The following is a 190,739-nucleotide window of genomic DNA, read 5'->3' as shown; positions in this document are numbered from 1 at the left end:
CCAACATGTCCCCGACCAAATCCACACCCGCCGCCGCAGGAGCAACAGCCACCGCAGCCGGCGCCGGCGCAACGGCCACCCCAGCCGGTGCGACAACAACCGGAGCCGGCGCGGGCGGTGCCGGCATCGTGACGACCGGCGCAGCCGCAGCCACCGGCGCAGGCGCCGCGGGTGCAGGTGCAGGTGCCGGCGCTGGCGGGACGCTGATCGGGGCTGCCGGAGCCGCAGGCGGCGCGGGCATGGCCGGCGCGGGCGGCGGGGCGAACGCCGGCGGGGCCGGAGGAGCCGCGACGCCATAGGCGGCCACCGGCTGAGCCGGCACCACCGTGGTCGCGGTGGGGAAGGCCAGCTGGTTGACCGGCATCGGCGTCATCCCGGTGCTGGAGACCAGGGTCTGCAGCAGGCCCTGCAGGTGGGCGATGGTCTGCTGCATGCTGCCCAGCGCGCCGACCATGTGCGTCACCATCTCGGCTCCGGGACCCGACATCAGCGGCGAGGTCACCATCGGAACCGCGGCGGCCTGGACCGGGACCGGGACGTGCGTCGGGACATGTGCCGGCCACCCGTTCGCCGCGGGAACGGGCGGATGAGCTGCTGTCATAGTGGGCTCCGATACGGTCGCGTGGCCGTTGTGGTCACTGCGGGGGGTGGATTTCACGGATTTTTCGGATTTCGCAAATTCTTCGGATTTCGCAAATTCTTCCGAGGGCCGCTGCACCGGCTCGTCGTTGATGTCGGGTCGGCCGAAGTTGGTGCCGTTGAGCTTCATCGTCAACTTGGGCGCCGGACGGGTTCGCGGATCGTCACCCTGGCGGTAGTCGGCCCACAGGGCTTCGAAGTTCATCGGGACGCCGGCGGCCACGAGTTGGGCCAGCCCCATCCACAGCGATCGAATTCCGTTTCTGCCCTTGGCATCCAGGGAGACCGCGACGTGGTCCTGGCCGGTCAGGCATTTGCCGACGAGGTTGGTGAGCACACTGCCGGGGCCCACCTCGACGAACGTTCGGGCGCCGGCGGACCACATCGCCTGCACCTGCTCGACGAACCGCACCGGCTGAGCGATCTGGTTGGCCAGCGTGGCCTGCATCTGGTCGGCGCCACCGACGTACGGCTGAGCCGTCGCGTTGGCGTAGACGGGCACCTGCGGCACACCGAACGGAATGCCCGCCAGGTACGAGGCGAACGGGGCCGCCGCGGAGCTGACGATCTCGGAGTGGAAGGCGGTGGCGACGTCGAGGAGCCGCGCATTCATTCCCGTTGCGCTGAAACGCTGCGCGGCATCGGCAATGGCCGCACTGTCGCCCGAAAGCACAACCTGGTTGGGGGCGTTGTGGTTCGCGATGACCACCGACAGGCCCCACTCGCCGAGAAGTCTGCGGACCTCTTCGGCGGGGGCGGTCACCGCGCACATCGCTCCGTCGCTGCTGGCGGCGGCCTGGGCCATCAGCGCACCGCGCGCGCGGGCGATGAGCAGTGCGACGTCGTCACTGATCACCCCCGCGGCACACAGGGCACTGACCTCGCCGAAGCTGTGACCGCCGACGGCGACCGGCGCGATGCCCAATGAGCGGACCACCGACAGCAGGCTGAGGCTGTGCGCGCCGATGCCCGGCTGCGCCCATTCGGTCTTGGTCAGCTCGGCGGCCTGCGCGGTCCGGTCTTCCTCGGTGAACGCCGTCTTGGGCCAGACGACGTCGTGCAGGTCGCGGTCCGCGTTGAGCAGGTCCGCGCGCGCGAGCTCCCAAGGCGCCAAAGCCGGTTCGTACAGCTGCGGGATGTCGGCACCCATGCCGACGTATTGACTGCCCTGCCCGGGAAACAGCAGCGCGACCGGCCCGGCCTGCTGGCAGGAGTAGTAGTAGCCCTTGGGTGAGCTGAATGACGTTTCCCCGCTGGGCGTTTGGAGCTTCGCGGCGGCTTCCCCGAGCATCGTGCGCAGGCTCTCGACGCTGCTGGCGACGATGGCGAGGCGGTGCGGACGGGTGGCGTCATACGCCGACTGCGTGCTGTGTGCCAGGTAGCCGAGCATGTCCGGCGAGTCGATCAACGAGGCGGCCAGTTCCCCGGCCTGCGCAGACAGCGCTGCCGCGGAGTCCGCGCCGAGGACCACCAGCTCGGAGTCCCAGGACCGGTAGCGCGGCGCGTGCTTCCCGGCGCCGGCGTACTCCTCGAGCGTGATGTGGAAGTTCGTACCGCCGAAGCCGAACGCGCTGACCGCCGCCCGCCGCGGCACGTTCTGGTCGGCGATCCACGGCTTGGTCTGTGTCGACAGGTAGAACGGCGACGATTCGATCTCGAGTCCGGGGTTGGGCCGGTCGATCTTGATAGTCGGCGGGAGGACCTTGTGGTGCAGCGCCATCACGGTCTTGAACAGGCCGCAGGCTCCCGCAGCCCCCTTGGTGTGTCCGACCTGGGACTTGACCGAGCCGACGGCACACCATTGACGGTCCGCCCGGCCCGACTCGTCGAAGACCCGGCGCAGGGCGGTGAATTCGGCGACGTCGCCGGCCTTGGTGCCGGTGCCATGGGCTTCGACGAGCCCGACCGTCTCCGGTCCGTAGCCGGCGGCCTCATAGGCGCGGCGCAGGGCCTTGGCCTGACCATCCGGGCTGGGGGCGTAGATGCTCTTGGCCCGGCCATCCGAGGAGGTGCCGATGCCGCGGATCACGGCGTAGATCCGGTCGCCGTCTCGCTCGGCGTCGTCGAGGCGCTTGAGCGCCAGCATCGACAGGCCTTCGCCCAGCATGGTCCCGTCCGACTGGTCGGAGAACGGGCGGCAGTCGCCGGTGCGCGACAGCGCGGTGACCTTGGCGAAGCACATGAACATGAAGATGTCGTTGAAGGCATCGACGCCCCCCGCGATCACCATGTCGGCCTCGCGCAGGTACAGCTCGTGCAGCGCGATCTCAATGGCGGCCAGCGAACTGGCGCACGCGGCGTCGACGACGCAGTTCGTTCCGCCAAGATCGAAACGGTTGGCGATACGTCCGGCGATGACGTTGCCAAGCAGGCCCGGGAAGGTGTTCTCCTGCCAGGGGGTGTAGCCCGACGCCACGCTCTCGCTGAAGGCGGTCAGCTCGGTGTCGGAGAGTCCTGCTGCGCGCAGGCCGCGTTCCCAGGTCGGCCGGTGCAGCCGACCGCTCATGTAGCCGGACATCTCGGTGCCACCGGACGAACCCAGCACCACGCTGACCCGTTCGCGGTCGATGCCGGAGATGTCGCCGCCGGCGTAGTCCTCCAGTACTTGCTGCGCGACCCGCAGCGCCAACAACTGGGCGGTGTCGGTCGCGGGCACCACGTTCGGCGGAATGCCGAAATCCATCGGCGAGAAGTCGATGGTGGGCAAGAATCCGCCGCGACGGGCGTATACCTTGTCGGGCGTGCGAGGATCTGCGTCGTAGTAGTCGTCGATCCGCCAGTGCGACTCCGGTACGTCGGAGAACAGGTCCGCACCCTCGACGATGTTGCGCCAGAATCGCTCGGCTTCTTCAGACCCGGGAAACAGCGCGCTGACACCGACCACTGCGACAGGTGGATGTTTGGCTACCACAGGTCTCCTTAAGAGCGGCCTTGACACAAAGCATCGAAAGCCTAAGTTTCGCCATCAGAGACGGTGAGTTGCAGCTGGGGGTCCGCTGATCATCCCGATGGCCAGACGCTGCCGGGACCATATCAGAGTGTTGCAGCCATCACACACCGAAGATGCCCGGCTCACACCCCCGCATGCGTTACAGTCATCCGCCACAATGTCACGTTGATGAGCTGCTGAACAGCTAGAACGCGCCGAGCGGGCGCATTTGACGACCGCGTCAGACAGCCAGCGGCCGCGGGCGGTAGGCGAACGCCTTGGCCGGAACCGGCACCCCGCAAGAGCGGGCCGCACTGGCGCGGGTCACGTGGGCGGCACCTTCGAGCAAGTTAAGCGCCACCTGGACGGCCTGGCGGTTCTCGCACGACTCCAGGTGGCTGCCTGCCACCCAGCTGTTGAATGCGCCCATGGCCGGACCGCACCAGATCTGGTAGTCCAAGACTCGCTCGGGGATGCCGCTGATGGCCCAGCGGCTCGACTGCCCCAGATACCAGCGGAACACCAGTGCCATCTGGTATTTCGGATCCCTGGAGGCGAGCTCGAGCACCGCCGGGTCACGCTGCTGCCAGTACCGCTGGGTGTCCGCCCATACCTCGGCGACGGTGGTGCCCAGGATCTTCTCCAGCTCGGGGCCGTGCTTGGCGACCACGCTGGCCAGGTCGGGGTTGCCTGCGTACCACTCGTAGAGCTTCTTGCCGCGCGGGGCGAACATCGTTCCCCGCTTGAGTACCTGCAGGTTGACGCCCATTTCGAACATGTCCGAGGCGGGAGCCATCATCACGTCCGCGATGCCGGCCTTAGCGAGCATGGCGCGCCCGGGCGCCGAAAGCCCCGACTCCACGCAGGCCTGGTTGACGGTCCCGGTCAGCACGTAGGCCGCGCCCATCGCGAAGGCGCCGGCGACCGCCTGCGGCGCACCGAGACCACCCGCCGCACCCACCCGCACCCGGCAGTTCAACTGGTGCTGCTGGGCCAGCGAGTCACGCAGCATGACGATTTCGGAGAACAGCGCCGGCAGCGGGCGGTTATCGGTGTGCCCGCCGCTGTCGGATTCGACGGTGATGTCCTCGGCCACCGGCACATACCGAGACAGCTCGGCTTCGCGCTCGGTCAGCTTTCCGGCCGCCACCAAGGCGGACACCAACGCCGCCGGCGCCGGTTCCATGAACATCCGTGCCACCTCGGGCCGCGACACCTTGGCCATCACGTGGTTGCGGCGCACGATGTTGCCGGCCGCATCGGTGTCCAGCCCCGCCAGTGCGTAGTGCACCACCGCCGGCGTCAGCTTCATGAACGCCGAAGCCTCGACCACCGGAACACCGCGCGCGATGAACAGCTCGGCGACGCGGGTCTCGAGGGAGACCTCGTTGGGTGAGTGGATCAGGTTGGCTCCCCAGGCGAGCCCGGGCCGGCCGGCCAACGCGGTCTGGATCTCGTCCAGCCCCCGCTCCACCGCCTCGTAGGAGAGTCCGCCCGCGCCGAAGAAGCCCATCATGCCGGCCTCGGCCATCGCGATGACCAACGCCGGCGTCGCGATGCCGTTGGCCATCGCTCCGGTGACATAGGGGAATCGAACGCCGTGCGCCTCGCAGAATTCGCGGTCCCCCAGCCACTCGGGGTAGATCGCAGGCAGTGTTCCTACCAGGGACAAATCCGATTCGCCGGCGCCGACGAACTCACCGCCCAGGGCCAGGCCCAGCATCCCGGTGGCCGTTTCGCGCACCACGTGAACGGGGTGGCGTACATAGCCGATGATGTCGGCGATGTCGTCCGGGGCGAACGCGGCCGCTGCGGTGGTGGGCCGCCACCCCAGGCCCGGGCCGGCGCCCGCGCCGGTCTGCTGGTCCAGTACTGCGCCAGGTCGCTCGTTCACAGTCGGTTCCTCTCGATCACCGGTGCTGTGAGCGCTCGCGCCGAGGGGCCCTGCGCATGAACCGGAGAAAACGATGAGAGTTTCTCATGGACCGCGGCGGCGGGGAGTCTCCCCACCGTGAAACGGGTATAGGGCTGCCATTCGGCGCCGGCGGCGGCGCCGGTGGACGGAGGAATCACTGCCGTGGGTCAACTACCGATGGCGCCCCTGCCGCGCCGCCGTTCCGGACTACGTCAGGTCACCGAGGGCCTCGGCCAGCTCGACGCGGAGGTGTTCGAGGCGATCGCACACTCGCCCAGCCGACTGCTCGACACCACCATGCCGGTACTGACCCGTGCCGCCGACCATTCCAAACTGTGGCTGGCGCTCGCAGCCGCCATGGCCGCGACGGGCGGCCCGGCGACACAGCGCGCCGCCGCACGGGGAGTGGCCAGCCTGGCCCTGACCAGTCTGGTGACCAACCAGGTGATCAAACGGATCCGGCCTCGCGCGCGCCCCAACATCGCGCTGGTGCCCCTGCTACGCCGCGCCCGCCGGCTGCCGCTGTCGAACTCGCTGCCGTCCGGCCACTCCGCGAGCGCGGCGGCGTTCGCCGCCGGGGTCGGCCTGGAGAATCCCCTGCTGGGGCTGCCCGTCGCGGGGCTGGCCGGCCTGGTGGGTCTGTCCCGGGTCGCGACCGGCGTGCACTATCCCGGGGACGTACTCGCCGGGCTGGGCATCGGTGCGTCGATCGCGGTGGTCGGGGCAAAGCTGGTGCCGCCCATAGCCTCTCCACCGGCGCCGCACAGTGCAGCCCTGCAGGTCCCCTCCCCCGCACGTCCCGACGGTGCCGGCGTGGCGTTGGTGGTCAATCCCGAGTCTGGCGACGGGCGCGCGGGCGACGTCGCCGCGCAGGTGCGTCAGGCACTGCCTGCAGTCACCGTCGTCGAAGTCGGCCCTGACGACGACCTGGCCGAATCGTTGCGCCGCGCCGCAGATACCGCCGAGGTGCTCGCGATCGCCGGCGGCGACGGGTCGGTCGCGACGGCGGCGCACGTGGCGCTGGAACGCAAACTGCCGCTAGCGGTGTTCCCGGGCGGCACGCTGAACCACTTCGCCAAGGACATCGGCTGCGACACCACCGCGAAGACCATCCGGGCCATCGCCGAGGGCAGCCTGTCGCGGGTAGACGTAGTGCGATTCAACGACGAGACCACCGTGATCAATACGGCAAGCATCGGTGCCTACCCGACGTTCGTCCGGCGTCGAGAACGCTTGCAGGGCAAGCTCGGCAAGCCGGTGGCCAGCGCCTACGCCATGCTGATGACGCTGCGTCGCGAACAGCCGGTGCGCATCTGCTACGACAACAAGACCCTGCAGACGTCGCTGTTCTTCCTCGGCAATTCGGTGTATCAGCCCGACGGCTTCGCGCCGGCCGTGCGGAACCGGATGGATGACGGGCTGTTGGACGTGCGGATCCTGGAAACCGGCCGGCCGTGGTCCACGCTGCGAATCTTGGCGGCGCTGCTGACCGGGCGGCTGCAGCGCAGCCGGCTCTACCACGAACTGCGGGTCCCGCAATTCCAGTTCACCGCAGTCGACGGGCCGGTGCCGATCGCCCACGACGGAGAAGTCGACACCTCTTGCACGGAAGCGGAATTCACTGCGTGCTACCGCGCATTACAGGTGTTTCGGCCCATGCCCTCGGGTTAGCGGTGACGACCTGATCCGTCATCTCGGCGGGCGCAGAACTTTCATGGCGGCCCGCAGCACCGGCGCCGGGATGCGGTCCTGCATCGCCAGCGCGCCGGCGGCGGCCTGGGTACGCAGCGGCGTGCCGCGACCGAACATCCGGTTCAACGGCCCGCCGGATGGCTCGATCTCCACGTGCAGCGGCGGGGTACCGACCGCCGCGCCCAGCGCCTGCGCGATCACCATCCGTTGGATCTCGCTGGTGCCTTCGAAGATGGTGTACAGCTTGGCGTCTCGGTACCACTTCTCCACCGGATGGTCGGTGATATAGCCCCAGCCGCCCAGCGTCTGCACGGCTCGTTCGGTGACCCACACCGCGACTTCGCTGGCGGCCAGCTTGGCCATCGATCCCTCGCCGCGATTGAATCCGATTCCGTTGGCCGCCATCCAGGATGCCCGCCAGGTCAGCAGCCGTGCGGCGTCGATCGCGGTGGCCACCTCCGCGAGCGGGAAAGCAATGCCCTGGTTGTCGATGATCGGGCCGCCGAAGGCCTCCCGGCGGGTGGCGTAGTCGGTCGCGTATTCCAGTGCGGCGCGGGCAATGCCGATGGCCTGTGCGGCGACCATCGGCCGGGTCTGCTCGAAGGTCCCCAGTGTCGCGGAGCCGGTTGACGGCGCGCCGGCCAGTATTTCGCGGGCCTTGGCGAGTTTGTGCTCGAGCTTTTCCTGCCCGCCGAGCAGATTCTCGGACGGGATGCGCACGCGCTCGAAGCGCAGTTCGGCGGTGTGGGAAGCCCGGCAGCCCAGCTTGTCGAGTTTGCGGACCAACTCCAACCCGGGGGTGCCACCGGGGACGATGAACAGGGCCTGTCCACGGTGGCCCAGGTCCGGGTCGACGACGGCGTTGACCACATGCACGTTCGCGATGCCGCCGTTGCCGATCCACATCTTGTGGCCGTCGATGATCCAGTCGTCGCCGTCGCGGCGGGCGGTGGTGCGCAGGTTGCGGACGTCGCTACCGCCTTCGGGCTCGGAGATCGCCAGCGCCGCGAGCTTGAGATCACCTGGTGTGCCAAAGCATTCCGGTGCCCATTGCAGCATCTGTTCGGCGGTGGCGGCCTGCCCGATCGCCGACAGTGCCAGCGCCGGCATCACGATCGCCAGTCCGATTCCGGCACAGCCCCAGAACAGTTCTTCCATGAACATCGGCAGCGATAAGCCTGTCGAGTCGCCGATCAGGTCGCGGTAGAACAGTGGGCTGTAGAAGCCCTGCGCGGCGGCCTCCTCGAGCACCGGCCACGGGAAGTCCTGGCGCTGGTCGTAGTCGAGCGCGACCGGCCGAATGACCGATTCGGCGAACTGATGGGCGCGGCGGGCCAGGTCGTGCTGTGCCGTGGTCGGCGTGAGGTCGAAGGCCATGGCTGGGTCCTTGCGGTCCTTGCGGCCGGCTGTAGCCGCCCGAACAGCTGGAATTGCCGCTCGAGCTCCTGGTCAAACGCGATTCAGGAGGCGACCAAGGTGTCGATCTGGTTCAGCGCCGAGGTGGAGCCCTCGATCACGCCCATGTCCAACACCTTCTGCAGGTCTGCGGCGGACGCGAACGTACTCACGTACCTCGCGCGGGTTCCGCCGGCGTGCTCGGCGAAGGTATAGATGTTTCTGGAGGTCGGCATCCCGGGATCCGGATTGAAGTCCAGATCGGCGAAGCCGTCGTCGAAGGTGAAGCTCCACGGCTCGTCGACGGCGACGATCTGCCAGTATCCGGCGTACTTCTCGCCGTCCGGGCCGGTCATGAAGTAGTTCGTGCGGCCGCCGGGCGTGAGGTCGTGGTCGACCATGGTTGCGGGGAATGTCGGTGGCCCCCAGACCTTCTCCAGCTGACGCGGGTCGGCGTAGACCTGCCAGATTCGCCGCACCGGCGCGGCGAAGTCGGCGGTGATGGTCAAGGTCAGGGCGTCGATGTCGTGTTGTACGTCGATCACGGGCATGGTGCGACCTCCTAGGTGTCGTCGGACGAGATGAGTTCGTCGATACGTGCGATGCGACCGCGCCACACCTGCTCCAACTCGGTGAGCATGGATGCCACCGACCGCACCGCTGCGACGTCGCCGCTGGCCAACTGCTCACGGCCGCTGCGGCGCTTGGTGAGCAGGCCGGACTTCTCCAGCACCGAGACGTGCTTCTGCACCGCCGCGAAGCTCATCTCGTACTTCAAGGCGAGCTCTGAAACGGAGTGCTCGCCGGCCAGGACCCGGCGCATGATGTCACGCCGGGTGCGGTCGGCAAGTGCGTGGAACAGGGCGTCGACCCTGTCGTCGTCGAGCGTGATCACCCGGCAATCGTACAACCGTTTGGTTGTAGGTTGTCAAGGGCGCCTGTCGGGCCCGGCTGAGATCAGACCAGCGGGAACCAGTAGTCGAGGGTGTCCTCGACGCCGCCCCAGTCGATGCCCATCCAGTCGGTGAAGAACTCCTCGAACTTCCCGAAGGCGTTGTAGACGAACTGCACGAGCGAATTGAACAGTGCGTCCCACACCCCGCTTTCGGCCAGCCCGTTGCCCATGGCGTTGACCCAGGCGGTGAACTGGTCAATGTCACCGGAGAGGTCGATATTGGTGATCAGGCCGTCGGCGGTCGCGACGTGGTCGGCGACCTGCTCCGGGGTCAGCCCCAGATACATGACGTGCTCCCAGAACAAGCCGAGCATGGAGGGCGCGGTGTGGTCGGCCACGGGGTCACCGGGGAACGTGTAGATGGTGGTGGTGAACGCGTCGTTCGGCGTCTGGTTGCCGAACAACAGTGAGGAATCGTTGGACAGCGACAACTCGCCCAGGGTGTGCGGCCATGTGCCGTTGGCACCCGACGGATCGCCGATGAACACGAAGTGCAGCGCCTCGGGGTCGACGCCGTCGTGGGCCAGCTGCGCCATCGCGATCGAACTGGCCGTGGCGCCCTGCGAATAGCCAAAAATCCAGAGTGGGTTGTCGGCGTCGTAGGTGCCCGGGTTTGCGTTGAGCTCGGCGTGCACCGCCCGCACGATCTCGGACGCACCGGCGAAACTGCTGTAGCCCTGCAGGAAGAGCTGCGGGGTGGTCAGCACTCGCAGCGGGCCGTCGCAGTCGCCGGCCCCGATCACGCACACCGCCGCGTCGTCGCCCGCGTCGAAGCCCAGCGGCTGCAGGAACAGATCGGCCGCGGTCTGGGCAAATGTTGCCGACGGGGTGGGCATCATGGTGCCGCCGATGAAGATCGCGGTGTCCGACAGCAGGGCTACCTGTAGCGCGTGCGCCGTGTGGACGACGGGGGTTCCGACGACGCCGGCTGCGATCACGCTTGCGGCAGCAAGCGGCGCGAAAACCTTGGTTGCGTTCATGCCCGAGGCTCCTAAGGCTTATGTATGAGATAGGGAAGAAATCCTGAAGAGCCAATAGTGGCAGTCGCGCCGTAGACGCGTCAATCGGCATACCACTCCAGGAGAATGCCGTTTGCCTACACGTTCGGCCAGGCGGCACTTCCATTGACTTGCGCCGAACGCCCCTGCCATGATCGCCCTCAGGTTTAACTTTCGATTTACTCGTGTGATTTTTAGCTATGGCTGTCGGGATCTGTCGTGCACGAATGATTCGGAAAGGCGGCATGCCCGTGGTGAAGGACAGCCCCGCGATGCTGACCAAGCTCGTCGCGCCGATCGCGATCACCGGCATGGTGGCAGGCGGTGTGCTCGCCGCACCGATGGTGCACGCGGCGCATGCAGGCGTCGACCTGCACGCCGACGTCGACCTGCTGGCCGACACCGCGATCTTCGTCGGCCCGACGATCCTGTCGACGCCGTCTGCCACATTCGCCCGGACCGCTGCCGATCTGTTCCTGCGGCCGTTGGGCTTCGATGGTGGCGACGACCCGACGGCGTGCCTGATCGGTTCGGGCACGTGTGACGCGCCGCTGCAACTACTGAGCACCCCGGGCCTCATCCAAGTCGGCCACAGCAGCTTCGCCGGTGCGGCCGAGATCGTTCGGACTGTCCAGGCCGAGCTCGCCGCCAACCCGGGCGCCTACGACGCCGAGCACCCGTTGTGGATTTTCGGCTACTCCCAGGGCGCCACGGCCGGCTCGATCGCGATGGCCCAGCTGGCCCACGACGGCGTCGACCCCGAACTGCTGCACTTCGTGTTCATCGGAGACCCGACCGCCCCGGATGGCAAATATCCGCACATGGAGGACGACGGCTCGGCGCACAGCAACTTCTCCGACAGCTGGATGCTGTACGGCAAGGAGACCCCGAGCGACGCCTTCCCGACCACGATCTACACGATCCCCGGTGACCCCAACGCCGACTACACCTCCACGTCGCCGTATGGCGATTTCTACGAGCACATGATGTATCTGGGGCTCACCCCCGATCAGGTGGCCAACCACACAGCCACCACCGACGACCTGCTCACCACCATCAACATCTCTACCGACTTCGACCAGTTCGGTGCCTGGCTCAATGCGTGGGGCCACGGGCTGGCCGACAGCAGCTGGTGGGACGGCCTGTTCTACTCGGCCGTGGCGTTTGTCTACAGCGCCTTCGGCAAGCTCGAAGACTTCTTCGGCGACTGGATGGGCCTGGACTGGGGCGGGGTCGAGGAAACCCTGGACTACTGGTTCCCGACGGTTTGAAACATCTCGCTTCGCAAATGATTGGGAAAGGTGGCAAGCCAGTGACGAAAGGGCGCCCCATGACGCTGACCAAGGCCTTGGCGCCGATCGCGGTCGCCAGCACGGTGGCGGGCAGTGTGCTGTCCGCTCCCGTGGCGCACGCCACGCATGTCGATGTGAGCCTGCTGGCCGATACCGCGATCTTCGTCGGCCCGACGATCTTGTCGACACCGTCTGCGACATTCGCCCAGACCGCGGCCGATCTCTTCCTGCGGCCGCTGGGCTTCGACCTCGACGACGACGCGGGCGCGTGCGTGGTCGGCTCCGCGGGATGTGACGCGCCGCTGCTATTGCTGTCCACCCCCGCCCTGGTTCAGCAGGGCCACAGCAGCTTCGTCGGGGCGGCCGAGATCGTGCGCGAGGTGCACGCCCAGCTCGCCGCCAACCCGGACGGCTACGACGCCGAGCACCCACTGTGGGTGTTCGGCTGGTCGCAGGGCGCGACCGCCGGTTCGATCGCGATGGCCCAGCTGGCCCACGAGGGCGTCGACCCGTCGCTGCTGCACTTCGTGTTCATCGGCAACCCGGTGGGCTCCGGCGCCGCGATACCGGATCTCGGCGGAGGCTCCTCGTCCGGCGACTTCTTCGACACCGGCCTGTTGTCCGGCGTCCACACCCCGACCGACGCGTTCACGACGACGGTGTACACGATCCCCGGCGACCCGGTCGCCGACCCCAACTCCACCTCCGCGTTGGGGATCCTCTACGAGCACATGATGTACCTGGGGCTCACCCCCGACCAGGTGGCCAACCACGCCGCGACCATCGACGGCATGCTGACCGACATCAATATCTCCGGCGACTTCGACCAGTTCGGTGCCTGGCTCAACGCGTGGCCCCACGGACTGATCGACAGCGGCTGGTGGGAGGGCCTGTTCTACTCGCTGGTGGCGTCCTTCTACAGCGTCTTCGGCAACATCGAGGACTTCTTCGGTGACTGGCTGGGCATCGACTGGGGCGGCGTCGAGGACACCCTCGACTTCTGGTTCCCGCCGGAGGTCTAACGCTCAAAACGTCCCCAGATGCTGGTTCTATTCTGTTGCGATGGAACAGGAACGCATCCGCGTTGAGGTCATCGACGGCATCGCCCACGTGACACTGGATCGAGCCGACAAGATGAACAGCCTTGACCTGCCGATGCTGCAGGCACTGGCGTCAGTCCCCGATCAGCTGGCCCGTGACCGCTCGATACGCGTGGTGATCCTGCGCGGCGACGGCCGGGCGTTCTGCACCGGGCTGGACTTCGCCGGAGCCAAGCTGTCCGGGCTGGCCGGCGTGCGCAACTTCGGCAAATTGCCCTGGCAGAAGACCAACCTGTTTCAGCAGGCTTGCTGGGGCTGGCGCGAGCTGCCGGTTCCGGTGATCGCTGCGCTGCACGGCCATTGCTACGGCGGAGGACTGCAGTTGGCGTTGGCTGCCGACTTCCGGATCACGACGCCGGACTGCAAGCTTTCGATCATGGAGGCCAAGTGGGGCCTGATCCCCGACATGACCGGCGCCGTCACGCTGCGCGAGCTGCTTCCCCTGGACGTAGCCAAACGCCTGACCATGACGGCAGAAGTGTTCTCGGGTGCCGACGCCCTCGAGTACGGACTGGTGACCTCGGTTGCCGACGATCCCGTTGGCGCCGCCCAGGATTTGGCAGCACAACTCGCCGAGCGGTCACCCGATGCGTTGGCGGCGACCAAGAAGCTGTTCCACTCGACGTGGACGTCCTCCGCACGCCGGACGTTCTGGACTGAATCGGTGTTGCAACTTCGGCTACTTCGAGGTCGCAATCACCACTTGGCACGAAAGGCGGGCCGCGACGGCAAACCCGTCTGGGAGCCGCGGTCGTTGGGCTGAGCACCAACGTGTTTCACCCGGCGTCGCCAAGACCATGGAAGAGTCACCCCGGCTTGCCAGACGGTGGCTGTGCACCGTCGTCGGGTTCACCTCCTGATCCAGCTGACTTGCAGAACTCCTCAATCGAGACGGACTGGATGGCGCGTGCCTTTCGTTCCGCCAACTCTCGATGTTTCTTCCAGACGCGATCCAGCACCGCCACCTTGAAGTTTCGCAGCAACTCCGCCTCGGAGCTGTAGGCGAAGACCGGTTGAAGGACCCAATCGTATTGATTCGCCAGATCGGTGAACATGGAGAACGGCGTTTCGCCCTGCTGGATGATCGCAACGAACGGTACCTGGTAATCCGGGACCGTCGCTTGCAGCTCTAGTGGCGATGACTTCGGGTTCGTGATGTCGGCGATGACGAAGAAGCTCAACCCGGCCAGCGTCTTGATGGTCTCGGTCACGCCGCGGGATGCGGGTCGGTCGAAGTCGAAGATGATGGGCAGGAGATTGTTCCTGCGCACCTCGCCGGCGAGCGCATCGAGAATCGCTTTCCGCTCGGATGTGAAGCGCCCCAAGATGAGAACGGTCTTGCATGTGAGGGAGTCGATCGCATTGCGGACTTTCGCGCGATCAAGCAGCAGGTAGAGGAATTGCGCCAACTCCAGGTCGTCCACGGTGATGCTGACGTCCGATTCGGGCATGATGATGAGCCCGGTCTGGTCTTTCGGCGCACCGCGCACATCCCATGCCGACACGCCATAGACGCGGCACGCCGTCAGCCGGGTCCCGTCAATATTCACCTTGACCAGTTGTGCCCCTTCGAGGTTCGCACCCGACAAGTCCGCGCCGGACAGGTCCGCCCCCCTCAGGTAGCTACCGGCAAGGTTTGCGCCCACCAGCTGCGCGCCCCGCAGGTCCGCGCCTTCGAGATGCGCCTTGTCCACGAAGGCACCGGACAGGTTCGCCCCGGCGAAGTTCACCTCCCACGACAGGGCGCCGCCGAAGTACGCGCCGCGGAGATCCGCGCCGGCGAAGTCCACCCCCAACAGGTTGGCCTCCCAGAATTTGGCCGCGTGCAGGTCGGCTCCGGCGAACGACGTGTGGCTGCCGAACTCCGCCTTGCTGAGGTCAACCTCGGACAGGTTTGCCTCGGACAGATCCGTTCGCTTCAAACGTGCCCCGGCCAGCTTCGCCCCCCGCAGGTCGGCCCCAGATAGGTTGGCCTCACGCAGATTCGTGCCACGGAGGTCAGCGCCCGTAAGGTTCGCCTCGGAGAAGGAGGCCCCCTCGAGGTCCTTCCCGGCAAGATCACAGCCACTCAGCTGCGCGCGTGATCCCCGCGCGCCGACCAAGATTGCTGCTCGTAGGTTCGCCCCCTCCAGAACGCAACCGAACAGATCTGTATGCGATAGGTCTGCGTCCTCAAGGTCCGCGCCCCGCAGGTTGGCCGCGAGAAGGTGGGCCGACCGCATCGTGGCTTTCGCCAGTTGGGCCCCGCCGAGGTCGGCGCGGGCGAGCATGGCGCGTGCCAGGTTTGCCCCGCGCAGATCCACGCCGGCAAGATCGGCGCCGATCAGGTTGGGGTTCACGTCAGGATGGGCGTCTCGCCAGGCGTTCCACGAGGCGACCCCGGCCCGCAGCAAGTCGACGTGCTTCTGACCTTCCATTGCGCCTCCTCATGCCTCTTCCTCATAGCTGCGGTTGTCTAGTGACTTCCGCCTCGCACCCCTGTCTTGTTTTGCGGTCGTGATTCGAATCGCTCAGACGAGATGGGCGGTGGCCTCCCCGCCCCCCAACCCGCGATGACTACCGTCGAACTGTGACGGTGTCAGCATCACGCATCACCCGGGCCCGCGCCGTGGGAACCGTCGCGCTGGTACTTGCGGCGGTTCCGTCGTGTGGCCATCCACCGCCCATGCCGGCGCCGCCCCTGGCTGCCCCGTCCACCACAGTGCCCCTCCTCCCTCACCCGGACGCGCCCTACGCACCCCGCGAGGAGCTGATCGCGCCGGTCTCCACATTGATCAACGACGCGATCGCGGCGCCCCGGCTGCCGGGTGCGGTGGTCCGGATCGGTCACGCCGGCACGATCGTCTTCAGCCAGGCCTTCGGCGCGCGCAAACTCGCGGACGAACCGGGGCTCGACGGCTCGCCCTCACCGGCCGAGCCGATGACCGAGGACACGATCTTCGACATCGCGTCGTTGACGAAGTGCCTCGCGACGACCGTCGCGGTCCTGCAACTGTATGAACAGGGCCGGGTGGCAATCGACGAACCCGTCCAGACCTACCTGCCGGAGTTCAACGAGACCAACGACCCCCGACGCGCCCAGGTGACGTTACGCATGCTGCTCACCCACACCTCGGGCATCGGCGGCGATCTGAGCCACCAGGGTCCGTGGGGCCTGACCGAGGCCGACAAGGCCGGTGGTGTTCATCGGGCGCTGACCGCACCGCTGGAGTTCGGCCCCGGCGAGCTATTCCACTACTCGGACATCGGCTTCATCATCCTGGGCGTGCTGGTCGAGACCATGACCGGCCAGCCGTTGGATACCTACGTGCAGGACAACGTCTTTGCGCCGCTGGGCATGACCGACACCCGCTACCTGCCCGCCACCAAAGCCTGCGGCCCCCACCAGGTCCGCGGTACTGCCATCGCATTGGACCCGGGCCAATCCCCGGACGGCGAGTGTCCGGCAGGCAGCTGGAGCACCGACCTGTTGGCCCGGATCGCGCCGACGGCACATGACGAAGACACCCCCGGGATCAACCCCGACTTCGACCAACTGCTGCGCGGCACGGTGCAGGATCCGACGGCACGCCGCATCGGAGGGGTGGCCGGCAGCGCCGGGGTGTTCTCGACCGCCGGCGATATCGGCAGGTACGCCCAGGCCCTACTCGATCGGCTTGCCGGGCGCCCGAGCCCGTCTCCGTTGCGGCAATCGACCCTGGAATTGATGACGACACCCCAGCAACCCGGGCACGACGCCTCCCAGATCGTGGCCGCGAATGCCGCCGCGCAACAGGCGAATGCAGCCTCGCCCGATAGGGCCGATCCCCTGCTCGCGGTGAACTACCCGGCGATCAGCGGACAGGATCTCCGCGGTTTCGGCTGGGATATCGATACGCCGCACTCCCGCCCGCGCGGGATGATCTTTCCGATCGGCAGCTTCGGGCACACCGGGTTCACCGGAGTGACCCTGTGGATCGACCCGGGGTCGGACACCTACGTGATCGTGCTCGCCAACGTGATCCATCAGCGCGGCGGTCCGCCCATCGCCGGTCTCAGCGGCGATGTGGCCACCGTGACCGGCCGGGCGCTGCATCTGTACGGCAGCTGATGGACCGACTTCTACCCCGTGGTGACGCCCCGGCCCGGGTGGCGCCGATAATGGCCGGGTGGCCGACCGCAACACGCCCGCTATCCCCGTCATCGCGCTGACCGGGTACCTCGGGGCGGGCAAGACCACCCTGCTCAACCATGTGCTGCGCGCGCCGGGCGCGCGAATCGGGGTCATTATCAACGACTTCGGCGAACTGAACGTCGACGCCGGCCTGGTCACCGGCCAAGTCGACGAACCGGTGTCGATCGCCGGTGGGTGCATCTGCCATCTGCCGGATGAGGGCGGACTGGACGAAGCCCTGGAGAAGCTCGCCGACCCGAAGCTGGCGCTCGACGCGATCATCATCGAGGCGAGCGGGGTGGCCGAACCCGCGGATGTATCGCGCGTGATTCGGTTCAGCGGGGTGGAGCGAATACGTCACGGCGGTGTCGTCGACGTCATCGACGCAGCGGAACACTTCGACACCGTCGATACCGAGTCAGCTCCGCCGCAGCGCTACGGCGTGGCCTCCCTGGTCGTGGTCAACAAGCTCGATCGGATCGACGAAGACGCCCGTGAAGAGGCCCTTGCTCGGGTGGAAGCCCGTGTGCGCGAACTCAATCCCCACGCTCACGTGGTGGGTGCGATGGCCGGACGCGTGGATCCCCGGTTGCTTTACGACATCAGCGACGGCGGCGAGTCCGGGCAGATGTCGTTTCGGGAGCTGCTCCTCGACGACGCCGGCGAGCACCACGATCACGTGCATGCGGACTCGGTGACCGTCGTCGGCGACGGCGCCGTTGACCCGGGACCGCTCATCGACCTGCTCGAACAGCCGCCGCATGGGGTCTACCGGATGAAGGGCACGGTCGCGATCGGCAAGCGTCACTACCTGGTCAACGTCGTCGGCACGTCGGTGCACGTGGTGACCGCGGCTGCGAGTTCAGGGGCCAGCCACCTCGTCGCGATAGGCACGCACCTCGATACCGCGGACGTTCGCGCCCGGATCGAAGAGGCACTGCGGCCCGCCGGGGAGAAGGTGTCCGCCGCGGGCATGCGACGGTTGCAGCGATTGCGGCAGTACAGCATTTAGGTCGCGGCCGTACAACCAGGGTTTTTCACTCCGCTGCGGGGCCGATGAAGTCGATGCCCGCACGAATCGCGGGGCGATGCCTCAAGATGCGGAAATGCGCCAACCGGCCGAGGCCCGCCGTCGTCATCAAGCGCGCGCCCGGCCATGACGCAACGACCTTCTCGCTCGTCGCATAGGGCGTGTCGGGGTCATCGGGGTCGTGGATGAGCAGCAGCGGCGGGTAGTCGGTGCGCTCGGCGATCCGGACCATGTTGGTGTCCTCGAGCGGCATGCCGATGCGGCGTTCCAGACGCCGATGCAGGCCGGCGCGTATCCGGCGGCCGAAGTTGTGGCGCGCGGCGAACAGATCCAGGTAGATCGGGAACTCGCCCATCGGCGCGAGGAACACCAACCGTCCGACCGTGGCGCCCCACGACGCCGCGAATGCGGTCGCGTTGGCCCCGAGGGAGTGGGCGACGACCGCGCGGGCCGGCCCGTGGGTCCGGATCATGGCGGCCACGGCTTCGGCGCACTCGATGGCGGTGGTGCGACCGGGTGCGAGTACGCCCGGCTCTGACTCGTTGTGGCTGGGCAGGTCGAACGCGATGACCCGGTGCCCGGATTCGACGAGGGGTTTGATGAACATGCCCAGGTGTGGGCGACGCCCGCCCCAGCCGTGCACCAGGTAGACGGGCGGCCCCTCGCCCCAGGACTCGCCGACGATCCGGTGCCCGTCCCAGTGCGCTTCTAGCGGCTCACCGGGTGGGACGCCGGGCGGCATGCGCAGGCTGGACTCGAGGACCGGTGGGGTGCACCACAGCTCCAGCGCCCAGCGCGACCCGATGGCAGGCGCGATTCGCTCCAGTAGCCAGAACAGCCGACGCACCCGCGGGGTGACCGGCGGTTGGACACCGGAGCCCTCCACATCGAGAACGATCGGGCTGGGGGAATCGCCGCCTTCAGAGCTGGATCGATCTTCGCGAGGACGCCCTCGTGCAGGTGGGGGGGTCGTTGACTCTGGCACGTATCGAGGTTAGCGAGGGAGTGCGGTCTGCAGCCATCTGTCAGTTCGGACCGGTTCACGGCTTGGCCTCGACTCCTTATGCCGGAGCTGCGGTGATTCACACCGACATGCCGGGGCCGCGGCCAGCCACCGTGTGGCGATTGGCACGCACCTCGACACCGAGGATGTTCGCGCCCGGCTCGAGGAAGGTTTCGCGCCCAGCCCTGGAGATAGTTGGCGGCCGCGGGCATGCGCCAGTTGCGGCGGTTGCGCCGCTGCAGAATTAGGCGATCCTGACCGGCCGAGTGATGTGCACCGAACCTATCGCCGGCTGCCCAAAGGCTGTGCTGCCGTCCCAGGCCATTGAGGTGGCCATACCGTCGCCCCACGAAGCGACGCAACCGCGTGCCACGTCGAGAGAAAATTAGTCCGGGTCCGGCTTAGCCAATAGCGCCGACAGGCTCTCCAGATCGATCATTTACGCCCGCGCGCCGTCCGCCTTTGTTCTGGCTTGAGGGTCGCGTAATTGAAGCCGGCGCTGCGCGTGAGGCTGCGTGAGATTCTGCGGGGTCTAGCGTAGGCGGAATGGGTTTGTTCAGTCATGAAGAGTTCCGGGATCCGGCCAGCGGCGTTGGTGGCGGCGATCGGCGTGGGGTTGTCGAGCGAGCTCGGGGTGCTGAGGTGGACCAGTACGAGGCTGATGAACCTGTGGTGGTGGGTCCGGGGTTGCCGCCTGAGGATGGTTCTTGCGGTCAGTTCGCTGTTCAGTTTCATGTGTCTACGTCAATGCTGTTCGGGTTGAAACGTATTGCGGATATACGTGGGGTGAGCGTGCCGGAGGTATGCCGGCAGGTGATCGGTGTGTTTGTCGCCCAGCAGGAGGGTGAGCTGGGTGCGTTGCTTGCTGCCGAGTCCGAGGCGGCTGATTACCGGCCGAGCTTGGGGCAGGCGTAACCGTCGCCAACACCTGTCACCGCCGCCGTCCCGCTAGTGCGCCATATTCGTAAACCGCGACAAGTGCAGCTGGTGCGCCACCGTCACCGTCTTCGTCGGCCCGTTACGGTGCTTGGCCAGAATCAAGTCCGCCTCGCCGCCGCGGGGGTCGTCACGCTCGAAGGCATCGGGCCGGTGCAGAAGTATAACCATGTCCGCATCTTGCTCCAAACTTCCACTTTCGCGGAGATCTGCCAGCATCGGCTTCTTGTCGGTGCGCTGCTCGGGACCACGGTTGAGCTGGCTCAGCGCGATCACCGGCACCTCGAGCTCCTTGGCCAGTAGCTTGAGGTTCCGGGAGAATTCCGACACCTCCTGCTGGCGTGACTCGACCTTCTTGCCGGAGGTCATCAGCTGCATGTAGTCGACCGCCACGAGGCGCAGGTCCGCCTTCTGCTTGAGCCGGCGGGCTTTGGCGCGGATCTCCATCATGGTCAGGTTCGGCGAATCGTCGATGTAGAGCGGCGCCTCGCTGATCTCGCTCATCCGCCGCGCCAGCCGGGTCCAGTCGTCGTCGGTCATCCGCCCCGAGCGCATGTCGCCGAGTTTGATCTTGGCTTCAGCGGACAGCAATCGCATGACGATCTCGGACTTGCTCATTTCCAGCGAAAAGATGACGCTGGCCATCCGGTTCTTGATCGAGCACGACCGCATGAAGTCCAACGCCAGCGTGGATTTCCCCATACCGGGCCGCGCCGCAATGATGATCATCTGCCCCGGGTGCAGCCCGTTGGTCACCTCGTCGAGGTCGGTGAAGCCGGTCGGCACACCGCGCGCGATACCGCCGTGCGAAGCGATCGCGTCGATCTCGTCCATGGTGGGCTGCAGCAGGTCTTCCAGCGGGACGAAGTCCTCGGAGCTGCGCCGCTCGGCGACCTCGTAGATCTCGGCCTGGGCCCGGTCCACGATCTCGGCGACGTCGGCGCCCTCTGCGCCCGCGTAGCCGTACTGCACCACCCGGGTACCGGCCTCCACCAGCCGGCGCAGGATGGCTTTCTCGGCGACGATCGTGGCGTAGTAGCCGGCGTTGGCCGCGGTGGGCACCGTGGAGATCAGCGTGTGCAGGTACGGGGCGCCACCGACCCGGCGCAGCAGGCCGCGGCGGTCGAGCTCGGCGGCCACCGTCACCGCGTCGGCCGGCTCACCGCGCCCGTAGAGGTCCAGGATCGCGTCGTAGATGTTCTGGTGCACCGGGCGGTAGAAATCAGCGGGCCGCAACCGCTCCAGCACGTCGGCGATGGCGTCCTTGCTCAGCAGCATGCCCCCGAGCACCGACTGCTCTGCAGCCATGTCTTGGGGCGGTTGGCGGCCGACGTCCTCGCGTGGCGGCTCCTCGAGCTCAGAGTGACCACGGTCGTCGACTACTGCCATGCGCCCCTCCTCGTCCACTGGCACAATCGAACGACTGTTCGACGTTGGTTGGCCCGAACATATCCGGTGGCACCGACACCCCCGTTGTGCCGTGCCGCGTTGACGGTAGGCGTTGCTGGCGGCCGTACAAAACGAGCTTGTTCACAAAGGTGTGGATTAAGTGTGCACACCGGTCCCCCATTTGTTTGGGACGGTGGGGAAGACTTGTGGATTGTTCTTCCACCCACCGACATCCCCCCAGGTCAGAGTGGTAACGCGGGGTGTTTTCATTGTGGAAGACAATCTCATCGGCGTGTCGTCCTAGGTTGCCGCCTTGGGCGTGTTGCTTTGCAGGCAGGTAGACGCGATTCCACAACAAGGTGAACGACCCACACGTCCGGGCGTCCCCTAGAAGTTAGCCAGCACTAACCGACCTAGCCCCCATCCGAACACAGCAAAGCCCCGGCGGCGCCGATCAGGGCGCTACCGGGGCTGCTGAGATACGTGCTTAGTTTGCCGCGGCGACGTCGAGCGTGACGTCGACGTTCACGTCGGGGTGCAGGTGCACCGACACCGCGTGGCTGCCGACACCCTTGATGTGGGCCTTGGGCAGCCGGACGATCCGCCGGTCGAGGTTGGGCCCGCCGGCCTTCTTGATCGCGGCGACGACGTCAGCGGCGGTCACCGAGCCGAACAGCTTGCCCGAGTCGCCGGAGGTCTTCACCGGCAGCGTGACGGTGCCCAGCGCCTGCAGAGCTTCCTTGAGCTCCTTGGCGTGGTCCAGGTCGCGCACCTGCTTGGTCTCGCGGGCCCGGCGGATGTCGTCGGCCTGCTTCTGCGCGCCGCGCGTGGCGACGATGGCCAGCCCCCGCGGGAGCAAGAAGTTGCGGCCGTATCCGTCCTTGACCTCGACGGTGTCTCCGGCCGCTCCGAGGTGGTCCACCTCAGCGGTCAAAATGAGCTTCATCGTTTCGTACTTTCTCCAAGATTGAGTGGTCGGCTAGCGCGCCGACGAGGTGAAGGGCAGCAACGCGACCTCGCGGGCGTTCTTCACCGCGAGCGCGACGTCGCGCTGGTGCTGAACGCAGTTGCCGGTCACACGACGGGCGCGGATCTTGCCCCGCTCACTGATGTAGGTGCGCAGCAGCGAGGTGTCCTTGTAGTCGATCACCTGCTTCTTGTTGGAGCAGAATGCGCACTTGCGAGCCTTGATCGGCTTCTCAGGAGCCGGACGCCGCTTGTTGGATTTGGCCATCTACCTATCTCTTTCGTGCTGTGGTTCGTTGGTCTAGAAGGGCGGCTCGTCGTCGGCGCCACCAAAGGAGCCGGACGCCGGAGCACTGCCCCACGGGTCTTCCGCGGGCGGTCCGGAGGGACTCGCCGGGGCCGACATGCCGCCGCCCCCACCGAAACCGCCTCCGCCGCCGCCGCGGCTGACCTTGTTGATCTTGGCGGTGGCATACCGCAACGAGGGGCCGACCTCGTCGACCTCCACCTCGTAAACGGTGCGCTTCTCGCCCTCGCGGGTCTCGAAGGACCGCTGCCGCAGCCGCCCGGTGACGATCACCCGCGATCCGCGGGTGAGGCTCTCGGCCACATTCTCGGCGGCCTCGCGCCAGATGTTGCACCGAAGGAACAGCGCGTCGCCGTCCTTCCACTCGTTGCTCTGCCGGTCGAAGACCCGCGGAGTGGACGCCACCGTGAAGTTGGCGACCGCCGCCCCCGAGGGGGTGAACCGCAGATCGGGATCCGCGGTCAGGTTTCCAACGATGGTGATCGTGGTGTCACCTACAGCCACGGGGCCCTCCTAGGATCGGTGTCAGCACTTGATGCTGCATTCGCAGCATGAGCCTACGCAACGGCTGCGACAGTCGGCTACGACTTGTCGGTGCGCATCACCTTGGTGCGGAGCACCGACTCGTTCAGGCTGAGCTGACGGTCAAGCTCGGACACCGTGGCGGGAGCGGCCTTGACGTCGATGACCGCGTAGATGCCTTCGGCATGCTTGGCGATCTCGTAAGCCAGGCGGCGCTTGCCCCAGATGTCGACCTTGTCGACCGAACCGCCGTCTTTGCGGATGACGTTCAGGAACGTCTCCAGGGACGGGGCGACGGTGCGCTCGTCGAGAGTGGGGTCAAGGATGACCATGATTTCGTATGGACGCATGGGAACCTCATCACCTCCTATGGTCGTAGTGCGGCCGTGGAGGTATCCACGGCAGGAGGGTCGCCTGCGTCGGCAACCGGGCTAGGTTACCGGAGGCGGACCGCCGGAGTGAAATCGGCGGGTTGCTCATCGAGTCCGATTAGGCTCACCGCCATGGTGAGTCACGGCAGGTGGTTCGTGATATCGGCAATCGTCCTTGCCGCCCTGGGCGCGCTGCCGAGGCCGGCGCCGGCGGCCGCCGACGGCGACTGGGTGCAGCCGGGCCAGGTCGCGATGTTGATCCCGTCCGACGACGAGGTCAGCGCCTTCGCCGGGATGCCGATGTCCAACACGGGCCCGGTGGGCATGGTGCCGTCGCAGCCGGAACGTCTGCGACAGCGCGATGACTGCCGGGCGTTCTACGAGGTGGGCACCACTGAGGTGGTCGGAAACAATTACGCGTCTCACCGGGCACAGCGGTGGGAGAACCGCGCACACGAAGCAGCCGCGATCGTGGCCGTGACGACCTTCCCTTCGGTGGCCGAAGCGGGCGAGGCGTTCACCAACACCTACAACCGGCCGGCGGTCGACCGCTGCCTCAATGCACGGATGGCTGGGACCGACGTCGACGCGGGCGTCACCATGGACCTGGTGCACGTCGAACTGAGCCCGGACACGACAGTGGCCTCCTGGCTGCTCTCGGCTCGCTACAACGGCGCGAATATGGGGTTCACCTCTGCGGTCCTCGTCGCGGTCGGGGCCAACTTCATGGTCGAGGTGCTCTGCAGCCAGTGGGGCAACGCCGCCGTGACCATGGACCGGCTCAGCCAGCACGTCCTGGACCGGGTGCACTGACCCCGCTCAGGTGGCCGGAATCCAGACCATCAGCCGCTCGGCGAGCTTCGCCGCCGCCTCAGCCCCGCCGGCGCCGCGCCGGCATATCGAGGTGTACAGCAGAACGTTGCTCTTGACGTCGGCCTCGTAGGCGCAGCTCCAGTCCAGCGGCTTGCCGTCGGCCAGTTGCACCCGGCTCCACTGCGCCCGGGTGCCGTCGACGGTGGTGACGTGGAATTGCCAGGTGACCTTGGCGTCGGTATCGCGCGGGTTGTGCACGGCGACCCCGTCGCACGTGCGCAGCTCGGCGGGGAAAGCCGCGGCGAACGCGGCTCGCGCCTTGTCGGCGTCGGGGTAGGAACCCGCGCCCTGGCCGACGACGATGTCGGCGTTCTCTTCCCGGTCCTTCTGCTGGGCGCCCTTGTAGGCCGTCCACTCGAAGCCGAAGGCGGGCATGGCCGGGCCGAGCAGCACGGCGCACTCGGGGTGCTCGTCGAGCGTCACCGGTGGCGCCGGCTGGTCGAAGCGCTTCTCAAAACCCAACGGTGACCCGACGATGGGGCCGGACACGTCCGGGGGCACCAACAGGGTGCGCAACCGATCCGGCAGCACCAGCGGCGGCGGAACCGGGGACATCGAGGACCGGCCGGCGGGTTCACCGGTGGGAGCCAGCGCCTCTGAGGTCTGGGCCTTGGTGGAGTCACCGGGCGACGGCAGCTTGACGGCCTGGCCGGCTCCGCCATCCTGGTCGCCGCCGTGCGAACACCCCAGCATCGCCATCGCCGTCAGGCCCGCGACGCCCACTCCGGCCAATACCCGCTTCAGCACCTCGCTCCTCGACGATCCGTCGTTCATATGTCAGCCCCCGATCCGGTTCGCGGTCATATCCGCTATCTGCTGTGTGGTTGTCGACGGGTTGCCGGTCTGGCACGCCCCGTCACGGTGGATCACATTGCGCTGCAAGCGAATTTGTGTTGCGCAGCGCCATCCGGTGTTCGTCCGGTCACGCTGTTCGGACACGATGACGGACAACTTCGAGTCGGTCACCGTGAGGGAGTCGACGTGCCAGTCCGCATGCTCATCGCTCTCGGCGGGCACCGTCGCCGTCCGGCAGCGCGCCTGCAGATCGGCGTTGATCGTCCGGTGGAACACCCGCGACGCGCTGCGCCCGTTCGGGTAGGCGGCCACACCCTGCCAGGTGAAGAAGTTCATGTCGTCACTGTCCTGCTGTGAGACCTGTCGATACGCGGTGTAGTCCGTGGTCCAGAAATCTTTGCCGGAGAGCGTAAGAGCCTTGCAGTCGTTGCGATCCCGCAACGTGACCTCGGCGCCGGGTACCTGCCAACTGCCGTTTCCGTGCATCGGCAGCCCGACGATGGCGCTGACATCGTCGTCGGACAGGAGCAGGGCACCGACCCGCCCGGGTGGCAGCCCGTCCGTGGGCGCCACACCGGGCGTCCTGGGGGCCGAAGACACGTTGGCCATCATGGCGTCGACGGGGATCTCACCCGTGGTCGCACTGCAGCCGAAGGTTGCCAGCAGGGCCAGCGAGCAGCAGGCCGCGGCTTGAACTGAACGGTTCATCGGACGTCCCGCATCTCTCGGTGGCAGCTCGGGTCCCGATCGTAGCGGCTGGCCGGGTTGCTGTCCGGCAGTAACGGGCGTGGCGGCCGGCTGCTGCCGGGGGCGGGGGTGACCGCGGTGGGGGTGGCGGCCGCGGTGGCGAAATAGAGGTACAAGGTCCTCCCGCCCACTGTTGCGCGGCACATCTCGCATTGTGACGGTAGCCTCACCGCCATGCCTGATGTTTCCCTATTAACTTTGTTGCGCGAACGCGCCTTCCTCTCCCCCGATGAGCCCGCCTACACCTACACCGATTACGAGCAGAACTGGGACGGTGTCGCCGAGACGCTGTCCTGGTCACAGATCTATCGGCGGGCTCTCAATGTCGCGCGCGAACTCAAGCAACACGGTTCCGCCGGGGACCGCGCCGTCATCCTCGCCCCGCAGGGTCTCGGCTACGTCGCGGCCTTCCTCGGATCCATCCAGGCGGGATTCATCGCGGTGCCGCTGCCGGTGCCGCATCCCGGCGCACACGATGAGCGAGTCAGCGCCGTGCTCACCGACACCGCACCCTCCGTCGTCCTGACCACGACCGGGGCCGCAGACCTGGTCGCCGAGTATGTGCGCGAATCCGGGGCCGACGCCACGGCGACCGTCGTCGCTGTCGACGCGCTGGATCTGGATGCCAGCGTCGCCATGGGTGAGCAACCCGTCGACTCCGGGGGTGTGGCGTATCTGCAGTACACCTCGGGCTCGACTCGGCTTCCTGCTGGCGTGATGGTGACGGACCGCAACCTTCAGGTGAACTTCCGGCAGTTCATGGCGGGCTACTTCCCGGAGTTCAACGGAGTGGCACCGCCGGACACCACGATCGTGTCGTGGCTGCCCTTCTACCACGATCTGGGCTTGATCCTGGGCATCATCGCGCCGGTCCTCGGCGGCTACCGATGCGAGCTGACCAGCCCCGTGGCGTTCCTGCAGCGCCCCGCACGCTGGATCCAAGCCATGGCCAGCCACCCCCGGGCATTTTCGGCGGCGCCGAACTTCGCCTTCGAACTGGCGGTGCGAAAGACCACCGAAGAGGACCTGGCCGGCCGCGACCTGGGCGACGTGCTGGGCATCGTCAGCGGCAGCGAACGCGTCCACCCCGCGACTTTGGAGCGCTTCCTCAACCGATTCGCCCCCCACAACTTCCGTGCTCGGGCGCTGCACCCCGCATACGGGCTGGCCGAGGCGACGCTGTATGTGGCGACGCTCGACGTGGAATGCCCGCCCCAGACCGTCTACTTCGAGTCGGAGAAGTTGACGCGCGGCAGCGCTCAACGGTGCGAGGCACCGGACGGCACGCCCTTGCTCACCTACGGTGTGCCGAAGTCGCCGGCGGTGCGCATCGTGGACCCCGAAACGTGCGCCGAGTGCTCGGCGGGAACCGTCGGCGAGATCTGGACAGCCGGCGCCAATGTGGCCGCCGGCTACTGGAACAAACCGGAACAGACGCAGGAAGTGTTTGGGGCGTCACTGGTCAGGGCGTCCGAGGGCACCCCGAACGGCCCGTGGCTAAGGACCGGCGACCTCGGATTCATCTCCGAGGATGAGCTGTTCATCGTCGGCCGCATGAAGGATCTGCTGATCATCCGCGGACGCAACCACTACCCCGAGGACATCGAAGCCACCCTTCAAGAGATCAGCGGGGGTCGCGTGGCGGCCATCGCGGTTCCCGTCAACGAGGACGAGACCCTGGTCACCATCATCGAAGTTCGGGATCGCGGCGAATCCGCCGAGGACACCGCGGAGCGGCTGGCCGTCCTGAAAAACGATGTGCAGGCTGCGATCTCCCAGGCCCACGGAGTGACCGTCGCCGACGTGGTGCTGGTGGGTCCGGGCTCGATTCCCATCACCACCAGCGGCAAGGTTCGCCGGGCCGCCTGCGTCGAGCAGTACCAGAGTCAGCAGTTCATCCGGATGGACCGCTGAGCCCACGGTCTCGCGCTGCCGGCGGTGGGCTCTTGCCCCCTGCCGGCAGCGTAGGTCTGTGAGAAGGTGGTGACACCCCCCTTGCGCGGACTGACGGCTACCCCGGCCAGGGTTGCCGGCAGGTCCAACGGACGCCGTGCACAGCTGTAAGGAGTTAGCGATGAAGCGACTGGTCGCCGGAGCCCTCGCGGTCTGGCTCGCCGGCACGGCCGGCGGGTTGAGCTCCAGCGTCGCCACTGCTGCACCCAACCCCGCACCCCCGGTGGACAATCCATGGATCGCGCCGACCCCGGCGCCCGTGGGTGATGCAGCGTCCGCTGACGTGGTCTACGCAGTCGGCGGTGCCCGCCCCCCCGGCATCCCGTGGGCGGATTACACCAAGCGTGCCGGTGCCGGCTACTTCCCCAACAGGAAGCGCGAGATCATCGATTACCCGGCGGGTGCCATGTTCAGGTGGGTGCCCACCATGTTCGCGCCCGACGCTCAGCGCGACAACGTGACCGTGGCCGCCGCTGTCGACGCGGCGGCCGACAGCCTGGATGCGGTGATCCGTCGTGGGACCGAGCCGGCCGCCGTGGTCGGGTTGTCGCAGGGCACCATGGCGCTCGACAAGGAGCAGGTCCGGCTCGCCAGCGATCCCAACGCGCCGCCACCCCACATGCTGCAGTTCTCGACGTTCGGCTCCCCCATGGGCAAGCACGCTTTCGGGAAGAGCTTTCTCGGCGGACTCTTCCCGCCGGGCAGCCGCCTGCCACTGGACGACTACGTGATGCCCCCCGAGGTGGAGAGCCAGTACGACACCAACCGGGTGGTCGCCGCCTACGACGGCATGGCCGACTTCCCCGACCGGCCGGACAATCTGTGGTCGGTCGCCAACGCCCTTCTGGGGTCTGCGATTGTGCACACTCCCGCCGCGTTCACGACTCCGGCAGATGTACCACCGCAGAACATCAGGGCCACCGTCAACTCCCGGGGCGCAACCACCACGTCGTACCTGATTCCGATCAATCACCTGCCGTTGACGCTGCCGCTGCGCTTCGCCGGCGTGCCGGACGATCTGGTCGACCAGCTCGACGCTTTCCTGCAGCCCCAGGTCGACGCCGGCTACTCCCGCAACGACGATCCCGCCACCAAACCGATTTCGGTCGACCCGGCGGGCATGGATGTGGTGCAGATTCTGGGGCCAGAGACCAACAGCGCCGTCGACGACACCGTCGGCAAGCTTCGCAACTTCTTCGGGTTCACCGGCTGACGCAAAAGGTCAGGCCTCGGCCACCGTTTCGATCGCCTCGCCCTTGGCGATGCCCCGTTTCGGGTTGTCGGACACCGGTTGTAGCCACGGACGCGCGGGCCACCAGTTCGCCCGTCCGAGCAGTGCTGCGGCGGCGGGCACGGTAATACTGCGCACCACAAACGTGTCGACCAGGATGCCGGCTCCGATCACGAAGCCACCCTGCACCACAGCGCCGACGCTGGCGAACAGCAGCCCGAACATGGCGGAGGCGAAAATCAGACCCGCCGCGGTGATCACCGCGCCGGTCGACCCGACCGTGCGAATGACGCTGGTACGCACGCCCAGCGGCGATTCGTCGCGTAGTCGGGACGCAAGCAGCATGTTGTAATCGGCGCCCACGGCCACCAGCACAACAAATGCCAGACCTGGCACGCTCCAATGCAGTTGCTGCCCCAATATGACCTGGAAGACCAGCGCCCCGAGCCCGATCGCCGACAGGTAGGAGATGATCACCGAGCCCACCAGGTAGATCGGGGCGATGACCGAACGCAGCAGGGCGGTCAGAATCATCAGCACCACCAGCGTCGTCAGGACGACGATGAGCCGGATGTCCCGGTCGTAGTAGTCGCGAATATCGCGCAGTGTGACCGGATACCCGGAGATCGAGATCGAGGCGTCCGCCAGCACGGTATTGGGTTGCGCGGCTTGGGCAGTGGCAAGGATTGTGTTGACCTGGTCCATGGCTTTGGTGCTGAACGGATCTTCATCGGTCTGGATGAAATACCGCACCGAATGCCCGTCGGGCGAGACGAAGGTGTGGGCCAGCGTCCTGAACTCCTCGGTGGCCAGAACCTGCCGGGGCACATTGAATCCCGCCATCGACGGAGGAGAAGCGTCGTGGCCCATGGTCATGAGGAACGCCGACGCGGTGTCCAGGCCCAGTCCCAACTCCTTGGTCTGGTCAACCAGGAGTTGCACCCCGTCGGCCACCTGACGGCCGGCGCTGGCGAGCTCGCTGGTGCCGTTCTGCATCTCGATGATCTTGCGCTGCACCCGGCGAGGATTGTCGAATCCCAGCGCATGCAGAGACTGCGAGGCCGACTGCAAAGAGCGGCTCAGCCCGTTGACCGCCGACGACAGGGTCTGCGAGGGCTGCGCCGACTGCAGCTGACGAAACAGGCTGGAGATCTCATCGAGAGTGCCCGCGGCACGGGCGTTTTGCAGCTTGTGGAACTCCGCTCGCGCCGTCCCGCAGATCGGATTGGCGTCGCATGTCGGGCTGGTATCGAGAGACTCGGTGACGGGATCGACCCAGTCGAAACTGGACGCCAGTCCGGCGAAGGTCACCTGGAGAGCGTCGCCGAGCGCCCGGATACTGTTGACCAGCCTTGCGGCCTGGTCGATTTCACCGAATGTCTTGGTGCCCCCGAACTGCGTCTGCAGATACGCCAACGCGTCGACCAGGCTGCGCACGCTGGCAACCGACTGGCTGACCTGGGTGTTCAGATCTCCGAGACCGTTTGCCAGCTTCCGGGAGCCCGTGGTCAGCCGGTTGAGGTCACCATCGCGCTCGGCGATCAAGCCCGCGGCATCACCCAGCTGACCCCCGACCTCACCGGCTTGATAAGTGGCCCTGGCCTCTTCGAGCGACTCACCGCTTGGCCGGGTAACGCCACGGACCGCGGCCACACCCGGGATCTGGCTGATCCGTTGCGCCATCTGCTCCATGTCGGCAAGGGCCCGCGGAGTACGCAGATCGTTGGGCGATTGGACCAGCAGATACTCGGGGATCGTCTGGTTCACCGGGAAGTGCCGGTCCAGCGCCGCATACCCCACCGAGCTGTCGACGGAGGCCGGCAGTTGTTTGCGGTCGTCGTAGTTGAACCGGATCAGCCCGGCCGCACTGCCCAGCGCCAGCAACAGCGCCAGGCTGCCGACCAGATACGTCTTGGGGCGCCGAACGATTCGCACCCCGGTCCGGCGCCAGAACCGCGCAGCGCGTTCGGGGCGCGGCGCCACCCATCCGCGCGGCCCGGCCAGCGTCAGAATGGCCGGAAGCAACGTCACCGCGGCGAAGAACGCCACCGCGATCCCGATCGCCAGCACCGGGCCGACCGTGGCGAACACCCCCAGTTTGGCAAAGCCCATCCCCAGCAGGGTGATGGCAACGGTGGCCGCAGACGCGGCGATCACCTTGCCGATCGACGCCAGCGCCCGCTGCACCGCGCGCTGGCAGTCCTCGGCAGTACCGGAACCCATCCGGATGTAGTCGTGATAGCGGCTGACCAGGAAGACGACGTAATCGGTTCCCACGCCGGCGATCAAGGCGCTGAGCATCACGATGGCCTGGTTCGAGACGGCCATTCCGGTCACCAGTGACGCCGTCGCTACTGCCGCCTGCGCGGCCACCATCGATACGCCGATGGTGATCAGGGGCAGCAACATGGTGTGCGGGTTGCGGTAGATGACGCCCAAAATGAACAGCAGCAGGACACCGATCGCCAGCTCGATCGCCAGCCGGTCGCGCGCTCCGGCGTCGGTCAGGTCGGCGACCGTGGCCGCTGGGCCGGTGACGTCGGCGGTCAGCGTCGATCCGGCAACGGTCTCCTTGACGATCTCGGCGACGCGGACGTACGCCGCGTAGGCCTCAGGGGTGCCCAAGTCCCCCGCGAGCCCGACCGGCAGGATCCATGCCTTGCCGTCACTGCTGACGAGCACTTCCCGCAACGCCGGGGTGGTGTGAAAGTCCTGCAGCATCACCACGTCTTCGGTATCAAGACGCAGCCGGTCCACCAACGCGCGGTAGACCTTCTCATCGGCTCGATCCAAGCCCTGGTCATCGGTGAGCAGAACGGTCAGCACGTTCTCCGAGCCGTCCTCGTCAAAGGCGGCGGAGACCTTGGCGGCGGCCTCGACCGACGGGGCGTCGGCGGGCAGCACCGCCACGGGGTGGCGTTGCGCCATCTCGGTCAGCGACGGCGCGAACAGCGGCAGCAGCACGACGAGCAGCGCCCAGAAGCCGATCACCGGCCACGGTCGCCGCACCACGAATTCGCCTAGCCGGCTGAAGATGAGCTCACCTCCGGCAGCACCTGCTGGGCTTGGCGGTCGCGACCAACGAGAATGAGATCAGGCGACATTTTCCCAATCGCCGGCGTCGGCGACCCGTTCGAACACGGACTTCAACACCGCCAGATAACGCGCCACCGACTCGTGAGCCTCCGGGTTGTCCGGGAAGATCGCCGTGACCGCCGTCTCCTCCTCGACCCGGATCACGTAGAGCGACATCTGATACGAGTACCGACCGTCGCTGAAGACGCCGATGTTCAGATCATCCAACCCCGCGGCGATCAAGGCCGACAGCGGGGCGGCGCCGGCGTCCAGGAAGTTGATGACGGGGAAATTCGGTGGCGGCTTACGCAACTGCGGCGCCAACTCCATCACCCGCTGGTAGGGCACCTCCGCCAACGTTCGGCCCGAGTCGAAGGAAACTTGCGCGGCGCTGGCCGCCTCCTCAAACGAGATGTCACCGATCGGAACCGTGATCGGGACCAGGCCGGTGAACCAGCCCAGCGTGAGGTCGTCCCCCGGGGAATTGCGGGTGTCGCGCGGGGTGAGCCCGTAATAGGTGTCCGCGCCGGTCAATGCGCGCTGCGCCAAGCCACAGCATGCCAACACTCCCCCGACGAAGCGGGCGTTCGCGTCCATGCAGGCGGACTCGAATTCGGCGGTCTGCTGTTCACCCAGCATGGTGACGGTGACCATGGCCGCCTCGCAGGGCTGCGCGGGGTCGCCGAGAGGCAGCGGGAAACCGGGCAGGCTTCCGTCGTTGCTTTCGGCGAAGCTTCGCCACGCCTGGATCTGCGGCGACTCCAGCGTGAGCGCAGACGTGAACTGGTGCTGACGGATGCAGAAGTCGCTGTAGCTACCCGCAGCGGGCAGCTCCAGCGGCGCGCCACCGGCCACCAGTGCGTTGTACATCATGTAGAGCTCCATCAACGTCACCCCGGCGACCGCCGCGTCCACGTGGACGTGGTCGATGCTGGCGAAGAACGTGAAGTGGCTCTTGGACTGGATGATCCCGAACCGGAAGCAGTCCCACTGCAGCGGATCGGGCGTTTCGTTGAGCAGGTCGCGGACTTGCGGCAACGTCAGCTCGCCGTGATCCACCGGGACGAACGCGATGTCGGCGGGGTCCTCGACAACGTGACGAATGAGACGCCCGTCGTCGGCGTGCTCGAACCAGCTGCGGTAGGTCTCGTGCCGCCGCAGATGCGCATTGATGATGTAGTCGATGGCGCGCCGATCGCACCTGCCCTGCATGTCGCAGCTGAGCACCATCAGGCGCGAGTAGTCGAGTCCGGCGGCCGTCTGGTCGATATAGCCGCGAATGTGCTGTTCCTGCATGTAGCTGGCCGGCACGGCATTGACCGGCGCGCGCCGCGCCGCGGCCAGCGCGGCAGCTGACGGACCCCACACCACGGTCGGACCCTCGTCGGGTTCCCAGTCAGCCAGCGTCCCTAATGCCAATGGCCCTACGCGCAACGTCTTCTCCTCTGCTCGGGCGAACAACACCTCGGCTGGTCGATGGGGGCAATCGCCAGCCGGCTCAACTCACTTGCCACCGCGTGGCTCCGGGTCCTCCAACCGGGTCGCCAGCTGATCACACACATGCTGGGCCAAGCCACGCACCGTGGTGAGCTGGGCGGGACCGACGCGTACTCCGGTTTCCGTTTCGATCCGCGTGCGAAACTCCAAGCTGGCCAACGAATCCATGCCATATTCGGGCAGCGCCCGATCCGGGTCGACGGTACGGCGCAACAGCAGGCTGATCTGGTCGGACACCAGGCGCAGTATCGCGCTGAGCCATTCGTGACGCGGCAGCTCTTTCAGCTCGGCGAGGAACCGCTCGGCGTCAGGGCTGTTGTGGCGTACCGCCCGGAATGCTTCGGCGAATCGGCTGCGGTGCGCCAATGCCGCCAACCACGGTGCTCGGGTGATCGGTGCGTAGCCGGTGTACGGGCGGTCATAGCTCAGTACCACACGGAAGGCGCGGGCGCCTTCGGCGGAGGTGATCGCGGCTTGGGCGTCATCGGCTGGTGCGGTGCCGCCCCCGGTCTCGGCCCACGGCCCCCAACCGATCACCGTCGACGGCAGGCCCAGGGCCCGCCGCCAGCATCCGAACGCGTCCAACCAACTGTTGGCTGCCGCCGAAGCACCCTGCCCCGGCGGGCCGATGAGCGCGGTGGTCGAGGAGAACGCGCAGAACCAGTCCAGCGGCTGCGCGGCACTTTCCTCCTGCAGGGCCTGGTGAAGGTTCCACGCGCCGTAGACCTTCGGCGCCCAGCACCGATCGATGAGTTCGTCGGTGGTGTCGGTCAACGCGGCCTCCGCAGCCGTGCCGGCCGCATGCAGCACGCCGCGGACCGGCAGTCCGGATTCGGTCGCCGCCGCCACCAGACGGCGCGCGGTCGCGGGGTCGGCGATGTCGCCGCACTCCACCTGAATATCGGTGCCGCCGGCGCGCAACTGCTCGATGACCTGTCGCGCTTGGCCCTGCGGTGCCGACAGCCCGTTGAGCACGATTCGGCCGCAGCCCGCCGCCGCCATCTCGGCAGCCAGGAACAGTCCGGCGCCGCCGGTGCCACCGGTGACGATGTAAGAACCGTCAGTCCGGAACAAACGAGCCTGCTCCGGCGGGACCACCGCGACGGTGACGCCGGACTGTGGTGCGTCGAGCAAGACCGTTCCCGCGTTGTCGGCGCCGTCCGCCTGCGCCAGCGCAGCAGCCGCGTCGAGCAAGGGGTAGTGCGTGGTCGGCGGCTGCGGCAGTACGCCCTCCGCCGCGCGCTGATAGACCGTGGTCAGCATGCGCTGGACGACTTCTGGGTGGCTATGCGCCAGCAGCGCCAGGTCGACCGCGTGTAGCGACAGGTTGCGGCGGAATGGGAACAGGCCAATCCAGCTGTCTCCGTAGACATCCTGCTTGCCGAGTTCGATGAACCGGCCGCCGAAGCTCAGCAGGTCAAGTCCGGCGCGTTGCGCCACGCCCGACAGCGAGTTGAGTACGACGTCGACGCCGTAGCCGTCGGTGTCCACCTTGATCCGATCGGCGAACTCAAGGTTGCTGGAGTCATAGACATGTTCAATGCCCATGTCGTGCAACCGCTGTCGACGCTGTGGAGTGTCTGCGGTGGCGAAGATCTCGCAGCCGGCGGTTCGCGCGATCGCGATGGCGGCTTGACCGACGGCGCCGGTTGCGGAGTGGATCAGCACCTTGTCTGCTGCCGTGATCCGCGCCAGCTCGTGCAGCCCGTACCAGGCGGTGACGTAGGCGGTCGGTATCGCGGCGGCCTCCGACAGCGGCACCTCCGCGGGGAGGGTGACGGCCAGGCGGGCATCGCACGTGATGAACGTGCTCCAACAGCCGTCAGGCGAAGTTCCGCCGACGTGGTCGCCCACCCGGTGACCGGTGACGTCGGGACCGACTGCGACCACCACCCCGGCGAAGTCGGTGCCCAGCTGCCGAGCAGGCCCCTCGGCGGAGTGCGCCTCCGCGTAGTTCATCCCGGAGGCCGCCACCGCAACCTCGATCTGTCCGGGACCCGGTGCAACCCGGGGGTGCGCAACCGATTCCAGCAAATCGCCCTCATCGGCACTACTGCGCTGCAGCCGCAGGCCATCTTGTCCGTGCTCGACAACGGTGGTCCGCCGTTCGGCAGGGCTGAGCGGTCCGGAACGTAGCCGCGCGGTATACCAAGCACCGTCGCGCCACGCGGTCTCGTCCTCTTCGGACCCGCTCTGAAGTTGCGCCGCGAGCCGGGCGGCGAAACCCTCATCGGTTTCTGCGACACTGCCCTCGACGTCGATCTGGGTGACCTGCAGGTGCGGATACTCCGAATCGATGACCCGCAGCAGCCCGCGCAGGCCCGCCTGCTCCAGGTTGGCCTGATCACCTGGCCGCACTGTCGCGGCGTTTCTGGTCACCACGAACAACCGTGGGGATTCGCCGGGAAGCACCGCCAATTGGCGAACGACGTTCAGTAGGTAGGACACGAAGTCCCGGCCCCGTTGCGGTGGGTGGCAGCCGTCGACCGACGGTGCGGTCACCACGACTATCCCGGTGCGGCCGCCCAGCGCCTCGTTGAGGACGTCGGCCAGGTGTGCGCTGGGCGCTGCCGCGTCAGCCACATGGTCGACGTCAATCGGCACCGAGACCGTATCGGACTGCGCCCCAGCATCCTTCAGTGCGGCATCGAGATAGGTGGCCATGGGGTCGGCGGCGTCGGCCATGCTCAGCAGCAGCCAACTCCCCGCGGCGGCCTGGGCTGCGTCCGGTAGGTCGCGGCGCGCCCAGTCGATGGTCAGCAACCGCTCATCCAGGGTGCGCTCAGCGGTTTCGTGCTCGGAGCTGCCTGCGGCGAGCTGGAGTCCTTCGACGCTGAGCAACACGTTGCCCGCCGCGTCCATCAACTCCAGGTCGGCCTCGCATGCGTCGCCATGCAATGCCGTCACCGTGGTGAGGCAGTACTGCGCAGCGCGGGTGGGGTGGTGACGGCGCAGGCTGCGCACGCCAACCGGCCGCAGTGGGCCGCCGTCACTTGCGCGCGGGACGCCGGGGTGAACGGCAGCCGATTGGAAGCACGCGTCAAGCAATGCGGGATGGATTTCATAGGGCGCCTGTTGAGCGCGCAATTGTCCCGGCAACGCGACCTCGGCGAGCACCGTGGCAGCGTCGCGGTGTTGCCCGTCGCCGACACGGACCGCGGTCAGGCCCGTGAAGGCAGGACCGTACTGAATACCTCCGCCGTCCAACAGCTTTCGCAGCTCGGTGCCTTCGACGCGGGACGGGTGGGCGGCCAGCAACGCCGCCACGTCGTAGGCATGCGGCTGCGGAACATCCGGCAGAGCCTGCAACACCGCGCTTGCCCGGCCGATGCGGGCCCGTTCCTGATGCGTATGCACGGTGAAGTTCAAGACGCCGGGCGCAGCCACCGCGGCACCCGAGGACACCGGCGTATGTTCGTCGAGCAGCAGCGCCTGTTCGAACCGGACGTCGCGGACCTCGGCCGATCCGCCCAGGCTGACCCGGGCCGCGGCCAGGGCCATCTCGCAATAGGCGGCGCCGGGCACCGCGGCCACATTGTCCAATCGGTGGTGGTCCAGCCAGGGGTGCGCCACGGTGCCGAGATCGCCTTGCCAAACGTGGCGCTCGGGTTCCTCCAACAGGTGCACGTGCGACCCGAGTAACGGGTGTACCGCCCGGACCGCGGCGCCCTGCGGTTTGGCGTCAGCGGCCTCGCGGCTGAACATCAGCGCGCGATGGTTCCAGCTCGGCAGCGGCGCCTCTACCAGCCGCCCCGTCGGGTACTGCACGGCGAAGTCCACCGCGGTACCCGCGCTGTGCAGGTCGGCGACGAAGCCGCGCAGTCCCGGCCACACCCCTGCCTGGTACTCGAAGCGGTTGGGCGACAGCACAGCGATCGAGGTATCGCCGCTGCTGGCATTCTGCTCGATGGCCTCAGTGAGCAGGGGCTGCGGCGCCGGCTCGGCAAAGATCCGGTAGCCGTCCTTGATCGCGGCCTGCACGGCCGCCGCGAACCGGGCCATGTAACGCAGGTTGTCCGCCCAGTACTGGCCGTCGAATTCCGGCCGGTCGCGCGGCGCCCACAGCGTTGCGGAGTAGTACGGGACATCCGGTTCGGTCGGCTTCAGGTCGGCAAGGGCCTGCGCCAAGTCATGCAGGATCGGTTCCACCTGGGGCGTATGCGCGGCCACCGGGACCGTCACCTCGCGAGCCGCCACACCCTGCTGTTGCCAGGCGGCCGCCAAGTCGCGCACCATGTCGCCGTCACCGCCGATCACGGTGGTCACCGGCGACTCGACCACGGCGAGCACCACGTCGGACACGTCACGGATGGAGAACTCCGAAAGCACTTGCTGCGCCGGCAGTTCCACTGCGGCCATGGAGCCGCCTCCGGCGATGGCCGACAGCAGCCGGGCGCGGCGGCAGGTGACCCGGAGCCCGTCTTCGAGCGTCAGACCACCGGCGACGACGGCCGCCGCGGTCTCCCCGAGCGAATGCCCGATGACAGCACCCGGCCGAACCCCATAAGCCTTCAGGGCTTCGGCCAGCCCGACCTGCGTGGCGAAGGCGGTCACCTGCAGCCGGTCGATTTCGGTGGGCGGCTGCGACGCGGACATCACCTCGGTGAGTGAGAACCCGGCTTCCTCGGCGACTACCGGCTCCATCTCGGCGATGGCCGCCGCGAACTCCGGTTCCCCGGCGAGCACTTCGGCCATTCCCACCCACCGGGGAGCTTGGCCGGAGAACACCCACACCGGCCCACGCTCGTCCGGCCCGACGATCGGCTGATACGGCAGGTCGTTACCGGCGATTTCACGCAGCGCCGCGCCGAGTTCACCGACGCTGCTAGCCGCCACCACCGTCCGTACCGGCCGGTGGGCTCGCCGCCGTGCCAGCGTGTAACCCAGATCGGCGAAGCCGGAGTCGGTCATCGCGGTGGCGTGCTCGTCGAGCCAGTCCGCCAGCCGGGCTGATGTCACCCGCAGCTGGGCCGCGGAGGTGGCCGACAGGGGGAAGAGCAGGGGCGCCGCTTCGTCGGGTTCTGCCGCTGGTTCGGGGGCAGTGTCCGCCGGTGCTTGTTCGACGATGACGTGCACGTTGGTGCCCGACAGGCCATGGGAAGACACCGCGGCCCGACGCGGAAGCTCGCCGGTGCTGGGCCATGGCATATTCTCTTGCGGCACAAGAAGGTTGGTCGCTATCCCGGCCAGTTGGTCAGGCAACCGAGTGAAGTTCAGGTTCTGGGGAACCGTGCCGTGCTGCAGCGCGAGAATCGCCTTCATCAGGCTCAGCGGCCCGGATGCCGACTGGCAGTGCCCGAAGTTGGTCTTTACCGATCCCAGGAGGCAGCGGTTGTCGGTACCGTAGACCGCGGCCAGTCCGGTGTATTCGACCCGGTCCCCGATCGGGTTGCCGACTCCGTGCGCCTCGACCAGACCCACGGTGCCGGCGTCAACGCCTGCGGTGGCCAACGCAGTTCGGTACATCGCAACCTGCGCCGACTCTGGCGGCACCGCGGCCGAATCCGGGCGGCCGTCCTGATTGGCCGCTGTCCCTCGCAGCACGGCCAGGATGCGATCGTGATCGCGAACCGCATCCGGCAACCGCTTGAGCAGCAGCACCACACAGCCCTCACCCGAAACGACACCGTCGGCGGCGGTATCGAAGGAATGGCATCGGCCGGTCGGTGACAGCGTGCCCTGCGGCGATCCGGCGGCCGATCTGCGGGGTTCGAGCATCACCGACACACCGCCCGCCAGGGCGAGCTCGCTTTCACCGACTTGCAGGCTGCGGCAGGCCTGGTGCACGGCCATCAATCCCGACGAACATGCGGTGTCCACCGTGACCGCCGGGCCATGTAGCCCCAGCGCCTGCGCAACCCGGCCGGAAGCGAAACCGGTACTGGTACCGGTGAATCCGTACGGCCCCTCGGCAGCGCCGCACTCGGCGGCCAGCAGCTCGTAGTCGCTGTGGGTCAGGCCCACGAACACGCCCGTCTGCGATCGAGCCAAGTCCGCCGGGTCGAGTCCGGCGTGCTCGACGGCCTCCCACGACGTCTCCAGCAGCAGGCGGTGTTGCGGATCGATCGCGGTGGCCTCGGGCTCGGTCATCCCGAAGAACTCGGCGTCGAATCCGCCGATGTCCTCCAGGAAGGCACCCCAGCGGGGTACGGTTGGGCCCGACTCGGGGCCGCCGTAGGAGTCGGCATCCCACCGGTCGGCGGGGACTTCGGCGATAAAGTCCGCACCGCGCAGCAAGGCCTCCCAGAACCGTTGCGGCGAATCGATCCCGCCTGGCAGCCGGCAAGCCAGTCCGATAACGGCGACCTGCGGCGTGGACGGACCGTCGGGGGATGTGGGGGCGGTAGTCATCGCGCCCGCGAGATTACAGCAAAGTCACGAAAATAATTCGGCGAGGTAAACGAACGTTCTTTCGAGCGGCGGCGCCGCCACTATGGGAGTCCGCCCCAAAACCCCCGCGTGACGCTATGGCCGCTGCACATCCGTTCTCGTCTCCACCCCGTTCGATCGATACCGCCGCTTCGGTCGCAACCAGGCCGGCAGCCACGGCGGGGGCACATCGGGTGCCTGATCGAACACCCCACCCGCCGGGTCGTCGGCCCAACCGTGGGCCCGCACCAGATCGTGCTCCGGTCGATAGATCTGCCGAATCACCAGTGCACACAAAACCATGACCGCCAGGTCGCGCACCAACACGGTGGTGGTGAACCACTGTTCGGGAAGGCTGCGGTCCGCAACGCTGTAGAGGTAGTACATCCGCGGCACCCAGACCAGCGCATCGACGGTCATCCAGATCAGCAACAGCCGGCGGTGTGGCAGGGCCAGCACCGCCAACGGCACCAGCCACAGCGAGAACTGCGGGCTCCAGACCTTGTTGGTCAACAGGAAAGCCGCAACCACCAGGAACGCCAACTGAGCGACGCGCGGCCGCCGAGGCGCGGTCAGCGCGATGTAGCCGATCCCGATGCAGCACAGCGCGAACAGCCCGGCGACGACACCGTTGAGCACCATCGGCGGCTGCCACATCCCCAGGTCGCCGTCGAACCCGTGCCAGCCGGTCAACGACCTCACCACGTTGTAGACCGAATCCATGTCGTCGCCGCGGCGGGAGTTGAGCCGGAAGAATTCGCTCCAGCCCCGCGGTGCGTACAGCAGGACCGGCAGGTTCACCGCCAGCCAGCTCACCGCGGTGGCCACCGCGGTGCGTTTGACTTCCCGCAGCCGGCCGGTGCGCAGGCCCAGCACCAGCAGCGGGAACAGCAGCAGGACCGGGTAGAGCTTGGCGGCGGTGCCCAGACCGAGCAGCACGCCGGCCATCGTCGGGCGGCGCCGTGCCCAGGCCAACAGACCGGCCCCGGCGAAAGCGGTGGCCAAGGCGTCGAAATTGGTGAAGATCTGGAAGATCACCACCGGCGAAGCCGCCACCAACGCAGCGTCCCAGATGCGTCGGCCCGCCAACCCGGCGGTGGACCACACCGTTGCCAGCCAGGCCAGTGCCAGACCCAACGCGACGATGTCGAAGAAAACCACCACCTCGGCGACCCCGCTCAATGCCGGGATCTTCAGCACCTTGGTGATCGCCGTGTACGTCTTCGCCAAGGCCATCGCCGAGTACTGGTACAAGCCGGTCAGCACCGGATATTCCATGTAGCGCACGGCGGGCAGTCCGTCGTAGCGGGTCTGTTCCTTCCCTGACGAGTCCTTCTCCACCCAGCTGGACTTGTACGGAAACTTGCCTTGATCCAGTAGCTCCGCGGTGTAGAGCGGCACCACGTCGGAGTAGCACAACTGGAAGTACGCACGCTCGTTGTCCCAGTTGGCCACCCGCTGATCGGGGCTCCCGCTGCCGGTGCTCTGCAAGCACGCCGATTTGGTGGTCCAGCCCAGCGCCAAGAACAGCACCGCGATCAGGAACATCACCCGCAGCGGCGTCATGAACCTGGTCCGCCCGATCAGCGCATGGCGGCCGACCGGCCCGCCGATGGTGTTCGACAGCGCATGACCGACGACATCGGTGCGGCTGGGCAGGTCGCGGTCGTCGGCGCTGCGCAGATCCGCCGCCAGCGGGCGGGGCGAGCGCATCGTGCGTTCGGTCGTCTCCTCCGTCACGGGAGAGCCTCCGGCGCCGGAGGCGGCTCCGGCGGCGGGGGTGGTGGAGGCGGCGGAGGTGGTGGAGGCGGGGGTGGCGGGGGTGGAGGCGGCGGGAACGGCTCCGGCATCGGGAAGCCCGGCGGCGGGGGTGGCGGCTCGTCCCAGTCCCGTGGGGGCGGAGGCGGCGCATACCAGTTCCAGTCCGGGGCCGGCGGCGCCGCGGTCGGCACGCCGGCGGAGCCGCCGATCTCGGTGGGCTTGGGGAACTGGACTATCGGGTCACCCCACAGCGCGCCATCCATGCTGGCTTTCCAGATGTCGGCCGGCAGACCCGCGCCGTACACCGGCCCGCCCCACTTGTTCGTCAGCGGTTCGTCGCCGGTGGTGGTGCCCACCCAGACCGCGGTCGACAGGGTCGGCGTGTAACCGACCATCCAGGCGTCCCGGTTGGCGCCGGTGTTGCCGAGCTGGGTGGTGCCGGTCTTGGCCGCGGCCGGGCGCCCACCGGCCAGGTCGTGCCCGCCCGAATAGCTCGGGATCGCCTTCATGGCGTCGGTGACGTTGTCCGCGACCGCCTTCGGGACGCGCTGCTCGCCGGAGTCCTTGGTGGCCGCTGCGGCGTCGAAGAGCACCCGGTCGTCCGGACCCACGACCTTCGCGATGAAGTGCGACCGGTGGTACATCCCGGAGTCGGCCAGGGTGGCGTACGCCGACGCCATGTCGATCACCCGAGTCTGGTACTGGCCGAGCACGATGCCGTTCTCCGGGGGCCCGCCAAGGCCGTCCTGGGACAGGGTGTGCGCGACCCCCGGGAAGCTCTTGGCGACCCCGAGCTGGTGCGCGGCATCGGCGACGTCCTGCGGTCCGTGCTTGAGCTTGAGCATCAGCCGGTAGTAGGCCGTGTTGAGGGACCGCTTGAGTGCCTCGGCGATGTTGCAGACTCCGCAGCTGGCGCCGCCCACATTGCTGATCTTGGTCTTGCCGACCGTCAGCGGGCCGCTGTCGACCTGCTCACCGAGCCCGATGCCCTGTTTCAACGCCGCCACCAAGGCGAACACCTTGAACGAGGAACCGGTCTGCAAGCCGGCCTGGGCGAAGTCGAAGCCGCCCACCTCGTCGCCGCCGTAGTAGGCCCGCACCGCGCCGTTGCGTGGATCGATGGAGACCACGGCGGTCCGCATAGTCGGCTTCTGCCCAGCCATGGTCGCCCGGACGGCCTTCTCCACCGCCCGCTGTGCCTTCATGTCGATCGTGGTGGTGATGCGCAGTCCCTCCATGTTCAGGGTCTGCTCGTCGATGTGGAACATGTCGAGTAATTCTTCGGTGACCTGGCGCTGAATCAGCCCGTTGGGCCCGGAGGCCTGGTCGGCGTTGCGCGCCTGATCGGGCGGGATCGTGGTCGGGAAGAACTGCTTGGCCCGCTCACTGAGCGTCAGGGCACCGGTCTGCACCATGCCGTCGAGCACCCAGTTCCACCGCTCGACGGACAGGTCCCGGTTGATGGCCGGATCCAAGGCGGACGGCCGCTGAATCACGGTCGCCAGTAGCGCGCCCTCGGAGACGGTGAGGTCCTCGACCCGCTTGTCGAAGTACGCCCGCGCGGCCGCGGCGATCCCGTACGTGGTGCGGCCGAAGTAGATGATGTTGAGGTAGGCCTCCAGTACCTCGTCTTTGGACCACTCCTCGGACATCTTGGTGGCGATGACGAGCTCTTTGCCCTTGCGGACCAATCCGCCCATGCCGGCCCGCTCGGACCCGACCAGCGCGTTCTTGACGTACTGCTGGGTGATCGTCGACCCGCCCTGGGTGTCACCGCCGAGCAGGTTGTTCTTGACCGCCCGAAACAGCCCGGAGACCGAGTAACCGGAGTTGGTGTAGAAGTCGCGGTCCTCGGCGGCCAACACCGCGTCACGCACGTGAACCGGTACCCGGTCAAGCTTGATGTCAACCCGGTTCCCGTCCGGCGGAACGATTTTCGCCAGCTCGGTGCCGTCGGCGGCAAGGATGGTCGACACCTGAGTGGTGTGGATGTCACCGGGTTCGGGGACCTCCACGGTGCGGTAGGCCATCCCGAAGGTGACCACCGGCACCGCAAGGAGCGCCGCGGCAGCGGCGTACAGGCCGCGTCGGGCCCAGAGCCAATTCCGCCGCCGCCGCAATTCGTGCTGCTCCGGCTCGACGTCGAGATCTGCCGGCGATTCGGCTGGGCTGGGAGGCTTTTCGCTGTCCGGGCGTGGTCGCTCCATGGCGGCCTTGACCGCTTCGAGACGCTCCTGGCGATCCGCCTCGTCATCGATGATCTCGGCGGAGTCGTCCGCGGTGCCCTCGGCGCCCGCCCCATTCGGCTTGTCAGTGGGCTTGGCGTTGGTCGTCGTCAAGAAGTGTTCTTCCTCAGCGCTGTCGGCACCCGGCGCTGTCGGGCCCTGCGTTTTCACCGGCGCCCAGGGCGTCCCGGCGGGTAGGAGTCAGGCTTCCGGCCCTTCGCCATCCCGAGTCGGGCACAACCCATTTCGGCGATCGGCGAAGTGCTCAGCAGCCAGCCGTCCCCCACGCATCGCTGCAGTCGCATGGCCAACAGACTACTTCCGTGGACTCACCATCGGGTTGAAACCAGGTCACAAACGCACTACGGCACAGCGGGCGGCTGCTCCGCCGGTGGCGGGCCACCGGGTTCGGCCGCAGGCGGCGCAGGTGGTGCAGGCGGGGCGGCCGTGATGGTCGTGGGCGGACCAATCGGAATGGTGATGCCCGGTGCGATCTCGATAGTCGGCTGGATGACGGTCTCCTCCGGCGGCAACGGCGGGCCGGCGTCCATCGGTGGAGGAGGTGGCGGCGCGGCCGGGACACCCGCGTAACCGCCGATCTCGGTGGGCGTGGGGAAGGTTTCGTTGGGGGTGCCCTTCAGGGCGCCGTCCATGGTGGCCTTCCAGATGTCGGCGGGAATGCCCGCGCCGTAGACCGGACCACCCCACTGATTCACCAGGGGTTCGTTTCCCCCGGTGGTGCCCACCCAGACCGCGGTCGACAGCGACGGCGTGTAGCCGACCATCCAGCCGTCCCGGTTGGCCCCGGTGTCGCCCAGCTGCGTGGTGCCGGTCTTGGCCGCCGACGGCCGTCCGCCGGCCAGGTTGTGCCCACGCGACCAGCCGGCGATGGGCTGCATGGCGGAGGTGACGTTGTCGGCGACCGCCTTGGGGATGCGCTGCTCGCCGGTGTCTTCGGAGGTCGTCGCGTCGAACAGCACATTGCCGTCAGCGCTGACCACCTTCTGCACAAAGTGCGGCGGGTGGTAGATGCCGGAGTCTGCCAACGTCGCGTACGCCGACGCCATGTCGATCACCCGGGTCTGGTACTGGCCGAGCACCACTCCGCCTTCGGGCGGGCCGCCGTCCTGCGACAGGGTGTGCGGGACGCCGGGGAAGCTCTTGGCGACCCCGGCCTGATGCGCGGCGTCGGCGACGTCCTGCGCACCGTTCTTGAGCTTGAGCATCAGCCGGTAGTAAGCGGTGTTCAGCGAGCGCTTGAGCGCCTCGGCGATGTTGCAGACACCGCAGCCCTCGCCCTCGGCGTTGGTGATCTTGGTCCGGCCATTGTCGAGGGTCAGCGGCGAACTGTCGATCTGATACCCCAAGCCGATGCCCTGCTCCAACGCGGCCACCAGGGCGAACACCTTGAACGACGATCCGGTCTGCAGCCCGGCCTGAGCGAAATCGAAGCCGGTTGCCTCCGAGCCCCCGTAGTAGGCGCGCACCGCGCCGTCACGCGGATCGATGGACACCACCGCGGTCCGCATGTTGGGGATCTGGTCTTTGAGGTAGGTGGCCACCGCGTCTTCGGCGGCGTCCTGCGCCGCCGGGTCGATGGTGGTGGTGATCTGCAGGCCCTGGGTGTTGAGCGTCTGTTCGTCGATGTTGAACAGCTCGAGCAGTTCCTGGGTGACCTGGCGCTGGATCAGCCCGTTGGGCCCGGTGGTGATGTTCTGGTCGCGGGCCAGTTCGGGCGAGACCGTGGACGGAAACTCTTGGGCGGCACGCTCACCGGCGGAAATGGCCCCGGTCTCCACCATGCCGTCGAGCACCCAGTTCCACCGGTCGAGGGCGCCTTCGGGATCGACTGCGGGGTCGAGGGTGGATGGCCGCTGGATCAGTGCGGCCAGCAGCGCCCCCTCGGCGATGTCGAGCTGCTCGACGGGCTTGTCGAAGTAGGCCCGCGACGCAGCGGCGATCCCATAGGCACCGCGGCCGAAGTAGATGATGTTCAGATAGGCCTGCAGCACATCGTCTTTGCGCCACGCGCTGGACATCTTCGTGGCGATCACGAGTTCTTTGGCCTTGCGGACCAATCCGCCCATGCCGGCCCGCTCGGATCCGACCAGGGCGTTCTTGACGTACTGCTGGGTGATCGTCGAACCGCCCTGGGTGTCACCGCCGAAGAGGTTGTTCTTGATCGCGCGGGCGAAGCCCGACACCGAAAAGCCCGGGTTGGAGTAGAAGTCGCGGTCTTCGGCGGCCAACACCGCGTTACGCACGTAGACCGGCACCTGGTTGATGTCGATATCGACGCGGTTGCCTTCCGGCGGAATGATTTTGGCCAGCTCGGATCCGTCACTGGCCAGGATCGTGGACACCTGGTTGGTCCGGATGTCACCGGGCGAGGGCACATCGGTGATGGAGTAGGCCATCGCGAAGGTGATGACCGGCAGCAGCAGCATCACCACCACGGCGGTGTAGAGCCCGCGCCGGATCCACCGCCAATTCGGCGGGTGCGCACGCAGCCACTCCAGCGGATTCGGCGCGGCCGGTCGGTCGGCCCGAGCGGAGGGCTCCGCCCGTCGCGGCGGCGCGGTCGGCTTCTCCGGCGGTGGCTCCCGCCTCGGGATCCGGCCACTGAGCGCCTGCTCGCGTTGCGGGGGGGCCCCGTCGAGGGCCGCCCGAACCGCGTCGATGGGGTCGCGCAGGTCGGCGGTCACAGCATCGTCTACCGCCGGAATGATCGTGGTCAGTCGGTCATCCGGACCCGCCGGTGGGCGCCGGCCGCCGGCGTCGGAGTGCCGGGCCGAGCCAGCATCGGACCCGTCGTCGTGATGCTTACTCACTGGCGGTACGGGCTCCGCTACGTGCCGTACGCCGACCGCGGGATCCCTTCGGCGGGCGCGCGAGGCCCAACACATATGACTTCACCAGGTGATTCCAGCTACAGGTCCGGCACACCTCGACGACGTACACCGAGAACTCCGAGAAGCGGGTGGCCAACAGGACCAGTTCCTCGGCGGAACGCGCCGAGCCCGAGACCGCACCCAGCTGTTCGCCGTACACCCACGACACCAGGGTGAGCGGCTCCTTGCGGCAGATGGGGCAGACCACCGCACTGGCCTTGCCGTGGAACTTCGCGGCGCGCAGCAGATACGGGTTGGCGTCGCACACCTCAGTCACCCCGGTGCGCCCGGAGTAGACCTCGGCCAGCAGGGAACGGCGCCGGAGCGCGTAGTCCACTATCTGTCGCTGCAATCGCACGGTCACCAGAGTACGTCGGGTGCTCTCCGGCGGTCGCGATCAACGCCCCCAACCGACGTCAAGCGGCGGATTCGGCGTCACCGCGGGGCGGCCTTCTTTTACTATCGTCGCCGTGGCGACACGGCAGACCGCGGGCACCCGAGCCAAAGACAGCGACCGGGACGACGTCTGCCGGATCCTGGACAGCGCTCTGGGTGAGGGGCAGGTGTCCAGCGCCGAGCACCGGGAGCGGGTCAGCGCGGCCACCCGCGCCGTCACGCTGGGGGACCTGCATTCCCTGGTCGGTGACCTGCAGACCGAAACCGCGCCGGTCAAACTGCCGGCGTTGGGCAGTCCCACGAAGTTCGGCGTCCGCGGTGTCGCCCTCAAAGCGCTGGGCACACTGGGCGCCGCGTTGGTGGCGGGCATGCTGCTGGGCTGGGCGATGTACGGAAACACCAGCTCGCCGCTGAGTTTCACCTCTGATCCCGGGGCCAAGCCGGACGGCGTCGCGCCGGTGGTGCTCACCCCACCACGACAGCTGCAGTCCCTGGGCGGACTCACCGGCCTGCTGGAGCAGGCCCGGCAGAAGTTCGGCGACACCATGGGTTACCGGCTGGTGGTCTATCCCGACTACGCATCTCTCGAACGGTCCGACCCAGGCGAAGAGCGCCGCAAACTGGACTACTCCTACCGAGGCGGTTGGGATGACCCGTCCACCTCGTCCAAGAGCAGCAGTGACGTGCTGGTCGATCTGGGCGCATTCGACGTGAAGGCCGCGGTCGGGATCCTGCGTGGAGCTCCCGAGACGCTCGGGATCAAACCAGCCGATGTGAAAAGCACCTACCTGATCGTCGATCCGGCGCGGGATCCCACGACACCGGGGGCGCTGTCGCTGTCGGTGTATGTTTCCAGCGACTACGGCAGCGGCTACATCGCCTTCGCGGGCGACGGCACCGTCAAGCGCATCAACTACCCGTCTTGACCAGCGGATTCGGCGAGCGGCGTAGTTGGGCGAGCAAGAGATGCGGCGACCACGGAACCTGCTCGTTTCGCCGGGCTGAACATCGGGCGAACAACAGCCACTTGGGCTTGGTTATATCGGCGCGATACTATGGCGCGAACCGTCGACCGGTCGTAGCTACGCCATCTGCAGGAGGTGACTGGAGTGCTTGAGCTTGCCATTTTGGGCTTGCTGCTCGAGTCTCCGATGCACGGCTACGAACTCCGGAAGCGGTTGACCGGTCTGCTGGGTGCGTTCCGGGCGTTCTCCTACGGCTCGCTGTACCCCGCGCTGCGGCGCATGCAGCTGGCCGGAGTCATCGCCGAGGACGCCGCGCCGACGGGAACCCCGGTACGCCGGGCCCGGCGGGTGTACCGGCTGACCGACGCCGGCCGTCAACGATTCAACGAGCTGGTGTCCGACACCGGCCCGCAGAACTACACCGACGACGGCTTCGGAGTCCACCTGGCGTTCTTCAACCGCACCCCCGCCGAGGCTCGGATGCGGATCCTCGAAGGCCGCCGCCGGCAGGTGGAAGAACGCCGAGAAGGCCTGCGCAACGCGGTGGCACGGGCCAGCAACTCATTGGACCGCTACACCCGCCAACTGCACCAGCTCGGGCTGGAGTCCAGTGAGCGGGAGGTCAAGTGGCTCAACGAGCTGATCGCGGCCGAACGCGTATCGCAGGGCCGGGCCGAACAACCCTGATCCTGCATACGGACGCGGGCATCGGGGAAACACAACACAGCACGTCAGCAGTGAAAGCAAAAAAGGAGAGCGTCGAAAATGACTGAGCAAACGACGGATGTGCGGGTCGCCATTGTCGGCGTCGGCAACTGCGCGTCCTCGCTGGTCCAAGGCGTCCAGTACTACCAGAACGCCGATGACACCTCCACGGTTCCCGGCTTGATGCACGTGCGCTTCGGCCCGTACCACGTCCGCGACGTCAAGTTCGTCGCCGCGTTCGACGTGGACGCCAAGAAGGTCGGCTTCGATCTCTCCGAGGCCATCTTCGCCTCGGAGAACAACACCATCAAGATCGCCGACGTGCCGCCGACCAACGTCATCGTGCAGCGCGGCCCGACCCTGGACGGCATCGGCAAGTACTACGCCGAGACCATCGAGGTCTCCGACGCCGAGGCGGTGGACGTGGTCGCCGCGCTGCGCGAGGCCAAGGTCGACGTGCTGGTCTCCTACCTGCCGGTGGGCTCCGAAGAGGCCGACAAGTTCTACGCCCAGTGCGCCATCGACGCCGGCGTGGCGTTCGTCAACGCGCTGCCGGTGTTCATCGCCTCCGACCCGGTGTGGGCCAAGAAGTTCGCGGACGCCGGCGTGCCGATCGTCGGCGACGACATCAAGAGCCAGGTCGGCGCCACCATCACCCACCGCGTGATGGCCAAGCTGTTCGAGGACCGCGGGGTCACCCTGGACCGCACCTACCAGCTCAACGTCGGCGGCAACATGGACTTCAAGAACATGCTCGAGCGTGAGCGGCTGGAGTCCAAGAAGGTCTCCAAGACCCAGGCCGTCACCTCCAACCTGACCGGCTCGCTGGCCGGCAAGGTCGAGGACAAGAACGTCCACATCGGACCAAGCGACCACGTGGCCTGGCTCGACGACCGCAAGTGGGCCTACGTGCGCCTCGAAGGTCGCGCCTTCGGCGACGCCCCGTTGAACCTGGAGTACAAGCTCGAGGTGTGGGACTCGCCGAACTCGGCCGGCATCATCATCGACGCGGTGCGTGCCGCCAAGATCGCCAAGGACCGTGGCATCGGTGGACCGATCCTGCCGGCATCGGCGTACCTGATGAAGAGCCCGCCCAAGCAGCTGGCTGACGACATCGCGCGCGCCCAGCTCGAAGAATTCATCGTCGGCTAGACAACATCCACTCTGCGGGGGGACATGACTGACGACGAGCTGGCCGGCCTCTCGGAGTTCGCGCTGTTGCGCGGTAACGCCGAGCAGGCCGGTCTGGCCGGCGCATTGCCCGACGTCGAGCGGATCGAGGCCGGCGAAGTCAGCGCACTGCGCTGGGGCTCGGCACCGCCGCGGGTGGTGTTCCTGCACGGCGGTGCGCAGAACGCCCACACCTGGGACACCGTCATCCTCGGGCTCGGCCAGCCCGCACTGGCAGTGGACCTGCCCGGGCACGGCCGCTCGGCGTGGCGCGAGGACGGCGACTACTCACCCCAGCGCAATGCCACCACCCTGGCTCCGGTACTGCGCGAGCTGGCACCGGATGCCGAGTTGGTGGTCGGCATGTCCCTGGGCGGGCTGACCGCGATCCGATTGGCGGCCACCGCCGGCGAGCTGGTGCGCCGGTTGGCGATTGTGGATGTGACACCGTCGGCGTTGCAGCGCCACGCCGAGATGAGCGCCGCCGACCGCGGGACCGTGTCATTGGCCCAAGGCGAACGGACCTTCCCCGATTTCGAGTCACTGCTGGCGGTCACCACGGCTGCGGCGCCGCACCGGGATCCGGAGTCGCTGCGACGCGGACTGTTGCACAACACTCGTCGGTTGCCGGACGGCAGTTGGACGTGGCGTTACGACACCATCCGCTCGGTCGGCGACTTCACCGAGCTGTGGACCGATGTCTCGGCGATCACCGCGCCCACCACGTTGATCCGCGGCGGCGATTCGGTATTCGTCTCCGCCGACGACGTCGCCGAATACGCGCAACGCTCGCCGGGATTGACCACCCACGTGGTCGACGGTGCCGGGCACTCCGTGCAAAGTGATCGGCCGCGCGTCCTGGTCGAGCTGCTTCGCATGACCCTCGCGTAACAACCGGCGGTTCAGCGAGGCTCGACGGAGGAGAGGCGCAGCTGGGACCGCCGCATGAATCCGTCGGTTCACTCGCCTGATACCCGCCGATTCCGGGGCTAAGGTGGCGAGATGGCCCGGCCCATCCGCATCGCCGTCCAACTGCAGCCCCAGCACGCACCCCGATACAGCGCGATCCGCGACGCGGTCCGGCGTTGCGAGGACCTAGGGGTCGACATCGCCTTCAACTGGGACCACTTCTTCCCGCTCTACGGTGACCGCGACGGACCGCACTTCGAATGCTGGACCATGTTGGCCGCCTGGGCCGAGCAGACCTCGTGCATCGAAATCGGGGCGCTGGTGTCGTGCAACTCCTACCGCAACCCGGAGCTGCTGGCCGATATGGCCCGCACCGTCGACCACATCGGCGACGGTCGGCTGATCCTGGGCATCGGCTCGGGCTGGAAGCACCGGGACTACCGGGAATACGGCTACGGGTTCGGCACCGCAGGCAGCCGCCTCGACGACTTGGCCGGCGCACTGCCGCGCATCAAAACTCGCCTGGCCCAGCTTAATCCGCCGCCGACTCGCGCCATCCCGATGTTGATCGGGGGTGGCGGCGAGCGCAAGACGCTGCGCCTGGTGGCCGAGCACGCCGACATGTGGCACAGCTTCGCCGACGCCGACAGCTACCCGCACAAAGCCGCCGTGCTGGCGCAGCACTGCGCCGCTGTCGGGCGAGACCCCGCCACGATCGAGCACTCGGCGGCGCTGGGCGGTGACCAGACACGCGGCACCGTGGCCGACTTGCTGGCCGAGGCCGCCGCGTTGACCGGACTCGGGGTGAGCCTGCTGACCATCGGCAGCAGTGGACCCGACTACGACCTGACCGCCGCCAAGGCGCTGTGCCGATGGCGCGACGAGCAATAAGGCTCGCGGCGTTCATCGCCACGTGCATGATCGTGGGCGGTCTGGCGGCGGTGCCGCCGGCCGGGGCCGCCCCGGACCTGTGCACCCCTCCCGGGGAGCAGGCCGCCGTCGCGTTGCCGGTCAAACTGGCCAACGCCAAGCGTCCGCGCGAGGACAAATACACCACGGCCGGTGTCGAGCCGCTGAGTTCGATCGACGTGACCAAGTTGGGTCTGGGCACCCCCGGGGTGCTGACGGTCGGCACGCTCACCGAAAGCCCCCCGACGAACTGCATCAACGCCATGGGCCGCTACAGCGGGTTCGACAATGAACTGCTGCGGGCCATCGCCAAGAAGCTGGGTCTGCGGGTGCACTTCGTCGGCACCGACTTCTTCGGCCTGCTGGCCCAAGTGGAGTCGGGACGTTTCGACGTCGGGTCGGCGTCGATCAACGCCACCGACGAGCGCCGCCGCACAGTCGGTTTCACCAACGGCTACGACTTCGGCTACATGGCATTGGTGGTCCCGGCCGGGTCGGGGATCACCGGGTTCGACGCCCTGTCCGGCGGCCAGCGCATCGCGGTGGTCCAGGGCACCGTCGAAGACGCCTACGCCGTCGACGCCCTGGAAGTCGAACCGGTGCGGTTCCCCGACTCGGTCACGCTGTACAGCAGCCTGAAAAGCCGCCAGGTCGACGCCTGGGTGGCGCCGTCGCTCACCGCGCTGAACCTGTTGAAGCCCGGCGATCCGGCGCAGATCGTCGGCTACACCTTCAGCCCGGCCGGCTTCGAGGCATACGCGGTGGCCAAGGGGAACCAAGCGCTGATCTCGGCGCTGAACTCCGGCCTGGACGCGGTCATCGAAGACGGCACCTGGCCGCAGCTGTTCACCGACTGGGTGCCGCGGCCGTTGCCGCCGGACTGGCAGCCGGGGTCCAAGTCGGCGGCCACCCCGCATCTGCCGGACTTCGCCGCGATCGCGGCCCGCCATCACCGCCCCGAGTCGGAGGCGTACACGCCCAAATCGACGCTGGCACAGCTGCGCGACTCCTTCTTCGACTGGGAGTTGTACCGGCGGGCCCTGCCGGATCTGCTCAAGACCGGCCTGCCCAACACACTGCTGCTGACCGTCAGCGGCGGCGCGATCGGTTTGGTGGCGGGGCTGGGGCTGGCCGTGGCCGGAATCTCGCGGACCCGATGGCTGCGCTGGCCGGCGCGGATCTACACCGACATCTTCCGGGGATTGCCCGAGGTGCTGATCATCCTGATGATCGGCCTGGTGGTCGGGCCGCTGGTCGGCGGGCTCACGCACAACAACCCCTACCCGTTGGGGATCGCGGCACTGGGATTGACCGCCGCGGCCTACATCGGGGAGATCTTGCGCTCGGGCATCCAGAGTGTGGAGTCCGGCCAGCTGGAGGCTTCGCGCGCACTGGGTTTCGGCTACCCGTCGGCCATGCGGCTGGTGGTGATCCCGCAGGGCATCCGGCGGGTGCTGCCGGCGCTGGTCAACCAGTTCATCGCCCTGCTCAAGGCGTCGGCACTGCTGTATTTCCTCGGCCTGGTCGCCGGTCAGCGGGAGCTGTTCCAGGTTGGCCGCGACTTCAACGCCCAGACCGGCAGCCTGTCGCCGCTGGTGGCCGCCGGCATCCTCTACCTGGCGTTGACCATCCCGCTGACCCACCTGGTGAATGTCGTCGATCATCGCCTGCGGCGCGGCAGGCCCGCCGAAGCCGATGATGCCGTCGAGCTAAGCCCGGCCATCTCCAGTCAGGAGATGACGTGACGGCGCCCGCGGCCCGCGAGCCGGTGTCGCTGGCGGCCAAAGGGATTCAGTTGTCCTTCGGCAAGCACCAGGTGCTGCACGGAGTCGACCTCGACGTGCCTGCGGGTTCCACCGCCGCGGTGATCGGTCCGTCCGGCTCGGGTAAGTCGACGATGCTGCGCACCTTGAACCGGCTCCACGAGCCCGACGCCGGCGACGTCCTGCTGGGCGGCCGATCGGTGCTGGCCGACGACCCCGACGAGCTGCGTCAGCGGATCGGGATGGTGTTCCAGCATTTCAATCTGTTCCCGCACCGCAGCGTGCTGGACAACATCACGCTGGCTCCGCGCAAGCTGCGTGGGATGTCCGTCGAGGCCGCACGCGAGCTCGCGCTGGGCCTGCTGGACCGGGTCGGGCTGAAGAACAAGGCGGCCGCCCGCCCGTCGGCGCTCTCCGGGGGCCAGCAGCAACGGGTGGCGATCGCTCGGGCGCTGGCGATGCAGCCGCAGGTGATGCTCTTCGACGAAGCCACCTCGGCGCTGGATCCGGAATTGGTCAAGGGGATCTTGGCGTTGATCGCCGAACTCGGGGCCGACGGCATGACGATGGTGGTGGTCACCCACGAGATGGGCTTCGCCCGTTCGGCATCGGACACGGTTGTCTTCATGGACCGGGGCAAGGTCGTGGAGTGCGGCCCGCCGGATCAGATCTTCGACAACGCCGAGACGCAGCGCTTGCAGAAGTTCCTTTCCCAGGTGTTGTGACAGCAACCTGTCCGACTTGTCAACCCTGTTTACAGTCACCGGTTAGACTGGCGAACTATGACGGAGAGCAAGGCCGATACGCCGCAGGTGACGGCTATCGCGGAAGGCCTGCACCGTTCGCTGTCCAAACTGTTCTCGATCCTGCGGCGCGGCGACATCAGCGGGGGCACCCCGACCGGCGAACTCACCCTGGCTCAGCTGTCGATCCTGATCACGCTGCTGGACCGGGGCCCCATCCGGATGACCGAGCTGGCCGCCCACGAGCGGGTCCGCACCCCCACCACCACCGTGGCGATCCGCCGCCTGGAGAAGATCGGCTTGGTCAAGCGCAGCCGCGACCCCTCGGATCTGCGGGCGGTGCTGGTCGACATCACCCCCGAGGGTCTGGCGAGCCACCGTGAGTCACTGGCAAACCGGCACGCCGCGCTGGCGGCGATGCTGTCCAAGCTCAGCCCGGAAGAACTCGACACCCTGACGCGTGCGCTGGAACCGCTGGAGCGACTGGCCACGTGCGATGGGATCGATCCGGCAGCCGCCGACGATGCGGGCTGCCCCCTGGACTGCGGTTGATGCCGACCGCCCTGATCACCGGCGCCGGCGGCGGGATCGGCTCGGCGATAGCGGAAGCACTGGCGCCCACCCACACCCTGTTGCTGGCCGGCCGACCGTCGACGCGTCTGGACGCGGTTGCCGAACGGCTCGGTGCCACCACCTGGCCGCTCGACCTCGCTGACGGTGACGGGATCGAGGCGGCCACCGAGATCGTCGACGAACTCGACGTGCTGGTGCATAACGCAGGGGTGATGCTGCCCGGCGCGGCCGGCGAGTCCTATATCGAGGAGTGGCGGGCCACCTTCGAGGTGAACGTGTTCGGTGCGGTGGCCCTGACTCTGGCGCTGCTGCCCGCCCTACGGGCAGCCCGTGGCCAGGTGGTTTTCATCAACTCCGGTGCCGGGCAACGCGTCTCTGCAGGCATGGCGTCGTATTCGGCGAGCAAGTTCGCGCTGCGGGCGTTCGCGGATTCGCTGCGCAGTGACGAGCCGGACCTGCGGGTCACCACGGTCTACCCCGGCCGGGTCGACACCGACATGCAGCAAGACCTGGTCGCCTACGAGGGTGGCGAGTACGACCCGGCCCGCTTCCTGCGCCCCGGCACCGTCGCCGAAGTGGTGGCCGCCGCCATCCGCACCCCCGCCGAGGCGCAGCTGCAGGAAGTGGTGGTCCGGCCGCGTTGAGCCGGGTCAGCCGGTGATGCCCGCCCGGACCTGGTCGGCGACCTTGAGCGCCTGATCGGACACGATCCCGCTGCTGCACACCAGAACCTCGATGGCCGCGTTGGACTTTCCGGTGATCAGGTGCGAGCAGGTCGAGTGGTCCGAGACTCGGTTGGTCCGCACCGCGAAGCCGTCGCCGGCCTCCGACGGCGTCTGCACGTACCACTGCTCATCGTCCTGTCCGGGCAGCGTCAGGTTGACCTGGTCGCCGGCGCAGTTCTGCCAGGACTGCGCGGTCTCACTCACGAAGGCCGACGCGGCTTCCTCGGTGGGGAATGCCGCGATCACGGTGGTCACCCGCACCCGAACCGGGCCGGTCACATCACTGGTGAGGGTCTGCAGATCGATCCCTCGGTAGGAGCTGCCGCCATAGGTCGCTTCGGTGGCCGGATAGACCGCTCCGACACAGCCCTTCTCAATGGACTTGTAGTTGCGCAGCCCATTGGAGTGGTCGGTGACCGTCAGCGACGGATTCCGCAGTCCCGGACCCGCGAAGATGCTGTTGAGCGAGGCGGGATCGGGCTGCAGCGCCGCGAGGTCGTCGGCGTCGACCGGCGCGGCGAAGGCCGGGACCGCAAGCAGCAGTCCGGCTGCAGCGATGCCGGCGGTGAACATACCCAGGGTGTGCGAATTGCGCATGGAGAGCTGACCTTTCGTCGACGTAGTTTGCGTGCTGGGGCTAGGCGAGGTTCCGGACAATCTGTGAACGCAGGCTGCGCCCCTTGCCGCCCGGGTTGTCATCGGTGCACAGCCGGACGTCGACGACGTAGTTGCCCTTGGCCTGCAGTACCCGCTCGCAACCGGCCGTGCCCTTCATGGGATTCGCGAACAACGTGGCGAACAGTTCCAGGCCGCCCGCGGTGACGACCCCAGCCTTGAGGTCGGAGGTCAATCCGTTGGCGTAGTCGGCGGTCAACGGCGTGCCCTTGCAGCTCTTCCAGGTGGCGGCCTGGTCATTGAGGTAGGTCTGCGCGGCCTTGGCGTCGGGGAACTCAGCGACGGCCTGAACCACGTTGGGGTTCACCTCGCCGCCGGGCTGACGAAGGGTCTGCACGACGAAGTCGGTGTAGCCCGAGCCGTCGTAGGCCGCTGCCGAGCCGGGCGCGTACACGGCCGTGCAGTTCGCCGGGGTGGTGGTCGGCGTGCTCAACGGCTGGGTGCCGGATTCGGAACTGATCACCTGCATGGTGGTGTCCATCCGCTCACTGACCTCATCGGCGGGAACCAGCACGTCAGCCAGGTCCGCGGCACTGGGCGCGGCCTGTGCGATCGAACCGTCTGAGACCACCCCGATTAACGCCGCGACCGAGACTGCCACCACTGGGGCCAGGTGAATTCGCATCGAAATCCATTCCGTTTCGCCGTGTTGAGATCCCCTACCGGCGGCTGGGGCTGACCGCATGTTATCCGGTGTTCCCCGCGGAGACCCCCACGTTGGAGTCCGCAATGTGGTTCCATCGATAACCGAACCGACCGACCCCAACGTTAAGGACGTGCAATGCAACGGGACGACACCGACCGGAGAATCGGTTACCTGGCGCTCGCGATCGCGACCTGCGCCGCCGGGGCGCTGACGGTACTGCCCGGCCTGGCCTCGGCCACCCCGGGCGCGCCGGGGATCGACGACACCACCCCCTCCGCGGACGTCGACCTAGCCGCTCTCCAGCTGACCTCGGCAGAGACCTCGCCCATCGTCAAGTGGCCGTCGGATCCGCCCGTCGAGTTGACGGTCTACAAAACGGCGACCTCGCCGGTCGCCGGTGCGGCCAGCACGTCCGACACGCAATGCGCCAGCGCGGTCTACGCCGGCCTGGACAAGACCTATGACGGCAGTGGTTACACCGGGCTGAACTACCAAGAGCTCACCGGATTCGGTTCCAAGAACAGCTATTCGGTGATCTCGGTGGCCTCCAGCTACAACGACGAACACACCGCGGCGAACATGGTGGCCAACACCATCCAGAACTGGACGGATTGCTCCCGCAAGAAGGTGACCGGCGACCTCAGCGGCTCCACCCAGACCCGGACCGTCAACAACGTGGTCTCCACCACCGACGACATCTACCTGGTCAACAACATCACCGACGACGGCGGCGCCTGCTCGCACGCCATGACGTCGCAGGGCAACGTCGTGGTCGAGGTGTCGGCATGCCGATCCAACATCGGTCTGGTCAAGCAGAGCCTTCAGCTGGCCAACAAGATGCTGGTCAAGCTGCCGTGACGCGCCGACTTATCGCCGGCTGCTGTGTCGGGCTGGCCGCGCTGACCCTCGCCGGCTGCGCCGGTGACGACCCCGACCGGGACAGCGCTGCCACGGTTGCGCCGGCCGCCGCCGCCGCGCCGCCCAGCGTCCAACAAGACCCAGCCGCGCCCGCCGCCCCGGCCGGTGAGTCCGGCGGGCAGCGCGCAACGACTCCGGTTCCGGCGCCGGCCGCCAGGCCGCGTTTGGTGACGCCGGGCAAGCTTGGCGCACTGCTGGTTCCGACCGAGGAGCTCAACGACCTGGTCGGCGCCAAACTGGGATTCGAGACGGTGTTCACCAGGCCCGGCGCGCCGGCAGGTGGCTTGGGCGACAAAGCGGGCTGTGCGGTGTTGTTCGGCTCCAACACCGACAGCTACGCCAGCGAGTACACCGCCTTCCGGCGCCAGAGCGTGCGGGACGGCGAGGACAGCTCGCAACATTTCGTCGCCCAGGAAGTGGCCACCTTTGCCGACGTCGCCACCGCGACGGCGAATTTCGGCAAGACCTTCGACAAGAAGGCCCTGGCCGGATGCGACGGCGCCGTGGTGCACCGCCAGGGTGACGACGACCGCATCACGTGGCGGCTCAACCTGGCCGGCATCACCGCCGACACCGCCCGATGGACGCTGGACCAGTACGCCGACGGCAAGCCCAACGACTGGACCTGCGCCCATGAGGCGCGCACCCGCAGCAACGTCGAATTCACTGTCACCGTATGCCAATTCGGCACCGCCGCACCGGCTGCGACAGCGATCGGCAATCAGATCAACGACTGGATCCCCCACCCGTGACCGGCATGCGAGGAAAGGCGGCAGCGATGAAAGCACCGCAGGGACTGCTTTTCGGAATAGGCGTCGTGTGCCTGGGCACGCTGATCGCCGGACCCCTTCCGGTCGCCGCGGCCGACTCGGGCGAGGCCACTGTGCCTGCGGGCAAGGTCGAGTCACTGTTGTTGACCCCGGCCGCGGTCGGCGACATCGTCGGGGTCACGTTCGATTGGGAGAAGGCCAACCGGCGGCCCTATAAGTCGGACGACCTCGGCGAGCACTCGGCGTGCGCCATGCTGACCGGTCCCGACGTCGAAACCTTCGGCCGCGACTACACCGGTTACCGGTTCCGCGCCGACCGCGATGACGCCGAGAACTGGGAGTTCACCGTCCAGCAGCGAGTGGCGACCTATGCCGACGCCGCCACGGCCACGCAGACCTTCCAGAAGGTGTTCACCAAGGCCGCGATGGCCAAGTGCAACGGCGTCATCGCCAGCATCAAGGACAACACGGATGCACAGTGGCGGTTCCGGGTTCAGACGGTCGCCCCGACTTCGGCACGGTGGGTGGAGGACCAACTGTCCGACCAGCAGCCCATCGGCTACAGCTGCTCGGACGTTGCCGGGGTGACGCGCAACGTGCTCTACAGCATCAAGGTGTGTCAGTACGGCAACGGCGGACCCGCCGCCGCCACCATCGCTGAGCGGATCACCAGTCAGGTCGCCGGCGTGCGTGCCTGATTCGCACGGCGACTCAAACATCCATGACTCCGAACAAGGTGTCGCAACGCGTCTCATCGCTGGGCCCGTGGCTGCGCGGTGAGCTCAAGCGTCGCAAGCTGCGTCAACTGCGAACCTTCACGGCCGGCCTGATCCTGGCCGTTGCCGGCCTGTTCGGCGGCCTGGACACGGTGGACTCCGGTCCCACCGTGTTCGCGGCCGACGAAGCGCACAGCGACGGCGAATTCACCCTGACCGTTGCTCGCGCTTCGGTGGTCAACGAGCTGCGCGCCGGACGGCGGATCATCGCGCCGGCCCAACCCGGCCATCGCTACCTCGGTGTGGTGAGCACCGTCCGCAACGACGGAACCATCCCCGGCCGGCTGATGGGCGAACTGCAGCTGCGCGACCAGCCGCAGAGCAGCTCCGTCGGGGTGTTTCGTCTCATCGACGGCTCCCCCATCACCCAGCTGGGACCGGGACTCGAGGAGCAGCTCGTGTTCGTGTGGCGCATTCCAGACAGTGCGATTCATCCTGATCTCACCGTGACGTTGCGGGTCGCCCAGAAGCGCTTCACCGAGTTGCTGGTCACCTACGGCCGGGACTGGGTGGACGGCTCCGACTATGCCGAGATCACCCTGCCGGTGACCGTCAAATGAGTACACCCCTGCACCGATCCCATCCCGCACTGACGGCGGCCCTGGCCGCGGCGCCGATCCTGGTGGCCGCCGCGCTGCTGTGGCAACACCTTCCGGACAGCACCCGCGTCTATGGACCGTTCGATGTACCCGGCCGGTTCGGCGTGCAGACCAGTGGGCGTTCGCTGACCGTCACCGTCGACGGCGTTCAGCTGACACGGGAGGTGCAGGGTTCGGCGCGGTGGGCGAATCCGCCACCGGTGACCGCCGCCGGCGCGTGGGTGGTGGTGCGCGCGAGTGTGTCCGCGACGGAGCGGACGGTGATGCCCAGCGTCGAACTTCGGGTGGGCCCCAACACCTATCGGCCATCCGACCGATTCCCCAGTTACACGCTGGGCTACCGGGCCGATCCCGGCATCACCCAGCGCGGCGCCTGGGTCTTCGACGTGCCACCCGAACTGTTCGACCCGCCCGGCGCCGACCCGTTCGAGCTGAGGGTTTGGCCGGGCCTCGACGACCGCCTCGATGACCGGTTGGTGATCAACCTGCGCGGCCACCTGGATTCCGCCGACGGCACCGTCCTGGTGGTGGCGCCCGAGGTGACCGGATGACCAACCGTACGCTTCGCCTCTGGCAGCGCAACGTGATCGGCCTCGCAGTGGCTGCGGTCGCTGCGGGGGTCCTCGGGATCACCGAGCTGTACCCGGACTGGTCGGCCTATCGCGCCCGCATCACCCCGGCCGTGCTGGTCGCCAAGGGCGACTCCGTCACGGCTTACGCGCAGACCTGGCGGCTGGGCTCGATCCACCACCTCAACGCGGTACCGCACGCGCCAACGAACACCTTGCCGGCCCACACGGCGCTAACCGTGGTCACCCTCGAGCGGACCGGGACGCCACCCGCCGGGGAGTGCACCGCGGTCATCACCGACGGGCGGCGTCGCTGGCAGACCGCGGCCATCGGAAACGCCGCGCCACTGGTCGGCGACGCCACCGACCGGTGCACCAAGGCCGGGCCGCTGCAGCTGAGCTTCCTGCTCCCGTCGGACGCCGTGCCCACCGCGGTCGACCTGATCAACACCGACGGCGGCATCATGCTGCGAATCGCCTTGTGAGCCCGGGCTTCCCGCGACAGTAGCGGCGGCTGCCAGGTTGGCCCGGCGCACGCAGTAGGCGAACATCGCCGCGACCAGGGCGATCCGCAGCGGCTGCACGATCAGCTGCGAGGCCAGGCTCATGGTCCCACCGAACGCCGACCAGAACTCCGGGCCGTGCGGTCCGAGAACCTTTGCAATTCCCCGGTACAGGTAGCCCTCGGTCAACTGAGTGCGGTAGAAGCTGCCCCGCATGTCCAGCCACGCCAACACCAGATACGCCAGCACATAACCCGAGAGGCCCACCACACCGCCGTGCAGGATCAGCCGGGCCGCATCGACGATCGGACCGAACCGCCCCGTCTTGGACTTCGCATACTCAGTGGCCCGGGTCCGCAGCTGTTCGGGCGTCTGTCGCCAACGCTCGGTGACTCCGGCCGCCGTCTCCCCCGGCGCGCCGGTCCGCCGCAGGACGGTCGGCCAGTCGATCTGAGCGGACACCCCGTAGACGATTCCGGCCGCGGCCAGCCACATCAGCGGTACCGCGGCGCCTCCGAAGGCCGTCCGCACCAGCCACATGAATCCCTGCCAGGCCGTCTGCAGCGGTTGGACGTGCGAGAATGCGTCGGCGCGAACGGTGTTGAACCACACCACAAGCCGACGATGACTGAGCCAATCTCCGGGTTTGATCAACACGGTGATGCCCGCCGCGAGCGAGAAGGTCAGCACCAGGAAGACCCAGAGTGCGTCGATATAAACCCGCAGCGCGATCAGTGCAGTCGGCAACCGACTACTGAAGTGCCCCAACACGTAGCGGGCCACCAGCGCGGCGCCGACAATCACCCAGGTGATTCGGGAGATCGGCAGCATCTCGGTGTTGATGCCGTTCATCGCGTCGGCAACCCGGTAATTGAGCGCCAGACGTTGGTAGGCCAGCCAGTCTTCCTTGAACATCTGCCAGGCCAGATAGATGGCGAAGAACGGCACGATCACACTGGTGAACAAATCGACACTGCGCAGCGACCGGCGCGGCAGCGCGGCCACCTCCGGGAGCCCGCGGCGCAGCACCAGGAACATCGCCACGTAGGAGCCGAGCTGCGCCAGCCCCGCACCGGGCATGATCAGCGCCGCCCACAACGGATTGCTGTGCCCGGCCCAGGCGGCCGCGGCGATCACCACCCGGCGGACGACCAGTCCAGCGAGGTAGCACGCTGCCAGCTGCGGCCAGTACCGCCACCACAGGACGAATGGCGTCGTTAGGTTCCGCAGCACCGGCATCGTTGTCACACCACCAGATTCACCAATCGGCCGGGCACCACGATCACCTTCTTCGGGGTGGCACCGGACAGGAACGCCTGCACCTTCTCGTCGGCCAGGGCGGCGGCCTTGATCGCGTCGCCGTCCGCATCGGTGGGCACGGTGACCAGCCCGCGCTTCTTACCGTTGACCTGTACCGGGTAGTCGACGGTGTCGGTCACCAGGTAGGCCGGGTCGGCCACCGGGAACGGTCCGTGTGCCAGCGAGGCATCGTGGCCCAGTCGGCGCCACAGCTCCTCGGCCAGGTGCGGAGCCAGCGGTGCCAGCAGCAGGGCGAGCGGCTCGACGGCCGAGCGCGGAGCCCCGTCGCGATGCTCCTTGGTGAGGTGGTTGGTGTATTCGATCAGCTTGGCGGCCGCGGTGTTATTGCGCAGTGCCGCATAGTCTTCTGACACCCCGACGATGGTGCGGTGCAGCAGGCGCAGGGTCTCGGTGTCCGGGTCGCAGTCAAGCACCCGGGTCTGTCCGGTCTCCTCGTCGACGACCAACCGCCACACCCGCTGCAGGAAACGATGCGCACCCACCACGTCCTTGGTGGCCCACGGCCGCGACATATCCAGCGGTCCCATCGACATCTCGTAGACCCGCAGGGTGTCGGCGCCGTAGCTGTCGCAGATCTCGTCGGGAGACACCGAATTCTTCAGGCTCTTACCCATTTTGCCGTATTCGGCGAAAACCTCGGTGTCGCCGTCGGTGCCCGGCAGGTAGAACTTTCCGTCGCGCTCCACGACATCGGCGGCCGGCACGTAGGACCCCCGGGCGTCGGTGTAGGCGGCAGCCTGGATGTAGCCCTGGTTGACCAGGCGACGGTAGGGCTCCCGCGAGCTGACGTGCCCGAGGTCGAACAGCACCTTGTGCCAGAAACGGCAGTACAGCAGGTGCAGTACCGCGTGCTCGGCACCCCCGACGTAGAGGTCCACGCCGCCCGGATCATCGGGACCGTGCTCGGCCGGCCGCGGCCCCATCCAGTAGGCCTCGTTCTCGGGAGCGCAGAACTGATCGGCGTTGCGCGGGTCGGCGTAACGCAACTCGTACCAGGAGCTTCCGGCCCACTGCGGCATGACATTGGTGTCACGGGTGTAGGTCTGCAGTCCGTCTCCGAGGTCCAGCTCGACATGCACCCAGTCGGTCGCCTTGGCCAGCGGCGGTGAGGGTTCACTGGAGGCGTCGTCCGGGTCGAACAGCACCGGTGAGTAGTCGGCGACGTCGGGCAACTCGACCGGCAGGGCCGCGGAGTCCAGCGGGTGCGCGCGGCCGTCGGCGTCGAAGACGATCGGGAACGGCTCGCCCCAGTACCGCTGCCGGGCGAAAAGCCAGTCCCGCAGCTTGTATTCGATGCGCGCCCAGCCGTGGCCTTGCGCCTCCAGCTGTTGGGTCATGGCCTTCTTCGCGTCGGCGACGCTCATGCCGTCCAGCGGGCCGGAATTGACCAGAGTGCCGTCGCCCGCGTAAGCGGCTTCCGCAATATCGCCGCCGGCAATGACTTCGACTACCGGAAGGCCGAATTCGGCGGCGAACTCCCAGTCTCGCTGGTCGTGTCCGGGAACCGCCATGATGGCGCCGGTGCCGTAGCCGGCCAGCACATAGTCGGCGATGAAGATCGGCACCTGCTGCCCGTTGGCGGGGTTGGTTGCGTAACTGCCCAGGAACACACCGGTTTTGGTCTTGTTCTCCTGGCGCTCCAGATCGGACTTCGCCGCGATCGCCTTGCGATAGTCGGCGACGGCCGCCGCCGGGGTGCCGGCGCCGAAGGTCCAGCGTTGATCTGTCCCGTCCGGCCACGCGGCGACGGTCAGCCGGTCGACCAGCTCATGCTCGGGGGCGAGCACCAGGTAGCTGGCACCGAAAAGCGTGTCCGGGCGCGTGGTGAACACCTCGATGCCCACCAGGTCACCGTCGACTGTGGGAGCGGCGAACAACGCCGCCGCACCGGTGGAACGCCCGATCCAGTTGCGCTGCATGGTCTTGACCTTCTCCGGCCAGTCCAGCAGTTCGAGATCGTCGAGCAGTCGGTCGGAGTACGCGGTGATCCGCATCATCCACTGCCGCAACCGCTTCCGGAAAACCGGGAAATTGCCGCGGTCGCTTCGCCCGTCAGCGGTGACCTCTTCGTTGGCCAGCACGGTGCCCAGCCCCGGACACCAGTTGACCATCGAGTCCGTGCGGTAGACCAGCCGGTGACCGTCGATGACGTCGGCGCGCTCACCGGCCGACAGCTGCGCCCAGTCCCGCCCGTCGTCGAGGATGCGTGAGCCGGAGTCGAACTCGGCGATCAGCTCGGAGATCGGGCGTGCCTTGTTCGCGCTGGTGTCGAACCAGGCGTTGTAGATCTGCAGGAAGATCCACTGCGTCCATTTGTAGAAGTCGACGTCGGTGGTGGAGAAGCTGCGCCGGCTGTCGTGCCCCAGGCCGAGGCGCCGCAGTTGCCGGCGGAAGTTCTCGACGTTGGCCTCGGTGCGGATGCGCGGGTGGGTACCGGTCTGCACCGCGTACTGCTCGGCGGGCAGGCCGAACGCGTCGAAGCCCAGGGCGTGCAGCACGTTGTGGCCGGTCATCCGGAAGTAGCGGGCGTAGACGTCGGTGGCGATGTAGCCCAGCGGGTGCCCGACGTGCAGGCCATCCCCGGAGGGGTAGGGGAACATGTCCTGGACGAACATCTTGTCGGCGGGCACGGTCGAGCCGTCCGTCGGCGCGAGCGAACCGACCGGGTTGGCGACGTTGAATGTCCCGGCCTGCGCCCAGTGCTGCTGCCAGCTGTCTTCGATACGCCCGGCCAGCGCCGCGTTGTAGCGGTGCCGGGGCGCCTGGTCGCTGGATCCCTGGGTGGTCGGGGCTTCGTTCACCTCAACAGGGTAAAGGGCGGCGTCTGCCGGTCTGATCGCCACAGCTTGGTATCAGTTGGATTGCGACCCGGTGAGGGCTTAGTTCCAGGTCGGTTGCGGCCCTGGCGACCCTGTCAGCGGCTGGCTACCGTCATTTCACGGCCAGGGCATCGCTGCCCGGCCCGCCCCGGAAGGACCCTGGAGATGACGAACACCGCGCACCGTTGGCGACTCCTCTTCGGCTGCGCCGCTGTCATGGCGGCGGGCTTGGCCGGTATGCCCGCCGTGGCGGCCGATCCGCTGGTCCCGGCGCAGCCGAACCCCTACAGCCCGCCCGCCCAGCCGGCGGCGGCGCCCGTGACCGGGCCGCTTGCGGCGGCGCCGCGGCCGGCGGCTCCGGCGCCCGCCCTCCCGGCACCCGCGGGCATCCCGGCTGCTCCGGCCGCCGTAGCACCGCCGGCGCCGCCGAGCGGCCTGGTGCCGGCGACCTCTGGCACCCTGCGCGACTACTTCGCGGCCAAGAAGGTGCAGCTGGAGCCGCAGCAGCCCGCCGGGTTCAACGCGTTCAACATCACCCTGCCGATGCCGGCGGGCTGGTCCCACGTGCCCGACCCCAACGTCCCCGACGCGTTCGCCGTGATCGCCGACCGGCGCAGTGGATCGCTCTACACCCCCAACGCCCAGGTCGTGGTGTACCGGTTGGGCGGGCAGTTCGACCCGAAGGAAGCGATCACCCACGGGTTCGTCGACAGCCAGACGCTGATGGCCTGGCAGACCACCAACGCCTCCCTCGACGACTTCAACGGGTTCCCCTCCTCGATCATCGAAGGGACCTATCGCGACGCCGACATGACGCTGAACACCTCGCGCCGGCACGTGATCGTGCCGGCGGACGACGCGGCCTACCTGGTGTCGCTGACGGTGACTACCGGCGCCGGCCGGGCGATCGGCACCGCTCCGGCGACCGACGGGATCATCAACGGCTTCCGCGTCGAGCGACCCGGTACCAACCCCCCGCCCCCCGCCCCTAGTGGTCCGGTGCAATCGGGCACGGTCCGGCACCAGGTGGGCACCGTCCCGCCATCTGATGCCCCCCACCCTCCGGTGGAATCGGGCACGATTCACCACCAGGTGGGCACCACGGGCTGATCGCCCGACTCGTATTGTGTAGCCCATGCTGATCATGGGTGTGTTGTGCCTGGTTGCGGCCCTGGTGTCGCTGGGTTTCGGGGTTCGGACCCTGGTGCGGCCCCTCACCGGTGACCCCGAGCAACTGGTGCTGCGGGCCGTCGCGCCCGCCCAGGTCGCGGTCGGGGTGATCCTGGGGGCGGGCGGCCTGCTGGTGCTGGCCGGCCCGTCATCGATGGCACTGCTGGCGCTGATCATCTCGATCACCGGGGCACTGGCCACCCTGGCCGCCGGGGCCTGGCAGGGCGCCCGCTACGCGACTCGGCTGTCGGCACAGGCCACCGCGGCGGCCGATGCCGGCTGTTGCGGGTCCGGCGGTTGCTGCGGCGACAGCGCGCCCGTCGAGGAGACGGGTTGCGGCGCGGGCTGCGGCTGCTCCGACAGCGCTCCGCCGGAGCCGGCCTCCGGGTGTGGCAGCGGCTGCGGCTGCGGCTAGGTCGCTCGAGCGGCGCTCACCGCCGGCTCAGTTGCGGCTGATGTCGATCGGGTGGGTGGCCAACAGCGCGGTGGGCCAGGGCTGCCGTCGCAGGGCCCGCCCCCACAGGTCGACTCGGGGCGGCACCATCACATCCGACGGCAGCGCCGACAGCACGATCCAGTCGTCGCGCTCGATCTCTCCCTCGAGCTGGCCGATGGTCCAGCCGGCGTAGCCGGCGAAGATCCGCACGCCCTCCACATGCGGCGCGACGGTCTCCGGGTCCGCGTCGAGGTCGACCATCACCAGGCGGCCATCGATGTGGCGTAGGCCGGGCACCCCGTGGGGTTCGGCGCCGACCCGTAACAGCCCGACGCACAGGGCGGCATCGCGTTTCACCGGGCCGCCGATGAACATGGTTTTGGGTTTGGCGGCCAGCTCCGACCACTGCGGCAGCACGTTGTAGACGGCGGTTTCACTGGGGCGGTTGAGCACCACGCCCAAAGTTCCACCGTCGTTGTGCTCGACCACGTAGATCACCGTGCGGCGAAAGGTGGGTTCGAGCAGATCGGTGTTGGCCAACAGCAGCGTGCCGGCCCGGACCCGATGCGCAGCGGGCGCGACATAGTCCTCGGGGTCTTCGGGTTGGGCCATTTTTCCATCATGGCACCCGCCGCCGTCATTCGTGTTGTGCTGTGCCGAACATCGGCCGACCCGCAATATTTGTAGGCTGGTTTGGGGCCGGCGCCGCAGTGACAGCCGCCCGAGTCTGGAAGAGGTTCTGTGGTGGACAACCGCGCACCCGCATCACTGTGGCGGTCGGCGCGTGGCCTGCCCGAGTTCCGCCGGTTGCTGGAACTGCGCGCCGCCAGCCAATTCGGCGACGGTCTGTTCCAAGCCGGGTTGGCCGGAGCACTGCTGTTCAACCCCGACCGGGCCGCCTCCCCGTGGGCGATCGCGGGCGCTTTCGCCGTGCTGTTCCTGCCGTATTCGGTACTGGGGCCGTTCGCCGGCGCCCTGCTGGACCGCTGGGACCGCCGCCAGGTGATGGTGGTGGCCAACGTCGCCCGGCTGGTGCTGGTACTCGGGATCGCGGCGCTGCTGGCCGTCGGCGCCGGTGACCTGCCGGTGCTGTGTGCGGCCCTGATCGCCAACGGCTTCACCCGGTTCATCGCCTCCGGGCTGTCGGCGGCACTGCCGCACGTGGTCCCGCGCGACCAGGTCGTGACGATGAACGCGGTGGCGATCGCCACCGGTGCGGTAGCCGCTTTTCTGGGCGCCAACTTCATGCTGCTGCCACGCTGGCTGGTGGGCACCGACGATCGCGGTGCGGCGTCGATCATCGCCGCGGTGGCCCTCCCGGTCGCGATCGCTCTGGTGCTCTCGGTGCGCTTCGAGGCCCATGTGCTCGGACCCGACGACACCAAGCGCGCGATCCACGGTTCGGTGCTCTACGCGGTCACGACGGGCTGGATGCACGGCATCCGCACCGTGCGAGACCGTCCCACCGTGGCCGCCACTCTGTGCGGGCTGGCCGCGCACCGGATGGCCTTCGGCATCAACACCCTGCTGGTGCTGGTGCTGGTCCGGCACGTCGGCGAGCACACGGTGTCCGGCCTGGGAACCACGGCCTTGTTCGTCGCCTCGGCGGGCGCCGGCTCGTTTCTGGCGACGCTGCTGACCCCGCCCGCGGTGCACCGCTGGGGCCGCTACGCCACCACCAACGGTGCCCTGGCGGCGGCTGCGGTCATCCAGCTCGCCGCCGTCGGGCTGTACCTGCCGGTGCTGGTGTCGTGCGGTTTCCTGCTCGGAGTGGCCGGGCAAGTGGTCAAACTGTGCGCCGACACCGCGATGCAGATCGACGTCGACGACGCCCTGCGCGGACATGTTTTCGCGGTGCAGGATTCGCTGTTCTGGCTGTCGTTCATCATCGCCGTGGCCGGGGCCGCGGCGCTGATTCCCCCCGATGGACAGGCTCCGTCGCTGATCGTGGCCGGCACCCTGCTGTATCTGGCCGGTTTGGCCGGGCACGCGTTCGTCGGGCGGCGCCGCGAACCGGTGGGCCTAAAGTACGAACATGGCCGAAACTGAATCGATTGTCGCCGACCTGAGTGCCGAAAGCGACGAGCTCGACGCCCTGGTGGCCCCGCTTGTCGACAGTCAGTGGGGTACGCCCACACCGGCGGCCGGTTGGACGATCGCCCATCAGATCGGTCATCTGCTGTGGACCGACCGGGTGTCGTTGACCGCCATCACCGACGAGGCTGGTTTTGCTGCCGCGCTCACCGAAGCGATGAAGGATCCGGCCGGATTCGTCGACGCCGGCGCCGCCGAACTGGCCCAGCTGCCGCCGGCCGAACTGCTGGCGGACTGGCGCTCCACGCGCGCGAAGCTGCACGAGGCGCTGCTCGGAGTGGCCGACGGGCGCAAGCTGCCGTGGTTCGGCCCGCCGATGAGCGCCGCCTCGATGGCTACCGCGCGGCTGATGGAGACCTGGGCGCACGGTCTGGACGTGGCCGACGCTCTCGGGGTGCGGCGCCGCCCCACGGCGCGGTTGCGGTCGATCGCACATCTGGGCGTGCGGACCCGGGATTTCGCCTTCAGCGTGCACAACCTGACGCCGCCGGCCGAACCGTTTCACGTGGAACTACACGCGCCCGAGGGCGGGGTGTGGGCATGGGGCCCGGTGAACGCTGACCAGCGGGTGACCGGCACTGCCGAGGACTTCTGCTTTTTGGTCACGCAACGGCGCGCGCTGGCTGACCTGGACATCACGGCACACGGCGAGGATGCGCAGCGCTGGTTGGAGATCGCCCAAGCCTTCGCGGGGCCTCCCGGCTCCGGTCGATGAGCGCTTTGCGCGAAGAGAGCCAGAGCCGAATCAGCCGCAAAAGCACCGCTGGGGCGCTGAGCGCGCTACAGCAGCCCCACCAAGCCGTCCATGATCATCACGAACGAGTTCATCAGGGCTTGGAACATGTCCACGTTGGCACCGTCGATCATGAAGTACTGGGTCAGCGCCGAGCCGAGGTCGGGGTCGAGTTGAGCACTGGCGATCTCCTCCGGCGACAAGCCCAGGTATGCCAGGTGGTCGACGAACATGCCTAAGAAGTTCTGTCCGCCATCCCAATTGGCGAATCCGTCGCTTGACAGGCTGTAGACGTCGGTCGGGTACAGGTCGCTCGGGGTGGTGAGGCCCATCGCGTCGTCGATCTGAAGCCAGGTGAAGATCTGCGTGGCCATCGCCGTCACGCCGTCATGCCAGGACTCCGGAAACCAGCTGAGCAGCGTGTCCATGAACCCGCTCAAGAATCCGCCCTCCGCGGCACTGTCACCCACCAACACGAAATGCAGTGCATCCGTGGGTATCCCGTACGCGGCGAGCTGTAACTGAGCCTGCCCCGCCGCGACCGACGCCTGGGAGTAGCCGAAAACGTAGAGCGGGTCTGCGGCACTGAAATCGCCGGCGTCCCAGCGTTCCTCGATCGCGGCCGTCAGGATGCCGGTGGCACCGGCCAGGCTGGCGTTCAGGTCGTTGGTCTCCGGCACCTGCAGAAACGTCGCCGTCCCGTCGGGAGCGAATCCGTTCGGCACCAGGTAGAGCTCTTTGCTCAGGTCGAGCCAATCCTGGTTCATCGCCGGGATCATGACCAGGGCTTCTGCGGTCAGGCCGTACTCGAGGATCCGGTGCTCCGCACCCGCGGCCACGCCCGCGCCACCGACCGCTCCGATCACCGTCGGCGCGGCCACCAGCGGCGCCCCCAGGAGGGCGCCCACCCGCATCTTTTTCATTGGTGCCTCCCCCCAAGGGGCGTTCTACCCGAGGCAAAGATGTCGCCGCGTTCAGTATTTCCAGATTTGCCGTTCGCCGGTACCCCTAGTTGCCTGGCAATCTCACAGCACGGTGGCGCCGTCGGCGGCACCGTCACCATCGGCGTCAGTGAGCTTGACGTTCCACCGCCCGTCGCCGTCGGTGTCGACGTAGGCCGCCCCATAGCGACCCGCCTCACTGCCGATCAGCACCCGATCGGCCCGTCCGTCGCCATCGGAGTCCAGCAACCGGTCGTTGACACGCCCGTCGCCATCGAAATCCACCAGCGGACCGCCGGTGTGCTCGACGTCGTCGAGCCCCAGCCAGCGCAGCCCGCCCGATCGATCCGCCGAGCCCGCCAGGGCGCCGTGTCCCCAGGTACCGGAGCCGTCGTCGATAAAGGAAGCCTCTGGGATGCCGTCGTCGTCGAGGTCCAGCAGGAGATGATCGGCCAACCCGTCCCCGTCAAGATCCACCAGCGCGTCGTCGCGCAGTCCGTCGCCGTCGAAATCGAGACTGATGGCGTCGGCCAACCCGTCCCCGTCAAGATCCAAGTCCGCAGCACCGGTCCACATCGTGGCCGCGCCCTCACCGTCGCCCAGGCAGTAGTCCATACCCTGCTCAGACGCGCAGCTCCCGCTATCGGTTCCCCTGGGTCTGCCACCACGACAGCAGCTCGGCGGTCGCCTCTTCGCGCGTCAACGGCCCGCGCTCCAGGCGCAGCTCCTTGAGATAGCTCCACGCGCGGCCCACCTGCGGACCTGCCGGGATGTCGAGCAGCGCCATGATCTCGTTGCCGTCCAGGTCCGGCCGCACCCGCTGCAGATCCTCCTGCTCGGCCAGGACGGCGATCCGCTCTTCGAGCTGGTCGTAGCTGGCCTGCAGGCGCGCCGCGCGCCGCTTGTTGCGGGTGGTGCAGTCCGCCCGGACCAGTTTGTGCAGCCGTCCCAACAGCGGTCCGGCATCGGTGACGTAGCGCCGCACGGCCGAGTCGGTCCACTTGCCGTCGCCGTAACCGTGGAACCGCAGGTGCAGATAGACCAGCTGGGAGACATCGTCGATCATCTGCTTGGAGTAGCGCAGCGCACGCATCCGTTTCCGGGCCATCTTCGCGCCCACCACCTCGTGGTGGTGGAAACTGACGCCTCCGTCAGTTTCGTGCCGGCGGGTGGCCGGCTTGCCGATGTCGTGCAGCAACGCCGCCCAGCGCAGCACCAGATCGGGACCACCTTCGGGCCCTGGGTCCTCGAGGTCGATCGCCTGACGCAGCACGGTCAGCGAGTGCTGGTAGACGTCCTTGTGCTGGTGATGCTCGTCGATCGCCATCCGCATGCCGCCGACCTCGGGCAGCACCACATCGCCCATCCCGGTGGCCACCATCAGATCCAGGCCGGCCACCGGGTCGGCACCCACCAGCAACTTGTCCAACTCGGCGGCCACGCGTTCAGCGGTGATGCGCGCGAGCTGCGGCGCCATGTCCTCGATCGCGGCCCGCACCCGCGGCGCCACCGTGAACCCGAGTTGGGAGACGAACCGCGCGGCGCGCAGCATCCGGAGCGGGTCGTCGCCAAAGGAATCCTGCGGTGCGGTCGGGGTGTCGAGCACACGATCCCGCAGGGCCGCCAGGCCGCCGAGCGGGTCGAGGAACTCCCCCGGTCCGGCCGGGGTGATGCGGACCGCCATCGCGTTGGCCGTGAAGTCGCGGCGCACCAGGTCCTGGTCGAGCGAGTCGCCGAAGCGCACCTCGGGATTGCGGGACACCTGGTCGTATTTGTCGGCCCGAAAAGTGGTGATCTCCACGCGTTGGCCGCCCAGCGTTGCGCCCACGGTGCCGAAGTCGATACCGGTGTCCCACATCGCCTCGGTCCGGCCCCGCAGAATGCGCAGCACCTGTTCGGGGCGTGCGTCGGTGGTGAAATCCAGATCCGGGCTCGGCCGGCCCAACAGCGCATCGCGGACCGATCCCCCGACCAGGTAGATCTCCTGACCGGCTTCGGCGAACATCGCGCCGAGGCTGCGCAGCAACTCGGCGTGCCGGTTCAGCTCCACGGCCGCCGTGGTCAGCAGGTCGGCGTCGTCGCGATGGGCATCAGGCACGTTCGATGAGCTTAGCGGTGGTCGCGAGGACGGCGAAGCCGGGCGAAGCGGGCCACCGCCCACAACCCAGCGGTGGTCGCGAGGACGGCGAAGCCGGCCAAGTCGTCACCCACCCGCTGCCGAGTGTGCGGTTTCGTAGGTTTTTCGCGGGCCGCGCCGACGATTCCGCACACTGGGCGGACTGAACACACCGAAACCGGGCGGCGTGGGACACCGGCGAGGGAGGCAGGTCGGCCCAAGCGTGCCAGCTACTATCGCATGGGTGTCGGCCGACGGCGGAGAAGCCAATTCGGGACGGCGCCGCAGGCGGCGCCGTGGTCGACGCACGTCTGGTCCGAAAATCAACCACGCCGAATCCCCCGCCACCGATGCCAGCCCCAGCCCGAGCGCGACGCCCAGTCGGGCGGCCCAGCGCCGGCCCCGCACCGCGCGGCACGGGCCGGAACGGTTGCGCACCGTGCACGAGACGTCCGCGGGCGGACTTGTCGTCGACGGCATCGACGGTCCGCGGGACGGACAGGTCGCGGCACTGATCGGGCGCGTCGACCGGCGCGGCAGGATGCTGTGGTCACTGCCCAAAGGACATATCGAAGTCGGTGAGACCGCCGAGCAGACCGCCATCCGCGAAGTCGCCGAAGAAACCGGCGTGCAGGGCAGCGTGCTGGCCGCCCTGGGCAGCATCGACTACTGGTTCGTCACCGACGGTCGCCGGGTGCACAAGACCGTGCACCACTATTTGTTGCGGTTCTCCAGCGGGGAACTGTGCGACGACGACGTGGAAGTCGCCGAGGTGGCGTGGGTGCCCATCCGGGAGCTGCCGTCCCGCTTGGCTTACGCCGACGAACGACGCTTGGCGCTGGTCGCCGACGAATTGATCGACCGGCTGCAGGCCGACGGCCCGGCCGCCCTGCCGCCCCTTCCGGTGACCGCACCCTGGCGACGACCACAGACGCATTCCCGCGCCCGCCGTACTCGCACAGGCGAGAACTCGCCGGACCGGAAGAACGGTCGCAGGCTAGACCCGTGACCCGCACGCGACGAAGCGGTGAGGGTCCCTCGCCGAGGCGGTTGGCGGCCCTCCCGGCGGTGGTGGCCGCCCTCCTGATGACCCTCGGCACAGCGCTCGGCGGCGCCGCCCCGCACGTTCCCGCCGGCGAACCCGACGTGGCTCCGTTCGTTCAGATCCGGATCGACCGCGTCACCCCGGAGGTTGTCACCACCTCGAGCGTCCCCCTGGTCACCGTCGCCGGCACGGTGAGCAATGTCGGGGACCGACCGGTCCGCGATGTGATGGTGCGCCTCGAGCAGGCCGGCGCCGTCGCCTCCTCGGCCGGCTTGCGCACCAACCTGCGCGGGGCCAACGACCAGTACCGCCCGGTGGGCACGTTCAGCACGGTGGCGACCGAGCTGCAGCGCGGTCAGGAAGCCCGCTTCACGCTGTCGGCGCCGCTGCGCTCGGCGAGCGAGCCGGCCTTGAACGTCGACCACCCCGGCATCTATCCGGTGCTGGTCAACGTCAACGGCACGCCCGACTACGGCGAGCCGACCCGGCTCGACGACGCCCGCTTCCTGCTCCCGGTGACCGGGCTGCCCAAGCCCGACGCGGACTCCGACCTGTCCGCCGGCGCCGTCGCACCCGACATCTCCCAGCCGGTGCGGCTCACCATGTTCTGGCCGCTGGCCGATCGGCCCCGGCTGACCCCCGGGGCGCCCGGCGGCACCCTGCCGGTTCAGCTCACCGACGATGACCTGGCGACATCGCTGGCCCCCGGTGGGCGCCTCGATGCGCTGCTGTCCGCCGCCGAATTCGCCACCAGTCCCGCGGTCGACGCCAACGGCGTGGTCAACCAAGCACTGTGTCTGGCCGTCGACCCCGACCTGGTGGTCACTGTCAACGCGATGACCAGCGGGTACGTCGTCGCCGACTCCCCCGACAGCGCCACCTCGCACCCGGGCACCGGCCGCGACGCCGCCCGGACCTGGCTGGAACGGCTGCGCCGATTGGCGCACCGCACCTGTGTCACGGCGACCCCCTACGCGCAGGCCGACCTGGACGCGCTGGCGCGGGTGGGCGACGCGCGGCTCGACGAGATCGCGGTGCACAAGCCCGCCGACATCGTCGACCGCATCCTTGAGGTGACCTCGACCCGGGGTGCGGTCCTGCTCGGCGACGGCCGGCTCACGGCCGGCGCCGCGGACCTGATCGGTGCGCAGGGCGACACGGTGGTGATCACCGCCGGCGACTGCGCGGCCCAGGACACCGCGGCCGGCGCCTCCGCCACCGCCGACCTCACCCCGCGGCGGCTGTCCCCACAGCTGGTGGCCGTGCCCTATGACCCCGCCGTCGGCGCCGCGCTGGCGGCGATGGGCACCGATCCGGTCGCACCCAGCTACCAGGACGGCTCGCTGGCCGTCCGGCTTCGTCACGACTCGGCGCTGGCCCGGCGCCAGGACGCCCTGGGCTCCATGCTGTGGCGCGGACTGGAGTCCCCGGAGGATCCCGGCGCGCCACGCGACGAGATTCTGATGCCGCCGGCGTACTGGAAACCCCGCGCCGACGACGCCCAAGCCGTGCTGACCACCTTGGCCACCGCGCTGCGCTCCGGGCTGGCCGTGGCCCGGCCGCTGACCGCGGTGATCGCCGAATCACGTGGCGTCACAGCCCCGCCCGAACATCCGCTGCCGCCCCAACAGCCGGCCGGCGGCTTCAGCCCCGACGTCATCGGCGCGGTGGCCAACGACATCGGCCGGCTGTCGGGCCTGACCTCGGCGCTGACCACCGACGCCCGCACCGGCCTGACCGGCGAGGCGTACACGGCGCCGCTGGCCGAGGGCATGCTGCGCGCGCTGACCCAGTCCGAGCCGGTCGATGTCCGCAACGGCCTGGCGGCGCAGCGGCTGGCGATCATCGGCAACACTGTCACCGACCTGATCGGTGCGGTCACCATCGTCAACCCCGCCGACTCCTACACGCTGGCCACCGAGCACAGCCCGCTGCCGCTGGCGCTGCGCAACGATCTGGCGGTACCGATCCGAGTACGGCTGCATGTCGACGCCCCACCCGGAATGACGGTGACCGATGTCGGGGAATTGGAACTGCCGCCGGGGTATCTGCCGCTGCGGGTTCCGGTCGAGGTGCGCGTCAACCAGCACTTCGTCGTCGATGCGGCACTGCAAACTCCCGACGGTCTACCGCTGGGTGAGTCCGTACGGTTGTCGGTGCATTCCAACGCCTACGGCATGGTGCTGTTCTTGATCACCATGACCGCCGCCGCGGCGCTGACGGTGCTGACCGGGCGTCGGCTCTGGCACCGCTTCCGCGGGCAACCCGACCGCGCCGACTTGCCCGCGCCCCCATACAACCCAGGCGGCGACCGATGAGCACGCCGGCGCAGCAACCCGCGCGCGCCGAGCTGACCGACGCCGCGGTGGTGTCGCGCTCCTGGGGAATGGCCTTGGCCACGCTGGTCAGTCGGATCACCGGGTTCATCCGGGTGGTGCTGTTGGCAGCAATTCTGGGCGCGGCGCTCTCGAGCGCCTTCTCGGTGGCCAACCAGCTGCCGAATCAGATCGCCGCCCTGGTGCTGGAGGCGACATTCACCGCGATCTTCGTGCCGGTACTGGCCCGCGCCGAACGCGATGACGCCGACGGCGGTGCCGCGTTCGTACGACGGCTGGTCACGCTGGCCACCGCGCTGCTGCTGGCCACCACGGTGATGTCGGTGGCGGCGGCACCGCTGCTGGTGCGGTTGATGCTGGGCGGCGAACCCCAGGTCAACGAGCCACTGACCATCGCCTTCGCCTATCTGCTGCTACCGCAGGTGATCTGCTACGGGCTGTCCTCGGTGTTCATGGCAATCCTCAACACCCGCAACATCTTCGGTGCACCGGCGTGGGCACCGGTGGTCAACAACGTCGTCGCGATCGCCACCCTGGTGGCCTACCTGCTGGTGCCGGGGGAACTGTCGGTCGACCCGGTGCGGATGGGCAACGCCAAGTTGCTGGTACTCGGCCTGGGCACCACGGCGGGTGTCGTCGCCCAGACCGCGGTGCTGCTGGTGGCGATCCGCCGCGAGCGGATCAGCCTGCGTCCGCTGTGGGGAATCGACGACCGGCTCAAGCGTTTCGGCACGATGGCCTCGGCGATGGTGCTCTACGTCTTGATCAGCCAGGTCGGCCTGGTGGTGACCAATCAGATCGCCAGCACCGCTGCCGCGTCCGGCCCGGCGATCTACTACTACGCCTGGCTGCTCCTGCAGCTGCCGTTCGGCATGATCGGCGTAACGGTCCTGACCGTCGTGATGCCCCGGCTGAGCCGCAACGCCGCCGCCGGCGACGACCCCGCGGTGCTGGCCGACCTGTCGCTGGCCACCCGGTTGATGATGATCACCCTTATTCCGATCGTGGCGCTGATGACCGTCGGCGGTCCGGCGATCGGCAGCGCGCTGTTCGCCTACGGCAACTTCGGCAACGTGGACGCGGGCTACCTCGGCGCCGCGGTCGCCATGTCCGCCTTCACCTTGATCCCCTACGCCATGGTGCTGCTGCAGCTGCGGGTGTTCTACGCCCGGGAACAACCGTGGACTCCCATCGCCATCATCGTGGTGATCACCGCGGTGAAGATCGTCGCGTCGGTGGCGGCCCCGCACCTGACCGACAACCCGGATCTGGTGGCCGCCTATCTCGGCCTGGCCAACGGTCTGGGCTTTCTTGCCGGGGCGGTCCTCGGGCATGTGCTGCTGCGGCGCTCCCTGCGCCCGGTCAGTGGGCATCTGGTGGGGCCGGACGTGATCCGCACCGTGCTGGTGACGCTGACGGCGTCGCTGCTGGCCGGGCTGGTCGCCGAGGTGCTGGATCGAGTGCTGGGCCTGCGGATGCTGACCGACGACGGCGCCGCGGGATCGATGTTGCGTCTGCTGGTCATGGCGCTGGTGATGTTGCCGATCATCGGGGCGGTCATGGTCCGCGCGCAGGTGCCCGAGGCCGTTGCCGCCCTGGCCGCGGTGCGCCGAACAATAGGTGCCCGAGGAGCCTCAATCAGCATGCCGAACCCGCCTTCTCCCGATCTCGCCGTCCCGTACGCTGAGCACAACCGTTTGCCCACAACCGGCGGGGACGTGCCCAACGATCCCGCCGCGCATACGCCGCCGGAGCACATCGCCGGTGGCCGGACACCGAAAGGCGCGGAGGTGGCCGACATTCCTTCCGAGGGCGCCGGGTCTCGGGCCGCGTCGCGGACCGTTGCTCCGCAGCAGTCTCAGCGGGCCGCCGAGGCCCCCGAGTCAGCCGGCAATGACAGCTTGCTGACACCCGGCCTGAGCATCGCCGGTGGCCGCTACCGGCTGCTGGTACGCCACGGCGGCACTGCGGTGCTGCAGTTCTGGCAGGCACTGGACACCGCGCTGGATCGACAGGTCGCGCTGACGTTCGTCGACCCGAATCAGACCATGGCCGATGACCAGCTCACCGGCGTCCTGTCGCGCACCCAGCGGCTCAGCCAGATCAACCTGCCCGGTATCGCCCGCGTGCTTGACGTGGTGCGTGTCGGTGCGGGCGGACTGGTGGTCTCCGAATGGGTGCGCGGTGCCTCGCTGCAGGAGGTGGCCGGCACGTCGCCGTCACCGATCGGCGCCGCCCGGGCGATCCGGTCGCTGGCCACCGCGGCCGAGTCCGCCCACCACAGCGGCGTGGCCCTGTCGATCGACCACCCGGCCCGGGTCCGGGTCAGCATCGACGGCGACGTCACGCTGGCCTTCCCCGCCACGCTGCCCGACACCAAGCCCGAGGACGACATCCGCGGGATCGGTGCCACCCTGTACGCGCTGCTGGTCAACCGGTGGCCGCTGACCGATGCCGGGGCCGACGGCGGACTGGAACCGGCGGATCGGGACGAGGCCGGCAACCCGGTCAAGCCCGACTCGATCAACCCCGACATCCCGTTCCAGATCTCGGCGGCGGCCAGCCACGCGATCCAGCCCGACGGCGGGATCCGCGGTGCGTCGACGCTGTCGAACCTGCTGCAGCAGGCGACCGCCCTGCACGAGCAGACCGAGCTGTTGGGCACGGTCGGCGAGGAGCAGCCCGCGCCGCGTCCGGCGCCCCCACCACCGGACGACGAGACGCGGGCCGAGCGGCGCCGCCGGGTGCTGATCGGCCTGGGCATCGGCGGGGCCGTCATCCTGGTCGCGCTGCTGGTGTTGGCCTCGGTGCTCAACCGGATCTTCGGTGACGTCAACGGGTTGGACAAGACGGAACTGGGCTTGAGCAGTCCGTCGGCGTCGTCGCAGCCGGGCACGACCGGGCCCGGTGGCATCGTCAAGCCCGTCCAGGTGACGGTCTTCTCCCCCGGTGGTGAAGCAGACCGGCCCCAGGACGCCGGTCTGGCGATCGACGGGAATCCGGCCACCGCCTGGTCGACGGACACCTACTCCGATCCGGTGCCCTTCCCGAATTTCAAGAACGGCGTCGGGCTGATGTTGCAACTGCCCAAGCCCACCGTGATCGGCACCGTCACCCTCAACGTGTCCAGCACCGGCACTCGAGTGGAGCTGCGCTCCGCCCCCACCCCGAAGCCGTCGCGTCTGGAAGACACCACCTTGCTGGCCCCCGCGAAGGCGCTGCAGCCCGGCTCCAACAAGATCACCGCCGACTCGTCGTCTCCGACGTCGAACCTGCTGGTGTGGATCTCCACGATGGGCAACACCGGTGGCGAAAGCCGCACCCAGATCTCTGAGATCACCGTGCAGGGGGCGTCCTCCTAAGCGGGTCGCCGATACCGCCCAGCCCGCCTGTGCACAGCTCGTTCGGGTGAAGTGCCGACGGCGCCACCGCTGGTTACTGTCCGCCCATGGGGCACCGAGACCGCAGCGACGCCGAACTGCTGGCCGCGCATGTCGCCGGTGACCGCTACGCGTTCGGCGAGCTCTACGGCCGCCACCACAGCCGGCTTCGCCGGCTGGCGCGGCTCACCACCGGCTGTCCGCAAGACGCCGAGGACGCGCTGCAGGAGGCTATGTTGTCGGCGCATCGGGCGGCGGGATCGTTTCGCCACAACGCCGCCGTCGGCAGTTGGCTGCATCGGATCGTGATCAACGCCTGCCTGGATCGCCTGCGCCGCAACAAGGTTGCTCACAGCGAGCTGCTCGTGACGCACGCCGTCGTCGGCGATCGCACCGCTGAGATCGAGACCGCGCTGGAGGTACGCGCCGCGTTGCACCGGTTGCCGGTCGAGCAGCGCGCAGCGGTGGTCGCCATCGACATGCAGGGATATTCGGTGGCCGACGCCGCCCACGCGTTCGGCGTGGCCCCGGGCACCGTCAAGAGTCGTTGCGCCCGCGGCCGTGCCCGGCTGGCCGTACTGCTCGGACGATCCCTGCACTCCGGGCCCGACGCTGCGGTCCGGCCGGCCCGCGCCGGATAGCCTTGGCGCCGGAGGGCGGGTTACCAGAGCGAGCGGAAGCGGCGGCATGCCAATCGATGCGGGCGACGAACAATCCCGGGCCCCCAGCGGTCCACCGGCGCACTCGAGCCGGCCGCTACCCCGGTTGAATCGGATCGCCGCCTGGGCCGGCGGTGCGGCCGCGGTGATCGCGATCGGGGTCGGCACGACCGCGTTGATCCGGTTCCCCGGCGACACTCCCAGCGGCCCCCGTTCGTTGGACGCCATAACGGTGGCGTCCGCGCCGACGGCGATGCTGCCGCTGTCCGAACCGGAGCTCCTCGAGCTGCTGGACCGACGCCCCGAATACGGCCCGCTGGCCGATCCGGCACGCCGGACCGGTTGCCTGGCCGGGCTGGGCTACCCGGCCTCGACGCGCGTGCTCGGGGCCCGTGAGATCACGATCAACGGTCACCCCGGGGTCGTGCTGCTGCTGCCGGGCACGCCAGAGGGCACAATAATCGCCTTGGCGGTGGCTCCACACTGCAGTTCCGCAGACACCGGACTGCTGGCCGACACGACCATCCGGCGGCCCTAGACCCGTCCGTCGAGGTTCGGGAACAATCGCCGCCTACGCTGACGTTGCTAGCCCCAGTAACCAGATCCCCGCGGAAAGGCCCTCGATGTCTGAGACACCATCCACCCACGATGTGATCATCATCGGCTCCGGCCCGGCCGGGTATACCGCCGCGATCTACGCCGCCCGGGCTCAACTGGCCCCGCTGGTCTTCGAGGGAACCGCATTCGGCGGTGCGCTGATGACCACCACCGAGGTGGAGAACTTCCCCGGCTTCCGCAACGGGATCATGGGCCCGGAGCTGATGGACGAGATGCGCGAGCAGGCGCTGCGGTTCGGCGCTGACCTGCGCATGGAGGACGTCGAATCGGTGGATCTGGACGGGCCGGTCAAGACCGTGGTCACCGCCGACGGCGAGACCCACCGCGCCCGAGCGGTCATCTTGGCCATGGGCGCTGCGGCCCGCTACCTGAACATCCCCGGTGAGCAGGAACTGCTCGGCCGCGGGGTGAGCTCGTGTGCCACCTGCGACGGATTCTTCTTCCGCGACCAGGACATCGCCGTGATCGGCGGCGGCGACTCCGCGATGGAGGAGGCCACCTTCTTGACCCGCTTCGCCCGCAGCGTGACCCTGGTGCACCGCCGCGAAGAGTTCCGGGCCTCGAAGATCATGCTCAACCGGGCCCGCGAGAACGACAAGATCCGGTTCCTCACCAACAGCGTCCCGGTTGCCGTGGAGGGTGAGGCGACTGTGACCGGGCTGCGGGTGCGCGACACCGAGACCGGCGAGGAGACCACCCTGCCGGTGACCGGCGTGTTCGTCGCGATCGGCCACGACCCCCGCTCGGCGCTGGTGCGTGGCGCCGTTGACCTGGACCCGGACGGCTACGTGCTGGTCCAGCAGCCGGGCTCCCGGACCTCCCTGGAGGGGGTGTTCGCGGCCGGCGACCTGGTGGACCGCACCTACCGGCAGGCGATCACCGCCGCCGGTACCGGCTGTGCGGCCGCCATCGACGCCGAACGCTGGCTGGCAGAATCCGAAGACGCGGCCGACGCGGCCGACGCCCACGAAACCGGTACCGAAACCTTGATGGGAGCCCCTCGATGACCGACCACGCCACGGTGAACGTCTCCGACGCCACTTTCGCCGCCGATGTCCTGGCCAGCAGCAAGCCCGTGCTGGTGGACTTCTGGGCGACCTGGTGCGGCCCTTGCAAGATGGTGGCCCCAGTCCTGGAAGAGATCGCCGCGGAGCAGGCGGACCAGCTCACCGTCGCCAAGCTCGACGTGGACGCCAACCCGGACACCGCGCGGGATTTCAACGTGGTCTCCATCCCCACCCTGATCCTGTTCAAGGACGGTCAGCCGGTGAAGCGGATCGTGGGCGCCAAGGGCAAGGCGGCCCTGCTGCGCGAGCTCGCCGACGCCACCTAGCGATTCCGGGCACCGTCCGACGCGCTTGTGAGCCTGGGCTCTCAGGTGCCGTTTGTTGCCTTGCTGTTTTCGAAAATTGGCCGGGGATCTGAGACAATTCTGGCTAATCTGCTGGCAACCACCAGCGACGGTCCATTGCCAACAGCGACAACCGGAGGGGCTCAGTAATGTCGGGTCGGCATCGCGGCACCGAGCAGGGCCTGCGTCGTGGCGACCGCAGCGGTGCCGTGGTGGAGATCCGGGCGGCGTTGGCCGCGCTGGGGCTGGTGGACAGCCCCGATGCGGACCTGAGCACCGGCAAACACGTGGCATTGGATGCCTTCGACGACGCCCTGGACCAGGCGGTGCGTGCCTTCCAGCAGCAGCGTGGCCTGCTCGTCGACGGCGTGATCGGCGAGGCCACCTACCGTGCACTCAAGGAGGCGTCGTACCGCCTGGGTGCCCGCATTCTCAACCATCAGTTCGGGGCGCCGATGTACGGCGACGACGTCGCCACGCTGCAGGCGCGTCTGCAGGATCTGGGCTTCTACACCGGTCTGGTCGACGGCTACTTCGGCATCCAGACACACAACGCGCTGATGTCTTATCAGCGCGAGTACGGCTTGTATGCCGACGGCATCTGCGGGCCGGAAACCTTGCGCTCCTTGAATTTCCTGGCCTCGCGGGTGTCCGGCGGCTCGCCTCACGCGATCCGCGAGGAGGAGCTGGTGCGGCGGTCCGGACCTCGGCTGTCCGGCAAGCGGATCGTCATCGATCCGGGGCGTGGCGGTCGTGACCACGGGCTGATCACCCAGACCCCCTCGGGTCCGATCAGTGAAGCAGATATTTTGTGGGACTTGGCAAGTCGCTTGGAAGGCCGGATGACGGCCATCGGGATGGACACCTTCCTGTCCCGTCCCAGTGGCCGCAATCCGTCGGACGCCGAGCGTGCCGCGACCGCCAACGCCGTGGGCGCCGATCTGATGATCAGCCTGCGCTGCGCCACCCACGTCAGCCCGGCGGCCAACGGTGTGGCGTCATTCCACTTCGGCAACTCGCACGGTTCGGTGTCCACCATCGGTCGCAATCTTGCGGACTTCATCCAGCGAGAGATCGTGGCCCGCACCGGATTACAGGACTGCCGGGCACATGGCCGGACCTGGGACCTGCTGCGCCTGACCCGCATGCCCACGGTCGAGGTCGACGTCGGTTACATCACCAGCCCACGTGATCGTGCGATGCTGGCCTCTCCGGCGACCCGCGATGCCATCGCCGAGGGAATGCTCGCCGCGGTCAAGCGGCTCTATCTGCTCGGCAAGAACGACCGGCCGACCGGAACCTTTACCTTCGCCGAATTGCTGGCCCACGAGCTGTCGGTCGAGCGGACCGGTCAGCTCGGCGGTTCCTGACCCCCGGCGGTTCCTTACCCCCGGCGGTTCAGCCAGGCTCGACGCAGGAGAGCCGAAGCTGGGACCGCCGCAGAGATCCCGTCGCCGAGCCGGACACCGCGGGGGCGCCCGCACCGATCGGCTGCTCCAACCGCGAGCTCTCCAGCAAGCGCTCCAACGCAGCCTCGACTTCTGCCTTCCACCCCAGGCCCTTGTCGAGTTCCAGTCGCAGCCGCGGGAAATACTGGTGCGGCGCCACCACGGTGAACCCGACGTCGGTCAGGAAGTCCGCCGCGATGATGCAGTGCTCGACCGAGCAGTCACCAACCGCCTCTAACACCGGCGCGACGTCGGGCGGCACGGTGCCGGCATCCAGCAGTTCGGAGACTGCGGACGTACGACCGAAGGCCTCCAGTGCACGGACCCCGCGCCGCATCAACTCCTCTACTACCCGGGAGATCAGTTCCCGAGGCAGGCCGTCTGCCATCGGAGCCGGATCGACACCGATCGAAGTCAGTAGCACGGCGTCGGCTGAAACCGGCCCGGTGGGAAACCGGTGCGCCCGCGGTACCGCACGCGGGGGCGCGTACAGCACGTAGCCCAGGCACGGCGGATCCCCGATCCCGCGTGCGGCGGCCGACGGCGTGGCGACCTGACCGCAGGTCCCCCACTCCAACATCACCATCGAGAGCCAGGCTTCCTTCTCGAACTCCGGATCCGAGAGGTGATCGTCGCTACCGAGGGTCGCCGGGTCCACCTCCCAGAAAACACAGCGGCGCGCGTGTTTGGGAAGCTGCTCGAAACCCTCGAGCTTCAGGGGTGCGATTCGGACAGACACTGGACTCCCGGTCTCAACCCGTGCTGCTGCCGACGGCAGCCCCTTAAGGATAGGAGGGTTGAGCCGCCGGATGCCACCCGCGGCGTCATTCGGTGAGTCGGCCCCTCGAAATTTCGAAAGCTGCTGTTAATCAACATGTTTCAGTTCCGCCACCGGCCCGGGGTCACCGTAGCGTCACAGTGACGTAACGGCCCTGTGGCCCTGGACCTGGGCTTACAACGCCTCAGGAGGTCTTGGAGTCCATCATCGCGACGATCCGCTGCAAATCGTCGACGGATCCGAATTCGACCACGATCTTGCCTTTGCGCTTACCGAGACTGACCGTCACACGGGTGTCGAAGGTCGTCGACAACCGCTCCGCGACGTCCTGCAGACCGGGCATTTGGATGGGCTTGCGCCGCGGAGCGACCGGTGTCGAGGCACCACCCCGGTTGGCCAAAGTGACCGCTTCCTCGGTGGCCCGTACCGACAGACCCTCGGCCACGATCCGCGCGGCAAGCTCCTCTTGTGCCTCGGATCCGGCCTCCAGGGAGAGCAGCGCCCGGGCATGGCCTGCCGACAAGACGCCGGCGGCGACCCTACGCTGCACGGCGATAGGCAGACGCAACAGCCGGATCATGTTGGTCACCAAGGGGCGGGACCGGCCGATGCGGGTGGCCAGTTCGTCATGGGTCACCCCGAACTCGTCCAGCAGTTGCTGGTAGGCGGCCGCCTCTTCCAACGGGTTCAGCTGTACCCGGTGGATGTTCTCCAGCAGCGCGTCGCGCAACAGGTTGTCGTCCTCGGTCTCCCGGACGATCGCTGGGATGGTCTCCAGACCGGCTTGCTGGGACGCCCGCCAACGCCGCTCCCCCATGACCAACTGGTAGCGCGACGAGCCGGGCACGGCCCGGACCACGATGGGCTGCATCAGCCCGAATTCCCGGATCGAATGCACCAGCTCGGCCAGCGCCTCGTCGTCGAAAACCTGCCGCGGCTGGCGCGGGTTGGGCTCGATGTCCGCCGGCCGGATCTCGCGGTACACCGCGCCCACGTCGGGGGTGGCCGCCTGCGGTGTGCCGCCCAAGCCGCCGAGCACGACATCGGCAGCGGCGGCACCCATGCGCGGGCCCAGGTCGGCACTGCGGTCGCCCTGGGCCACATTGCCCTCACCGGGACCCGTCGGGATGAGCGAGGCCAGGCCGCGGCCCAAGCCGCCTTTCTTACGCGACGGTCCGGTCATCTGTGGCGCTCCTGTTCGTCTCCGGGTCGTCGTACACCGGCGGTCACGGTTGTCCGCCGCCGTCGGCCAGGTCGCGCTCGACGAGCTCCCGACTGGCGTCCAGGTAACTCATCGCCCCGCGCGAGCCGGGGTCGTAGTCGATGATCGTCATGCTGTAGCCCGGTGCTTCCGAGACCTTGACGCTGCGCGGGATCACTGTACGCAGCACCCGATCGCCGAAGTAGCGGCGCACCTCGTCGGCGACTTGGTCCGCGAGCTTGGTGCGCCCGTCATACATCGTCAGCAGCACGGTGGTCACTTCCAGCCGCGGGTTGAGGTGTGCCTTGACCATCTCGATGTTGCGCATCAACTGGGACACCCCTTCCAGTGCGTAGTACTCGCACTGAATCGGGATCAGCACCTCCGGTGCGGCAACCAACGCATTGACGGTCAGGAGCCCCAGCGACGGCGGGCAGTCGATGAAGACGTAGTCGAAGTCGAAGCTGTCCAGATCGGTCAGGGCATTCCGCAGCCGGTTCTCCCGCGCCACCATGCTGACCAATTCGATCTCGGCGCCGGCCAGATCGATGGTGGCCGGGATGCAGTACAGCCGCTCGTTGTGCGGGCTCTGCTGCAAGGCGTCGGTCACCGGGATGGCCCCGATCAACACTTCGTAGGACGACGGCGTCCCCGATTTACGGTCTGCGATACCCAGCGCCGTGCTCGCATTGCCCTGCGGGTCCAGATCGATCACCAGGGTCTTGATCCCCTGCACGGCGAGGGCCGCGGCCAGGTTGACCGCCGTCGTGGTCTTGCCGACGCCGCCTTTCTGATTGGCCACGGTGAACACGCGCCGACGCTTCGGGCGGGGCAGTCGGTTATTGGTGTGCAGCACTTGCATGGCGCGTTCGGCCGCCGCTCCGATCGGGGTGTCGACAAAGTCTGGCGATGTTTCACGTGAAACCGGCCCGGGGGATGTTTCACGTGAAACCACCTCCGCGGAACCTCCACGCTTGGCGGCCGCTGGCCGGGGCGTGACGCCGGGGGGGACTGCTCTGCTCATGCCTGCCTCCTGCTCGACCGTCGCGCCTGGCTGCCCGCCGCCCGACCGCGTGGGCGCCTCGCTTGAGGCTCTGCCCGCGGTGCCAGCACCACGGTCGCGGGCGGGGTTAAATAGTTCACGCCACATCTCACCACCCTTACGTCGTTGGCGCCTAGTTTCGCCAGCGCTCCGCGGTGCTCATCGACCTCGGCCTGTGCCCGCTCCCCCTTCATCGCCAGCATCCGCCCGCCCGTGCGTAGCAGCGGCAGGCTCCACCGGCCGATCTTGTCCAGGCTCGCGACCGCCCGCGACATCACGACATCGCAGTCCCCGGCTGCCTCGCGCACCGCTGGATCTTCGGCCCGCCCACGCACCACTTGCACGTTATCGAGACGCAGATCGGCGACCGCTTCACGCAGGAACTCGCTGCGTCGAAGGAGTGGCTCCACCAGGATCATGGAAACGTCCGGGCGCACAATCGCCACTGGTATCCCCGGCAGGCCGGCGCCGCTTCCGATGTCCGCCGCCCGCTCCGCAGGCTCCAGCAGTTCGCCGACCGCCGCGCAGTTGAGCAGGTGACGGTCCCAGAGCCGTTCCACTTCGCGGGGGCCGATCAGTCCGCGCTCGACGCCGGCGTCCGCCAGCAGGGCCGCATAACGCTGAGCGGCGGGAAGCCGGTCGCCGAATACTTCCGCCGCCTCCGGGGGTGGCTCGGGTGCCGGTGTTCCCTCGACATGTTTCACGTGAAACATTCCTCCGGCTTCCCGGGATTGGACCGCAGACAGGGAATCACATTGCTGTGATTCCCCGTCGCTGAGTCTCGTCAGTCCCGCCGAACCACTACTCGACGCGACGGCTCGACACCTTGACTCTCGCTGTGCACACCGGCAACGGCGGCCACCGCATCGTGGACGATCTTACGTTCGAACGGGCTCATCGGGGCCAGTTCCTCATCGGAACCGCTCTCCAAGACCCGCCGGGCCACCTCGTCGCCCAGGGCGGTCAAGTCGTCGCGACGCTGACGGCGCCAACCGGCGATGTCGAGCATCAGCCGGCTGCGCTCACCGGTCTTCTGGTGCACCGCCAAGCGGGTCAGCTCCTGCAGTGCGTCGAGCACCTCGCCCTTGCGGCCTACCAACTTGGTCAGGTCTGAACCGCCGTCGATACTGACCACCGCGCGACGGCCTTCGACATCCAGGTCGATGTCTCCGTCGAAGTCCAGCAGGTCGAGCAACTCTTCCAAGTAGTCGCCGGCGATCTCGCCTTCGGCAACCAGTCGATCTTCCAGGTCGACCCCGGGCGCCGCTTGGCTCTCCTGGGTCTCCCCCTCGGAATCCACAGCCTCGCGCTCCGTGGTGTCCGAATCGGTCGTGTCGGTCATGTCGTCTCCCTCCGTGCCCGGCGGCTCACGCGCCGGTTGGCTTGTCGCGGCCCGTCACCGCTTGCGTTTCTTCGGCTTCGCCCCGGCACCGGGGCGCCCGCCTCGTGCAGCGGGTCGGCCCGTGTTCCGTTTGGCGGCCTCAGAGCTCCCGGTCTCGCCGGCCTGCGCCTCGGTCGCGCTCGACTCCTCCGCGGCAGCCTCGGCGTCGACTGCAGCTTCCGTGGTCGCCGCCCGGCCGGCCCGCTTCGGCTTGGCGCCGGGGGCCGGGGCGTTGGCGGCGCGGCGGCGCAGCGCTTCGTCCTTCTTGGCTTCTTCCTCTTTGGCGATCAGACCGAACACGTAGTGCTGCTGGGCGAACGTCCAGATGTTGTTGGAGAACCAGTACAGGATGATCGCCAGCGGCAGGAACGGCCCGCCGACCACGACGCCGAGCGGAAAGACGTACAGCGCCAGCTTGTTCATCATCGCGGTCTGCGGGTTCGCCGCGGCTTCGGGACTCTGCCGCGCTACCGACGCCCGACTGTTGAAGTACGTCGCGATACCGGCCGCGATCATGATCGGCACCCCGACCGCGATAACAGATACCCGGTTGAACTCGGTGAAGGCATCCAACCCGGTCCGTTGGATCATCGTCGCGCCCAGCGGGGCGCCGAACAGGTTCGCGTCCAGGAAGTTGCCCACGTCGGCGGCGCTGAAGAAGTAGTTGCCCAGCTGACGGTTCAGATCCGGCGACAGGCCCAGCTGGCCGATCCCGGTACTGGTCCGGTTGAACGACCGCAGCACATGGAACAAGCCCAGGAACACCGGGACCTGCGCGAGCATCGGCAGACATCCCAGGATGGGGTTGAACCCGTGCTCACGCTGCAGCTTCTGCATCTCCAGCGCCATCTTCTGGCGGTCCTTGCCGTACTTCTTCTGCAACGCCTTGATCTGCGGCTGCAGCTCCTGCATCTGGCGGGTCGTCCGGATCTGCTTGACGAACGGCTTGTAGAGCAGTGCCCGCAACGTGAACACCAGGAAGACCACCGACAGGGCCCAGGTGAAGAAGCTCGCCGGTCCCAGTAGAAGGCCAAAAGCCTTGTACCACAACCACATAATGCCCGACACCGGGTAGTACACGTAGTCCAGGCTGCCCGGATCAAAGGACACGGTATTGACCCTCCGCTCGATTGTCGCGCTTGTTCAGGGCGTCTCCGGTCGAGCAGCCGCACTCGGCAGCTCGCTGGGACCGTTCCGGAATGGGGTCCCATCCGCCTTCGTGCCACGGCCCACACTTCGCCAGCCGTACCGCGGCCAACCAGCTGCCCCGAATCAACCCGTATTCGGTCAATGCGTCCACCGCGTATTGGCTGCAGGTCGGCATGAAGCGGCAGCTGGGCAAGCGCAGTGGAGAGATCAGGTGTCGGTACAGCTCGATGACGAAGATCAATCCGCGCACTGGTACGACCGCGATTCCGCGCATCAGCGCACCGCCCCCGCGGCCCGGCGGATCGACCGCAAACCCGCACGCAACTGAGTGCCGAGCGCAGCCGAAGTCGCGCCCTTGCTGCCAGGCAGTGCCCGAATCACCAGTTGCTCTTGAGGTTCCAGGTCGGCCAACACCTCACGGGCTACGTGGCGCAGTCGCCGAGCCACCCGATGCCGGTCCACCGCAGACCCAACCGACTTGGCGATGATCAGACCTACGCGCGGCGTAGGTGCCGTCACGGAATCACCCGCCGACTCCTCGGAAACGTCCGTCCGTCGGTCGTACAGGACTCGGTCGTACAGGATGACGTCCGGCTGCACTGCCCTTCGGCCATGCTTGACCGTTGCACCGAAGTCGGCCGATCGTCTCATCCGGTACTGAGCCGGGAGCACCGCCGAGCTGCCTGTGCTCAGGCGGTCAGCGAACGCCGGCCCTTGCTACGCCGGGCGGTGACGATGGCACGACCGGCACGGGTACGCATCCGCAGGCGGAACCCGTGCACACGGGCCCGACGACGGTTGTTGGGCTGGAAGGTCCGCTTGCCCTTGGCCACGGCACACTCTCCTTATTGCATCTCGCGTCGCGTAAGCCCGACACACCGGAAGCCCGTTGTGCCTGCCGCACGCGACGCACTCGGTAAGCTCGGTGAACTTCTGCGTCTTGCTCGTAACCGGCGCGGGCTCCGGCCAGAGGCCGGTCGCTGCCGTATCGCCAACGTTCGGGCGACTGTTCGAGGGTACTGACGCAGGTTCGCCGGGTCAAACCCCGGCGTCATCACCGTCCGGTGCTCGACTCGCCCCCCTCTGAAACGGGCCCACTATTCACACTGGTCACACCCGTATCCGTCGGTCTCAAGACGCTCGTTATCTTTCGATTCATCTCGGCGAAATGAGTAGTCGTCCGCCCAGAAACCTGTTAACTTGCTTGCCAGCGCCGTTTCGGAACCGGAGCGGTTCTCGACCACGAACCGAAGATCACGAAGCGGCTGGCGCTTCAGATATTGCGTCTTTTGTCTGGAGTAACCGTTGCTGAGCAACCGGCCTAGAGGGCCTCACCGCGGAATGCGCACCTCATCCACACCTGTGGATAACTGTGTGGATAGCATGTCCGGGTACGGCATCCATGCACCACGGTGCCAGTCCAGACGGCGTCGAACCAGGGGGATGGGGCTTTGAGTGAGGACCCCGGCACTGCGTTTCTCAGTCTCTGGGACGAGGTAGTAGCCGAACTCAACGGAGAAGTCCCGCCGACCAACGGTTCGGCCCCGACCCTGACTCCGCAGCAAAAGGCCTGGCTCAAGCTCGTCCACCCGCTGGCCATCGTCGAGGGTTTCGCTCTGTTGGCGGTTCCGAGCAGCTTCGTCCAAAACGAGATCGAACGGCATCTGCGCACCCAGATCACCGATGCGCTCAGCCGGCGCCTCGGCCACGCCATCGAACTCGGGGTTCGGATCTCACCACAGGCCGCCGAAGACCAACCCAGCACCTCCAGCACCGACAATGTCGCCGAGGTCCGCGCCGACGAAGAAGACGACGACACCACCGACGTCGAATACGACTGGCCCAACTATTTCACCGAACGTCCCAGTGATGACTCGTCGACCGCGGACGGAGCGAGCCTCAACCGGCGCTACACCTTCGACACCTTCGTCATCGGAACCTCCAACCGGTTCGCCCACGCCGCGGCCCTGGCCATCGCCGAAGCACCGGCACGCGCGTACAACCCACTTTTCATCTGGGGTGAATCCGGCCTGGGTAAGACCCACCTGCTGCACGCCGCCGGCAACTACACCCAGCGACTCTTCCCCGGGATGCGGGTCAAGTACGTCTCCACCGAAGAGTTCACCAACGATTTCATCAACTCCCTTCGCGACGACCGCAAGGTGGCGTTCAAGCGCAGCTACCGCGACATCGACGTGCTGCTGGTCGACGACATCCAGTTCATCGAGGGCAAAGAAGGTATCCAGGAAGAGTTCTTCCATACCTTCAACACCCTGCACAACGCCAACAAGCAGATCGTGATCACGTCCGATCGGGCGCCGAAACAGCTTGCCACCCTGGAAGATCGGCTTCGCACCCGTTTCGAATGGGGCTTGATCACCGACGTCCAGCCGCCGGATCTGGAGACTCGGATCGCCATCTTGCGCAAGAAGGCGCAGATGGAACGTCTCGACGTGCCGGGTGACGTGCTGGAACTCATCGCCACCAGCATCGAGCGCAACATCCGGGAACTCGAGGGTGCACTCATCCGGGTCACCGCCTTCGCCTCGCTCAACAAAACCCCGATCGACCGGTCGTTGGCCGAGATCGTGCTGCGTGACCTGATCGCCGACGCCAGCACCATGCAGATCAGCGCAGCGATCATCATGGCCGTCATCGCCGAGTACTTCGACACCTCCATCGAGGAACTACGCGGGCCCGGCAAGACGCGCCCGCTGGCACAGTCCCGCCAGATCGCCATGTATCTGTGTCGCGAACTGACCGACCTGTCCCTTCCCAAGATCGGCCAGGCATTCGGTCGCGACCACACCACGGTGATGTACGCCGAGCGCAAGATCCGCGGCGAGATGGCCGAGCGTCGCGAGGTCTTCGATCAAGTCAAAGAGCTCACCACCCGGATCCGGCAGCGCGCCAAGCGCTGATTCGCCGGTTGTAGTCCGCCGCTCTTACAAAAAACTTTGGACCCACTCGTACCACCCGTCACGGTCCAGCCCTGTGGATACCGCTGCGGACAACCTGTCCACCATCCGATGACGAATCACCAGTCGATCCACACCGGCGGTTTCATACACAGCCGCGCCGGCCGACCCGGGCGTGTCATTCACTGCTCTTCCCCAACCCCACGCGCCCGCTCAGCAGCGACGATGCCACGCTATGCCCAGCATCCACAGGACTTACTACTAATACTGGGAGTTATCCCTTGATTCTTTTTAAAAACAGGTCGTTGGGGATTCGGGTCAACCCGGGCTGTTCACAACCTGCCCGTCTCGGCACCGGCCAAGGCCGTGCTGAGCCGCTCGGTGTCGACGTTTAACTTTCAAGAAGGCCGTCCAGGCTCTACGGTTGGTGGCCTACCGCTCTTACACTTCGGCGTGGGGCGTTGCACGGCCGCAGGTGGGGGTGTTCACCAGTCGCCGCAGAGTAGAGCTCGATATCGGGGTGACGAGAGGACGCTATGGACGCGGCGACCACGAACGCGGGTCTGACCGACTTGAAGTTCCGCCTGGACCGGGATGACTTCGCTGACGCGGTGGCGTGGGTGGCGAAGTCGCTGCCGGCCCGGCCTACTGTGCCGCTGCTGGCCGGGGTGTTGCTGACGGGTTCTGACAACGGCCTGACCGTGTCCGGATTCGATTACGAAGTCTCCGCCGAAGTTCAGCTTGCTGCTGAGATCGCTTCTCCGGGAAGCGTTTTGGTGTCCGGTCGACTGCTGTCGGATATCACCCGAGCACTGCCGGCCAAGCCGGTCGAAGTTCAGGTGGAGTCCACCCGGGTCTCTTTGACCTGCGGTAACGCCCGATTCTCGCTGCCGACCATGACGGTCGAGGATTACCCCACTCTGCCGACACTGCCCGACGAGACCGGCGTGCTGTCCTCAGATGTGTTCGCCGAGGCCATCGGCCAGGTAGCCGTAGCGGCCGGCCGCGACGACACGTTGCCCATGTTGACCGGTATACGCGTCGAAATTTCCGGCAACACAGTCGTTTTGGCTGCTACAGACCGTTTCCGGCTGGCCGTCCGAGAATTGAGTTGGACGGCCGCGCCCGGCACCGAAGCCGCCGTGCTGGTCCCGGCCAAGACCCTGGCCGAGGCGGCCAAGGCCAGCAGCGACGGCAACGAGGTGCATCTGGCGCTGGGAGCCGGTTCCGCAGTCGGTAACGAGGGACTGCTGGGAATCACCAGCGCTGGAAAGCGCAGCACCACCCGACTGTTGGATGCCGAATTCCCGAAGTTCCGGCAGTTGCTGCCCAATGAGCACCTGGCCGTCGCGACCATCGGTGTGGCGGAACTGACCGAAGCGATCAAGCGTGTGGCCTTGGTGGCCGACCGAGGTGCTCAGGTACGCATGGAGTTGTCGGAGGGCACTCTGCGACTTTCGGCCGGGGCGGAAGATGTCGGTCGCGCCGAGGAGGACCTGCCCATCGATTTCGTCGGTGAGCCTTTGACCATCGCCTTCAACCCGACCTATCTCACGGACGGTCTGGGTTCGCTGCACAGCGAGAAGGTGTCGATGGGCTTCACCGATCCGAAGAAGCCCGCGGTGCTGCGGCCGGTCGGTGCGGATGACCCCGCGCTGATCGGTGAGGGACCGTTCCCGGCGATTCCGTCGGATTACGTCTACCTGTTGATGCCGGTCCGCCTGCCCGGCTGATCGGCGCAGCTCGCGACGACGGGAGGGGTTGGTTTCTCGGTGTATGTCCGCCACGTGGGCCTGCGGGATTTCCGGTCCTGGGCGCACGTCGATCTGGAACTGGAACCGGGCGCGACGGTGCTGGTCGGACCGAATGGCTTTGGGAAGACCAATCTTGTTGAAGCACTGTGGTATTCGTCCACATTGGGTTCACACCGGGTGGCCACTGACGCTCCGTTGATCCGATCAGGTGCTACTCGCGCAGTGGTCTCCACGATCGTCGTCAACGAGGGCCGCGAACTCGCCGTTGATTTGGAGATCGCCGCGGGCCGCGCCAACAAAGTGCGTCTCAATCGCTCACCGGTACGGCACGCACGCGAAGTCGTAGGGGTGCTGCGCGCAGTGCTGTTCGCCCCGGAAGATCTGGCGTTGGTACGTGGCGATCCCGGTGAGCGTCGCCGCTACATCGACGAATTGGCCAGTGTGCGTCGTCCGCGGATCGCGGGAGTACGTGCGGACTACGACAAGGTGCTCCGACAGCGCACCGCACTACTCAAGAGTGCGCCGGGTGCGCTGCATCGTGGTGATCGATCCGTGCTGGACACTCTCGATGTGTGGGATGCCCAACTGGCCACCCACGGGGCCGAGCTGATGGCCGCCCGCATCGACCTGGTCAATCAGCTGGCGCCGGAAGTCGAGAAGGCCTACCAACTCCTGGCCCCCGGAACGCGCAGCGCCGCCGTGGCCTATCGGCCGAAACTGGAGATCGCCCTCGGTGAGGGGAATCCGGGCGCAACCGAACTACAGGAAGCTCTGCTCACGGAATTGGCGCGCCGCCGCAGTGCCGAACTGGAACGCGGTGTGTGTCTGGTCGGCCCGCATCGCGACGAATTGGAGTTGCGGCTGGGCGACCGACCGGTGAAAGGCTTTGCCAGCCATGGTGAGTCGTGGTCCATGGCACTGTCCCTGCGATTGGCTTCCTATGAACTGCTCAGCAGCGAGGGCGCCGAGCCAGTACTGCTGCTCGACGACGTTTTCGCCGAATTGGACGCCGCCCGGCGCCGAGCGCTCGCCGGCGTCGCCGCATCCGCAGAGCAGGTTTTGATCACCGCCGCTGTCGCGGAGGATATCCCCGACGATTGGCAGGCCCGTCAGATCCGGATCGCCGTCACCGAGGGCGACGAGGGCAGGGTCTCCGAACTGATCGGCACCGCGCCATGACCGGCATCGACGATTCGCCGGACGAACCGCCATGGCAGCCACCGGCGCACCTGGCCGGGCTGACCGGCATGGATCTTGTCCGCCGGACGCTGGCCGAAGCGCGCGAAGCGGCCCGCAGCCAGGGCAAAGACGTCGGGCAAGGGCGCCGGGCGCCGCTGCGCCGCCGTCCCACCGGCACCGGTGGCGGCCGCCGCAGCTGGTCGGGACCCGGGCCCGATCGACGGGACCCGCAGACGCTCGGTGCGGCCACCCGCGACCTGGCGCAGTCCCGCGGTTGGTCGGCGCAAGTGGCCGAAGGCACGGTGCTGGGACAGTGGCGCGCGGTGGTCGGCGACGACATCGCATCGCACGCGACTCCCACGAGGCTCTCCGACGGTGTACTGAGCGTCGCGGCCGAATCCACGGCCTGGGCCACGCAATTACGCCTGGTCCAGGCCCAATTACTGGCGAAGATCGCCGCCGCCGTCGGCGACGGCGTGGTCAAGACGCTGAAGATCACTGGTCCGACCGCGCCGTCGTGGCGCAAGGGACCGTTACACGTCTCGGGCCGGGGCCCGCGCGATACCTATGGCTGAGCGGGCGCAGGAATCTGACGCCTGAGTGGCGCTACGAGCAAAAAAATCGCTCCGGCCAGCGGCCGGACACGAGGCAAACCGCGATATCGACGCCACGGCGCAATCAGGTAGGCAGAAACACCCCAAGAAAATGCTCGCCGTCGGCACCCCAAGGTAGACTGACTCAGTATCCCGCGTACGCACCCTTGTGGCGCGTCGAATGCTGGCTTGCGAACCTGAGGAGAGCTCCCCGACCGTGGCTGCCGAAAACAAGTATGGTGCCGATTCGATCAAGGTTCTCGAAGGCCTCGAAGCCGTCCGTAAAAGACCCGGTATGTACATCGGCTCCACCGGTGAACGCGGTCTGCACCACCTGATCTGGGAAGTCGTCGACAATGCCGTCGACGAAGCGATGGCCGGCTTCGCCTCGAAGGTGACGGTCCGCATCCTCGAAGACGGAGGTGTCGAGGTCACCGACGACGGTCGAGGCATCCCGGTCGCGATGCATGCCACCGGCGTACCCACGGTGGATGTCGTCATGACCGTTCTGCACGCCGGCGGAAAGTTCGAGGAAGGCGCCTACAGCGTCTCCGGCGGTCTGCACGGTGTCGGTGTCTCGGTGGTCAACGCGCTGTCGACCCGCCTGGAAGCCGACATCTTCCGGGATGGTTTCGAGTGGTTCCAGACCTATGACAAGTCGGTTCCGGGAACCCTGCGCAAGGGTGAGAAGAGCAAGAAGACCGGCACCACCATCCGATTCTGGGCCGATCCGGACATCTTTGAGACCACCACCTATGACTTCGAGACGGTCGCGCGGCGCCTGCAGGAGATGGCGTTCCTCAACAAGGGCCTGACCATCGACCTGACCGATGAGCGGGTGCGGGTCGAAGAGGTCGTCGACGAAGTGGTCAGCGACACCGCCGAAGCACCCAAGACCGCCGAGGAACAAGCCGCCGAGGCGGTGGCCCCGCACAAGGTCAAGCACCGTGTCTTCCACTACCCCGGCGGCCTGCGCGATTTCGTTCAGCACATCAACCGCAGCAAGACCGCGATTCATCCGACCATCGTCGATTTCGACGGCAAGGGAACCGGACACGAAGTCGAGATCGCCATGCAGTGGAACGGCGGCTACTCGGAGTCGGTGCACACCTTCGCCAACACCATCAACACCGCCGAGGGCGGTACTCACGAAGAGGGCTTCCGGTCGGCGTTGACCAGCGTCGTCAACAAGTACGCCAAAGACAAGAAGCTGCTCAAGGACAAGGATCCCAACCTCACCGGCGACGACATCCGTGAGGGTTTGGCCGCGGTCATCTCCGTGAAGGTGTCCCAGCCGCAGTTCGAAGGCCAGACCAAGACCAAGTTGGGCAACACCGAGGTCAAGTCCTTCGTGCAGAAGGTCTGCAACGAGCAACTCGGCCACTGGTTCGAGGCCAACCCCGCCGAAGCCAAGACCATCATCAACAAGGCGGTCTCGTCGGCGCAGGCCCGGATGGCTGCCCGCAAGGCCCGGGAGTTGGTGCGGCGCAAGAGCGCGACCGATCTGGGCGGCCTGCCGGGAAAGCTGGCCGACTGCCGCTCCAATGACCCGACCAAGTCCGAACTGTATGTGGTAGAGGGCGATTCGGCTGGCGGCTCCGCGAAGAGCGGTCGCGACTCGATGTTCCAGGCGATCCTGCCGCTGCGCGGCAAGATCATCAACGTCGAGAAGGCACGGATCGATCGCGTCCTGAAGAACAACGAAGTCCAGGCGATCATCACGGCCCTGGGCACCGGTATTCACGACGAGTTCGATATCTCCAAGCTGCGCTATCACAAGATCGTGCTGATGGCCGACGCCGATGTCGACGGCCAGCACATCTCCACGTTGCTGCTCACCCTGCTGTTCCGTTTCATGCGGCCGCTGGTGGAGCACGGGCACGTGTTCCTGGCGCAGCCGCCGCTGTACAAGCTCAAGTGGCAGCGCGGAAACGACGCCGAATTCGCCTACTCCGACCGCGAGCGGGACGGTCTGCTGGAAGCCGGCAAGGCCGCCGGCAAGAAGATCAACATGGACGACGGCATCCAGCGCTACAAGGGTCTTGGTGAGATGGACGCCAAGGAGCTGTGGGAGACCACCATGGATCCGACCGTGCGAGTGTTGCGCCAGATCACCCTCGACGACGCCGCGGCCGCGGACGAGCTGTTCTCGATCCTGATGGGCGAAGACGTGGAGGCTCGGCGCAGTTTCATCACGCGCAACGCGAAAGACGTTCGCTTCCTCGATGTTTAGCGATGTAGGCCGGCGTTCCAGTGACGTCGGCGAGATATCGCGACATCTGACCTGACTGACTTCTTCACAGAGCGAGGAATAGATGACAGACACCACGCTGCCACCCGGAGACGACTCGGTGGACCGGATCGAGCCGGTCGACATCCAGCACGAGATGCAGCGCAGCTACATCGACTACGCGATGAGCGTGATCGTGGGCCGTGCGCTGCCCGAGGTGCGCGACGGTCTCAAGCCGGTGCACCGCCGGGTCCTCTACGCGATGTATGACTCCGGATTCCGGCCGGACCGCAGCCACGCGAAATCGGCACGCTCGGTTGCCGAAACGATGGGCAACTACCACCCGCACGGTGACGCCTCGATCTACGACACCCTGGTCCGGATGGCCCAGCCGTGGTCGCTGCGCTATCCCCTGGTCGACGGCCAGGGCAACTTCGGCTCGCCGGGCAACGACCCAGCGGCCGCGATGCGTTACACCGAGGCCCGGCTGACCCCGCTGGCCATGGAGATGCTCCGCGAAATCGACGAGGAAACAGTCGATTTCGTTCCGAACTACGACGGCCGGGTGCAGGAGCCGACGGTGCTGCCCAGCCGGTTCCCGAACCTGCTGGCCAACGGCTCCGGCGGTATCGCCGTCGGCATGGCGACCAACATCCCGCCGCACAACCTTCGCGAACTGGCCGAGGGCGTGTTCTGGTGCCTGGAAAACTACGACGCCGACGAAGAGACCACGCTCGAAGCGATGATGGAGCGGGTCAAGGGCCCGGACTTCCCCACTTCCGGTCTGATCGTCGGTTCGCAGGGCATCAGCGACGCTTACCGCACCGGCCGCGGCTCCATTCGGATGCGCGGCGTAGTGGAGATCGAAGAGGACTCGCGCGGGCGGGCCCTGCTGGTCATCACCGAGCTGCCGTATCAGGTCAACCACGACAACTTCATCACGTCGATCGCCGAGCAGGTGCGCGACGGAAAGTTGGTGGGAATCGCCAACATTGAGGATCAGAGCAGTGACCGCGTGGGCCTGCGCATCGTCGTGGAGATCAAGCGCGACGCCGTGGCCAAGGTGGTGCTGAACAACCTCTACAAGCACACCCAGCTGCAGACCAGCTTCGGCGCCAACATGCTCTCGATCGTCGACGGCGTGCCGCGCACCCTGCGGCTGGACCAGATGATCCGTTACTACGTGGCGCATCAGCTGGACGTCATCGTGCGGCGCACCCGTTACCGGCTCCGCAAAGCCGAGGAGCGGGCCCACATCCTGCGAGGTCTGGTCAAGGCGCTCGATGCCCTCGACGAGGTCATCGCCCTGATCCGGGCATCGCAGACCGTCGACATCGCTCGCCAGGGCCTGATCGAGCTGCTCGATATCGATGACATTCAGGCGCAAGCGATCTTGGACATGCAGCTGCGTCGGCTGGCTGCCCTGGAACGCCAGAAGATCATCGATGAATTGGCCAAGATCGAAGCGGAGATCGCTGATCTCAAGGACATCCTGGAGAAGCCCGAACGGCAGCGCGCCATCGTGCACGACGAGCTGGCTGAGCTCGTCGAGAAGTTCGGCGATGACCGGCGTACCCGGATCATTGCCGCCGACGGCGACGTCGCCGACGAAGATCTGATCGCCCGCGAGGACGTCGTCGTCACGATCACCGAGACCGGCTACGCCAAGCGCACCAAGACCGATCTGTACCGCAGCCAGAAGCGCGGCGGTAAGGGTGTGCAGGGCGCCGGCCTCAAGCAGGACGACATCGTCGCGCACTTCTTCGTCTGCTCGACGCACGACTGGATCCTGTTCTTCACCACACAGGGCCGGGTGTACCGGGCCAAGGCCTACGAGCTGCCGGAGGCGCTGCGCACGGCCCGCGGCCAGCACGTCGCCAACCTGCTGGCCTTCCAGCCCGAGGAGCGCATCGCCCAGGTCATCCAGATCAAGAGCTACGAAGACGCGCCGTATCTGGTGTTGGCCACCCGCAACGGTCTGGTCAAGAAGTCCAAGCTGACCGACTTCGACTCGAACCGGTCCGGCGGCATTGTCGCGATCAACCTCCGGGACGGCGACGAACTGGTGGGCGCCGTGTTGTGCTCGGCGGAGGAGGACCTGCTGCTGGTGTCGGCGAACGGTCAGTCCATCCGGTTCTCGGCGACCGACGAGGCGCTGCGGCCGATGGGCCGCGCCACCTCCGGTGTGCAGGGCATGCGGTTCAACGCCGACGACCGGCTGCTGTCGCTCAACGTGGTTCGCGACGACACCTATCTGCTGGTGGCCACCGCCGGCGGATACGCCAAGCGGACCGCGATCGAGGAGTACACCGCGCAGGGTCGTGGCGGCAAGGGAATCCTCACCATTCAGTACGATTCACGGCGAGGCCGACTGGTCGGGGCGCTGATCGTCGACGACGACAGTGAGCTCTACGCGATCACCTCCGGCGGCGGAGTGATTCGTACCGCCGCACGGCAGGTTCGTAAGGCCGGACGGCAGACCAAGGGCGTTCGGTTGATGAACTTGGGCGAGGGCGACACACTGATAGCGATTGCGCGGAACGCCGACGAAGAGGCGGCCGACGAGGACTCGGGCAGCTGATCCGACGTCAGATCCGGCCGCGGGGCGGTCGGGACACGCAGGTAAGGAGTCGTGGGTGAGCGCACCGAACGAGCCGGGGCACCCGGGCAACGGGGGCAAGGCGGAGCCGGCCGGCAACGGTCCGGCCGACGCAGGTCAGCGGCCCCCGGGCCGGCCCGGCCGGATCACCGAGACCGGGGAGGCACCGCCGTGGCAACGCGGTGGCCAGCCCAGGCCGCCCGCCGCGGCCCGTCCCGGAGAGGCCGGTGCGCACTCCCCCGGCGTTGACGAGCGGCTACGCCGGTTCGTCTCCGGTACGGCTGCCCCGACAACACCGCCGGCGCCCGGTGCGCCGCAGCAGGCCGCGGCCAAGGGTCCTGCTCAGGCCAAGCCCCCGGCCCAACCGGCCAAGCCGGCAGCCAAGGCCGCGCCGCCGGTCAAGCCCGCCCAGGCGGACGACGCCTACGCCAGCGAACTGCCGGATCTGTCCGAGCCGGCGCAGCGGCGCTCCGCGGTCCGCCGCCCCCAGGTTGCGGCGGGGCCGCGCGGTCCGCTGCGGGCCAGCATGCAGATCCGACGGATCGACCCCTGGAGTGCCCTCAAGGTGTCGCTGCTGCTCTCGACTGCGCTGTTCTTCGTCTGGATGATCGCGGTGGCCGTGCTCTACGTCGCCCTGGGCGCGATGGGCGTCTGGAGCAAGCTGAACAGCAACGTGGGCGACCTGTTGACCAACAACAGTGCCGCCGAACTGGTTTCCGCCGGTTCGATTTTCGGCGGCGCCGCGCTGATCGGGCTGGTGAACGTCGTGGTGCTGACCGCCATGGCGACCCTCGGGGTGGTGATCTACAACCTCAGCACCGACGTCGTCGGCGGCGTGGAGGTAACCCTGGCTGACCGGGACTGACCGGCCGCGTGCCCTGGCCTTTTAGTGGCATTTTGGTCGGGGGGCGTTCGGTGCGGTAATCTCGCTCGGTCGTCAGACGACTACGGGCCTATAGCTCAGGCGGTTAGAGCGCTTCGCTGATAACGAAGAGGTCGGAGGTTCGAGTCCTCCTAGGCCCACGAGTCCCACCAGGGGCCTTAGCTCAGTTGGTAGAGCGCTGCCTTTGCAAGGCAGATGTCAGGAGTTCGAATCTCCTAGGCTCCACAATGCGAACGCGACAGCGTCGCCTGCGTACTAAATCTTGTGCTGTGCGTCCACGCTCGGTGGGCGCGGCCCCGGCTCCTGCGGCCGGTTCGAGCGGCGGATCAACACCGCCACCACCCCGCCCGCCAGCAGTGCCGCCCCGGCGGCCGCCACCAGCAGCCAGGACCGGCGAACATGACGGCGCGGGGCGCTACCTTCCAACAGCTCCGGAAAAGCGGCGACGGCTTCCTGGGCGGCGGCCAGCTCCCGGGCCGCGGCCTCGGCGGCCTCGGCGACCCGGTCGGACAGTTGGCTCTCCCGATAGCGTCGACGCAATTCCACCGCGCCGCGGCGCACTGCGTCGCCACTGAGCCCCACGGCGCCACGGGCCACGTCCACCGGCCCGGCAGCGGTATGGGCCAGCCCGCGCGTCAGGCGCTCTCGGTGGGTCAGCGGGGTCTCGGTCGCCAGGCGCATGGGCACAACGCTACCCGTGACGTAGCCCACCACGCCGCGAATGGCAGACTGTGATCCCATGACCTCCAGCTCCATTGCCACCGCAACTGCCACGCTGCACACCAACCGCGGCGACATCAAGATCGCGCTGTTCGGCAACCACGCCCCCAAGACCGTCGCCAACTTCGTCGGCCTGTCCCAGGGCACCAAGGAGTACTCGACCACCAACGCCTCCGGCGGTTCGTCGGGGCCGTTCTATGACGGCGCGGTGTTCCACCGGGTGATCAACGGCTTCATGATCCAGGGCGGCGACCCGACCGGCACCGGTCGCGGCGGCCCCGGCTACAAGTTCGAGGACGAGTTCCACCCCGAGCTGGTGTTCGACAAGCCCTACCTGCTGGCCATGGCCAACGCGGGCCCGGCCACCAATGGCTCGCAGTTCTTCATCACCGTGGGCCAGACCCCGCACCTGAACCGCAAGCACACCATCTTCGGTGAGGTCGTGGACGCGGACTCGCAGGCCGTTGTGGACGCCATCGCCACCACCGCAACCGACCGTGCCGACCGGCCCACCGAGCCCGTCGTCATCGAGTCGATCACCGTCGCCTAGCAGCGACGCGCGGCTGTTGTCAGCGGCCGGTGTAACCGGCCGCTGACAGTACCTCGAACACATCGCGCGGGTCGGTCCCCAGATCCCACCGCGACAAGATCAGCATCTGGTCATCGCGCGTCTCGATCTCCAGGAGCCGGTGCTTGCGCCCGATGCGCTGATACTCCGTGACCCGGAGCCGGGTGAGGCTGTCCGGGGCCAGCACTGTGGTGCTCCACCAACCGCGCACCGCCAGGCCATCGAATGTCAGCGCAAGCTTGGGCCGGGCTCGCCAGGAGAGCCCGGCAAACAACAGCAGGCCGACTCCGGCAATGCCGGCCAGAACACGTCCGGGCGTATCTGTGGCGATCGTCACAGTGCTGATAGCTAACAATGCCCCGACAAGCGCGCAACCAGCGATTCCGCCGGCCGGCGGCGACCATTCCGTTTGCTCGTGCCTGTCCTGAGTCATTTCGACCTGCGGGTTTCAAAGTTATCTACAGGAGTTGTCCACAGTGGGGATAAATCACATCGATGTGATTGAGCAATTGCTTGGTTGCCCAGCTGGCATCGGCGGCAGCCCGAAATGACCGAAATACCGCGTCTGCGCAGCTCAGTGCCAGCGCATGGTGAGCAACAGCCCAGTGATCATGAAGGCAAACGCGATGGCGTAGTTCCACGGGCCAAGCTCGGCCATCCAGTTGAGTGCCGCGGGAGCGTCCAGCCCGGTGGCGCCCAGCTGATACACCATCAGCCACACCAAGCCGAGGAGCATCAGCCCCAGGAACAGTGCGACGAACCATGTGCTCGATGGGCCACCTTTGACCTTGACCGGGGTACGGCTCACCGACGAGGGGGTGAAGCTGGTGGTCTTCTTGCGAACCTTGGACTTGGGCATCAGTACCTCGGGAAAGTGCGGCGTGAAGCTGCGAGTATGGGTCGGTACGAGATTAGCCCAGCAGGATAACCCAGCCGAGAACGGGAGAGCCGATGGAGCGCAACGGGCCGCCGTCCTCCCCGTGGCGGGTCGGAGTTCCGCTGGTCTGCCTATTGGCCGGCCTGCTGCTGGCGGCCACCCACGGGGTCTCCGGCGGCAAAGAGATTCGACGCGGGGATGCCCCCCGGCTGGTCGATCTGGTCCGCTCGACGCAGGCCACCGTGGAAGAACTCACCGCCGAGCGCGACACGCTGGCAACCGGCGTGGGATCCGTACACGGCCGAGGCTCCGGCGTTGCGCTGTCGGCGATGCGCAAACGCACCGAGCAGCTCGCCGCGGCGGCGGGTTTGGAGGCGATGCACGGACCGGGCCTGGTGGTAACGCTCACCGACGCCCAGCGCGACGCCAATGGCCGGTTCCCCCGGGACGCCTCCCCCGACGACCTGGTGGTGCACCAGCAGGACATCTCGGCCGTGCTCAACGCGTTGTGGAGTTCCGGCGCCGAAGCCGTGCAGATGCAGGACCAGCGGATCACCGCGGCGTCGGCACCGCGCTGTGTGGGCAACACCCTGCTGCTGGAGGGCCGAACCTACAGCCCGCCCTACGTGGTGACCGCGATCGGTGACCCGGCCGCGATGCAGGCCGCCTTGGCCGCGGATCCCCTGATCACCCTCTACAAGCAGTACGTGATCCGTTTCGGTCTGGGCTACAGCGAGCAGGTCAGTACCGACCTGGAGGTGGCCGAAACGCCGGCCGTCGCTCGGATGCGCTACGCCGTGCCGGCCGGGCCGGTCGACTACTGACACCGGTACCCGCGCCGCAAGCGCCGATCGCCAGCGCGGCGGATCCGGGCGCAGCGGGTCGTCGCCATTAACACGGCGGTAGCCTGTGGGGCGTGCGGATCCTCGTCGTCGACAATTACGACAGCTTTGTGTTCAACCTGGTCCAGTATCTGGGCCAGTTGGGTGTGCAGGCTGCCGTCTGGCGCAACGACGACGCCCGCCTTGCCGACCCGGCCGCCGCCGTGGCCGACTTCGACGGAGTGCTGCTCAGCCCCGGGCCGGGCACGCCGGAACGCGCCGGCGCCTCGATCGCCCTGGTCGGTGCGTGTGCGGCCGCCGGGATCCCGGTGTTGGGAGTGTGCCTGGGGCACCAGGCGATCGGCGTCGCATTCGGCGGCACCGTGGGGCGGGCGCCGGAGCTGCTGCACGGCAAGACCAGCACCGTCTTCCACACCGATGCCGGGGTGCTCAAGGGTTTGCCGGACCCGTTCACGGCCACCCGCTACCACTCGCTGACGATCCTGCCCGAGACGCTGCCGCCGGTTCTGGAGGCCACGGCGCGCACCCGCGGCGGGGTCATTATGGCGGTGCGGCACACCGAGCTGCCCATCCACGGGGTGCAGTTCCACCCGGAGTCCATCCTCACCGAGGGCGGTCACCGGATGCTGGCCAACTGGCTCGGCTACTGCGGTTACTCCTGCGACGACGCCCTGGTGCGCCGGCTGGAGGAGGAGATCGCCGCGACCGTGCAGACGGCCCGCCCACCCGCGCCCGTCGTGTAGCCGGTCGCGGGCAGAGCCGCGCTACTGGCCGAAGCGCAACGTGATGTTGCCGTCGGTGTTCACACCCTGACCTGCCGCCGGGCTCTGGTAGAGCACCCGGTTGTGGCCGGAACCGCCGGCGTCGACGTCGGCGCCCTTGACCAACATCCCGGTCCAGCCCAGTGCCCGCAGCTGCGGTTCGGCGTCGGTCCAGAACATGCCGGCCAGATCCGGCATCACGAACTGGTTGCCCCGCGACACCCGCAGTTCGATCACCGCATCGACGGGCACCGTCTCACCGCTGGGCGGACTGGTGGCGATCACCTCACCGGCCGGCCGCGGACTGTCCACCGTCACCTCGGTGATCTTGGTGAAGCCGTAGACGGTCAGGTTCTTCTGCGCCAGGTCCAGGGTCTGGCCGGTGACGTCCGGAACGGGCTTGGTGGCCGGGCCACTGCCGATCACGATGATGATCTCGTTGGTGACCGCCGTGGTCTGATTCGCCGGCGGGTTGGTGCCGACCACCTTGTCCTTGAGCTCCGGCGTCGACGGCGAGTTGACCTGTTTGAACTTGCCGAACCCGGCGGCGGTCAGCTTCTTGACCGCGTCGGCGTAGCTCAAGGTCGCCACATCGGGAAGCTGGCGCTGTTCGGGCCCGTAAGACACGTCGACGGTGATCTTGTCGCCCTTGTTGGCCGGCGCGCCGGCGGGCGGATCGGTGCCGATCACATGGTCCGGCGGGACGGTGGAATCGGCGCGCTGCTCGGTGCGGGTCTTGAAGCCCTTGTTCTGGAGTTCGGCGATCGCGTCGACCGAGGCACGGCCGCTCACGTCGGGAACCTGGATCTGGTGGGTGCGTCCGCCGAAGGTGTTGATCGAGACCGTCACGATGACGGTCAGCACGGCGAGCACGATCGCGGCGATCAGCCAGCGGCCCACCGAGCCCGGCCGCTCGTGGCCGAAGTCGAGCTCCTGGCGGGGCAGCGGGTCGGTCTGAGCCCCGATGCTGTCGCCGGACCGCGGCGTCATGATCGAGGCACGGTCGGCCGCGGTCAGCACCCGGGGGGCTTCGGGGGTCTCCCCGTTGTGCACCCGCACCAGATCGGCGCGCATCTCGGCGGCCGTCTGATAGCGATTGTCGGGATTCTTCGCCAGCGCCTTGAGCACCACGGCGTCCAGGTCCGCGGGCAGGCTCGGGAGCCGCTGCGACGGGGGTACCGGGTCTTCGCGGACGTGCTGGTAGGCCACCGCCACCGGTGAGTCGCCGACGAAAGGTGGGTCGCCGGTGAGGATTTCATACAGCACGCAGCCCAGCGAGTACACGTCGGAGCGCGCATCGACGGTGTCGCCGCGAGCCTGTTCGGGCGACAGGTACTGAGCGGTGCCGATCACCGCGGCGGTCTGGGTGACGCTGTTGCCGGCGTCGGCGACCGCGCGGGCGATGCCGAAATCCATGACCTTCACCGCGTTGTGCGTGTCGATCATGATGTTGGCCGGCTTGACGTCGCGGTGGACGATGCCGTGCTGGTGGCTGAAGTGCAGCGCTTGGCAGGCGTCCGCGATCACCTCGATGGCCCGGATGGGCGGCATCGGGCCGTCGTTGTGCACGATGTCGCGCAGCGTGACGCCCTCGACGAGTTCCATCACGATGTAGGGCAGCGGCCCGGCCGGGGTCTCGGCTTCACCGGTGTCGTAGACGGCGACGATCGCCGGGTGGTTCAAGGCGGCGGCGTTCTGCGCCTCCCGCCGGAAGCGCAGGTAGAAGCTGGGATCGCGGGCCAGGTCGGCGCGCAGCACCTTCACGGCGACCTCGCGGTGCAGGCGGGTGTCGACGGCGCGGTGCACTTCTGACATCCCGCCGAAGCCGAGGATCTCGCCGAGTTCGTAGCGGTCGGAGAGCCGCTGCGGCGTGGTCATTGCGCGGTCCTGTGCCAGGTCCATCCCGACGGGTGCGCGGGTGGTGTCGCCGACGGCGATTCAGAGCTCGACGAGCTGGTCAGTGGCGCCCCGGTGTCGGTGACGGTGGCCGGCGCCAGGGAGCCGCCCGGGCTCTTGGCGTTGACCACGATCAGCACCGCGATGATGATCGCCAGCGTGCCCAGCACGCCGGCCGCCCACAGCAGCGCGCGCTGTCCGGCGGTGAATGTGCGTCGGGGTGGCGGCGTGCGATGGTTGCCGGTGCTGGGCCGGGCCCGGCGCGCCGCGGTGGCCCGGGCCGACACCGGCGGTGCGGCGCGGGTGGCGGCACCCGACGGGATGGCCGACGGGGCGGCACGCCCGGCCGGCAGTGCCTGACTGGGCCGGGTGGGACGCCGGCCGGATCGCACCGCGGCCACGGCGTCGGCGAACGGGCCGCCGCTGCGGTAGCGCGTCCCCGGGTTCTTGGCCAGCGTGATCTCGATCAGCTCGCGCACGTTCGGCGGCAACTCGGCCGGCAGCGGTGCCGGCGGCTCCTTGATGTGCTTCATCGCGACGGTCAGCGCGCCGTCGCCGGTGAACGGCCGACGGCCGGAGAGCACCTCGTAGCCGACCACGCCCAGGGAGTACACGTCGCTGGCGGCCGTGGCGTCCTGGCCGAGTGCCTGTTCGGGGGCGATGTACTGGGCGGTGCCCATCACCATTCCGGTCTGGGTGACCGGCGCGGCGTCGACGGCCTTGGCGATGCCGAAGTCGGTGATCTTCACCTGGCCGGTGGGCGTGATCATGATGTTGCCCGGCTTGACGTCGCGGTGCACCAGTCCGGTGCTGTGCGCCACCTGCAGGGCGCGCCCGGTCTGCTCCAGCATGTCCAGGGCGTGCCGCAGCGACAACCGGCCGGTCCGCTTGAGCACCGAGTTCAGCGGCTCACCGTTGACCAGCTCCATCACCAGGAACGCGGTGCGGCCCTCGCCGTCCAGCTCGGTCTCACCGTAGTCGTGCACGCTGGCGATACCCGGGTGGTTGAGCATGGCGGTGTTGCGGGCCTCGGCCCGGAACCGCTCGATGAACTCCGGGTCGGAGGAGAACTCCGGCTTGAGCACCTTGACCGCGACGCGGCGGCCCAACCGGTTGTCGACGGCCTCCCACACCTGGCCCATACCGCCGGTGGCGATGAGTCGCTGCAACCGATAACGCCCGGCCAGTGCCGCGCCGACCTGGGGACTCATGATCGCCCCTGCAGGGCGGCTTGAATGACGGCTCGTCCGATCGGTGCGGCCAGCGCACCGCCGGTGGCGGCCAAGCGATCGCCGCCGTCTTCGACCAGGACGGCAACGGCCACTTTCGGGGCGTTGGCCGGGGCAAAGGCGATGTACCACGCGTGCGGCGGGGTGTTCCGCGGATCGGGACCGTGTTCGGCGGTGCCGGTCTTCGACGCGATCTGTACGCCCGGGATGGCCCCCTCCTGCTGGGTCACTCTTTCGGCGTCGATCATTAGTTCAGTTAGCTTAGCCGCGACCTGCGAGGACACTGCACGGCGCTGCTCGTGCGGTTGGGTGGTGGCAATGCCCGCCAGGTCGGGACCCTCCAGCCCGCCGACCAGGTATGGCTGCATCGTCAGGCCGCCGTTTGCGATGGTCGCCGCGATGACCGCGTTCTTCAGCGGTGTCACCGCGACATCCTTCTGGCCGATGCTGGTCATGCCGAGTGCGGCAGCGTCGCCGATCCGGCCGATGGTGGACTCCGCGACCTGTAGGGGCATCGGTTCGGGGGTGATGTCCAGACCGAACCCCTGGGCGGTACTGCGCAAGGCGTCCACGCCGGTACGAATACCCAACTGGACGAAGGCGGTGTTACACGATCGAGCGAACGCCACCCGCAGGGGAACGGTCTGCTCGTTGCCGCCCTCGCAGGTGTTGCCGCCGTAGTTCTCCAGCGTGACGGTGCTGTCGGGCAGCGCGATGCGCGCCGCGTTGGTCAGCTGGTCGTTCTCACTGACTCCGGCCTGCAGCGCGGCGGCCGTCGTGATGACCTTGAACGTCGAACCCGGCGGGTAGGTCTCGCTGATGGCGCGGTTGGTCAGCGGTGAGGCGGGGTCGTCGCGCAGCCGTTGCCAGGCCTGTCCCTGCAGGGCTGAATCGTGCGAGGACAGCAGGTTGGGGTCATACGACGGCGCCGATACCATCGCCAAGACCTTGCCGGTGCTCGGCTCCAGGGCCACCACCGCACCGCGACAGCCGCCGGTGCAACCCTTCTGCATCGCCTCCCAGCCGGCTTGTTGCACGCGGGGTCGGATGGTGGTCTCCACCGTGCCGCCACGCGGGCTGCGGCCGGTGAAGAAGTCGGCCAACCGCAGCCCGAACAGCCGCGGGTCCGAACCGTTGAGCACGGTGTCCTCGGCGCGCTCCAGGCCGCTGCTGGAATACCGCAGCGAATAGAAACCGGTGACCGGCGCGTACACCGCGGGGTCGGGGTAGATGCGCTGGTATTTGATCCGATCGTCGGTGGCCACCGAGTAGGCCAGCAGCTGGCCGGCAGCGGTGATCTGGCCGCGTTGCCGGGAGTATTCGTCGAGCAGCACCCGCTGATTGCGCGGGTCGGCGCGAAGCCCGTCGGCGGCGAAGACCTGGGTCAGGGTGGCGTTGCCCAACAGCAGCACGATCAGCGCCATCAGGGTCATCGTGACGCGGCGCAGGGAGGTATTCATACGCGCTCGATCACCGCCGTGCCGGTGTCACCGATCGGGGCCGGGCGTGCGGGCTGGGTGCTCAGCGGCCGGCGGGCGGCGTGCGAGACACGCAGCACGATCGCCAGCAGCACATAGTTGGCCAGCAAGGACGATCCGCCGTAGGACAGCCACGGGGTGGTGAGCCCGGTCAGCGGAATCAGCTTCGTCACGCCCCCGACCACGATGAACAGCTGGATTCCCAAGGTGGCGGCCAATCCGGCGGCCAACAGTTTGCCGAAGCTGTCGCGCACCGCGATCGCCGTCCGCATGCCGCGCACGATCACGATGGTGTACAGGATCAGCACGCCGGCCAGCCCGACCAGACCCAGCTCCTCCCCGAACGCGGCGATGATGAAGTCTGTCGACGCCGCGGGCACATAACCGGGCTGCCCGTTGCCCAGCCCGGTGCCGAAGATGCCGCCGGTGGCGAAGCTGAACAGCGACTGCACCATTTGATAGCCGACGCCTTCGGGGTCGGCGAACGGGTCCAGCCAGGTCTGCACCCGCACCCGGACGTGGCTGAACAGGAAGTAGGCGGCCACGCTGCCGGCGGTGAACAGCAGCATGCCGATCACCATCCAGCTGAACCGGCGGGTGGCCAGGTACACGACCACCAGGAACGACGCATACAGCAGCAGTGAGGTACCGAGGTCCTTCTCGAACGCCATCACCCCGACCGAGATCACCCAGGCGGCCAGCAGCGGTGCCAGGTCGCGGGGTCGGGGCAGGTTCATGCCCAACACGTGCTTGCCGGCGCTGGTGAACAATCGGCGCTTAGACACCAGCACCGCGGCAAAGAAGATCAGCAGCAAGATCTTGGAGAACTCGGCGGGCTGAATTGAGAAGCCCGGCAACCGAATCCAGATCTTGGCACCCTGGCGCTCGGACAGTGACGCGGGCAGCAGGGCAGGGATCACCAGCAGCACCAGGCCGGCCAGGCCGCAGACGTAGCCGCTGCCGGAGAGCTGGCGGTGGTCCTTGAGCGCGACCAGCACCAGGGCGAAGACTCCGACGCCGACCAGTGTCCACAGCATCTGCGCGCTGGCGCCGGGACGGGCGTCGGCGCCGTCGATCCCGACCCCGAGATCGATGCGGTGGATCATCACCAGACCCAGGCCGTTGAGCAGGGCGACCACCGGCAACAGCAGCGGGTCGGCGTACCGCGCCGACCGGCGGATCACCAGGTGCGCGAAGCCGAACAGCACCAGAAACGCCACCCCGTAGCCGACCAGGTCCCAGCGCAGGCCCTGCTCGTGACCGGCCTCGACGATCAGCATCGCCACCGCGATGATCACGGTCGCGAAGCACAGCAGCAGCAGTTCGGCGTTGCGTCGATCCGGCAGCGCCGGGGTCAGCGCCACCGGTGGGTGCGGCGCCGTGCTCACCTCGCGCCGCTCCTTCTCCTCGCTCCCCACGGCATCGTCGCCGGCGCGGGTCATGAGGCCGCCCGGCAGTCGGTCCCCGGTTCTGGAGGGGCCGGCGGCAGGTTGGTCAGGGTGGGCAGGCGCGACTTTCCGGAGGTCGGTGGGGGCGGCGGTCCGGGCCGCGGACCGGTCGGCACCAGCCCCGGGGCCGGGGTGCGCGACGGCGTCGAACTGGTACCGGCGGTGGTGCCGTGCGGGCACGGCGGCAGCAGTGAATCGCGCGCCAGATTGCGCAGTTGGGTGATCGCGTCATCGAGGGTGCCGGCGGGCAGGCCGTTGCTGACCTGCTGGCGAGCCGGCGGGCGGAGGTCTTGCAACGTCATCAGCCGGCAGCTCAGCTTGTCACCGGACTGGCTGAAACTGATCTGCACCAGCTCGCCCTTGCTGTCCAGACAGCCGAGCAGATACGGCTCCTGCAGCGGCACACCCAGGATCGAACCCTGCACACCGCGCATGATCGCCACCGTGCCGCCGTAGGCGGTGACGTAGTAATTGGTGCGGACGACCGCGCGCCCGACCAATAACCCGGCGCCCAGCAGTGCCAGCAGCAGCGCCGCGACGAGGAACTTGCGGCGCCGGGAACGGGGCGGCCGGTCCGGGGTTTCGATGCGCGGCAGCACGCGCTTGGCGACGGTCTTGCGCGGGGAGATCGCCGACGCCCGACCGGCGGCGGTGTCCAGGGAGATCAGGTGGTCGTCGTCGTTGTCGGAGACCGCCCCGGCCAGGATCGGCTGGGTTTGGCCGTAGTCGACGTCGACGACGTCGGCCACCACCACCGTGACGTTGTCGGGGCCGCCGCCGCGCAGCGCCAACTCGATGAGCCGCAGCGCGCAGTCGTTGACGTCGGGGATCTCCAGCGCCTCGTGGATGGTCTCGGTGCTCACCGGGTCCGACAGACCGTCAGAGCACAGCAGATACCGGTCGCCGGCCTGCGCCTCGCGCATGATCAGCGTCGGCTCCACCTCATGGCCGGTCAGGGCGCGCATGATCAGGGAGCGCTGTGGATGGCTGTGCGCCTCCTCCAAGGTGATGCGGCCCTCGTCGACCAGGGTCTGTACGAAGGTGTCGTCCTTGGTGATCTGGGTGAGCTCGCCATCGCGCAGCAGGTAGCCCCGGGAGTCGCCGATGTGGGCCAGCCCCAGCCGGGGGCCGGCGAACAGGATCGTGGTCAGTGTGGTGCCCATGCCTTCGAGCTCGGGATGCTCTTCGACATAGGCCGCGATCGCCGAGTTGCCCTCTTGCACGGCGCTTTCCAGCTTCGCCAGCAGGTCGCCGCCGGGCTCGTCGTCGTCGAGATGCGCCAGCGCGGCGATCACCAGCTGGGAGGCGACTTCACCGGCCGCGTGCCCACCCATGCCGTCGGCCAACGCCAACAGCCGGGCTCCGGCGTAGACGGAGTCCTCGTTGTTGGAGCGCACCAGACCGCGGTCGCTGCGGGCGGCGTACCGCAGAACCAGGCTCACCGGCGGAGCTCGATCGCGGTCTTGCCGATTCGTATCGGCGTGCCGACCGGAACCCGTACCGCAGTGGTCACCTTCACCCTGTCAAGGTAGGTGCCGTTGGTCGAACCCAGATCTTCGACATACCATTCCGTACCTCGCTGAGATAGCCGAGCGTGCCGGGTGGAGGCGTAATCGTCGGTAAGCACCAGTGTCGAATCGTCGGCGCGGCCCACCAGAACCGGCTGATCGCTGAGCGCGATGCGTGCCCCGGTCAGCGGTCCCTCGGTCACCACCAGGTGCCGCGCGCCGGTCCGTTGCTGGCGCGGCGGCAGCAGCACCCCGCGGATCGACAGCCCCCGGCGGACCATCACCGCACCGGTGGGTGCGTAGATGTCCGTCCGCAATATCCGCAGCACGGACCAGATGAACAGCCACAACAACGTCAAAAAACCGGCTCGCGTCAGCTGCAGCACCAGTCCCTGCATCCGGCGTCCTCTCCGTCGTCGCGCAGCCCATGGCGTGCTCCTTGCGGAGCACTTCGGCAAAGTCACGATACTTGGGCGCGGGGGGCCGTAGGGCAAAGCGGCAGCGCTTTGCTAGTTCAGATTGTCGGTCGAGTGGACGCTGCCGCCGTGCCTAGTGGACCCGGACGATGATCTCGGAGTGGCCCAGCCGGATGACATCACCGTCGGCCAGCTGCCACTCCTGGACCGGGGCATTGTTCACCGTGGTGCCGTTGGTGGAGTTCAGGTCCGACAGCAGGGCCACCCGGCCGTCCCAGCGAATCTCGAGGTGACGGCGCGACACCCCGGTGTCCGGCAACCGGAACTGGGCGTCCTGGCCGCGGCCCACCACGTTGGCACCTTCGTGCAACTGGTAGGTCCGGCCGCTGCCGTCGTCGAGCTGCAGGGTGACCGACGCCGGTGCGGAGTAGGCGCGCTGGCCGTAGCCGCCCTGGCCTTCGCCGTAACCGCCTTGAGCCTGCTGGCCGTAGTCGTAGCCCCCTTGGGCGCCTTGACCCTCGCCGTAGCCGCCGGGCGCGGGCTGGCCGTAGTCGTAGCCGGCCGGAGCAGGCGGGGCCTCGCCGTAGCCGTAGCCGGGCTGGCCGTAGTCCTGCCGACCGTACTGGCCACCCTGGTCATACCCACCCTGGTCCGGGTAGGCGGGGCGCTGCTCGTACTGGCCCTCGGGGTAGGCGTAGTCATCCTGGCGGGCCGGCGGGCGGTCGTATTCGCCGTAGCCGGGCTGGCCGCCGGCCGGGTAGGCCGGTGCCGCGGGCTGCTGGTGCTGGGGGTAGCCCTGCTCGTAACCGGCGGGCGCGCCGTAGCCGCTGGGCGGACGCTGCTCGTAGGGCTGGGCCGGCGGGGCGGGAGGGGCATAGCCGCCGCCCTGGCCGGGGTAGCCGCCCTGCTCGGGGTAGCCGCCCTGCTCGGGGTGGCGGGGCGGGGCGTACCCGCCGGGGCCGCCCTGGCCCTGGTCGGGGTAGGCGCCGCGCTGCTCATGCTGCTGGTAGTGGTCCCCTTCGGGGCCGTAGGGGCCACGGGGGTCCTGACCGCCGCGAGCATCGTCGGCGGGCCGGCCGTAGCGGGGGTCGTAATAGTCGTCCCCGGGACGATCCTGCCCGTGGGCGCCGCGGTAGCTCGGGTTATCGGTCATCGGTGGCACTCCTGATTCTGCGGTAAACGCATGAACTGATTGTGGCGGGCGGGATTCGTTGAGCGTCTTGAGGGGGCTGGCGTCAGGATTGACGCCACCCCGTGCGCGGACCTGTCCGGTACGCAGGTTCGGCGACTGCTGGAACCGGACAACCACATCACCATACGTTTGCCACCCCTGTTCGCCGATGTAGCCGGCCAAGTGCCGGGCGAAAGCCTTCGACGTCAGATCCTGGTCGGCGCCCATTTTGTCGTAGTCGTCTCTACCGAGGGTAATGACGTATTCGTTGGGTGCCAAAAGTTGATTTCCCGCTAGTGAGCGCACCCCGGCGGCGGCTTCGCGGCGCAGCGCAGCCTCGACTTCCTCGGGGAGAACTTCCCCTCCGAAGACCCGGGCCATCGCATCCTCCACAGCGGATTCGAGTTTGCGCTCGATGCGATGAACCAGCCCACGCTGGCTGTCCAAGCTGCTACCCGCCTTACTCTCCGCCGCCACTAGCCGTATCGGGACGCTGCTGCGGCGTGTCGCTCAGCTGCATCCGCCCTGGACATGGTATCGACCCGGGGTGCCACGGCGGCACCCTTCTACGGCGGAGAATCGGATAAGACCAGGTCACGAAGGGATCACGGCGGCTTAGATGGGAGCCGGGCGGTGCTGGGCCGCAGGTCCGGAGCCGATTTTTAAGGGGTAAGGGGACCCGTGATACGCTCCCCCGGTTGCTCGGGCGAGTGGCGGAATGGCAGACGCGCTGGCTTCAGGTGCCAGTGTCCTTCGGGACGTGGGGGTTCAAGTCCCCCTTCGCCCACAGTGTGATGAGTCGGGTCATGGGTTACACATGAGTCGCGTCATCGGTTACAGATTGCCCCGGCTTTTGCCGGGGTTTTTCTGTTTGTTGGGCCAGTAGTTGTGGTCGGGGTCGATGTGGTGGCTGGCGATGACGTGGTGGCCGGTTTTGCTGATGACGGTGACGGTGGTGGCGGTAACCAGGATCAGCACGGGGGTGCTGGCGTGGGCGCGGCCGATACCGAGGTGGTGTAGGCGGCTGCCGTGGCGCAGGGTGAGTTTGCCGAAGTGGTCGACGACGTCGGTGCGTAGCCGGATGGCAGTGCTGGGTTGGTTGGCGGGGGTGGCTTTGGGGCGGGCGAGGTAGGCCTGTTCGGGGGTGAGGTGGTGCGGGTGGGCGCGGTGGCCACGCTCGGTGTTGTAGACGGTGCGGAAGGTATCGAGCAGGCTTTGCAGTTCGGTGAGTGTGGCTGGGCGGGGTCGTGCGGCGAGCCAGCGTTTGAGGGTTTGGTGGAAGCGTTCGATTTTTCCTTGGGTTTGGGGGTGGCCGGGGTGGCCGTTTTTCTGGGTGATGCCCAGGGCAGCTAGGAGTCGTTCGAAGTCGTTGTGGCCGCCGGTGAATCGGGAGGTGTAGACCGAACCGTTGTCGGTGAGTGTGGCTGCGGGCAACCCGAATTCGAGGCTGGTGGCGGTGAAGCTGGCGACGACGTCGGGGCCGCTGGCGCGGCGGTGGGCGGTGCACGCCAGTAGGTAGCGGGAGTGGTCGTCGAGCCAGTTGAGGATCTCGGTGTCGGTGCCATCAGCCAGGGGCCAGTGGGTGAAGTCCGATTGCCAGCATTCGTTCGGTTGTTCGGCGGCGAAGCGGTGGTAGGAGCTGCGGGGGCGTTTGCGTGGTTGGGGGGTGATCAGGCCGTGGTGGTGCAGGATGCGCCGGATGGTGGAGGTCGATGGCACTGGCAGGCCTTGGCGGGCCAGGTGGTTTTGCAGGGTGATGGGTCCGGCGTCCAGGCCTTCGGCGGTGAGTTTTTCGCGGAGTAAAACGATGGCGGCGATGACGTCATCGGAGATCCTGCGGGGGTTGCTGGCGGGGCGTCGGGAGCGGGGTTCGAGCGCATCGAGGCCGCCGGCACGGTAGCGGGCTAATAAGCGGTAGAGGTGTTGGCGGGATAGCCCGTAGGTGCGGGCTGCAGCAGTCACCGACAGGTTTCCGCTGAGGACTTCCAGGACGGCCACACGCGCTTTGGACATGACCCATGACTGTCACCTATGACCCGACTCATCGACCATCACCGCAGGTGTCACCCATGTCCCGACTCACCTGTCACCTATGTCATGAACTCACACACCCCTTCGCCCACAGTTGTGATCTCTCGGGAGATCCCGGACAGGCCGAACCCTTATTAGGGGTTCGGCCTGTCCTATTTGTAGGGACGGCTTCGGGTCCGCCGGGACAGATCACCAGAGCGGATCGCGGCCGTTCCAGGCGATGAGCCGGTCAATGGCGGGGGCGTCGTCGGGAATGGCGACGGCTTCGGCGAACGGCATGGCCACCTCGTCCAGGCCCATCGCGGCAGAGATCTGCGCGTAGAGCGCCCGGCGGTTCTCGGCCGGCAGGATCCGGTGCGCCGATTGCAGGGCCGCGGCGATCACCGTGTCGTCCCAATCGGGCTGCTGACCGGTGGCCGCCGCGAGGTCCCAGGTGTGGACCGTGATCTCCGAGAGGTAGGAGGCCAGGACGTCGGCGCCGCTGCCTTGGATCCACGGCAGGGCCATGGGCTGTTGGAGGACGGCGTCGTCGCCCCAGGCGTCGGCGGCACGTCTGCTGGACTCCCGCCACGCATCGGCCCAGCGATCGTCGGAGATCTGCGGTTCGGCGACGGCGAACGGGTCCTCGCCGTTGCCGAGTGCGGCAATGCGGTCAACAACTCCGACCAGGTGAATCAGCATGGCCTGCACGTTCATCTCGGTGCAGGGCGTCAGGTTGGCGAACTGGTCAGAGCGGACGCCGGCGATCACGGCGGCGGCAGTGGCAATGGCACGGTCGAGGACGGGCCGCGGGTCGGTCAGAGGGGCTGCGGAAGAACTGGTCGGTGTGGTCATGGCGACATTGTGGTCACCATAACCGGACACCTTGTGGCCGGTTTTATGTGCGAGTCTGCTGGGGTGCGCGCTGACCGGCTGCTAGCCACCCTCCTACTGCTGCAACAACGCCAGCAGGTCACCGCGCTGGAGGTCGCCCGGGAACTGGAGGTGTCCGAGCGCACCGCCCGCCGCGACCTCGACGCGCTCAGCGTCGCCGGCGTCCCGGTGTACTCAATGCAGGGCCGCGGCGGCGGGTGGCGCCTGCTGGGCGGCGCTCGTACCGACCTCTCGGGGCTGACCGCGAGCGAAGCCCGCGCGCTGTTTCTGGTCGCCGGACCCGCTTCGACGGCAACCCCGGAAGTCAAGGCCGCCCTGCGCAAGCTCGTCCGCGCGCTGCCCGAGCCTTTCCGGGAGCAGGCCGAGGCCGCCGCGACATCCGTGGTGGTGGACCCACGGCGGTGGGGAGCTCAGGTGGTGCCTCGGCCGCCGCGGTTTCTCGACGCGCTGCAGGAGGCGGTCATCCGCGGCGTGCAGGTATGGCTCGGTTACGTCGACAGCAAGGGCGCCGAGACCGAGCGGACCGTCCACCCCCTGGGCATCGTTGCCAAGGGCCCGACCTGGTACTTGGTCTCGCATACCGAGGTGGGCCGCCGTACCTTCAGAATCGATCGTGTCTCGTCGGTCGAGTTGACCGAGGAGCCCGTCCAGCGGCCTACGGGGTTCGACCTTGCCGAGAGCTGGCGTGAGATCGCCGACGAGGTCGACCGCAAGCGCACCCCGCTCGAGATCCAGGCGGTGTGCGCACCTGACGGGCTGGGCCTGCTCCAGAGCATGCTCGGTGGGCGCCTCGACGTGGGCGGTCCTACCCCCGATGGCCGGATCGAGGTGGTGATTCGCGGCTACAACGAATACGCCCTCGCCGGCGAACTCGCCGGGCTTGTCGAATGGCTCGAGATAACCGGTCCGCAGGGCGTGCGTGACCATCTGGCCGCGATCGGTACCGCGCTGGCGGCGCGGTACCGGGGAGCGCCCCCCTAGTACGCCGACGCGACGTTCTCCTTGGCCCACCGCTTCTCGGCGTCCGATCCCCCCGGCGGCGGAACCAGGCCGTTGATCATCCACAGTTCCTCGCTGGTCTCGTCGACGTGGAATTCCGAGTGCAGGCCCGGATGCCGCTCGAGCGTGGGGCTAAGAATCTGGTTGATCCATTCGGCGATCCGCCGGCGGCCTTCCTTGTCGTGGGCGTGCCGGGCGATGTGGTCGATGACGACGCGAATACCCACTGGCGTCGGCTCCCCCCCGACGTAGAAGTCCTCCGGCGCGGTCTCGTGGAAGACGGTGACCACATAGAAGCGTGGCAGCCCGGCACCCTCGTAGTGGTCGGTGATGCGGGCGGCCAGCGCGTGCTTCTGCTCGGCGGTGAAGATGCCCGGGGTGTGGTGAATTGTCCACAGTGGCATGACGGTTCAGTGCTCCTTCGTGATCAGACGCTCAGTGCGGCAGGGCGAACGACAGCTTTTCGACCGGACCAGACAGTGCGGCTTTGACACCGACAGACACGTCGTCGGCCAGCACTTCGAGGGCACCGGATTCCAGTCCGTCGACGATGCGCCGGGCCACCTCGGCCGGGGTGACCTTGGCCGCGCTGATCGCCGAGACCATGTCGGTATCGATGAACCCGGCGTGCACGCCGACCACCTGCGTGTGCTGGGCCGCCAGCTCCGTGCGCAGCGAGTTGGTCACCGACCAGGCAGCGGCTTTGGAGGCGCCGTAGGCACCGGAGCCGGCCAGCCAGGACAACACCGAATGCATGTTGACCAGCGCCCCGCCCCCGTTGGCCGCCAAGATCGGCGCGAACGCGCGGGCCACCCGCAGCGGCCCAAAGACATTGATGTCGAAGGTGGTGGTGATGTCGGCGAAGTCGCCGGTCAGCAGCGCGGCAGGCAGCAGGATGCCCGCGTTGTTGAACACGATGTCGGCGTCGCCGGCGGCCTGGGCCAGCGCAGCGACCGACTCGGGGGACGTCACTTCGAGGGTGTGGGCCACCACCCGGGGGCGTTCGTCGGTGAACGCGGTGCGGGCCGTCGAGTACACCTTGGCCGCACCGCGGGCCAGTACCTCGTCCACCAATGCCGCTCCCAGCCCCCGCCGGCCGCCGGTGACCACCACGACCTTGCCTTCGATTGCAACCATTTCCCGATCCCTTCCGTCCTGACTAACGACTCCGTTAGTAAGAGAGAAGCACGGATATCTGGGTAACGCAAGTGTTAGTCACGTAAGCTGGTCCCCATGGAGTTCGAGCCCCGGTTGCGCGACCGAACGCGCTGGTCCACCGGCGATGCGTGTTCGGTGGCCCGGCTGCTCGATGTGCTGAGCACCAAGACGGCGTTCCTGGTGGTGCGGGAATGCTTCTACGGCACCAGTCGATTCGAGGACTTCATGGCACGCCTCGGCGCCTCGGCGCCGGCGGTCTCGCGGGCGCTCAAGCAACTCGAAGCCGCCGGGATCATCACGCGGGTCCCCTACCAGGAGGCCGGCCAGCGGGCCCGAGACGAGTATCGGCTGACACCCGCGGGCGAGGATCTCTTGCCCGTGATGCTGGCTTTGACCCAGTGGGGAGACAAGTACCTCCAGGACGGGAAACCGCCGCTGAGCTTCGTCGACGCCACCACCCAGCGCCGGGTGGGCGTCCGCGTTACCGACGATCTGGACGGCCCGAAGACCGCCGCCGACGACATCGAGATCCGCTGGAACGCGCCGCGCCGATCACGCTGACGAGCTCAGCCACCCGCCCGGATCACGGTCTCGGCGAACTCGGCAATGGACTCCGGTGGCGCGAAATCAGCGAACCAGACGTAGAAGCGCTGTGCGCCTTGGCTTTCGAGCATCCGGAAATGCTCGGTCAGCGCCGCTGCATCACCGCACACCAGGCCCGATCCCAGCCGGCCGAACCGCCGCTGCGCCGTCTGCGATACCGCCACCACATCCTGATCGCGCCGGGCGAAACCGACCATCTGCTGCACCGACGCGCGGGCAGACCCGATCAAGGGCAGCAGCTCGGGCAACTTATGTACATGCGTCGCGGGCAGGTTCCACCAATCGGCGTACCGGCGGGTCAGCTCGAGCATCCGGGGACCAACACCCCCGAGCACCAGGGGGATGGGCTGGGTCGGCTCGGGAGTCTGCGACCGCTCCCCCGCGGTGCTCCAGTACTCACGTAGCAGCGCCAGCGTCTCCCCCAGCGCGTCGACGCGTTGCCGCGGGCCAGCGGTGGTGATGCCGTACTTGACCAGTTCGTCGGGCATCGAGCCGGAACCCAGCCCCAGCTCGAAGCGCCCACCGGTGGCCTCGGCCAAGGTGGTCGCCTGTTTGGCCAACACCGCCGGGTGCCGGAAACTGTCGCACAACACCACGTGGCCGACCTTGAGCCGCTCGGTGTGGGCGGCCACCCAGGTGGCGACGGTCATCGCTTCCCACAGCGGCGAAGCGGGGTCCATCGGGGTGTCCAGGTGATCGAGGAATGCGACGCCGTCGAAGCCTGACGCCTCGGCCGCTTGTGCGCGCGACACCAGATCGTCGAGGCCGATTCTGGTTTGCGGGAGGTATAGGAACCACTCCGTCATCGCTTCCCCTTCGGTGTCGCAGTCGTCGGCGCCTGTCGCAGGCCCGGCAGCACGTAGCGGCGTAGATGCTGCCGCACGGCTGCCGGATCGTCGGGGTCCATGTGGTTTCCCGGGACACTGCCCAGGCTGATCGTCACCCGGGCGATCCATTCACTGGCCTCGGGAATGTCGGTGTCGGGGTGGATGTCTCCGCCGTCGACGGCGGCTTCGACAAAAGGTTGCCAGAACGCCGCGAGGTCGGGCACCAGGCCGCGGACGCCGGCCCCGGCGCAGGCGGTGAACTCATCCGGTTCGGCGGTGCGCAGCCGCATCAGCAGCGTGCCGGGATCGTCGTAGGCGCGGCGGCCGATCTGGACTCCGGCCACCAGCTGGTCCTCGAAGTCGGTGAGCGTCGACAGCTCGGCGCGGGTCTGGGCCCAGCTGGTCTCGATGAGGCGGATGATCGCCGCGCCGACCAGCGTCGGCTTGTCCGGGAAATTCCGGTACAGCCAGGCCCGGGACACCCCCGCTGCCTGGGCGACGTCGATCATCGTCGTCGCCCGGATCCCCTTGTCGGCCAGCAGTTTCTCGGTCGCATCGAGAAGCCGATCGGTTGTTGACGGGGATGCGGGTGACGCTGATGCTGCGTTCACGGCCACCTCCTGGTCGGTAAGCCTAACAAGGCAGTAGACACATCCGCAGATGTGTGTACTATTGCGACGCGTCGCGTAGACACTTCTGCAAACCTGTCTACCCCGGATCCCGGAGGTTTCCCCATGCCCTCACCTCGCACCGCGATCATCGGTGCCGGCATCAGCGGCCTGACCGCCGGAAAGATGCTGAGCGACTACGCGGTTGACTACACCTGCTTCGAGTCTTCCGACCGGATCGGCGGCAACTGGGCCTTCGGCAACCCGAACGGACATTCCAGCGCCTACCGGTCACTGCACATCGACACCTCCAAGCACCAGCTGTCGTTCCGCGACTTCCCCATGCCGGAGCACTACCCCGACTTCCTGCACCACACGCTGGTCAAGGAGTACCTGGAGTCCTATGCGGCGGCGTTCGAGCTCAAACGCAACATTGAGTTCGACACCGAAGTCACCCACGCCCACCGTCTTTCCGGCGGCGGCTGGGAGCTGGAACTGGCCGGCGGGCAGCGTCGCCGCTTCGACCTGTTGGTCGTCGCCAACGGGCACCACTGGGATCCGCGCCTGCCGGACTTCCCCGGCGAATTCAGCGGTGAGACGCTGCATGCGCACCACTACATCGACCCCAAGACCCCGCTGGACTTCAGCGGCAAACGGATCCTGGTCGTCGGCCTGGGCAACAGCGCCGCCGACATCGCCGTCGAACTGTCGTCGAAGGCCCCGGACAACGAGCTGACCCTGTCCACCCGCTCGGGCGCCTGGATCGTGCCGAAGTATCTGGCCGGCAAGCCCGCCGACAAGTACTTCCGGACCAGCCCGTATCTGCCGTTCTCCTGGCAGCGCAAGGTCGCTCAATGGGCGCAGCCGATCATCGCCGGGCGCCCCGAGGACCTCGGGCTGCCCACCCCCAACCACAAGTTCTTCGAAGCGCACCCCACCCAATCGGTGGAACTGCCATTGCGGCTGGGGTCCGGAGACGTCATTCCCAAACCCAACATCAGCCGGCTCGACGGCGACACCGTGCACTTCACCGACGGCACCAGCGGCCAATTCGACGTCATCGTCTACGCCACCGGCTACAACATCACCTTCCCGTTCTTCGATCCGGAATTCATCAGCGCACCGGACAATCGGATCGACCTGTACAAGCGGATGTTCTATCCGGGCATCGACGACTTGGTGTTCGCCGGATTCGCCCAAGCCACCCCGACGCTGTTCCCGTTCGTGGAGTCCCAGGCCCGCCTCATCGGCGCCTACGCGGCCGGCCGCTACCGGCTGCCGTCGGCTACCGAAATGCGCCGGGTGATCGACGCGGACCGGCGCAAGTACACCGGCCACATGCTCGACACCCCGCGGCACACTCAGCAGCTCGACTGCTTCCTTTACGAACACGACATGCGCACCGCGGAGATACCGCTCGGCGCCCGACGCGCCACCGAACTCGGTGCGCCCGGATGGGCCGGCGTGCGCAAGATGGAGGCATCCGCATGAGCGAGACCATCCGATTCACCCATGGCGGCGCCACGTGTGTCGGGCAGTTCTTCCCCGCGGAGCATGGTGACGACGACGGGGCCCCGGTCGTGGTGCTCGGACACGGGTTGGGCGGCACCGTCGATTCCGGCCTTGTGCCGTTCGCCGAACGGCTCAGCGCAGCCGGGTTCGCTGCCTTCGCCTTCGACTACCGGTACTTCGGCGCGTCAGAAGCTCAACCGCGCCAACGGATTTCTATGCAGGAACAGATCGAGGACTTCCGCGCGGCATGCTCGATCGCGGCGGAGCAGCCCGGCGTCGATCCGCGCCGGATCGTGGTGTGGGGAGTCTCCCTGGGCGGCGGGCATGCCTTCGAGGTGGCGGCTACCACGCCCGGCGTCGCCGCTGCCATCGCGCTGACACCACTGGTGAGCGGTCCGGCCGCGGCGGTCGCGGCAATGCCCCACCATCGCCCGTCAGCCATGCTGCGGTCGACGGCGACGGGTTGGCGCAGCGCGCTGGCCCAACGCTTCGGTGGGCCGCCCGCGACCATCCCGCTGGTGGGCCGCCCGGGGGAGCTGGCCACCCTGACCGCCGACGGCTACCACGAGGCCTACACCGCGATGGCCGGCCCGACCTGGCGCAACGAGATCGATGCCCAGGTCGGCGTTCAGCTCGGCGCCTACCGGCCGGCGGCCAAGCACGCCGAAGCCATCACCTGCCCGATCTTGGTGCAGATAGCGGACTTCGACCGCGGCGCTCCCCCGCAGGCTGCCGCCAAAGCGGCGTTCGCCGCCCGCGCCGAAGTGCGGCACTACCCCTGCGATCACTTCGACGTCTTCGCCGGTGGCGACTGGTTCGATCACGCCGTCGAGCACCAGATCGCGTTTTTGACCCGGCACCTGGTCGGCGCGACCGCTACGGTCACGGGTTAGGAGGTCCGATGGCCGAGACCATGCAGCAACTGCTCGCCGAACGCATCGGCGACACCGGGCTGGCGGTGCTCTACGACGACGCCGATGGCGGGCGGACCCGCTGGACCTGGCGGGAGTACCTCGTCCGGGCGGCGCGGCACGGGGCCGCAGTGATAGCGCGCGCCGATACCGGCCGGCCCCTGCACGTCGGTGCCCTGCTGGGCAACACCCCCGCGATGCTCACCGCGCTGGCGGCCGCCGGGCTCGGCGGATACGTGCTGTGCGGGATTAACGACACCCGTCGCGGCTCGGCGCTCGCCGGGGACCTGCGCACCGCCGATGTGCAGATCCTGCTGGTCGATGCCGAACACCGCGCGCTGCTACAGGGACTCGAGCTGCCCGGCGTCACGATCATCGACGTCGACGACCCGGCCTGGGCCAGCGAGTGCGCCGACGCCGGGGTACTCCAGCCGCATCGGCAGGTGGCGCCGCTGGACCCGTTCATGCTGATCTTCACCTCGGGCACCAGTGGTGACCCGAAGGCCGTTCTGGTCAGCCACTTCATGGTGCTGGTCGCCGGGCAGAGCCTCACCGAGCGGTTCGAGTTGGGCGCCGACGACGTGGTCTACCTGTCCATGCCGCTGTTCCATTCGAATGCCATCGCGGCCGGCTTCGGCCCCGCGGTGGCCGCCGGCGCGGCGATGGCGCCGGCGAAGTTCTCGGCTTCGCGGTTCTTGGACGACATCCGCGCCTACGGTGGCACCTATATGAACTACGTCGGTAAGCCGTTCGCCTACCTGCTGGCGCATCCCGAGCAGCCCGACGACGCCGACAACCCACTGCGGGTCGCCTTCGGCAACGAGGCCTCCGAGCGCGACATCGGTGAGTTCGCCCGCCGATTCGGTGTCCACGTGGTCGACGCCTTCGGCTCCACCGAGAACGCCGTCACCATCACCCGCGATGAAGGCACCCCGCCCGGTTCGGTCGGACGCGGTTTCCCCGGCGTCGCCATTTACAAGAGCGACACGAACACCGAATGCCCGCCGGCGGTCTTCGATGACCACGGTGTGCTGATCAACGCCGACGAGGCGATCGGCGAACTGGTCAACACCGCCGGCTCGGGATTCTTCTCGGGCTATTACAACAACGAGGCGGCCACTGCCGAGCGGATGCGCGACGGCATGTATTGGTCGGGCGATCTTGCCTACGCCGACGCCGACGGCTGGATATACCTGGCCGGGCGCACCGCCGACTGGATGCGGGTCGACGGCGAGAACCTGGCGGCGGCGCCGATCGAGCGGATCCTGATGCGCCACAACGACATCAACCAGGCTGCGGTGTACGCCGTGCCGGACGGCAACGTCGGAGACCAGGTGATGGCGGCACTGGTGCTGCGCGACGACGCCGCACTGAACGAAGCCGATTTCTCGGATTTTCTGGCCGCTCAAGAGGACCTCTCCCCCAAGGCCTGGCCGCGCTATGTCCGGCTGACCGCGGAACTGCCCTCGACGGCAACCAACAAGATCCTCAAACGCATGTTGGCCGCCGACGGCACCGGCGTCGGCGAGGACACGTTGTGGGCGCGTCCCGAACGCGAGCGGGCCTACCGAACCACCGCGACGACGGGAGCGTGACGATGACGGCTCAGAAACCCGTGGCCCTGATCGTGGGCGGCGCGTCCGGGATCGGGTTGGCCACCGCGCACGCCCTGGTCGCTCGCGGCGACCACGTAGTGATTGCCGACATCAACGAAGAAGCCGCGCGTGCCCGCGCCGCCGAACTCGCCGGTTCAGCGAGGCTCGACGGAGGAGAGGCGAAGCTGGGACCGGCGCATGGACTGGGAGAGGCGGCCACCGCCGTCGCCGCCGACGTGACCGACGAAGCCAGTGTCGCAGCGGCATTCGCGCTCGCCCGCGAAACCGGTCCGCTCCGCACGGTGGTCAGTTGTGCTGGCCTGTCGATCATCGGGCCCATCGCCGACATCGAGCTGTCCGGCTGGCAGACCACCATCGATGTCTGCCTTACCGGCACCATGCTGGTGATCAAACACGCGGCCCGCAATCTCGAAGACGGCGGCAGCGTGGTCGCGATCTCCTCGCTCAACGGCCGCCAGCCCGGCACCACCATGGCCGCGTACTGCAGCGCCAAGGCCGGAGTGCTGATGCTGGTCCAGGTGGCCGCACTGGAGCTGGGTCCCCGCGGCATCCGGGTCAACGCGGTCTCCCCCGGCCTGGTCGACACTCCCCTGGTCGCCGGCCTGGCGATGGTGCCCGGGCTCACCGACGAGTACATCGAAAACACCCCGCTCGGGCGCTCGGGTATCCCCGAGGACATCGCGCAGACCGTGGAGTTCTTGACCTCGCAGCGCGCCGGCTGGATCACCGGATCGGCCTTCGACGTCAACGGCGGCGCGCATCTCAAGCGCTACCCCGACGTGCTCGGCAAAGTACAAGCGTTAGCCACAGGATTTGAAGGATGAAGCCATGCGCAGTGTCGTAATCGATGGACCCGGGTCGATCCGAGTCGACACCCGCCCCGACCCCGAGCTGCCCGGCGCGGACGGCGCCATCGTCGAGGTGACCGCGACCGCGATCTGCGGTTCCGATCTGCACTTCTACGAAGGCGACTACCCGATCGTCGACCCGGTTCCGCTGGGTCACGAGGCGATCGGCACCGTCGTCGAGGCCGGCTCGCAGGTGAACTCCGTGCGGGTCGGCGACCGGGTCATGGTTTCCTCGGTCGCGGGCTGCGGGCACTGCGACGGGTGCGGCACCCTCGACCCCATCCGGTGTCACTCGGGCCCGCAGATCTTCGGATCGGGGCTGTTGGGTGGCGCGCAGTCTGAGTTGCTTGCCGTGCCGGGAGCCGACTTTCAGCTCGCCCGCATCCCCGAGGGGATCGTTGACGCCGAAGCCCTGTTGCTCACCGACAACCTCGCCACCGGATGGGCGGCCGCGCTGCGCGCCGACATCCCGGTCGGCGGCACCGTAGCGGTGATCGGCTTGGGCGCGGTCGGCCTGTGTGCGGCACGCAGCGCGCTGTTCCTGGGCGCAGCAACGGTTCTCGGTATCGATCCGGTGCGGGCACGTCGGGAACGGGCTGCGCTGATGGGCGTGACCCCGGCAGAGCCGCCAACCACGGCCGCGGCCATGGAGCTCACCGGCGGACGCGGCGTGGACGCGGTGATCGATGCGGTCGGCTCGGACACCACCATGTCCGACGCGCTGAACGCCATACGGGCCGGCGGGACGGTATCGGTGGTCGGTGTGCATGACCTGCAGCCCTTCCCGTTTCCGGCGTTGCCGGCACTACTGCGCAGCGCCACCTTGCGGATGACCACCGCGCCGGTGCAACAGACGTGGCCGCAGCTGGTGCCGCTGCTGCAATCCGGGCGGCTGTCGGTGGACGGGATCTTCACCACCGAGATGGCCTTGGACGACGCGGCCGAGGCCTATCGTGCGGTGGCGGCGCGGTCCGGAGACGTGGTGAAGGTGCTGCTCACGCCGTAGCCTGAGGCGACGCCGGGGGACGAGAGGATGTCAGATGGTTAAGCGGATCGTCGTCTGGGGCACCGGGTTTGTCGGGAAGTTGGTCATCCCCGAGATCGTCAAACACCCGCTGTTCGAACTGGTCGGCGTCGGCGTCAGCGACCCCGCCAAGGTGGGGCGTGACGTCGGTGAGATCTGCGGGATCCCCCACGTCGGCGTCACCGCCACCGACGACGTCGACGCCCTGATCGCCTTGGCGCCCGACGCCTTGGTGCACTATGGCCCGACCGCCGCGCGCGCAGGCGACAATATCGCGTTGATATCGCGCTTCCTGCGTGCCGGCATCGACGTCTGCTCCACCGCGATGACCCCGTGGGTGTGGCCCGGCCTCAAGCTCAACCCGCCGGACCTGTTGACACCGATCACTCAAGCGTGCGAGGACGGCGGCGCATCATGCTTCACCACCGGCATCGACCCGGGCTTCGCCAACGACCTGTTCCCGATGACCCTGATGGGGGTCTGCGCCGAGGTGCGCAAGGTGCGCGCCTCGGAGTTGTTGGACTACACCAATTACACCGGTGACTACGAGAACGAGATGGGGATCGGCCGCGACCCCGACTTCCAGCCCGTGCTCAAGATCCCCGAGGTCCTGATCTTCGCCTGGGGTGGCACCGTGCCGATGATCGCGCACGCCGCCGGGATCGAGCTCGACGAGATCACCACCACCTGGGACACCTGGGTGACGCCGAACGAACGCACGACCGCTAAAGGCGTAATCGCCGCCGGCCAGGTCGCGGCGGTGCGGTTCACCATCAACGGCATCTACCGGGGACAGACCCGTATCCAACTCGAGCACGTCAACCGGATCGGTCGAGACGCCGCGCCGGACTGGCCGGCCGGCACCCAGGACGACGTCTACCGCGTCGATATCGAAGGGACGCCGAGCATTTCGCAGGAGACGGCGTTTCACTTCACCGATGGTTCGGGTCGCGACGCGGCGACGGCCGGCTGCCTGGCCACCGGGATGCGCGCCCTGAACGCGGTGCCGGCGGTCAACGACCTTCCGCCGGGCTGGGTGACGGCACTGGACCTGCCGCTGATCCCGGGAGCGGGCACCATTCGCTGAGAGCGGGATCGGCTACCCGGTGCGGGGCCGCCGCGGCCGTAGCCGCAGCGGCGGCATCGGCGGAGCGGGCAACCGTTGCAGGCGGCCCTGATAGCCGCTGACCTGGCCGAACCGCTCGTCGCCGTCCTGCCAGCGGCGCCGGAACTCGACGATCTCGTCGTGGGTGCGTCCGATGAAGTTCCACCACAGCACCAACTCCTCGCCGAACGGCGCCCCGCCCAGCACCAGGATCCGGGCGGGGGAGTCGGCGGTGTTGCGCAGCGCCAACACCGCGCGACCGGGGCCTTGATAGCCGAGTTCGCCCACACCCAGGCCCGTGTTGCCCAGGGTGATCGCGCCCAGGTCGCACAGCACGCCGTGTTCGAATGCGGGATCGACGTCGAGCGCCAGTTCGGTGCGCGGATCCAGGTCGAGCTGGGCGCCCAGCAGGGGAGTGAACGACCCGACGGGGGAGCGGTACCCGGCCAGCTCGCCGAGGAACACCAGCGCCGATGCGCCGGGCAGCGAGACGGGCTCGGGCGCGAAGTGGGTGAAGTCGCGTGCGGTGTGTCGGGCGATATCGGGCAAGGCCACCCACAGCTGCACGCCGCGCAGGACCGGAGCCGCCTGGGGATCGACCGAGACCTCGGAGTGGCAGATGCCCGCGCCGGCGGTCATCAAGTTCAGCTCGCCGGGGTTCACCACCGCGTGCACGCCGCCGCTGTCGCGGTGCTCGACGCGCCCGCTGAACAGCCAGGTCGCCGTCTGTAGTCCGGTGTGCGGATGCGGGGGAACGTCCATGCCGCCGTCGGCGACGTCGTGAGGTCCGTAATGGTCGACGAAGCACCAGGCGCCGATCAGCGAGCGGTCGCGCTGCGGCAACGTGCGCCGGACCCCGATGGCACGCGCTCCGCCCAGTGGCACCTCACGGGGGTGCAGCACCTCGATGTGATCTTCGGGGGTTGCCGCACAGGCGAATTCAGTCGAGGTGGCCTCCAGGTTGCTCAACTGTCCACCTCCGCGCCGTGCGCCATGCCGCTGTGGCGATCCTACCGACTCATGCCGTGGACCGGCTTGGTCACGCCGCTGACCGAGGACCGATCCGCCCGGCGGGCAGGTGAAAAACCGTCGCTGTCACCGGCAGCTGCTCACGCTCGTGGTTGGTCAACAGTGCCTGGTTGTCGGGCAGCTCGCGGGTGTTGATCTCGCCGGCGGCGATCGCGAGCAGCAAGGCGTGGGCCCGGGCCAGTTCGGCCCGCTTGCGGTACTGGCCGCCGGGCAGCTTCACGCCGGCCCACACCCCGTACTCCTCGCCGCGTTCCACGGCGAGCGCCGCGCACCGGCGCTGCTGCGCCAGCGGGCAGCGTCGCAGGCACTGCAACCGCGCCTCGGTGGACGACTGTTCATAGGCCCGGGCCTTGGCGGCGCCGTCGGACGCGTCGGCATCCGGGTAGCCGAACCACAGTTCGGGATTGGCGGAGCAGGGGGGTGCCATCGGAAGGACCTCCTCGGGACAGACCGGATAACGTAGATGGAAACGTATACGATCGAATACGACAAACGCAACAGAAGTTGATAAAAACATATATGTAAGTAGTGAAGGGCCAGGCTGTGTACTATCCGTCCATGGCCGGGGCGCAACAATGAGCCGCGAAGCGGCGGGTGCGGCCATTCGAGCACTGCGGGAAGCGCGTGACTGGTCGCTGGCCGACCTCGCAGCAGCCACCGGCGTGAGCATCATGGGGTTGAGCTACCTGGAGCGTGGCGCCCGGAAACCCCATAAAGGCACAGTTCAGAAGGTTGAAAATGGTCTTGGCCTGCCGCCGGGCACCTATTCTCGGCTCCTGGTAGCGGACGACGCGGACGCCGAACTGGCTCAGCTGACCTCCGCCGCCGGGCCGCAAACGTCCGCCGCCCGCCCCGCCGGGGCCATCGTCGTCGACCGCCACAGCGACACCGAGGTGCTGGAGGGATACGCCGAGGCGCAGCTCGATGCGCTCCGTTCGGTGATAGCGAGACTTCCTTCGGAAGCATCAGACGAATACGAGACGTATATTCTTTCCGTGATCACGCAGTGCGTGAAGGCGGAGATGCTCGCGGCCAGCTCCTGGCGGGTGGCGGTCAACGCGGGCGCCGATCACGCCGCCCGACTGATGGGGCACCTACAGGCCCTGGAAGCCACCCGCATCGACCTACTGCAACGGATGCCCGGCAGCCTGACCGCCCGCTTCGACCGGGCCTGCGCACAGTCGTCGCTGCCCGAACCGGTGATCGCGGCGTTGATCGGCGTCGGCGCCGAGGAGATGTGGGACATCCGCAACCGAGGTGTCATTCCGCCCGGGGCGCTGGCCCGAGTCCGCGCATTCGCCGACGGATCCATGGACGCGACAGATGGTGGCGACGAAGGGGGATAACGGTGAGCAATGGTGAGTTGGAGCTACTGACGCGCGCCAATGAGCTGTTCGCGGGCAATCCACGGCCCGTGTCACTGGAGTCCGGGGTGGACCGCTACGCCCAGCTGTTGGAGCGCAACGCCAACATCGCTACCGGTGCCGCCCATGACCGGTACCGCACAGCAGTGCTTTCCCAACGGGATCTGTTGTTGGCCAACGCACGTACCGATGCACAAGCCACAACGATGCTGGCCGCCGTGATTGCCGACCACGCTCGGGCTCACCAGCAGACCGGCGGCGTCATTTCCGCTGCCCGCGCAGACTCGGCAGTGGCCGCCGACACGCCTCTGGCGCACCGGGAGGCGATGCGCCGGAGGGCGGCACGACTACGCGCCCAACATGCCCACGTCGTCTCGGCGCAACATCGCGCGCGTGCCCACCGTACGGGGCTGCGGCGGCTGCGCTACCGGGGGGCGCGGCGGCGGCCCGTGGGTTTGGATCGATTGCGGCTGCCCAACACTCGTGCCGGGTTGGCGGTACGCGCCGCACTGTCGCGGCTCGGCAGACCCTATGTGTGGGGCGCGACCGGTCCAGACCGGTTCGACTGCTCCGGGCTGACCCAGTGGGCGTATCGCCAGGCCGGCGTGCCACTGTCGCGCACTACCTATACCCAGATATACGAAGGAATCTCGGTGCCACGCTCCCAGATTCGGCCCGGCGACCTGGTGTTCCCCAGCACCGGACACGTTCAGCTCGCGATCGGTGGCAACCGGGTGATCGAAGCCCCGCACGCCGGAGCAACAGTGCAGATCAGCCCCCTCGGCGCGCATGTGGCGATTCGCCGCCCGGTGCCGTGATCGGCTTGTCCAGAACGGGTTCCCGGGTGAATTGCCGGCCCCGGTGGGCGTCGGTACAGTCACCGGCCATGAAGCGGTCAGCTCCCGAGCGTCGGCCCGGCGCAGCGATGTTGGGCTGAGGAGATGGCAACCCGCGACGATGTGCGCGATGCGATCGACCGCATCGAAAGGGCCGGCGGCGCGGGTGAGGAGACACGCATGGCCCAGGCGGCACTGACCCTGCCGTTGCCGCCATCGGGCTACGACAGCGTCCTGAGCGGCTTGCGCTCGGCGTATCCGGCGCCCGGTGATCAACAACAGGGCCGGGCGGCGTCGGCCATGAGGCAGGCCGAAGCGGCGCTGGCGCAGCAACTGTCGAGTACCGCGGACTTTGACCGGCGGATCATCGAAGCGCTGCGCCATGCACACAAGACGACGCTGGAAGGCAGACGTCGCCTCGACGACCTGGAGTCGGAAATTGCCGGCGCCGCACGATCGTGGGACCTGAGCACCGCCGCGGGCGCACGCGAGTTTCAGAGATTCTTGATCGGGAAACTGGGGCAGATCATCGCCGTCGTCGAAGAGGCCAATGACGACGACATCTCCAAGCAAGAGCTCGCTACTGCCTTGACGGGGCTGTACGCGGCCGCGCAATCGGATGATCGCGCCGGCCCGACGCCCGCCGAGGATGAGCAGGAGCTCCCGCCGGATCCGGCTACCGATCCTTACCTGGACGTATTGGCGGACGACGAGCCCGAGGCCGATGACCCGGAGACCCGCCAAGGGCTGCCCCCATCGCCGACGCCGATGGTCCCGGGCCTGGGCGCCGATGGGCCGGGCTTCGGTGCGATGCCGGCCGCTATGCCCGCAGGATTTCCGTTGACCGGCCTGGCGCCTGGAGTGGGCGGTGACGATCCGCCCGCCGAGGAGTTCGGGCCCGACGATGCAGCTGCCGCCGAAGCGCCCGATGGTGCCGACGCGCAGGCGGTTGACGGTGATACGTCGACGCAGAACCCGGGGGAGCAGGACCCCGTGAGCGTGCGGTTGCCCGACGGCGAGACCATGACCGTGGCCAACCCGCGACTGGCTGCGGCGATGCAGGCCGTCGCCGATGGAGAGCCAGTGGTGGAGGCGTTTCGGAGCCAGGGCATCCACATCCCGCCGCCCGGCACACCGGTGGTCGCCGCAGTCGATGTGGCCGGCCTGCGGCCGGGCGACATCGGCGTGTTCACCGACCGCCATGCCCTTGCTGTCGGCGCGGGCAAGGCGCTGCTCGACGGGCAGGTGCACCTCGTCGAGAACCTGCGTGGCCCCGGATTCCTGGGATGGCAGCATCCGCCGGCCGCGGCCCAGGAGCCCGCGCCGCCCGCCGATCCGGCAGAGACCAGGCCGGCGCGGGCGCTCGATGGCCGCGTGAGCTTGAAAAAGCCGGCTCCAACAGTCATCGTCGATTAGCCAGGAAGGTGGAACATGCCCGAGAAGATCCACGTCAATCAGGACGTTCTGACCAACGCGGCCGGGAACCATCAAGAGGCGTCGGACTACCTGTCCACCGTTTCGGCCTCACACGAGGGAATCCAGGCGACCCTGAACTCGCTCGGTCCGATCTACGGCGACTTTCGCCAGGCGGCCGCGTCCTTGCTCGACGCACGCAAGGACTGCTACGACGACCAGTCCAGCGAGCATTCGACGGTGTCCGACAATCTGAACCGCGCGGTGGCGACGTGGAACAAGAATGAAGACGATGCCGCCAGTGCCTTCAGGCACCTCACCGACGGGCGCCGATGACTGAGCCGAATCCGGCATTCGACACGCTGCACCCCAGTGGTGATGTGCTGTTCCGGTCTTGTCGCGGCGGCTATCTGCACAGTGTGGTGCTCACTGAGGCGGTGATGGACACGGACGTGCATCGGCTGGCAGAGGCTATCGTCCTGGCAGCGGACGTCTCGTTTCTCAAGGCGGCGTTAGAGATCCGGGGCGAGATCGTCACCACCGGGCACGCACCCTCGGCCGCGGTGCCCACCAATGACGATCTGCGGATAGCTGCCGAGCGGCTGTCGACCCACAAACTGCACCCGGGCAGGAAAACAGGTCGTTAAAGCACCCATCTTCCGGCGGCCTCAGCGTTGGGTGCGATGTTTGCCGGAGGATCAACCACCGTGTCGCCAAACAGGTTTCGGGCCCGCTCTAGCAGGGCGAGTACCTCGCTCAACTGCGCTGCACACCCCGTCGCGGGGGACCCGACATCAGCCACGATTTGCACGCTACCGACCGGCTCAACAGCTGACAATTCACCGCGCACAGTGGTTGTGCAAAGAAGTCCGAACAGTGTGGGCGGCGCGGCCGGGTGAGGGCGAATTCGGACCAGAGCGCCAGGACGGCAACGGTACGCTTGCGCGGTGGCACTCTTCGGTCGGCGGTCGGCGCGGCAGCGCCTCCGGAACGCGGCACGGGAATCACTGACGATCCCGGCCTTCAGCGCGCCGGTCGACTGCAGTTCCTGGGTGCTCGGCGGTCTGTGGCCCGCCGAGCTGGCGACGGTCACCGCCGAGACGGCGTCGCTTGCCGACTATCTCAACGCCGACCTGCAGCGAATCGCGCATTCGGCCAACGAGAAGCTCTCCGCCATCAGTCGATCAGATCTGGCCGGCCCGGCCCGTCAAGCTGCCGAGTCCCGGGTCATCAATGTCGCCAGGGCTTTCGCCGTGCTCCGGGTGGAGTCGACGGTGCGCCTACTTCACAAGGAGGCCTTGGAGTTCGGCAGGGAGTACATCAGCCTCGACGCGGCCCCGGCCCCGGCCCCGGTTCGGTCTCCGATCCCGGCGCCGGTCCAGGCCGAACCGGTCGAGGTGCCACGCCCGCCCGATCCGCCCGAGGAACCTTCGGAGGTATTTGCTCAACGGGCTCGTCATCGGCAGCCGGAAACCTTCGCCGCCGAGCCTAAGGCGGCGCCACTCGACCCGCTGCCGGCGACTGCGCCGCTGCCGGCACCAGAAGTCGAGGTGGCCACGACGCCGGAGGTACTCGAACCCGAGCTCCCTGCTGAGCCGTACGTTCCGCCGCCGAGCGTGATCGAGAGCGCCGAGGACGTGCAACCACCGGTGGCCGCATTCCCGACCGAAGCGATCGAGGCCTCGCCGGTCGAGCCGGTCTTCGTCTCGCCGGTTGAGCCGGTTGTCCTCCCGCCGGTCGAACCGGCTCCCGCAGCCCCGGAACCACCCGCGGCGGCCCAGCCCGAACCCGTCGCGCCTGCGGTCGCCGAATCCGACGAACAGCGACTCCAGCGTCTGCTTGCCTTCGTCGCCCGTCAGGAACCCGGACTGCGCTGGGCGATCGGCACCTTTGCCGACGGCACCACCCGACTGGTCACCGACATCGCCAACGGGTGGATTCCCTCGGGGATCGAGCTGCCGGAGGGGGTAGAGCTGCTGGAACCCGGCCGTCGGAACGGAACCGCCACCGAGATGCTGGGCAACCCGACGGAGTCGGCCAGCTACAGCCCCGGCGATCGTCTGGGGTGGGCGAGTGATTTCGCGGTGACCGACGCCTCGGTACAGCCCCGCACGCTGGCGCCCATCGCCGATCTCGGTTGGCAGCTCAGCGAGGCCACTCACTGGCGCGAAGGAATTCCGCGGATGGCCAACACGCTGGCGAAGGCGGGCGCCGCCGGCACCGGTGTGGTGGACGCCGAAATCGACTTATTGCGTGTGCATCTGGACACGATGCGTTACCAGCTGTTGGCGCAGTATCCCGACTCCGACACCGCCTTGGTGCTGAACTGCATGCTGTTGGCCGCCACCGAAGGCATCGCGACCGGAGACACGGTCTCGGCCAATTACCACTACGGCTGGTTTCGGACGCTGAACACACCACCGGCGAGCTTGTGGGATTCACAGACATAGCCGGCGCCGATGAATTGACGCTGTTCACACCGGCTGGACATACTTAGCCAATGTCGGGGGCGGAGAGCCGCGCGGAACTCAGCGACAAGGACCTCGTTGAGTCCGTGTTGCGGGATCTGCGCGAGGCCGCCGAGAAATGGGAAGCGCTGGTAGCCGAGGCTGAGAACACAACCTACAGCGTCGATCTCGGCGATGTCCGTGCTGTGGCCAACTCCGACGGTCGGCTACTCGAGCTGACGTTGCACCCGTGTGTGGTCAGCGATTACACCTACAGTGAGTTGGCGGACCGACTCAATCTCGTGTTCGCCGCACTGCGCGAGGAAGCTCAGTCGGATTTCGAGACGCGATACGGCGCCAGCCCGGTCTGACAGTGGCTTGCCGTTCTACCAGTTCAGAGCGGCCATCTCGCGTTTGGTGTGGCACACGGCGCGCACGGCGGAGTCGATGTCGACGGCGGTGATGGTCTTGAGGTCGTCGATCGTCACCGGCTTCCCGGCACGCTTTTGGGCGGCCACCCGGGTATCGCGGGCCAGCTCGGCTTCCTCAATCACGTTGCGGGCGAACCGCCCGTTGTGCATGACGTTGATGCCATGCTCACCGCGCGGGCTGACGTAGCCGCGGATCGTGGTCACCATCTCCAGGAACCGCTGGCGGGCTTCGGGATTCAGTTCGGTCGCGCGACTGGATCCGTAGCGTTCACCGATCTCGACGATTTCTTCGGGTGAGTAGGACTCGAACCGGATCTTTCGGTTGAACCGGCTGGCCAGGCCGGGGTTGACGGTCAGGAATTCATCGACCTGGTCTTCATAGCCGGCCGCCAGGAAACAGAAGTCGAAGCGGTGCTTCTCCAGCGCGATCAGCAGTTGGTTGACGGCCTCCATACCGATCATGTCCGGAGTCCCGTCCTGGTGACGTTCCACCAGCGAATAGAACTCATCCATGAAAAGGATTCCACCCAAGGCCTTTTCGATCAGTTCATTGGTCTTGGGACCGGACGATCCGATGTGCTCGCCGCAGAAGTCCGAACGGCGCACCTCGGTGATCTCCGGGTTACGCACGATACCCATGCCGGCGTAGATCTTGCCCAGCGCTTCGGCGGTGGTGGTTTTGCCGGTGCCGGGCGGGCCCACCAGCAGCATGTGGTTGGTCTGGCCTTCCACGGGTAGGCCGTGTTCGAGTCGCATGGCACGGACCTCGAGCTGGTCCTCCAACGCCTTGACCGCGCGCTTGACCTCCGCCAGGCCGACCTGTTTCTCCAGCTCGGCGCGCCCCTGCTCCAGCAGCTCAGCACGACGGTCCAGCGCATTGTGCTCGTCGAGTTCCGCACGACTCTTTGCCGAGCCGGCGTCCCAACGGTCGGTACGACTGTCGATGATCTGTTCCTCGGTGACCACCAGGCGCAGATTCGGTTCGGCGAGCGCGGCCTTGGCCGGTTCGGTCAGCACACCGTTGATGGCCGCCTTGGACAGCCAGACCTGCGCCTTGTCCTCTTCGCCGAGCTGGCGGTGCACCATGCCGCGCAGGTAGGCGAGATCGGCAGCCAGCAAGGGGATCTCGCTGGGGTTGATCGACGCGGTCAGCACACCGGCCGGAAACCGCTCCGAGGAACGCGTCTGCCCGGTGATGTCGACGCGATCCAGCCAGTCCAGCGCCACCCGGCCCTGGCCCAGATGCGCGGCCGCGTAGCCGGCCAAGGCGCACACCGACGCGGTGACCGCCGGCATGACGATCGCGCGGTCGGGGAGTTCTTCGGCGGCCACGGTCAGCAGATCCGGCCACCGCTGGGTGACGAACATCAGGTAGGCGCGGCCGAGCTGGTGCCACTGGTGGTTGATCCAGCTGTCCAGCAGGGCTCTGTCGGTCAGCAGGGCGTCGGCGCGTTCGTATTCACCCGCGACGGTGAGCGCTGATGCCAGGGCCAAACCCACATGCGAGGCATCGGTCACCGTGATCGACAGATACGGCCCCAGCGGAATCTGAGCGGCCAGGTGCCGCCCCAGCCGAGTGGTCTCCTTGTGCAGCCAGTCGCTGTTGGCATAGAGACGCTTGAGGGTGTCCAGGTCGGTGTCGCCGCAGGCGATGCGGCCCAGCCACGCGTCGGCCATGGAGGGATCGGCTTCGGTTGCCGCGACGAAGTCGGACAACGCGTCGGGGGTGCCGTAGCGCCCGTCCATGCTCACCATGGCCCGGTCGAAGTGTCGACGGGCCGCCAGCAAGTCACTCAATGTCTGTCGTCCTCTGTCGCGCGTCCAGGTTCTCTCCGCTGACAACCGATGCGGTGCGGTGTCATCGCGACGACATCGGGGCCAGCGCCTCCGGGCTGCAGTACCGGTTTTCCGCCCGGAACAACTCCACCGTAGCCAGCCACGATTTTCCGCCGGCCGCAACCCGTACCGCGTTCCGGTCGATCTGCTCGATACTGACCTCGACCGCATCCGGTGGTGGGGGCGGTGTCCCGGGTGGCGCCACCGTGATCACGGTGGCCGGCCGCGGTGACGGCGCGATCGGCCCGTCCACCACGCTGACGGTGCTGCGCGGAGTCGGCCTCGACTCACCGACCACGGCCACCTCGGGCATTCGGACGCTGGCCCAGCGGGCCTTGTCCTGGGTATGCACACAGACCCGTTCCCCGGCGCCGGCCGCCCGGATGACGATGCGCTTGGCGATCAGGTCCTCGGCGGCGATGAACACCCGGCTCAACTCGCCTGAGTCGGTCAGCGGCACCATCAGCCGGTCGCCGTTTGCCAACTTGCCGATCAGGACGCCCGACGGACCGATCTCGATGGGCAGGTTCGCCGGTAACCGGCCGGGCCGCAGGCCGCGTAACCGCGGGCGGGGGGCGCACATGTTCGCCTCCAGCGCGGCGGCCTGTTCCCCGTTGAGCCGGCGCAGCACCACCGCCGGGGGAGTCGGGGCCGGCTGCGGTGTTTGCAGGGTGACGGTGGCCGTACACGTTCCATCCGGGAACACCGTGACGTTCTGGATCACCTCATCGACCGGCAGAGTCCATGCCTGGGCCAGTAGCTGGGCACTGATCTGGCGGGCCGGATAGGCATAGGTGGTCACCCAGCCGCCCTCGGTGCGCAGCGTCTTCCAGCGCTCGGCGCCGGCCTGCAGGGAACTCCCGCCGAGCCGCCGATCCAGTTCGACCAGGTCGCTGGCGGTAGCCACCCGGGTGCGTAGGCCCTCGCAACGCAGCAGGCCGGCAATCCGTTGCGCCACAGCGACCGCGGTGGCACCCAGTGTGGTGCGCCAGCGCAGCGCCGCGGTGTTGTCGATGACCCGCAATCGCAGCAGCAGCCAGGTCTCCCGCTGGCCGGCATACGGTGGTGTGCCGATCTCTGTGTCGTAGACCCGCGGGAAGTCGCCGGTGGTGGCGCGGCGCGCCCCGATGCTGATCACGCTCATGGACTCCAGCACCAGCCCGAGCGCGTGACGCAGCATCGGCAGCAGCTCGGCGACGTCCACGACGTTGTCGGTCTCCACGTTCACCGAGCCGGTGGCCACCGTCGCCGCATGCGCCCGGCCCAGCAGGTGGACTGCCACCACCGCCACACCGTCGGAGATGCGCACCCCGCCGCCGGCGCGGTTGTTGGCCACCGTGATCGGCTCGCTCCAGGCGGCCTTCGACGGGCGCCGCAACCACAGCCGGGCCCACGACCACGCCGGCTGGCCCCACCACGGCACCAGCACCACCAGCACCGCCACCAGGACCGCCACCGCGGCGCCGACCAGTCCGCCCAGCGTCCAGCCGGCCAGACCGCACAGTGCGATCGTCGCCGCGCACAGCAGCCGCCGGTTGCTCGACGCAGTGAACCCGGTCAGCCGGACCCGGTTCTGGCTCACTTGGTGGCCCTCCGGATCCGCGCGGTGATCGCGGCGGCCAGGACGGTCGCGGCGATCACGCCGAGGAACCCCAGCGCAACGGTCCGGGCCCGATGATCCGGCGGCGGTGGCGGCGGAGCCGGGGTGATCACCCGCTGCTGCGACCCCGGCGCCAGCGGGTCACCCGCCGGCACGTTGAACGTCAGCGCCGCCACCGGGTCGACCAAGCCGTAGCCCACCCGGTTGTCGACGCCGGCGGGCGGATTGTGGGCGGTCTGCATGATCCGGTTGATCACCTGATGCGCGGTGAGCTGAGGGTATTTCGCCCGGACCAGGGCGGCCACGCCGCTGACGTAGGCGGCCGAGAAGCTGGTGCCCCAGAACGGCATGTTCTTCTCGCCGACCCGAATCGGGGGGTAGGCGTTGACCGGCACACCGCCCTGCGGCGACAGGCCCATCACGTGGGTGGCCGGCGCGGCCACCCCCACCCAGGGACCGGCCATGCTCTTGTCGATCGGCGCCCCGGTGGCATCCACGCCGCCCACCGACAGGACATAGTCCGAGAACCACGACGGGCTTGAGATCACCTTGACCTGGTTCCAGTCCCGCGGATCGCTCGGGTTCAGCGGGTCGAACATCGGATTGTCGGCGCAGCCGGCTTCGCCGACATTGCCGGCGGCCGCGACTACCACCGCGTCCTTGACCGTCGCCGCGTACCACAGCGCCGCCCCCAGCACCTGTTGGTCGAGTCCGGCCGCCACCTGGACGCAGGAGGTCACCGAAATGTTGATCACCTTGGCGCCCAGGTCCGCCGCGTGGACGACGGCCTTGGCCAGCGTGGCCAGCGTGCCGGCTTTCACCCGCTCGTCGTCGTAGCCGAACCGTTGCGGGTTGACCGGCTCGAACGCCCGGGACGACTGGCGGATCGAGATGACGGTGGCGTGCGGTGCCACCCCGACGACACCGTCGGGGGCGCCCGGCGGGGGCGGGGGGACCGCCGGCTCGTCCTCGGTCTGCGGATCGGCCGGCCCCGAGGCCGGTGCCACGGCACCCTCCGGCGGTGGGGGAGGCGGGGGCGGGGGTGGTGGCGGTGCCACCTGGGTGATGGTCACCGGAGCCGGGATCGGCGGCGGTGCCGGCGGGCCGGGCACATCGGCCGGCGGTAGAGGTTCGCCGATACTCGGCGGCGGACCGGCCGGCGGGGGGAAGGCGGGGACCTCCGGCATCGGGCGGGGCATCGGCAGCACGCCCAGGGGGGCCGCGGCGATGATCGACGCGGCGATGGTGCCGTGCGCATCGCAGTCCTGCAGACCGCCCAGGCCCTCAGCGCCACCCATGATGTAGTCGCCGCCGGCGACCGCCGGTAGCCGGGGGTTCGGTGTGACGCCGGTGTCGATGACGGCCACCGGAACGCCGTTGCCGGTGGAGTACTGCCATGCCGCGGCGATCCCCAGCATGTCGAATCCGGGCGCCAGCTGGGCCACATCGGGGTTGCTGACGGTGATCGGCACACTGCAGGAATTCGAGCGCCGCATCGGCTGGTCCGGCCCGGGTACGCCGTCGGCGGGCACCAGGGCCGGATCGACGGACGGCGGCTCGATCGCCTGCGCCATCGGGGAGCCGCTCGACAGACTCACCAGCAGCATCACCGCGGTGACCGCGGCCCCGCGGGCGCGCAGGCGATTCAGTTGCGCACCCACACGAACAGTCCTCCCAGCCAAGCGCCAAGCACCCCCACCACGATGAACGCCAGTACTTCGAGCCATTCGACGGCCAGCCGGATCCAGGGCACGAACTTGGTCTCCGGGACCAACAGTCCGGCGGCCACCCCGAGCCCGGCGAAGACCGCTACGGCGGCGGCCGGCCATAAGAACCCCCCGGCGGTGTCGCCCGGGTTCGCCAGTGCGTATTTCACGATTCCGGTCAGAACGGCCGCGCACGCCCCGCCCACCAGGGCGATCGCCTGGACACGGCCGGCGAAACCACGACCCTGGGTGATGAACAGGCCCGCCACCAGACCGCACAGCGCCAGCGCGCCGCGCGGCCGGGCCCCGCCCGGGTCCAGCACCATCCACACCGCGATCGGCAGCGCCGTGGCGATCGCGACACACATCCCGACCTGCACCGCGTTGATCAACCGCGCCGAGGCCGCGATCGCGGTACCGCGCGCCGAGATATCGACCAGGTCGTCCTCGTCGTCCTCGCCGTCCTCCGGGGTGACGGGAGAGACCGTGTCGATCGGCATATTGGCGCGGCGGGCGAACAGGTCCCGCCCGGTGATCGAACCGAAGTACGGTGGCCGCACCCGCGCCACCCACAGCGCGATCGTCGGCGACATGCGCAACAGGATCAGCAGGCCCAGCAGCATGCAGATACCGATGACCTGCGGCGATACCGGATGCCACATCCGCGCGGCGGCCACCGCCCCGCCGATTCCCGCGGCGGTGACGATCGCGGTGGCCACCGCGGTCTGCGAACGCAGCAGCACACTCAGGCCGATCGCGCCCAACGCCAGGACCGTCACCCCGATCATCAGGTGGGGCGCGCCCAGGGCCCCGGGTGCCGCGCACAGCGCGGCGCAGGACAGCGCGACCACCGCCAGCCAGCCGAATCCGCTGAACAGGTCGTCGCGGGCGGGCCAGTTCCGCCGGATCACCGTGGCACCGAGCGCCAGCAGTCCGCCGAGGCCGGCCAGGACCGCGGCGGGGGGCCAGCTGTCGCTGAACATTCGGGCCCGAACCGCCAGCGCCGACAGCACCACCACGGCCATGGCCATCAGCCCGATCGCGGTGTGCGCGGCGGTCAACGCGGTGACCGGGGCGAACATCCGATCGACCTTGACGTTGAGCAGCCGGGTCACGGTCTGCTCGTCGGCCTTGTGCCCACACTCCTGGCACTTGATCTCGGGTTGGGTGCCCAGGCGGCGGGCCGTCGCGGCCAGGGCGCTCGACAGCGATTCGTACTGCGGCTCGAAGGAGTCGCCGCCCACCGCCGGGACCAGGACCAGGGTGTCGCCGTCCTGAACGCCCAGGTCGTCGAGGCTGCGCGTGATGTCCAGCCGTACGCCGTTGACTTTATGCAGTTCGTAACTGCCCGGGGGGAGAGCCACCCCGTCGAAACCGTGGTGCCGCAGATCCTCGTCGAGCAGCTCGACCATTCCCTCGAAGAATTCCTCCACCGGAATACCGGCCGGGAAGACCTGGGACACGAGGTGTTTGTCGTATGCGAGACTCACCGCACAGCGTGCCGGAAACGCGACTTTAGCTGGTGTCGGAGAAGTCACCGCGCTTACCTTTCGGTGTCGGGCACGAACTTGTCGGCCAGACCGGCGGTTATTTCAAATAACCGCAGCCGGGTCTTCTTTTTCACCTCGTTGTGGACGTCGATGATTCCGCCCTTCGCCAGATGGGCGTCATACGGCATGACCTCCACCGTGGCGCCGGTTTTGCTGAACCGTTCGGTCAGATAGGCCACCGCGGCGCTGTCCTCGCCTTGCGCGGAGTGGTTGAGGATCACCGTGGCCCGGGACACCAGCTCGTGGTGACCCTGCGAGGCCAGGTAGTCCACCGCCCGCAGCACCGGCCGGGACTGGTCCGCGGTGATTCCGGAGACGAAGACCAGCGTGTCGGTGTTCTCCAACACCGGCTTCATGACCGGGTGCTCCAGGTCTGCCGCGGTGTCGACCAGGATCACGTTGTGGGTTCGCCGCAGCCGCGACAACACCCCGCTGAACATGGCCGGGACGAGCGGGCGGAGCTGATCCGAGGTGCGGTTGCCGGCCAGGACGTCCAAGCCGACGGCGTTTTGCCCGAGGTGTTCACGGATATCGGAATACCCCTGTACGTCGGTGTCGCTCAGAACGGCCGAGTAGTCACCGGGCGGGTGCTCGTCGATGCGATCGGACAGGGTTCCGAAGCCCGGAACAGCGTCAATCGCGATCACATTTTCCGGTCGGCATTCCCGAAATACGCTGCCGATAGCGGCGGTCATCGTCGTCACGCCGGTGCCGCCCTTTCCGGACACCAACGTGATCACGTACTGACGCCGGATGTGCCGACGAATTCTATTGCGCAAATCACGGTAATGACGTTCGCGCGGAGATTCGCCTGGATTAATAACTTTCGCCGACACGACATAGACCAGTTTGCGCCAGCCCGAACCGGGCGGAATCTTGCGTGGTGTCGCCAGGTCGGAAATGCGCATAGAGTCCGATACGGAATCCCGGTAGCGGTGACCGGATGTCGGATCCCACCGCCCGGATGAGCCTTCGTCAGGCATATTCTGGCTATTCCATGGGCTCGTCACGTGCGTGATGTTAACACGGCTGCTGATTCGGCGTTTGCAACGTTTCTGACGGTGGACGGTAATGCACGGTAATGGTGAAGATGTGAATTCACTGTCACACAACCCGCCGGTGTGAATGCCAGTCCGCGCCGGCCGGCAGACGAGCGATGAGCCGCAGGATCGCGTTGGCGACATCGGCACGGGTGCCGGGGGAGACGATCTGGTAGCGGCGGCCACCGTTGTCGATGTTCTCCACGCAGACGCGGCCGGCCGGGGTGTCGGAGATCAGCACCGCGGTATCCCCGATCGCCATTCGAGCCAGCTCCTCGGGGCCCGCACCGGGCTGGATCGCAACGATGTTGGCCTGACCGGACACCTCCGGGTCGGCGGTCATCGCCACGATCTGCTGTTGGTCGATGTCGAGCCGCTGTGCGGCCAGGTATCGACGGAGGCTGTCCTGGTCGTGGACCCGCTCGAGCAGCTCCTTGGTCTCCAGGGTGACCGGCCGCAGCTGGGCGGCCTCGGTGACACCGCACAACCGCTCGATCTGGCCGACCAGCAGATCGCCCGCGGCCGCCTGGTCGGTGGCGCTGCCGGCGGGATAGAGCCGCACCTCTTGGTCATGGCGTTCGAGCACCACCCACCAGGAGGCGAACCGGCTGATCGAGACTCGGGTTATGTGCTGGGGGTCGCCGTAGGGCCGGCCGGGGAAGTTGAGGTTCAGCATCAGCGCGATGTCGCGCCGCATGATCACCGTCAGCCATTCCCGGACCATCGAGTCCACGTCGCCCTGGTCGTCGAGCACACCGATCTCGGTCAGCTCCGCGGCGATCGGATGGCGCAGCGCCCGCTCGGCGGTGTCCAGGCGGGGCAGCAGGGGACGAAGCCCCAGTTCCGGGCAGAGGGTTTCGATCCCGGTGACGGCCTGCAGCACCCACAGCCCGTCGAGCGTCGTTGTCAGCACGTCACCCTCGTCTCATCTGTGGTCTCCGGTAGCCGGCCTGACACACGAAATGGGGCATCTGCGCCGCTCGCGCAGACACCCCACCTCGGTGACGATCGGGGTCCGATCAGAAAAGCGATTGGATCGTCTGGTCGGTCGAAATGGCACCCTCCAGCACGGAGCCGATGGTGGAGCCGTGCTGCCCGATGGTCTCGATCAGGCCCTGCAGGCCGGACAGCATCTGGGCCTGGGCTTCGAAGAAGCCGGTGGCACCGTGGCCGGCGAAGTACTCGGTCAGCATCTGGGTGAGCTGGTGGGAGTCCTGATGGATCTGGTCGAGGGTGCCGGCGCTGCTGACCACGCTGTGGGCGTGATCGGAGACGGGGCCGGGGTTGTAAGTGATACCGCCACTGTCTGCCATGGGGATCGATGTCCTTTCGAGTTTGGGGGTCGGGGGTTAGGCGGACTGTCCGCCGAAGAGCGAGTGGAAGGCGTGCTCGGAGTGGGACTCGTGCGACTCCATCAGGGCAGCGGCCTGGTTGAGGCCCTCGGTCAGGCGGTGGCCGCCGGTGAGGACCTTCTGTACGTCTTCGTGGATCTGCGCGGCGGTGGCATACGAGGCCTTGGAGCCGCCACCGTCCCACGTCCCAGCGCCCAGGATGTTCTCGTGGTCGGCCAGGTACTGGTTGGCGATCGCCTGCGCGTGTTCGATGTGCTGCGACAACTTCGACGCGGTGTTCCGCATCAGTTCGGGCGTGACGACAATGGCTGCCATCGTTTCCTCCTCGGTTGTAGAACAACCCCCCCGGGTTCGGCGGGATGTAGCTGGCGGTAGTGTATTGGCTCCTTTCGGATGTGTCGATTCACCCTGTCTTCAGCAAACGCCCAGGTCACACCCGGTCGTCGACAACTCGCACGGTGTTGGTCCGGTCGGAGGACCGGTCGCCTTGGCCTTTTCCGCCCGCCCCGGCGCCGTGGGCCATGGGCATGCCGCCCATGCCGCCGCCGCTGGTGGCCGTCACCCGCTGGGACTCGACGGAGCCCAGCGCTCCACTGGGCCGCAACCCGACCGGACGGCCGCCGCCGGACTCGAATGCGCTCACCGGCCGGGTGAACGCGGACACCGGCGCTCCCGCTCCGCCACCCCCGAAGCCCCCCGCACCGGGTGAGACCGTCGCATTGGCCAGCATCGCCGTGGCCGGAACCCCGCCGGCCCCGGCCGGATTGAGAGCGCCGCCCAGCATGCTCGGGTTCATGAACATGCCCATCAGGGACTGCATCGGGCTCATCATCGACTGCGGCATCTGCATCAGAGATTGCGGCGCCTGCATCAGCGTCGAGCCGATCTGCTGGACCGGGCCCAGCATCGAACTCATCTGTGAGCCCATGCCCTGGGCGGCGTTGGCGCCCTGGCCGGCGGCATTGGTTGCCGACGACGTACCGGTGTAGGCGGCGCGCATCGCGCCGCCGGCCGCAGCCTGCGATGCCGCTTGGCCGACGGCGCTGGCCGCGGCCGCCGGCGCCGCGGGCGAAGCGCCCATCCCTGCCACCGGCGCGGGAACCGTCAGGCTGGAGGTGAGCGCGGTCAGCACCGCCCCGTAGGACGCGCCCACCGCGGCGTTATTGGGCCAGAACAGGCCGAAGTACTCGAATTCGAGCGACGTGATGCGCGGCGTCAACGCCCCCAGTACCGACGGATTGATCCCGTAGTCGGTGGCGGTCTCGATCCGGTTCTCCTCGCACTCCTGGGTGGTGCGCATGCTGCCGTAGGCCAGCTGGTAGGCCTCGACCGCCGCCGCGACGATCGGCGCCTTGACGTCCACCCAGCCCGCCAGTCCGTGCAGGGCCACGTTCAGCAGGGTGGCGTTGAGAACAGATCCCTCCGAACCGGCACCGACCCATCCGATCGAGGTCAATGCGGTGTTGACCGCCGAGGCGATACCCGACGCGTGGTGGGCCACACCCAGCGACGTCCATGCCGCCCCATTGGTCAGCATGGTCATCACACCCGCGCCGGATTTGATCAACATGTCGTTGGTCTCCGGTGTGCGGGCGGCCCACCCCGGGTCGGCCACGGATTAGCCGCCGAGTGCGACGGTGGCGGCTCGCAGTGCCTCAGTGGCGCCGTACACCCCCGAGGCGGTGGCCTGCGCGCCGGAGAACAGTCCGCGTTGCGCCGAGTGTTCGGCCACGATGCCCAGGTATTGGGTTCCGGAGGCCAGCAGCGCGGCCTGGAACGCGAGGGAATCGGGGTCGTTACCCATCGGCAGAACGCCCAGCAGGGCCGGGCTGGCCGCGGAAGCGGCTGCCTCCGTTTCTGCGGTGATTCCCGCTTCGACGCCCGATGACGCCAGGACTGCTTCCGGTTCTACAGAGAACATAATTTCCTCCCGATGCCTCATCGCTGATATGCCGACGTTGGCAGGTCGGAGTCGATCGTAAACCGATATCGGGCCGCCGTCACTTCACGATGTAAATACCGGTTATTGCTGCTCGAAATCGTGGATCATTGACGACGGCACTCCGACCAGGACACCTTCTACTTCGGAGTCGTTGACCAGTAACCCGCGGCCGGCGGGCAGGGCCTGAGCCCGCACCATCCGATTGACCTTGTTCTGCGGGTCGTTGTCCATGAACAAGGTGGGCACTTTGGCGGCGCGTTGGGTCTTGACCCAGGGGTCCATCTCCAGCTGACCGAAGTTGGACGAGTTCCTGGTCGCGAAGACGTGCAGGCCGATCTGGCGGCCCCGCTCCATCAACTTCCACAGTGCCGCGCCCACCGGTGGCTTGGCCGGATGGATCTGCGCCGGCCGCAGGTCCTGCACGTCGTCGACCAACACGAAATGGCGCGGGCCCTCCCAGGGCTTGAGCGCACGCAGCTCCTCCTGGCTCAGACCCTTGGCGGGCAGCCGGGGCAGCAGGACCTGCTGGGCCAGCGTGGTCAGCACCTCGTCGATCTCGTCCTGGTCGTAGGCGTAGGCATTGACGTAGCCGGCGCCCTGCAGGTCGCGCAGCGGACCGGTCTTGGGGTCGACAATGGTGATCTGGGCTTCCTGCGGGCTGAACCGCGCCATCACCGCTTCGCCGATCGCGGCCAGGGTGGCGCTCTTGCCGCACAGGGCCCGCCCCAGAATCATCATTCCGGGGTGTTCGGACAGCATCAGCGGCACCGGCAGCAGGTCGTGCTGCTCGCCGATCATGAACGCGATCGACGGGGCGGTCTGGGCGGGCGGACGCTGTGCCACGTCGTAGGCCAGGACCTCCGACAGCGCCACCGCGGGCGGCAGCCGCTTGAGGGTGGCGTGCTTGGTCACGCCCGCGACCTCGGCGACCCGCGTCCCCAATTCGCGGGTTCCGATCCGGGCCCCGTCCTCGGCAGCCAGTTCCGGCACTCCGATCAGCATCTCGTGCAGCGACTCGGTCAAACCGAAGCCGGGCCGGTTCACGGTGCGCTTGGCGGCGTCGCGGGCGTCCAGCGAGGCGGTGCCCATCTCGTTCTCGCCCGGGTTCTGCAAGCGCAACTGGATGCGCACGTCGGAGTTCTGCAGCAACGTCTGGCGCTGGCCGTGGATCCAGCCTGACGCGCTGGTCATCAGGTGGACGCCGTACTCGGGACCGACACCGCTGAGCGCGATGATCCGGTCGCCGAGCATGGTGTCGGCGGCGTAGAGGTCGGAGAAATCGTCGATGACCAGGAACACGTCACCGTAGGGATCGGCAGCGTCGGTGCCCGCGAGGCTTTCGCCGCCGGAACCGAAGCGCCGCTCCCGGAACTCGTTGATGTCGATCTTGTCCCGGCGGAAGGTGTCCTGCCGGGCGCTGATCAGTGCGGCCATGGTCGCAACGGTGCGCTCCACGCCCTCGCGGTCGGCCGGCGAGACGATGTCGGCGACATGCGGCAGCGTCTCGGCATACCCCAGCGTGGCGCCGCCGACGCAGAAGAACGTCAGCCGAGCCGGGGAATACATCAGCGCCGCCGAACACATCAGCGTCATCAGCGTGGTCGTCTTGCCGCGGCTCTTGGCCCCGACCACCATGACGTTGCTGCGCAACACGTCGACGCAGTGCACCAGCTGCTGGGCGTCCTCGGGGATGTCCTTGACGGCCAGCGGCCACACCAGCCCGGGGTTGCTGCCATAGTCGACGTCCCACGGCTTGCCGCGGTACCGCGCCACCAGGGCGTCGACCGGCTCGGAGATCTCCAGTGGGGGCAGCCACGGCAGGTGCGGCGCCTTGCGGTCGGCGGCGATCAGCGACTCGCGCAGCACGTCGACGATCTTCTTCTTCTTGAACCCGTCGGCGTGCAGAAGGAACTCGTCGGGTTCGGCGTCGGTGGCCGACATATCCTGCAGCGTTTGGGCATCCGCCTCATCCAGCGGCTGGTACTGCCAGGTGTAGAGCCGGGGCTTGGTCAGAGTCATGTCGAGGGTCTTGCCCGAGGACGTCTTGCGCTTGGGGACGACGAACGGCGCCGACAGGTAGAAACAGCGGAACGGGTCCAGGTCGCGCGGGCCGACCTTCAAAAGCCCGAAGCCGTTCTCCTTCGACGGCAGGTGATAGGCGGCATCCGAGCCGATCACCTCGCGGCTGTCGTCACCGGACTCGGCGCGCAGGGCGACCCGGAAGGCGATGTTGGACTTGACTTTCTGCAATGACGACAGGTCAAGGCGTTGCCCGCCGAGCATGAAGAAGACGTTGGCGCCGCGGCCCTCCTGGCCGATGTGGATGATCAGGTCGATCCACTTGGAGTGGTTCTGGAACAGCTCCAGGTACTCGTCGATCACCACCAGCAGGATGGGCACCGGCTCCAGGTCGCGCCCGGCCAGCCGGATCTCCTCGTAATCGTTGGCGTCGCGCGCACCGACCGAGTTGAACAGTCGGTAGCGCCGGGCGATCTCCCCGTCGATGGCTCGGCGCATCCGTTCGGAGAGGTGTCGCTCGTCCTTGCCGAGGTTGGACAGGGCCGCTGACACATGGGGGATGCCGAGGATGTCCTGGGCCGCGGACTCGAACTTCATGTCCACGAAGATCACGTTGAAGGTCTCCGGTGAGTGGGTCAGCGCGATCCCGTACACCAGCGACAGGAAGAACTCCGACTTGCCCGAACCGCTGGTGCCGATCACCACCGAGTGGAAACCGAAGCCGCCGAAGTCTTTTGCGCGCAACACAACATTCTGCAGCTCGCCGTTGGGCTTGGCTCCGACCGGGATCTCCGCCCAGCGCTCGTCGCCGCGACTGCGCCGCTCGGCCCACAGCCGGTCGACGTTCAGCTCGCGAGCGTCGTCGATTCCCAGCGCGCGCAACAGTTCCAGGGCGCCGCTGCCCGCGTCGGCGACGTCGACACTGGCCGTTGGGGACCAGCGCGCCATCGCCCGCGCGTAGCGGTAGGCGCGCGGCACCGACAGTTGGTCGGCATGGGCGAAGAACTTGCCGCCGGCGCGGACCATGGGCCGCGGTGACGCGCCGGCGCCGCGCCCGTCGCCGTCATGGTCCGGGGACGGGTCCTCGGCACTGTGGTGGCGGGCCGCGTGGTCGATCACCTCGAAGATCTCGTCGCGGGCGAACCCGACACCGGTGCCGAGCCGGGACGCCACCCGCAGCACCGTGATGCCTTCCTTGCCGACGCGGCCGACGACGCTCTCCCAGGCCTCGGGGCTGCCGGTGTTGTCGTCGACGATCACCCAGTGCGGACCCAGATCGTGCCCGTCAGCGCCGGTCTCCAACGCCGATCCCATGGTGGTGGGACTCGGTGCCGACGGCGGCCGCCAGGCGCCGCGCTTGCCTTTCATGTGCAGGTCGGCGCCGAGTGTTGCCTCGAGTTCGGTGGGGCTGGTGAACACCAGGCGCCGCCACCCGCAGGCGTCGAACAGTTCGTCGTGCTGGTTGTGCGGAAGCCAGACCATCCACGACCACAGCTCGGGGTGCCGGGTCACCACCATCAATTTGACGTCAAGCGGATTGTGAAAAACCGCCAGCCCGCTCAGCATCGACCGCAGCAGCGAGCGGACTTCATCCAGGTCCTCGCCGACGAAGCTGAAGCCCGGGCGGGAGCGCAGGTTGAACACTTTCGCGATGTCGCGGATCTTGCGTTGTTCGAGGATGAAGTCGCGCAACGCCTGGCCGGTGACCGGCTCCAGTTCCTCGTCGATCGGGATCTCCGGCCACTGCACCGACAACACCGAGTCCGGGGCATGCTGCACGCCGACGCCCACCCGCACGTCCAGGAAGTCCGCGTCGGAGCGGCGACGCTCCCACATCTGCGGCCCGCCGATGACCGCGCCCAGGTCTTGCGGGTTGGAGTGCACCAACTCCTGGGCATTGCGCTGGGCGCAGACCGCTTTCTGGATCTCGTCGCGCTCGCCGTCCAGGGAGCGCAGATAGCTGCGCCGGTTCTTTTCCTGCTCGCCCCAGCTGATTTTGCGGGCCCGCCCGAATCGCCCGGAGAACATCAGCATGCCCAGGCCCGCCATGCCCACCATCGGGAACATGCCCGATCCCAAGCTGCGCACCCCGGACACGTAGAGCATGACGATGGTGCCGATCAGCGCGACGATCAGCGCGGGCATGCCGATCATCACCCAGAGGTTGCGCGGCTCCCGTTCGGGAAGGGCGTCCGGTGCGCGTGGAGCGACCCGCACCGGTTTGGGCTCGGGAACCTGAAGTCGGACCGGAACGAATGCGCGTTTGGACATCGATCAGTGCCCTCCCGGGACGCCCTGCTGATTGTTGTGGACCACCGGCTGCACCGCGCCGGCCGAGGCCACGGTGTCGCGTGCCAGCAGCGCGGCATGCCGCGACAGTTCCGGACCGGTCGCGAAGGTGCGCAGCAGCGGCCACGGCGCCTGCTGCGCCGAGCCGGGATCCAGGCCGAGGCCGCGCAGGGTCTCGCTCTCGGCGGCGATGCCGAACCGGACACCGTTGGGTGACACCCAGAAGAGGGTTTCACGGGAATCGGAGTCGAGCAGTTCACTGGTCGAGGTGACGAAGTTGGTTGCGCCCGGCAACACCAAAACCTGGTTGGCCACCACGGAGGTGGGGCTGCGGTCATCGCGCACCAGCCGGACGATCCGGTTGTCCATCCCCGGCGACACGGGCAGGCCGCGCCCGTTGTACAAGGTGATCCGCGCCTGCCGGTCGCCGGAAGCCTTTTCCCAGGCCACGCATGTCGTCGGGTCGGCGGCGGTATCGACGAACTTGAGCCTGCTGTTGGGGTAGTACTCGACGGGCAGCGTGCCCACTTCCGGGATGTTGACCAGCTTGTCCGGGCTGACCACCAGGGGCGCCACGGACCCGAAAGAGTTCGCGCTGCGAATCAGGTCGGCCACGAAGCTGGTGATCTTCTGGACCCCGTCGGGCACCAACACGTAGAACTGGGAGCCGCCGCCGGCCGTGCGGGTCTCCAGCACCGCCCCCACCTGGGACCCGGGCACCCACTGCGAGGGCGTGCCCGCCAGGGGAATCACCGGGACCCGCAGCGGTTCGGTGCTCGGCAGCGCGTCGAACAGTGCCCGCGACATCTCCACCGGAGCGGTGATGCCCGGGTCGATGCCGAGGCTCAGCGTGATCGCCCGATCTGCGGGGTCGACCTGGGACCGCTTGCCGCCCCAGATGACGTACGTGGCGCCCTGGAAGCGGGTCAGCACGGCCGCGCCCGCGGCCAGCGGCGCGGCGCGGCCGGCCGGGCTCAACGGGCCCGCGATCGCGGTGACCACGGGGGGCTCGGCACGGCGCGGGGAGCCGGCGGTGTCGCAGACCGCCCACGCCGAGGCGGCGCCGGTATTGGCGACCAATGACGTCGGGGCGCCGGGGATGCCGATCATGGGGCCGGTCGGGTACTTGGCGATCTCCGCGGGCTTGACCCAGGTGGGCACCTGCGCGTTTCCGACCGCCAGCCGCGCCGAGGTGATGTTCAGCGCCGGGTACAACCGCCCGTCGATGCGCGCGTAGATCGCACCGGAGTCGCGGTCGCCGACGATCGACGACGTCCGCACGATCCCGGCCGGACGCAACACGTTCAGCAGCAGCATCCAGCCCATGCCGATGAAGATCAGCACGATGGAGAGCACGATCGCGGCGGTCTGCTTGCGGTCGTCGTGCTTCATCCGCACCGAGAATTTGGTGGTGGCGGCGCGCAGTCGTCGGTTGTAGAACAGGTGACCGGAGTTCTGGTCCCGGTTCGACAGACTCAGCGGCATGCTCTGCTACCCCTAACGACGCACGCTCGGCGCCGCCGCCCCCTGCGGCGACAAAGCGCACCGCGACGACATTACTGGCCTTGGCCAGCGGGAACCAGTCACTTGCGCACACGCGATGACGACGACGCGCGTAGGTTTTGCGCTATGGCGGACCAGTCGGGCGCGTTCGCTGCGGCGGCCCGTGCACGCGAAGAGCAGTTGGTGCAGCGGTTGGCGACGTCGGTTGAGCTCGACCGGTCTTTTGAGGGGATCCTGCGCGGCGCCCACCAGTACAACCTGCAGTCGCGGGCGCGTCTGGACGCCCTGGAAGCCGAGATCCGTCAGAGTTCCGCGAGTTGGCCCGGATTGGACACCCCGACCGGTGCCCGTCAGTTCCAGGTCTATTTAGCCGGCAAGACTAGGGAGATCCACAAGGTCGTCGCCGATGCGGCCGCGGATAGTCAGCAACGGGCGGCTCAGGTCCAGGCGTTGGCTGGACAATATCGGGCTGGCGGCGCGAAGCAACAAGGTCCCGATAATCAATCACCGGCAAATGAAACACTCGACGACCTGTATCAAGATTTAGCGGAGTTGAGCGTAAAAATTTCCTCGCACAACGCCAGCCCTCCTAATCCTCAAAACTATGCCGCAGTGGCGGAATATAATGCAGAGGCCCAGGAATTATATGACGAAATTCTTGTATTGTCCGCTAAATTTCTGACGTATGGGGTAACGATGGAGGTACCGCCCCCTCCGGCGTTTACGACTCGATAACGGTGTCTGGCCCAGTTGTTCTTAGGAGAGATTGGCGTGGTTCGCAAGGGGTTGCTGTCCCGGCTTAAGGCGACTGTTCTAACTGGCTGTTTCGTCTTGGTGCTGACCGCATGCCAGTCCGGTGGTGTTGGCGCGACGCCCGGGATCGATGCCGCCTCGTTGATCGTCGGCTTGGATGAGGTCCAGCGCGTCACCGACCGCGACGACCTCGCTGCGCTGCCCGTGATGGACGCTCCCCGGTCGTTTCACGAAAATTTGCGCACACCGGACCAGTGCCGCCCGGTTTTCGGCCTAGAAGAAGCTTTTGGGCATAACTGGTCACAGTTTCGTTCCGCGACATACACAGCCGCTGGCGGAGAAATAAGCGCCATATCTACCGTCGCGCAGGCGATCGGAGTTTATCCGGATGATGGCACGGCGAGAGCTGAATTCGACCGGCTCGCATCGTCCTTCGAGGACTGTGCCGCGCTGCAGACAAAGCTTTACAATTTCCGCATCAATAAGCTGGATCCGTCCACCGTTGCCCTGGTCTTCCCCGGGAATTCGCAGACCGTTACGTACCGCGTAACAGCGTCGGTGTTGATTGATGTCGTGGTCCAAGGCCTCCCGGGGTCGGAGCGGATCGCAGAAACCGTGTCGCAAATGATTTCCGAGCGGGTCACGTAGCGCGGCCGACGCGCGGCGGGTGGGGACGGGTGTGCGCCGGCCGGCGGGTGAATTGACGTTCACAACTACCGCTGCCAGGGTTACCGGAAGTTGGCATGCGAAAGGAGTTGGCGTGTTCGTCGATCCGGCGATGTTGAAGGACGGGGCAACCCATTCCGACAGCGCTGCGGACCACGCCCAGGCGGGCGCGACGTCGTTGGATCAGACTGCGGTGGCGGCGGGAATCTTCGGCAGTTTTGGCGCCGCCGACACCTTCTCCCAGGCGATCTTGACCCGCCATTGCGACCACATCACAACCCTCAACGATCAACGCCGGGTTTTGGCCGATGTCGCGGACAAGGCACACCACGCCCGGCGGGCATTTATCGGTATGGATCAGCACAACGCGGCCGAACTTCGTGCAGTGCGGTGCAACTCCGCTACATAAGCCTGCCGCTGCTCATCGATGCCGCGGGCGGCGACCCGTGGCAGGTCAACAACACCCTGCGAAGCGGTAACCCGGCCGCTGTCGACGAGCTCGCGCAGGCCTTCCACAACGCCGGCGCGTGTACCGCCGCGTCCAGCGCGGCGTTCGCCCAAGCCCGCCAACGCTTCCAGGCGGCTTGGAACCGGGAGAACGGCGAGCACCCGATCAACGACTCGGTGGAAGTGCAACGCGCCACCGACACCTTGCACCTGCAGCAAACCCAGCTCACGGCTATCGGCACCGACCTGGAAATGATCGCCGCCGCGCTGGCCGAGGCCCAGAAGTCGGCGGCCGCGAAGATCAACGCGCTGGAGATCCAGCTTCAAGACATCGACAACCGCATCGGCATGTACCAGCAGGCGCACCTAGATACCGCCGAGTTGGAACAGGTCGCGATCGACGACACTGCCGGCATCTTGCACCAGGTCGAAAAGCTCCGCGACGACTACGCCGCAACCCTGCAGGACGCGACCAGCAAACTGCTCTCCCACGGCTATGATCCGGTACCGCTGCACGGCTACGACGGCGACGGCCAGCCGAACCAAGACCAGCAGGCCGACCACGCCGCCGACACTTACCGCAACACCCAACGCGACCACGACCAGGAACTCGCGGACAGTCCCGGCGAGATGACGCCGCAGAAAGCCGAGGCCGCCGCCCGCCTGCGGGACTACGTCACCGCCACCAACCCCACCGCCGATCCCGACGCCCGCCGCCTGGCCGGCGAACGCCTCGACGACTTCCGCATGGCCCACTTCATCGGCCCACTGCGGCCGGACACCGTCCTGGGCGGTGACACCCGCAGCAATGCCCAAAGCCGTTTGGAAATGCGGCGCCAGCTGGAATCCGGGTCGCTGCATTCGGACATTGCACCGATGACGCCCGACCAGGCCACCAGGGCCCTCGATGACGCTGAAGCGGCCGCCCGCGCATTTGCCCTCAACGGCTTCGCCGACCGACTCCGCAGTAGTGGCGTGTCCCCCGCCGGAGTCCAGCGTGCCGTCGACGCCGTCAAGAACGGGACCTCGCCGAGGCAGTTCTTCAACCAACTCGCGAACGCCTCCGATGCCGTCGCTGGCGGCTTGGAGAAATACGGGGAAAGTCTGCCAACGGGGCGGCACTGGCTCGACGCTGACGCATTTTCCAAGGCCGACGCCGAGGCGCTGAGGAAGTTCGGAAGGGGTCTGGGGGGTACAGCTACCGGATTGGATGGTCTACTGACCTTAATGGACGTAAGGGACGGCAAAATCTCGGCCGGTCAGGGCGTGACGGAATTTGGTGGCCGTTGGGCAGGAGGCGCAGCGGGTGCATGGGGCGCTGGAGTCTTGATGTCATTTATAGTCGCCCCCGAGATAGCCGTTCCCTTCGCTGTGGCAGGCGGGATCGTCGGAGGTTCAAAAGTAGGCCAAGGAATCGTGGATGCCGCCCTGGGGTACTGATATGAGTAACGCCTTCGTCATTGCTGCAGTTCTGTGCATCGCAGCCGGTGGGTTTTTGGATTACCTCAAGGTACCGCTCGAGTCGAAACGTCGCATCTATTGGTATTTGGCAGGCCTGACAATGCTATTTGCTGTTCTTGCCGCCTACCCCGATCCGGCGACGATTCTGGCCGCGATCGCAGTAATGTTGATTGCAACAGTTGGCTGGGCATATGCCCACACTCCATATATTCGAATCCACGGCACAATCTACGCGTTTCAACCGATCCACAAGAACGCCGAGTCCGAAGGCGAGTCGGCGAAACTTCAGCGCCACGAACGGATCGCCACGCCCCCGAAGATCTGGTGGATTATCGCGGGATTCGGGCTCGCATTTGACGTAGCTGTGTGCAGTTCGTACCTTCCAGGGCGCGAAGAATTCGGCTTTCAAAACAACCGTGAGCTGATCCTCTACATGCTCGGCTTCTGCCTATTTTTTGCAATCGGCATGGGCTATGGCGAGGCGAAGTTCCGCTACCCGATCGCCCAGGGACAACGCCTCCAGTTCCTTATCGCGTCGATCTCATCGGCTGGTCTGTTCGCCGTGCTCTACCTGTCGGCCTACCAGCTGACGTCCCGGGCGAGCAGGCGCCGCGACAACTAAGCAGCCCAACTAGGCGATCGGCTGTGCTGCCCGCGCGGTCACTTCGCCGAATCGTCCTTGTCCACAATGCGTTTCAGTGGAGTGATGCCGGGGTGACCGGCGTCCTTCGCGACCGACTTGGTCACCGGCACATTGGGCGGGGCCGTCGTGCGGCCCTTGACGGGCTGGCCGTTGGGCACGCCGGGGGCGGCGATCCGTTTCGCGTCTGCCTTGTCATCTTTGCCGCCCTTGCCGCCGGCGCCCGCCCCGCCGGGCATCATCGGCATCATCCCGCCGCCGCCCCCGCCCGCGGTGGGCGCACCGCCTGCCGGACCGGCCGCACCGGTATTGGCCAGGGAGCTGGCGGGCGTTGTCGGTGTTGATGTCCCCGGAACCGGGGGCGGGCCGAGGTTGCTGGCCGGCGTTGTGCCCAGGCCCAGCCCGCCACCGCTTCCGCCGGAGCCGAAATCCCCGCCGCCCAAGCCAGGGTCGGGGCTGATGTCCGAGGCCAGCGTGGCGCCGCCGAGCCCGGCCTTGCCCAGCGACGACGCGGCGCTCATCAGCGGTGACAACGCGCCCTGGCCGGCCTGCATCAACCCCTGGGGCAGCTTGCTCACCGCACCGAGAGCCCCGCTGAGTGCACTGGTGATGCCCTGCATCGCGCCGTTGACACCCTGCATCGCCCCGCCCATGGCTTCCTGCGGTGATTGCTGTGCCATCAGGGCGTCACCCTGCGAGGCGACGTTCTGGAACTTCGATGCCGCGTCGGCCTCGTGCTCGCCGAACTTGCGCACGGCATCGGCGGCGTGGCCGGTGCGGTCTCGGTGATCGTTGGCGAGTTCGGTGTTCGTCTCGACCAGGTTCAGGTTGGTTGCGGCACCGAAGGCGGCCATCGTGGCGTCGACCGGGGACGATCCGCCGGGATGGACCGGTCCCGGGGGGACCGGCGTCGGGGGCTGTGAGAGCGCAATGTGCAGAAAGTCCGCACCGTAGTGCCTCACGAAATCGTCTGTCATGGCGTAACACCTCCATGCCGTACTGCCACTGCCAGATACCACGCCAGGTGGTAGCGGGCGAGCTCTTCGCTTCCGTCGATCAGGGCGTCGATGGCCGCCAACAGCATCCAGTCGGCGACATCCCGCGGAGCATGTCGGGGATAGGCCGAGAGTACGCGCGTCTGCGTATCGGTGACTACCTGCCGGAATAGCGCGATCTCGTTGTCGGCGACGCCGGATCTGCGTGCCACGGCGCGTGCCACGGTCTGCACGATCCGCGGTAGGCGGTCGTTGGTGCCGGTGATATCGATGAGCGTGGGACCTAGCTCGTCGACGTGCTGGCCATAGCGGGCGCGCTCCCCACTGCCGGGAATCGGATCGTTCGGACCGGCCTCGGTGACGTAGGTGTTCGGTTGGTGGGCTGCGGCCGCGATCACCGCACCCAGCAGATCGACCGCGCTGGTGTCACGGCGGCGGTGGGCCGGATCCAGAAGCGTGAGCCCGGGCGGGAGTTTGACGGTGGGCGGGATCCAGCCGCCGGCCAAGTCGGTGGCCAGCACGGTGGTGGTCTCGTCGTCGCGAAGGCCGGCCGCCCAAGTCAGGTTCGGCGCCTGGCGGGCCACCCAGTCGACCTTGCGCTGCAGATCATGATGTTCGGCCAGACGCCGGGCGGCCGTACCGGCTCCGGCCCCGGCCGTGCCCCCAGCGCCCATGCTCCCGGCCACCGATGCGCCGGACTGACTGGCTGCGCTGGGCGTCGGTTTGCCCGGTGCCGGACGATCGCCGGTGGAGGCAACGGTTGGCCCCCCGGACGTCGGCGTCGTGGCGCCGCCGGGCGGGGCCGGGGGAGTCGGGCCCGCAGGACCGGCAGGTGCGGTCGGTGTGGCCGGGACGGCGCCAGCTGCTGGGCGCAGGTCTGCCCCGTAGCCGGGCAAGGGGCCCGACGGGACCGCCGGGCCGGCGCTGATCGGCCCCGACGATGCCGAGGCCGGGCTCGCTGTTACCGGCGGTGCCGTTGGTGCTGCCGGTGTCGCGCCGGCGGTGGGTGCGGACGGGGCGATCTCGGTGTTAGGGCTGGCCAATTGGGCCATATTGCCCAGCGCGCCGCCGGCCATCGGCGTCACGGACGGCGAGGGGGGAATCTGCGATGGCTGACCGAACCCCCCGGAGCCTGCTCCGCCTGGCGCCAATGGTGATGGCGGCCCTCCCGGCCCCGCAGGTCCACCACCAGGCATGCCCGATGCGAGCGCCTGGGTCGGCCCGCCGCCCGGTAGGCCGGGTGGCATCCCACCGCCGCCGGGGCTGCCCAGGCCTGACATGCCGGAGGCCATGGGAGGTGGCATGCCGCCGCTACCCATCGCTGGTGCGCTGGGTAGGCCGCCGCCCCCACCGCCTCCTGGTGGCACAAGGTTAGGGGTGCTCACTGGGTTGGCCGCCCCTTGTTGTAGTTCGTTGCCTGTGTTGTTGCCGATGGCTTCGCCGCTGTTGCCGCCGCCGCTGCCGCCGCCTATGTTGCCGCCTCCGGTGCCTCCGGTGCCTCCGGTGCCTCCGGTGTTGCCGCCTCCGGTGCCTCCGGTGTTGCCGCCTATGTTGCCGCCCCCGGTGCCTCCGGTGTTGCCGCCGCTGTTGCCGCCTATGTTGCCGCCCCCGGTGCCGCCGGTTCCGCTGCTACCCGCCCCCCCAGTGTCGTTGCCGCCTGCGCCGCGGTTGGCGCCGTCGTCCGGAAGAAGGAGATCGTCCACGCTCCTGGGAATGGGGCGATTCTCCGCATCCCCAGTGCCGTACCGGAATGGAAGCTGGTCGGTACCAGTTGCCTTTCTGCTCAGCTCTTCGGCGGTGGGTGGTTGGGATGGTGGTGGGCTGAAATTTGCGCCGTTATCTTGCAGCCACTTCTGGGCGTCGCCTTCGATGCCCAGATCTTCGAACATCTGTCGGGTTGCCTCAATGATCTGTCGGTTTGCTTCTGAGCTATGTTCGGCTGCCTTGCCGTTGGCTTCGACGATTAGTCCGATTGCTTCGGTCATTGCCTCTGGTGTATTTTTCGCTACCAGGTCGTCGATTTTTGGGTTGTACTGGTTGGCGATATTCGTCAAGTTTTGGCGGAGTTCTTTAACGGCCCTGACGACGCTGTCGCTAGCTGTTTTTTTGCTCCTGCAGTGCTCGGCGGCGTTCGTCAGACGGTTGTAGCCGATACGTAGCCGTATCAGCTCGTCCTCCGTGGTTTGTCCACTGTTCCTTGCGCTTACACCGTTTGTGAAATCCCGGAGTTCGATGGCTTCCTGCTCTTTGGCGTCGGATTGACTGGACCAGTGCTGGATCCCCATCTCGGGTTGGGCCGGGGGGCCGGGCCACCACACCCCTACCAAATCGAAGGACCATTTCCCCGGCGGCAGGTCAAGCGCCAAATCAGTCACCGCATAGTTCCTTCAATACGCGTTCTTTGGCGTTGGCGGTATTCACGACATTATCGAACTGAGGATCGCCGGCCTTGCCGCTGGAAGATTCAATAACTAGATCCTGGTAGGCCGACTCCACGGCTTGGGCTGCGTCGCGATATGTGGGGTCCAAGGCTGGATTCGCAATAGCGCTCTCTAGGACCAGTGCGCCGTTAATCAAAGCGATACGTCCAAGACCCGCATCGGGGCCGTTGGTCTCGATATGTATCGCGTTCATAGCAGGTTTGAACCGATCGCACAGGTCCGCCCTCGCGGCCGTCTTCTGGGCTGCCGAAGGAATGGGACTGGCTGCCGGCCGAATCAATGCCGCAACAGCCAGTATTACGGAGGCAATGCCCAGTAAGGCGGCGAGCGTTGCGAGTACAAGGGCTGACCGACGATGAGGCTGAACAGGGGGTGGTACTGGCCAGGAAGGTGATGGCATGGTCACATTGCGGATGGTAGCCCTCAACGCGATTTCGCGTTTACATCCTGATTGGAACCCACGCCATCAGGCCAGTAGGGAATCTCAAGCAGTCGCCTCAGCGGTCTGGCGTCGCGATGCCCGACTCTGACAGGTTCATCTCACCCTCCAACCGTCTGGACTGATGCCGGAGTTCGGGGTAGCTTCAGCCTGCATCGATCTCCTATCGAAGGCGGCTAATCGCCGCAGAGCTCGTGCATCGCGCGAGCGTTGGCGTTGGTCTCGGTGATCACCGCCTCAAGCTCCGGGTCTCCTCCGTCTTTGCCGGTAGCAACCGCCACGAGCGTTTGGTAGGAGAGTGCGAGCGCGCGAGCTCCATCGCGATACTTGGGGTCTAGCGCCGGGTCCGCCGCAGCCGTCTCGAGGATCAGGGCACCATTGGTTGCAGAGAGACGCGCGAACGCAAAGTTATTGGGCGTGTTCGTCTCAATGTGTTCCGCATGAGCAGCGAGCTTGTAACTGTCACAGAGGCGCCTCTTGGCGTCGGCCTGCTGCGCCGCCGTGTAATGCGGCGTTGACGAGTCTGCTGATCGGGTTAGCGAAATGATCGCCACGACCAACGCGGCGACAGACAGCAGCGCAGCAAGCGCCGCCAACACCACGGAGGTCCGCCCACGTGACTGGGCGGGAGGCGGTGTGGGCCAAGGAGGTGGTGTCATGGTCACATTCCGGATGGTAGAGCCGATCAGGGTTTTCCTGCATACGCCATGACGCCCGCGGCCGTCCAGGTTAAAGCGCCTTGGTGGCGTGTAGGCCCCGCACATTGCAGGAATGCTCGTAGCGTAGCCATCAACGACGGCAGGCTAGGTACCGCACAACTCCTTGACGACGCGATCTTTGGCGTTTGTGTCATCAACGATCTGGTGCCATGCCATAGAGTCGGCCGACTCACCACTGGCCATTGCCGCCTGGGTTTGGAAGGAGACAGCCAATGCGCGTGCTGCGTCACCATATTTGACGTCGAGTGCTGGGTTTGCCGACGCAGTCTCCAGCATTAATGCGCCATTCAGCATCGAAATACGAGCCAGTGCGGGGTCTCCTCCAGGCGCTGTCTCGATCTGCGACGCGCGTACTGCAATCTTGTAGCGGTCGCACAACTGCGTCTTTGCTTCGGCCTTCTCTTCCGCGGAGTAAGTCACCACAGAATGCGCCGGCCTGGATAGGGCAATGGCAACGCCAGCTATGGCCACCGCGGCCGTTGCAATAAGACCGACCGTGAGCGCGACGAACTGCCAGCGATGCGGGGGCGCAACAGGCGAATGCGGGGTCACCGTCGGAGACCCCCTACCGCCCCAACGGCTTATAGAACACCAGCCCATTGCCCTTGTTGTCGTAGACCACGGCCCGCCGCTCGTGCGCGTCGTCGTAGGGGCCCTTCACGATTCCGCCGCCGCTGGCCTCGATGGCTTTCGCGGCGCCGTCGACATCGTCGGTCTTGATACCGACCACCACCTGTCCGTGGATGGGGTGATCCACCGCGGTCGCCAATGCCAGCGTCACCGATCCGCCGTCGAGGGCGGCGAAGTGCGCGCCGTCGCGAAACTTCAGCGGCATGCCCAGGGTCTCGCTGTAGAACTTGATCGATTCGTCCAGGTCGTCGGTGGACAAGACGATCATCCGAATGTCGTGGTCGCTCACTGCTACCTCCTGTGGATTCGATCTCGATCCAGGCTAGGACCGGGATACCGTAAGCGGGTGGGTAAACGCCTTGCCGCTTTGGTAATCACGCTCGTCCTCGTCGCACTGCTGGTCAATACCGTGGTCACCGACCGCATCTCACGCGCCGCCGAGCCGTTCGCGCACGGGCGGGTGCTTGAGCTGCCCGGACCGGATCTCAACGTCCGCGAGTACGGCTCGGGTGGGGACCGCGCCGTCGTGCTGTTGCACGGCTATTCGGCGTCGATTCAGTGGTGGGAGGCGGTGGCGCCCGCGCTGGCAAACACATCGCGGGTGGTCGCGATCGACCTGGTCGGCCACGGCGGCTCCGAGGCCCCGAGCGACGCCGCCCCCTACAGCGCCGAGGGCCAGGCAACCGCCGTGCACCAAGCGCTCGATGCCCTGGGTGTGCGCCACGCAGTGCTGGTCGGGCATTCGATGGGTGGGACCGTGGCCACCGCACTGGCCGAAAGCGCACCGGAGCTGGTGGACCGAGTGATCGTCTCCGACACTCCCGCGGGGTTGGGGATGACCGCCATGCCCGCGCTGGGCAACGCGGTGTGCTGGCCGGTGCTCGGCGCTGCGGTAGACAAGCTGCGCAGCCTCGACGCCGTCGACAAGAGCTCGCTGCAGACCGGATTCGCCGCCGACTTTCCGATTCCCGCGTTGGCCTACCGCTCGTTGAAACGGATGACCCACAACGCATTGTGCGACGCCAAGACCGCGAGCCGGATCAACGAAGAGCGGGCGGTGGCCGACCGGTTGGCGGGTCTGGGCAAACCGGTGCTGGTGGTGTGGGGCGACAGCGATGTGCTGACCCCGACCGTGCAGAACGTCGACCGCTATCGCCAGGCCGGCCTGCAGCCGGTCGTTATCGTCGGATCAGGACACAGTCCCCTGCTGGAGAAACCGAGCGAATTCATCAGCACCATAAAGCCTTTCATCAACGGACAACACAAGACCTAGGTCCGCCATGTCTCACGTGCCACCCGGTGGAAGTTGCCGCCGAGCACCGCGTTGACGTCGTCATCGGCCCAGCCGCGTGCCGAAAGGTGGTCACGCAGGCCCAGCCAGGTCTCCGGGGGCATCCACTGGATCGGGCCCCAGCGGGTGTAGCTCTCATCGAACAACTGCGGGTTGGCGAGCAGCTCGGCATTGAAGTCGGCGTGGTCGAAGGAGTAGTCGGTGCTGACGCCGACATGTTCGATGCCCACCAGCTCTACCGCGTACTCCAGGTGGTGCGCCACCGCGTCGAGGGTTGGGGTGTTGGGGCCCAAGAAGATTCCCACCGCGGTGATACCGACGACGCCGTCGGTGGCCGCACACGCCCTGGCCTGATCGTCGGTGATGTTGCGCGGGTGATCCCACAGTGCCCGCATGCACGAATGGCTGTAGACGACGGGGCCGGCCGAAACAGCACACATATCCAGGCCGGTGCGGGCGCTGCAGTGTGATCCGTCGGGAACCATGCCCACGGCGTTCATCTCGGCCACGATCGCGCGGCCCCACGCGGTCAGTCCGGAGTCCACGGCGTCCAGGCACCCGCTGCCGGCGCGGTTGGCGTGGTTGTAGGTCGGCAACAACGTACGGACCCCAAGCTCGGCCAACACGGCCAGATTGCCCAGATCGTCGTCGATCGGGTTGGAATCCTCCAGGTCGAAGACCACCGCGATGCCGCCGCCACCGATGATCGCGTCGACGTCATCCAGTCCGGCCGCGACCGTCAGGCCAGGGTGAGCCTCGATGGCGCGGCTAAAGTGCCGCAGCAGCGCCAGGGTGTCGGCCAAGCGCTGCGGGGCGTAGCCCGCGTTCACCGACAGCAGTGCGCCGCCGGAGTGCTGGTAGCGGGTCAGCGGTGCCACCTCGGCGCTGTCCTGCAGCGGCAGGCAGGTGTGCTGGTCCCACAGCAGCGTGCTCATAGCCGCTGATCTTGCTCTGCACGGTGCCCGAATGCGACGCATTAATCTAGGCCCATGGCAATCGACTCGCGGCCCGCGCTGAAATCGGATATCCCCTCGCTGGCGCAGGCGTTGGGACGTGCGTTCTACGACGACCCGGTCTCCATGTGGCTGCTTCCCGACGACCAGGCCCGCACCGAGCAGTTGACGACGTTCTTCGGCACCTCCACACGGGTTCATCACCTGGCGGGCGGCGGCGTCGAGGTGGCCGACGACGGCGCGGTAGTCGGGGCGGCTGCGCTGTGGGATCCGCCCAACCGCTGGAAGCAGTCGATCTGGTCCCAGCTGCGCATGGTGCCGTCGTTGTTCCGGTCCTTCGGCTTCCGGCTGACGCAAGGCCGCGCACTGACGGACCTGTTGGATGCCAACCACCCCGAGGAGCCGCACTGGTATCTGGCGGTGATCGGCAGTGACCCGTCCGTACGGGGGCGCGGCTTCGGACAGGCCGTCATGCAACCGCGGCTCGATCGCTGCGATGCCGAGCTCTGCCCGGCCTACCTGGAGTCCAGCAAGCACGAAAACGTGCCGTACTACGAGCGTTTCGGCTTCCGGGTGATCGGCGAGATCAACGTCCCCAACGGCGGGCCGACACTGTGGAAGATGTGGCGGGAGCCGCAGAACCCGTAGCTATCAGTCGCTGATCGAGCCACTGAGCCGCTCGGCGGCGGCGATGTAGTCCTCGGCGAACTCGAACACGACGTCGCGCGCGGGCTTCACCTTGTTCATCAGCCCGACGCCCTGGCCGACGAAATAGGTGGATAGGGCTTGTGCCCCGGGGTGTCCGGTAGCGGCCAGTTTGTCGATGCGACGCAGTGTGGGTTCGGCGATCATCGACTGCAGCGGCAGAGGCAGCGTCGGGTGGCCCGAGTCGTTGGGCCGCCATGCGTCGGTCCAATCGGAGACCAGTTGACGGGCGGGCTTACCGGTGCGTCCGGTGGAGCGAATGGTGTCGCGCGAGGTGGCCGCGAGCATCTTCTGCACGGTGTGCGGAGCTGTTTCGGCCTCCTCGGTGGTGAGCCACACCGAACCTGTCCACGCGCCGGCGGCGCCCAAGGCCACGCAGGCTGCCATCTGTCGGCCGGTGACGATTCCGCCGGCGGCAAGCACGGGTACGGCGTTGTCGATGGCTTCGATGACTTCGGGAACGACCACCAGCGTGGAGACCTCGCCGCAGTGTCCGCCCGCCTCGGTGCCCTGGGCGACGATCAGATCCACGCCTTGGGCCACTTGCTTGAGGGCGTGCTCCTTGGCGCCGACGAGCGCTGCGACCGGGATGTCGTTGTCCTTGCCGGACTTGATCATGTAATCCGGCGGCACTCCCAGCGCGTTGGCCATCATGCGGATGGGATGGGCGACCGCGACTTCGAGCAGTCGTTCGCCGTTGCTACCGGAGAGCATGGCAGATCCCAACCGGGGCTTTTCGTCGGGCTCAATGTCGTGCTGCGCCAACAGTTCTGCGATGAAGGCTTTGTACTCGTCGGGAATCCGGTCGGAGAGTTGGTGGCCGGAAAGGTTCTCGCCCTTGCCTTCGAATTTAGCGGGCACGATGATGTCGATGCCGTAAGGCTTTCCCTTGACCTGCTCGTCGATCCAGGTCAGCTCCTGATCCAACTGCTCAGGGGTGTAGGCGGCGCCGCCGAGTACGCCGAAGCCGCCTGCGTTGGTCACCGCGGCCACGACGTCGCGGCAGTGGCTGAAGGCGAAAAGCGGGAAGTCGATGCCGTATTGCTCGCAGATGGGGGTCTTCACGGTGTCGCCGCTCCTTTGTTCAACAGGGATCGAGAACGGGTCCGGGCCCCGCGGGGTGAGGTACCTGCCGCGACGTTAGCGCAGCACAGCTGAAGTGGCGCGGCTGGTGCGGTCTCTCGGCCGAAAACACCGATGCCGCCAGGTCAACGACCTGGCGGCATGTCGGCGTGCGAAGAGCTGTCAGCCCACCAGTGCGTCGAGCAGCCCCGACAGGTCGGAGTCCCCGAGGTCGGGAGCCGAGTAGCTGTGGTCGGCCAACAGGGACTCGATGCTGGTGGCCTCGGAGCTTCCCGGGGGCGGCAGCGGCGGGTCGGTCGGTTCGATGGTCCCGGAGCCAGTGAGGAAGGCGACGCCATGTGCCACCAATTGCAGCGCGTCCACCGACAGACCGCCGAAGAAGTCGTTGATCTCTTGGGCGAATTGGGCCAGTCCGCTGATCAGGAAGATGTCCTGGTCGACAATCCCCTGCAGCATCTTGTCGATATCGGTGACTACGCCGTTGAGCAGGTACGGGATGGTGGCGATGACGGTACGGAAGCCCAGGGCGAGGTCGTTGCCGATGTTCGGGTAGCCGAACATCGCGATAGCGTCGATGAGCGCCTGCTTGAGGTCGACCGGATCCACGAGGCCGTTCAAAACGGTCGGGTCGAACGCCATTGAGACACCGTCGAAGTCCGATCGCATCGGGGCGCCGAACAACGACAGGATCGTGGGCGTTATGTCGGCGATCGTGTAGTTCAGATTCTGGCTGCCGTCCGTGGCGTGATCGCCGGCCTGATCGAAGATGACGAACTGCGAAGTCTCGTTGGGCGATTGGAAGCCGTGGCCGAAGCCCAACGACTGCTGGTGGCCGTGGTCGGTGGTGATGATGATCGACCAGTCGTCGCCGGTGGCCGCCCTGGCCTGCGCCACCGCGGCCAAGATCGCTTGAATGTTGTCACCGACATTGATGACGGCCTGCTTGTACTCGTCGGATCCGCCACCGAACCCGTGTCCGGCCTCATCGACCTGCACCTGGTAGGAGAACGTGAAGGTGTCGACGTTCGGGTTGGTCGTGGTCGCCAGGATCTGGGCGATGGTCTGGGCCGTGACCTCTGCGTCGGTGTCGGCCCAGCTGTTCTGGAACGGGACGAACAAGTTGTTGTCGGCCCCATAGCCGCCCGCGGCGGCCATGTCGTTGATGTAGTCCCAGTCGGCGATCACCGAGGTCTCGATGTTCGGGTCGTGGTACTCGAGCAGGTTGAACACCGTCGGCCACTTGTCGTACGGCTCGGGCTCGAAGACATTGTTGATCACACCGTGCTTGTCGTCCCACACGCCGGTGAGGATCGTCGACCACGACGGGCCGGAGATCGTGGTGTGGTTGACCTCGCTGGTGGCTCCGGTGATGCCCTGGTCCATGGCGGTTTTGAAACCGCTGTCCTCGTTGTACGCGTACTCCAGGATCTTGGAGAGGTTGGTGCCGTCGGTGCCGATCAACAGCACATGCTGGGCGGCAAGGAGCCAGTCGGCCGTCGTTGCGGACAACCCTGTCGGCGTCCCGACGGCGGCCCCCGTGCCGGCAACCAGGCCGGCGACGGCCACACCACTGAGGAACTTCTTGATAGTTGTCACGATCGGATCCCTCGTCGAGTTGTGCGGGCCAATTGGGCGCAAGACTAACAGTTACCCAGCGAAAACTCAGCTTTCTGCCCGAAATCGCTCATGTGAGCAGGGTGTTGCTGAGGAGGCCCGTGTGTTATTTCACCTGACGAGACGCGCGTCAGCGCAGCTGTATCAGCTCAACGGGGCATCCACGTCGAGCATCAGGGGCAGGTCGGAGCCGCCCAGGTCGGGTGCGGCAAAGGCGTGGTCCGCCAGCAAGGCCTCCAGCGATCCGGTGAACTCGGCGCTTCCCGGCAGCGGCAGCGGTGCGTCGTTCGGCGGGATGACCCCCGCGCCGGTGAAATACGCGACGACCCTGCCGATATCGGTGAGTACGTCGGCCGTGGCGCCGCCGACGGTCTTGAGCACCCACTGTGCGCCCTCCGCGAGCCCGCTGATCAGGAAGATGTCCTGGTCGACGATCGACTGCAGGTAGTTCAGGATGGGCGGTAGCGCGTAGTTCTCCAGGAAGTAGCCGGCCCCGCCCGCCAGCGCCCGGATGCTCAGCATGACGTCGATGCCGATGTTCGGGTAGCCGTAGCTGTGGATCGCGTCGGTGAGGGCCTGCTTGAGATCGGCGGGGAACACCACACTGTTGAGCAGGTCTGGGTCGAGCTGCATCGGGGTGCCGTCGAAGTCTGAGCGCATCGGGATGCCGAAGGCCTGCAAGATCGTCGGGGTGATGTCGATGGTCTGGTAGGCCAGGCTCTGCCCGCCTGCCTGGGCTTCGTTCCCCGCCAGCGACAACATGACGAAGCTGGACGTCTCGTTGGGTGATTGGAAGCCGTGGCCGAGGCTGAATCCGAACAGGTCCGGGTTCTGCTGGTGGCCGTGGTCGGTGACCGCGATGATCGTCCACTTGTCACCGGTGGCCGCCTCGGCGGCGGCGACGGCCTCCAGGATTTCCTTCCAGTTGGCCCCGACGTTGATGACGGCGTCCCGGTACTCGTCCGAGCCGCCGCCGTACGAGTGCCCGGCATGGTCGACCTGCGACTGGTAGGAGAACATGAAGGTGTCGAGGTTCGGGTTGTTCGTGGTCGCCAGGATCCGGGCGATGGTCTCCTGGGTGACCAGCGCATCCATCTCCGCTGAGGTGGAGCCACCGGAGATGCCGATGATGTTGTCGGCCGGGTAGTTGCCCGTCGAGGCGATCTCGGTGAACAGGCCCCGGCCGGAGATCACGGTGGTGTCGACCTCAGGCTTGAAGTACTCGATCAGGTTGAACACCGACGGCCAGGTCGTATACGGCTCGGGCCGGTAGACGTTGCTGACCACGCCGTGCTTGTCGTCCCACACACCGGTGAGGATCGTCGACCACGAGGGTGTGGACATGGTCATATGTCCGGCGATGGTGGTTGCCGCGGTGATGCCCCGGTCCATCAGCATCTTGAAGCCGCTGTCGTCGTTGTAGGCGTACTCCAGGATCTTGTCCAGGTTGGTGCCGTCGGTGCCCAGCAGCAGCACGTGTTCGGCGGCGAGCATCCACTCGGCGGTCACGGCAGACAGGCCCAGCTGCGTCCCTACTGCCGCGGCTCCCGTTCCAGCAACCAGGCTGGCGACGGCCGTACCGCACAGAAACTGCTTCACCTTCGTCACGGTCGGGTCTCCTCGTTGAAGTGGTTGGGTGTGGCGCCGCCGGCTTCGGCAGATCAGCCCAGCAGGGCCTCGAGGTCGAGCAGCGCCGACAGGTCGGTGAACTCGGCGCTGCCCGGCGCCGGCAGCGGCGCGTCTTCGGGTGCGATCACGCCCGACCCGAGCAGATGCGTGACTCCCATTGCCAGCGTGTTGGTCACGTTCACCGTGAGACCGCCGAAGAATTCGTTGATCTGCTGGGCGACCTCGGCCAGGCCGCTGACCAGGAAGATGTCCTGGTCGACGATCCCCTGCAGGAAGGTGTCGATCCCGACCACGAACTTGTCGAGGAAGTACGGTACGGACCCGGCCAGAGTCCGGATGGCCAGCGTGATGTCGTTGCCGATGTTCGGGTAGCCGTACATGGCAATCGCGTCGGTCAGCGCCTGCTTGAGGTCGACGGGCTCCACCAGGCTGTTCAGGACGGTCGGGTCGAACGCCATGGAGACACCGTCGAAGTCCGAGCGCAACGGGATGCCGAACAGCGACAAGATGGTCGGGGTGATGTCGGCGATCGAGTAGTTCAGGTTCTGGCTGCCGTCGGTCGCATCATTGCCGGCTTGATCGAAGATGACGAACGACGTTGTCTCATTGGGTGATTGGAAGCCGTGGCCGATGCTGAGCCCGGGCAGGGTCACACTCTGTTGGTGGCCGTGGTCGGTGGTGATCATGATCGACCAGTCGTCGCCGGTGATCGCCTGTACCTGAGCGATCGCGGCCAGGATCTGCTGGATGTTGGCCCCGAGATTGATGATGGCCTGCATATATTCGTCCGACCCGCTGGCGAACGAGTGCCCTGCGTGGTCGCCCTGGGACTGGTAGGAGAACAGGAAACTCGAGATGTCATCGGGGTTGTCCGCGGTAGCGAGAATCTGCGCGATGGTGAGCGCGGTGACCTGCTCGTCGCTGTCGGCGGCACTCTCCCCGGCCGGGACGAAGACGTTGTTGTCGACCGGGTACTGGCCGGAGTCGGCCAGCTCGTTGAGGTACTCCCAATTGCTGATGATCGTGGTGTCGATCTCCGGCTTGTTGTACTCGATCAGGTTGAACACCGACGGCCACGCGTTGTACGGCTCGGGCCGGAACAGGTTGTTGTAGACCCCGTGCTTGTCGTCCCACACGCCGGTCAGGATCGTCGACCATGAGGGCCCGGAGAGCGTGGTGTGGTTGGTCAGACTTGCGGTGCCGGTGATGCCCTGGTCCATCGCGGTCTTGAACCCGCTGTCGTCGTTATAGGCGTATTCCAGGACCTTGGCGAGGTTGACGCCGTCGAGGCCGATCAGCAACACGTGCTCGGCGGTAAGCATCCAGTCGGCGGTCACCGTGGACAGGCCCACCTGCGTCCCTACTGCCGCACCCGTTCCCGCGACCAAGCTTGCGACGGCCGCACCGCACAGAAACTGCTTCACCTTTGTCACGATCGATATCCCTCGCCGGAGTTACACGGACCACTGGCCGGAAATCCTAGCAGCTGGTCCCCAGGAAAAACTCAGCTTTATGGACAGTTTCGCTCATTTACCCAGAAAGTTACTGAGGAATCTCGGTTAACCGTCCAGGTGCGATGGCGTCGGCACCTCCGGACTAGAGAACCTTCTCGCCGCTGAGCAACGTCGCGCGGAACTGCATCACCCGGTACGGCCAGCCGTGCGCGGTGTTCCACTGCGACACCATCAGGCCCACCCCGCCGGTGCGATCCACCCGGGAACCGGGCAGCACATAGCCGCCGTAGAGCTGGGCGACTCGACCACACGCGTGATCCTCGTCGTCCCAGCTACTCCCAAGCAGCGGGTGTTGCAGCGGGGCTCCGGTCAGTTCGGCGGTAGGGGACTCCAGCACTCGATAGCCCAGGGCGTAGCGCGACGATTCGAACCCGCCGAGAACCCAGGTCTGCGGGCCTAGGCGTCGCAGTGACAGCTCGCCCCACGTCTCACCGGGTGGGGTGATGGGCACCGGGGCTCGGCCCCAGGCCCGGCGCTCTCCGCGGTAGCCCCAGCCGGAGTATTTGCTCGGGTCGCCAAGGTCTGCCGGGCGAACCCTCCGCAGGATGACGCCCTTGTCGCGCTGGAACCCGGTCGAGACCACGTACACCCAGCCGTCGTCGGGGTCGTAGTCCCAGGACCAGCATTGGGCGTACCCGCGATGCAGCCGAGCGGGGAATCGCGCGCCCATGTTGTGCCAGGTGATTCCGTTGTCGGCCGATTGCCAGATCTCGGTCCAGGCCACCTTGCCGAACCCGCGGTTGACGATCGCGTGCAGGTAGAGCATCTGCTCCACCCGCAGTAGATCCGACGGGATCACGGTGCTGATGGCGGAGCGGTCCAGCCGTGATGCTGGTTGGCGGTGTCGGTAGTGCCACAGCTGGCGCGCATAGTGCGCATCGGTGCCGCCGGCTCGTTGGTAGCGCACCCGATGCCGGGCATCGCCGGTGCCGATCAGGATCACCGGGGATCGCCAATCGCCCTGGCCGACCCGCTCGCCGGCGAAGGTGTCGCCGAACACCGACACCAGGGTGCCGTTAGGAGCCAGCACGGAGGCGCCCAGGTCTGCGCACGTCACGCCCCAGCGGTCGGTGATGCCTGGGCCGGTGACGTCGGCCAGCTTCCCGGGGGCGTTCCGCGCGGCGGTGGACACCGCTCAGGGCTTGCTGCGCCAGCCGCCGGCGGCGACCGCGATCATCCGGAGTTGTTTGACGGCAACATGTTTGATCTCGGCGAGCGTCTCGGCATCGGGGGCGTCCTCGATGGCCTCCGCGGTGACGATCATCGCGTTGACGAACAGTCCCGCCAGGACATTGAGATCCTCGGCGCTCCAGGCGTTGAACCCAGGAAACCGCGCCAGATCCGTGGCCAGCTCGGAAGTGATCAGCCGGATCTCGGTGCGGATCGCATAGCGCAGCACGGTCATCCCGCTGAAGCGTTCCCGGTTGATGAATCGCCAGTACTCGGGGCGGGAGGCCACGCTGTTGACCAGGACTTCCACGGAGGACTCGATCACCCGGCTGGGGTCCACGCCGCCGGTGCGGGCATCGCGCAGCGTCTCGCGCAGCGCCCGAAACGATTCGTCGATAAGCACCAGGCCCAGGGCGTCCATCGACTCGAAATGGCGGTAGAAGGCGGCCGGAACGATGTGCGCGGCGCGCGTCACCTCGCGCAGGCTCAGCGCACTGAAGCTGCGTTCGTCCAGCAGGGTCAGCGCCGCGTTGATGATGGCGCGGCGGGTGGCTTCCTTGCGTTCCTCGCGCGAAACCCGCTCCGGCCTTTCCGGGCGGGGCGTGCGTTCGGGCCGCGGCGGCCGCGTGCGCCCGGACCGTGAATTCGGCGTACGACTGTTCACTGTTGTGAAGCGTAACACAGCGGGCAAATAGCCCTTGACTCGTCGTAAACAAGTGTTCACTGTGTACATATGTTCACTCAAACTTTGACGCGGCGGGTACTGGGCTCCAGCCTGGTCGATCTGCTCACCGGTCCCCACGGGGTCGACCGCTACACCGAGTTGGTGTCGCCGACGTGGACCCGTAACGACGCCCGGGCCCGGGTCGTCGCAGTCCGGCGCTCCACCCCGCGCAGCGTGACTCTGCTTCTCGAACCCAACGACGCGTTTCCCGGTTTCCGAGCCGGCCAACACATCAACCTGTCCGTGGACATCGACGGCCGCCGCCGCACCCGGTGCTACTCGCCGGCAAGCGCCGAAGGCCAACGCCTCATCGAGCTCACCATCGGCCGTCACGAGGGGGGCCTGGTCTCCGAGCACCTGTTCCGCAACGCCCAGCCCGGCATGGTCGTCGGACTGGAGAACGTCGGCGGCGACTTCGTGCTCCCGGCAATCCGCCCCCGCCGCATCCTGCTGATCTCCGGTGGCAGCGGTATCACCCCGGTGATGTCGATGCTGCGCACACTGGCCGCCGAGCAATATGCGGGCCGGGTGACCTTCATCCACTACGCCCGCAGCCGTGAAGAGGCCTGCTACCACGACGAGCTCGCCGCCATGCCGCGAGTTCAGGTGCTGCATGGCTACACCCGCACCCCCGACGATGGCGACCTGCAGGGCTATTTCGACGCCGAGCATCTTGCGGCGGCGATGCCGAACCCGGAAGCGGTGTACGTGTGCGGGCCGCCGGCGCTGGTGGCGGCCGTACGCGAGCAATGCCCCGATGCGATCTCAGAGAGCTTCGTGCCCCCGGTCTTCACGGTTCCGGCCGACCCGTCCGGTGGGCGGGTGAGCTTTCTCGGCAGCACCATCTCGGTGGTCGACGACGGCCGCACTCTGCTGGAGCAGGCCGAAGCGGCCGGTCTGCAACCGGTCAGCGGATGCCGGATGGGCATCTGCCACAGCTGCACCTGCCGCAAAACCGGCGGCGCGGTGCGCAACCTGATCACCGGCGCGATCTCCACCGCCGAGAGCGAAGACATCCAGATCTGCGTCTCCGTGCCCGTCGGCGACGTCGAAATCGACCTTTAAAACCAAGGAGCCAACCATGTCCGCACCAGTTCTCGAAGCGACCGAAGTCCTCGAAGCCCCGCGCGTCGACCTGCCGGCGAACCTCGATGCTTTCGGCGCCGAACTCGACGCCCTCCGTCAGCGCGTCCTCGACGACCTCGGCGAGCGCGACGCCGACTACATCCATCGGATCATCAAGGCGCAGCGCACCTTGGAGGTCGGTGGTCGCGCCCTGCTCTTCTTCAGCATCATCCCGCCGGCCTGGCTGGCCGGCACCGTGATGCTGGGTCTGTCGAAGATCCTCGACAACATGGAGATCGGCCACAACGTCATGCACGGCCAGTACGACTGGATGGGCGAACCAGCTTTGTACGGCAGGGATTTCGAGTGGGACAACGCCTGCCCGGCCGACCAGTGGCGGCACTCGCACAACTACATGCACCACACCCACACCAACATCGTCGGCATGGACCGCGATGTGGGCTACGGCATCCTGCGGATGAGCGACAAGCAGCCGTGGGAGCCCTACTTCTTGGGCAACCCGCTCTACGCCTTCCTGCTGATGGTGCTGTTCCAGTACGGCGTGGCGGTGCACGAGCTGGAGACCGAGCGCATTCGGGCCGGCGAGATCGGTTTCGCCGACAAGAAGGAGATGCTGCTTGAGACGTGGCAGAAGGTACGCCGGCAGACCCTCAAGGACTACGTCGCCTTCCCGCTGCTGGCCGGCCCGTTCGCGCCACTGGTGTTCGCCGGCAACATGACCGCCAACCTGATGCGCAACGTGTGGTCCTACACGATCATCTTCTGCGGGCATTTCCCTGACGGCACACAGGAGTTCACCGTTGAAGAGACCGAGAACGAGTCCCGCGGCATGTGGTACTACCGCCAGATCCTCGGCTCGGCGAACCTGACCGGCGGCAAGTGGTTCCACATCTTCAGCGGCAACCTGTCATTCCAGGTGGAACACCACCTGTTCCCCGACCTGCCGGCACACCGCTACGCCGAGATCGCCCCGCAGGTGCGCGAGATCTGTGAGCGCTATGGCGTGCCGTACAACACCGGCCCGCTGCTCAAGCAGTTCGGCACCGTGGTCCGCAAGATCTGCAAACTGGCGCTGCCCTGGAACTGAGTCAGGCTCGGGGGCCCAGCAGCGCGATCGACGCATCGACGGCCGGCTCGGTGATGACGCCGATGTCGGCACCGTCCTCGACGGCCAGCGCGGTCAGCTCGCGCAGGCCGCCCAGCAGAATCACCGCCAGCGCCGGACTCAGCGCCGGCAGATTCGCGCGGCGAAACCCCGGACTGCCGCTGAGCTCGATCAGCAGGTTCGACATCAGCTCCAGGCCGCGGCGCTGGGCCGGCCGGGCCACCTCGCCGAGTGACGGCATGTCGCGGATCCAGCTCAGCGTGATCGCCGGCCGGGACCGGATCTGGGCGACGTAGGCCTGTACCGCCTGACGGATCTGGACCTGCCAATCGGCCTGGGGATCCACCTCGGCCCGGATTCGCAGCGCCAACTCCTCGTTGTCCACCCGCAGCAGCTCCAGCAGGCACTCTTCCTTGCTGGCGAAGTGGTCATAGAAGGTGCGTTTGGAGGTGCGGGCCGCGCGCACGATCTCGGCGACGGTGCTGGCCCGGTAGCCGCGCTCGGCGATCGAATCGGCCAGCCCGTCGAGCAATCGGTGCCGATAGGGGTCGGCGGAATTGGCCGCCGGGGTATCGATCGCAGGCACCGTCATCGCCGCACCTCCCTGCGCGTAAGCCTTGCCACTTGTTGGTACTTAAGAGTACCGTTTCCCGCAAGCATTGGTACGCAGTGGTACCAAAGACCACGTCGGGAGGCGTCGCATGACCCACACGGTTGCCAGCACGGCCGCGGACACCGTCAAGACCTCGGATTCACCGGCGATCAACCTGCCGCCCGGCCCGCGTGGGTCCAAGCTGGCGGCCGGCGTGTTGTTCATCCTGGCCCGGCGCCGGGCGCTGCAACGCCTGACCCGTAAGTGCGGCGCCGCCTTCACCGTCGAGGTCCCGTTGTTCGGGCCGACCGTCATCGTCACCGACCCAGAACTGGCCCGGCAGGTCATGCTGACCAACCCCGAAGATCTGGGCAACATCCAGCCCAACCTTTCGCGGATCCTCGGCAAGGGTTCGGTGTTCGCCCTCGACGGCGCGGCGCATCGGCGCCGGCGCAACTTGCTGAGCCCACCGTTCCACGGCAAGAGCGTGCGCGCCTACGAGCAGATCATCGTCGAGGAGACTCTGCGCGAGATCGCCGGCTGGCCCACCGGAAAGTCCTTCGAGACCTTCGGACCGATGAACCGGATCACCCTGAACGTCATCCTGCGGACCATCTTTGGAGCCGAAGGCGCTGAACTGGATCAGCTGCGGGCGATCCTGCCCAAGTGGGTGACGCTGGGCTCTCGGCTGGCGGCTCTGCCGATTCCGATTCGTCAGTACGGCCGGTTCACCCCGTGGGGCCAGCTGGAGGCTTGGCGTGCTCAGTACGACGTCATCTTGGACAAGCTGATCGCCGATGTGCGAGCCGACCCCGATTTCGAGAACCGATCCGACGTTCTGACCCGGCTGCTGCGTAGCAACCACGAAGACGGTACGACCATGACTCGCCAGGAGATCGGCGACGAGCTGCTGACCCTGCTGGCCGCCGGACATGAGACCACGGCATCGACCATGGCCTGGGTCTTCGAGCGGCTGAGCCGCTACCCACAACTGCTCGACGAACTGACCGCCGAGGCGGACGCCGGCGGTAACACATTGCGGCGCGCCACGATTCGCGAAGTGCAGCGGGTGTGCACCGTGATCGACTTCTCCGGACGGCGTGTCTACGCGCCCAGTATCCAGATCGGCGAGTGGGGGATTCCGCGCGGCTATTCGGTGATCGTCGCGATCAACCAGGTCCACCAGAACCCCGCAGCGTTCGATGATCCGCAGGGATTCGACCCCAAGCGCTACATCGACGGCAGCCCGTCGGCGTTCGAGTGGATGCCCTACGGCGGCGGCACCCGGCGCTGCCCGGGCTCTACCTTCGCCAACCTGGAGATGGATGTGGTGTTGCGGACGGTGTTGGAGCGCTTGACCATTGAGCCCACCACCGCGCCCGGGGAGAAGTTCCACTCCCGCGGCGTGGCCTTCACCCCCAAGAAGGGCGGTCGGATCACGGTGCGCCGCCGGGGCTGATCCCGGCTAGCGCTGGGGCTGCAGCTGCCAGTTCGGTCGGATGTAGTGGCAGGTGTAGCCGCCCGGGAAGCGCTCCAGGTAGTCCTGATGCTCGGGTTCGGCCTCCCAGAAGTCACCTGCGGGGCTGACCTCGGTCACCACCTTGCCCGGCCAGCGGCCGGACGCCTCCACGTCGGCGATGGTGTCCAGCGCGATCTGGCGCTGCTCGTCGTCGAGGTAGAAGATCGCCGAGCGGTAGCTGGTTCCGACGTCGTTGCCCTGCCGGTTACGCGTGGTCGGGTCGTGGATGGCGAAGAAGAACTCCAGCAGGTTGCGGTAGTCGGTAGCCGCGGGGTCGTAGGTGATCTCGATGGCCTCGGCATGGCTGCCGTGATTGCGGTAGGTGGCGTTCGGGACATGGGGATCGCCGGTGTAGCCGACTCGGGTGCTCACCACGCCGGGCTGCTTGCGGATCAGGTCCTGCATGCCCCAGAAGCAGCCGCCGGCCAGGATCGCTCTCTGGTAATTGGTCATGCCCCGATTATCCGCAGCTATCCGTGGCCCGCCAGCCGATAGGAGCGATAGCTGGTCAGCACGGCGCTCGGCTCGCGGTGCGGCGGCGCCTGCGCCGTCAATTCGGGGAACCGGTCGAACAGGGCGAGCAGGCCCAGCCGGATCTGCATACGGGCCAACGGCGCGCCCAGGCAGACATGTGGGCCGAACCCGAATCCCAGGTGGCCGGTCTGCGACCGGGCCAGATCGAGCCGGTCAGGGTCGGGGAACACCGCCGGGTCCCGGTTGGCGGCCGCCAACCCGAGCAGGATCGGGGCACCGGTGTCGATCACGGCGTCGCCGATCTCGATCGGGGCGCCGGCCACCCGGGAGATCATCAGGGCCGGGCTGATCATCCGGACCAGTTCGTCGACGGCGTGCGGGGAATCGGCCAGCAGGCCGCGTTGCCCGCTCTCCTCGATCAGCAGCGCGGCCGCTCCGGTCAGCACCGCTGTGGTGGTGTCGTGTCCGGCCGACAGCAAGAAGATGGCGTTGTGCAGCAGCTCGTCGTCCGACACCGGCAGTCCGCTGGTGGCCACCACCGACAGCAGGTCGTGACCGGGATCGGCGCGGCGCAGCACCAGCAGATCGGCGAGCAGCGCCTTCATCCCGGCGGCGGCGTCGTCCGCGGCGACGAACACGTCACGAGATGCCGCCGGTTCCAGCGCCCCGATCAGCGCCATCGACCAGGTCGCCAGGTTGTCCAGTTCGCTGTCTGGCACCCCCAGCAGGGTGGCGATCGCTCCCAACGGCAATGGCTTGGCGAACTCGGCCACCAGGTCGAAGCCTTCCGCGTCCAGCCCGGCCGCCAAAGACCGGGCCCGGGCGGCGACTTCGGCTTCGAAGGAGGCCAGCGCCCGCGGCGTGAACGCCCGGGACAGCGGGGCCCGCAGCCGGCGGTGATCGTCACCGGAGCGGTAGAACAGGTTGTGTTCCACGTGAGTCAGATACGGGCGACCCGCATCGAGCTTGCTGCGGTACAGGTTTCGCCGGTCGGTGCTGACCCGCTCGTCGCGCAGCATCGCCAGCACGTCGGCGTAGCGGGTCAGCACCCACAGTCCCTGGCTGTTGCGGTGCACCGGTTCGGCTTCGGCGAACCGTCGCTGATACGTCAGTGGATCGACGTGCAGCTCCGGGTCGCGGAAGTCGAAGTCGAGCGCGCTCATCAGGTGCGTTCGGCGATCCAGGACGCCACCAGATCCGCGCAGATCGTGCGGCTGTCCGTCGGCTGCTCCAGGTAGTGATCGCCGGGGATGAAATGGAGCTGCTTGTCGGTGCTGGCCAGCGAGTCGTGGATGTGGTGCGCGTCGCTGGGAAAGACACCGGTGTCCGCGGTGCCCTGGATCACCAACGAGGGCAACGTGATCCGGCCCAGGTGCGGCGCGCCCTGACAGAACGACGTCTGCAGGCTCCACATGGACAGCCAGGTCCGCAGTGTGCAGTGCGCGGCGATGTTGTACGGCGCGCGGTTGGCGCGCCGCGGGTCACCCAGGTAGCAGGAGTTCAGCGGGCGGTCCGACGGGTCGAGCGAGGCGTCGAGGTAGCGCGGGTCGGCCCACACCCGATGCACCGAGAAGGACCGGTCGTAGGTGCCGCCGGCCTTGAGCCGCTTCAGCTCCGCCTGCGCCCAGGCGGTGATCCGATCATTGCGGTCACGCTGGGCCTGGCGGTAGCGGGCGATGAATTCCGGGGTGTAGGGCGGCGCGTTCTGCTCGGCGTACATGTCCAGCGAGGGATCGCACGACAGCGGGTCGGTCTCATCGGTCACCGACGGGTCCATCCACGCGGTCAGCACCTCCGGACGCCCGGCGTGCGCCTGGGTCGACACGTACAGGTCGCCGGGCGGCAGCGTGTTGACCGCATCGGGCACCGGGCCGCCGCCGACGGTGGTGATGTGCGGGTCGACGGACTGCGACTGGTAGGCGGCCATCAACGATCCACCGCCGGAGTTGCCGAGCAAGACGATGGTCTCGACGCCGGCCTGTTCGCGCAGCCACTGCACCCCGGCCGCGATATCGAGCAGTGCGTGCTCGAGCAGGAACAACGACTCACCGCTGCGGTACCGGGTGTTCCAGCCCAAGAAGCCGTACCCGCGTTCGGCGATGAGCGGCGCCAGGTAGTGCTCGGCGAAGTCCACGTTGTAGTGGCTGGCGATCACCGCCACCTTCGGCTTGACGCCGGCCGGTGTCCAGTACAGCCCCTGGGCCGGGTGGTAACCGGCGGGGTTCACGCCCGCCGATGCCGAAGTGAGCGAAACGAATTCGCGGGTTACTGCCACTGCATTGCTCCTTTGATCATGAATCCTGATCGCGCCAGCTCACCGAGCGATACCAGGTATCGGTGAGTGTCTTGATCGCTGCTTCTTCGTCGAGTTCGCGGCCCGCGACGTCGCCGCCGGCCACCAGCCAGACATAGGTGAAGTGGTTGAGCATGGCGACGATGGCCGACCCGACCAGCTCCGGGTCCGCGTCGGTCGAATAGCCCTGGCGTTGAGCCATCCGCACCGTCTGGGCCACCCAGTCGATGGCGTCGGCGCACATCTCCCGCCAGCGTTGGGCGAACGCGTCGTCGATCATCGCCAGCTGGAACACCCCGACCATGACCCCGAGATGCTCGCGGTAGGTGTCCCAGTGCGCACGCACGGACTCCTGGATGATGTCCCGCAGATCCTGCCCCGGGTGCAGGGCCTGCACCGCGCGGCTGCGGGCCATGGCCCGGAAGTCCTCGGCCAGCGACGCCAGCAACTCTTCCTTGGATCCGAAGTAGTGGTAGAACGACGCCGGCGAGCGTTTGGCTGCAGAGGTGATGTCGGTGATCGTCGTCTTGAAAAACCCCTTGCGGGCGATCACCTCGCGGGCCGCCCGTTCCAGGCGGGCCTGGGTGTCGCGGCCCCGGACGGTGGGGCGGCCGGCAGTCCCGTCCGCGGACGTCACGCCGGTTCCATCCGGTCCAGGCCGGCCACCAGATCAGCCAGTCGACGTTCGCCATCGGGCGTCTGGCCACCCGCGGCCAGGAAGCGTTGCATCTTCGGAAGCGCCGCACCGCGGCCCAGCATCTGGGCGAACGCGGAGCGTTCCACCGCCAGACCCGTGGCGACGTCCGGGGCGGCCAGCGTGGCCTTGACATCGGCGATGTCGGCCAGCGGCACGGTTGCGATGCGCTGCACCAGCCGGTCCAGGAAGGGTCCGACCTCGTCGGGGGCCAACGCCCGGTTGACCAGCCCGTAGCGTTCGGCGAGATCGGCATCGAGGTCGTCGTGAGCGAGGATGACCTCCAGTGCCCGGCCGCGGCCCAGCAGGTGAAGCAGATGCTGCGGACCCGAACCGGCCGGGATGACCCCGATTCCGGTCTCGATCTGGTTGAACACCGCCCGGCCGGTGACCGCGAATCGTAGATCGAGGTTGACCAGCAGCTCCATCCCACCGCCGGCAACCCGCCCGGCGACCACCCCGATGGTGACTTGGTCCAGCGCCCGGAAAGCCCCGACCAGGTTCTGAAACGAGCCGACGGCAGCCTCGGTGTCGTCGACCGAGGCGGCCAGCAGCGCCAGGTCCACGTGGGCGATGAAGAAGTCGGGGTTGGTGCTTTCCAGTACCACCACACGGACGTCGCCTCCGGCCGGCGACCGCAGCCAGTTCACCAGGCGCCACAGGTCGCCCATCATGGTGGCGTCCATCAGGTTGACCTCGCCGTGGCCGATGCGCACCCGGACCACCGGGCCGTCCTGGGCGACGGTGAGCGACGTCAGGGAACCGAGACCCATGGTGCCCGGCTCAGCCGAGCTGGGTGGTGGTCGTCTTCGACGTGACCACCTTGGGGTCAGCGGCGCGCTCGGTGCTGTTCAGCAGGGCGTGCGCCTTCTCCGGGTCGGGTTCGAACCCAGGGGTGTCGCGGCACAGCTCGATCATGATGCCGTTGGGGTCCAGGTAGTACAGCGAGTGGCACCAGCCATGGTCGACGTCCATCAGCGCCTTGATGCCGGCGGCGTCCATCCGTGCCCGGACTTCGTTCTGCTTCTCCTCGGTGGCCCGGAAGGCGAAGTGGTTCACCCACACCGGCAGTCCATTCGGACGTGACAACGAGCTGGACCAGTCGGGCTTCTCCCCGACGCCGTGCAGGTCGAAGAACGCGATGCACGAGCCGTCGCCGAGGTCGTAGAAAACGTGCCGGAAGTAGCCCTCTTGCAGGTGCTCGACTTCGGTGTGCACCAGCGGCAATCCCAGCAGGTCTTCGTAGAAGTGGTTGGTGGCCTCCAGGTCGGCGCAGGCGTAGGCGGCGTGGTGCAGACCGACGGCGGGCTTGGGGGATGTCACTGGCTACCGAACCTCCTCACGGCCCGCGCTGGGCCGACGGCGTCACCGTAGCACTGTCTCGAATATAAACCCAGATTCGAATCTGAGCGCGGACCCTCGACAACCCAGCTAGAACGTGTTCTAGTTCTTGGCATGACGAAACCGCAGTTCAGCCGCGCAGAACTGGCGGCCGCATTCGACGTGTTCGAGCAGACCGTCGCCCGCGCCGCCGAAACCAAGGACTGGGATGCCTGGGTGGCGCACTACACCCCCGACGTCGAATACGTCGAGCATGCGATGGGCACCATGCACGGCCGTGACGAGGTGCGCAGCTGGATCCGCAAGACCATGTCGACGTTCCCGGGCAGCTACATGACCGAGTTCCCGGCCCTGTGGACGGTCATCGACGAGGAGGGTGGGCGCGTCATCTGCGAACTGGACAACCCCATGCGCGACCCCGGCGACGGCACCATCATCAGCGCCACCAACATCTCGATCGTCACCTACGCCGGCGACGGCCTGTGGTCCCGCCAGGAGGACATCTACAACCCGCTGCGTTTCGTCGCCGCGAGCATGAAGTGGTGCCGCAAAGCCCAGGAGCTCGGCACCCTCGACGACGAGGCAGCCGCCTGGATGCAGCAGTTCGGAGGCAAGGCGTGAGTCGCAAGCCCAAGCTTGTCATCGGAGCCAACGGGTTCCTGGGTTCACACGTCACCCGCCAGCTCGTCGACGCCGGAGAAGACGTACGGGTGATGGTGCGCCCGAACGCCAACACCATCGCCATCGACCACCTCGACGTCACTCGGTTCCACGGCGACATCTTCGACTCCGCCACCCTGGCCGAGGCGATGGCGGGCTGCGACGACGTCTATTACTGCGTGGTGGACACCCGCGCGTGGCTGCGCGACCCGAGCCCGTTGTTCCGCACCAACGTCGAGGGCACCCGCAACGTCCTGGCAGTGGCCAAGGATGCCGACCTGCGCCGGTTCGTGTTCACCAGCAGCTACGCCACGGTGGGCCGGCGCCGCGGTCATGTCGCCACCGAGGACGACATCATCAACCCGCGCGGACTCACCCCCTACGTCCAGTCCCGGGTGCAGGCGGAGGAGCTGGTGCTGCGCAGCGCCGAATCCGGCCTGCCCGCCGTCGCGATGTGCGTGTCCACCACCTACGGCGACGGCGATTGGGGCCGGACCCCGCACGGTGCGTTCATTGCCGGGGCGGCATTCGGCAAGCTGCCGTTCCTGATGAAAGGGATCGAGCTGGAAGTGGTCGGGGTCGACGACGCCGCCCGCGCGATGATCCTGGCCGCCGACCGGGGACGCAACGGCCAGCGCTACCTGATTTCCGAACGGTTGATCCAGCTGCAGGACGTGGTCAAGATCGCGGCCGACGAAGCCGGTAGGCCCGCGCCGTCGCGTTCGATCTCGGTGCCGGCGCTGTATGCACTGGGCGCGCTGGGCAGCCTGCGGGCGAGCCTGACCGGCAAGGATGCCGAGCTGAGCCTGAAGTCGGTGCAGATGATGCGTGCCGAAGCCCCGGTCGATCACAGCAAGGCGGTGCGCGAGCTCGGTTGGCAGCCACGACCGGTTGAGGAATCGATCCGGGAGGCGGCGCGTTTCTGGATGAAACTGCGCGACGCCAAAAAGCGAGGTACCCCCGCATGAACCAACGACCGATTCACATCCCGACTCCCGAGTACCCGATCACCGTGACCCCGACCGGACGGCAGGTCACAGTGCGGATCGGTGGCGAGATCATCGCCGACAGCGCCAGCGCGCTCACTCTGCAGGAATCTAATCACCCTGCGGTGCAGTATATTCCGCTGGCTGATGTCAAGACCGATCTGCTGACCCGCACCCAGACCGCCAGCTACTGTCCGTTCAAGGGCGATGCCGCCTACTACAGCGTCACCACCGCGGCGGGAGAGACTGTCGCCGACGCGATCTGGACCTACGAGCAGCCTTTTGCGGCGGTTGCGCCGATCGCCGGGCATGTCGCGTTCTACCCCGACAAGGCCGACATCAGCGTCGACGAAGCCGCGGGCTCCTAAAGTCCCAACAATTGCCCGGCGAACCGGGTGTCGGTGTACTCGCGAACCGAGACGATCCGGCCGTCTTGGGTGTCGACGATGTACGCCAGCGGACTGTCATAGTGCGAACCGTCGGCGGCATGACAGTCACCCAGCGCCTCGATCACCACGGTCTCGTGCTCGTTGATGCACCGGACCAGCTCCAGGTTGATCCGCAAGCCGAGGCGGCGCTGCTCGACTTCCTGCCGCAGCTCATCCTTGTCGACGGCCTGGCGGGTCAGGATGCTCCACCAGGTGAAGTCGTCGCTGACCAGCGCAAAAATATCGTCTAGGTCGTCGTCGCCGCAGATGCCCTGGAGAAACATCCACGCCAATTCCGCCTGCGGGTCATCGAACGGGGTGGCCATTTGTCCATCGTGACCGGGCAGCGCGGAGCGGTCAACGACGACAAGCGATCCTTATGATCGCGTCATCAGTAATTCGCTTTGTCGTACCGTCACTTTTCCCGGCCCGGCCAGCCCCGCGCTGACCCTGAGCCCACTGCGCCGCGGGCCGGGAGACCCGTGTCTGCAGCTCGTTGACGGCGCCACCTGGCGTACCAGCCTGATGCCCAGCGGGCCGGTGGCGGCGCGCATCGTCCAGGTGGCCCCCGGCGCGGTGGACTGCACGGCTTGGGGCGCCGGCGCCGCGGAGTTTCTCGACCAGGCGCCGGGCCTGTTGGGGGTCCACGACGATGCGACCGACTTCGCGCCCACCGAGCCGACGGTGGCCGCCGCCTACCGGCGCGTGCCGCACCTGCGGCTCGGGCGCACCGGTCTGGTGCTCGAGTCGCTCATCCCGGCCGTGCTCGAGCAGCGGGTGCCGGGCGCCGATGCCTTTCGGGCCTGGCGGCTGCTGGTCACCGAGTTCGGCACGCCGGCCCCCGGTCCGGCGCCGTCGCGAATGCGGGTGCCGCCGTCGGCGCAGACCTGGCGGACCATCCCGTCGTGGAAGTTTCATCGTGCCAACGTCGATGGCGGGCGGGCCCGCACCATCGTCGGTTGCGCAAGCCGGGCGACCGCACTGGAGCGGCTGGTGGCCCGCCCCGCCGCAGAGGCCCGGGCGGCACTGATGTCGCTGCCCGGCGTCGGCGAGTGGACCGCGGCCGAAACAGCGCAGCGAGCGTTCGGTGATGCCGACGCGTTGTCGGTCGGCGACTATCACCTGGCGACGATGATCGGCCGCACACTGCTCGACCTGCCGCTGGACGCATCGTTCACCGACGACGCCATGGTCGAACTGTTGGAGCCGATGCGGCCACATAGGCACCGGGTGACGAGGTTGCTGATCGAAAGCGGGCTCGCTGTCAGCAAACGACGGGGGCCGCGTCTGGCACTGCAGCGGATCAGCTCGCTGTAGACGGCTCGCCGGGAGGGTCGTCGGTCGCCGTGGCAAACCGTCCGGAGTCGAGCGCGTCGAGCAACTGGCCGGCGATCCACTCGAATGTGGAGGTGTCGCGCGGCAGCAGGGCCTGCTCGTAACCGATCAGCAGATAGATCGCCCAGTTTGCGAACAGTTGCGCCTGCCGCTTGTCGTCGAGGACTTCCAGCGCCGATTCGAAGAGAATGTCGAAGCGTTGCTGATCCACTTGGGCCTGCACCGCATGCACCCGGGCGTCCGCCGAGCTCCAGGCGCGGATCGAGGCTTCGGCCCCGTGGGGCAGGGTCAGGCCGATCTGGATCAGGCTGTCGAGGCGCTGCCGCGGGTCGGGTATCGCTCGTACGAACTCCACATGCTGGAGCGTGCGCTCATCCAGCCAGTGTTGAACCAGGTCACGGGTGTAAACCGGCCAGCTGGTGAAGTAGTGATAGAACGAGCCCGTCGTCACGCCGAGCCGGTTGCAGACTTCGGCGAGCTTGAGGCCGCCGTAGCCCAATTCGGACAGCACTTCGAAACCTGTCTCGAAGTACGCCTGACGAGAGAGAACCGCGCCCATAAGTCGACTTTAGTTCGCTGGGCGCAGTTGGCATACAGCACGGCTGAGTCTTAAGTGAATCTTCCTAATTACGATTTTTCTGGGGTTGGACGCTATGCCGTGCCACACTTGTCCAGTGCGGGATGCGGCATTTCGCAGGGTGGGGCGCCCCCGCGGGGCGCGGTCTGGCGTGACTAGGGAACGCATCGTGACCGCTGCCAGCGGGGTGTTTGGCGAATTCGGCTATCACGCAACGACGTTTCAGGCGATAGCGGAGCGAGCGAAGCTGACCCGACCGGCGATCAACCACTATTTTCCTAGCAAGCAACTGCTCTATCAGGCGGTTCTGACGCAGGCTGAGACCCTGTTCGGGCACGCTGTCGATCAGGCGCGCACCGAGCCCACCCTGGTCGGGCAGCTCTCGTCCGTCATGGTGTCTTTCACCCAACTCGGCGAAGACGACCGCACGGTGGCGGCGTTTGCGGTCACCGCGGTGGTCGACGCTCAGCGCGACCCGGCGTTGAAGTCGTTGGTCGGCGACATCCAGGGCCCGCCGCGGGCGTTTCTGACCGAGTCGCTCACCGAGGCCATCGATCGCGGCGAGTTGGTCGCCACCTCGAGTGTGGGCGAGCTGACCGAGATGCTGTTGGCCGTGTTGTGGGGGATCGCGTTCTATGTGTCGCTGGTTGGTAGTCAAGCGGCGTCGGCGCGGGTGGTCGCCACGCTGCAGGCGCTGTTGACGCAGGAACTCTGGCAGTTGCGTCAGCCAGCCGACGGATAAAGTTAATAGACCGGCTAACTTTCATCGGTAGTATTGCGTGCGACACCGCCGCGACAAGTGAGGTAAACCCGATGAGCGCACTCCGTACCCACGATGACACCTGGGATATCGCCACCAGCGTCGGCTCGACGGCGGTCATGGTGGCCGCCGCCCGCGCGTCCGAGACCGCCAGCACCGATCCGCTGATCAACGACCCGTACGCCAAACTCCTGGTCGCCGGGGCGGGCACCGGGATCTGGGAGTTGCTGCTCGACGACACGTTGGTCGACAAGGTGGAGGCCATCGACGCCGAGGTCGCCGCGGTGTATCACCACATGCGCAACTACCAGGCGGTCCGGACGCATTTCTTCGACGCCTTCTTCGCCGATGCGGTCGCCGCCGGCATCCGCCAGGTGGTGATCCTGGCGTCCGGGCTGGACTCGCGGGCCTACCGGCTGGACTGGCCGGCCGGGACCACGGTGTACGAGATCGACCAGCCGAAGGTCTTGGCCTATAAGGAGCAGACCATGGCGGCCAACGACGTGACGCCGGCGGCCGAGCGCCGCACCGTGGCCATCGACCTGCGGCAGGACTGGCCGGCCGCGTTGACCGCCGCCGGCTTCGATCCGGCGGCCCCGACCGCGTGGCTGGCCGAGGGACTGTTGATGTATCTGCCCGCCGAGGGTCAGGACCGGCTGTTCGACCAGATCACCGCGCTCAGCGCGCCGGGGAGCCGGATCGCGGCGGAGACCGCGGGCAACCACCGCTCGGATGAGCGGCGCCAGCAGATGGCGGAGCGGTTCAAGAAGATCGCGGAGACGATGGGCCTGACGCAGAGCCTCGACATTCAGGATCTGATCTACCAGGACGAGAACCGCGCGTCGGTTCGGGGATGGCTCGACGAGCATGGCTGGCAGGCCGCGTCGCAGCCCTCCACCGCCGAGATGCGCCGGCTGAATCGCTGGGTGGACGTGTCGGTGACCGACGACGCGGACGCGTTCTCCGAGTTCGTCACCGCGGTGCGTGGCTGACTCGGCAGACCCGACCCGACATGGCGGTCTCGATTCATCCCCCGTATACAGAGAAGGCCTGGAAGTTGGCGCTAGGCCTTATCTAGGTCTGTTCTAGCGTGGCGATCGAATCGAGGAAGGAAACTGATGTCCGGAGTGCAGGATCGTGTTGTCGTCGTCACCGGAGCCGGTGGTGGGTTGGGCCGCGAGTACGCCCTGACCTTGGCCCGCGAAGGGGCCTGTGTGGTGGTCAACGATCTCGGTGGTGCCCGCGACGGCACTGGTGCCGGGCACAACATGGCCGACCAGGTAGTCACTGAGATCAAAGAGGCCGGCGGCCGGGCCGTCGCCAACTACGACAGCGTCGCCGACGCCGAGGGCGCGGCCAACATCATCAAGACTGCGGTCGACGAGTTCGGGAAGATCGACGGCGTCGTCAGCAACGCCGGCATCCTGCGCGACGGCACCTTCCACAAGATGACGTCGGAGAACTGGGACGCCGTGCTGCAGGTGCACCTCTACGGCGGATACAACGTGGTGCGCGCGGCGTGGCCGCACTTCCGCGAGCAGAGCTACGGCCGCGTGGTCGTTGCCACCTCCACCAGCGGACTGTTCGGCAACTTCGGGCAGGCCAACTACGGCGCCGCCAAGCTCGGCCTGGTCGGCATGATCAACACGCTGGCCATCGAGGGCGCCAAGTACAACATCAAGGCCAACGCGATCGCCCCCATCGCGGCGACCCGGATGACCGAGGACATCCTGCCGCCGGAGGTGCTGGCCAAGCTCAAGCCCGAGTACGTCGCACCGGTAGTGGCCTACCTGTGCACCGAAGAGGTCGCCGAGACCGGTTCGGTGTTCATCGCCGGCGGCGGCAAGGTGCAGCGGACCGCGCTGTTCGAGAACGCCGGCGCCACCTTCGAGAACCCGCCGTCGGTCGACGAGATCGCGGCGCAGTGGTCGACGATCGCCGACCTTTCGGCGGCCAAGTCGGCCAGCTTCTCGCTGTAGCAGCTGGTCAGGTTCGGGACGTGGCGCGCTGCTTTTAACCGAGCAGCGCGCCGCGCAGCCCGTCGCGGTCACTGTCGGTGACCCCAGCGGCCCGCAGGAACCCGTCGAGCGAGCCGAAGTTCTCCTCGATCGAGCGTTCGGCGGCATCCAGATAGTCAGCGCGCACACCGAGCACCTCGTCGGAGAGCCGCGCTTCGGTGAAGGTCAGTACCTCAGGGGTGATCTCAGCCTCGGGCCGGGAGCGGATCATCTCCATGATCCGGTCTCGCAGCACCGGCACCGCGGAGTTGCTGCGCAGGTAGTCCTCGATGACGGCGTCGCGGTCGACCCCGGCCGCTCGCAGTACCACCGCGACCACGAATCCGGTGCGGTCTTTACCGGCGAAGCAGTGCGCCAGCACCGGCCGACCTTCGGCCAGCAGTGACACCACCCGCTGCACCGCCCGGCGGGACCCGGCGAGGGTGGGGAAGCGTTCGTACTCCTCGAGCATGTAGCGGGCGGCGACGTCGGCGGCGGAATCCTCATCGGGCTTCTCGGCCATCATGTTGCGGAACGCGTCCTCGTGCGGAGCCGAGCTGTCCGGTGATTGGTCGCCGGCCAGATCCGGAAAGGGCAGCAGGTGGATGCCCACACCGGCGGGCACCAGCCCCGGCCCCCGGCGCGTGACTTCGCGCGGTGATCGCAGGTCGGCCACGTCGGCCACCCCGAGTCGCAGCAGTTCTTCGCGGCCCCGGTCCTCGAGGCGACTCAGTTCGCTGGACCGGAACAACCGGCCGGGGCGCAGCGCGCCGGTGGTCTCGGAGACGTCGCGAAAATTCCACGCCCCGGGCAGATTCGGCTGGGAGGTCACCCGGCCACGATAGGACAACATGCCGGCGGCTTGGCCGATCAGACGTGAAACGGCCCCCGATCCGGGCGGATCAGGGGCCGTCTTTGCGGTTCGTTGCGGCCGTTTAGACCGGCGGGTAGTTCTGCGGGGGGTAGCCGCCACCGCTTTCGACGCCACGAAGGCCCCAAGTCAGGTACTTGAAGAAGAACTCGGCCTCGTCGCTCAGCTCGTAATCCGGATTCGGATCGTAACCGTAACCAGGACCCATGTCGTCAACCCCTTAGTTTGGATTTCCACCAGTTTAGTCGGCCCGTCAACGCCGCAACAGCGGACTGCCTAGAATCCTTCCAACCAGTTGATTGACACGCCGATGACACCGGCCTGGCCGAAGAGTGAGTGGACATGGCAAACGGCAAGGCTACGCCGGGGGGATCGTCCCAGACCCCATCTCGTCGCGAGGAGCTGCTCGCGGTCGCTACCAAGTTGTTCGCGGCCCGCGGCTACCACGGCACCCGGATGGACGACGTCGCTGACGTGGTGGGGCTGAACAAGGCGACGGTCTACCACTACTACGCCAGCAAGTCGTTGATCCTCTATGACATTTACCAGCAGGCCGCGGAACGGACGCTGGCGGCCGTCCACGACGACCCGTCCTGGACCGCACGTGAGGCGCTGTACCAGTACACCGTGCGCCTGCTTGACCAGATCGCGGTCAATCCCGAGGGCGCGGCGGTCTACTTCCAGGAGCAGCCCTACATCACCGAGTGGTTCACCGAGGAACAGGTCGCCGAGATCCGGGAGAAGGAGGCCCAGGTCTACGAGCACGTGCATGGCCTGATCGACCGCGGTATCGCCAGCGGCGAGTTTTACCCGTGCGACTCCCACGTGCTGGCGCTGGGCTATATCGGTATGACGTTGGGGGCCTACCGCTGGTTGCGGCCCAGCGGCCGGCGCAGCGCCAAGGAGATCGCCGCGGAGTTCAGCACGGCGCTGCTGCGCGGGCTGATCCGTGACGAGACGATCCGGGTCGAGTCCCCGCTGGGTGTGTAGAACCGCGGGGCTGCGCTAAGGCGGAGGCCTGTCGCGCTGGGCAAGGTTGTAGGCGCGTTCGGCCTCGATGCACCGGACCCGGTCTTGGCTGCGGGTGCTCTTGCGCGTGGGCATCATGACGGAGCGATCTGCCGATGACGAGGGAGCCCTGGCAGGTGGCGCGGTGGTCGGCACACACAGGGCGGGAAACAACAGGCGGCTGCCGGGCTGCGTGGTGTAGGTGTGGCCGGTGGGGCTGGTCCATTCGATGGTGCCGTTGGGGTGCTGACGGTCGC

The 190,739-nt window shown here is 67.5% G+C and carries 172 protein-coding genes, 3 tRNA genes and 1 pseudogene; 82 read left to right on the top strand and 94 right to left on the bottom strand.

Going from position 1 to position 190,739, the window contains the following annotated elements; all coding sequences use genetic code 11:
• Both ACJH71_RS19095 and ACJH71_RS19090 read right to left on the bottom strand, forming a co-directional pair.
• On the bottom strand, window positions 1-3,550 hold a 3,550-nt coding region (locus tag ACJH71_RS19095; protein ID WP_406759545.1), incomplete at its 3' end, for a beta-ketoacyl synthase N-terminal-like domain-containing protein.
• A gap of 259 nt (window positions 3,551-3,809) precedes the next feature.
• Window positions 3,810-5,462, bottom strand: coding sequence for a PfaD family polyunsaturated fatty acid/polyketide biosynthesis protein (locus tag ACJH71_RS19090; RefSeq protein ID WP_406759544.1), 1,653 nt, complete (start codon window positions 5,460-5,462; stop codon window positions 3,810-3,812).
• A gap of 198 nt (window positions 5,463-5,660) precedes the next feature.
• Here ACJH71_RS19090 and ACJH71_RS19085 point away from each other — a divergent pair, with 198 nt between their 5' ends.
• A complete protein-coding gene (locus tag ACJH71_RS19085) occupies window positions 5,661-7,154 on the top strand; it encodes a bifunctional phosphatase PAP2/diacylglycerol kinase family protein (RefSeq protein ID WP_406759557.1) in 1,494 nt (497 codons plus the stop codon).
• 18 nt (window positions 7,155-7,172) lie between these two features.
• On the opposite strand, the gene ACJH71_RS19080 is transcribed toward ACJH71_RS19085, so the two are convergent.
• The 4 genes from ACJH71_RS19080 to ACJH71_RS19065 form a co-directional block, all read right to left on the bottom strand.
• Window positions 7,173-8,552, bottom strand: coding sequence for an acyl-CoA dehydrogenase family protein (locus ACJH71_RS19080; protein ID WP_406759543.1), 1,380 nt, complete (start codon window positions 8,550-8,552; stop codon window positions 7,173-7,175).
• A gap of 83 nt (window positions 8,553-8,635) precedes the next feature.
• Complete coding sequence (locus tag ACJH71_RS19075) at window positions 8,636-9,121, bottom strand: SRPBCC domain-containing protein (protein ID WP_406759542.1); 486 nt, start codon at window positions 9,119-9,121, stop codon at window positions 8,636-8,638.
• Between the two features lie 11 nt (window positions 9,122-9,132).
• Window positions 9,133-9,465: an ArsR/SmtB family transcription factor gene (locus ACJH71_RS19070; RefSeq protein WP_406759541.1), complete on the bottom strand. Its 333-nt coding sequence runs from the start codon at window positions 9,463-9,465 to the stop codon at window positions 9,133-9,135.
• A gap of 62 nt (window positions 9,466-9,527) precedes the next feature.
• A complete protein-coding gene (locus tag ACJH71_RS19065; RefSeq protein ID WP_406759540.1) occupies window positions 9,528-10,505 on the bottom strand; it encodes a PE-PPE domain-containing protein in 978 nt (325 codons plus the stop codon).
• Between the two features lie 263 nt (window positions 10,506-10,768).
• Here ACJH71_RS19065 and ACJH71_RS19060 point away from each other — a divergent pair, with 263 nt between their 5' ends.
• Genes ACJH71_RS19060 through ACJH71_RS19050 form a run of 3 tightly spaced genes read left to right on the top strand, consistent with a single transcriptional unit; the run spans window position 10,769 to window position 13,678 of the window.
• The gene (locus ACJH71_RS19060; protein WP_406759539.1) at window positions 10,769-11,794 is read left to right on the top strand and encodes a PE-PPE domain-containing protein; all 1,026 of its coding nucleotides are present in this window, start codon (window positions 10,769-10,771) and stop codon (window positions 11,792-11,794) included.
• Between the two features lie 41 nt (window positions 11,795-11,835).
• The gene (locus ACJH71_RS19055) at window positions 11,836-12,837 is read left to right on the top strand and encodes a PE-PPE domain-containing protein (protein WP_406759538.1); all 1,002 of its coding nucleotides are present in this window, start codon (window positions 11,836-11,838) and stop codon (window positions 12,835-12,837) included.
• A 40-nt stretch (window positions 12,838-12,877) separates the two neighbouring features.
• Window positions 12,878-13,678, top strand: coding sequence for a crotonase/enoyl-CoA hydratase family protein (locus ACJH71_RS19050; RefSeq protein WP_406759537.1), 801 nt, complete (start codon window positions 12,878-12,880; stop codon window positions 13,676-13,678).
• Window positions 13,679-13,721: 43 nt separating this feature from the next.
• Here ACJH71_RS19050 and ACJH71_RS19045 read toward each other — a convergent pair whose 3' ends face one another.
• Window positions 13,722-15,332 (bottom strand): pentapeptide repeat-containing protein, encoded by a 1,611-nt coding sequence (locus ACJH71_RS19045; RefSeq protein WP_406759536.1) that lies wholly within the window; start codon window positions 15,330-15,332, stop codon window positions 13,722-13,724.
• Between the two features lie 152 nt (window positions 15,333-15,484).
• Here ACJH71_RS19045 and ACJH71_RS19040 point away from each other — a divergent pair, with 152 nt between their 5' ends.
• Both ACJH71_RS19040 and ACJH71_RS19035 read left to right on the top strand, forming a co-directional pair.
• Window positions 15,485-17,005, top strand: coding sequence for a serine hydrolase domain-containing protein (locus ACJH71_RS19040; RefSeq protein ID WP_406759535.1), 1,521 nt, complete (start codon window positions 15,485-15,487; stop codon window positions 17,003-17,005).
• 58 nt (window positions 17,006-17,063) lie between these two features.
• Complete coding sequence (locus ACJH71_RS19035) at window positions 17,064-18,080, top strand: CobW family GTP-binding protein (RefSeq protein ID WP_406759534.1); 1,017 nt, start codon at window positions 17,064-17,066, stop codon at window positions 18,078-18,080.
• A 25-nt stretch (window positions 18,081-18,105) separates the two neighbouring features.
• On the opposite strand, the gene ACJH71_RS19030 is transcribed toward ACJH71_RS19035, so the two are convergent.
• Window positions 18,106-18,996, bottom strand: a complete 891-nt coding sequence (locus ACJH71_RS19030; protein ID WP_406759556.1) for an alpha/beta fold hydrolase — start codon at window positions 18,994-18,996, stop codon at window positions 18,106-18,108.
• A gap of 651 nt (window positions 18,997-19,647) precedes the next feature.
• Here ACJH71_RS19030 and ACJH71_RS19025 point away from each other — a divergent pair.
• Window positions 19,648-20,016 carry a hypothetical protein gene (locus ACJH71_RS19025; protein ID WP_406759533.1) on the top strand — a complete coding sequence of 123 codons (369 nt, stop codon included), beginning with the start codon at window positions 19,648-19,650 and terminating at the stop codon, window positions 20,014-20,016.
• Window positions 20,017-20,049: 33 nt separating this feature from the next.
• Here ACJH71_RS19025 and dnaB read toward each other — a convergent pair whose 3' ends face one another.
• The 5 genes from dnaB to rpsF form a co-directional block, all read right to left on the bottom strand.
• On the bottom strand, window positions 20,050-21,426 hold the full coding sequence (gene dnaB / locus ACJH71_RS19020; protein ID WP_406759532.1) for a replicative DNA helicase: 1,377 nt from the start codon (window positions 21,424-21,426) through the stop codon (window positions 20,050-20,052).
• Window positions 21,427-21,913: 487 nt separating this feature from the next.
• Window positions 21,914-22,372, bottom strand: coding sequence for a 50S ribosomal protein L9 (gene rplI, locus ACJH71_RS19015; RefSeq protein WP_406759531.1), 459 nt, complete (start codon window positions 22,370-22,372; stop codon window positions 21,914-21,916).
• A 33-nt stretch (window positions 22,373-22,405) separates the two neighbouring features.
• Window positions 22,406-22,660: a 30S ribosomal protein S18 gene (gene rpsR / locus ACJH71_RS19010; RefSeq protein ID WP_024442719.1), complete on the bottom strand. Its 255-nt coding sequence runs from the start codon at window positions 22,658-22,660 to the stop codon at window positions 22,406-22,408.
• A gap of 33 nt (window positions 22,661-22,693) precedes the next feature.
• On the bottom strand, window positions 22,694-23,203 hold the full coding sequence (locus tag ACJH71_RS19005) for a single-stranded DNA-binding protein (RefSeq protein WP_406759530.1): 510 nt from the start codon (window positions 23,201-23,203) through the stop codon (window positions 22,694-22,696).
• Window positions 23,204-23,280: 77 nt separating this feature from the next.
• A complete protein-coding gene (gene rpsF / locus ACJH71_RS19000; RefSeq protein WP_406759529.1) occupies window positions 23,281-23,571 on the bottom strand; it encodes a 30S ribosomal protein S6 in 291 nt (96 codons plus the stop codon).
• A 153-nt stretch (window positions 23,572-23,724) separates the two neighbouring features.
• Here rpsF and ACJH71_RS18995 point away from each other — a divergent pair, with 153 nt between their 5' ends.
• Window positions 23,725-24,405, top strand: a complete 681-nt coding sequence (locus ACJH71_RS18995) for a sensor domain-containing protein (protein ID WP_406759528.1) — start codon at window positions 23,725-23,727, stop codon at window positions 24,403-24,405.
• A gap of 6 nt (window positions 24,406-24,411) precedes the next feature.
• Here the strand turns inward: ACJH71_RS18995 and ACJH71_RS18990 are convergent, their stop codons facing one another.
• Both ACJH71_RS18990 and ACJH71_RS18985 read right to left on the bottom strand, forming a co-directional pair.
• Complete coding sequence (locus ACJH71_RS18990) at window positions 24,412-25,239, bottom strand: sensor domain-containing protein (protein WP_406759527.1); 828 nt, start codon at window positions 25,237-25,239, stop codon at window positions 24,412-24,414.
• Between the two features lie 3 nt (window positions 25,240-25,242).
• Window positions 25,243-25,968 (bottom strand): sensor domain-containing protein, encoded by a 726-nt coding sequence (locus ACJH71_RS18985; RefSeq protein WP_406759526.1) that lies wholly within the window; start codon window positions 25,966-25,968, stop codon window positions 25,243-25,245.
• A gap of 213 nt (window positions 25,969-26,181) precedes the next feature.
• On the opposite strand from ACJH71_RS18985, the gene ACJH71_RS18980 reads away from it, so the two are divergent.
• Window positions 26,182-27,921, top strand: coding sequence for an AMP-binding protein (locus ACJH71_RS18980; protein WP_406759525.1), 1,740 nt, complete (start codon window positions 26,182-26,184; stop codon window positions 27,919-27,921).
• A gap of 160 nt (window positions 27,922-28,081) precedes the next feature.
• The gene (locus ACJH71_RS18975; protein WP_406759524.1) at window positions 28,082-29,173 is read left to right on the top strand and encodes a PE-PPE domain-containing protein; all 1,092 of its coding nucleotides are present in this window, start codon (window positions 28,082-28,084) and stop codon (window positions 29,171-29,173) included.
• A 9-nt stretch (window positions 29,174-29,182) separates the two neighbouring features.
• On the opposite strand, the gene ACJH71_RS18970 is transcribed toward ACJH71_RS18975, so the two are convergent.
• From ACJH71_RS18970 to ACJH71_RS18940, 7 genes are all read right to left on the bottom strand, one after another.
• The gene (locus tag ACJH71_RS18970) at window positions 29,183-32,182 is read right to left on the bottom strand and encodes an RND family transporter (RefSeq protein WP_406759555.1); all 3,000 of its coding nucleotides are present in this window, start codon (window positions 32,180-32,182) and stop codon (window positions 29,183-29,185) included.
• A 102-nt stretch (window positions 32,183-32,284) separates the two neighbouring features.
• Window positions 32,285-33,700: a condensation domain-containing protein gene (locus ACJH71_RS18965; protein ID WP_406759523.1), complete on the bottom strand. Its 1,416-nt coding sequence runs from the start codon at window positions 33,698-33,700 to the stop codon at window positions 32,285-32,287.
• Window positions 33,701-33,769: 69 nt separating this feature from the next.
• Window positions 33,770-40,114, bottom strand: a complete 6,345-nt coding sequence (gene pks2 / locus ACJH71_RS18960) for a sulfolipid-1 biosynthesis phthioceranic/hydroxyphthioceranic acid synthase (RefSeq protein ID WP_406759522.1) — start codon at window positions 40,112-40,114, stop codon at window positions 33,770-33,772.
• Window positions 40,115-40,228: 114 nt separating this feature from the next.
• A complete protein-coding gene (locus ACJH71_RS18955) occupies window positions 40,229-41,845 on the bottom strand; it encodes a glycosyltransferase family 87 protein (protein WP_406759554.1) in 1,617 nt (538 codons plus the stop codon).
• Window positions 41,846-41,868: 23 nt separating this feature from the next.
• Entirely contained in the window at window positions 41,869-44,232 is a 2,364-nt protein-coding gene (locus tag ACJH71_RS18950) for a transglycosylase domain-containing protein (RefSeq protein WP_406759521.1), read from the bottom strand.
• Window positions 44,233-44,480: 248 nt separating this feature from the next.
• Window positions 44,481-46,949: a transglycosylase domain-containing protein gene (locus tag ACJH71_RS18945; protein ID WP_406759520.1), complete on the bottom strand. Its 2,469-nt coding sequence runs from the start codon at window positions 46,947-46,949 to the stop codon at window positions 44,481-44,483.
• A complete protein-coding gene (locus ACJH71_RS18940) occupies window positions 46,942-47,367 on the bottom strand; it encodes a DUF5318 family protein (protein ID WP_406759519.1) in 426 nt (141 codons plus the stop codon). Before ACJH71_RS18940 ends, ACJH71_RS18945 begins: the two co-directional genes overlap by 8 nt.
• 112 nt (window positions 47,368-47,479) lie before the next feature.
• Here ACJH71_RS18940 and ACJH71_RS18935 point away from each other — a divergent pair, with 112 nt between their 5' ends.
• From ACJH71_RS18935 to ACJH71_RS18895, 9 genes are all read left to right on the top strand, one after another.
• Window positions 47,480-48,331 carry a DUF1707 domain-containing protein gene (locus ACJH71_RS18935; protein WP_406759518.1) on the top strand — a complete coding sequence of 284 codons (852 nt, stop codon included), beginning with the start codon at window positions 47,480-47,482 and terminating at the stop codon, window positions 48,329-48,331.
• A gap of 183 nt (window positions 48,332-48,514) precedes the next feature.
• Window positions 48,515-49,057, top strand: coding sequence for a PadR family transcriptional regulator (locus tag ACJH71_RS18930; RefSeq protein ID WP_047321095.1), 543 nt, complete (start codon window positions 48,515-48,517; stop codon window positions 49,055-49,057).
• A gap of 78 nt (window positions 49,058-49,135) precedes the next feature.
• Window positions 49,136-50,227 carry an inositol-3-phosphate synthase gene (locus tag ACJH71_RS18925; RefSeq protein ID WP_406759517.1) on the top strand — a complete coding sequence of 364 codons (1,092 nt, stop codon included), beginning with the start codon at window positions 49,136-49,138 and terminating at the stop codon, window positions 50,225-50,227.
• 24 nt (window positions 50,228-50,251) lie between these two features.
• Window positions 50,252-51,136, top strand: a complete 885-nt coding sequence (locus ACJH71_RS18920) for an alpha/beta fold hydrolase (protein ID WP_406759516.1) — start codon at window positions 50,252-50,254, stop codon at window positions 51,134-51,136.
• A gap of 111 nt (window positions 51,137-51,247) precedes the next feature.
• Window positions 51,248-52,045: an LLM class F420-dependent oxidoreductase gene (locus ACJH71_RS18915; RefSeq protein ID WP_406759515.1), complete on the top strand. Its 798-nt coding sequence runs from the start codon at window positions 51,248-51,250 to the stop codon at window positions 52,043-52,045.
• On the top strand, window positions 52,027-53,808 hold the full coding sequence (locus tag ACJH71_RS18910; protein ID WP_406759514.1) for an ABC transporter substrate-binding protein/permease: 1,782 nt from the start codon (window positions 52,027-52,029) through the stop codon (window positions 53,806-53,808). The genes ACJH71_RS18915 and ACJH71_RS18910 overlap by 19 nt, the downstream gene beginning before the upstream one ends.
• Window positions 53,805-54,551 carry an amino acid ABC transporter ATP-binding protein gene (locus tag ACJH71_RS18905; protein ID WP_406759513.1) on the top strand — a complete coding sequence of 249 codons (747 nt, stop codon included), beginning with the start codon at window positions 53,805-53,807 and terminating at the stop codon, window positions 54,549-54,551. Before ACJH71_RS18910 ends, ACJH71_RS18905 begins: the two co-directional genes overlap by 4 nt.
• Window positions 54,552-54,608: 57 nt before the next feature.
• Entirely contained in the window at window positions 54,609-55,121 is a 513-nt protein-coding gene (locus ACJH71_RS18900; RefSeq protein ID WP_406759512.1) for a MarR family winged helix-turn-helix transcriptional regulator, read from the top strand.
• Window positions 55,121-55,786 carry an SDR family oxidoreductase gene (locus ACJH71_RS18895; RefSeq protein ID WP_406759511.1) on the top strand — a complete coding sequence of 222 codons (666 nt, stop codon included), beginning with the start codon at window positions 55,121-55,123 and terminating at the stop codon, window positions 55,784-55,786. Before ACJH71_RS18900 ends, ACJH71_RS18895 begins: the two co-directional genes overlap by 1 nt.
• Before the next feature lie 6 nt (window positions 55,787-55,792).
• On the opposite strand, the gene ACJH71_RS18890 is transcribed toward ACJH71_RS18895, so the two are convergent.
• The gene (locus ACJH71_RS18890) at window positions 55,793-56,464 is read right to left on the bottom strand and encodes a sensor domain-containing protein (RefSeq protein ID WP_406759510.1); all 672 of its coding nucleotides are present in this window, start codon (window positions 56,462-56,464) and stop codon (window positions 55,793-55,795) included.
• Window positions 56,465-56,504: 40 nt separating this feature from the next.
• Entirely contained in the window at window positions 56,505-57,146 is a 642-nt protein-coding gene (locus ACJH71_RS18885; RefSeq protein ID WP_406759509.1) for a sensor domain-containing protein, read from the bottom strand.
• Window positions 57,147-57,323: 177 nt separating this feature from the next.
• Between ACJH71_RS18885 and ACJH71_RS18880 the strand changes: the two genes are divergently transcribed.
• The 5 genes from ACJH71_RS18880 to ACJH71_RS18860 are packed head-to-tail and all read left to right on the top strand — an operon-like array spanning window position 57,324 to window position 60,802.
• The gene (locus tag ACJH71_RS18880) at window positions 57,324-58,046 is read left to right on the top strand and encodes a sensor domain-containing protein (protein ID WP_406759508.1); all 723 of its coding nucleotides are present in this window, start codon (window positions 57,324-57,326) and stop codon (window positions 58,044-58,046) included.
• Window positions 58,043-58,858 carry a sensor domain-containing protein gene (locus ACJH71_RS18875; protein WP_406759507.1) on the top strand — a complete coding sequence of 272 codons (816 nt, stop codon included), beginning with the start codon at window positions 58,043-58,045 and terminating at the stop codon, window positions 58,856-58,858. Before ACJH71_RS18880 ends, ACJH71_RS18875 begins: the two co-directional genes overlap by 4 nt.
• Window positions 58,859-58,884: 26 nt before the next feature.
• On the top strand, window positions 58,885-59,574 hold the full coding sequence (locus tag ACJH71_RS18870; protein ID WP_406759506.1) for a sensor domain-containing protein: 690 nt from the start codon (window positions 58,885-58,887) through the stop codon (window positions 59,572-59,574).
• 23 nt (window positions 59,575-59,597) lie between these two features.
• Entirely contained in the window at window positions 59,598-60,212 is a 615-nt protein-coding gene (locus ACJH71_RS18865) for a hypothetical protein (protein ID WP_406759505.1), read from the top strand.
• On the top strand, window positions 60,209-60,802 hold the full coding sequence (locus tag ACJH71_RS18860; RefSeq protein WP_406759504.1) for a hypothetical protein: 594 nt from the start codon (window positions 60,209-60,211) through the stop codon (window positions 60,800-60,802). The genes ACJH71_RS18865 and ACJH71_RS18860 overlap by 4 nt, the downstream gene beginning before the upstream one ends.
• A 251-nt stretch (window positions 60,803-61,053) precedes the next feature.
• On the opposite strand, the gene ACJH71_RS18855 is transcribed toward ACJH71_RS18860, so the two are convergent.
• Entirely contained in the window at window positions 61,054-62,562 is a 1,509-nt protein-coding gene (locus tag ACJH71_RS18855; protein WP_406759553.1) for a hypothetical protein, read from the bottom strand.
• 5 nt (window positions 62,563-62,567) lie between these two features.
• Window positions 62,568-65,444, bottom strand: coding sequence for a leucine--tRNA ligase (gene leuS, locus ACJH71_RS18850; RefSeq protein WP_406759503.1), 2,877 nt, complete (start codon window positions 65,442-65,444; stop codon window positions 62,568-62,570).
• 183 nt (window positions 65,445-65,627) lie between these two features.
• On the opposite strand from leuS, the gene ACJH71_RS18845 reads away from it, so the two are divergent.
• Window positions 65,628-66,572, top strand: a complete 945-nt coding sequence (locus ACJH71_RS18845) for an LpqN/LpqT family lipoprotein (protein ID WP_406759502.1) — start codon at window positions 65,628-65,630, stop codon at window positions 66,570-66,572.
• A gap of 25 nt (window positions 66,573-66,597) precedes the next feature.
• Complete coding sequence (locus tag ACJH71_RS18840) at window positions 66,598-67,047, top strand: hypothetical protein (RefSeq protein ID WP_406759501.1); 450 nt, start codon at window positions 66,598-66,600, stop codon at window positions 67,045-67,047.
• A gap of 27 nt (window positions 67,048-67,074) precedes the next feature.
• Here the strand turns inward: ACJH71_RS18840 and ACJH71_RS18835 are convergent, their stop codons facing one another.
• On the bottom strand, window positions 67,075-67,680 hold the full coding sequence (locus ACJH71_RS18835; protein ID WP_406759500.1) for a YqgE/AlgH family protein: 606 nt from the start codon (window positions 67,678-67,680) through the stop codon (window positions 67,075-67,077).
• Between the two features lie 132 nt (window positions 67,681-67,812).
• Between ACJH71_RS18835 and ACJH71_RS18830 the strand changes: the two genes are divergently transcribed.
• Window positions 67,813-69,117, top strand: coding sequence for an MFS transporter (locus tag ACJH71_RS18830; protein ID WP_406759499.1), 1,305 nt, complete (start codon window positions 67,813-67,815; stop codon window positions 69,115-69,117).
• The gene (locus tag ACJH71_RS18825) at window positions 69,104-69,877 is read left to right on the top strand and encodes a TIGR03084 family metal-binding protein (protein ID WP_406759498.1); all 774 of its coding nucleotides are present in this window, start codon (window positions 69,104-69,106) and stop codon (window positions 69,875-69,877) included. Before ACJH71_RS18830 ends, ACJH71_RS18825 begins: the two co-directional genes overlap by 14 nt.
• 65 nt (window positions 69,878-69,942) lie before the next feature.
• On the opposite strand, the gene ACJH71_RS18820 is transcribed toward ACJH71_RS18825, so the two are convergent.
• The 3 genes from ACJH71_RS18820 to ACJH71_RS18810 form a co-directional block, all read right to left on the bottom strand.
• Window positions 69,943-70,818 (bottom strand): PE-PPE domain-containing protein, encoded by an 876-nt coding sequence (locus ACJH71_RS18820; RefSeq protein WP_406759497.1) that lies wholly within the window; start codon window positions 70,816-70,818, stop codon window positions 69,943-69,945.
• 102 nt (window positions 70,819-70,920) lie between these two features.
• Complete coding sequence (locus tag ACJH71_RS18815; protein ID WP_406759496.1) at window positions 70,921-71,451, bottom strand: pullulanase; 531 nt, start codon at window positions 71,449-71,451, stop codon at window positions 70,921-70,923.
• 25 nt (window positions 71,452-71,476) lie between these two features.
• Entirely contained in the window at window positions 71,477-72,934 is a 1,458-nt protein-coding gene (locus ACJH71_RS18810; protein ID WP_406759495.1) for a CCA tRNA nucleotidyltransferase, read from the bottom strand.
• 262 nt (window positions 72,935-73,196) lie between these two features.
• Between ACJH71_RS18810 and ACJH71_RS18805 the strand changes: the two genes are divergently transcribed.
• From ACJH71_RS18805 to ACJH71_RS18770, 8 genes are all read left to right on the top strand, one after another.
• Window positions 73,197-73,961 (top strand): NUDIX hydrolase, encoded by a 765-nt coding sequence (locus tag ACJH71_RS18805; protein WP_406759494.1) that lies wholly within the window; start codon window positions 73,197-73,199, stop codon window positions 73,959-73,961.
• 77 nt (window positions 73,962-74,038) lie between these two features.
• A complete protein-coding gene (locus ACJH71_RS18800; RefSeq protein WP_406759552.1) occupies window positions 74,039-76,315 on the top strand; it encodes a hypothetical protein in 2,277 nt (758 codons plus the stop codon).
• On the top strand, window positions 76,312-79,695 hold the full coding sequence (gene murJ, locus ACJH71_RS18795; RefSeq protein ID WP_406759493.1) for a murein biosynthesis integral membrane protein MurJ: 3,384 nt from the start codon (window positions 76,312-76,314) through the stop codon (window positions 79,693-79,695). Before ACJH71_RS18800 ends, murJ begins: the two co-directional genes overlap by 4 nt.
• 86 nt (window positions 79,696-79,781) lie before the next feature.
• A complete protein-coding gene (sigM, locus tag ACJH71_RS18790) occupies window positions 79,782-80,354 on the top strand; it encodes an RNA polymerase sigma factor SigM (RefSeq protein WP_406759492.1) in 573 nt (190 codons plus the stop codon).
• Between the two features lie 46 nt (window positions 80,355-80,400).
• Window positions 80,401-80,910: a hypothetical protein gene (locus ACJH71_RS18785; protein ID WP_406759491.1), complete on the top strand. Its 510-nt coding sequence runs from the start codon at window positions 80,401-80,403 to the stop codon at window positions 80,908-80,910.
• 85 nt (window positions 80,911-80,995) lie between these two features.
• On the top strand, window positions 80,996-81,997 hold the full coding sequence (trxB, locus tag ACJH71_RS18780) for a thioredoxin-disulfide reductase (RefSeq protein WP_406759490.1): 1,002 nt from the start codon (window positions 80,996-80,998) through the stop codon (window positions 81,995-81,997).
• Window positions 81,994-82,323, top strand: a complete 330-nt coding sequence (gene trxA / locus ACJH71_RS18775) for a thioredoxin (RefSeq protein WP_308485036.1) — start codon at window positions 81,994-81,996, stop codon at window positions 82,321-82,323. Before trxB ends, trxA begins: the two co-directional genes overlap by 4 nt.
• A 167-nt stretch (window positions 82,324-82,490) precedes the next feature.
• A complete protein-coding gene (locus ACJH71_RS18770; protein ID WP_406759489.1) occupies window positions 82,491-83,711 on the top strand; it encodes an N-acetylmuramoyl-L-alanine amidase in 1,221 nt (406 codons plus the stop codon).
• A gap of 28 nt (window positions 83,712-83,739) precedes the next feature.
• On the opposite strand, the gene ACJH71_RS18765 is transcribed toward ACJH71_RS18770, so the two are convergent.
• From ACJH71_RS18765 to rpmH, 9 genes are all read right to left on the bottom strand, one after another.
• On the bottom strand, window positions 83,740-84,528 hold the full coding sequence (locus tag ACJH71_RS18765) for an acetyltransferase (protein ID WP_406759488.1): 789 nt from the start codon (window positions 84,526-84,528) through the stop codon (window positions 83,740-83,742).
• A gap of 223 nt (window positions 84,529-84,751) precedes the next feature.
• The gene (locus ACJH71_RS18760) at window positions 84,752-85,750 is read right to left on the bottom strand and encodes a ParB/RepB/Spo0J family partition protein (protein ID WP_406759487.1); all 999 of its coding nucleotides are present in this window, start codon (window positions 85,748-85,750) and stop codon (window positions 84,752-84,754) included.
• A gap of 43 nt (window positions 85,751-85,793) precedes the next feature.
• A complete protein-coding gene (locus tag ACJH71_RS18755) occupies window positions 85,794-86,792 on the bottom strand; it encodes a ParA family protein (protein WP_406759486.1) in 999 nt (332 codons plus the stop codon).
• On the bottom strand, window positions 86,789-87,514 hold the full coding sequence (gene rsmG, locus ACJH71_RS18750) for a 16S rRNA (guanine(527)-N(7))-methyltransferase RsmG (protein ID WP_406759485.1): 726 nt from the start codon (window positions 87,512-87,514) through the stop codon (window positions 86,789-86,791). The genes ACJH71_RS18755 and rsmG overlap by 4 nt, the downstream gene beginning before the upstream one ends.
• An 80-nt stretch (window positions 87,515-87,594) precedes the next feature.
• Window positions 87,595-88,152 (bottom strand): protein jag, encoded by a 558-nt coding sequence (locus tag ACJH71_RS18745; protein WP_406759484.1) that lies wholly within the window; start codon window positions 88,150-88,152, stop codon window positions 87,595-87,597.
• 54 nt (window positions 88,153-88,206) lie between these two features.
• Window positions 88,207-89,247 carry a membrane protein insertase YidC gene (gene yidC, locus ACJH71_RS18740; RefSeq protein ID WP_406759551.1) on the bottom strand — a complete coding sequence of 347 codons (1,041 nt, stop codon included), beginning with the start codon at window positions 89,245-89,247 and terminating at the stop codon, window positions 88,207-88,209.
• A 43-nt stretch (window positions 89,248-89,290) separates the two neighbouring features.
• Entirely contained in the window at window positions 89,291-89,614 is a 324-nt protein-coding gene (gene yidD, locus ACJH71_RS18735; RefSeq protein ID WP_406759483.1) for a membrane protein insertion efficiency factor YidD, read from the bottom strand.
• Entirely contained in the window at window positions 89,614-90,012 is a 399-nt protein-coding gene (gene rnpA / locus ACJH71_RS18730; protein ID WP_406759482.1) for a ribonuclease P protein component, read from the bottom strand. The genes yidD and rnpA overlap by 1 nt, the downstream gene beginning before the upstream one ends.
• A 17-nt stretch (window positions 90,013-90,029) precedes the next feature.
• A complete protein-coding gene (gene rpmH / locus ACJH71_RS18725; RefSeq protein ID WP_024442093.1) occupies window positions 90,030-90,173 on the bottom strand; it encodes a 50S ribosomal protein L34 in 144 nt (47 codons plus the stop codon).
• Between the two features lie 618 nt (window positions 90,174-90,791).
• Between rpmH and dnaA the strand changes: the two genes are divergently transcribed.
• The 9 genes from dnaA to ACJH71_RS18680 all read left to right on the top strand — a co-directional run bounded on the left by dnaA (window position 90,792) and on the right by ACJH71_RS18680 (window position 101,721).
• A complete protein-coding gene (gene dnaA / locus ACJH71_RS18720) occupies window positions 90,792-92,261 on the top strand; it encodes a chromosomal replication initiator protein DnaA (RefSeq protein WP_406759481.1) in 1,470 nt (489 codons plus the stop codon).
• A 533-nt stretch (window positions 92,262-92,794) separates the two neighbouring features.
• Window positions 92,795-93,991, top strand: coding sequence for a DNA polymerase III subunit beta (dnaN, locus tag ACJH71_RS18715; RefSeq protein WP_406759480.1), 1,197 nt, complete (start codon window positions 92,795-92,797; stop codon window positions 93,989-93,991).
• Window positions 93,992-94,030: 39 nt separating this feature from the next.
• On the top strand, window positions 94,031-95,191 hold the full coding sequence (recF, locus tag ACJH71_RS18710; RefSeq protein WP_406759479.1) for a DNA replication/repair protein RecF: 1,161 nt from the start codon (window positions 94,031-94,033) through the stop codon (window positions 95,189-95,191).
• Window positions 95,188-95,766: a DUF721 family protein gene (locus ACJH71_RS18705; RefSeq protein WP_406759478.1), complete on the top strand. Its 579-nt coding sequence runs from the start codon at window positions 95,188-95,190 to the stop codon at window positions 95,764-95,766. Before recF ends, ACJH71_RS18705 begins: the two co-directional genes overlap by 4 nt.
• A 235-nt stretch (window positions 95,767-96,001) precedes the next feature.
• On the top strand, window positions 96,002-98,017 hold the full coding sequence (gyrB, locus tag ACJH71_RS18700; RefSeq protein WP_406759477.1) for a DNA topoisomerase (ATP-hydrolyzing) subunit B: 2,016 nt from the start codon (window positions 96,002-96,004) through the stop codon (window positions 98,015-98,017).
• 82 nt (window positions 98,018-98,099) lie between these two features.
• Window positions 98,100-100,595: a DNA gyrase subunit A gene (gene gyrA / locus ACJH71_RS18695; protein WP_406759476.1), complete on the top strand. Its 2,496-nt coding sequence runs from the start codon at window positions 98,100-98,102 to the stop codon at window positions 100,593-100,595.
• A 55-nt stretch (window positions 100,596-100,650) separates the two neighbouring features.
• Entirely contained in the window at window positions 100,651-101,478 is an 828-nt protein-coding gene (locus ACJH71_RS18690; protein WP_406759475.1) for a DUF3566 domain-containing protein, read from the top strand.
• 84 nt (window positions 101,479-101,562) lie between these two features.
• Window positions 101,563-101,636: transfer RNA gene (locus ACJH71_RS18685), tRNA-Ile, on the top strand.
• A 12-nt stretch (window positions 101,637-101,648) separates the two neighbouring features.
• A tRNA-Ala gene (locus ACJH71_RS18680) sits at window positions 101,649-101,721 on the top strand.
• A 30-nt stretch (window positions 101,722-101,751) separates the two neighbouring features.
• Here the strand turns inward: ACJH71_RS18680 and cwsA are convergent.
• Window positions 101,752-102,177 carry a cell wall synthesis protein CwsA gene (gene cwsA, locus ACJH71_RS18675; protein WP_406759474.1) on the bottom strand — a complete coding sequence of 142 codons (426 nt, stop codon included), beginning with the start codon at window positions 102,175-102,177 and terminating at the stop codon, window positions 101,752-101,754.
• 40 nt (window positions 102,178-102,217) lie between these two features.
• Between cwsA and ACJH71_RS18670 the strand changes: the two genes are divergently transcribed.
• Window positions 102,218-102,766 (top strand): peptidylprolyl isomerase, encoded by a 549-nt coding sequence (locus tag ACJH71_RS18670; RefSeq protein WP_406759473.1) that lies wholly within the window; start codon window positions 102,218-102,220, stop codon window positions 102,764-102,766.
• Between the two features lie 19 nt (window positions 102,767-102,785).
• On the opposite strand, the gene ACJH71_RS18665 is transcribed toward ACJH71_RS18670, so the two are convergent.
• Both ACJH71_RS18665 and crgA read right to left on the bottom strand, forming a co-directional pair.
• On the bottom strand, window positions 102,786-103,217 hold the full coding sequence (locus ACJH71_RS18665) for a PH domain-containing protein (protein WP_406759472.1): 432 nt from the start codon (window positions 103,215-103,217) through the stop codon (window positions 102,786-102,788).
• 141 nt (window positions 103,218-103,358) lie between these two features.
• Window positions 103,359-103,643, bottom strand: coding sequence for a cell division protein CrgA (gene crgA, locus ACJH71_RS18660; protein ID WP_024442104.1), 285 nt, complete (start codon window positions 103,641-103,643; stop codon window positions 103,359-103,361).
• Between the two features lie 92 nt (window positions 103,644-103,735).
• On the opposite strand from crgA, the gene ACJH71_RS18655 reads away from it, so the two are divergent.
• Together ACJH71_RS18655 and ACJH71_RS18650 are read left to right on the top strand one after the other, a co-directional pair.
• Entirely contained in the window at window positions 103,736-104,485 is a 750-nt protein-coding gene (locus ACJH71_RS18655; protein WP_406759471.1) for a DUF881 domain-containing protein, read from the top strand.
• A 92-nt stretch (window positions 104,486-104,577) separates the two neighbouring features.
• Window positions 104,578-105,246 carry an aminodeoxychorismate/anthranilate synthase component II gene (locus tag ACJH71_RS18650; RefSeq protein ID WP_406759470.1) on the top strand — a complete coding sequence of 223 codons (669 nt, stop codon included), beginning with the start codon at window positions 104,578-104,580 and terminating at the stop codon, window positions 105,244-105,246.
• 21 nt (window positions 105,247-105,267) lie between these two features.
• Here ACJH71_RS18650 and pknB read toward each other — a convergent pair whose 3' ends face one another.
• From pknB to ACJH71_RS18615, 7 genes are all read right to left on the bottom strand, one after another.
• On the bottom strand, window positions 105,268-107,142 hold the full coding sequence (pknB, locus tag ACJH71_RS18645) for a Stk1 family PASTA domain-containing Ser/Thr kinase (RefSeq protein WP_406759469.1): 1,875 nt from the start codon (window positions 107,140-107,142) through the stop codon (window positions 105,268-105,270).
• Window positions 107,139-108,371, bottom strand: coding sequence for a protein kinase domain-containing protein (locus ACJH71_RS18640; RefSeq protein WP_406759468.1), 1,233 nt, complete (start codon window positions 108,369-108,371; stop codon window positions 107,139-107,141). The genes pknB and ACJH71_RS18640 overlap by 4 nt, the downstream gene beginning before the upstream one ends.
• Window positions 108,368-109,849, bottom strand: a complete 1,482-nt coding sequence (pbpA, locus tag ACJH71_RS18635) for a D,D-transpeptidase PbpA (protein WP_406759467.1) — start codon at window positions 109,847-109,849, stop codon at window positions 108,368-108,370. Before pbpA ends, ACJH71_RS18640 begins: the two co-directional genes overlap by 4 nt.
• A complete protein-coding gene (locus ACJH71_RS18630; RefSeq protein WP_406759550.1) occupies window positions 109,846-111,255 on the bottom strand; it encodes an FtsW/RodA/SpoVE family cell cycle protein in 1,410 nt (469 codons plus the stop codon). Before ACJH71_RS18630 ends, pbpA begins: the two co-directional genes overlap by 4 nt.
• 50 nt (window positions 111,256-111,305) lie before the next feature.
• Complete coding sequence (locus ACJH71_RS18625) at window positions 111,306-112,757, bottom strand: PP2C family protein-serine/threonine phosphatase (protein WP_406759466.1); 1,452 nt, start codon at window positions 112,755-112,757, stop codon at window positions 111,306-111,308.
• The gene (locus tag ACJH71_RS18620; RefSeq protein ID WP_406759465.1) at window positions 112,754-113,221 is read right to left on the bottom strand and encodes an FHA domain-containing protein FhaB; all 468 of its coding nucleotides are present in this window, start codon (window positions 113,219-113,221) and stop codon (window positions 112,754-112,756) included. Before ACJH71_RS18620 ends, ACJH71_RS18625 begins: the two co-directional genes overlap by 4 nt.
• Before the next feature lie 151 nt (window positions 113,222-113,372).
• On the bottom strand, window positions 113,373-114,857 hold the full coding sequence (locus tag ACJH71_RS18615; RefSeq protein WP_406759464.1) for an FhaA domain-containing protein: 1,485 nt from the start codon (window positions 114,855-114,857) through the stop codon (window positions 113,373-113,375).
• A gap of 257 nt (window positions 114,858-115,114) precedes the next feature.
• On the opposite strand from ACJH71_RS18615, the gene ACJH71_RS18610 reads away from it, so the two are divergent.
• Window positions 115,115-115,197: transfer RNA gene (locus ACJH71_RS18610), tRNA-Leu, on the top strand.
• 47 nt (window positions 115,198-115,244) lie between these two features.
• Here the strand turns inward: ACJH71_RS18610 and ACJH71_RS18605 are convergent.
• Window positions 115,245-116,423, bottom strand: a complete 1,179-nt coding sequence (locus ACJH71_RS18605) for an IS481 family transposase (protein WP_406759463.1) — start codon at window positions 116,421-116,423, stop codon at window positions 115,245-115,247.
• 207 nt (window positions 116,424-116,630) lie between these two features.
• On the bottom strand, window positions 116,631-117,275 hold the full coding sequence (locus ACJH71_RS18600; RefSeq protein WP_406759462.1) for a TIGR03086 family metal-binding protein: 645 nt from the start codon (window positions 117,273-117,275) through the stop codon (window positions 116,631-116,633).
• A gap of 63 nt (window positions 117,276-117,338) precedes the next feature.
• On the opposite strand from ACJH71_RS18600, the gene ACJH71_RS18595 reads away from it, so the two are divergent.
• On the top strand, window positions 117,339-118,295 hold the full coding sequence (locus ACJH71_RS18595; RefSeq protein WP_406759461.1) for a helix-turn-helix transcriptional regulator: 957 nt from the start codon (window positions 117,339-117,341) through the stop codon (window positions 118,293-118,295).
• Here the strand turns inward: ACJH71_RS18595 and ACJH71_RS18590 are convergent.
• A complete protein-coding gene (locus ACJH71_RS18590; protein ID WP_406759460.1) occupies window positions 118,292-118,717 on the bottom strand; it encodes a tautomerase family protein in 426 nt (141 codons plus the stop codon). The two genes, ACJH71_RS18595 and ACJH71_RS18590, sit on opposite strands and share 4 nt — an antisense overlap.
• 31 nt (window positions 118,718-118,748) lie before the next feature.
• A complete protein-coding gene (locus tag ACJH71_RS18585; RefSeq protein WP_406759459.1) occupies window positions 118,749-119,450 on the bottom strand; it encodes an SDR family oxidoreductase in 702 nt (233 codons plus the stop codon).
• Between the two features lie 96 nt (window positions 119,451-119,546).
• Here ACJH71_RS18585 and ACJH71_RS18580 point away from each other — a divergent pair, with 96 nt between their 5' ends.
• Window positions 119,547-120,032, top strand: coding sequence for a winged helix-turn-helix transcriptional regulator (locus ACJH71_RS18580; protein WP_406759458.1), 486 nt, complete (start codon window positions 119,547-119,549; stop codon window positions 120,030-120,032).
• Window positions 120,033-120,037: 5 nt separating this feature from the next.
• Here the strand turns inward: ACJH71_RS18580 and ACJH71_RS18575 are convergent, their stop codons facing one another.
• Window positions 120,038-120,880 (bottom strand): LLM class flavin-dependent oxidoreductase, encoded by an 843-nt coding sequence (locus ACJH71_RS18575; RefSeq protein WP_406759457.1) that lies wholly within the window; start codon window positions 120,878-120,880, stop codon window positions 120,038-120,040.
• Entirely contained in the window at window positions 120,877-121,518 is a 642-nt protein-coding gene (locus ACJH71_RS18570) for a TetR/AcrR family transcriptional regulator (RefSeq protein WP_406759456.1), read from the bottom strand. Before ACJH71_RS18570 ends, ACJH71_RS18575 begins: the two co-directional genes overlap by 4 nt.
• A gap of 117 nt (window positions 121,519-121,635) precedes the next feature.
• Here ACJH71_RS18570 and ACJH71_RS18565 point away from each other — a divergent pair, with 117 nt between their 5' ends.
• From ACJH71_RS18565 to ACJH71_RS18540, 6 genes are read left to right on the top strand one after another with little or no spacing between them, the layout of a single operon-like run.
• The gene (locus tag ACJH71_RS18565; protein WP_406759455.1) at window positions 121,636-123,000 is read left to right on the top strand and encodes a flavin-containing monooxygenase; all 1,365 of its coding nucleotides are present in this window, start codon (window positions 121,636-121,638) and stop codon (window positions 122,998-123,000) included.
• On the top strand, window positions 122,997-123,914 hold the full coding sequence (locus ACJH71_RS18560) for an alpha/beta hydrolase (protein ID WP_406759454.1): 918 nt from the start codon (window positions 122,997-122,999) through the stop codon (window positions 123,912-123,914). The genes ACJH71_RS18565 and ACJH71_RS18560 overlap by 4 nt, the downstream gene beginning before the upstream one ends.
• An 8-nt stretch (window positions 123,915-123,922) precedes the next feature.
• A complete protein-coding gene (gene fadD1 / locus ACJH71_RS18555; protein ID WP_406759453.1) occupies window positions 123,923-125,527 on the top strand; it encodes a fatty-acid--CoA ligase FadD1 in 1,605 nt (534 codons plus the stop codon).
• Window positions 125,528-125,529: 2 nt separating this feature from the next.
• The gene (locus ACJH71_RS18550; protein WP_406759452.1) at window positions 125,530-126,372 is read left to right on the top strand and encodes an SDR family NAD(P)-dependent oxidoreductase; all 843 of its coding nucleotides are present in this window, start codon (window positions 125,530-125,532) and stop codon (window positions 126,370-126,372) included.
• 4 nt (window positions 126,373-126,376) lie between these two features.
• Window positions 126,377-127,402: a zinc-binding dehydrogenase gene (locus ACJH71_RS18545; protein WP_406759451.1), complete on the top strand. Its 1,026-nt coding sequence runs from the start codon at window positions 126,377-126,379 to the stop codon at window positions 127,400-127,402.
• 34 nt (window positions 127,403-127,436) lie between these two features.
• Window positions 127,437-128,507, top strand: a complete 1,071-nt coding sequence (locus ACJH71_RS18540; protein ID WP_406759450.1) for a dihydrodipicolinate reductase — start codon at window positions 127,437-127,439, stop codon at window positions 128,505-128,507.
• A gap of 12 nt (window positions 128,508-128,519) precedes the next feature.
• Here the strand turns inward: ACJH71_RS18540 and ACJH71_RS18535 are convergent, their stop codons facing one another.
• Together ACJH71_RS18535 and ACJH71_RS18530 are read right to left on the bottom strand one after the other, a co-directional pair.
• Window positions 128,520-129,494 carry a pirin family protein gene (locus ACJH71_RS18535; protein ID WP_406759449.1) on the bottom strand — a complete coding sequence of 325 codons (975 nt, stop codon included), beginning with the start codon at window positions 129,492-129,494 and terminating at the stop codon, window positions 128,520-128,522.
• Window positions 129,495-129,564: 70 nt separating this feature from the next.
• Complete coding sequence (locus ACJH71_RS18530; protein ID WP_406759448.1) at window positions 129,565-129,981, bottom strand: WhiB family transcriptional regulator; 417 nt, start codon at window positions 129,979-129,981, stop codon at window positions 129,565-129,567.
• Between the two features lie 148 nt (window positions 129,982-130,129).
• Between ACJH71_RS18530 and ACJH71_RS18525 the strand changes: the two genes are divergently transcribed.
• From ACJH71_RS18525 to ACJH71_RS18495, 7 genes are all read left to right on the top strand, one after another.
• The gene (locus ACJH71_RS18525; RefSeq protein ID WP_406759447.1) at window positions 130,130-130,900 is read left to right on the top strand and encodes a helix-turn-helix domain-containing protein; all 771 of its coding nucleotides are present in this window, start codon (window positions 130,130-130,132) and stop codon (window positions 130,898-130,900) included.
• Between the two features lie 2 nt (window positions 130,901-130,902).
• On the top strand, window positions 130,903-131,736 hold the full coding sequence (locus ACJH71_RS18520; protein WP_406759446.1) for a C40 family peptidase: 834 nt from the start codon (window positions 130,903-130,905) through the stop codon (window positions 131,734-131,736).
• A 123-nt stretch (window positions 131,737-131,859) separates the two neighbouring features.
• Complete coding sequence (locus ACJH71_RS18515) at window positions 131,860-133,170, top strand: DUF4226 domain-containing protein (RefSeq protein ID WP_406759445.1); 1,311 nt, start codon at window positions 131,860-131,862, stop codon at window positions 133,168-133,170.
• 15 nt (window positions 133,171-133,185) lie between these two features.
• The gene (locus ACJH71_RS18510; RefSeq protein ID WP_406759444.1) at window positions 133,186-133,503 is read left to right on the top strand and encodes a type VII secretion target; all 318 of its coding nucleotides are present in this window, start codon (window positions 133,186-133,188) and stop codon (window positions 133,501-133,503) included.
• Window positions 133,500-133,814 (top strand): DUF2694 family protein, encoded by a 315-nt coding sequence (locus tag ACJH71_RS18505; RefSeq protein WP_406759443.1) that lies wholly within the window; start codon window positions 133,500-133,502, stop codon window positions 133,812-133,814. The genes ACJH71_RS18510 and ACJH71_RS18505 overlap by 4 nt, the downstream gene beginning before the upstream one ends.
• Before the next feature lie 300 nt (window positions 133,815-134,114).
• Window positions 134,115-135,617, top strand: coding sequence for a DUF5631 domain-containing protein (locus tag ACJH71_RS18500; protein ID WP_406759442.1), 1,503 nt, complete (start codon window positions 134,115-134,117; stop codon window positions 135,615-135,617).
• Between the two features lie 50 nt (window positions 135,618-135,667).
• On the top strand, window positions 135,668-135,985 hold the full coding sequence (locus ACJH71_RS18495) for a DUF2710 family protein (RefSeq protein ID WP_406759441.1): 318 nt from the start codon (window positions 135,668-135,670) through the stop codon (window positions 135,983-135,985).
• A gap of 15 nt (window positions 135,986-136,000) precedes the next feature.
• On the opposite strand, the gene eccA is transcribed toward ACJH71_RS18495, so the two are convergent.
• The 12 genes from eccA to eccB form a co-directional block, all read right to left on the bottom strand.
• The gene (gene eccA, locus ACJH71_RS18490) at window positions 136,001-137,800 is read right to left on the bottom strand and encodes a type VII secretion AAA-ATPase EccA (protein ID WP_406759549.1); all 1,800 of its coding nucleotides are present in this window, start codon (window positions 137,798-137,800) and stop codon (window positions 136,001-136,003) included.
• A 103-nt stretch (window positions 137,801-137,903) separates the two neighbouring features.
• Window positions 137,904-139,463 (bottom strand): type VII secretion protein EccE, encoded by a 1,560-nt coding sequence (gene eccE / locus ACJH71_RS18485; RefSeq protein WP_406759440.1) that lies wholly within the window; start codon window positions 139,461-139,463, stop codon window positions 137,904-137,906.
• Complete coding sequence (mycP, locus tag ACJH71_RS18480; RefSeq protein WP_406759439.1) at window positions 139,460-141,142, bottom strand: type VII secretion-associated serine protease mycosin; 1,683 nt, start codon at window positions 141,140-141,142, stop codon at window positions 139,460-139,462. Before mycP ends, eccE begins: the two co-directional genes overlap by 4 nt.
• Entirely contained in the window at window positions 141,127-142,725 is a 1,599-nt protein-coding gene (gene eccD, locus ACJH71_RS18475; protein WP_406759438.1) for a type VII secretion integral membrane protein EccD, read from the bottom strand. The genes mycP and eccD overlap by 16 nt, the downstream gene beginning before the upstream one ends.
• 5 nt (window positions 142,726-142,730) lie before the next feature.
• The gene (locus ACJH71_RS18470; protein WP_406759548.1) at window positions 142,731-143,747 is read right to left on the bottom strand and encodes a MinD/ParA family protein; all 1,017 of its coding nucleotides are present in this window, start codon (window positions 143,745-143,747) and stop codon (window positions 142,731-142,733) included.
• A 94-nt stretch (window positions 143,748-143,841) separates the two neighbouring features.
• Complete coding sequence (locus ACJH71_RS18465) at window positions 143,842-144,690, bottom strand: ESX secretion-associated protein EspG (RefSeq protein ID WP_406759437.1); 849 nt, start codon at window positions 144,688-144,690, stop codon at window positions 143,842-143,844.
• A gap of 106 nt (window positions 144,691-144,796) precedes the next feature.
• Window positions 144,797-145,090 (bottom strand): WXG100 family type VII secretion target, encoded by a 294-nt coding sequence (locus tag ACJH71_RS18460; RefSeq protein ID WP_065041726.1) that lies wholly within the window; start codon window positions 145,088-145,090, stop codon window positions 144,797-144,799.
• 36 nt (window positions 145,091-145,126) lie between these two features.
• Window positions 145,127-145,444 carry a WXG100 family type VII secretion target gene (locus ACJH71_RS18455; protein WP_308485092.1) on the bottom strand — a complete coding sequence of 106 codons (318 nt, stop codon included), beginning with the start codon at window positions 145,442-145,444 and terminating at the stop codon, window positions 145,127-145,129.
• Between the two features lie 115 nt (window positions 145,445-145,559).
• Entirely contained in the window at window positions 145,560-146,744 is a 1,185-nt protein-coding gene (locus ACJH71_RS18450; protein ID WP_406759436.1) for a PPE family protein, read from the bottom strand.
• Window positions 146,745-146,747: 3 nt separating this feature from the next.
• Window positions 146,748-147,053, bottom strand: coding sequence for a PE domain-containing protein (locus ACJH71_RS18445; RefSeq protein ID WP_406759547.1), 306 nt, complete (start codon window positions 147,051-147,053; stop codon window positions 146,748-146,750).
• A 99-nt stretch (window positions 147,054-147,152) separates the two neighbouring features.
• Complete coding sequence (gene eccCa, locus ACJH71_RS18440) at window positions 147,153-151,361, bottom strand: type VII secretion protein EccCa (protein ID WP_406759435.1); 4,209 nt, start codon at window positions 151,359-151,361, stop codon at window positions 147,153-147,155.
• Window positions 151,362-151,364: 3 nt separating this feature from the next.
• Window positions 151,365-152,864: a type VII secretion protein EccB gene (gene eccB / locus ACJH71_RS18435; RefSeq protein ID WP_406759434.1), complete on the bottom strand. Its 1,500-nt coding sequence runs from the start codon at window positions 152,862-152,864 to the stop codon at window positions 151,365-151,367.
• A gap of 144 nt (window positions 152,865-153,008) precedes the next feature.
• On the opposite strand from eccB, the gene ACJH71_RS18430 reads away from it, so the two are divergent.
• The 5 genes from ACJH71_RS18430 (at window position 153,009) to ACJH71_RS18410 (ending at window position 156,831) form a co-directional block, all read left to right on the top strand.
• Window positions 153,009-153,617 carry a DUF4226 domain-containing protein gene (locus ACJH71_RS18430; RefSeq protein WP_406759433.1) on the top strand — a complete coding sequence of 203 codons (609 nt, stop codon included), beginning with the start codon at window positions 153,009-153,011 and terminating at the stop codon, window positions 153,615-153,617.
• A gap of 36 nt (window positions 153,618-153,653) precedes the next feature.
• Window positions 153,654-154,283 carry a sensor domain-containing protein gene (locus ACJH71_RS18425; protein WP_406759432.1) on the top strand — a complete coding sequence of 210 codons (630 nt, stop codon included), beginning with the start codon at window positions 153,654-153,656 and terminating at the stop codon, window positions 154,281-154,283.
• Window positions 154,284-154,395: 112 nt separating this feature from the next.
• On the top strand, window positions 154,396-154,710 hold the full coding sequence (locus ACJH71_RS18420) for a DUF2563 family protein (RefSeq protein WP_406759431.1): 315 nt from the start codon (window positions 154,396-154,398) through the stop codon (window positions 154,708-154,710).
• A complete protein-coding gene (locus ACJH71_RS18415; RefSeq protein WP_406759430.1) occupies window positions 154,692-156,188 on the top strand; it encodes a hypothetical protein in 1,497 nt (498 codons plus the stop codon). Before ACJH71_RS18420 ends, ACJH71_RS18415 begins: the two co-directional genes overlap by 19 nt.
• 1 nt (window position 156,189) lies before the next feature.
• Window positions 156,190-156,831 carry a hypothetical protein gene (locus ACJH71_RS18410; RefSeq protein ID WP_406759429.1) on the top strand — a complete coding sequence of 214 codons (642 nt, stop codon included), beginning with the start codon at window positions 156,190-156,192 and terminating at the stop codon, window positions 156,829-156,831.
• 38 nt (window positions 156,832-156,869) lie between these two features.
• Here the strand turns inward: ACJH71_RS18410 and ACJH71_RS18405 are convergent, their stop codons facing one another.
• From ACJH71_RS18405 to ACJH71_RS18380, 6 genes are all read right to left on the bottom strand, one after another.
• Window positions 156,870-157,826, bottom strand: a complete 957-nt coding sequence (locus ACJH71_RS18405; RefSeq protein WP_406759428.1) for a hypothetical protein — start codon at window positions 157,824-157,826, stop codon at window positions 156,870-156,872.
• On the bottom strand, window positions 157,823-159,829 hold the full coding sequence (locus ACJH71_RS18400; RefSeq protein ID WP_406759427.1) for a DUF5631 domain-containing protein: 2,007 nt from the start codon (window positions 159,827-159,829) through the stop codon (window positions 157,823-157,825). The genes ACJH71_RS18405 and ACJH71_RS18400 overlap by 4 nt, the downstream gene beginning before the upstream one ends.
• 382 nt (window positions 159,830-160,211) lie before the next feature.
• A complete protein-coding gene (locus ACJH71_RS18395; RefSeq protein ID WP_406759426.1) occupies window positions 160,212-160,478 on the bottom strand; it encodes a hypothetical protein in 267 nt (88 codons plus the stop codon).
• A 422-nt stretch (window positions 160,479-160,900) separates the two neighbouring features.
• On the bottom strand, window positions 160,901-161,326 hold the full coding sequence (locus ACJH71_RS18390) for a hypothetical protein (RefSeq protein WP_406759425.1): 426 nt from the start codon (window positions 161,324-161,326) through the stop codon (window positions 160,901-160,903).
• Window positions 161,327-161,527: 201 nt separating this feature from the next.
• Complete coding sequence (locus ACJH71_RS18385; RefSeq protein WP_406759424.1) at window positions 161,528-161,995, bottom strand: hypothetical protein; 468 nt, start codon at window positions 161,993-161,995, stop codon at window positions 161,528-161,530.
• A gap of 13 nt (window positions 161,996-162,008) precedes the next feature.
• Window positions 162,009-162,341 (bottom strand): VOC family protein, encoded by a 333-nt coding sequence (locus tag ACJH71_RS18380; protein WP_373693206.1) that lies wholly within the window; start codon window positions 162,339-162,341, stop codon window positions 162,009-162,011.
• Window positions 162,342-162,419: 78 nt separating this feature from the next.
• Between ACJH71_RS18380 and ACJH71_RS18375 the strand changes: the two genes are divergently transcribed.
• On the top strand, window positions 162,420-163,346 hold the full coding sequence (locus tag ACJH71_RS18375) for an alpha/beta fold hydrolase (RefSeq protein WP_406759423.1): 927 nt from the start codon (window positions 162,420-162,422) through the stop codon (window positions 163,344-163,346).
• Here the strand turns inward: ACJH71_RS18375 and ACJH71_RS18370 are convergent.
• Window positions 163,343-164,299 (bottom strand): dipeptidase, encoded by a 957-nt coding sequence (locus ACJH71_RS18370; protein ID WP_406759422.1) that lies wholly within the window; start codon window positions 164,297-164,299, stop codon window positions 163,343-163,345. The genes ACJH71_RS18375 and ACJH71_RS18370 overlap by 4 nt on opposite strands.
• A gap of 54 nt (window positions 164,300-164,353) precedes the next feature.
• Here ACJH71_RS18370 and ACJH71_RS18365 point away from each other — a divergent pair, with 54 nt between their 5' ends.
• Entirely contained in the window at window positions 164,354-164,965 is a 612-nt protein-coding gene (locus tag ACJH71_RS18365; RefSeq protein WP_406759421.1) for a GNAT family N-acetyltransferase, read from the top strand.
• A 3-nt stretch (window positions 164,966-164,968) separates the two neighbouring features.
• On the opposite strand, the gene ACJH71_RS18360 is transcribed toward ACJH71_RS18365, so the two are convergent.
• The 6 genes from ACJH71_RS18360 to ACJH71_RS18335 all read right to left on the bottom strand — a co-directional run bounded on the left by ACJH71_RS18360 (window position 164,969) and on the right by ACJH71_RS18335 (window position 172,696).
• Window positions 164,969-166,087, bottom strand: coding sequence for a nitronate monooxygenase (locus ACJH71_RS18360; protein ID WP_406759420.1), 1,119 nt, complete (start codon window positions 166,085-166,087; stop codon window positions 164,969-164,971).
• Window positions 166,088-166,267: 180 nt separating this feature from the next.
• Window positions 166,268-167,701, bottom strand: coding sequence for an alkaline phosphatase family protein (locus ACJH71_RS18355; protein WP_406759419.1), 1,434 nt, complete (start codon window positions 167,699-167,701; stop codon window positions 166,268-166,270).
• Window positions 167,702-167,863: 162 nt separating this feature from the next.
• Window positions 167,864-169,327 (bottom strand): alkaline phosphatase family protein, encoded by a 1,464-nt coding sequence (locus tag ACJH71_RS18350; RefSeq protein ID WP_406759418.1) that lies wholly within the window; start codon window positions 169,325-169,327, stop codon window positions 167,864-167,866.
• A gap of 53 nt (window positions 169,328-169,380) precedes the next feature.
• Window positions 169,381-170,781 (bottom strand): alkaline phosphatase family protein, encoded by a 1,401-nt coding sequence (locus tag ACJH71_RS18345; protein WP_406759417.1) that lies wholly within the window; start codon window positions 170,779-170,781, stop codon window positions 169,381-169,383.
• A gap of 163 nt (window positions 170,782-170,944) precedes the next feature.
• Window positions 170,945-171,994: a DUF4185 domain-containing protein gene (locus ACJH71_RS18340; RefSeq protein ID WP_406759416.1), complete on the bottom strand. Its 1,050-nt coding sequence runs from the start codon at window positions 171,992-171,994 to the stop codon at window positions 170,945-170,947.
• Window positions 171,995-171,997: 3 nt separating this feature from the next.
• Window positions 171,998-172,696, bottom strand: a complete 699-nt coding sequence (locus tag ACJH71_RS18335) for a TetR family transcriptional regulator (RefSeq protein WP_406759415.1) — start codon at window positions 172,694-172,696, stop codon at window positions 171,998-172,000.
• 69 nt (window positions 172,697-172,765) lie between these two features.
• On the opposite strand from ACJH71_RS18335, the gene ACJH71_RS18330 reads away from it, so the two are divergent.
• Together ACJH71_RS18330 and ACJH71_RS18325 are read left to right on the top strand one after the other, a co-directional pair.
• Window positions 172,766-173,821, top strand: a complete 1,056-nt coding sequence (locus tag ACJH71_RS18330; protein ID WP_406759414.1) for a ferredoxin reductase — start codon at window positions 172,766-172,768, stop codon at window positions 173,819-173,821.
• A 16-nt stretch (window positions 173,822-173,837) separates the two neighbouring features.
• Window positions 173,838-174,929, top strand: a complete 1,092-nt coding sequence (locus tag ACJH71_RS18325) for a fatty acid desaturase family protein (protein ID WP_406759413.1) — start codon at window positions 173,838-173,840, stop codon at window positions 174,927-174,929.
• Window position 174,930: 1 nt separating this feature from the next.
• Here the strand turns inward: ACJH71_RS18325 and ACJH71_RS18320 are convergent, their stop codons facing one another.
• Window positions 174,931-175,539 carry a TetR/AcrR family transcriptional regulator gene (locus tag ACJH71_RS18320; protein WP_406759412.1) on the bottom strand — a complete coding sequence of 203 codons (609 nt, stop codon included), beginning with the start codon at window positions 175,537-175,539 and terminating at the stop codon, window positions 174,931-174,933.
• Between the two features lie 109 nt (window positions 175,540-175,648).
• Between ACJH71_RS18320 and ACJH71_RS18315 the strand changes: the two genes are divergently transcribed.
• Window positions 175,649-176,998 carry a cytochrome P450 gene (locus ACJH71_RS18315; RefSeq protein ID WP_406759411.1) on the top strand — a complete coding sequence of 450 codons (1,350 nt, stop codon included), beginning with the start codon at window positions 175,649-175,651 and terminating at the stop codon, window positions 176,996-176,998.
• A 6-nt stretch (window positions 176,999-177,004) separates the two neighbouring features.
• Here the strand turns inward: ACJH71_RS18315 and msrA are convergent, their stop codons facing one another.
• Genes msrA through ACJH71_RS18285 form a run of 6 tightly spaced genes read right to left on the bottom strand, consistent with a single transcriptional unit; the run spans window position 177,005 to window position 181,842 of the window.
• A complete protein-coding gene (gene msrA, locus ACJH71_RS18310) occupies window positions 177,005-177,511 on the bottom strand; it encodes a peptide-methionine (S)-S-oxide reductase MsrA (RefSeq protein WP_406759410.1) in 507 nt (168 codons plus the stop codon).
• A 17-nt stretch (window positions 177,512-177,528) separates the two neighbouring features.
• Window positions 177,529-178,695, bottom strand: coding sequence for a cytochrome P450 (locus ACJH71_RS18305; protein ID WP_406759409.1), 1,167 nt, complete (start codon window positions 178,693-178,695; stop codon window positions 177,529-177,531).
• Entirely contained in the window at window positions 178,695-179,807 is a 1,113-nt protein-coding gene (locus ACJH71_RS18300) for an alpha/beta hydrolase (protein ID WP_406759408.1), read from the bottom strand. Before ACJH71_RS18300 ends, ACJH71_RS18305 begins: the two co-directional genes overlap by 1 nt.
• Window positions 179,808-179,823: 16 nt before the next feature.
• A complete protein-coding gene (locus tag ACJH71_RS18295; protein ID WP_406759407.1) occupies window positions 179,824-180,462 on the bottom strand; it encodes a TetR/AcrR family transcriptional regulator in 639 nt (212 codons plus the stop codon).
• Window positions 180,459-181,292 carry an enoyl-CoA hydratase/isomerase family protein gene (locus ACJH71_RS18290; protein ID WP_406759406.1) on the bottom strand — a complete coding sequence of 278 codons (834 nt, stop codon included), beginning with the start codon at window positions 181,290-181,292 and terminating at the stop codon, window positions 180,459-180,461. Before ACJH71_RS18290 ends, ACJH71_RS18295 begins: the two co-directional genes overlap by 4 nt.
• A gap of 10 nt (window positions 181,293-181,302) precedes the next feature.
• Complete coding sequence (locus tag ACJH71_RS18285) at window positions 181,303-181,842, bottom strand: VOC family protein (protein WP_406759405.1); 540 nt, start codon at window positions 181,840-181,842, stop codon at window positions 181,303-181,305.
• Window positions 181,843-181,974: 132 nt separating this feature from the next.
• Between ACJH71_RS18285 and ACJH71_RS18280 the strand changes: the two genes are divergently transcribed.
• The 3 genes from ACJH71_RS18280 to ACJH71_RS18270 are packed head-to-tail and all read left to right on the top strand — an operon-like array spanning window position 181,975 to window position 183,874.
• Entirely contained in the window at window positions 181,975-182,481 is a 507-nt protein-coding gene (locus ACJH71_RS18280) for a nuclear transport factor 2 family protein (protein ID WP_406759404.1), read from the top strand.
• Entirely contained in the window at window positions 182,478-183,488 is a 1,011-nt protein-coding gene (locus ACJH71_RS18275) for an NAD-dependent epimerase/dehydratase family protein (RefSeq protein ID WP_406759403.1), read from the top strand. The genes ACJH71_RS18280 and ACJH71_RS18275 overlap by 4 nt, the downstream gene beginning before the upstream one ends.
• Window positions 183,485-183,874, top strand: a complete 390-nt coding sequence (locus tag ACJH71_RS18270) for a DUF427 domain-containing protein (RefSeq protein WP_406759402.1) — start codon at window positions 183,485-183,487, stop codon at window positions 183,872-183,874. The genes ACJH71_RS18275 and ACJH71_RS18270 overlap by 4 nt, the downstream gene beginning before the upstream one ends.
• Here ACJH71_RS18270 and ACJH71_RS18265 read toward each other — a convergent pair.
• On the bottom strand, window positions 183,871-184,260 hold the full coding sequence (locus ACJH71_RS18265) for a nuclear transport factor 2 family protein (protein ID WP_406759401.1): 390 nt from the start codon (window positions 184,258-184,260) through the stop codon (window positions 183,871-183,873). The genes ACJH71_RS18270 and ACJH71_RS18265 overlap by 4 nt on opposite strands.
• Before the next feature lie 64 nt (window positions 184,261-184,324).
• On the opposite strand from ACJH71_RS18265, the gene ACJH71_RS18260 reads away from it, so the two are divergent.
• The gene (locus ACJH71_RS18260) at window positions 184,325-185,251 is read left to right on the top strand and encodes a DNA-3-methyladenine glycosylase family protein (protein ID WP_406759546.1); all 927 of its coding nucleotides are present in this window, start codon (window positions 184,325-184,327) and stop codon (window positions 185,249-185,251) included.
• Here ACJH71_RS18260 and ACJH71_RS18255 read toward each other — a convergent pair.
• Window positions 185,238-185,828: a TetR/AcrR family transcriptional regulator gene (locus tag ACJH71_RS18255; RefSeq protein WP_406759400.1), complete on the bottom strand. Its 591-nt coding sequence runs from the start codon at window positions 185,826-185,828 to the stop codon at window positions 185,238-185,240. The two genes, ACJH71_RS18260 and ACJH71_RS18255, sit on opposite strands and share 14 nt — an antisense overlap.
• 187 nt (window positions 185,829-186,015) lie before the next feature.
• Between ACJH71_RS18255 and ACJH71_RS18250 the strand changes: the two genes are divergently transcribed.
• The 3 genes from ACJH71_RS18250 (at window position 186,016) to ACJH71_RS18240 (ending at window position 188,585) form a co-directional block, all read left to right on the top strand.
• A complete protein-coding gene (locus ACJH71_RS18250; protein WP_406759399.1) occupies window positions 186,016-186,588 on the top strand; it encodes a TetR/AcrR family transcriptional regulator in 573 nt (190 codons plus the stop codon).
• 71 nt (window positions 186,589-186,659) lie between these two features.
• On the top strand, window positions 186,660-187,598 hold the full coding sequence (locus ACJH71_RS18245; RefSeq protein WP_406759398.1) for a class I SAM-dependent methyltransferase: 939 nt from the start codon (window positions 186,660-186,662) through the stop codon (window positions 187,596-187,598).
• Window positions 187,599-187,724: 126 nt separating this feature from the next.
• Window positions 187,725-188,585, top strand: coding sequence for an SDR family oxidoreductase (locus ACJH71_RS18240; protein WP_406759397.1), 861 nt, complete (start codon window positions 187,725-187,727; stop codon window positions 188,583-188,585).
• A 34-nt stretch (window positions 188,586-188,619) separates the two neighbouring features.
• Here ACJH71_RS18240 and ACJH71_RS18235 read toward each other — a convergent pair whose 3' ends face one another.
• Together ACJH71_RS18235 and ACJH71_RS18230 are read right to left on the bottom strand one after the other, a co-directional pair.
• Entirely contained in the window at window positions 188,620-189,456 is an 837-nt protein-coding gene (locus tag ACJH71_RS18235) for a tyrosine-protein phosphatase (RefSeq protein WP_406759396.1), read from the bottom strand.
• An 82-nt stretch (window positions 189,457-189,538) separates the two neighbouring features.
• Entirely contained in the window at window positions 189,539-189,682 is a 144-nt protein-coding gene (locus ACJH71_RS18230) for a hypothetical protein (RefSeq protein WP_109470502.1), read from the bottom strand.
• Between the two features lie 134 nt (window positions 189,683-189,816).
• On the opposite strand from ACJH71_RS18230, the gene ACJH71_RS18225 reads away from it, so the two are divergent.
• Window positions 189,817-190,464, top strand: coding sequence for a TetR/AcrR family transcriptional regulator (locus ACJH71_RS18225; protein ID WP_406759395.1), 648 nt, complete (start codon window positions 189,817-189,819; stop codon window positions 190,462-190,464).
• A 15-nt stretch (window positions 190,465-190,479) separates the two neighbouring features.
• Here the strand turns inward: ACJH71_RS18225 and ACJH71_RS18220 are convergent.
• Window positions 190,480-190,739 (bottom strand): annotated as a pseudogene (locus ACJH71_RS18220) (hypothetical protein); the annotation flags it as partial.

This window comes from Mycobacterium sp. SMC-15 (assembly GCF_045310925.1).
Classification (GTDB): Bacteria; Actinomycetota; Actinomycetes; order Mycobacteriales; family Mycobacteriaceae; genus Mycobacterium.
The sequence above is the reverse complement of the archived record's forward strand: the minus strand, read 5'-3'. Positions and strand labels throughout refer to the sequence as shown.

Bases quoted from the DNA above. Each gene is read 5' to 3' on its own strand.
- ACJH71_RS18305 (WP_406759409.1), bottom strand. From the start codon at position 178,695: ATGAGCGCGCTCGACTTCGACTTCCGCGACCCGGAGCTGCACGTCGAT.
- ACJH71_RS18890 (WP_406759510.1), bottom strand. From the start codon at position 56,464: ATGCGCAATTCGCACACCCTGGGTATGTTCACCGCCGGCATCGCTGCA.
- ACJH71_RS19080 (WP_406759543.1), bottom strand. From the start codon at position 8,552: ATGGCCTTCGACCTCACGCCGACCACGGCACAGCACGACCTGGCCCGC.
- ACJH71_RS18785 (WP_406759491.1), top strand. From the start codon at position 80,401: ATGCCAATCGATGCGGGCGACGAACAATCCCGGGCCCCCAGCGGTCCA.
- ACJH71_RS18655 (WP_406759471.1), top strand. From the start codon at position 103,736: ATGGAGCGCAACGGGCCGCCGTCCTCCCCGTGGCGGGTCGGAGTTCCG.
- ACJH71_RS18575 (WP_406759457.1), bottom strand. From the start codon at position 120,880: ATGACGGAGTGGTTCCTATACCTCCCGCAAACCAGAATCGGCCTCGAC.
- ACJH71_RS18770 (WP_406759489.1), top strand. From the start codon at position 82,491: ATGTCGGGTCGGCATCGCGGCACCGAGCAGGGCCTGCGTCGTGGCGAC.
- pks2 (WP_406759522.1), bottom strand. From the start codon at position 40,114: ATGACTACCGCCCCCACATCCCCCGACGGTCCGTCCACGCCGCAGGTC.
- ACJH71_RS19060 (WP_406759539.1), top strand. From the start codon at position 10,769: ATGCCCGTGGTGAAGGACAGCCCCGCGATGCTGACCAAGCTCGTCGCG.
- yidC (WP_406759551.1), bottom strand. From the start codon at position 89,247: ATGTGGTTGTGGTACAAGGCTTTTGGCCTTCTACTGGGACCGGCGAGC.
- ACJH71_RS19075 (WP_406759542.1), bottom strand. From the start codon at position 9,121: ATGCCCGTGATCGACGTACAACACGACATCGACGCCCTGACCTTGACC.
- ACJH71_RS18640 (WP_406759468.1), bottom strand. From the start codon at position 108,371: ATGAGTCCCCAGGTCGGCGCGGCACTGGCCGGGCGTTATCGGTTGCAG.
- fadD1 (WP_406759453.1), top strand. From the start codon at position 123,923: ATGGCCGAGACCATGCAGCAACTGCTCGCCGAACGCATCGGCGACACC.
- ACJH71_RS18330 (WP_406759414.1), top strand. From the start codon at position 172,766: ATGTTCACTCAAACTTTGACGCGGCGGGTACTGGGCTCCAGCCTGGTC.
- ACJH71_RS18835 (WP_406759500.1), bottom strand. From the start codon at position 67,680: ATGGCCCAACCCGAAGACCCCGAGGACTATGTCGCGCCCGCTGCGCAT.
- ACJH71_RS18240 (WP_406759397.1), top strand. From the start codon at position 187,725: ATGTCCGGAGTGCAGGATCGTGTTGTCGTCGTCACCGGAGCCGGTGGT.
- ACJH71_RS18365 (WP_406759421.1), top strand. From the start codon at position 164,354: ATGGCAATCGACTCGCGGCCCGCGCTGAAATCGGATATCCCCTCGCTG.
- ACJH71_RS18320 (WP_406759412.1), bottom strand. From the start codon at position 175,539: ATGACGGTGCCTGCGATCGATACCCCGGCGGCCAATTCCGCCGACCCC.
- ACJH71_RS18825 (WP_406759498.1), top strand. From the start codon at position 69,104: ATGGCCGAAACTGAATCGATTGTCGCCGACCTGAGTGCCGAAAGCGAC.
- ACJH71_RS18525 (WP_406759447.1), top strand. From the start codon at position 130,130: ATGAGCCGCGAAGCGGCGGGTGCGGCCATTCGAGCACTGCGGGAAGCG.
- ACJH71_RS18410 (WP_406759429.1), top strand. From the start codon at position 156,190: ATGAGTAACGCCTTCGTCATTGCTGCAGTTCTGTGCATCGCAGCCGGT.
- gyrA (WP_406759476.1), top strand. From the start codon at position 98,100: ATGACAGACACCACGCTGCCACCCGGAGACGACTCGGTGGACCGGATC.
- murJ (WP_406759493.1), top strand. From the start codon at position 76,312: ATGAGCACGCCGGCGCAGCAACCCGCGCGCGCCGAGCTGACCGACGCC.
- ACJH71_RS18235 (WP_406759396.1), bottom strand. From the start codon at position 189,456: ATGTTGTCCTATCGTGGCCGGGTGACCTCCCAGCCGAATCTGCCCGGG.
- ACJH71_RS18585 (WP_406759459.1), bottom strand. From the start codon at position 119,450: ATGGTTGCAATCGAAGGCAAGGTCGTGGTGGTCACCGGCGGCCGGCGG.
- ACJH71_RS18745 (WP_406759484.1), bottom strand. From the start codon at position 88,152: ATGACCGACACGACCGATTCGGACACCACGGAGCGCGAGGCTGTGGAT.
- eccB (WP_406759434.1), bottom strand. From the start codon at position 152,864: ATGCCGCTGAGTCTGTCGAACCGGGACCAGAACTCCGGTCACCTGTTC.
- ACJH71_RS18540 (WP_406759450.1), top strand. From the start codon at position 127,437: ATGGTTAAGCGGATCGTCGTCTGGGGCACCGGGTTTGTCGGGAAGTTG.
- dnaN (WP_406759480.1), top strand. From the start codon at position 92,795: ATGGACGCGGCGACCACGAACGCGGGTCTGACCGACTTGAAGTTCCGC.
- ACJH71_RS18845 (WP_406759502.1), top strand. From the start codon at position 65,628: ATGACGAACACCGCGCACCGTTGGCGACTCCTCTTCGGCTGCGCCGCT.
- ACJH71_RS18820 (WP_406759497.1), bottom strand. From the start codon at position 70,818: ATGAAAAAGATGCGGGTGGGCGCCCTCCTGGGGGCGCCGCTGGTGGCC.
- ACJH71_RS18990 (WP_406759527.1), bottom strand. From the start codon at position 25,239: ATGAACGACGGATCGTCGAGGAGCGAGGTGCTGAAGCGGGTATTGGCC.
- ACJH71_RS18985 (WP_406759526.1), bottom strand. From the start codon at position 25,968: ATGAACCGTTCAGTTCAAGCCGCGGCCTGCTGCTCGCTGGCCCTGCTG.
- ACJH71_RS18705 (WP_406759478.1), top strand. From the start codon at position 95,188: ATGACCGGCATCGACGATTCGCCGGACGAACCGCCATGGCAGCCACCG.
- ACJH71_RS18515 (WP_406759445.1), top strand. From the start codon at position 131,860: ATGGCAACCCGCGACGATGTGCGCGATGCGATCGACCGCATCGAAAGG.
- ACJH71_RS18510 (WP_406759444.1), top strand. From the start codon at position 133,186: ATGCCCGAGAAGATCCACGTCAATCAGGACGTTCTGACCAACGCGGCC.
- pbpA (WP_406759467.1), bottom strand. From the start codon at position 109,849: ATGAATACCTCCCTGCGCCGCGTCACGATGACCCTGATGGCGCTGATC.
- ACJH71_RS18265 (WP_406759401.1), bottom strand. From the start codon at position 184,260: ATGGCCACCCCGTTCGATGACCCGCAGGCGGAATTGGCGTGGATGTTT.
- ACJH71_RS18900 (WP_406759512.1), top strand. From the start codon at position 54,609: ATGACGGAGAGCAAGGCCGATACGCCGCAGGTGACGGCTATCGCGGAA.
- ACJH71_RS18975 (WP_406759524.1), top strand. From the start codon at position 28,082: ATGAAGCGACTGGTCGCCGGAGCCCTCGCGGTCTGGCTCGCCGGCACG.
- ACJH71_RS18590 (WP_406759460.1), bottom strand. From the start codon at position 118,717: ATGCCACTGTGGACAATTCACCACACCCCGGGCATCTTCACCGCCGAG.
- ACJH71_RS18565 (WP_406759455.1), top strand. From the start codon at position 121,636: ATGCCCTCACCTCGCACCGCGATCATCGGTGCCGGCATCAGCGGCCTG.
- ACJH71_RS18840 (WP_406759501.1), top strand. From the start codon at position 66,598: ATGCTGATCATGGGTGTGTTGTGCCTGGTTGCGGCCCTGGTGTCGCTG.
- ACJH71_RS18395 (WP_406759426.1), bottom strand. From the start codon at position 160,478: ATGAACGCGATACATATCGAGACCAACGGCCCCGATGCGGGTCTTGGA.
- ACJH71_RS18860 (WP_406759504.1), top strand. From the start codon at position 60,209: ATGAGTACACCCCTGCACCGATCCCATCCCGCACTGACGGCGGCCCTG.
- ACJH71_RS18755 (WP_406759486.1), bottom strand. From the start codon at position 86,792: ATGAGCAGAGCAGTCCCCCCCGGCGTCACGCCCCGGCCAGCGGCCGCC.
- ACJH71_RS18920 (WP_406759516.1), top strand. From the start codon at position 50,252: ATGACTGACGACGAGCTGGCCGGCCTCTCGGAGTTCGCGCTGTTGCGC.
- ACJH71_RS18560 (WP_406759454.1), top strand. From the start codon at position 122,997: ATGAGCGAGACCATCCGATTCACCCATGGCGGCGCCACGTGTGTCGGG.
- ACJH71_RS18815 (WP_406759496.1), bottom strand. From the start codon at position 71,451: ATGGACTACTGCCTGGGCGACGGTGAGGGCGCGGCCACGATGTGGACC.
- sigM (WP_406759492.1), top strand. From the start codon at position 79,782: ATGGGGCACCGAGACCGCAGCGACGCCGAACTGCTGGCCGCGCATGTC.
- ACJH71_RS18865 (WP_406759505.1), top strand. From the start codon at position 59,598: ATGACTCCGAACAAGGTGTCGCAACGCGTCTCATCGCTGGGCCCGTGG.
- ACJH71_RS18870 (WP_406759506.1), top strand. From the start codon at position 58,885: ATGAAAGCACCGCAGGGACTGCTTTTCGGAATAGGCGTCGTGTGCCTG.
- ACJH71_RS18430 (WP_406759433.1), top strand. From the start codon at position 153,009: ATGGCGGACCAGTCGGGCGCGTTCGCTGCGGCGGCCCGTGCACGCGAA.
- ACJH71_RS18315 (WP_406759411.1), top strand. From the start codon at position 175,649: ATGACCCACACGGTTGCCAGCACGGCCGCGGACACCGTCAAGACCTCG.
- ACJH71_RS18460 (WP_065041726.1), bottom strand. From the start codon at position 145,090: ATGGCAGACAGTGGCGGTATCACTTACAACCCCGGCCCCGTCTCCGAT.
- msrA (WP_406759410.1), bottom strand. From the start codon at position 177,511: ATGACCAATTACCAGAGAGCGATCCTGGCCGGCGGCTGCTTCTGGGGC.
- ACJH71_RS18580 (WP_406759458.1), top strand. From the start codon at position 119,547: ATGGAGTTCGAGCCCCGGTTGCGCGACCGAACGCGCTGGTCCACCGGC.
- ACJH71_RS18325 (WP_406759413.1), top strand. From the start codon at position 173,838: ATGTCCGCACCAGTTCTCGAAGCGACCGAAGTCCTCGAAGCCCCGCGC.
- ACJH71_RS19050 (WP_406759537.1), top strand. From the start codon at position 12,878: ATGGAACAGGAACGCATCCGCGTTGAGGTCATCGACGGCATCGCCCAC.
- ACJH71_RS18895 (WP_406759511.1), top strand. From the start codon at position 55,121: ATGCCGACCGCCCTGATCACCGGCGCCGGCGGCGGGATCGGCTCGGCG.
- ACJH71_RS19085 (WP_406759557.1), top strand. From the start codon at position 5,661: ATGGCGCCCCTGCCGCGCCGCCGTTCCGGACTACGTCAGGTCACCGAG.
- ACJH71_RS18380 (WP_373693206.1), bottom strand. From the start codon at position 162,341: ATGATCGTCTTGTCCACCGACGACCTGGACGAATCGATCAAGTTCTAC.
- ACJH71_RS18915 (WP_406759515.1), top strand. From the start codon at position 51,248: ATGGCCCGGCCCATCCGCATCGCCGTCCAACTGCAGCCCCAGCACGCA.
- ACJH71_RS19065 (WP_406759540.1), bottom strand. From the start codon at position 10,505: ATGAACGCAACCAAGGTTTTCGCGCCGCTTGCTGCCGCAAGCGTGATC.
- ACJH71_RS18455 (WP_308485092.1), bottom strand. From the start codon at position 145,444: ATGGCAGCCATTGTCGTCACGCCCGAACTGATGCGGAACACCGCGTCG.
- ACJH71_RS18665 (WP_406759472.1), bottom strand. From the start codon at position 103,217: ATGACTCAGGACAGGCACGAGCAAACGGAATGGTCGCCGCCGGCCGGC.
- ACJH71_RS18995 (WP_406759528.1), top strand. From the start codon at position 23,725: ATGGTGAGTCACGGCAGGTGGTTCGTGATATCGGCAATCGTCCTTGCC.
- ACJH71_RS18400 (WP_406759427.1), bottom strand. From the start codon at position 159,829: ATGACCGAAGCAATCGGACTAATCGTCGAAGCCAACGGCAAGGCAGCC.
- cwsA (WP_406759474.1), bottom strand. From the start codon at position 102,177: ATGCGCCTGGCGACCGAGACCCCGCTGACCCACCGAGAGCGCCTGACG.
- ACJH71_RS18910 (WP_406759514.1), top strand. From the start codon at position 52,027: ATGGCGCGACGAGCAATAAGGCTCGCGGCGTTCATCGCCACGTGCATG.
- crgA (WP_024442104.1), bottom strand. From the start codon at position 103,643: ATGCCCAAGTCCAAGGTTCGCAAGAAGACCACCAGCTTCACCCCCTCG.
- rpsR (WP_024442719.1), bottom strand. From the start codon at position 22,660: ATGGCCAAATCCAACAAGCGGCGTCCGGCTCCTGAGAAGCCGATCAAG.
- yidD (WP_406759483.1), bottom strand. From the start codon at position 89,614: ATGCGCGGAATCGCGGTCGTACCAGTGCGCGGATTGATCTTCGTCATC.
- ACJH71_RS18800 (WP_406759552.1), top strand. From the start codon at position 74,039: ATGACCCTCGGCACAGCGCTCGGCGGCGCCGCCCCGCACGTTCCCGCC.
- ACJH71_RS18670 (WP_406759473.1), top strand. From the start codon at position 102,218: ATGGCAGACTGTGATCCCATGACCTCCAGCTCCATTGCCACCGCAACT.
- rpsF (WP_406759529.1), bottom strand. From the start codon at position 23,571: ATGCGTCCATACGAAATCATGGTCATCCTTGACCCCACTCTCGACGAG.
- trxA (WP_308485036.1), top strand. From the start codon at position 81,994: ATGACCGACCACGCCACGGTGAACGTCTCCGACGCCACTTTCGCCGCC.
- ACJH71_RS18620 (WP_406759465.1), bottom strand. From the start codon at position 113,221: ATGCAGGGACTGGTGCTGCAGCTGACGCGAGCCGGTTTTTTGACGTTG.
- trxB (WP_406759490.1), top strand. From the start codon at position 80,996: ATGTCTGAGACACCATCCACCCACGATGTGATCATCATCGGCTCCGGC.
- ACJH71_RS18270 (WP_406759402.1), top strand. From the start codon at position 183,485: ATGAACCAACGACCGATTCACATCCCGACTCCCGAGTACCCGATCACC.
- ACJH71_RS18550 (WP_406759452.1), top strand. From the start codon at position 125,530: ATGACGGCTCAGAAACCCGTGGCCCTGATCGTGGGCGGCGCGTCCGGG.
- dnaB (WP_406759532.1), bottom strand. From the start codon at position 21,426: ATGGCAGTAGTCGACGACCGTGGTCACTCTGAGCTCGAGGAGCCGCCA.
- ACJH71_RS18225 (WP_406759395.1), top strand. From the start codon at position 189,817: ATGGCAAACGGCAAGGCTACGCCGGGGGGATCGTCCCAGACCCCATCT.
- ACJH71_RS18245 (WP_406759398.1), top strand. From the start codon at position 186,660: ATGAGCGCACTCCGTACCCACGATGACACCTGGGATATCGCCACCAGC.
- ACJH71_RS18925 (WP_406759517.1), top strand. From the start codon at position 49,136: ATGACTGAGCAAACGACGGATGTGCGGGTCGCCATTGTCGGCGTCGGC.
- ACJH71_RS18855 (WP_406759553.1), bottom strand. From the start codon at position 62,562: ATGCCGGTGCTGCGGAACCTAACGACGCCATTCGTCCTGTGGTGGCGG.
- ACJH71_RS18230 (WP_109470502.1), bottom strand. From the start codon at position 189,682: ATGGGTCCTGGTTACGGTTACGATCCGAATCCGGATTACGAGCTGAGC.
- ACJH71_RS18980 (WP_406759525.1), top strand. From the start codon at position 26,182: ATGCCTGATGTTTCCCTATTAACTTTGTTGCGCGAACGCGCCTTCCTC.
- ACJH71_RS18505 (WP_406759443.1), top strand. From the start codon at position 133,500: ATGACTGAGCCGAATCCGGCATTCGACACGCTGCACCCCAGTGGTGAT.
- pknB (WP_406759469.1), bottom strand. From the start codon at position 107,142: ATGACCACGCCGCAGCGGCTCTCCGACCGCTACGAACTCGGCGAGATC.
- ACJH71_RS18290 (WP_406759406.1), bottom strand. From the start codon at position 181,292: ATGGGTCTCGGTTCCCTGACGTCGCTCACCGTCGCCCAGGACGGCCCG.
- rplI (WP_406759531.1), bottom strand. From the start codon at position 22,372: ATGAAGCTCATTTTGACCGCTGAGGTGGACCACCTCGGAGCGGCCGGA.
- ACJH71_RS18545 (WP_406759451.1), top strand. From the start codon at position 126,377: ATGCGCAGTGTCGTAATCGATGGACCCGGGTCGATCCGAGTCGACACC.
- ACJH71_RS18405 (WP_406759428.1), bottom strand. From the start codon at position 157,826: ATGACAGACGATTTCGTGAGGCACTACGGTGCGGACTTTCTGCACATT.
- ACJH71_RS18955 (WP_406759554.1), bottom strand. From the start codon at position 41,845: ATGCGCTCGCCCCGCCCGCTGGCGGCGGATCTGCGCAGCGCCGACGAC.
- ACJH71_RS18370 (WP_406759422.1), bottom strand. From the start codon at position 164,299: ATGAGCACGCTGCTGTGGGACCAGCACACCTGCCTGCCGCTGCAGGAC.
- ACJH71_RS18600 (WP_406759462.1), bottom strand. From the start codon at position 117,275: ATGACCACACCGACCAGTTCTTCCGCAGCCCCTCTGACCGACCCGCGG.
- ACJH71_RS18530 (WP_406759448.1), bottom strand. From the start codon at position 129,981: ATGGCACCCCCCTGCTCCGCCAATCCCGAACTGTGGTTCGGCTACCCG.
- ACJH71_RS18605 (WP_406759463.1), bottom strand. From the start codon at position 116,423: ATGTCCAAAGCGCGTGTGGCCGTCCTGGAAGTCCTCAGCGGAAACCTG.
- ACJH71_RS18495 (WP_406759441.1), top strand. From the start codon at position 135,668: ATGTCGGGGGCGGAGAGCCGCGCGGAACTCAGCGACAAGGACCTCGTT.
- eccCa (WP_406759435.1), bottom strand. From the start codon at position 151,361: ATGTCCAAACGCGCATTCGTTCCGGTCCGACTTCAGGTTCCCGAGCCC.
- eccA (WP_406759549.1), bottom strand. From the start codon at position 137,800: ATGGTGAGCATGGACGGGCGCTACGGCACCCCCGACGCGTTGTCCGAC.
- ACJH71_RS18280 (WP_406759404.1), top strand. From the start codon at position 181,975: ATGACGAAACCGCAGTTCAGCCGCGCAGAACTGGCGGCCGCATTCGAC.
- ACJH71_RS19045 (WP_406759536.1), bottom strand. From the start codon at position 15,332: ATGGAAGGTCAGAAGCACGTCGACTTGCTGCGGGCCGGGGTCGCCTCG.
- ACJH71_RS18760 (WP_406759487.1), bottom strand. From the start codon at position 85,750: ATGACCGGACCGTCGCGTAAGAAAGGCGGCTTGGGCCGCGGCCTGGCC.
- ACJH71_RS18880 (WP_406759508.1), top strand. From the start codon at position 57,324: ATGCAACGGGACGACACCGACCGGAGAATCGGTTACCTGGCGCTCGCG.
- ACJH71_RS18255 (WP_406759400.1), bottom strand. From the start codon at position 185,828: ATGGGCGCGGTTCTCTCTCGTCAGGCGTACTTCGAGACAGGTTTCGAA.
- ACJH71_RS19025 (WP_406759533.1), top strand. From the start codon at position 19,648: ATGGGTTTGTTCAGTCATGAAGAGTTCCGGGATCCGGCCAGCGGCGTT.